This is a genomic window from Streptomyces sp. NPDC027962 (genome assembly GCF_055566095.1).
Genome location: NZ_JBVHTA010000006.1, coordinates 1 through 227701 on the forward strand (window position 1 = coordinate 1; position 227701 = coordinate 227701).

Genomic DNA, 227701 nt, shown 5'->3' on the forward strand with positions numbered 1-227701 from the left:
GTGCTTCGCGTGGTCGCACCACCCCCCCCCCCCCCCCCCCCCCCCCCCCCCCCCCCCCCCCCCCCCCCCCCCCCCCCCCCCCCCCGCTGCCTCTCCTTACGATGCCGGGCATGAAGCAGCGAACCGCCCAGATCCGCTGGGAACAGCGCATGCAGTCGCCCCTGCTGGCGCTGGCCCTCGTCTTCGCGGTCGCCTACGCGGTCCCGATCGTCGCGCCGGGCGCCCCCGGCCCGGTCCACACGGCGTGCCAGGTGGCCGAGTGGGTGGTGTGGGGCACGTTCGCCGTGGACTATCTCGTACGGCTGGCGCTGGCACCCGGCAAGTGGCTGTTCGTGCGCAGCCACCCGCTGGACCTGCTGGCGGTGCTGCTGCCCCTGGTGCAGCCGCTGCGGCTGCTGCGGCTGGTGTCCACGCTGATGCTGGTGGGCCGGCGGGCCGGGATGGCGCGGCAGATCACGCTGACGACCTACGTCGGCGGATCGGTGGTGGGGCTGATGATGTTCGGCTCGCTGGCGGTGCTGCATGTGGAGCGGGACGCACCCGACGGGAACATAAAGACGCTGGGCGACGCGGTGTGGTGGTCGTTCACCACGATGACGACGGTCGGTTACGGCGACCACTCGCCGACGACGGGCCTCGGGCGGCTGCTCGCGGTCGGGCTGATGCTCTCCGGAATCGCACTGCTCGGTGTCGTGACGGCCAACATCGCGGCGTGGTTCATCTCCCGCTTCGAACGGGACGACGCGGCGGAGCGGCGGCAGACGGCGCTGCTGGAGGCCCTGACGGTGGAGGTGCGGACGCTGCGGGCGGAGGTGGCCCGGCTGTCGGGCACAAAGGCTCCTGTGCCCGTGCCCGACGTGCCGGCGCAGGACGCCGACTCTCCCAGACCTTAGTTCTCCCAGACCTTGAAGGCCCTCACCCGGTACGGGGACCTGGGCACCCAGGTGCCGCCGCCGGGGTAGGTCTCGAACTCGCCGGTCTCCGCGCACTCCACCGACTGGTACGTGGTGACGGGCCGGCCGGTGCGGTTGGCGAGCGCCTGCGCGGAGGTGCCCGGCGCCAGCGGGACACAGCTCTCGATGTCGGTGCCGACGAGCTCATGGGTGCTGCGTGCGCCCTGGAAGTCGTTCTCGGCCCACAGGCACAGCTCACCGGCCGCGCACGCCCCGAGCGGGGGCGCAGGCGCCGCGGCGGCGGTCTGCGGCGGCTGGAGCAGCAGTGGTACGAGTGCGGCCAGGGCGGCGGCGAGAGAGGTCTTGCGCATACGGATCTGCCCCCGTGCGACGACTGATGGATCGACCGCAGCCTGACCTGCCGCGCCGTATGCCCGGAAGACCGGTGGGCGAAGATCATCCGTATGGGCGACAGTCCCGCCGGGAGCGCCCGGCGGGGCTGTCGAGGTCACGGGGTCGACGTCAGATGTGGGCCGCGCGCAGCTTCCAGGTGATCGAGTCGAGCCCCGCGCTGCTCGCCGCCCATATGCGCCGCTCCATGGAGACGGAGGAGGCACTGGCCCGGCTCATCGCCGACCGGGAGGGACTCGACGCCGACCCCGGGCCACGGGTCGCGGTGGCGGCGTTCGGTGGGGTGATGCGGGTCACAGGGCGACTGTGGGGGCAGAGCGGGGACCCCGGCCCGGAGGCGATCCGCTCGCTCACTGAAACCTACCTCGACCACCTCGGACCGGCGCTCGCGCAGCCGGCGCGCACGGGACGGTTCCTGACGCACCGGCAGCCGGCGTACCGGCCGCGGGAGGGGGCGCTCACAACTCCGGCGCGCCGGAGCCTGCTGCCGGCACGTGCACAACTGCGACGACAGCCACAGTCGCCAGCGGCGTCCAATTGGGGCCGCACGCACGGCGGATGCGCCGGAGCGTGCACCTCGGGCGCACGGAACGTCACCCTCCTCCCCGCCAATTCCCCTTCCGACACGTGATCTGTCTCACGCTCTTCGCGTGGCCGCGCGCCCTTCTCCTAGGGTGTCCCGCAGTGACTTCCTTCGGCCCCTCCCCCACCCCGACCGTTTGGCGCGCCCTGCTCGCCCTCGCGGTGGTGTTCGTGATGCTGGCGGCCACCGGCTGGACCGCCGTAAGGCATGAGCGTGGACCTCGCGACGCCTTCGCCACCGAGCTGGCGGGCTGGAACAAGTCCCGGATCGGCGCCCGAGAGCTGCCCGGCGTCGACACGCCGCCGCGTCAGCTCGCCGCGTTCTTCACGTCGCTCGGCGCCGCCCGAAGCGCCCGGCTCGCCGACGACTACCCGCACATCGTCGGCAACCTGAACGGTGCGCCCGTCACACTGCGCTACAGCGCCAACCGCAAGGCGCTGTCCGCGTCCCTCGCCCACGAGCGCAAGCGCGTGGGCGACGCCGGCCTGACGGCGACGGGTCGCCACCAGGCCGTGCGGCGGATGCACCGGTTCGAGGCGCTGATGAGTCCCGAACGGCAGATCCTCGCCTTCGACCCGTCCGGCTCCGGACGGGTGGCCGAGGTCTTCGGCGACCTCGACAGGGCGCAACGGGTGTCGGTGATCGTGCCCGGGGTCGACACCAATCTGCTCACCTTCCAGAGGACGGCCCGCAAGTACAGCGCCCCTGTGGGCATGGCCCAGTCCCTGTACGCCGCGCAGCGGGCCGCCGCGCCCCGCCTCCGTACGGCCGTCATCGCCTGGGCCGACTACACGACACCGGTCGGGGTCGGAATGGAGTCCGCGATCGGGCGGCTCGCCGCGAACGGGGCCGTGCGGCTGGTCTCGCTCACCGACGCGCTGCCCGGGAAGTCCACGGTCTCGCTGTTCTGCCACAGCTACGGCTCCGTGGTGTGCGGAGTCGCCGCCCGCCAACTGCCCGCACGCGTCGCCGACGTCGCCGTGGCCGGCAGCCCCGGCATGCGGACCGAGAACGTCGCCGGCCTGCACTCCAAGGCCCGGGTATGGGCGATGCGCGATGCCGACGACTGGATCGCGGACGTCCCCCACATGGACGTCGGCGGGCTCGGCCACGGCGAGGACCCGGTGACCCCCGAGTTCGGTGCGCGGGTGCTGTCGGCGGCGGGTGCCGTCGGCCACACCGGCTATTTCGAGCCGGGAACCGAGAGCATCCACAACTTCGCCGACATAGGGGTGGGCGCCTACGCCAACGTGAGCTGCGCAGGCGACAGCGACACGTGCCGCAGTGGTATTTCCGGTGCCTGAGCGGGCGGACGCGCGTAGATCGCGGCGAAAAGGGGTTGCCGCCGAGGGGCGACGTGCGAGCGAGAGCCGCCTACGATGAGGCACATGGGTGATGTGCTGGCCGGAATTCAAGCCACCTGGGAGTTCGACACCGACTCCGTGCTCATCCGCTTCGAACGGGGGATCCGCACGCCGAAGCTCCTCTCCTCGTTGCGCGAACGCCGCATTCCGCACGAGGCGTTGGCATCGGTGACGCTCTCCCCGGGCAAGCGCGGCACGGTGGTGCTCCATGCTGTCCCCAGACCCGGCGCGGACCCGCTGATGGAGGCGGCCGCCGGGCAGCTCAAGGAAGGGTGCGATCCGTACCGGCTGGTGCTGCCGGCGGAGCGCGAGACGCTCGCCGAGTACTACGCCGACGAATTGCGTGCCGTGCTCGGGCCGGACGCCGACGAGCCCGCCGACCGCTATCTCGTCACCGCGCCGCAGCCCCCGCTGGGCTTCAAGGCGTACGACGGCAAGGCGTCGTTCGACGGCACGAGCGTGGCGTTCCGCTGGTTCTGGACGGGGGCTTCGTCCGCCAAGTGGAAGGCCGGCGACCAGAGTTTCTCCGTGTCCGAGCTGAGCGGCGTCGAATGGCGCTCGCCCGAGGTCTTCGACGGGTACCTGCGGCTGCTGCGCCGGGACGCGGACGGCACGCAGGACGCCGGCCAGCCGGACCAGGACCCGGCGGCGGTCGTCTTCGGCCTCGGGTACGGGCCGGTGCACGAGTCGCTGCCGTTCGCGGCGGCGGTGCTCGAGTCCGTCCGCAGCAGGAACCAGACCCCCGCCCCCGCCCTCACGGCCCCCTCTGTCCGCCGCGACCCGGCGGACATCGCGGACCGGATACGGCACTTGGGGGACCTGCACCTGGCGGGGCTGGTGACGGACGAGGAGTTCACGAAGAAGAAGGCGGAGTTGCTGGCGGAGCTGTGAGGGGGCGGGGCCGTTCTCGCCCCCGACCCGGGACCAGCACACCCGGCCCCGCCGGCGGCGGGGGCGAATTCAGCCCCGCTGGGGGCACTCCCCCTACGCCTGGCGGCGTGGGAGGCACCCCCACCCACGGCCGCCAGGCCGCCAGGCCGCCAGGCCGCCAGGCCGCAGGAGGAGTCTGAAGCGCCGGGTTCGGGGCGGAACCCCGACATGACCGGCAAGTTCCAGCCCGGCGCAGGGCCCCCCGGGGGCAGCATCCCCGGCCCCGCAGCGCGCCCCCGCCGACTACTCCCGCGCCGTCGACGTCGACGACATGTCCGGGTACCGGTCCCCCGCCACCCGCTCCCCGATCGGCTCCAGCACCGCCAGCTCCTCCTCCGTCAACACGACCCGCGTCGCCGCCACGTTCTCCCGCAGCCGCGCTGCCTTCCGCGTTCCCGGGATCGGGACGACCGTCAGACCGTGCACGTCCGCCCGCTGCTGCACCCACGCCAGCGCCACCTGCGCCGCGCTCGCGCCGTGTGCTGCCGCGATCTTGTGGACGGGCTCCAGCAGCGCCGCGTTCGTCCGGGCGTTGTCGCCGGTGAAGCGTGGCTGGTGGCGGCGGAAGTCGTTCTGCGCCAGGTCCTTGCCGGCGTCGGTGAACGCCCCCGCGAGGAAGCCCCGGCCGAGCGGCGAGTACGGCACCAGCGCGACACCGAGTTCGAACGCCGCGCCGACCGCGCTGCGTTCGACGTCCCGGCTGAACAGGGACCACTCCGACTGCAGGGCCGCGATCGGATGCACGGCGTGCGCTTCGCGCAGTTCGGCGCCGGTGGCCTCGCTCAGCCCCAGGTGCTTGACGAGGCCGCGTTCGACGAGCTCGGCCATCGCGCCGACGGACTCCGCGAGCGGCACGCCCGGGTCGCGCCGGTGCATGTAGTAGAGATCGATCACGTCGACGCCGAGCCGGCGCAGGCTGCCTTCGACCGCCGTGCGGATGTACGCGGGGTCGTTGCGCACGCCCCGGTAGTGGGGATCGTCGCTCCGCTCGATGGCGAACTTGGTGGCAAGCGTGATCTCGTCGCGATGCGCGGCGACGAACGGCGCGAGGAACTCCTCGTTGGCGCCGCGCCCGTAGACGTCCGCCGTGTCGATGAGGGTGACACCTTCGGCGAGCGCGATCTCCAGGGTGTCCCGCGCCGCGGCCTCGTCGGTGTCGCCGTAGAACTCGCTCATGCCCATGCAGCCCAGGCCCTGGACTCCTACGAGTGGTCCGTCGGTGCCGAGGCGCACCTGTGCGATCCTGCTGTTGCTCATCACTGGGCTTCAGACCCTCTCCGACGCCGTGCGGGCGTCCGCGTAGAACTCGATCTTGTGGTCCAGTACGGCCAGCGTGTCCTGGAGTTCGGCTATCCGCTGGAGCACGTCACGCCGCGTGCGCTCCAGCAGTTCCGCGCGCGCCTCGAAGGTGGCCTCGCCCTCCCGGACCATCTCGGCGTACGTGACCATGTCGGCGACGGGCATCCCGGTCAGCCGCAGTTTGCCGACGAAGGCGAGCCAGTCCAGGTCGCGGTTGCTGAACCGCCGCTGGCCGGTGTGCGATCGGTCGATGTGCGGCATCAGCCCGATGCGTTCGTACCAGCGCAGGGTGTGCGCGGTGAGTCCGGTGAAGGCGGCGACCTCGCTGATCGTGTAGCGGTCCTGTCCGTCGGGACGTGGGTGGGCGCGAGGTGCGGCCGCGCAGAGATCGGTCCGTGCCGGGGTTCTCTCGATCACCGTCATGACCTCCACGCTAAAACCTTGGAGTGCACTCCAAGCAAGCAGAATCGGGTGGCATTCCCGGCGCGGTCCGAAATAGCCTGCCCGACCATGACTGCACCCCGCCGCGCCGTGCCCGCCGATGCCGAGGAACTGGTCCGCCTGCGCAAGGTCATGCTGGACTCAGTCACCGGGGCGGACCCCGACGTCAGTTGGCAGCCGGCGGCGGTGGCGACGCTGCGCGACCGGCTCGCGGACCCCGACGGCACGCTGACCGCCTATGTCGTCGAGCGGCCCGGCGGCGGGCTCGCGGCGTGCGCGGTGGGCACCGTCGAGTACCGGCTGGGCGGCCCGGGCTCCCCGGACGGCGCCTGCGGCTACGTCTTCAGCGTCTCGACGGACCGGGACATGCGCCGCCGCGGCTATTCGCGGGCGTGTGTGGAAGCACTGCTCGGCTGGTTCCGCGAGCGGGGCGTCCGCAAGGTCGACCTGCGGGCCTCGCCGGAGGGCGAACCGCTGTACGCCTCGCTGGGCTGGGTGCGCACCCCGGACCCGGCCATGCGACTCAGCCTCTGACACAGCCACCTTCGCGTACCGTTTAGGCTCGTACGCATGCAGAGCCTGGCGATGATCGAGAACTGGCCGGTACCGACCGCGGCGGCCGCCGTCGTACGAGCGGACGGCACGGTCGCCGGTTCGTACGGCCCGACCGGCCACCGCTTCCCCCTTGCCTCCGTCACCAAGCCGCTCGCGGCCTACGCGGCGCTCGTCGCGTACGAGGAAGGGGCGATCGAACTCGACGAGCCGGCCGGGCCCGAGGGCTCCACGGTCCGGCATCTGCTCGCCCACACCTCCGGTCTCGCCTTCGACGAGCACCGCGCCACCGCCGCGCCCGGCACCCGCCGGCTGTACTCGAACGCGGGCTTCGAGGTGCTCGGCGACCACATCGCCAAGGCGACCGACATCCCCTTCGCCGATTACCTCCACCAGGCCGTGCTGGAGCCGCTCGGCATGACGGCGACGACCCTCGACGGCTCCCCCGCCAAGGACGGCGTCTCCACCGTCGACGACCTGGTCCGGTTCGCCGCCGAGGTGCAGGCGCCGCGGCTGCTGGACGCCCGTACGGTGCTCGAGGCCATGTCGGTCGTGCATCCGGGGCTGTCGGGGATACTGCCGGGCTACGGCAACCAGAAGCCCAACGACTGGGGTCTCGGTTTCGAGATCAGCGACGCCAAGTCCCCGCACTGGACGGGCGCTTCGTCCTCGCCGCGCACTTTCGGCCACTTCGGCCAGTCCGGCACGTTCCTGTGGATCGACCCGGACGCGCGGGCGGCGTGCGTGGCGCTGACCGACCGGGACTTCGGCCCGTGGGCGATCGATGCGTGGCCGCGGTTCACGGACGCGGTGCTGGCGGATCTGCGGGGCTGACGGTCGGCGAGGGGCCTGCCGGGTCCGCCCCTGTCGTCGGCGCCGGACCGGACACGGCGTCGCAGTACGCCGCTGACAGGGCGCCGTCCAGGCCCTTGAGCCTGACCTGGAGTGTGCCCTGCGCGCTCTCGGCGTACGCGACCGTGCAGACGAGCTGGCGCTTGGCCAGGTCGGACAGACCGGCCAGGCGCGCCGGTACGACGGCCTCCGCGACGCCTCCGGACACGGTGATCTTCCTCATGACACCCGGCTCGGGCATCCCGGGCGCGTTGCGCAGACCGGCCCGCCGCTCGGCCTCGTTCGGGCCGGCCAGCAGCGCGGCGACGGTCTTCTCGGTCGCCGGGCGGACCGGTACGGCCGCCTCGGACCGGGTGGAGCCGTCGCCGAAGCCGTCGGCGCCGCTCCCGAACCCGCCGCTCCCGTCGTCGACGATCCGCGGAACGGGAGACAGCCGGCCGTCCGGCGACAGGAAGAAGAGCAGCATCCGCACCTCGCGCGCGGGCAGCACGTCGATCGTCGCCGGTCCGCCCGCCTCGATGACGTCCGTCTCCTGGATGCCGATGCCGCACGCGGTGAGCGGCAGCAGCGCCGCGAGCACGCCGGCCGTGCGGAGGGCCCGTCTCATGCTGTCGCCTCCTGCGCTGCCGGAACGCCCTGGAGCGGGATCTCGACCGTGAACACGGCCCCGCCGTGCGGCCCGTTGCCGGCCCGGACGGTGCCGCCGTGCAGCCGTACGTTCTCCTGGGTGATCGCGAGCCCGAGTCCGCTGCCCGCCGACCGTGTACGGGCCGCGTCGGCCTTGTAGAACCGGTCGAAGATGTGCGGCAGCACGTCGGGCCGGATACCGGGCCCGCTGTCGGCGACCTCGGTGACGAGCATGTCTTCGCCGGCGGACATCCGCACGGTGACGGGCTCGGCCCCGTGGCGCAGGGCGTTGCCGACGAGGTTGGCGACCACGACGTCGAAGCGGCGCGGGTCGAGGCGGACGCGGACCCCCTCGGGCAGTTCGGTGCGGACGCGACCGTCCCAGTGCCGGTTGTGCAGGGTCTTGCGGACGGTCTCCGCGGCGTCGACCTCGTCGGTGTTCAGTTCGGCGGCGCGCGCGTCGAAGCGCGAGATCTCCATCAGGTCCTCGACGAGGTCGGCGAGTTTCCCGGTCTCCGCGCTGATGAGCCGCACCGCGCGGGCGGTGTCCGGGTCGAGGCCGTCCGCGTCCTCGTCGAGGACCTCGGTGACGGCGAGCATCCCGGCGAGCGGGGTGCGCAGTTCGTGCGAGACGTCGGAGGCGAAGCGGCGGGCCCGGGCCCCGGCCTGCTGGAGTTCGTCGACGGACCGTTCGAGTTCGCCCGCAGATTCGTTGAACGTCCTTGCCAGGTCGGAGAGTTCGTCGCGGCCCCGGACCTCGATCCGGGTGTCGAGCCTGCCGCTGCCCATGGACCGGGCCGCGCCCCGCAGTTCGCGTACGGGACGCAGGACGCTGCGCGCGGCGAGCAGCGCGGGCACGAGGGCGACGGCGAGTCCGGGCAGTGCGCCGTCGCGGGCGGCGGTGAGGAGCGCGTCGACGTTGGCCTCTTCGTCGGTCATCCGCATCACGGCGAACAGGACGAGCCCGCTGGGCAGGGACGTGTCCGTGCCGGTCCGGACGGTGACGGGCATGCCGATGGTCAGATACGGGGTCCCGCCGCTGACGACCCGCTGGAAGCTGCCGTGCGATGAGGTGAGCGTGGTGCGCCGCAGTTCGGGGGTGATGACGGTGGAGGTGGGGTTCTCGCCGGAGGAGACCCGCAGGGAGCCGTATTCGGCGAACACGACCCACGGGTGCGGCTTGGCCTTGCTCGCTATCCCGAACAGAATCTCGCGGAGCGTCTGCGGCTCGACGGGCAGCCCGGTGCCGAGCCCCTCGACCTGCTCGCGGAAGGAGACGACGGCGGTGTCCTGCGCGCTGGCGAGCACGGCGCTGCGCGCCTCGCGGTAGGTGAGGGCGGCGGTCGTCGCGGCGCTGACGAAGGCGACCAGCAGGAACGCGAGGACGAGTCGCGTGCGCAGCCCGAACGGGGCGATCCGGCGCATGCCCCTCGCGCGGGCGGTCGTCACAGCGGCCCGAAGCGGTAGCCGAAGCCCCGCAGGGTCTGTATGTAGCGCGGGCTGCCCGGGGTGTCCTCGATCTTGTTGCGCAGCCGCCGTACGCAGGCGTCCACCAGCCGTGCGTCGCCGTGGTAGCTGTGCTCCCACACGTGCTCCAGCAGCTGCTGGCGGCTGAACACCTGCTCCGGCGCGGCCGACAGATGCAGAAGCAGTTTCATCTCGGAGGGCGCGAGGGCGAGCCGTTCGCCGTTCTTCGTGACGGTGAGGCCGGCTCGGTCGATGGCGAGTTCGCCGTGGAACTCGACGGCGGGCCGGCCGCCGCCGGGGTCCTCGATCCTGCGCAGCACGGCGCGGATGCGGGCCTCGATGACCTCGGTGCGGGCGGGTTTGACGATGTAGTCGTCGGCGCCCGCCTCGAGGCCGATGACAACGTCGAAGTCGTCGCCGCGGGCTGTGAGCATGATGATCGGCAGCTGGCTGTCCTCCCGCACCCGGCGGCAGACCTGCACTCCGTTCATGCCGGGCAGCATCAGGTCCAGCAGCAGCAGATCGGGCCGGAACTCGCGGAGCGCGGCGAGCCCGGCCTCACCCGTGGCGGCGGTCCGCACCTCGTGACCGCGGCGGCGCAGCCCCAGCTCAACCCCTTCGCGCACGGAGGGGTCGTCTTCGATGAGGAGCACGCGAGGCATGTGCGCGGTATCCCTGGGGGTCGAAAGTGGATCGTCGTCAGGACCGGCCGCGGCGGAGGCGGGCCGTCGCGCCGCGGACGAGGGAGTCGACCTCGGCGAGCCCGAGGGGGCGGGCGAGGAGCACGAAGACGGCGGCGATCGCGAGTACCCCCGCCGCGGTGGCCGCCGCGGCCCCGGCCGGGGCCGCCCACTGGGCGGCGACATGTCCGAGCAGTGTCGCGGGCACGGCGGCGAGCAGCAGCCGCGCCTGCGCGGCTGCTGTGGCGGAACGCCACGGGGCGCGCGCGGGCGCGCGCAGGGGCGGGTGCGCGCCCGGGGCGGGCGGAGGCGGGATCGCGCTGTCGCCCTCCGCGGTGGCGCCGTCCTGCGCCGGACCGACGCCGGGGCCGGCCGGTCCCGCAGAACCCGCCGCCCCGAGCGTGCCCGGGGCCGTGGGAGCCCCGTCGGCCGACGGCGGGAGGATGCCGTGCAGAGCCTCATCGCCGCCAGGCCGGGAGGCCGGCGCGTCCGGTGACGCACCCGAGCCGTCCGAGGACGAACCACGGCCGCCGCCGGGCGTGCCTTCGGCGCCCGGCGCGTCCCGCGCCGACAGGCGGCGGTGGAGGACGAGCGCGGTGACCGCCCAGCCGGCCCACAGGGCGAGCGAGTACGCCCCGGCGATGCCGGTCACCGCCCAGCGGGCGGGGAGGACCAGATAGGCGGTCACGGACAGGCCCGCGTTGAGGCCCGCGATCACCAGGTTGAGGAGGAAGGGTGTGCGGGTGTCGGACAGGGCGTAGAAGCTGCGGGAGAGGGCGTACTGCCCCGAGAAGGCGATCAGGCCGGGCGCGAACGCCATCAGCGTTCCCGCCATGACCGCGATGTCCTGCGCGTCCGTCTCGCCGTACTGGAAGACCAGCGCCATCACGGGCTGCGCGAGTGCCAGCAGCACGCACGCCGCGGGGACGACGGCCGCGGCGCTGTTGCGCAGGGCGTACGACACGTCGCGCCGTATCCCGGCCGTGTCGCCGTCGGCCGCCGCCGCGCTCATCCGGGGCATCAGCGCGGTCACCAGCGACACGGTGATGATGCCGTGCGGCACGGCCCAGAGCAGATAGGCGTTGTTGTACGCGCTGAACCCGGCGCCGCCGTCGACGCCTGCCGTCTCCGCGTGCAGACCGGCCGCCGTGGCCAGCCGGGTCGTGACCCAGTAGGCCCCCTGGTTGGTGAGCACCAGCATCACGAGCCACCCGGCCGACCGCAGCGGCCGGGTGAGCCCGCTGCCGCGCCAGTCGAAGCGTGGCCGGAAGCGGAAGCGGGCCGCGCGCAGCGCGGGCAGCAGGGCGAGGGCCTGGACGGCGATGCCCGCGGTGGTGCCCCAGCCGAGCAGCGCGGTCTCCGCGGCAGTGAGCGAGCCGCCGTCACCGGTCGTGAGGTACAGGGCGAAGACCGCGATGACGACCACGTTGTTGAGGACGGGCGTCCACATCATCGCGCCGAACCGGCCGCGGGCGTTGAGGACCTGGCCGAGCAGGGTGAACAGGCCGAGGAAGAAGATCTGCGGCAGGCAGTAGCGGGCGAAGGCGACCGTCATGGCGGCCTGTTCGTCCGTGTAGTCGGTGTACGCGTCGACGATCGCCGGTGCCGCCCAGACCGCGGCGGCGGTGATCGCCAGCAGCGCGAGGACGCAGACGGTCAGCAGCCGGTCGGTGTAGGCGGCGCCGCCGTCCTCGTGCTGCTTGGCGGCCTTGACGAGCTCGGGCACGAAGACGGCGTTGAGCGCGCCGCCGAGGAGCAGCATGTAGACGATGGTGGGTACGGAGTTGCCGACGGCGTACCCGTCGGCGGTCAGGCCGAGCCCGAGCGCGGCGGCGACGACGGCGGACCGCGCGAATCCGGTCGCCCGGGAGACGACGGACCCGGCGGCCATGATCGCGCCGCTCCGCAGCACGGACGGGCTCCGGGACGGCGCCGCGGCTCCAGACGCCTCGCCGGAGTCCTTGCCGGACGCGGCCGTCGTAGCGCTCGGCGCACTCATCGGCGCGCCATATATGTCTGGAATGCGCGGTACAGCGCGTGGTTGGCCGTGCCGTCCAACGGTCTCTCCCATTCCCCCAGGGTCTCGACGACCTCGCCTCCGGTGCCGAGCTTCCAGCGCAGCAGCCCGTACGGCCGGTCGTCGGGGTCGAGGGTGGAGGATACTCCGCGCATGTCGTAGACGTCGGCGCCGAGTGCGTGGGCGTCGAGCAGCATCCGCCACTGGAGCAGGTTGGACGGGCGGACCTCGCGGCGGTGGTCGGCGGAGGCGCCCGTCTGGTACCAGACGCGGCGGCCCACGCGGACCATGGTGTGCGCGGCGAGTGTCTCGCCCTCGTGGCGGGCCAGGTAGAGCTGCATCCTGCCCGGCTCCTCCGCGTTGAGGGCCGCGTACTGGCGCTCGTAGTACGCCAGTGCCCGCCCGAGCCGGAAGCCGTCGCGCTCCTCCGTGATCCGCAGCAGGCGGTAGAAATCGGGAAGTTCGGCCGCGCTGCCCACGACGACCTCGACCCCGGACTTCTGCGCACGGCGGACGTTGCGCCGCCACTCCTGGTTGAGCCCGGCCCACAGGTCGTCCGTGGTGCGTCCGGCGAGCGGAACCCGGAAGACGTGACGTGGTTGCGCGTCCCCGTCCTCCTCGCCGCCGCACCGCGACCAGCCCCGCGCCCGCAGCCGCTCCGCGACCGCCGTGCCCAAGGGGTCCACCTCGCTCGCAAGCACGTCGGCCAGCCGCCGGCCGGGCCCCGTCGCCGCCTTGAGCCGGGCCGCGCTCCAGCGGCGGTAGGCGGGCGAGGGCCCGATCCGCACGGCGAACGCACCGGCGGCGCGCAGACGCCGCAGCAGCGGATCGAGCCAGCTGCCGACGTCCGGGTCCGCCCAGTCGGCGACCGGCCCTTCCGGCAGGTAGGCGAAGTACTTCCGTGTGCCGGACAGTTGCCGCAGCAGGACGAGCGCGACACCCGACAGCCTGCCGGACGCCGGGTCCGGCCCCCACCCGAGGAGCTGCGAGCGCCAGCCCTCCTTGACCTGCGCCCAGGACGGGCACTGCAGAAAGCCCGCGCCGAGGTCCGCCCCCGCACGGGACGCCAGGAACGCGTGGTACGCGGCGGCGGTGATGGGCCCCAGCGGGGTTTCCCGGCCGCGGGCGGCCGTCACGAGCAGCGCTGACACGGTGTGAGCCTCTCTCTGGGGAATGCCGAGGATGCTCACAGGCGTCCGTGACCGCTCCGCGCGGCGAATGTGACCGGACGACGACCGTTCCCCTGCAGTCGCCGTCACATGGCCGCAGCACCGCTCACCTGCGGTTCCGCAGCTCTACAGTCGCCGGTACATCCACTACTCGTGACGGGGGAATCCGTTGAGCCACATACGTGTGCGCATAGCGGCGGTCGCGGTGCTGCTGGCGCCGCTCGCCGCCTGTTCGTCCGGATCCGGCATGCCGGCCGCGGACGGCAAAGCCGGCGGCTCCGCGGCGGTCGAGGACCGCCCGGCGACCGTGACCGTGACACCGAAGGGCGAGGGGGTGCGGGCCGGTGAGCCCGTCAAGGTCACGGCGGCGGGCGGCACGCTCACCTCGGTCACCGCCACCGACACCAAGGGCCGCACACTCGGAGGCAAGGTCGCTGCGGACGGCGCGAGTTGGACCTCCGAACGCAAGGCCGCACCCGGCGCCTCGTACACGGTCACCGCCACGACCACCACGAAGGCCGGCACGAAGAACACGGTGAAGTCGGCGTTCACCACCGCGGCGGCCGACAAGGTCAACAAGGTCGACTGGCGGCCGGGGGCGAACACGACCGTCGGCATCGCCCAGCCGATATCCCTCGTCTTCGACAGCCCGGTCACCGACAAGGCCGCCGTCGAGAAGCAGTTGAAGCTCACGACCTCCGACGACACCGGGGGGTCGTGGGGCTGGCTGGAGGACTACTCCGGCCGCGACCGGATCGACTGGCGCCCCAAGGAGTACTGGAAGCCCGGCACCAAGGTCACCCTCGACGCCCAGCTGAACGGCACGGACTCGGGAGACGGCGGCTGGTTCGTCCGCGACTATTCGACCACCTTCACGATCGGCGCGAGTCAGGTCGTCAAGGTCGACCTCGACCACAAGCAGCTCACCCTGGAACGGGACGGGCGGGCGGTCCGTACCATCCCGGTCTCCGGCGGCACCCCCGGCGGCGACAAGCGCTCCTGGCGCGGCACGGCCGTGCTGATGGCCAAGGAGGGCACGATCAACATGAACTCCGAGACCGTCGGCCTCGGCGACGCCTACGACAAGATGGTCGACAAGTCGATGCGGCTGACCTGGTCCGGCATGTACGCCCACGCGGCCCCCTGGAACGACCGGTACTTCGGCAAGGCCAACATGAGCTCCGGCTGCATCGGCATGAGCGACGCGAACGCCGCCTGGTTCTACGCCCAGGTCCGCCCCGGCGACCCGTTCGAGATCAAGGGCAAGGACACGAAGGGCGTCGTCGCACCGGGCAACGGCTTCGGCGCGTGGAACGTCTCGTGGGCGGACTGGCAGGCGCGGAGCGCTCTGCGCTGATGCCCTCACGGGGTGCCCTCCGCCTTGGCCACGCACTCGAACCACACGGTCTTGCCGTCCCCGCCGGTGTGCTGTTCCACACCCCAGGTGTCCGTGACCGCGTCGACCAGCAACAACCCGCGCCCGCCGTAGGCCAGTTCCTCCCGGTCCGGCAGGCGCGGGAGGGCCGGGTGACCGTCCGACACCTCCACCCGTACGCCTGCGGGCCGGAACTCGATCAGCGTGCGGCAGCGCCGTCCCGGCACATGCCGCACGACGTTCGCGACCAGCTCGGTCAGCGCCAGCTCCGCGGCGTCGGCCACCTCGATCAGGTCCCAGCTCGCCAAGTAGGCACGCAGGATGCGGCGCAGATGGCGAGCCGAGTGCTCACCGACGGCGAACTGGGCGCGATAACCGGTTTGCTGCTGGTCAGTTCCGTGATTCATGTCACCAGCGTGCGATGTGTTGATTACGCTGGGCTACGGAAAGAACCGAACGCCGCGAGGCGTTGCAGGCCGGAGGTACCCGCCGTGGCCAACGTCCAGTCACTCGACCCCAGCGCTTCCCCGCTCGACTACTACGGCGGGGAACTCCGCCGCCAACGCGAGGCACACGGCCTCAAACAGGGCCAGCTCGGGGACATCATCTTCTGCACGGGGTCACTGATCGGCCAGATCGAGACGACGAAGAAGGTCCCCACGCGCGACTTCTCGGAGCGTGTGGACGCTGCCCTCGGCACGGACGGCGTCTTCTCGCGCCTGGTGGGCCTGGTGCTGCGCAGCCAACTGCCCAACTGGTTCCAGCCATACGCCGAGATGGAGGCGAAGGCGGCCTACATCTCCACGTACCAGGCTCAGTTGGTGTACGGGCTGCTGCAGACGGAGGAGTACGCGCGAGCGCTGCTAGGCGTCGACCATCCTCACCGGGCCGACGAACTGGTGGCGGCCCGACTCGACCGCCAGCGCATCCTCAAGCGCGAGGCCCCTCCCGCCCTCTGGGTCGTGATGAGCGAGGCGGCCCTGCTACAGGCAGTCGGCGGGCGTGACGTCATGCGGGGGCAACTGGCCCAGCTGTTGGAGTTCCGCCAGGACCCATGGGTGCAGATCCAGGTGCTTCCGTTCTCGGTCGGACAGCACACCGGGATGATGGGGCCGTTCACGCTCCTCAGGTTCGACGACGACCCCGACCTGCTCTACGTGGACAGCTACGACCAGGGGCACATGACGGCCAATCCGCAAGTGATCAGGGAGCGTTCGGTCGGATACGCTCGTTTGCAAGCCACAGCCCTCTCCCCCGAGGACTCGGCGGCCCTGATCGCTTGTGTGATGGAGGAACGCTATGGGGACCAGTCATGACCTGACCGGAGCACAGTGGCGGAAGTCGTCCTACAGCGGTACCAACGGCGGTGAATGCGTCGAGTGCACCGTCACCGGTGCCGCCACCTGGCGCACGTCCTCGTACAGCGAAACCAACGGCAACGAGTGCGTCGAGGTCGCCGACGGTTGCCCCACCGCCACCGTCCCCGTCCGCGACAGCAAGAACCCGGACGGACCGGTCGTGACGATCGGTTCAAACGCCTGGCAGGCGTTCGTGGACGGCCTGCGGTAGTCCCGTTACCCAGGGCCCGCTCCCAGGCAGTGCAGCGGCGGGTTGACAGGATGCGCGGACGACCACGAAGCAGCCGTGGGCAGGGCTCCACCATGACCTGCCGACGGCGAAAGCGTCGGTGTACGACCCGGGCGGCTTAGCCGCGACAGGCATCCCCACGATGCGGTACACAGGCGCTGATCCCCCCGCGGGGGCCCGCAGCCCGACCCCGAGCTGAGCGCGTGCGAGCCCGACGCGCTCGCGGGGTACGCGGCGGACACCGCGAACCCGTGGCGGCGGCGCACGGCGCGACGGTGCGTCGTCGCGACCGCCCGCGCTGAACGCGGCGGAAGGAACGGGGGGAAGCTCCTGCTTCGGAAGAGCGGTGGGGATGACGAAGTGCCGAGGGCGGTACCCGTGGAAGACCGGATACCGCCCTCGGTGGTAGTGCTCAGCAGTCAGTCCGCGCGCGACCTGATCTGGAGAGTGCCGTCATCGACAACGAACTCGTTGTATCCGAATCGCTCGCCCAGCTCGCGGTACCGGAGGTGCTGCGACTCGCTGATCCATACCAAGTACGCCTTGAGGACTCGCAGGAAGAGCCGGAACCCGAGGTCGGGGTCGACCTCGGTGACCACCCGTTCCAGCGACGGGACCACTTCCGGAACCCCGCAGTAGGGGTGGTCGGTAGTGGCGTGCTCCAGTTCCGTTGCGATGGTTCGCACCTCGGCGAGGACCGCGTCCCTCAGTTCCGGATCCCACGCGGGCACCTGCGGGTGAGCATCGAATCCCGGTTCGTCCCGGCGGATGCGTTCCTCGCAGACGTCCACGATCTGGCGGAGCCAGTCGCGTCCGTCCATCCATCGCGCATCCGGGACGAATTCCATGCCGACGGCCGCACACCACAGAATGTCGATCACCCTGGCGGGCAGCGGTGAGTCCAACAGCCCGACGGCGTCGTCGAGGAGGGTGGGTGCGTAAGCACCCTCGCCCCAGTCGGCGGCCAGCACGACGATCTCCAGCGGGGTGTGTTCGCCGGCCCAGGGGCTGCCGAACCACTTGGTGAGACCGCTGAAGCCGAAATCGATCCAGATGTCCTTGCGCTCCATTACCAGGTCACTCTCACTCCGGGTGCGACGTGTAGACCATGTACCCAGGCTTGTGCTTGGACCTCTTCAGGGTGATGGAGACCCAGTTCCCGGCCGGACGCGCGTGCGCGACGCCGGTGGTCGGGTAGAGGGTTCCCAGCGAGCCCGGGGTGTCCAGCTGGATTCTGAACGACTTGAGGTGCAAGGCGCTCTCCGAATCCTTGGGAGTGTTCTTCATCCACGTTTCCAGCTCGGACCGGTGGGTGGAGTACCACTTCGCGAAGGCCGCGTCCACAGAGGCCTGGGCCGTTGCGAGGTCCGTCCAGACGCCGGTCACACCGCGGTGCCTGGGGTTCCTCGCCAGGTCGTCGATGGCCTTCTGAACCGCGTCCTGCGGACTGATGTCCACATGATCCCTGATCGTGTGGGCACCCCGGTCTCCCTCGTGCAGTGTGAGGTTCAGGCAGTTGTGGACGAGCACGTCGTCCGGCCGCTGGCCCTTCGTGCGCACGAAGAAGGTGTGCAGGTCGTCGACGGTGAGGTCGTAGACCGTGCGCGGAGCCAGGCCCGAGCGGTCACGGAGGGCCGTCAGCGCGCGGACGGAGCCGTCCGGGGTGCGCAGGCGGTCACCGACGTTCAGGTCGGAGACCAGCGTCCAGCCACGGCCCACGACGTAGAACTTGTGGCCCGCGGTGCTGGTCAGCGTGCCGCCGCCGGCGATGGTGAGGTCGACCAGCCGCTCGGTGTCGTGCTGGAAGGTGTCGGTGACCTGCCGGGCGCGCAGCTTGCCGGATGCTGGGTCCGTGGCCTGGACGAGGTCACCCACGCCCACCTGGCTGATGGGCCGGTGTGAACCGTCCGCCATCAGCACCGGGGTCGCGGCGGGGAAGCTGTTGCGCGTGCAGGCCGTGAACGCGTCCTCGTAGACGTTCACCGAGCGTTCGAGCATGGCGAGGGTCACGGGGTCCAGGTCGAGGGCTTTGAGCGCCTTGAACGCGTCACGGACGCCGACGCCGGTCTTCATGGCGGCGTCCAGGGCGCGGATTCCCTCGAAGACCTTGCCGAACGCCTTGCCGGGGATGAAGTTGCTCAGCGCCCAGGCGCAGCCGCTGGCGCTGCCGTGCCAGCAGTCGACGAAGTCCTGGACCAGGACCGCCTTGATGAGCTTGTAGGTGAGGGTCTGCTGGATCAGCTCCAGCTTGGAGAAGTACCTGGTGACGTCCTTCTTCAGACCCTGGATGCGCTTGCTCTCGATGAGCAGGGTGTCCTGCGGCGGGCAGGCGCCGGCACCGGCCGTCGTGTCGGGGTTGGTGCAGAGGAAGAAGTCGACCACCGCGCTGAAGGTGACCGTGAACGTGGTGGTGCAGCCTTCGAAACCGACGGTGATCACGCAGGGCTCATGCTGCTTGGCGTCGGTGATCTCGATGGTGTCCTCGTCGACGACGTACCACGTGCCGCCCACTCCGGTGCCCGCACCGGTGGAGACCTGCTTGTTCGCGGCGTTGCGTGCCGCTTCCTCCGCTGCCTTCTGCGCCTCCTTCGCGTACTTCAGTGCGTCCTTGGCAGCCTGTTCGGCCTCGGTGGCGGCGGTGGCGGCGCGGTTGGCGGCTGCGCGTGCCTCCTTGGCCGACTGCTCGGCCGCGGTTGCGGCGTCGCGTGCGGCCTGGGCGTCGAGGGCGGCCTGGTCGGCGGAGTCACGGGCGTCCTTGGCATAGCCCTCGGCACGACCTGCGGCCTTGTCGGCGGCTGCGGCGTCGGCTGTGGCCTTGCGGTCGTACTCGATCGTGCGGGCCAGTGACGCCGATGCCTTGGCGGCGGCTGCGGCGGCGCCGGCCGCGTAGCCCAGAGCCTCCTTCGAGTAGATGCGGGCGGTTGCCGCGTGGCCGGCCGCGTTGGCGGCGTGCTGGTAGGCGATCTTCACGTCGCCCTTCGCCTGCTCGGCGAGGTTCTTGGCGGCTGCGGCCTCGGCCTGTGCGTTCTTGGCGTGGGCGTCGGCGACGGCCTTCTGCTGTTCGGCGATCGACTTCGACGCCTGCCCGGTCAGCACGACCAGGCTTGCGGCCGAGTCGGTGGTGACATACGGGGAGCCGAGCTGGATGGCGTCGTTGGCCGGTTTGGCGACCTGCGCGGCCGCGTTCCCGGCGTCGACGGCGGCCTGCGCCGTGACGTGGGCGAAGCCCGCCGCTTTCGCCGCCGCGGCCAGTGCCTTAACGACCTCCTTGCTCGCCGCGTCCGCGTGGGACTTGGCGGCCTTCGCCAGCTTCTCCGCCTCCTCCGCCAGCTTGACTGCGGTCTTGGCCTCGGCGGAGGCGTGCTCGGACGCGTCGATGGCATCGGCCGCAGCGCTCGTCGCGGTCTTGACGGCGGCGTCGGCCTTCAGTTTGGCGGCCTGGGCGGCGTCCGAGTTCGAACGGGCCCGCTTGGCCGCCGCCTCGGCACGGGTCGCCGCGGCATCTGCCTCGGCCGCCGCCTGGGTCGCGGCATCCGCCGCGGTGCGGGCACGGCCGGCTGCCGCTTCGGCGTCGTTGGCATGCGCGTTCGCCGCGTCCGCTGCCGCCCTGGACTCCTTGGCGTTGCTGTCGGACTCGTGAGCCTCGGCGAACGCCTCCTTCGCGTGCGCCTTGGCACGGGCCGCGTCGGCCTTCTGCGCGGCGTCCCACGCGTCGTCCCGCAGGTCACGCGCCTTGTCGCGGGCCTTGACCGCGCCATTCTTCTTCTCGACCGCGGTCGCCTCGGCCGCTTCGGCCTTCTCCTTGGCGTCCTTGGCGTTCGCCGCCTCGGCCTGCGCGGTCTGCTTGTGCCGGTTGGCCTCGGCCTGCTTGGCGGCGGCGGTGTCCTTCTCCGCCTTGGCCGTCTTTTCCTCGGCCTCGGCCGCGAGCCGCTTGGCGTGCGCGTCGGCGGCAGCCGCCTTCGCGTCGGCCTCCGCCTTCAGCGTGACCGCGAGCTTGGCCTCCGCCGTCTCCTTGTCCTTCTTGGCGTTGTCCCGGTGCAGCTTCGCAGCGTCCGCTGCCGCCTTCGCCTGCAACTCGGCCTTGTGGGCGGCTTCCTTGCGGAATTCGGCGTTGACCTGCGCGGCCTGAGCCAGCGCACGCTGCGTGATCGTCTTGCTGTCACCGGCCGCGGCGCGGGTTGCGGCCTCGGCGGTCTCACCGGCCTTCACCATCGCCGTCAGCGCAGCCACCGAGCCCTTGGTGACCTGCGCCTTCTGCTGCCCGACGAGAAGACCACGACCCCGCGGCGCACCAGCGGCATCCGCGATCCCGTACGCCGCCTGCTCGGCCGCGTCGGAGGAAACAGCCGATTTCTTGGCCTTCTCCAGCTGGGTCTTGAGTGCGGCCAGGTGCTTCTTCGCCGCCGCCTGAGTGGCGGCGAGGCTCTTCTTCGCCCGGTCGAACTGCGCTTTGTCCGGGTACCAGAGGCTGTCGGTGCCCTTGTGGCCGGACGGCTTGACCAGGAACTTCTGCGCGTTGGTGTTCTTGCAGTCCCACAGCCGCGCGTCCGTGCTCTTGGTGAACGCCCGCAGGTCCAGGCACTTGCCCGTGGAGACGCTCTTCAGCGGCGAGGTGGCACGGACGTCGCCCTTCCACGACTGGCCCTTGGACTTGTAGCAGTCCGAGATCTGGATCTTCGTGCCGTTCGCCGACGCGTTCCCCGCCACGTCCAGGCACTTCTGCGAACCGACGTTCCGCAGGTGGAGGTCGTCCTCGCCGCCCTCGAGCGTCCACTGCTGGGCCGCGCTGCCGTTGCAGGTGTAGATCTGGACCGGCGTGCCGTTGGCCTTGCCGGCGCCCGCAACATCGAGGCAGCTGCCCCTCGCCCCGGGCACCTGGATCGTCACATCGCTGTCCCCGATCCAGCCCACACCGCCCGCGGCCCAGTAGTCCTGCCAGCGGGTGTAGTAGTCCGCGAGCCACGACTGGCCGACGATCTGCCCCAGGGTGTACGTGCCGTCCTGCAACGCCTTCGTGGCGGTGGCACTGGAAGCGAGGATCTGCTGCCGCTGCGTGGCCTGCGCGGCGATCTCCTGCTGCCACTCGGCGGACGCCTGCGCCACCTCCTTGCCGAGCACCCGGTTCGGGTCGATCGGATCGTGCCACGCACACGACGCGAAACGGGTCTTCAGATCCTCGACCGCGATACGGAACTCCGGCGTGCCCGGAGCCGGCGCCGTGCGAGGGAAGCCGCCCGAGGCCAGGAAGATCCGGGCATCATCGGCGAACACCCTGGGAACGAAGAACTGGTTGGGCTCGACCTTCCCCGAGTTCTTCTTCCACAGCGCCCACGCCTCCTGCTCCTTCGGCGTGCCACCGCTGGTGTACAGCGGGTCGCCGATCGCGAGCGCGGCAGCCTTCGTCTTGTCGTCAGCGGTCGGCGACGGGTCCCAGAACGGGTTGAGAACCCCCTCTACCGCAGCCCCGTACGACTGCCACAACCACGGCAACAGCCCGACCCGGTCGTAGATCTTGTTCGCGTCGCGCGGTTCGCCGGGGAAGGACTCCAGGCCGCTCGTGGCACTCGACCACGCGTACCCCTGCTTCTGGACCTTGTCGACCCACTGGCCCGTACGTGCGCTGTCCGCACTGTCGGCCTGATGCAGCGGGGTCTTGTCGCTGAAGATGTCCCGCTCGAGCTTCTCGTGGAGCTGATCGGGCGGCAGCGCGAGGGCCTCCCGAGCGAGGGCATACATGCTTGGTCCGCCCGTGCGCAGGGCTTCGCCGGCCAGGCACTGGTCCTCACGCAGCCGTTCGGCTGCCTTGGTGTCGTAACCGTCGTACGAGTCACCCACCGTGGCCATGCGCGGTTCGGCGTCCCCGCCGGGCAGGCCTGGCTGGACAGCCAGGCCACCGAGAACGGCCAGGGCGACGACGGAAGTGACGGCGGAGGTGAACGTTGCAGATATGCGTGATCTGGGCTTCAAGAACCCCGGTCTGAGACGCAAGGAGTCGTCCTTTGTAACGAGCGAAGGCAGGCAGGGGGAACCACCCCAAAAAAGACGGTGGCGATACGCGCGGGTCAGCCCAAGGTCCCGCTGCGGGAACCGGGGCAGCAGGCAGCAGCGACCAAAGCAGCATGTACAACGAGCCGGTATCGCGGCACGACGAACCACCCCTCCCCCACGGCGGCACTGTTCCCCCAGCCGCCGAATGACGTGCGCGCCACAGCAGGATGGTCAAGTCCCGCCCCTGAGCGCGGCGTTCACCATATCCACACACAAACAACACCCGGCAAGTACCGACTTCGGAACCCGGACCCCGGGACCGAAAAACCATTTGCACGCCTGGTGACGGCACAGAACCGGCAAACGCCCCGTTCACAGCTCCGAATGCACGTGTGGCATCTGAAGAGAGGGAGGGCTCGCAACGAAGCTTCTTGGCCACAAGTCGGCCGGAAGCCGCCTACTCGTACATCCGGAGCGGCGCCCCGCAGCCTCGCCCGTCGGGTCGCCCGTCCCGGTGCGGGCCGGGGCTCGGCGGGCGCTGCGTGCCAGACACGAGGGCCCCAGGGGAACAACGCGAAGGTCCCGGGATCCCGGTGGCCGACCGCGGAGGCGGGGTCGGCCACCGTCCGAGGCCCTCGCCCTGCTGACCGGCCGCCTCAGCGGGCCGTCATCTCCCACAGGAGCACTTCCGCCGCCTTGACCGCCGCCAGCTCCAGGCCCTCCGCGTCCGTGATCCGTGCCGCGTCCCCCGGCCCCAACTCGGCGGTGTCGAGCCGGACCTGACCGCGCACCACGTGCACGTACACGAACGCCGCGTCCGGCACGGCGCTTCGCTCGCCGGACGAGAGGCGCCGCACGTGCAGCATCGCGCCCGCCTCCGGGAGGGCGTACGGGGTGGAGTCGGCGATGCCGCGGACGATCTCGTACGACGGCTCCCCGCCCGGCTCCAGCGGGGCGAGCCACATCTGCACGAAGACCAGCGGCACGTCCGCGTCGTTGCGCTCCACGTGCCGCACCCCGCCCGCCGAACTGAGGCGCTGGACGTCGCCGGGGCCGACGACGGTGGCGTGCCCGGCCGAGTCGCGGTGGGTGAGTTCGCCCTCGACGATCCAGGTGACGATCTCGGTGTGGCTGTGCGGGTGCTCGTCGAAGCCGGCGCCGGGCGCGAGCCGCTCCTCGTTGCAGGCGAGGATCGCACCGAAGCGCAGATTGTCCGGATCGTAGTGGCGCCCGAAGGAGAAGGCGTGCAGGGACTCGATGCCGGCCGCGGGGTCGCCGCCGCTGTAGCGCTCGCCGGCGCGCCGAACGGAAATCACGCCACCACCGTAGCCGGGAGCCGGCAGGTGCCGGCGCGATGAAGAAGAACCCGGCACTCAGCCCTCGCGTCCTGATAAGGCACTCTTGTCCCGTGCCCGAACCTGCAGCGAACTCCTCCCACCCGCACTCCGCGACCCTGCGCCGCCTCGAGCAGTCCTCCGGCCGGCTCGCCGCGAACGCCATCGCCCGCATGGACGAGTCACTGCCGTGGTACCGGGCGATGCCACCGGAGAACCGGTCGTGGATCGGTCTGGTCGCCCAGGCCGGTATCGCGGCGTTCACCGAGTGGTTCCGGCATCCGGAGACCCCGCAGGCGATCTCGACCGACGTCTTCGGCACGGCCCCGCGCGAACTGACCCGGGCCATCACCCTGCGCCAGACCGTCGAGATGGTGCGCACCACCATCGAGGTCATGGAGACGGCGATCGAGGAGGTCGCCGCGCCCGGCGACGAGTCGGTCCTGCGTGAGGCGCTGCTCGTCTACGCTCGGGAGATCGCCTTCGCCACCGCCCAGGTGTACGCCCAGGCCGCCGAGGCCCGCGGCGCCTGGGACGCCCGGCTCGAGTCGCTCGTGGTGAACGCGGTGCTGTCCGGCGAGGCCGACGAGGGCGCCGTCTCCCGGGCCGCGGCGCTCGGCTGGAACTCGCCCGAGCACGTGTGCGTGATCCTCGGCACAGCGCCGGACGGCGACAGTGAGTTGACCGTCGAGGCCATCCGGCGTGCCGCGCGGCACGCCAAGCTCCAGGTGCTGACCGGGGTGCTCGGCGACCGGCTCGTCGTCATCGCCGGCGGCAGCGACAACCCGCTCCATGTCGCCAAGGCCCTCATCGGCCCGTACGCGGCGGGGCCGGTCGTCGCCGGCCCGATCGTGCCCGATCTGCTGGCCGCGACCCGGTCCGCGCAGGCCGCCGCGGCGGGGCTCAAGGCGTGTTCCGCGTGGCAGGACGCGCCGCGGCCGGTTCTCGCGGACGATCTGCTGCCGGAGCGCGCCATCGCCTCCGACCCTGCGGCGCGCGAGCAGTTGGTGGAGGAGATCTACAGACCACTGGAAGAGGCCGGGTCGGCTCTGCTGGAAACTCTGAGTGTCTATCTGGAGCAGGCCAGCAGTCTCGAAGGCGCGGCACGCATGCTGTTCGTTCACCCCAACACCGTGCGCTACCGGCTCCGACGTGTGACAGACGTCACCGGCTGGTCACCCTCCGATGTACGCTCCGCCTTCACACTGCGAATCGCCCTCATCCTCGGGCGTCTGGCCGACGGAGATGCCCAGCTCTAGACTTTTGTGGAACACCGACAATTCCCCTGACGGTTCTTCGTCCCTGTCCTCACGGGCGGGGGAAGCCGTCCACAAGAGAGAGTGTGAGGGTGCTCGTACTCGTCGCTCCCGGCCAAGGCGCTCAGACGCCCGGCTTCCTGACTCCCTGGCTCGACCTCCCCGGCGCTGCCGCCCGCATCGCGGAGTGGTCCGACGCCATCGGGCTCGACCTTGCCCACTACGGCACGAAGGCCGACGCGGACGAGATCCGCGACACCGCTGTCGCCCAGCCCCTGCTCGTCGCCGCCGGACTGCTGTCCGCGTCCGCGCTCGGTGAGCCGGCTCCCGGCGCGGTCGCCGGTCACAGCGTCGGCGAGATCACGGCCGCCGCGTTCGCGGGTGTCATCGACGACACCTCCGCGCTGCGGCTCGTACGGGCCCGTGGCCTCGCGATGGCCGAGGCGGCCGCGATCACCGAGACCGGCATGTCGGCCATCCTGGGCGGCGAGGCGGAGACGGTGGTCGCCCACCTCGAGAAGCTCGGTCTGACCCCGGCGAACGTCAACGGCGCCGGCCAGATCGTCGCCGCCGGCACCGCCGAACAGCTCGCCGCGCTCGCGGAGGACAAGCCGGAAGGCGTCCGCCGTGTGCTGCCGCTGCAGGTGGCCGGCGCGTTCCACACGCACCACATGGCGCCCGCGGTCGCGAAGCTCGAGGAGGCCGCCAAGGCCCTCACGGTCTCCGCCCCGGCCGTCCCGTACGTTTCGAACAAGGACGGGCAGATCGTCGCCGACGGCGCCGACGTCATCTCCCGTCTGGTGGGTCAGGTCGCCAACCCGGTCCGCTGGGACCTGTGCATGGAGACCTTCAAGGAGCAGGGCGTCACCGCCCTGGTCGAGGTCTGCCCCGGCGGGACGCTCACCGGCCTCGCCAAGCGCGCCCTGCCCGGCGTGGCGACGCTGGCGCTGAAGACCCCCGACGACCTCGACGCGGCCCGCACGCTGCTCGCCGAGCACACTGCCTGAAGGAGCCGTAGAGCATGTCGAAGATCAAGCCCAGCAAGGGCGCCCCGTACGCACGCATCATGGGTGTCGGCGGCTACCGTCCGACCCGGGTCGTGCCCAACGAGGTGATCCTCGAGAAGATCGACTCGTCGGACGAGTGGATCCGCTCCCGCTCCGGTATTGCCACCCGCCACTGGGCCTCCCCCGAGGAGACCGTGACGGCGATGTCGGTCGAGGCCTCGGGCAAGGCGATCGCCGAAGCCGGGATCGCCGCCGAGCAGATCGGCGCCGTCATCGTCTCCACCGTCTCGCACTTCAAGCAGACCCCGGCCGTGGCCACCGAGATCGCCGACAAGGTCGGCGCGGGCAAGCCCGCCGCGTTCGACATCTCCGCCGGCTGCGCGGGCTTCGGCTACGGCCTGACCCTCGCCAAGGGCATGATCGTCGAAGGTTCCGCGGAGTACGTACTCGTCATCGGCGTCGAGCGGCTGAGCGACCTGACCGACCTCGAAGACCGTGCGACGGCCTTCCTGTTCGGTGACGGCGCGGGCGCGGTCGTCGTCGGCCCCTCGGACGTGCCGCACATCGGCCCCACGGTCTGGGGATCCGAGGGCGACAAATCCGAGACCATCAAGCAGACCGTGCCGTGGGACGACTTCCTCCCCCGCTCCTCGCTTCGCTCGGGCGGGGGGACCCCCACCGGCGACGTCTCGAAACTGCCGCGGGGCGAGCGCGGCGAGGTCAAGTTCCCCGCCATCACGCAGGAGGGCCAGGCGGTGTTCCGCTGGGCCGTCTTCGAGATGGCGAAGGTCGCGCAGCAGGCGCTCGACGCCGCCGGAATCAGCGTGGCCGACCTGGACGTCTTCATCCCGCACCAGGCCAATATGCGGATCATCGACTCGATGGTGAAGACCCTGAAGCTGCCGGAGCACGTCACGGTCGCCCGTGACGTGGAGACCACCGGCAACACCTCGGCCGCCTCGATCCCGCTCGCTATGGAGCGGCTCCTGGCGACCGGACAGGCGAAGAGCGGCGACACCGCGCTCGTCATCGGCTTCGGGGCGGGTCTCGTCTACGCCGCGACGGTCGTTACCCTCCCCTAGGCACCGTACGGATCTTCCGGACGGCTGCTGCCACACCCTCTGATAACCACCGAAGGAGCGCCAACATGGCCGCCACGCAGGAAGAGATCGTTGCCGGTCTCGCCGAGATCGTCAACGAGATCGCCGGTATCCCGGTCGAGGACGTCCAGCTGGACAAGTCCTTCACCGACGACCTGGACGTCGACTCGCTGTCCATGGTCGAGGTCGTCGTCGCCGCCGAAGAGCGCTTCGACGTCAAGATCCCGGACGAGGACGTCAAGAACCTGAAGACCGTCGGCGACGCCGCGGCCTACATCGCCAAGCACCAGGCCTGAGTCTCACGTCGCGTTTGTCGCCACCCTTCGGTGGCGCCGTGAAAATTCAGCACCCTCTACACGTGGAGAAAGAATTCCTGTGAACTCGACCAATCGCACCGTGGTCGTCACCGGTATCGGCGCAACCACACCGTTGGGTGGCGACAGCGCATCGACTTGGGAAGGTCTGATCGCCGGGCGTTCCGGCGTGAAGCTGCTCGAGGGTGAGCGCTTCGCCGATCTTCCGGTGAAGATCGCGGCGACCGCCGCGGTCGACCCGGGCGAGGTTCTGCCGCGCCCGCTGGCCCGCCGCCTGGACCGCTCCGCGCAGTTCGCGCTGATCGCGGCCCGCGAGGCATGGGCCGACGCCGGCTACACCGCCCCGGCCGGAGAGGACGAGTCCATCGCCCCGGCGCGCCTGGGCACGGTCATCGCCTCCGGCATCGGTGGCGTAACGACTCTGCTCGACCAGTACGACGTGCTCAAGGACAAGGGCGTACGCCGCGTGTCCCCGCACACCGTGCCCATGCTGATGCCCAACGGCCCCTCCGCCAACGTCGGCCTCGAGGTGAACGCCCAGGCGGGCGTGCACACCCCGGTCTCCGCCTGTGCGTCCGGCGCCGAAGCCATCGGCTACGCCGTCGAGATGATCCGCACCGGCCGTGCCGACGTGGTCGTCGCGGGCGGCACGGAGGCGGCGATCCACCCGCTGCCGATCGCGGCCTTCGCCAACATGATGGCGATGTCCAAGAACAACGACGAGCCCACGAAGGCCTCGCGCCCCTACGACACGGCCCGCGACGGCTTCGTCCTCGGCGAGGGCGCGGGCGTCGTGATCCTGGAGTCGGCCGAACACGCCGCCGCGCGCGGCGCGAGGGTCTACTGCGAGGTCCTGGGCCAGGGCCTGTCCGCGGACAGCCACCACATCGCCCAGCCGGAGCCGACGGGCCGCGGAATCGCGGCCGCGCTGCGGAACCTGCTGGAGACCACGGACCTCAAGCCGTCCGAGGTCGTCCACCTCAACGCCCACGCGACGTCCACGCCGCAGGGCGACGTCGCCGAGATCAAGGCACTGCGGTCGGTCCTCGGTGACGACCTCGACCACGTGGCGGTCTCCGCGACGAAGTCGATGACCGGCCACCTGCTGGGCGGTGCGGGCGGCATCGAAACGGTGGCGACGGTGCTGGCACTGCACCACCGCACGGCCCCGCCGACGATCAACGTCGACGAACTGGACGAGACGGTCGACGCGGACATCGTCCGCGACGAGCCGCGGGGCCTGCCGGAGGGCACGATCGCGGCGATCAACAACTCGTTCGGCTTCGGCGGCCACAACGTGGTGCTGGCGTTCCGCACGGTCTGATCCTTCGCGGTGACTGAGGCCCGCGCCCCCTTTGTGGGGGCGCGGGCTTTGGCTTTACCCCCACCCACCTCTTCCCGCAGTACCGATGTGCGGTTCCGCCGCGTGGCGGGCTCCCCCGGACCCGTACCGCGCTGCGCGCGGTGTCCTCAATCGCCGGACGGGCTGACAAAGTCAGCCCCGTCGGCGGGCACTTCCAGCCCGACGGGGTTCGAGGCGCGAAGGCACATCCAGCCGCGGGCGTTGAGGCGCGGGGGTTCGGGGCAGCGCCCCGACAAGACCGGCGGCACACCCGACCCGCCTGACAGGGCCGCAACCAGCCCCGCCGGCGTTGAGGCGCGAGGGTTCGGGGCAGCGCCCCGACAAGAGGAGCGGCGCCCCGACAAGACGGAGTGTCACACCACCTGGTGGAGCCACCGCACCGGCGCTCCCTCCCCCGCATACCGGAACGGTTCCAGCTCGTCGTCCCACGGCTTCCCCAGCAGCTTCGCGATCTCCGCCTCCAGATCCGTCTCGCCCTGCACGGACCGCGCCAGCGCCGCCCGCAGGCGGTCCTCGGGGATCAGGATGTCGCCGTGCATGCCGGTGACCGCGTGGAAGATGCCGAGGTCCGGCGTGGCGCTGTAGCGCTCGCCCTCCGCCGTCGCACACGGCTCCGCCGTCACTTCGAAGCGCAGCAGATGCCAGCCGCGCAGCGCGGACGCCAGCTTGGAAGCGGTGGTCACCTCGCCCTGCCAGGAGAACTCGGCTCTCCAGGTGCCCGGCGACGCGGGCTGTCGGATCCAGTCCAGCTGGACCCGTACGCCGAGCACGCCCGCGACCGCCCATTCGACATGCGGACAGAGCGCGCGCGGTGCGGAGTGAACGTACAGAACGCCACGTGTCGTCACCGGGACCTCCAGTGTGGGACGAGGTTCGCCTTCCCAGCGGCCTCAGTAAACAGCATCGGGAACAAGTCTCCGCAAAAGGGACGGGATGTGACGTGATGTAATTTACTGGCGCCGGTGGGCGAGGTGGACCCTCTGGGTCGACGTGGCAAAAGTTACCGTGCGAGACCCACCGAGGGGTGACGTACTGTCGGTCCTGGCGCCCGTACGCACCAAGGTTTCACTCGGCAGGAGGGCGAATGCCAGGATTGTGGAGGGGAAAGTGACGATGCGACGACGCAATCGGACGTTCCGGGCGCGTACCGCCGCGGTCGTCGCGCTCACCACCGCCGCCCTGGCGACGGGTGTGCTCGGGGCATGTGACGTAGCGTCAGGGCCCTCGGCTCAGCGCCCGCCGGGGAAATCCGCACGCCCCTCCCCCAGTCCGAGCCCGACCCCCGTATGGGACCGCAGCCCCCGTTCGCTCGCCGCGGTCGGCGACTCGATCACCCGGGGGTTCGACGCGTGCCAGGTCCTGACGGACTGTCCGGAGGTTTCCTGGGCCACCGGCTCGGACACCACGGTGAACAGCCTGGCCATGCGGCTGCTCGGCGCGTCGGCGGCGCAGCGCAGCTGGAACCACGCCCGTTCCGGTGCCGACGTGGCGGATCTGCCGGACCAGATGGCGCAGGCCGCGGCCCACAAACCGGAGCTGGTCACGGTCATGGTCGGCGCGAACGACGCCTGCGCGGACACCGTGGACCGGATGACACCGGTCGAGGACTTCCGCGCGTCGTTCGAGGAGTCGATGGCCCGGCTCAGGAAGGACGCCCCGAAGGCGCAGGTGTACGTGACGAGCGTGCCGGACCTCAAGCGCCTGTGGGCGACGGGACGTGACGACCCGTTGGGCGCCCAGATATGGAAGCTGGGCATCTGCGCCTCGATGCTCGGCGACGCACAGGACGAGAGCCCGCGGGCGCAGCAGCGCCGGGACACGGTCCAGCAGCGGGTCCTGGCGTACAACGGGGTGCTGAGGGACGTGTGCGACAAGGACGAGCGCTGCCGGTACGACGGCGGGGCCGTCTTCGACTTCCGCTTCACCGGTGATCAGTTGAGCCGCTGGGACTGGTTCCATCCCAGCCGGAACGGCCAGCAGCGGCTGGCGGAGATCGCATACCGCCACGTCACAGCCGCGAAGGCGCCAAGGGCCGGGCGGTAGGGGCTCGCGAGCCGGGCGGCGTCCGAAAGCGGGTCCCTGACGCCCCCCGACCCGGAGTTCGTACGGAACCGGCTGGACATCATCGACCAGGGGTGGACGATCATCTCCGTGGCGGCCGGCAGCGGCGGGGCAGCATGATGGGCGCATGAGACTTGCGGCGGGCCAGTTCACATCCGTACCGGGCGACATCGAGGCGAACGTCCGGAGCATGCAGGCTCTGGTGCGCACGGCGGCCGGGCGGGGGGCCCGTCTGGTCGCCTTCTGCGAACTGGCCGCCACCGGTTACGACCTGGAGCTGATCGCTTCAAGGCCCGACCTGTGGCTGGCCGAGGACGATCCACGTCTGGAGCCGCTGCGGGAGGCGTGCCGTACGACGTCGACGGCCGCACTGGTCGGCTGCGCCGCCCGCTCCGCCGGCCCCCGGCCCACCATCACGGCGCTCGTGATCGGCCCGGACGGCGAACTGCTCGCCCGCTACGACAAGACGCATCTGTACGGCGAGGAATCGGACGTCTTCACGGCCGGCACCGAGGACGGCCGCTTCGTCCTCGACGGCGTCCGGTTCGCGGTGGCGATCTGCTACGACAACCGGTTCCCGGAGGTCGCCGAGCGGGCGAAGGCCGACGGCTGCCACGTGTATGTGGCGAGTTCGGTACTCGAGGCGGACAACGACTCGTTCCAGCAGGTCTATCCGGCCCGGGCCGCCGACAACGCCCTGCCGGTGCTGCTCGCCAACGCGGTGGGTCCGTGCAGCGTCGGCGACTGCCGGGGCGGCAGCGCGGCCTGGGCCCCGAACGGCGCCCTGCTCGCCACCGCCGGCCCGGACGCGCCGGGCCTCGCGGTGGCCGAGGTCGTGACCGTCCAGGGCTTGCCCGCCCGGGCCGGAGACGTTGCCGACGTTGGACTCGTGGCGTCGGAGGGGCTGACGGCTCCTGGGTCCTGCGGTACCAACAGGGCGGCGGGCTGACTGCCGAACGGCAGCAGTTCCGCGAGGGGTTACGGCTTCAGGCCGCCCGAACGGTTCTACAGGGGTGGGACGAGCGGGGTGATCGCCAAGGCGCTGCGGGTCGGCGTCCGGTTGTGCAACGGTGCCGACACGCTCCATGACAGTCCCCATAACGGACCGAACCGCGGACGAGACCGGTCGGCAAAACCACCTACTGCCAGAAAATCTCTGCCTCAGGTCACTGGTCCGCCTTGCGGAGGGTGTGCGGGCCCGGTCGGGTGGGCTCCGCGGTCGGGTCCGGGTCCTCGGGACCGACCAGGTCGCGGACCATGAGCGTCGCGCCCGCCACCGCGCCCGGCATCAGGAAGACCGCGACGAACGGGACGAGGAAGGCCAGCGTCAGCGGTACGCCGAAGCCGAGGGTGAGCAGCCGACGGCCCCTCAGCAGCGCCAGCCGCTCCTTCAGTTCGACGCCGCGCCGCTGAAGGGCCACCGCCGTCAGCTCCTCCGCCAGGAAGAAGCCGGAGACGCAGAACCCGACCACCGGGACCACCGTCTGACCGACGACCGGGATGAAACCGCAGGCGAAGAGCAGCACGCCGTAGAAGATCACGCGCAGCACGATCCGCAGCGAGTCCCTCGCCGAGATCCACAGCTCGCGCCAGAGCGGCAGTCCCGAGTGGGCCACCTCGCCGCCCTCGGAGCGGTCGACCTGCTCGGAGAGGTTCTCGTAGAAGGGCTGGCCGACCAGGAGCGTCACGGCGGTGAAGGTGATCACCGCGAGGAACAGGCCGAAGGCGAACAGCAGCGCCGTCAGCGTGCCGCGGAAGATGCCGAGCCACGGCGAGGACCAGTCGTCGGCGAACGGCGTCGCCCAGGCGCTCAGGTCGTCGGCGCCGTGGACGAGTCCGACGAGCGCCGCCGCGTACAGCACCAGGGTCACCAGTCCGGGCAGCAGACCGAAGCCGAACCAGCGGCCGTGCCCGGCGACCCAGCGCTGGCCCTTCATCAAGTAGCCGAAGCCCACCCCGAGATCACGCATGCGCACACCTTATCGGGGTGCCTCTTGTTGTTCGGCAGCGGAACCGGTAGACCCTGCTTGCTGATCACCAGCACTGATCACCGTGCCGAATCGTTCCGACAACCGGAGGCTCGTACCGCATGGGCTCACGCCGACCAACAAGGCCACGGCGCTGCTCGACGTGACCGCGGTGGAGGGCAACGGCGACGCCAACGACGTGGTGCGGGTGGCCAACGCGGGCGGCGCCATCACCGGCGGCGCCCCGGCGCACACGTTCGTCCATTCGCCGGTGTGGTTCACCGGCCTCGGCAACGGGGTGCGGTGGAGCAGTCATACGGCACGGGCAACCCGCTCGTGTCCGGCCACTGGCGTGCCACGGACAAGGGCACGGGCGGCCCGGGTGACGCGGCGGGCCGGGCGTCGATCGTCTCCGGTACGTCGCGGGCGGGGACGCCGGTGGCGCTGTTCGGCACGGAGCCGCTGTTCCGGGCGCACCCGAAGGGCGTCTTCGCGCAGATCGGGCGGGCGCTGCCGGCCGGCTGATCAGCCGACCGCTCCGATCCCCCGATGTCCAGGAGAACGAGGGTCGCACCCCGCGCGGGGTGCGACCCTCGTCGTGTCCTGCTCGTCAGACCGCGAGCTCGACCGTGATGTTGCCGCGGGTCGCCTTGGAGTACGGGCAGACCTGGTGGGCCTTCTCGAGGAGCTCCTCGGCGGTGGCGGCGTCCACGTTCGGGATGCTCGCGGAGATCTTGACGATGATGCCGAAGCCGTCGTCGTTCTTGCCGATGCCGACCTCGGCGGTGACGCTCGAGCCGGAGATGTCCGCCTTCTCCTGGCGGGCCACGACACCGAGCGCGCCCTGGAAGCAGGCACTGTAACCGGCGGCGAACAGCTGCTCCGGGTTGGTGCCGGCACCACTGCCGCCCATCTCCTTGGGCGGGTTGACGACCACGTCGAGCGTGCCGTCTGCCGTGGCGACGCGGCCGTCACGACCGTTCTCCGCGGTGGCGACAGCGGTGTACAGCACGTCGGACTGCTGGATGGACATGGAGACTTCCTCCTGCTGGTTCGCCGCGACTCGCGCCCACGATCGCGACGGCTGAGGAAGAGCCTAACGGGTGGCCTACCGGGGCAGGGAAACGATCATCTTTCCGGTGTTCTCGCCGCGGAGAAGCCCGACGAAGGCCTCGTACCCGTTCTCGATGCCTTCGACGACGGTCTCGTTGTACTTGAGCTCGCCGGAGGCGATCCAGCCGGCCACGTCCCGGACGAACTGCGGCTGGAGCGCGGCGTGGTCGTTCACCAGCATGCCCTGCAGACGCAGCCGCTTGCCGATGACGAGGGCGAGGTTGCGCGGGCCGGGGGCCGGCTCCGTGTTGTTGTACTGCGCGATCATCCCGCAGATGGTCGCGCGGCCGCCCACGTTGAACGAGGAGATCGCGGCCTCGAGATGATCACCGCCGACATTGTCGAAGTAGACGTCGATGCCGTCGGGAGCGGCTTCCCTCAGCTGGTCGGCGACCGGGCCGTTCTTGTAGTTGAACGCCGCGTCGAAGCCGTACTCCTCGACGAGGAGCTTGACCTTCTCGTCCGAGCCGGCCGAGCCGATGACGCGCGATGCGCCCTTGATACGGGCCATCTGGCCGACCTGGCTGCCGACGGCGCCCGCGGCACCGGAGACGAAGACGGTGTCGCCCTCCTTGAAGGACGCGACCTCGAAGAGTCCCGCGTAAGCGGTGAGACCGGTCATGCCCAGCACGCCGAGGTACGCGGAAAGCGGGGCGAGGGAGGCGTCGACCTTCGTCGCGTGCTTGGCGGGCACGCTCGCGTACTCCCGCCAGCCGAGGCCGTGCAGAACGTGATCGCCGACCGCGAAGCCCTCGGCGGCGGACGCGACGACCTCTCCGACCGCGCCGCCTTCCATGGGCCGGTCGAGCTGGAAGGGCGGGGTGTACGACTTCACATCGTTCATCCGGCCACGCATGTACGGGTCGACGGAGAAGTGCAGGTTGCGCACGAGGACGCGGCCCTCCTCCGGCTCGGCGACGGGCGCCTCTCGCAGCGCGAAGTCCTCTGCCTTGGGCCAGCCGTGCGGGCGGGCGACAAGGTGCCATTCACGGCCGGACGCGGGAAGTGCGGACATACTGCGTGCCTCCTAGAAAAGGTTCATTACCTGAAACAACCATGCGCCTGGATATTTCATGTTGTCAAGTAAGTCGCTATCCTGATGCCATGGCCACCCAGCGAACAGACCCTGTGACCCTCGAGGTCGTCGAGCTCATCGGAGCCGTCGTGTCGCGCTACCACGCGGAATACGAGCAGGCCGCCGCCGAGCACACCCTCACCGGGGCACAGGCCCGCGTCCTGGCGCTGCTGTCCATGGAGACCACGCCGATGCGCCGCATAGCGCAGAAGCTCAAGTGCGAGCCGTCGAACGTCACGGGGATCGTGGACCGCCTGGAGGCCCGCGGTCTCGTCGAGCGCCGCCCGGACCCGGGCGACCGCAGAGTGAAGCTGGCAGCGGCCACAGAGGAAGGCCGCGACACGGACCGCAGACTGCGGGAGTCACTGGACTTCGCACGCGAGCCGCTGGCGCAGCTGACCGAGGCGGAGCGCACTCTGCTGCGGGACCTGCTTCAGCGAATGCTGGGCGCGGACGTGGCCGACCGGGCGGCCGAAGAGGATGCGCGTTAGGCGCTGGGAAGCGGGTCGCGCCCAGGGCGGGCCCCGCCCCTGGTCCGCCGGGCTAGTGCTGTGACCGGAAGGGTTTGCCGGAAAGCTCGCGGCGTCCGGTGCGGTGCATCGCAAGGCGGAGGATCTCCCGCGTACTGGATGTACTTGGGTGATGCGACAACGCAGCGAGGTGCCGTGCCGGGCGTCGCGAGCCGGTGAACCCTTTCCGGTCACAGCACTAGATACACCAGAACAGCCAGCGTTCGCACGTCTTTGTCGGCGTCGGCTCCGGAGGCGGCGGCGGGTTCTCCTGGTCCGGCGGGTCGTCGCCGCCGGGGTCCGCGGGCGGCTCGCCGGTGCTGCTGGGGCTCGATTCGCCCGGCCGGTCGTCCGGGGACGACGCGGACGGGGAGCCGCCCTCGTCCGGCTCCGGCTCCGGCTCCGACGGCTTCGCGCCGTCGCCCTCCCTGTCGCCGCCCGAGCCCTCGCCGCCCGAGCCCTCGCCTTCACCGGTGCCCTTGCCGGACTTCCCGGGGCGCGGGGAGCCGGACTTCGTCACAGCCGGCTCCTTCACCTGGTCGGGCACGTCGTGCGACTCCTCGGAGGCCGACGGCTCCGGAGTCTCCGACTCGACGATCGGCTCCTCCCTCACGGCCGTCGCCGCGCCGTCGTCGCCCGAGCCTTCGATGGCCAGCTCCGCCAGGCTCAGCGCTCCCGCCGCCAGCACCAGCCCCAACGTTCCGAGCAGCACCTTGCGGCCGCGCCGCTTCCGGGCACGGCGCCCCGCGGGCCGGCGCCGCTGCGGCGCGGCCTGTCGGCGCGAACGGCGTGGCCCATGGGTGCCCGCAGGCTCGGGCTCCACGTCCAGTTCGTAGACGTGATCCGGCTCGGGAGCGCTGGGGCTGTGGTGACGGAGCTCCTCGACCGGTGTTCCACACCCGGCACAGGCCAGGGCGCCGTTGAGGTGCCGTCCGCACGGGTGGCAGTAATCCATGGCGCCCGCAGAGTATTCGCCACCGGGGTACCTACGGTGGGTCACCCTGTGCAGATCCTGTGTGGAAAGCCGCCTTCCGCGGCGAGCCGACTCGCCACGGTTGACGCATGCCTGCGGGCAGGATGTCGGTCATGAACCCTGACGCCCGCTTCGGACCGCTCGACTTCCAACTGGTGCTTCTGCGGCGGATGGCCGACTTCCAGCCCGACCTCGTCGAGGACGCCCGCCACCGGCTGGGCGTCTCGCTCACGCAGATGCGCGAGGCCAACCGGCGGTGGCAGGCGATGGTGCGTTCCCCCAGGTCGCGGGGCGCGCTGGCGCGCTATCGCTCGGTGCTCGGCGAGCCCGCCTCGGTGCAGCGGCGGCAGATCGGCGACCTGACCTGCGACGCGCACCTGTGGCCGGTGCCGCTCTGGCCCGACCTGCGCTTCGAGGTACTCGCCGCGGACAACGGCGCGGTGTGGAACGAGTGGCTGGTACGCGCTCCGGGCACGGCCGGGCCCGACCTGCGCACGCCGGCCGATCTGGCTCCGTGGTCGTGCACCGTGGACGAGGTGGCGAGGGCCTTCCCGCCCGCCCGGCCGATGGAGGGTTCGGCACCGACCAGATGGCGGCTGGCGTTCACCCTGCCCGGCGGTGAGACGCGCGTCGCGGAATTCACCTGGGGCCTGCTGCAACGGCTCACGGACTGATCTGCCGGTCCGTCAGGTCGGGCACCCCCGCACCCCCCGACCGGCGCATCCCAGCGCGCGCCCGGCCCGTGGTGATCGCACGATGCGAAGCAAGTACCGCACTCGGGAGGACCCGCCGTGACCGTCAGCATTGAGCAGTTGCGCCGTTGCCATGTAGCCGTCGACCTGGGAGCCGCCAGAACGCGCGTCTTCGTGAAGGGCCTCGGACTCGTCGTCGACGAACCGAGCGTCGCCGCCGTGAACACCCGCACCGGGGCGCTGATCGCGGTCGGCTCCCTCGCCGAGCAGATGACCGGCCGCACACCCGACTACATCCAGGTCGCCCGCCCCGTCTCCGGCGGCACCGTTGTCGACATCGACATGGCCCAGCGGATGCTCCGCCACTTGCTCGGCGAGAAGCTCCGCCGCCAGCTGCGCCGCAAGCCCCGGCTGCGCGCCGCCGCCAGCACACCGCACGACAGCGACCCGCTCGCCCAACGCGCCACCGTGGAAACTTTGGTCGGTCTCGGCGCCCACCGGGTCGAACTGGTCGACACCCTGATCGCGGCGGCCGTCGGCTGCGGCCTTCCCGTGGAGGAGCCCAGCGGTGCCATGATCATGGTGTGCGGCGCCGCGACCACGCAGATCGCAGTCCTGTCCCTCGGTTCGATCGTCACCGCCACCCGTATCCCCATCGGCGGCAACGCCATCGACAACGCGGTGATCCAGCACCTGCGCCACCAGCACGAGCTGATGCTGCCCAGCCAGTCCGTGCGCCCGCTCCAGGTAGCCCTGCACGGCAACGGCCTCACCCAGCAGGGCCCGTCGGTGACGGAGATCCACGGCCGGGACGTCGCCACCGGCCTCGCCCGTTCCGTCCGGGTCGACACCGCCTCCGTCCGGAAGGCGATCCACACACCACTCACCTCGGTGCTCGACGGTATCGGCAAGGTGCTGCGGGACTGCCCGCCGGACCTGGTCGCCGACCTCGTCGACCGCGGCATCATGATGGTCGGCGGCAGCGCGCTGCTTCCCGGACTGGACCAGATGCTGCGGGACGCGACCGGAATGAGCGTCACCATCGCGGAGCGGCCGGACACATGCACCGTGCAGGGCCTCGGCGCCATGGTGGAGGGCAGGGTCCAGCCCCTGGAACTCGACCCGGTGGTTGAAGAAGTGGACTGAGCCCGCCGGGGAAGACCGAAACGGTGAGGACCGGTGCCGGCGGTGACGCGGTCGGCCCCGGGAACGAAACTCCCCGGGTCGCGGCGCTTCTCGAGGCGGTGACCGGCGTCGGCACCCGTGCACGTCGACGCGACGGCGCGGCTGCCGGACGGGCGCCAGGGCGTCCGGCTCACGGTCACGGACGGCGGCCTGGGCGAGGACCGGGAGCGCGGTACGACCCTGCCGTGGCACCGGCCGCTGCAGGACATCCCGACCGGGCGGACGGAGCGAACCCGGCGTAGCAGGCCCGACGCCGCAGGCCCGGCGTAGCAGGTAAATGAGTCGCGCGGCCGCGGGCGAGGCCCGACAGTGGTGCGCCATGAGCGAGCTGTGGACGACGGCGACCGCCGGCGCGGTGGCCGGGCTGGGTGTGGCCATGCCGGTCGGGGCCATCGGTGTGCTGCTGGTCCAGCAGGGCATGCGCGAGAGGCGGGGAGCGGTGGCGGCGGCGGCGGCCGTCGCGGTCGTCGACATGGCCTACGCTGCCGTGGCCACGGCCCTCGGCCCGCTGATCGCGTCCGCGCTGTCCGGTGTGGAGGCGTGGGTGCGCCTCGTGTCGGCGATCGTCCTCGTGGGCATCGCGGCCCACGGCCTGCTGTCCTCACGCACCAAGGCCCTCCCCGCCGAAGAAGACGCCTCTGCGCCCGGCGCGACCGCCAGCGCCGACGGCGGACCCGTGCGGGTCTTCACGCGCTTCGCCGCCCTGACCCTCATCAACCCCACGACCGCCCTCTACTTCGCCGCGCTCACCACAGCTCAGGGCGCCGCCCTCGGCGGAGGCACCGCCGGAGCCGTCTTTGTCGCCGGGGTGTTCGTGGCCTCGCTGGTGTGGCAGCAGCTGCTGGTCGCGGCCGGCGGTTTCGCCGGTGTCCGGATCTCCGGCCGGGCGCGCGCCTGGACCTTCCGCATCGGCTACGGCCTCGTCGCCGTGTACGCGGTGAAGATCGCGCTGCCGCTCCCGTAGCGCCCTTGCCCGACCCTGCGCCGGCGACCGCGACGACCCCATCCGGAGGGGTGCATCGCCGAGGACCTTGCGGGCCTGGAAGCAGGAGGCCATCCACGCGATGACGCCACAGTCGGTCCAATCTGTCGTGCCCGCACCGTGACCGGCACCACTGACACCTCACGCCCAGGCCAAGGCGACCGCTCACGGGCCAAGGGCAGCGCGCAGGATTCGCTTTCGATCGGCTTCCTGCTGCCGTCCGACCCGGCCCTGGCAGGCTGGGTGTACGCGTACGGGCGGAACGCGCCACCTGGCCGACGGCCGGGCGGCGGGCGGACGACGCCTTCCGGCGGATCGCCGGCGTGCGCCGAAGGCGGGAGCGCGACAATGACGCCTCCGCACGCGACACGAGGAGGACCAGGCGTGAGTTCGCTCTTTCCGGCGTTGGATGCCGCGGCCCCCGGCTCCGGCCGCATCGCCCTTCGGTTCGGGGAACGCTCCTTGACGTACGGGCAGCTGAACGGTGCCGCCGGCGCCCTCGCGGCTCGGATCGCGGAGGCCGGGCGGGTCGCCCTGTGGGCCGCCCCGACGCTCGAGACGGCGGTGGGCGCGGTGGCGGCGCTGCTGGCCGGCGTGCCGGTCGTGCCGCTCAACCCGAAGACCGGCGAGCGGGAGCTGGCGCACATCCTCGCCGACAGCGCGCCGACCGTGGTGCTCGCCGGACCGGACGACGAACTGCCGTCGCAGCTCGCCTCGTTGGAGCGCGTCGACATCCACGTCGCGGGCCCGGCGGGCGCGCTGCCGCCGGAGGCGGGGGCCGGCTCCCCCGCGATGATCGTCTACACCTCGGGCACGACGGGCCCGCCCAAGGGCGCGGTGCTGCCGCGCCGCGCGATCGCCGCCACGCTGGACGCACTGCAGGACGCCTGGCAGTGGAGCGCCGACGACGTCCTGGTGCACGCCCTGCCGCTGTTCCATGTGCACGGGCTCATCCTGGGGATCCTCGGCCCGCTGCGCCGCGGCGGCGAGGTGCGGCACCTGGGACGTTTCACTCCGCAGGGCGTGACAAGGGAACTGAGCTCCGGCGGCACGATGCTCTTCGGCGTGCCCACGATGTACCACCGGCTGGCCGAAGCTCTGCCCGCAGACGCGGAGTTGACGAAGGCACTGGCCGGAGCGCGACTGCTGGTGTCGGGCTCCGCCGCCCTGCCGCTGCCCGACCACGAGCGGATCGTCGCGGCGACCGGCCGCCGGGTCGTCGAGCGGTACGGGATGACGGAGACACTGATGAACACCAGCGTCCGCGTGGACGGCGAGGCCCGGCCGGGCACGGTCGGAGTGCCTCTGCGCGGGGTGGGGCTGCGGCTCGTCGAGGAGGACGGAACGGAGATCACCGACCGGGACGGCGAGACGATCGGCGAGATCCAGGTGCGTGGCGACAACCTGTTCACGGAGTACCTGAACCGCCCCGACGCGACGGCCGCGGCCTTCGACGGGAACTGGTTCCGCACGGGCGACATGGCCGTGCGCGAGGCGGACGGTCATGTGCGCATCGTCGGCAGGAAGGCCACCGACCTGATCAAGAGCGGCGGCTACAAGATCGGGGCGGGTGAGATCGAGAACGTGCTGCTGGACCATCCGGCCGTGCGCGAGGCGGCGGTGACCGGCGAGCCCGACGCCGACCTCGGGGAGCGGGTGGTCGCCTGGATCGTGGCCACGGACCCGCAGTCCCCGCCGGCCGGGGAGGAGCTGGCGGACCATGTCGCCGCCCAGCTCGCCCCGCACAAGCGGCCGCGGACGGTCCGGTTCCTCGACGTCCTGCCGCGCAACGACATGGGCAAGATCATGAAGCGGGCGCTCCATGCCTGAGCGCCTGTCCGCCCGCGAGGCGATCGCCGTGGTCTGCGACGGGTTCACGGAGCAGGAGCTCGCCGAGCTTCCGATCACCGGAGACGGGCCGCTCGACTGGGAGGGCTACGGCGCACAGCGGGCCCGCGCGTCACGGCGGACGGGCTCCGCGGAGTCCGTCGTCTACGGCACCGCCCTGCTCGGCCGCACCGAATGCGTGCTGATCTCCTTCGAGTTCGGCTTCCTGGGCGGCTCGCTGAGCCGACGGGCCGGGGACCGGCTGGAGGCTGCGTACACGCTGGCCCGTGAGCGCCGGCTGCCGCTCGTCTCGCTGATCGCGACGGGCGGCAGCCGGATGCAGGAGGGGATGGTGGCGCTGACGCAGCTGCAACGGGTCGCCCGCGCGTCGGCGCTGCTGCGTGAGGCGCGCCTCCCCCACATCGCCGTGCTCCGCGACCCGACGACGGGCGGCGGCTGGGCCACCCTCGGGGCGGGCGCGGACGTCATCCTGGCGCTGCCCGGCGCCCAGGTCGGCTTCGCGGGCTCCCGCGTGCGCCCGGCGGACGCGGACCCGACGGCCTACTCGGCCGAGGGCCAGCTCGCGTCGGGCCAGATCGACGCGGTCGTAGGACCGGAGGCGTTGCGCGAGACACTGGCGTTCTGGGCCTCGGCACTCGCACCCGGCGCGGCGGCCACGGAAGCCGCCCCTCCGCCGCGGGCGCTCGGCGGGGGCGGGGAGCTGCCGCGCAGCGGTTGGGACGCCGTGCGGCAGGCGCGTGAGCCGGGGCGGCCGCGGGCCGAGGCGTATCTCGACGACTACTTCACGCACCGCGAGCTGCTGCGCGGGGACAGGTGCGGCGGTGACGACCCGGGGATGCTGTGCGGGGTGGGTCTGCGGGACGGGCGGCCGGTGGCGTACGCCGCCCAGTGCGGGACGGCGACCACGCCCGCCGGTTTTCGCACGGCCGCCCGCGTCATACGGCTCGCCGACCGGCTGGGGCTCCCCGTGCTGACGCTCATCGACACGCCCGGCGCCGACAACGGCGCCGAGGCCGAGCGCTGCGGCGCGGGCGCGGCGATCGCCGAGATGTTCACGGCCGTGGCCGCCGCCCGTACCCCGCTGACGAGCCTGCTCATCGGCGAGGGCGGCTCCGGGGGCGCCCTGGCGCTCGCCGCGCCCGGCAACACCTGGGCCGCCCCGGGCAGTTACTTCTCCGTCATCGCGCCCGAGCTCGCCGCGGCGATCCTCAAGCGCTCCCCGGAGCAGGTGCCGCACACCGCGGACCAGCTGCGGCTGCGGCCTCAGGACCTGGTGGAGCTGGGTGTCGTACGAGGCGTCGTGGGCGTCGAATAGCGGCACGGAGCGGCAGCCCGGCGGCCATCAGCCGGGCTCCGCGCCTCGCGGGTGGTCTGGTGGTCATGGATGCCTCTCCTCGGGACGTCCGGTGGACGGGGGTGGCTCCGGACGCTGCGAAGAGTTTCGACGCGATCAAGCTGCCTGCGAACCGAACGGCACTGGCGGGTACGCGCCATGGCGGTCACCCGCCACGTGCGCGCGGCCGGGCGGGAGTCCGCACGGCCGCGCGTTCATACCGGTGCCCGCACGGCCGCGCGTCCTACGGGCGGCGGGGCACCGGGCCCCATAGCGTGCGAAGGAGAGAACCGACATGCAGGAAGGTTTGGACACCATGGCAGCGCACCCCGAAGGCACGCCCTGCTGGGCGGACGCGGCGTTCCCCGACATGGAGGGCGCGAAGCGCTTCTACGGCGAACTGTTCGGCTGGACCTTCGACGAGGGCTCGCCCGAGTTCGGCGGCTACACCCAGGCACTCTCCGGCGACAAGCCCGTCGCCGCCCTCGTCCCGCAGATGCCCGGCGCGGGCGGGCCGCCCGCCTGGAATCTCTACTTCGCCTCCTCCGACATCGCCGCCACCGCCGAGAAGATCCGCGACAACGGCGGCGCCCTGCTGATGGACCCGATGCCGGTCGGCGATTTCGGCACCATGGTCACGGCGGAGGAGCCCAGCGGCGTGTTCTTCAGCGTGTGGCAGCCGGGCAGCCACACGGGCTTCGAGCGGACCGGCGAACCCGGCGCCTACTGCTGGGCGGAGGTCACCACCAGGGACGTGGAGAAGGCCGACCACTTCTTCCCCGCCGTCTTCCCCTACGAGGCGAAGCGGATGCAGGACGAGTCGGTCGACTTCAGCCTGTGGCACGTCGGCGGCGAACCCGTCGTCGGCAGGCTGAAGATGACCGAGGACTTCCCGGCGGAGGTCCATCCGTACGTCAACGTGTACTTCGGCGTGGAGGACTGCGACGCGGCCGTGGCGACGATCACCGGGCTGGGCGGACAACTGCACTGGGGGCCGAGGGACAGCCCCTTCGGCCGGTTCGCGTCGGTCGCGGACCAGCAGGGCGCCGCGTTCTCCGTCATCGACATCTCCACGACCGCCGGCGAGATGCCTCAGTTCACCTGACCACCCGGGAGTTCACCTGGCCGCCCGCGGGTTCACCTCACCGCTGCGCGCTCCGGTGCCGTGGTGTCCGGGTGCGCGCCGGTCAGAGTCCCCGACCACAGCCGCCACCACCGGCGGGGGGCTGTGCCGTTCCCCCTGGTCGGGCGGAGTGTCGTCGACCCGCCGCACGCTGCCCTCCGACGCGCCTTCGGGCTCGCCGTCCCGACCGCCGTCGTCCGCGCCGTGCCCTGCCCCGGCACCCGGGCCGGGCTGCGCGGCGTCCGGGGCGTGGCTGCCCGGGACGTCCGACGCCGCGCCACCGCTGTGCCCGGCTTCCGGGCGCGGGCACACCTCGGGGACGCAGTCAGGGCCCACGGCGGGCGGCAGGTCGTTCACCTCTTCCGCGTACGGCGCGGTCCCCTCGGCGCCCGACTGCTGCTGCGGCCCCGTGTGCGCGATGTCGGTCTGCCAGACCTGGGCGGCCGATTCGTCACGGACCTTGACCACCACGGAGGTCCCCGCTTCCCCGGACGCCGGCACCATCGCCAGCCGGTCGTTCCAGCGCGGGATGACCTGGCCCTGGATGGTCAGGTCGTAGCGGACGTCGACGGCGTCGGGGGCCGTCCGGCGTGTGCAGGTGTCCACGACAACGATGCCATCGAGCCCACGGGAGTTCAGACAGAGTGCGGGCGCGGCGGAGCTGCGGAGCAGACCGTCGACCTCGTACACCCACTTCTGCGTGGGCACCGACGAGCAGGACGCCATCGTCGCCTCGGATCCGGCTTTGGGCTCGCGGTCGGCTACGTCGAGGCACAGGCCCGCCTCGACATTGCGCAGGCGGGTGTTGAGCGGCCCGGCCGGATGGTTCGCCGCGGTCGTCGACGGGTCGGGCGCCGGGGCCGACGGCACCGGCGTCCCCGCTCCGGAGGCGGGAGGGGCGGTACCGGTGACGGCGCCGCTGGGCACGGACGGACCGGCCTGGTGTCCGTCCCCTTCCCAGAGGGCCGACACGAGGGCGATGACGAGCAGTCCGGTCACGGCCGCGGTCACTCCGACGGCCAGCGCCCCCGGCGCGACCCCCACCGCCGCCATGCGCTTGCCCCGCAGGGCGATGCTGCGCAGGGTGCGGGGCCGTCCGCCCCGCGAGTGCCGGCCGGTCCCGCGCTGCGTCTCGGCCCCGTCGCCTCCGCCGCCCTGGCTGCGGGCCTTGCGCCGCCGCCCCGGCCGCGAGTCGAGGTACGCCTGGGCGGCGCCACCGAGCAGCGCCTCCGCGAGCAGCATGCCCAGACGACCGCCGGACTGCCGCAGCTGGTCGGCGGCGAACCGGCAGTAGGAGCACTCGGACAGATGCACCTGGATGTCCGGGATCAGCGCACCGCCGCGGCGCAGCGAGATGTCCAGAAGGCGGTTGTAGTGGCGGCATTCCCCGGTCGGCGCGTGTTCGCGGTGGACCCGCACACAGGACAGCCTGAACTGTTCGCGTGCCTGTGCGAGTTGGCCGGACGCGACACGAGGATCAATTCCCAGCAAACCGGCCGGTATGGATATGCCCTCCGCCTCGACCTCGGCATGCCAGAGCAGCACCTGCGCGGTCAGCGGCATTGCATGGAATGCGCGGGAGACCAACTGCCTATTCTCCTGAGGACCTTCTGGATTCACGAGTCCGGTCAGCACCGCGGCGACACGCTGGTCGACGGCCCACGCCTTGGATATATGACGGGCGGCCACCAGAAGGTGGGGCCGTACGGCACTCACCGATCCGTTGCGGGTCAGATTTTCCAGCAACTGCGTAAAAGCGGCCGTGGTGAGCATGGAGGCAGTTTTGTTCGAGACAGCACAAATCGAGGCATAGTCGAACACGGACTGCCAGTGCCGGGCGAGCAGCGTGGCCACCGGATGAACCTCCTGGACCCCGCCACCGGCATGCAGCGCGGCGGCAAGCTCCTCGTCGGAGACCCCTGGGGAACGGCTGGGCTGCGCGGGAGGGGTGGTTCCGGGCGTGCGGGGTTGCTGCATTGACGTCTTTCCATCCATGGCAATGCGGTGGGGGGTTGCTGTGTGTGGGTCGAAAGGAGTGCGCCGGTTGGTACATACCTTCGAGTGGGCGGCTTCGCGCTCTTTTGGAGCTGGCCGCCGGCAAGCAATTCGAACGGTTGAGCAAAGCAGTGCTGTTCGGAAGTGAGGTGGCTCACCCTTACACAACTGCCCTGTCAGTAACAAGAGTTCCGGGTCGGCGACCATTCACAACGAGCCGGTCAGGACATGTTCCGGGACATGGACACCGCTTTCTGGAACTCGAGTAAGTACAACAATGAAGAAGCATTGCGACGGCGGTGGTTGACGGCCGGGGCAATTGAGTCCCCCACGGCCGCCGGGAGTGGTCGGCCGCGATCCCCCGCAGGCCGGGGCCGGTCGGCCGTCGACCGGAGCCGGGCCGACGGCCGGTCGGCCGGCCGCTTGGGGCGGTCGGCCGGCCGGTCGGCCGCGTGGGGCGACCGGAAGCGGGAGGGCGGCCGATACCCTGCGAGAACCGACTCATGCCCATAAAAGGAGCATTCCGTGCCATCTCGTCTCAACCCGTACATCAGCTTCGCCGGCAACGCGCGGGAGGCCATGGAGTTCTACAAGAGCGTCCTCGGCGGCAACCTGAAACTGCACACCTTCGGCGAATTCGGCGGCGCCCAGCCCGGGCACGAAGACAAGATCATGCACGCCATGCTCGAGACCGACCGCGGATTCACGCTGATGGGCGCCGACACCCCTCCCGGCATGGAACACAAGCCGGGCAACAACTTCTCCGTGAGCCTGAGCGGCGACGACGACGCCGAACTGCGTGGCTACTGGGACAAACTCTCGACCGACGGCACGGTGCACGTCCCGCTGGAGAAGCAGATGTGGGGAGACACCTTCGGCATGTGCGAGGACCGGTTCGGTGTCACCTGGATGGTCAACATCGTCGAGAACAAGGGCTGACGGCCGCCGCGCAGGTAGTCCGGGGCGTCCCGCCGCACCGGCGGGACGCCCCGCGTGGTTCGCCGCGCTCGCCGAGCCCTGGGTCGGCCCGTCGAAGTCGACGGGCTGCCGGCGGTCACACGGCCTGCGGTACGGACGGCCCACCCACGTTCGCCGGCGGCGGGTTCGATGAGGATGGCCTGGCCGTCGCCGGTTCGGGTGCCAGGAGTTCCTGCGACGTTGTCGCAGGATCGAGGGGCGGCCTCCCTGAGACCGCCCCCGACCACTCCACAGCCCGCCGCACTCCAGCCTCCCAGCGAAACCCGCAGGTCAGACACTAAAGTCCTGCTGGAGTCCCAGAGGTCCGCGCCGGGCGTGCGTGGACCACCGTGTCAGTGCTCGGCCGTCGCGAGTACGGGCCAGTGGCTGTAGTTCCCCTGGCAGTACAGGAGCGGCTCACGGGCGTACTTCTCACCGCCACGGATTTCGGCGATGAGGAGCCAGTGGTCGCCCGCGTCCACGGTCTGCACGGTCCTGCACTCGGCGTACGCGTGCACGATGTCGGTGAGGATCGGTGCGCCGCCTGCGTGGACGGACGGCTCCCATTCCAGACCGGCGAACTTGTCCTGCCCCTTTCCCGCGAAAACCCGGGAGGCCTCTTCGCCGGACGACGCAAGGAAGTTGACGACGAAGGCGCCGGCCGACATGAGGGCCGGCAGCGTCTGGGACTGCTTGCCGACGCCGATGAGGAGCGTCGGCGGCGCGACGGACACGGAGCAGACGGCGTTGCAGGTGAACCCTCGGGGTTCGTGCCCCTCGTCCAGCGCCGTGATGACCGTGACCGCGGTCGGGAAGGATCCGAAGATCGCGCGGAACTGCTCAGTGCCTATGGGCATGTGAATGTCACCAGTATCTCTCGGGGTCGTCAGAGCAGCTCGTACTCGAGTTCGCGCAGGAACTTGTGGGCCCTGTCGATCTCCGCAGTGTCCCTGTGGACGAAGAAGACCGCCCCCGGCGAGGAGTTGAGGTCGACCGTCGGGCGGGTGATCGCGGCGTCGGCAAGCCGGAACCGTACGCTCTCGAAGGCCGGGAACCGCTCCAGTTGCGAGCGGATGGTCTCGATGGGCAGCGGCACCGCCCGCCGTGCGATCAGGTTGACGCAGCGCCCCGACTCCAGGAGCTCGTAGCGCGCCGGACGGCCTGCCAGCCGTACGCCGTCACCCGCGTAGCAGTCGAGTGCGAGGCTGACCTGGTTGGCACCGGTGCAGCGGTTGAGCGCCGCGGGGTTGGCGAGACCGGAGATCCGTGCCCCGGTCTCGAGCAGCACGGGTCCGCCCTCGGTCAGGATGAGCTCGCTGTGGCCGGGGCCGTCGGTGATGCCGAGCGCGTCGAGCGCGTCGGAGACGTACGGCAGGATCACGTCGAGCACCGGGTCCTCCGGGGCGATCAGGTCCTCGGCGTCGTAGATCTTGCGACTGCCCTGCCGAACCTCCTTCCGGCTGATCCAGGCGTCGGTGAACCAGTGCGTGCCGTCCCGGCTGACGGTGTTGACGATGTATTCGTCGCCGGTCAGGTACTCCTGGATGAGTACCACCTCGTTCACCCTGAGCATGAGGTTCGTCTTGCCCATGATGGCCTCGAAGGCCGCGACGACTTCTTCCTCGGTCTCGCAGGTGTAGACGTCGTCCGAGCCGGCGCTGTCGAGCGGCTTCACCACGACGCGGGTGACCCCTGCCGTGCGCCACCAGGCGAGGAGTTCGCCGAGGTCGCCTGAGCGGCACTGCCGGGACGTGCGCACCCCGGCTCCGGCCAGCGCCTCCATCATGAGGAATTTGTCGCGGCGCGCCGACGACAGCGCCGGGTCGTTGCCGCGCAGCCCCAGCGCGCGGGCGAGCTCGTCGGCGACTTCGACCCCGAACTCGCTCGCGGGGATGACGCCCACGGGCTGGTGCTCGGCAAGCCGGGCCAGCACCTCGGCCTCCCTGCCGGGGTAGCCGAGGTCCTCGGTGAAGAGGTCGCGCGGCAGGCTCGCGATGAAGGTGGCGGAGGCCGATGCGCGGGACCGCACGTGCAGGACGCGGTGGCTGCCGGCCGCTTCGCGCGCCAGCATGGCGCCCGTGGAGAACGCGTCCACCAGAACCAGGGTGGGCCGGTCCGTTCGGTCGTTCCGGTCAGTCATGACGGTTGAACCAATCCCCACTTGTACTCGTTGCTGTCGTAACACCGCACGACGTGGTTGAGCATGCCGTACAGCTGATCGGAGGCCAGCCGGTCGGAACCCGACTGCCGGGCCGTGCCGCGGAGTGGCAGCTTGCCGGTGCTGCCCCAGGTCAGTGCGCCCCGGTCGTCGATCACGCAGGTCGCGACGGCCAGGTTGTCGGGGTGCAGGCAGTAAGGGATGTCGAGCACTCCCAGCCGGAAGGCCTCGACCAGGGCGGAGCCGATGTTCTCGTCGAGGTTGAGCACCGCCTCGATGATCGCCCGCGCCTCGCCGAGGGTCTCCTCGTAGAACTCGGCCTCCAGGGCCGTGGGCTGCTCGGCGGGTCCGGCCGCGGCGGCCGAGGCCAGCCGCAGCGCGGAGACGTTCTCGGCGACGCTGGGGATCTGCCAGGCCTCGGACACCGTCTTCACGATCAGCCGCTCGGATCCGGAGTCCCGGGCCAGCCGGGCGCTCTCCTGGATCAGGGCGGTGGCGCCGCTCTCGGTCCGGGGGAAGAGCCCCATGTACGTATACAGCACCACGTGCCAGGTGACGTCGCCCAGATAGGCCCCCGCGAGCTCCCTCAACGCCCGCAGCGCGCCCCGGTCCTGTGCGGGATGGGTGCCCTGCGCGTAGCTCAGCGACATGTGACGCAGGCCGTGCGACCGGAAGAAGTACCCTTCCAGGACGGTCATCGCCACCAGCAGCGAGGGCGGGCACAGCTGACCGAGCAGGCAGCCGCCGAAGCTCTCGATGTGCCCGTGCTCCGTCTCGCCCGCCAGCAGGCGGCAGCTCTCGGACCAGGCCCGTACCGCGTCGGCCAGGGGAAGCCGACTGTAGGGGAGGCAGTAGGAGACGGGACCGCCTTCCGTCGCGTCCAGCCCTGCCTCCACCAGTCTGCGGAAGACGTGGATCGGCCGGGCCGTGCCGTGCCGCACCTGAACCGGGAACGCCGGGCCGTACAGGCCGTCGAGCATCTCCCGGGTGGTCACCGTCGGATGGGAGACGATCGGGTATCCGTTCAGCTCCTCGCCCGCGGCGAGCCTCTCCAGCGGAGTGACATGGTCACCGACCCGGGTATAGCTGTCGATGGTCAGGGTGCCGACCACCGGGAAGTCGAGCGACGCGACTTCCTGGAGGCCCGCTGCCATCGAGCTCACCTTGCCGAATCCCATGCGCGGCTGGACGACCAGGGTGCCCTGGGAGCGGCTCTCGGCCACGAACCGGTCGAAGTAACCGGTCACGTCACCGTCCTGAGATGAGCTCGAGGACCGGAGCGCCGGTGCTCGGGTCGACGGTGGCCACCGAGTGCTTGTGCGGGTCGCCCGCACGGACCCGCGAGATGATCGTCTCGGGGTTTCCGAAGTTCACCAGGAAGCTGCCGTAGAGCGTACGCAGGTGGCCGATGGTGAGTCCGGAGACCTCCTCCAGCCAGGTCACCGCATCGGTGTCTTCGGTCTCGGCGCGGAGCACGGCGTGCAGCCGGCCCGATTCGGTGGACATCGTGGGGTGGCAGCGGTCCAGGAAGGCCTGGAGCCGCTCGCCGCGGTCGGTGAAGGGCGAGTGCACCATTGCGACGAGGGCGTCCTCGGACAGGCCGAAGGCGTCGTGGGCGAAGTCGGCGGAGAGCTTGCGGCGGTACGCCATCTTCTCCGGCGAGTCGTAGCGGCTCAGCGCCAGCTCGATGAGGTTCTGCGGCATTTCCTTCTTGCGCATCAGCTCTTCGGCGAGCTCGAGGTACTCGGATATGCCGTCGTCGTACGTGCGGCCGTGGACGTACTGGGTACGCAGTCCGCGCAGGTGCGCCATCAGGGTGGGGTTGGCGCAGTCGGACTCGCTGAAGCTGAAGGCCAGGTCGTCGAACTGGAACCCCAGGAAGTCGACGATCAGGTCCCAGTGGTCGTGCACCCGGTAACTGACCAGGTCATAGATGGAGATGAACTCGGGCTGGAGCGAGCGGTCGCCGGTGGAGACCTGGCGGTCGGCGAGTTCGGCGTCGCTGTCGTCGCCGAACAGCTCTCGGAAGTAGGTGTCCCCGATGCCGCGCAGCGCGGTGAGGATGCCCTGGAAGCCCATGCTGCGGCATTCCGCGAGGTCCACGCCGCAGGCCTTGGCGAGGCGCATGATCCAGGCCGAGTAGAGGAGCTGCTCGCGCCGGGAGTCGCCGGTCATGACGGCGTCGACGCCGCCGTCGAACCAGGCCGCGCGGCCGTAGAAGTCTGCGACGGCGAGATTGCAGCTGTTGCAGAAGGTGGGCCGACCGTCGCCGGCGGCACGGTGACCGTTCATCAGCACGTCGACGCGGTTGATGGCGACCAGCCGGTCGGGGAGCGGCAGGTCGACGCGGAACGGCCGCACCAGCGTGTGGTCGATGGTCAACAGCTCGGCCCGCTCGTCGTCGAGGAGCCCGAGGGCCCGGTAGACCCGGTCGATGTTCTCCATGACCGCGAGCGGGACACCCGCGTGCCGCATGTTGGCGACGCGCATGGTGAAGGTTCGCTCGTAGTTCAGTGCCAGGTGCAGCTGGACGGCGCGTACGAAGGCGACGACGTACGTGCTGTCCTTGCCGCCCCCGTAGGCCACCATGACCTTGTAGTCGGGCAGTTTCTCGATGCCGCCGGCGGCATCGAGCAGCCGCTCCCCCGTGGCCTTGATCCCGTCGAGCTCGACTTCGCTCAGAAAGCCGGTGAGCTGGGCGTGGAGAGCGGTATCGCTCGCAGAGGTGGCGTTCCCCGTGGCGTGGTTCATAGCGTGCTGGCCTCGAATTCGAAGTTCTCGATGATGTGACGGATGTCCGCCTCGACCCGGTCCTGGTCGTCGTGGAGGAGGATGAAGCGGCCGCTGTGCAGGGCGTCGTACGAGCCGCCGGGCTGCAGTACCTCGCCTTCGGCGGGCAGCAGTTCGCGCCAGACGGTGGGCATGCGGTCCCCCATCGGGGTGGCCTTGACCACTCGTGCCGGCAGGTCGGCGGGCTTCGGCACGACCAGCCAGCCGCCGGAGGGGTCTTCCGCCTTCGCCGGGATCTCCACGTCCTGCCCGGTCAGGGAGCGCAGCCAGATCTCGAACAGGTTGACACCGAACATCTTGTTCAGCAGGTGGGGCACCTCGCTGCCGCCGACCCGGCCGCCGATCTCGAGGAACACCAGTTCGCCCTGCGGCGTCACGAAGACCTCGAGATGGAACGGGGTGGTGCGCATGCCGAGGGCAGCGACGCACTCCTGGGAGAACGCCTCGATGCGGTCGCGCAGCTCACTGCGCTGGATGACCACGGATCCGAGCGGGAGACCCGAACCGAACCCGAGGCAGTCGTTCACATAACGCGAGACCACCTGGAACCCGATCTCGGATTCCCCGTCCACGTAGCCGTCGATGTGGAAGATGACGCCGGTGACGAACTCCTCGATCTCGTAGCGGGAGAGATCGAGGGTCGGCAGCAGTGCGGCGAGGGACCGCTCGTCGTCGACCCGGTGCACTCCGATGCTCGCCGCGCCGTCGACCGGCTTCAGGATCACCGGGAATCCGGCTTCCCGGGCGAACTCGGTTGCCTGCTCAGCGCCCTCGCAGTTGTGGAAGCGCGGGACCCTGACGCCCTTGTCCGCGAGGATCTCCTTCATACGCACCTTGTCCCGGTACACCGCCACCTCGGAGGGGGTGGGGCCGGGGATGCCGAGGTCCTGTCGCACCCGCGCGGCGATCTCCAGGGTGAATTCGGACAGGGCGATCAGCTGGTCGACGGGCCCGACCTGTGCGGTGATCTCGGCGACCGCGCCGCGCAGCGCGTCGACGTCGTTGACGTCCTCGACGCGGATCACGGCGGCGATCTCCGACGGATCGGCGAGGACGCCGTCGGCGCCCGGGCCGTCGACGACGTAGCTGACCTGGTGCCGGCTGTGGTCGATGAACTCCTCGTAGCGCGTGAGCTCGTTGTCCCAGCGCACGCCGTCGGAGAATCGGGGCCAGCGGTTGACGATGACGATGTGCATTCAGTGCATCCCTGTCTTCACGAGTTCTGTGCTGTCCCACGGGGGGACGATTGCCGCCTGCGGCTGCCAGGCGGAGAAACCGGCTCGCCGGCCGAACCGGAGGAATTCCCGGAACCGGTCGATGGAGTCGTCGCCGGTGAACACCTCGGTGTAACCGAGTGACAGGAGGTCGCGGCGTACCCGGTCGTTGTCCGACTCGGCCGTGGTGAGCTTCCCGCCCACCACGCTGGGGACCTCCAGGCCCTGGCGCTGCATCTCCGTCAGAAGGACGCGTGCGCCGTGGTGCCCGTGACCGTTGACGCTGGAGACCACAAGCAGGTCCGGGTGGAAGGAGGCGATGCCGCTCAGTACCTCTGCGACCGGCGTGCAGCTGCCGAGGTTGAGCACGGTGGCGCCCTGCTCCTCCAGGACCTTCTGCAGGTAGACGAGATTCCAGATGTGGGAATCGGACTCGACGGTGCTCACGATGCACCGGAAGGGTGTGCTCACGCTTGGACTCCTACGGGATCTCCTGGCGGGGCGGCCAGTGACCGACGGAAGCTGCGCATGGTCAGGGGCAGGAGGACGGCGCCGAAGGCACTCAGCAGCACGGCGAGTACGGAGACGAGCCGCTGCGGGCCGAAGCCGCCGCCCAGGCTGCCGACCAGCAGCCCACCGATGGGATAGGACAGCAGGTTGAGCAGGTAGAAGGGCCCCATCACCTTGCCGAGGTGTTCCTTCGGGATGACCTTCACGCGCTGGGTGCGGTTGAAGACGTTGAAGTACGCGGTCCCGGTCAGCGCCGCCACGAACAGCACGGCGTAGAGCGGGAACGAGGCCGCGACCCCGACCAGCAGCAGTGCGCCGCAGAGCGTCACGAAGCCGACGACCCCGAGGACCTCCACGTCGAAGCGCTTCAGGAGGAGCGGGATGACCAGCAGGTTGAGCAGGCCGATCACACCGACGCACGTGTTGAGGAGTGCGAAGGACGATTCCGGCGCTTTGAAGACCCCTGTGACCAGGGCCGCGTTGGCGCTGAGCACGGTGGCGAAGGCCAGGTTGATGCCGAAGTTGAGGAACGCGAGGAGCAGCACCGGACGGTTGCCGACCAGGAGCTTCCAGCCCAGGGCCAGCTCCCCCAGGGTCTCCCGAGCACTGCCCGGTGAGGGCTGACGCTCGCCCCGGGGCAGCGGCAGCCAGCAGGCGGCGGCAACGGCGAACACGGCTGCGGCCACGACCAGCAGCCAGACCTTGCCCAGCAGGGCGGCCGCGAGCATCGCGAGCGCGGGCCCCAGCGCCATGGCCAGCAACTCCATGTTCTGCACCAGCGCCTGGGTCCGGGCGAGCTTCTCGCCTTCGGCCAGCTGGGGGACCATCTTCTCGACGGACATCCGGGTGGGCGCCATCAGTACCGAAAGCACTGCACCGCTCGTCATCAGGGCGGCAGTGGTCCAGCCCGGCTGTGTCAGGCACACGAGGGCGACCAAGCCGAGTACCGTCGCGCGCGCCCCGGAGACCAGCGAGAACAGACGGGCCCCTCCGTCCCGGTCGGCGATCAGACCGGCGAACGGGTAGGCGATGAGACCCGGCAGCCATTCGAGCGCGAACGCGAAGCCGAGGGCGGAGACCTCTTCCGTGTCCTGGAATATGAGCAGGGGAACCGCGAACATCACGACCTGCTCGGCCATCAGGCCGAGCAGGACCCCGCCGGCGAACAGGCCGTGGTGCAGCCGGGGCGCCTGGCTCACGCCGATGCGTCGTTTCGCTCGTGCTCGCGGATCAGCGGCAGCACCTTGGTGTAGAAGATCCGCATCTCGTCACGGGTCGGCCAGCCCGAGAAGATGAACTCGCTGACGCCGGCGGCCTTGTACTGGAAGAGGTACGAGGCGACCTCTTCATGGCTGCCCACGACACACAGTGCCGGACCGCCCCGGTAGGCGACGGCTCCGGACCAGAGCATCGGTGACAGCCAGTCCCCGCCGGCCTGGTCGGCCAGCCGGAACGAGGTCTTGACGGCCTCGGAGTCGGACTTGGAGACGAAGTCACTGACCCACTTGCGGTGCTCTTCGTCCGGATTCCGCATCATCTCCTCGAGAGCTGCCAGCGCTTCGGCGCGGGTCTCCCGGGCGAGGACGTGCATGCGGATTCCGACGCGACAGCCCTTGGAGAGCAGCGGCTCGGTCACCTTGGCGATGCCCTCGGGGGTGTCGCCGTAACGGAGCCAGCAGTCGGCGTAGTCGACGGCGGTCTGCTGCGCCACTCCCGAGGCACCGCTGATGTAGATGGCCGGCCGGCCACCGTTCTTGTACCCGAGACTGAGCTGCGCCTCTTCGATCCGGTAGTGATCGCCCTTGTAGGTGAGCGGCGTCTCACCTCGCCAGAAACGGTGGCAGATGTCCAGGAATTCATTCGACCTGGCATATCTGTCGTCGTGGGCGAGGAAATCCCCGTAGAAAGCCTGCTCGACCGGAGAAATTCCGGCCACCAGGTTCAGCGAAATACGCCCGTCGGACATCCAGGAAACCGTGTTGACGACCTGAGTGAAAAGGGTCGGAGAAAGCAGACCTGGGCGGTAGGCGAGAATGAACTTGACTCGCTCGGTCTCGCGCACCAATGCCCCGATCATGGGCAGCGGGTCAGGCATGTGGTAGCTGATTCCCATGAGGAGGGAATCGACACCGAGCGAGTCGGCCTCGCGCGCGAAGTCGACGATTCCGTCGAAGTCGAGCGCACCTGCCTGATATTTCTCACTGGCCTTCTGCTGCCCGCTGTCCAGGGGCGAGCACCAGTGCACCTTCAACTCGTCCACACCCACTCCTTGCAGGGAAGACTGGTCGCCGGAGATCATCCAAACACCTTCTAATGCATAACGAATCACCGTCCGGGGAAACCAGGGACGGCTACTTCAGGAGTACGGGAGAGGGGCAGTGATAGGACCCTGCCTACAAAACGCCGGAAAGCGGCTCGTGGCTACTGGACCGCAGGGAGCAAATCAGACATTCCCCCTTTTTCCACCCCCCGGCCCATTCGGATCTTGACACACTTCACTTTCCCACGTCAAGATCATTAGCCGCCAATGAGACCTGCGCCACCGCCTCGCACAGGGAATCGCGAGTTCCGCGATAGAAGCGGAATCTCCCCCTTCGCTTTTCGCGGATCGACGGACCTTTCCGGGCTGTGGCGAATGTCACTCCTGCGCTTCCAGCTGCGCGATCCGGCTACGATCGAGCCTGGCCTGAACGGGACGGGATTACCTGCTCGCCGCCATGGAGTTCCGGGAACGACCAGCCGGATAACACTCCACCACAGACCGTTGAACGTTTTATGGATTTGAAAGGCTTACGAGCTTGCCCCAGGAGACCAGCCGGGCTGCACTGCCTACCCCCCGCGCTCACCTGACCTCGGAGCGGACCCGCGCCACCCTGGCCGTCCAGAGCAAATTCCTCGGTGGGGCCCGCGAGTTCCTCACCAGCGAGGGCTTCCAGGAGCTGCTGCCGCCGACCATCGGTCCGGTCACCGACCCCGGTGCACGCGGTGCCAAGCAGGTGGACATCGACTACTACGGCCACCGCTACAAGCTGATGACCAGTGGCATCCTCTACAAGCAGGCGTCGCTGCTCAGCTTCGACAAGATCTTTCACGTGGCCCCGAACGTGCGTCTCGAACCGCTGGAAACGGCAGTGACGCACCGTCACCTGGTGGAGTTCCACCAGCTCGACGTCGAGATCGGCAACGGTTCGCGCGAGGACGCGCTGGACATCGCCGAGCGGCTGACGAAGCACGTCGTCGAGTACGTACTCGCTCACGCGCAGGCCGAGCTGGAGATACTGGGCAGGGACCCGGAGGCACTCAAGCAGGTGCTCTCCGCTCCCTTCGGGCGCATCTCCCACGCCGAGGCCGTGGCCGACCTCCAGGCCCGCGGACACGAGCAGGAGCCCAATTCGGAGATCGACTGGGAGGGCGAGGAGATCATCTCCAAGGCGGCCGCCCATCCCTTCTTCATCACGGACTACCCCAAGGGCTCGCGTGGCTTCTACGACAAGGAGAGCACCACCGAGCCCGGCGTCCTGCGCAACTTCGACCTCATCTACCCGGGCGGCTTCGGCGAGATGATGAGCGGCAGCGAGCGCGAGTCGGACTACCGCAACCTCGTCATGCGCATCCGCGAGACGGGTGAGAACCCGGCGAAGTACGAGTGGTACCTGACGCTCGCCCGCGAGGGCATCCCCTCCAGCGCCGGCTTCGGCCTCGGCGTGGAGCGCTTCACGCGCTTCCTGTGCGGCCTCGACGCCGCCTGGCAGGCGTCCGGCTACCCGAAGCTGCCGGGGGAGCCGCGCCCGTGACCAGTCTCGACTCGCCGGGATTCCCCCGGGAGCAGGTGGCCGCCCGCGCCAAGTCCGGGACGGCGCAGGCCTTCCCGGACGCCGCCGAGTACGGGGTCACCATGTTCGGCCAGTACGGCATGGGCGCCGCGGCCCCCGCAGACGCACTCGACCGGGCACGGCTCGTCCCGCCGGTCTTCGTGCCGCTGCGGCTCGAGAAACTGCTCGACCTCGGACGTGAGCCGGTCGTCGGCGACGTCGACCTCCGCACGCACATCGGCGGTTTCCGATCGGCCCTGCCCGTCTACGTCTCGGCGTTCGGCTCCACCCGGGTGGCCGGCGGCGACCTCGGCGAAGCCGTGGCACGGCAGGCGGGCCGGCTGGGCATACCCATGGTCATCGGCGAGAACATCGTCCCCGTCTCCGGATACGGCCGGATGGCGGAGGAGGCCTCCGGCTCCCTGCTGAGCAGGATCGCCGAGTACGCGGCCGCCCTGCCGGACGGACTCGGCGGTGTGGTCGTCCAGCAGAGCACCGAGGACGCCGACGCCGAGGTCTGGAACCTCGTCTACAGCGACCCTTCCGTGCAGCCCCTCTTCGAATCGGGGCGGATCGCCTTTGAGCTGAAGGTGGGCCAGGGAGCCAAGCCCGGACTCGGCGGCATGACTCTGGTCCCGCGCGAGCGGGCCGCAGAGCTCTCCGCTCAGTACGACGTCATGGACGTGTGCGGGGAGCAAGGCGACGCGGTGCTCCGGTGCAGCAGCCCGGGCACCTTCACCGACGAGATCCTGCGCCAGCAGATCCGGCTGATGCGCAACAACTACCCGCGCTGCAAGGTATGGGTGAAGCTGCCGCCGGCACGCGACGTGGACCGGGCGTCCGCCGTCGCCTGGGAGGCCGGGGCGGACGCGGTCACCGTCGACGGAGCCGAGGGCGGTACGGGCTGGGCTCCCCGGGTCTTCCTCGACGATGTCGGTCTGCCGCTCGCCGAATGCCTGGACCGGGTGGAACCCCAGGACAACTGCCTGCTGGTGACGGGCCGGATCTGGGAGGGCGCACGTGCGGTCAAGTGCCTCGCGCTCGGCGCCAGGGCCGTGGGCCTCGGGCGCGCCGCACTCGCCGCGGCGGACGCGGATCCCAAAGAGGGCCTGGTCAACTTCGTCGAGTGCCTCGCCCTGGAGATGCGTCTGCTGGTGAGCGCGCTCGGCAAGTACGCCGTGTCCGACCTGGACTCCGAGGACGTCTGGACCGACCGCGGCGCCCAACGGGAGAACTGAACCGATGGACGCGATCGAGATGACGGCCATCGGCGCGGCAGGTATAGCGGCCGGCACCATCAACGCCATGGTCGGCTCCGGGACCCTGATCACCTTTCCGACCCTGCTCGCCTTCGGATACCCGCCGGTCCTCGCCAATGTGTCCAACAACATCGGCCTGGTGCCGGGTGTGCTCAGCGCAGCGTACGGATACCGGCGCGAGCTCAAGGGCCAGCTGCGCCGACTGATCCGGTTCGGTGCCGCCTCCTTCATCGGCGGTCTGGCCGGCGCGCTGCTTCTCCTGACACTGCCCGACGACGCCTTCGACGCCGTGGTGCCGGTGCTCATCCTCGCCGCCTGCGTGCTGGTGATGCTGCAGCCCCGGCTGAACCGCTGGCTCAAGGCGCGCCAGGGTGAGACCGGGGCGACGGACGGCGGTGTCCCGATGTGGTGCGGCGTGCTCGGCGCCGGTGTGTACGGGGGGTACTTCGGTGCCGCCCAGGGCGTGCTGCTCATGGGGCTGTTCGGCAGCTTCCTGCGGGACGACCTGCAACGGCTCAACGCGGCGAAGAACGTGCTGGCGTCCATCGTCAACGGTGTGGCCGCGGTGGTCTTCATCGCGGTCGCCGATGTGGACTGGACGGTGGCGGCGGTGATCGCCGTCGGCTCCACCGTGGGCGGTCTGCTGGGCGCGAAGGTGGGGCGGAAGTTGCCGCCGAACGCGCTGCGCGGGGTCATCGTCGCCGTGGGTGTGACGGCAGCCGTGACGATGATCGTCCGCTGAGCGTCGTACAGCCGCGGCCGGGCACGAGAAACGGAGGGCGGTCCCCACTCGAGTGGGGACCGCCTTCCGCCGCTTCCGCCGTGGCGGGTGGTGGCGGGCGTGCGGTCAGGCCGCCGCCACGCTGCGGTCATCGGTCGGGAACAGACCCGGCAGCGGGTCATCGAGGCGGCCATCAGCCTGCTGACACGCGGGGGGCGTGAGGCGGTCACCACCCGCGCGGTCGCTGATGCGGCGGGCCTGCAGCCGCCGGCCATCTACCGGTTGTTCGGTGACAAGGACGGGCTGCTCGACGCGGTGGCCGAGCACGGCTTCGCCGCCTTTCTCGCCACCAAGCACGTCGATCCCGAGCCGCGGGACCTCATCGAGGACCTGAGAGCCGGCTGGGACGTCGCGGTCGAGTTCGGTCTGGCCAATCCCGCGCTGTACACGCTGATGTACAGCGAACCCACGAGGGCCACCTCGGCCGCCTTCAGGGCCGGCATGGAGATCCTGATGGGCCGTGTCCGGCGCCTCGCCGCCGGCGGATGGCTCCGCGTCGACGAGGAACTCGCGGCCCAGATCATCCACGCCACGGCCCGCGGTGCGGTGCTCACCTGGCTGTCCCTGCCCGAGAACCGGCGCAACCCGGCCCTGTTGACCACGCTGCGGGAATCCATGATCGTCGCGGTCACCAACCAACAGCCGGCCGTGCAGGACGCCGGTCCGGCAGGCGCCGCCCGCGCGTTGCACGCCGCACTGCCCGAACAGACGACCCTCAGCAGCGCGGAGCAGCACCTGCTGAGGGAGTGGCTGAAACGCCTTGCCGCCGACGGTTGAGGTGCTGGCGGCTCGTGCGTCGTCGCCGGGTGAGGCTCCCCTCCCCCTATGGAGAACGTGGCAGGAGGGATAGTTGGGGGTCATGGCATCGCATTGCTGGTAAGCCCTCCGCGCGGGCGGCCCAGGCCCTCACCTCCCGCACCGCCTCCGCCAGGCGGGCGAGAAGGCCCTGCCATGGCGTCTCGCCCTGGTGCTCCGCCTCTTCGGCCCTTTGAGGCGGGTGCCGACGGCGGATCGGTACGGGCGCCGACTGCGTGCTGATGCGCGCGGACGATGGTGGGAGTCCACTGAGATGTCCCAGTCGATCTTCCCTGCCGCGTCGGCCGCGGCCTGGACCTACTGGAGTAGACGCTCCCAGGTTCCATCAGCGGACCACGATCGGTGGCGTTCGTCGTCGGCGCGGCGGGAGCGCCCGTGACGTTTTTGCTGGTCAGATGGGGGTTGTCGTCTCTCCATGCCTCCGTCTTTGTCGGTCTGTTCCTATCTTTGCGTCCCAACTGCCTCCCGAACTCGCCCCGGAGCGCCATGGACACCGGACTTTGGGCGATAGCGCCAACTCGGAGGAGGGCTTCGAACCCGCTTTCAGCGGATTTCTTTCCTCCGCCTCTCTGGGTCGGGAGGGAGCCGCTCCCATACGCACCGATGGAGATCATGGTGACCGCGCGGGCCGGACACGAGTCGGCGTGATGGCGCCCTACCGGCCTGCCGCAGACCGCCTGGCCGCCCCGGCCGGCCCCCGGGACGGCCGCGGCGTTCGCCCGATAGCCAACTGGACGTCATGATGTGACGTCCACCAGTACCTTGCCGACCGCGCCGCTCTCCACCGCTCGGTGCGCGTCGGCGGTACGGTCGAGGGGAAAGCGGATCAGCGGCAGGCCGTGCTCCTCGCCTACCGGCAGGGCGCCGCCGCGGACGGCGGCGGCGATGTCCTGGGCGGCCGCGGCGCGTGCCTCTGGACCGGCCGTGAACAGCACGAGGAACTGAAAGCGCGTGTTCAGCACCATGTTCTGCAGCACGTCCAGTTCGACCGGCTTGCCACCGACGTTGGCGTAGGTCGCGATCGTGCCGCGCGGCCGCAGCACGTCCAAGTCCAGTGCGAGGTTGGCGCCGAGCGCCACCTCGGCGACGATGTCGACGCCGTCCGGGACGATCTTGCGAATCTCGGCGCCCGGGTCGCCCTCGCGATAGTTGATCACGTGGTGGGCCCCGGCGGCGGTGGCCAGCCGTGCTTTCTCCGGGCCGCTGATCGTGCTGATCACGGTGGCCCCGGCCCATCGGGCGAGCTGGATCACCGCGTGCCCTACCGCCCCGGCCCCGCCTGCGGCGAGCACCACCCTGCCGTCAAGTGCCCCGGGCTGCAGACGGCGCGGCCCGCCCTCGGCGACGGTGAGCGCGCGGTGCGCGGTGAGCGCGGGGACGCCGAGTGAGGCGCCGACGTCGAACCCGGCCTGGTCGGGCAGCGGCACGGCCCGATCGGCGGGCACGACGGTGAACTCGGCTGCGGTGCCGGTGGGCCGCCCGGCGGCGGCCATGAACAGCCAGACCCGCTGACCGACCCGGCTCTGATCGATCCCCTCACCGACGGCGTCGATCGTGCCGGCGCCGTCGAGGTGCGGGGTGACCTCGGAGAAGTGCTTAGAGTGGCCGATGCCTGAGCGGGCCTGCCAGTCGGTCGGGTTGACCCCGGACACGGCGACCCGGACGCGAACCTCGCCGGGGCCGGGGGCGGGCAGGTCACGGTCGACGAGCTGAAGAACGTCGGGGGCGCCGTTGTCGCGGTAGATGATGGCCTTCATGATCCGTCCTTAGGGGTCCTTGCAGGTGTGGTCGGCCCGGGTCGTGTGGATTCCGGTCAGCCGATGGGGACCTCGCTGGAGCGGGACTCGATGGCATCGAGGGTGGCGAGGGTCGCGGCGTCCAAGGTGATCGCGCTGACCGCCATGTTGGCCTCCAGGTGGGCGGCGTCGGCGGTGCCCGGAATGAGCAGCACGTTCGGGGCACGGTGCAGCAGCCAGGCGAGGCCGACCTGGGAGGGCGTGACGCCCAGGGACATGGCCACGGCGTGCACGGCCGACTCGTCGGCCGCTTTGGGCAGGCCCGGGAAGGCCCCGCCGAGCGGGAAGAACGGCACCCAGGCAATGCCCTCGGCCTCGCACAGCTGCAGCATGTCCTCGTCGTCGCGGGAGACGAGACTGTACGCGTTCTGCACGCAGACGATGTCGGCCGACAGAGCGCGGCGCAGGCCATCGAGGGTGACGCTGCTCAGGCCGATCGCGCCGATCTTGCCCTCGTCGCGCAGGGCGGTCATCACCGCGAGCTGGTCGTCGAGGTCGACGACCTGGTCGCCCTCGGGACGCAGCCCGGGGCCGGTGTCCAGGCGGCGGAGGTTGACGACCGCGAGCCGGTCGACGCGCAGGCTGCGCAGGTTGTCCTCGACACTGGCGCGCAGTTGCTCGGGCCGCTGTGCCAGACGCAGCGGCAGGTGCCCGCCGGGGTCGGGGTCAGCGCCGACCTTCGTGACGACCAGGACGTCGTCCTCTGGGCGCAGTGCCTCGCGGATCACGTCGTTGGCGAACCCGAAGCCGTAGAACTCGGCGGTGTCCACGTGGTCGACGCCCAGCTCGACCGCGCGGCGCAACAGCGCGACGGCATCGCCGCGGCGGTCGTGCAGGCGCTCGAGCTGCAAGGCGCCGTAGCCGATCCGGAAAACGGTGCGGGCGGCTAACGAAGCGGTTGCGGTGGTCATGACGCTCTCTCCTCGGTCGGTGATCGCAAGGCGGTGTACAGCAGTTCGGCCTGGTAGAGCGCCATGACCCGGTGGGCGATCGCAGTGGCGCGCTCCCGGGCCTCGGCCGGTTCGTGGTGCTCGACCTTGACCAGCCACGCCATGACGCAGTCGTGCAGCATCGCGCGCATCCGGTCAGTCATGTCGACGACGATGTCGCGGATGGCCGGTTCGGTGGTCGCCTCGCCCCAGGTCTGCACGCCGACCCGGGCCTCGGCCGGGTCGATCGCGGCGATCAGACGGGAGAGCAGTTCGTCAGGGCCGGGCGGGGCGTCGCCCGCGGCGTACTCGCCGAGGACCTCGGCGCGTCTGGCAAGCACCTCTCGGGCGGCGACCCGAACCAGGTCGGCCTTGTTGCGGTAATGCGCATAGATCGAGCCGGCCGAGAGGCCGGACTCGGCGGTGATGTCGGCGATCGAGGTCCGCTCCAGGCCGTTGCGGCCGAAGCACCGTACGGCGGCCTCGGCAATCTGGGTACGCCGGAGTTCCTTGCGCGCGTCGGTGAGTCGCGGCACCACACCCCCACAAAAAGAATACGGGTTCTGCTTGCAGGACCCACGCTAACAGAATGACTGTTCCTTTTGTGGTGGGTGAGTCCCGTACGAACAGGCCCGGTCGTGACAGCCTGGGCTGTTCGCGATGGGTTCGTCAGACGGAAGCCAGCGAGTCGGTGCGCGTGGGCTCGGCTGTCGCGCTCTCCGGATCCCGTTCCGCGGCGGCGGCGATCCGCTCCGCCGAAGACGGTCGAACCAGGAGTCATAGGTGGGGACTCCGAGCCGGACCGCTACTCGCGGTATGGCCCGCGGCTACCCGTCCTCGCCGTCGCCCATCTCGTCGTCACTGTGCGGGTCGCACAGCTGCCGCAGGCGAGCGCCGGCGGCCGTGACCGCGTACCGGGAGGCGGCGAGGAGCCCGTCGGCGGCCAGGAAGCCGTCGGCGGCCAGCCGCTTGACGGCCGCGTCGATGCCGAAGCATTGAGGCACCACGGCGTTGAGCGCCAGACCGAACCCACCGGGCGGCGCTTCGCCCGCGCCAGAACCAGGCCCTCGGCGTCCAGGCGAAGAACTGCTCCAGCTCGCTGGGTGGCCACGCCGTCCGCGAGACCGGATCCGCCGGCAGATACACCGGACGCAGTTCCCGCACCCGCCGTTTCAGCACCGACAACGACCGTTCCCACCCGATCCGCTCGGCGATCACCGTCGCGGGCGTCCGCGGGTACTGAGCCAGCAGTTCGCGGATCGCCGGCTCCACCGCGTCCACGATCGAGCCCCTCGGCGCCCGCCGGTACTTCGGCGGATCGTCGCTGGCCACAGCCCGCCGCACGGTGTTCCGGGCGATCCCCAGATGCCGCGCGATGGTGGCGGCGGCCCGAGGTGTCCGTGCTCCGGGACCACTCCTCTACCGGTCCAGGCAGCCGAAGGTGATCAGGGGGCCAAGCTCGACGGCGGGCTGACCGCCTCCCACGATTCGCCCAGCGGTCGGTCCGAAGGGCACAATGCCAGTCAACCGATCGGTAGCCAGGGGGAGTTGACGTGGCAACGCGGCAGGTCTCGTACGTACTTGACGACGAGACCGTTGTGCAATTCGAGACCGAGGAGACGGACACCTTCCGACCGGTGGGGGCGGAGGAAGTAGTGGGCAGGGTCCGCGAAGCCGTGCGGCCGGCCGTGGAGGCCGCACGCGCTGTCCTGGACCGAGTGCGGGAGGTGCGCCCCGCCCAGGTGGAGGTCAAGTTCGGTGTGAAGGCGACCGGCACGGCGCAGTGGTTGGTGGCGAGACATGGCTCTGGGACGCCGCCACTGGGCAGCGTGTCCACGACCCTGAGGAGCCCGGCCTGCGCCATACCAGCGCGATCAACGCCCTCTGTACCGTCGAACACGCTGGTCGTACGCTCCTGGTCACTGCGAGCAGCGACAGGACGGTGTGCCTGTGGGACCCTGCCACCGCAACGCGGGTCATGGAGGTGCCAGTTCGCCATGTCGGCCTTGGGGTGGCATGGCACAAGGGGCTCCTTGCCGTAGGACTCGACCGAGGCCTACAGGTCCTCTCCTTCAACCTGCCGTCCTGAGCTTGGGAGGCTTCCGCTCGCTCGGTTGAGTCCTCTGGCCTACGCAGGACACCACGCGAGGCGGCGACAGCGATCCACGGAATCGTCACACCCGCCGTTGGGCGGTGGCACCGTGCGTTGCAGGGGTGTGGAGCGTGAAGAAGGTGGCGCGGTCGTAGGTGGCGATCGTCTTCACGCCTGCGGCGTTGTTGCCGTGTGCGACTTCGGTAACGAGGAACGTCCCCACCTCACGCATCCCCGCGTACGGCGCCAACTCCTCTGTGGTGAGTTTCCTTGCTCGACGAAACCGCCCAGGAAAGGAAGTAGTGGATCGTCGCGGCAGTCGCCAGCGTCGGATCCACGAGAGTGATCCACTCATGCATGCAGGCGAGCAGCGCAGTCGGCTGGGACGCTTGTAACTCAGTCCGAAGCACGGACCGCCTCGGTCGTGCTGTGGGCACAAGTCAGGCACGCACGTCCCGCTCGTGCACTTCCTTCAGGACCGCCGACACCGCCGCGAAGTCGTTGTCCACGTGGAGCACGGTGTGCCCGTGGTGCATCGCTGTCGCGCACACCAGGAGATCGATTGCGCCGGCGGCGCGATGCTGCCCGCGTTGAGTGAGTTTGTACTGGGCGGTGTCGACCCAGCGCCAGGCGTTCTTCGGGACTGGCGAGAGCTGACACAGGGCGTCCAACTCCTCGGCGAGCTCGTCCCGGTGAGTCGGACTGGTGGCCGAGTAGAGGAACTCCGCCCTCGTGGGCTCACAGACATGAAACACGCCAGCGGCGATGTGCCCTTCCCATGACTGCAAGGCTCCCGGCGTACGGAACAGGTGCCACAGAGCCGACGTATCGAGGAGATACGTGATCACTCGAAGGCCGCCCGCCGCGCGCGCTTTGCAGCCTCATGCGCGGCCGCCGCAGCCTCGAACTCGCCCCGCTCGCCCCTTGCGGCCAGCTTCTCGGCCGCCTCAAGCCTCCTGATACGGGCAACGTAGTCCCGCAGGGCAGCGTTGACGGTCTCCTTCTTCGTGGACGCGCCCATCAGGCGCATCGCCTCAGTCAGCGCCTCGTCATCGAGGTCAATCTGGGTAACGGACATACCGATCACCCCATCCCACGTGTCCATGATGTACATACCCAAGGTACATCACCAACATTCGCCACGCGGCACCCTTCGAGCAAGATCGACGCACGCACGAGTCGCCGGACGCATTCGAGACCCGCAGGCTCCGCCCACTGTGGGCGACAAGTCGCTCGTTCGCGATCACATCTCATGCCACACAAGGCACGTCAGGCATCGGTGAATTTGGGACACACCGCGTCCACTACGCGTCCACTGGATCTTGGTCTGAACGAATGAACGGGGGCCACCACTCTGGAGTGGTGGCCCCCGTTCTCACGTTTCAGCAGGTAGAAACGGTTCTCTGGGAGATCTCTGGAGTGGGGCGGGTGGGACTCGAACCCACGGCCGACGGATTATGAGTCCGCTGCTCTAACCGGCTGAGCTACCGCCCCTAACGGCGCGTCGCGCACATTTGTGCGCGCCGTCTGCCGCAGCATAGCCGGTCATACGATCTCCTGCTCCGCATGGTCGGCAACGCTCAACCATCAGGACTGCGGCTGCCGCTCGCGCGGTTCCGGATGTTGCCCGGAACAGACCGAACGGGCTGCGAGAGAGATGAGCGGGCGCTGCGGGAGGGATGAGCGGGCAATGAAAAAGGGCCCCACGAGGGCCCTCTTCCGATCTGCTCCCCCGGCTGGACTCGAACCAGCAACCCTCCGGTTAACAGCCGAATGCTCTGCCAATTGAGCTACAGGGGATCGCGCTCCCCCGACTGGACTCGAACCAGTAACCTGCCGGTTAACAGCCGGCTGCTCTGCCAATTGAGCTACAGGGGATTGCTGCGTGTGCACCGAACGTACCTACCCGGGGCTCCCCAGGGGGCGTGCGCTCGCTGCGACACATACATTAGCGCAAGCAGGGGGGTGCTCCGCCAATCGGTATGGCACCGGGTGATCACGGGCCCTGACGGGTAGGCGGGCAGCACCGACGCAACGGAAGGGTGTCACCCATGCGGTACAAGCTCACGTTCGTCGCCGGACTGGCCATCGGCTTCGTACTCGGGACACGGGCCGGGCGCGAGCGCTACGAACAGCTTAAGAAGTCCGCGCGGCAGATCTCGCAGAACCCGGCGGTGCGCAACGCCGCCGAGTCCGCCGCGCACAACGGTCGCGAGGCGGCGGGCAAGGCCTTCCATGCGGTCAGCGACAAGGTCGGCGACCGCATGCCGGAGTCCGTGGCGGAGCGGGTGCGGGCACTCAAGGAGCGGGGCTCCGGCACCGAGGACGACTGGGGAACCACGAACACCTGACATGAACGGCCCCGGACACATGGCGCGGCGGTCCGGGGCCCGGAGGACGCGCAGCAGTCGGTGACGTCACGCAGGCCACGGCCCGTGTGACGTCACCGACTGCTCGCGTACGGCAGAATTCCGGCCATGGGGATAGTCGCCGGGTTGGACAGTTCGTCGGGGTTCACGCGCATCGTCGTCTGCGACGCGGACACGGGCGCCGTACTGCGCCAGGGGTACGCGCAGCACCCCGTCGAACCCAAGGCCACCGAGATCGATCCGCAGGCCTGGCTGCTGTCGCTCGGGGAGGCCGCCACCGGCGGCCTGCTCGAGGGGGTGCAGGCCATCGGTGTCTCTGCGCAGCAGGACGGCCTGATCACGCTGGACGCGCAGGGCGGCATCGTGCGCCCCGCGCTGGTCGGCAACGACAAACGCGCGCAGGTCGCCGCGGCCGATCTCATCGACGCGCTCGGCGGCCGGCAGGCCTGGGCCGAGGCCGTCGGTTCCGTGCCGCAGTCCTCGCAGCCCGTGGCGAAGCTCCGGTGGCTGGCGCGGGCCGAGCCGGAAGCCGCACTCCGCGTCGCGTCCGTCATGCAGGCGCACGACTGGCTGGTGTGGCAGCTGCTGGGGCGGCCGGCCCGCAGGACCACGGACCGCGGCGGCGCCTCCGGCACCGGTTACTGGTCGGCGGGCACGGGCGGCTATCGACCCGACCTCGTCGAGCTCGCGCTCGGGCACCAGTGCGCGCTGCCCGAGGTGCTCGGCCCCGCGGAGGCCGCGGGCACCACACCCGAGGGGCTGCTGATCTCCGCGGGGACCGGCGAGACCATGGCGGCCGCCTTCGGTCTCGGCGTGGGCGTCGGCGACGCGGTCGTGTCGCTCGGCGCGTCCGGTTCCGTGATGGCCGTGCACCACGAGGCGCTGGCCGACCAGAGCGGAATGATCACCTCGTTCGCGGACGCCACCGGAATGCATCTACCGGTCGTGCACACGCTCAACGCCGTCCGGGCGCTGCGCGGGACGGCCGAGCTGCTGGGGGTGGCCGATCTCCAGGAGCTCTCCGCGCTGGCGATGAAGTCGACGCCCGGTTCGTCCGGACTGGTGCTGCTGCCGTACCTGGAGGGCGAGCGGACACCGCAGCTGCCGCACACCGCAGGCACACTGACCGGACTGCGTCGCGAGTCGATGAAGCCTGAGCATCTGGCACGGGCGTCCTTCGAGGGCATGCTCTGTTCGCTCTCGGACGCGATGGACGTGCTGCGCGGGCGCGGCGTCGAGGTGCGCCGGGTGTTCCTGCTGGGGGCGGCCGCGGAACTGCCCGCCGTACAGGCGCTCGCTCCGGCGATCTTCGGTGCGCAGGTCGTCGTGCCGCAGCCGGCGGACTACGCGGCGCTCGGCGCGGCGCGTCAGGCCGCTTGGGCCCTGGGCGCCGCGCAGGGCACGCTGTCGCCGCAGGCGCCGCCGGCCTGGCAGGGCGCGGCTGCCCAGGTGCTCGAGCCGGGCGAGGAGCCGGCGGTCGGTCAGGCGGTGCGCCAGCAGTACGGGGCGACGCGGGACCAGATCCATCCCGGGGCGTTCACCGCCGGACCGTGAGGGACGATCGCCGCCGCACCCGCACCGTGAGGGACGATCGCGCAGGAGGCCCGGTCCGGTCGTACCGGAGCTCAGGTCGTACAAGCTGTTCTTGACCGGGGCTTGGGGAAAACTCCTGGGGTTCGCCGACCGGGTGTCGGAAGATGGGGTGACCCCCGATCTTGCCGAGCCCGAGAGACAGCGCGTGCTGATACGACTGCTGCGGACCTATCTCAGTCCGTACAAGAGACCCCTCGCCTACCTGGTGGCGCTGCAACTGCTGCAGACCAGCGCCACCCTCTATCTGCCCACCCTCAACGCAGACATCATTGACAACGGTGTCGTGAAGGGGGACTCGGGCTACATCCTGGCCGTCGGTGCCCTCATGATCGGAATCAGCATTGTCCAGGTGCTCGGCAACATAGGGGCCGTCTTCTACGGAGCACGGACGGCGGCCGCGCTCGGCCGCGACGTCCGGGCCGACGTCTTCGGCCGGGTGCAGAGCTTCTCCGCCCGTGAGGTCGGCCACTTCGGGGCGCCGTCGCTCATCACCCGTACCACCAACGACGTCCAGCAGGTCCAGATGCTGGTGCTGATGGCGTTCACGCTGATGGTGTCAGCGCCGATCATGTGCGTCGGCGGCATCGTGATGGCGCTTGGCCAGGACGTGCCACTCTCGGCGGTGCTGCTGGCGGTCGTCCCGGTGCTCGGCATCTGCGTCTCGCTGATCGTGAAGAAGATGCGGCCGCTGTTCCGCACCATGCAGGAACGGCTCGACACCGTGAACCGCGTACTGCGCGAGCAGATCACCGGCAACCGCGTGATCCGCGCGTTCGTGCGCGACGAGTACGAGAAGAAGCGCTTCCGCGGGGCGAACGAGGACCTGACCGATGTGTCGCTGTCCACCGGCCGGCTGATGGCGCTGATGTTCCCGACGGTGATGACGGTCGTGAACATCTCTTCGGTCGCCGTCATCTGGTTCGGCGCGCACCGCATCGACAGCGGCGACATACAGATCGGTGCGCTCACCGCGTTCCTCGCGTATCTGATGCAGATCGTGATGGCCGTGATGATGGCCACCTTCATGTTCATGATGGTGCCGCGTGCCGAGGTCTGCGCCGAGCGCATCCAGGAGGTGCTGGACACCGACTCGAGCGTCGTCCCGCCGACCGCTCCCGTCCGGGAGCTGCGCGGCCGCGGTCAGCTGGAAATGCGCGGCGTCGACTTCCGCTACCCGGGCGCCGAGGAGTCGGTGTTGCACGGCATCGGCCTGGTGGCGCGCCCCGGCGAGACGACCGCGATCATCGGCTCGACGGGCAGCGGCAAGTCGACGCTGCTCGGACTGGTTCCGCGGCTGTTCGACGTGACGGGCGGCGAGGTGCTCGTCGGCGGGGTCGACGTGCGGAAGCTGGACCCGGTGCTGATGGCGAGGACCGTCGGGCTCGTGCCGCAGAAGCCGTACCTCTTCTCCGGGACGGTGGCGACCAACCTGCGCTACGGAAAGCCGGACGCGAGCGATGAGGAGCTGTGGGCGGCGCTCGAAGTGGCCCAGGCGGCCGAGTTCGTGCGCGCCCTGGAGGGCGGGCTGAACGCACCCATCGCCCAGGGCGGTACGAACGTCTCCGGTGGGCAGCGCCAGCGGCTGGCCATCGCGCGGACGCTGGTGCAGCGGCCGGAGATCTATCTGTTCGACGACTCCTTCTCCGCACTCGACTACGCGACGGATGCGGCGCTGCGCGATGCGCTCGCCCGCGAGACCGCGGAGTCGACGGTGGTGATCGTCGCCCAGCGTGTGTCGACGATCCGTGACGCGGACCGGATCCTGGTCCTGGACGAGGGACAGGTCGTGGGGGCGGGCAGCCATCACGAGCTGATGGAGAGCAATGAGACGTACCGAGAGATCGTGCTCTCGCAGCTGACGGAGGCTGAGGCCGCATGAGCGGGCCGGGTGGACGCATGATGACGGGGCCCGTCGAGCGGTCGATGGACTTCAAGGGCTCGGGCAAGCGGCTGCTGCGGCAGCTGGCGCCGGAGCGGGCGACGCTGTGGGTGATGCTCGCGGCCGGGGTGCTGAGCGTCGCCTTCGCGGTGGTCGGACCGAAGATCCTGGGCACGGCGACCGACCTGATCTTCGCCGGCGTCGTCGGCCGGCAGATGCCGGAGGGTGCGTCGAAGGAGCAGGCCCTCGACGGCATGCGGCGAAGCGGCGACGACGGCCTGGCCGACATGCTCTCCCGCGTGGACTTCACGCCGGGCGAGGGCATCGACTTCACCGCCGTGGGGAACGTCCTGCTGCTGGCGCTCGCGGTGTTCGTGGCGGCCGGGCTGACGATGCTCGTGGCGACGCGGCTGTCGATCAAGGTCATCAACCGGACCGTGTACCGCATGCGGGAGGACGTGCAGGCGAAGCTGTCGCGGCTGCCGTTGTCGTACTTCGACAAGGCCAAGCGCGGCGAGGTCCTCAGCCGGGCCACCAACGACATCGACAACATCTCGCAGACCCTGCAGCAGACGATGGGCCAGCTGATCAACTCGCTGCTCACGATCGTCGGCGTGCTGGCGATGATGTTCTGGATCTCCCCACTGCTGGCTCTGGTCGCGCTGGTGACGGTGCCGCTGTCGGTGTTCGTCGCGGCGAAGGTCGGAAAGCGGTCGCAGCCGCAGTTCGTGGCGCAGTGGAAGTCGACGGGCGCGCTCAATGCCCATGTCGAGGAGATGTACACCGGCCACGCGCTGGTGAAGGTCTTCGGGCGCCAGGAGGAGTCGGCGAAGGGGTTCGCTGAGCAGAACGACGCGCTGTACGAGGCCTCGTTCAAGGCGCAGTTCAACAGCGGAATGATGCAGCCGCTGATGTTCTTCATCTCCAACCTGAACTATGTACTGGTGGCGGTCGTCGGCGGTCTGCGGGTCGCGTCGGGCTCACTGTCCATCGGTGACGTGCAGGCCTTCATCCAGTACTCGCGGCAGTTCTCCATGCCGCTGACACAGGTCGCGTCGATGGCGAATCTGGTGCAGTCGGGTGTCGCCTCGGCCGAGCGGATCTTCGAGCTGCTGGACGCGGAGGAGCAGGAGAAGGACGCGCCGTCCGCCGAGCGTCCCGAGCGGTCGGAGCATTCGGAGCCGTCCCGGGGCCGGGTCTCGCTGGAGAACGTGACCTTCCGCTACGAGCCGGACAAGCCGCTCATCGAGGACCTGTCGCTGAAGGTCGAGCCGGGACACACCGTCGCGATCGTCGGCCCGACCGGCGCGGGCAAGACCACGCTCGTCAATCTGCTGATGCGGTTCTACGAGGTGACCGGCGGGCGGATCTCGCTCGACGGGATGGACATCGCCAAGATGTCCCGGGAGGACCTGCGTTCGGGCATGGGGATGGTGCTGCAGGACACCTGGCTGTTCGGCGGCACGATCGCGGAGAACATCGCGTACGGCGCTTCGCGGGAGGTGACCCGCGAGGAGATCGAGGAGGCGGCACGGGCCGCGCACGCCGACCGGTTCATCCGTACGCTGCCCGACGGCTACGACACCGTGATCGACGACGAGGGCTCGGGCGTAAGCGCCGGCGAGAAGCAACTCATCACCATCGCACGGGCGTTCCTGTCCGACCCGGTGATCCTGGTGCTGGACGAGGCGACGAGCTCGGTCGACACGCGTACGGAGGTGCTGATCCAGAAGGCGATGGCGCGGCTGGCGCACGGCCGGACCAGCTTTGTCATCGCCCACCGGCTCTCCACCATCCGGGACGCGGACGTGATCCTGGTGATGGAGGACGGCTCGATCGTCGAACAGGGCAGGCACGAGGAGCTGCTGGCGTCCGGCGGGGCGTACGCGCGGCTGTACTCGGCGCAGTTCGCCCAGGCCGTGGTCGAAGTGGACTGAGAGGTGCGGCCCTTCGGGGTTGCACCGAACGGGCCCGGACCGCCCTGCGCGGCGGTGCGGGCCCGTTCCGCATGCGGGCCCGTTCCGTGCGACGCGGGACCGTTTTCATGTGCATGCCCCGCGTGCGGGTCAGTCCAGGTAGCCGCGGAGCTGGTCCGCGAAGGCGTGGTCGCGAAGCTTGTTGAGGGTCTTCGACTCGATCTGGCGGATGCGTTCCCGCGTCACGCCGAAGAGTCGGCCTATCTCCTCGAGGGTGCGCGGGCGGCCGTCGTCGAGGCCGTAACGGAGTTGGACCACCTTGCGTTCGCGCTCGCCGAGCGTGGACAGCACCGCTTCCAGATGCTGGCGCAACAGCAGGAACGCGGCGGACTCCACGGGGGAGGTCGCGTCGCCGTCCTCGATGAGGTCGCCGAGCGCCACGTCGTCCTCCTCGCCCACCGGGGCGTGCAGGGACACCGGTTCCTGGGCCAGCCGCAGCACCTCGCTGACCCGCTCCGAGGTCAGTTCGAGGTGCGCGGCCACCTCTTCGGGGGTGGGCTCGTAACCCCGCTCCTGGAGCATGCGGCGCTGGACCCGCACCACGCGGTTGATCAGTTCGACGACGTGGACGGGCACCCGGATCGTGCGGGCCTGGTCCGCGAGCGCACGTGACATGGCCTGGCGGATCCACCACGTCGCGTACGTGGAGAACTTGTAGCCGCGGGCGTAGTCGAACTTCTCGACCGCCCTGATCAGGCCGAGGTTTCCCTCCTGGACCAGGTCGAGCATCGTCAGCCCGCGGCCCACGTACCGCTTGGCGACGGAGACCACGAGGCGGAGATTGGCCTCGATGAGGCGGCGTTTCGCCATCCGGCCCATGACGACGAGGCGGTCGAGGTCGACGGCCAGTTGGGAATCCGGGTCGGATGTGGTCGCGAGGCGCTCCTCCGCGAAGAGCCCGGCTTCGACCCGGCGGGCGAGCTCGACCTCCTCGGCGGCCGTGAGCAACGGGATGCGTCCGATCTCCCGCAGATACTGGCGGAAGAGGTCGGAGGACGGACCGCCGGAGTCGGCGGTGTTCCTCCGTGCGGGCCTGGGCGGCTCCGGCAGCTCCACCAACTCTTCGTTCACGCTTCCCGGCACGGCGTCGGGGTGCCCGGCGGGCAGGCCCTGCGCGGGCACCTGCCCGGCAACGGCGACGGCCGCATCGGTGAGGATCTGGGTCTGCACGGGGCGACCTCCAGGGTGATCGCTGCCGGTCGGGGGGCGGGGGCTACTCCGAGGGCTCAGGCACCGCCAACCAGTGTGGGGTACGACACATCGCTGCCACGAGGGGCGTGCGGTGACTTTCTGAGACCCGTGCGTGACCGGCCGGTTACTCGGATGCCCTCATGTGTGGTGATCTGACAGGATCGGCCGGTGCGTGAGACCGACGAACACGAGTACGACAGCGAGACCCAGGGCGCGTACGAGACGCATGTGACCGTCCGCTGTGAGGACACGGCCGGGGTGCGCCGGCTCGACGCGTGGCAGCCGCGGCAGGGCTCAAGGCGACCCACATCGTGCTGGCGCGCGGCCGGATGTCGCAGCCGATGCTGACCCTGCGCGGCCACCGGGGATACGCCGCGCAACGGGTTGCGGCCGACGGGCTCGCGCCGCCCTGACCGCGCTCGCCGTCCGGCACGGCGCCCATCTGTCGTGGAACGCCCGCCGCACGGTGGCGCGTCGCAGTCCGGTGCGCTACAGCGCCGCCGCGCCCTGGTTGCGCAGTGACTGGGCGTACTGCTGGAGCACCCACAGCTCGTTCGCGACCGCCGCGTACTTCTCCGGGTCCGCGTTGCCGCCCAGGCGGGCCATCGTGCCCTGGACGTCGCGGATGCGGCGGTCGACCGCGCGCAGGCGGACCTGGACGAGCTGGACGCCCGCGTACATCTCGTCGACCGTGCGCGCGTGCACCGCTTCCACGGCGAGCTCGGTGACCAGCGCGCGGACGGTGTCGTTGGGAGCGGCGTCGCGGACGCGGGCGAGGTAGCCGGAGGTCTCGTGCGTCCCCTGTTCGGCGCCGCCCGCCTCCTCGATGGTCTGGCGCACCGCTGCGTACGGCGGGGCCGTGAACTCGTCGATGCCGTAGGCGTCGAACGCCGGGGAGACCAACTCCGGGTGCTGGAGGGCGAGTTTGAGCAGCTCGCGCTCGGTTCGGTGGGCGGGGCTGCGCAGGTTGATCGCCGGGCCGGAGGCCGCCGCCGGTGGCTGCGCCGGGGTGTCGTACGCGCGCGGCCGGCCAGGCCGGTCCTGTCCGCGGCCGCCTGCGCCGCCGCGCTCGCGGGCCCAGCGGGCCAGCTGGGCGACCCGCTTGACCACGAACTGGGTGTCCATGATCCCGAGAATGCCGGCGAGTTGGACCGCCGACTCGTGCTGGATGGCGACGTTCTTGATGCCGGCGACGATCGGGGCGGCCTCGTCGAGAGCTGCGGCTCGGCCCGCGGGTGTCTCCAGGTTGTGCCGGGTCACCACGTGCCGGATCGCGAACTCGAAGAGCGGGGTGCGCGACTCGACGAGCTTCTTGACCGAGTCGTCGCCCTCCGCGAGGCGCAGCTCGCAGGGGTCCATACCGCCGGGGGTGATCGCGATGGAGGTCTCGGCAGCGAACTTCTGGTCGTCCTCGAAGGCACGCAGGGCTGCCTTCTGCCCGGCCGCGTCGCCGTCGAAGGTGAAGATGACCTCCGCGGTCGCGTTGTCCATCAGCAGTCGGCGCAGGATCTTGATGTGGTCGCCGCCGAACGCCGTGCCGCAGGTGGCGATCGCGGTGGTGACGCCCGCGAGGTGGCAGGCCATGACGTCCGTGTAGCCCTCGACGACGACGGCCTTGGTGGTGCGGGCGATCTCCTTCTTGGCCAGGTCGATGCCGTAGAGCACCTGCGACTTCTTGTAGATCCCGGTCTCTGGGGTGTTCAGGTACTTCGGGCCGTTGTCGTCGTCGCGGAGCTTGCGCGCGCCGAAACCGACGACCTCGCCGGTGATGTCCCTGATGGGCCACATGAGCCGGCCGCGGAAGCGGTCGATGGGGCCGCGGCGGCCCTCTTGCGAGATGCCGGAGAGCAGCAGCTCCTTGTCGCTGAAGCCCTTGCCGCGCAGATAACGCGTGAGGTGGTCCCAGCCGGCCGGGCTGTAGCCCACGCCGAAGTGCTGGGCGGCGGCCTGGTCGAAGCCGCGCTCGGCGAGGAACTTCCGGCCGATCTCCGCCTCCGGACCGTCCAGCTGCTCCACATAGAACTGGGCGGCGATCTTGTGGGCCTCGACCAGCCTGATCCGCTCGCCGCGCTGGTGGGTCGGGTTGTAACCGCCCTCCTCGTAGCGCAGGGTGATGCCCGCCTGGGCGGCGAGGCGCTCGACCGTCTCGGAGAACGAGAGATGGTCGATCTTCATCACGAAGGAGATCGTGTCGCCGCCCTCCTGGCAGCCGAAGCAGTGGAAGAGACCCCTGCTCGGGCTGACCTGGAAGGAAGGGGACTTCTCGTCGTGGAAGGGGCACAGGCCCTTGAGGTTTCCACCGCCGGCGTTGCGCAGCTGGAGGTACTCGGAAACGACGGCGTCGATCGGGACCGCGTCCCGGACCGCCTTCACGTCGTCATCGTTGATCCTGCCTGCCACGCGTGAATTCTACGGTGGTGCGGCGACACTCCGGTCAGCCGGCCAGATCGGTGAGCGGCACGTTCGGATCGCCCAGGGTCTGGGGGTCCGTACGTGCCCCGGAGCGGATCAGCTGCTGGATCGGCGCGGTGACGTCCCACACGTTGACGTTCATCCCGGCCAGCACCCGGCGGTCCTTGAGCCAGAACGCGATGAACTCCCGCTTTCCGACGTCGCCGCGGAGCACCACCTGGTCGTAGGAGCCGGGCGGGGCCCAGCCCGAGTACTCCGTCCCCAGGTCGTACTGGTCGGAGAAGAAGTAGGGGACGCGGTCGTAGGAGATGTCCTGGCCGAGCATGGCGCGGGCGGCGGCCGGGCCGCCGTTCAGCGCGTTCGCCCAGTGCTCGACGCGCAGCCGGGCACCGATCAGCGGGTGCCGGGCGGCGGCGACGTCGCCCGCGGCGTAGATGTCGGGGTCGGAGGTGCGCAGGCTCTCGTCGACGGCGATGCCGCCGCCGTGTGCCCGGTCGGCGAGCGCCAGGCCCGCGGACTCGGCGAGCGCGGTGCGCGGAGCGGCTCCGATCGCGGCGAGGATTTCGTGGGCCGGGTGTTCCTCGCCGTCGTCGGTACGGGCGGCGAGGACCATTCCGTCCTGCCCGGTGATCTCGGTGAGGCGGACGCCGAAGTGGAAGCGGACGCCGTGGTCGCGGTGCAGTTCGGTGAAGAACTGGCCCAGCTCGGGGCCGATGACCTGGTGGAGGGGGGTGGCCTCCGGTTCGATGACCGTGACCTCAGCGCCGTATCCGCGGGCGGCCGCCGCGACCTCCAGGCCGATCCAGCCGGCACCCGCGATGAGCAGGTGGCCGTTGTCGCGGCCGAGCGCGCCGAGCACGTGCCGCAGCCGGTCGCCGTGGGCGAGACGGCGCAGATGGTGGACGCCGGCGAGGTCGGTGCCGGGGATGTCCAGACGGCGGGGCTCGGCGCCCGTGGCGAGCAGCAGCTTGTCGTACTGAAGGACGGTGCCGTCGCCGAGGCGCACCGCGTGGGCCTCGCGGTCGACGGAGACGACCGTCTGGCCGAGGTGCAGCTCGATGTCGGCCCGGGCGTACCAGCCGGGCTCGTGGACGAAGACGCTGTCGCGCTCGTCCTTGCCGACCAGATAGCCCTTGGACAACGGCGGCCGTTCGTACGGGTGGTCGCGCTCGTCGCCGACGAGGATCACTCGTCCGGTGAACCCCTCGGCACGGAGGGTCTCGGCGGCTTTGGCTCCCGCCAGCCCACCGCCGACGATGACGAATGTCCTGTGTGCGTCGACCACGTGATGCCTCCTCGTTACTTCTCCGCAGCGCAGTCTTCAGCGAGCGTCCCGCACTGAGCGGTACGGCGGAAGAGGGAGTACCCCTCGGCATGTCAAAACCGGACGATTCACTCGGCGCTCACTTGGAGCGCCGTTCGCAGCGCCGTGCTCAGCGCCGGGTCGTGAGACGGGCGTGCAGGGTGCGGGCGGAGGCGTCGGTCAGATTCGCGATCTGGTCGACGATCACCCGCTTGCGCGACCGGTCGTCCGCCGCCGTCTCGAACATCGCGCGGAACTGCGGCTCCAGTCCCTCCGGCGCACGCGCCGTGAGCGCCTCCGCCAGCTCTGCGAGCACGATGCGCTGGTCGGCGCGGAGCGCCTCCTGCTCGGCGCGCTGCATCACATAGCGGTCGGCGACGGCCTTCAGCACGGCGCACTCGTTGCGCGTGGAGCGCGGAACGACCAGCTCCGCCGCGTACCGCGTGAGGCTGCCGTCGCCGTACGCCTGACGGGTCGCGCCCTCCGCTGCGAGCGCGAACCTGCCGATGAGCTGGCTGGTGGCGTCCTTCAGCCGCGCCTGGGCGACCGCGGAGCCGTCGTAGTGATGCGGCCACCACACCTGGTCGACGAGCCGGTCGAGCGCGTCGGACAGCTCCTGCGGGTCGGTGTCCTCGGGTACGTACCTGCCGATGGCCACCGACCAGATGCCGGCGCGCTCCGTCTCCGAGTCGAGGCAGTTGGGGTCGATGTGCCCGGCGTGCAGGCCGTCCTCGAAGTCGTGCACCGAATACGCGACGTCGTCGGACCAGTCCATCACCTGGGCCTCGAGGCACTTGCGGTACGCGGGGGCACCGGCACGCGCCCACTCGAAGACCGGCAGATCGTCCTCGTAGACCCCGAACTTCCCCGAACCGGGCTCGGTGGGGTGACCGCCGCGCGGCCAGGGGTACTTGGTGGCGGCGTCGAGCGTGGCCCGGGTGAGGTTCAGTCCGACGCTGACAGGCTCGCCCCCCTCCGTGTGCACGAAGCGCTTGGGCTCGATTCGGGTGAGCAGGCGCAGGGACTGGGCGTTGCCCTCGAAGCCGCCGCAGTCCAGGGCGAACTCGTTGAGCGCCTGCTCACCGTTGTGGCCGAACGGCGGGTGGCCCATGTCGTGCGCGAGGCACGCCGCCTCGACAAGATCCGGGTCGCAGCCGAGGGCCGCGCCCAGCTCGCGCCCGACCTGGGCGCACTCCAGGGAATGCGTCAGCCGGGTGCGGGGGCTGGCGTCCCAGGCGTGGCTGCGGGTGCCGGGTGTCACCACCTGGGTCTTGCCCGCGAGGCGGCGCAGCGCGGAGGAGTGCAGTACGCGTGCCCGGTCGCGCTGGAAGGCCGTGCGGCCCGGGCGCTTGTCCGGCTCGGCCGCCCAGCGCTCTGCGGCCGCGTCGTCGTAGCCGGTGCCGGTGTCCGGCCCGGTGCCGGTGTCCCGGCCGGTGTCTGCGGTGCTGGTGGTGCCGTCCATGCACCGAAGGTAACCGGAGCGGCCGACAGCCGGGGCCTACGCGGCGGACAGTTCCAGCCGTTGGGCGGTCCGTGAGCTGCCGGGAAGACAGCGCGCCTCGTCGTAGCGGTGCAGCAGCAGCCTGGCGACGGCGGGGTGCGTGCCCAGCGGCTCCGCGGCGATCCAGGGCGCGGCGGCGGCGCTGCGGGTGGAGAACAGGCCGGGCGCGGTGAAGTACGAGGCGACCGCGATCCGGTGACGGCCGCGGGCCGTCAGCGCGCGGATCGCGGCGGGGACGGTGGGCGCGAGGGCGGAGGCGTACGCGGCGACGACCGGTACACCACCGAGCCTCTCGCCGAGCATCTCCGCCATGCGCCGGGTGTCCTCCGCGGACTCCGGGTCGCGCGAGCCTGCGGACGCGAGCACGACACCCGCGCTGCGGCTCGTGCCGTCCTCGGCGCTCCAGCCCGCCTGGGCCAGGCGGGAGAGGAGCGCCTCCACGAGGAGCGGATGCGGGCCCAGCGGGCGGGCGATGCGAATGTCGGCGCCGGGTGTCCGCGCGGCGGCCTGCGGGAGGTCGTGCTTGACGTGGTGGCCGCGGCTCAGCAGGAGCGGCACGAGCACGGCGGGACGGTTCGCGGACCCGGCGAGGATGTCGGACAGCAGCGGCTCGTTCAGCTCGATGTGGCCGAGACGGACGTCGAGCCCTGGCCGGAGCTCGCGGACGCGGTCGAGGAGAGCGGAGACGGTCAGCAGGGCACGCGGGTCACGGCTGCCGTGGGCGACGACGACAAGTGCGGGGCCGCTCTCGGGGCCGGCGGGGGTGGGGCGGCTGGGGGGCATGCGTGGCGGGTTCCGTTCAGTCGGACGTGACTCAGCTGGGTGCCGAGCTGAGCGGTGATACGCGTGAGCATTTCGACGGCGGTGTCGAAGTGGACGGCGGTGTCGGCGGCGTCGGCGACCGCGCCGGAGGCGGCGCTGGGGAGGGGCGGGGACTCACGAAGGTGTTCCGGCTCCGTCATGGACCGATGGTGACGGGTGGAGGTTGCGGGGTTGTTGCGTGAGGGTGACGGGTCTTTGCCGGGGCCTCACGGGCGGGGCGAGCCACCGGGGCGGTCTCCCGCCCGGGGGCTGCCCCGTGGCGGCGGGGGGTGCTGCGGAGCGTCTCCCGGGGGCTCCGCCGGCGCCCCACGCGTCACGCCCCTGCGACCGTGGCCGCCGTGGGCGGTACCCGCGACGCGGCTGGCAGTTGCCTGCGGAGCCGGACCTGCCGGCGGAGCCGGTTTCGCGGAACGAACCGAGCCCCTCCGGGGGCACTCCCCCTGCCGTGGGAGGTACCCCTCCCGCTCCCGGCAGGCCGTCGCGGGAGCGGGAGCCCGGTCACCGCACGCATGGGGTGACCGGGACCCGGGGGCGTCCCCACGCCGCCAGGTGCAGGAGGACTGCGCCGCGGTTCGGGAAGGGAACGGGGTGGGGTGGGGGAAACACCCCCGCAGGGGCTACCGCGCCAGCCAGACCCGCAGCGTCCCCGTCGGCACGCACCCGGCTGCCCGCGCCGCGGCGAGCGCGTCGCCGCTCTCGTAGCCCACCACCGGCATCCCCGGCCACTCCCGTGCCAGCGTCGACAAGCAGCCCGCCCACGCCGCGCCGAGGTCGTCGTCCGTCGTGAAGAGGTTGGACACGCCCGCCGCGTCCCCTCCCCCGCTCACGCTCACCACCGCGCCCGCCACCACCCGGCCGGCCGCACGGCCCGCGAGGAAGGCGGACTCGGGGGCGGCAAGCAGTTCCGGGCGGAACGGGTCCGTGAGGCTCTCGTCGGCGTTCCAGGCCGTCGCCCATTCGGCCAGTTCGGCGGGGGTGGCAACGCGAGCCCATTCGACGCCCTCGGGAGCTGCGGGCGCAGGCAGGTCCGCGGGCCGGTGCAGCCACTGCGCCTCGAAGAGGACCTCGAACCCCGCCGCGGACAGGTCCAGCGATGCGAAACTGTCCTTGACCGAGCAGCCGGGGGCGGTCAGATCGACCCCGCCCAGGATGTCGTCGGACGTTGCGTCCGCCGTCAGCGTCACAGCGTCGGGGTAGAGCATTGGCGTGCGGTGCGCATTGGTCCAGGCGCGGGCGCCGAACGTGCCGGGGAGGCCGTGCGCCCGGCACATGGCCTCGCACCACTCGGCGTTGTTGCGGGCGGCCGACTTCGCCCTCTCGTCGATCATGGGCCGATCCTCCCAACACGAGAGGCGCGAGACGAACCGTTTTACCTCATCCGTCGTCTGACTCGGCGTGAGAGCAACGAAGAAGCGGCGACTCGTCGTGCAGGCGGTCATGCTCGGCTGTGTGCTCGGGCTCGCGCCCATGACCTGGATGCACGCCGTCGCCGACAGCCGGATCCGTACGGTGGCCGAGGCACCGGTCCGGGACGTCGCGCTCGTCTTCGGCGCCGGGCTGTGGCGTGGCCGGCCCTCCCCGTACCTCGCCCACCGGCTGGACGCCGCTGCCGAGCTGTACCGGACCGGCAAGGTCGAGGTGGTGCTGGTCACCGGCGACAACAGCCGGGTGGAGTACGACGAGCCGGACGCCATGCGGACGTATCTGACCGAGCGCGGCGTGCCGGACGACCGGATCGTCAGCGACTACGCCGGGTTCGACACCTGGGACTCGTGCGTTCGGGCGAAGAAGATCTTCGGGGTGCAGCGGGCGCTGCTCGTCACTCAGGGCTTCCACATCCGCCGGGCCGTCGCGCTGTGCCGGTCGGCCGGCGTCGACTCGTACGGCGTCGGGGTCGCGGAACCCCATGACGCGACCTGGTACTACGGCAGTGCGCGCGAGATGTTCGCGGCGGGAAAGGCGTCGCTGGACGCCGTCTTCCGGCCGGATCCCCGGTTCCTGGGCGCGCAGGAACCGGGCGTCCGGGACGCCCTCGCGGACGCCCGCCGCTGACAGGCAGCTCTGACACGCCGAAGGCTCACGGACGCCTACGCTCGCCTCCGCATCCCCGGCGCGCAAAAGTGAGCGGTATGAGAAAAGACGCGGCAACACTGCTGACGCGGCACACCGAGGCGCTGGCCCTCTTCACCGACCGGGTGCACGCCGTGCGGGACGACCAGTGGGACGACCCCACCCCGTGCACCGAGTGGTCGGTGCGCGATCTCGTCAATCACCTCACGGCCGAACAGCTGTGGGTGCCCGATCTGGTGACGGAGCAGGCCACCATCGAGGACATCGGGGACGCGTACGACGGCGACGTCCTCGGCGAGCATCCCCGCCGTACCTGGGACGCGGCCGCCCGCACCGCCCACAAGGCGTTCTCGGCGGACGGGGCGCTGGAGGGGACCGTGCAACTGTCGTACGGGGAGACACCGGCCACGGCGTACTGCGCGCAGATGATCAGCGACGCGGTGGTGCACGCCTGGGACCTGTCGCGCGGAATCGGCGCGGACGAGCGGCTTCCGGACGCGCTGGTGGCCTTCGCCCTGGACGAGGTCGCCCCGTACGCGGCGGAGCTGTCGAAGTCCGGGCTCTTCGCCCCGCCGATCGAGCCGCCGCCGGGCGACGACCCGCAGTCGAGGCTGCTGGCGATGCTGGGCCGCCGCGCCTGACGACGAACGACAGCCGCCGCGTCTGAAGACGGCCGGAAACCGACGACCGACAGCCCGCGGCGGCTCCTCACGCCGTCGCGGGCCGGTCGCGGAGCCAGGTGTACCTCGTCCGTAATGTGCCGCGTCCGCGCGCGTAACACGGATGTTCCACGCTGGGCGTCATGCGCGACGAGACCACCCCGACCCACTGCCCCTACTGCGCCCTGCAGTGCGGCATGAATCTGCGCCGCGGATCCGCTTCCGGTCCCGACGCCGAGCCGGTCGTCGAGGTGGTGGAGCGCCCCGACTTCCCCGTCAACCGGGGCGCTCTGTGCGGCAAGGGCCGTACGTCGCCCGCCCTTCTCTCCTCCCGGGTGCGCCTGACCGGGCCGCTCGTCAGAAGCCACGCCACAGGCCGGCTCGAACCGGCCACCTGGGAGGAGGCACTGCGTACGGTCGCCAACGGGCTGCGGCGTACGACGGACCTGCACGGCGCCGACGCGGTGGGCGTCTTCGGCGGCGGCGGGCTGACCAACGAGAAGGCGTACACGCTCGGGAAGTTCGCCCGGGTCGTGCTCGGCACCTCTCAGATCGACTACAACGGCCGTTTCTGCATGTCGTCGGCGGCGGCCGCGCACATCAAGGCGTTCGGCCTCGACCGCGGGCTGCCGTTCCCGCTCGAGGACATTCCGAAGACCGGCTGTGTCATCCTCGTCGGCTCCAACCTCGCGGAGACGATGCCGCCCGCGCTGCGTTATCTCACCGAACTGAAGGAAAACGGCGGCACGCTGATCGTCGTCGACCCCCGGCGTACGAAGACGGCGGAGCAGGCCGATCTTCATCTGGCGCCGCGTCCCGGCACCGATCTGGCGCTCGCGCTGGGCCTGCTGCACGAAGTGGTGGCCCAGGGGCGCACCGACGAGGAGTTCCTCGCGGAGCGTACGAGCGGCTGGGCCGACGCCAGGGCCGCCGCGATGGCGCACTGGCCGGAGCTGGTCGAGCGGATCACCGGCGTGGGCGTGCCCCAGCTGCGCGAGGCGGTGCGGCTGTTCTGCGACGCGCCGTCCGCCATGGTGCTGACGGCCCGCGGCCCCGAGCAGCACTCCAAGGGCACGGACACCGTGAGCGCGTGGATCAACCTGTGCCTGGCGACCGGGCGGGCGGGCCGTCCGCTGTCCGGCTACGGCTGTCTGACCGGGCAGGGCAACGGCCAGGGCGGCCGCGAGCACGGCCAGAAGGCCGACCAGCTGCCGGGTTACCGCAAGCTGGACGACCCGGCGGCGCGGGCCCATGTGGCCGGTGTGTGGGGCGTCGACCCACAGTCGCTGCCCGGTCCGGGACGCAGTGCGTACGAGCTGCTGGACGCGCTGGGCGGCGAGGTGAAGTCGCTGCTGCTGATGGGCTCGAACCCGGTCGTCTCCGCGCCGCGCGCCGCGCACATCGAGGGGCGGCTCAAGGCGCTGGACTTCCTGGCCGTCGCGGACGTGGTGCTCTCGGAGACGGCGGCGCTCGCGGACGTGGTGCTGCCGGTGACCCAATGGGCGGAGGAGACCGGCACGACGACCAGCCTGGAAGGCCGGGTGCTGCTGCGCCGCAAGGCGCTCGACGCCCCGGAGGGTGTGCGCAGCGATCTCGAGGTGCTGAGCGCGCTCGCGGCGCTGCTCGGGCACGAGAAGGGCTTCCCGGCCGACCCGGAGGAGGTCTTCGAGGAGTTGCGGCGCGCGTCCGCGGGCGGCCCGGCCGACTACTCCGGCATCACGTACCGCAGGATCGCCGAGGAGAACGGCGTGTTCTGGCCCTGCCCTGAAGGGGAGGGCCCGCAGGAGGCCGGTGCGCACCCCGGGACGCCGCGTCTGTTCCTCGACCGGTTCGCCACCCCCGACGGACGGGCACGGTTCGTGTCCGTGGGGCACCGGCCGGCCGCCGAGGAGCCCGACGCCGAGTATCCGGTCTTGCTGACGACCGGGCGGGTGGTCGCCCAGTACCAGTCGGGGGCGCAGACGAGGCGGGTGGACGAGCTGAACACCGCCGCGCCGAGTGCGTTCGTCGAGCTGCATCCGCAGCTGGCGGAACGTCTCGGTGTCCAAGAGGGAGAGCCGGTCGCCGTGGTGTCCCGGCGCGGCCGGGCGAGCGGGCCGGCGCGGATCACCACGGGAATCCGGCCGGACACCGTGTTCATGCCGTTCCACTGGCCGGGCGAAGGCCGGGTCAACACGGTGACGAACCCGGCGCTGGACCCGACCTCGCGCATGCCGGAGTTCAAGGTGTGCGCGGTGCGGGTGGAGTCGGTGAGCCGGGCAGCCGCCCGGTGACCGCTTCGTGCCAGTCCGCGCCGTCGACGGGGGCGCCGCGGGCCCGCAGCTCGCGGGCCAACGGCTCGGCGGCCACGTAGACCCAGGCCCGGACCGCCGTGCCGTCCTCGAGGACGACGTCCCGGATCACCCGCTCGTACAGGTTGTCCGGATGGCCCGGCCGGCCGGTGTACTCCTCGAGCCGGTCCAGAGCCGCGAGCAGTCGCCGGTACTCCTGGGGCGACGCCGTCACCACCTCGCCGACGGCGGCGACCGGGCCGCCCGGGTCGTCGACGGCGTACGGGTAGCCGGGGCCCTCGTAGAGCCGCGCGCCCGGCAGCAGGGCCGGGCGCTCCGCTGTCGTACGGCCCCGCAGGAACAGGTCGTGGTTGCGTTCGCCCGGCCGCAGGGTGCCGTAGACGAAGAACGGAAGCCGGTCCCGCGCGCTCATCGGGCCACGGTCTCCGCTCGCGCCCAGGCCGCGTAGGCAGCGTTCACTCGCACCACCGGGGTGGCGATGATCTCCGGGGTCTCGTAGTCGTGGGCGGCGGTCAGGTGTGCCTCGAGGGCGTTGTAGCAGGCCGGTGTCGTCTTGAAGAGGACCTGCCACTCCTCCGCGGTCTCGATGGCGTCCTGCCAGTGGTAGACCGAGGTCACCGGCGCGGAAATCTGCGCGCACGCGGCCAGCCGGGCCTCGACCGCGTCCCGCGCGAGCTTCTGCGCCTTGTCCGCGCTGTCGGTCGTGGTCATCACGGTGAGCAGCGGCGGCGCGGCGGGGGTCTGTTCCACGGCACGGGCTCCTTCTCGGTCGTCGGCTCGGTCGTCGGCTTGTATACGGGTGCGGGGCGGGGGGGCCGGTCGGGCCCCACCCCGCCACCGTACGCAACTGCGGCTACGGCACGCCCGTGGTCCTTCAGCTCGCGTAGGGGCGGACGGACTTGGCGGACCGCAGGGCATCGCCCCACCAGGAGAGCTGGTCCAGCATCGTCTTGGCGGCGGCATCAGGGGCGCTCGGGTCGCGGTGGTTGCCGGCGTCGTCGAAGAGGGCGCCCGCGTTGTGGAAGGACACCGTGTCGCGGACGGTGACGGCGTGCAGCTCGGCGAAGACCTGGCGCAGCTGCTCGACCGCGCGCAGGCCGCCGGAAATGCCTCCGTAGGAGACGAAGCCGACGGGCTTGGCCTGCCACTCGGCGAAGTGCCAGTCGACGAGGCTCTTGAGAGCGGCGGGGAAGGAGTGGTTGTACTCGGGGGTGAGGACGACGAAGGCATCGGCGGCGGCGAGCTGCGGGGTGACCTTGGCCAGCTCGGCCGTCACGTGGGGCGAGGGGTTGTAGGAGAGCGCGGTGGGCAGGTCCGCGTCGGCCAGGTCGACCACCTCGACGGTGAAGTCCTCGCGCTGAGCGGCGCGGGAGAGGAACCATCGGGCGACGGTGGTACCGAAGCGGCCGTCGCGGTTGCTGCCGATGATGACGGCGAGCTGGAGGGGGGCGGGGGTGGCCGGGGTGTCAGGCGTGTTGATGTCCATGCCGAGGAGTCTCATACCTCAAGCTTGGTTGAGGTCAAGCGCCACCTGCGATCAATCTCAGAGGGGGCGCCGGTCACCCGTTCGGTCCGGTGGGCGCGACACGCCCGGCTGACGCGGCACCAACGTCCACGACCTGCAGCGACACACTCCGTCCAAGGCGCCACGCCGTACCGGACGACGTAATCTGATTCGCCATCAGCAGGCGCGGGGCACGGCGCGCCTCTTACCTCTGAAAGGACGACACACCGCATCACGCGCTCCCTCGGAGGCCTCATGCGCACCACCGCCCGCCCGCCGACCGGCATCGCGCCAGTGCCTGCCACGGCCGGTTCCGGTGCCCGCGGGGCACATGCCAGGGACTTCGGGGAGCTGAAGGTGTACCCGTCACCCGCCACCCCGGGCAGGAAGCCGTGGACGAGCGGGCATGTCATATCCGGCGTCGGCGGAAGCGTGGGCCCCGACACCACCCAGATCGCGGCGGGCGCGGCGGTACTGACCGCAGCCGCCGTGGGCGGAACGCTGCTCCTGCGCCGCCGGGCGAGCGGCGCGCAGAGAGGCTGACGGACCGGTACCCCTACCGTCCCTCGTACCGCCGGATCCCCCGCTCCCGTCAGGCCCCGAGCCGACGGGGGCGGGGCGACTTCCGCCACGGGGCGACTTCCGCCACGGATCGGCTTCCGGCACGGATCGGCTTCCGGCACGGATCGGCTTCCGCCGGCGGCGACGCTCAGGGGCCGGCTCACCTCACGCAGTCCACTGGTCGAAGCCGAGCTTCGTTCGGGGGTGCTGAGCCTCTTCCTCCCGGGGGCAAGCCCCGAACCCCGGACCGCGCTCCGCGCGGTGTCCTCGATACCCCCACCTGCGGCCTGGCGGCCATGGGCGGGGTACCTCCCACGCCGCCAGGCGTGGGGCCCCAGACGGGCTGATTTCGCTCCGCGGCAACCCAGCCCCGCCGGCGGGCCACCTCAAGTCCCGCTGGGGGTACCTCCCACGGCCACCGGGCCGCAGGGGGAGTCTGAGGCGGAGCCACCGAACACCGCGCGGAGCGCGCGGTACGGGTCCGGGCGGAGCCCGCCACGCGGCGGAGCCGCATATCGGTACAGCGGGGGCGGGGTGGGGGGAAAGCGCCCCGGGCAGCGGCCGACCCGCCTCACACCCCGCGGTCGCCCCCGCTGAGGGCAAGGTTCCCCGCGGGAAACAGAAGGGAACCTGCCGGGTAACACCGGCGACGCACGCTGCTTGCATGACTTCGGAGATCGTGGTGATCGGCGGCGGGACGGCAGGCGCGCGGCTCGCGCGTCAGCTCGGCGCGGGCGCCCGCGTCACGGTCCTGGGCGAGGAGACGCACGCCCCGTACAACCGGGTGCTGCTCGCGGAGGTGCTCGCGGGGCGGTACGGCCCCGAGGTGATCGCCCTGCCCGAGGTGCCGGTGCGGCGCGGTGTGCGGGCGACCGCGATCGACCGCGGCCTGCGGCTCGTGCACTGCGCGGACGGCACGACGGTGGCATACGACCGGCTTGTGCTCGCGACCGGCTCCAACCCGGTGCTGCCGCCGCTGCGCGGCATCGGCGCACCGGGCGGCCCTGGACTTCCGGACGGCGTCCACCCCTTCCGCACCCTCGACGACTGCGCGGCCCTGTCCGCGGCGGTCGGCCCTGGGACGCGTGCGGTGATCGTCGGCGGCGGGCTGCTCGGCGTGTCCGCGGCCCGTGCGCTGGCCACCCGCGGCGCAAAGGTGGTGCTGGCCCAGCAGGGCGAGCACCTGATGGAACGCCAGCTGGACGTGTCCGCGTCCGCGCTGCTGCGCGCGCACCTGGAGCTCCTCGGCGTCGAGGTGCACACCGAGTGCCGGGTCCGCGGACTGCGGACCACCCCCGAGGGGGCGGTCGGCGCGGTGGTCCTGGCGGACGGTTTCACGCTGGACGCCGAGATCGTGGTGCTTGCCTGCGGGGTGCGGCCCCGTGTCGGTCTGGCCGTGGACGCCGGGCTCGAGGTGCGGCGCGGTGTCGTCGTCGACGACGAGCTGCGCACCTCCGACCCGTACATCCACGCCATCGGCGACTGCGCCGAGCACGACGGCGTCGTCCACGGGCTGGCGGGCCCCGCGCTGGAACAGGCGGACGTCCTCGCGTCCGTGCTCAACGCCTCCGTGCCCGGCACCGGCACCATCGCCCGCTACACCGGCACCCGGGCGCTGACCCGGCTGACGCTGGCCTCGTCGACGAGTCCGCTCGACCTCGCCGCGTTCGGCGACCCGACCCCCCGGCCGGGGGACGACGTCGTCCAGCTCGCCGATGCCACCCGAGGCGCGTACCGCAAGGTCGTCGTCCGCGGGGACCGGCTCGTCGGCGGCGTTCTGCTCGGGGATCTCGCGTCGGTCGGCGCGCTCGCCCGGGCCTGGGAGGGCGACGAGGCCCTGCCGGACTCCCTCCCCCTGCTCCACCTGCTCACGAATGATGGAGGCCTCTGACATGCCTGCGACGTCCACCACCCCCACGATCGTGGTCGTCGGCCACGGGATGGTCGGCCAGCGATTCCTGGAGGCCCTCGCCGAGCGCGGCGTCACCGGGCGGGCGCGGATCGTCGTGCTGTGCGAGGAGCCCCGCGCCGCTTACGACCGGGTCCGTCTGACCTCGTACTTCTCCGGGAACACGCCCGACGACCTGTCGATGGTCGAGGACGGCTTCATGGAGAAGCACGGCATCGAACTGCACCTGGACGACCCGGCGGAGACCATCGACACCGCCGCCCGCATCGTCACCTCCCGCGCGGGCCGGACGATCGCGTACGACACGCTGGTGCTGGCCACCGGCTCGTACCCGTTCGTGCCCCCGGTGCCCGGCAAGGACGCGGAGGGCTGCTTCGTCTACCGCACCATCGAGGACCTCCTCGCGATCGAGGAGTACGCCAAGAAGGCGCGCGTCGGCGCCGTCGTCGGCGGCGGTCTGCTCGGCCTCGAGGCGGCGGGCGCGCTCAAGGGACTGGGCCTGGAGACCCACATCGTGGAGTTCGCGCCGCGCCTGATGCCGGTGCAGGTGGACGAGGGCGGCGGCGCGGCGCTGCTGCGCACCATCGAGAACATGGGGCTGAGCGTCCACACGGGCGTCGGCACCCAGGAGGTCACGGCCGACGAGAGCGGCGCCGTCAACGGCATGGCGCTCTCGGACGGTTCGTCGCTCGCCACCGACCTGGTCGTCTTCTCCGCGGGCGTACGGCCCCGGGACCAGCTCGCCCGCGACGCGGGACTCGCGGTCGGCCAGCGCGGCGGCATCATCGTCGACGAGCAGTGCCGCACCTCCGATCCGGCGGTCTTCGCGATCGGCGAGTGCGCGCTGGCGGCGGACGGCCGGGTCTACGGTCTCGTCGCGCCCGGCTACGAGATGGCGGATGCGGCGGCCGCCGCCCTGGACGGCGAGGTGGCGTCGTTCACCGGCGCGGACACGTCCACCAAGCTGAAGCTGCTCGGTGTGGACGTGGCCTCGTTCGGTGACGCGCACGGCGCGGCCGACGGCTGCCTCGACGTCGTGTACTCCGACTCCCGCGCCGGTGTCTACAAGAAGCTGGTCGTCGGCCCCGGGGGCGAGCTGCTCGGCGGAATCCTGGTCGGGGACGCAGACGCCTACGGCACGCTGCGTGCCTTCACCGGCTCCGTGCCGCCGATGTCCCCCGAACAGCTGGTGCTGCCGGCCGGTGCCGGTGCGCCGGCCGCGCTCGGCCCCTCCGCGCTGCCCGACGAGGCGGTCGTCTGCTCCTGCCACAACGTCACCAAGGGCACGATCCGCGGCGCGGTCACCGAACACTCCTGCACGACCGTGCCCGAGGTGAAGAAGTGCACCAAGGCCGGTACGGGCTGCGGCAGTTGTGTCAAGGTCCTCGGCCAGCTCGTCAACGCCGAGCTGGAGGCGTCGGGCGTCGAGGTCGACAAGGGCCTGTGCGGCTGCTTCGGCCAGACCCGCCAGGAGCTGTACGAGATCGTGCGCGCGCTGCGCATCACCTCGTACCAGCAGCTGCTCGACGGGCACGGCCGTGAGGCGGCCAGGGGCGGCAACGGGTGCGAGATCTGCAAGCCGACGGTCGGTTCGATCATCGCCTCGCTCGCGCCGACCATCGGGGCCAGCGGCTATGTCCTGGAGGGCGAGCAGGCGGCGCTGCAGGACACCAACGACCACCATCTCGCCAATCTGCAGAAGAACGGCTCGTACTCGATCGTTCCCCGCATCCCCGGCGGTGAGATCACTCCGGAGAAGCTGATCGTGATCGGTGAGGTGGCCCGTGACTTCGGCCTCTACACGAAGATCACCGGCGGTCAGCGGATCGACATGTTCGGCGCGCGCGTCGACCAGCTGCCGCAGATCTGGGCGCGGCTGGTGGACGCCGGCTTCGAGTCCGGGCACGCGTACGGCAAGGCGCTGCGCACGGTGAAGTCCTGTGTGGGGCAGACCTGGTGCCGTTACGGCGTGCAGGACTCGGTGCGCATGGCGATCGACCTGGAGCTGCGCTACCGGGGCCTGCGCTCGCCGCACAAGCTGAAGTCGGCGGTCTCCGGCTGCCAGCGCGAGTGCGCGGAGGCCCAGTCGAAGGACTTCGGCGTGATCGCGACGGCGAACGGCTGGAACCTGTACGTCGGCGGCAACGGCGGCGCCACCCCGCGCCACGCGGACCTGCTCGCCCAGGACCTCTCCGACGCCGAACTGGTCCGGCTGATCGACCGCTTCCTGATGTTCTACATCCGCACCGCCGACCGCCTCGAGCGCACCTCCACCTGGCTGGAGCGCATCGAGGGCGGCCTGGATCACGTACGGGACGTGGTCGTGCACGACTCGCTGGGCATCTGCGCCGAGCTGGAGTCGCTGATGGCCGACCACGTCGCCGGCTACCGGGACGAGTGGGCCGAGACGCTGAACGACCCCGAACGACTGCTGCGCTTCGTGTCCTTCGTCAACGCCCCCGACACCCCGGACCCGACGGTGAAGTTCGTGCCCGAGCGCGACCAGGTCAAGCCCGACCTGCCGCTGCTGTCCATCCGACCGCTGGAAGACGCCCTGGAAGGTGCCGCCCGATGACCGCAATGACGACCGCACCCGAGCAGCTCGCCCCCGAGACGGACACGCAGTTGCAGCTCCTGGTGGGCGGCGAGTGGCTGGCGGTGTGCCCGCTGTCCCGTCTCATCCCCGGCCGGGGCCTGGCCGCTCTGCTGCCCGACGGCCGTCAGGCGGCGCTGTTCCTGGACCGCGAGGGCCGGCCGTACGCCATCGACAACCGCGACCCGTTCACCGGCGCGCAGGTCCTCTCGCGGGGTCTGCTCGGTTCGCTGGCCGGCCGGCCGTTCGTCGCCTCCCCGCTGCTCAAGCAGCGCTTCGACCTCGGGAGCGGGCGCTGCCTGGACGACGAGTCGACCGTGGTGACCGCGTACGAGGTACGGCTGCACTGAGGTACGGCTGCACGGACGTAAGCGGTCGGCCGCTCCGGGCGGCCGCACCGCTCGCACACTCCGCTCACGCGTCGCCTGTCACTGCCCTGACCCTTCGCGACGCGTGAGCGGCAATCCCCTCGCGCCCCCCTGCAACCCCCTGCCGAGCGGCGGCGCGCGGTCACTCGCCCTCGGCCGTCGCCTGCTGCATCGCCTCGACGTCCATCCACACGACCTCCCACATGTGGTGGTCGGGGTCGTGGAAGGAGCGGCCGTACATGAAGCCGTAGTCCTGGGTCTCGTTGGCGGGCGAGCCGCCGGCGGCGAGGGCGGCGTCCGCCAACTCGTCGACCTTTTCGCGGCTGTCCGCGCTCAGGGCCAGGATGGTCTCCGTGCTGGTGGCGGCGTCGACGATGTCCTTCTTGGTGAAGTCCTTGAAACGCGGCTCGGTCAGCAGCATCGCGAAGATGGTGTCGCTGAAGACGAGGCAGGCCTCGTTCTCGCCGGAGAACTGCGGGTTGAAGGAGTAACCCAGCTTGTTCCAGAAGGCCTTGCTGGTCTCCAGGTCCTTGACGGGCAGGTTGACGAAGATCATCTGAGGCATGGTGGTCTCTCCCGGTCGTGCGCCGCGGTGCGGTGCGTCCTGTCGCCGCGAAGCTGTTCGCTGCGTTCGAAGGGGTAGACGGACGGGCCGCCCGACAGTCATCGCTGCCGGGGAAGAATTCTTTCTCGTCCGGCGACCTGTTCGTCGCGGAGGACGGCGGCAACATGGAGATCTGCGTGATCACCCCGGACGACGTCGTCGCGCCGTTCCTGCGGGTGACCGGCCGGCCGGGCTCCGAGATCTGCGGCCCGGCCTTCTCGCCCGACGGCAGCCGGCTGTACTTCTCCAGCCGGCGCGGCACCAGCGGCCGTTCCTCGGGCGGCATCACCTACGAGGTGACCGGACCGTTCCGGGCATAGCGCTCGGGCTCCGGTGTGGCGCCGCCGCGCAGCAGGGCGGCGCCCAGCGGGGTGAGCGAGTGCAGCACCGCGTTGCCGTGGCGCAGGGTCACCACCAGGCCCGCCTCGCGCAGCACGGCGGCGTGCTGGCTCGCGGAGGCGAGGGAGACCCCCGCCCTGCGGGCCAGTTCACTGGTCGTACAGCCGTTGCGGATGGCCTGGAGCACCGCGGAGCGCGTATGGCCCACGAGGCGGCCCAGCGAGGCGCCCACGACCTCACCGGCGGCCGGCTCGTGGCTGTGTGAGAGCGGATAGACGAGAACCGGCGGCAGGGACGTGTCGCGGTATACGACCGGTGTCCCGCGGCAGAAGAACGACGGCTGCAGGAGCAGCCCCCGCCCGTTCAGATGCAGTTCGCGGTCGACGGGATAGTCGGCCTCCAGGACGGGCGCGCGCCAGCGCAGCACCGGCGGCAGGGAGGCGAGGAGTTCGCCCGCGCCGCCGTCGAGCAGCGCGCGGCCGCGGGCGGCACGGTCCGCCTCCACCCGGCCCAGGATGTGCGTCCAGTACGGCTCCACGGCCGCCTGGTAGTACGCGCGCAGCACTCCCACGAGCCGGGCGACCGCCTCCGCCCTGCCCTCGGCGAGCAGGGCGAGCCGGCCGGGCAGCGTGCGCAGCGGCGAGCGGTGGGCGGAGAGGAGTGCCACCTCGGCGTGCAGGCGCGCCGGGGGTGTGTCCCGCAGGGCCTCGAGGCCCGGGTCGAGGCCCTCCGAGCCCTGCGGAGGCGTGAGGAAATCCGGGAAATATCCGCGCTGGGGCACGAGCGCCGAGAGCAGTCGTGTTTCACTTTTCAACCGCTGCCGGGCTTCGGAGCGCCATTCACCGAAGGCCATTCCGCCCCTTCGGTCGCGCAATCGGTGAAAACTGAGAATCGATTCCCACAAAGCGTCCGGCCTGGCCGCCATCCTCACTCGCGCCAGGTCGTCCGCATTGAAATGAATACGAAGCACCGAACCCCCATGTTGCACCCGCAATCGCCCCGATCACTGAGTATGCATGCAATCACAGGACGTTACCACGGTGTTTCGGCCACAGTTGAAACGCCTCGCGTGGCCTGGGGGTCAACCGAAAAGCTGTACGACGTCGGGCACGAAACCTACTTCACCGATGTGACGCAGCGAGGACCGTGGGGGGCTTTGCGCGTCCGGCGGCGGTGCTGGAGGTTGCGGCTCCGTGTCCGGCACGGGTAATGGAGCGCGGCCGACGGGTGGGGATCCGTCGGCCGCGTTCCGTCCGTTGTTTGCGGCGCGAATGGCAGAAATTCGATTGTTGTTAAGACGTCGAGCGCGCACTGATACGCTGTTCAACCGATTTCTGCTGACTCACGATTCAACAGAAACCTCCCCGACCCCTCAGGCGGAGGAAGGCGCCGGAAGGGGCGGCAGAGCCGGGTGAGCCGAAGGCGCCGGGGTATACGGAAGGGGCGGGCGCCCCCGACCGGGCGCCCGCCCCCGCTTGTTGCCGCTCCCTACGCCTACCGGGAGTCGCTGCCCGACGACTGTGCCGCCGCGCGGCCGGCCTCGAGCCGCGCCACCGGGATACGGAACGGCGAGCAGGAGACGTAGTCCAGGCCCACCTCGTGGAAGAAGTGCACCGACTCGGGGTCGCCGCCGTGCTCGCCGCAGACGCCGAGCTTGAGGTCGGGCCGCGTGGCCCGGCCGGCCTCCACCGCGCTGCGTACGAGCGAACCGACGCCGTCCTTGTCGATGGTCTCGAACGGCGAGACCCCGAAGATGCCCTTCTCCAGGTACGCGGTGAAGAAGCTGGCCTCCACGTCGTCCCGGGAGAAGCCCCACACGGTCTGGGTGAGGTCGTTGGTGCCGAAGGAGAAGAACTCGGCGGCCTCCGCGATCTGACCGGCGGTCAGCGCGGCGCGCGGCAGCTCGATCATCGTGCCGAGCGCCAGCTTCAGCTCGACGCCGGTCCGCTGCTGCACCTCGGCGATGACCTGCTCGGCCTCCTCGCGCACGATCTCCAGCTCCTGGACGGTGCCCACGAGCGGAATCATGATCTCGGCACGCGGGTCGCCCTTGGCCTCGATGCGCTGCGAGGCGGCCTCCGCGATGGCCCGCACCTGCATGGTGAACAGGCCGGGGATGACGAGCCCGAGGCGCACACCGCGCAGACCCAGCATCGGGTTCTGCTCGTGCAGCCGGTGCACGGCCTGCAGCAGGCGCAGGTCGTTCTCGTTGGAGTCCTTGCGGGCCTCGGCGAGGGCGACACGCACCGAGAGCTCGGTGATGTCGGGCAGGAACTCGTGCAGCGGCGGGTCGAGCAGACGCACCGTCACCGGCAGGCCGTCCATCGCCTCGAACAGCTCGACGAAGTCCTGCTTCTGCTGGGGAAGCAGCGCCCGCAGCGCCTCCTCACGCTCGTCGTCGGTGTCCGCGAGGATCAGCTTCTCGACCATCTCGCGGCGCTCACCGAGGAACATGTGCTCGGTGCGGCACAGGCCGATGCCCTGGGCGCCGAAACGGCGGGCGCGCATCGCGTCCTCGGCGTTGTCGGCGTTGGCCCGTACCCGCAGGCGGCGCACCCGGTCCGCGTACGCCATGATCCGGTGCACGGCGGCGACCAGCTCGTCGGCGTCGTCGGCTCCGGCGTGCATCCGGCCCTCGAAGTACTCGACGACCGGGGAGGGCACGACGGGCACCTCGCCCTTGTAGACCTTGCCGGTGGAGCCGTCGATGGAGACGACGTCGCCCTCCTCGATGACGGTGCCGTTCACCGTCATCCGGCGGCGCTTGGTGTCGACCTCGAGCTCCTCGGCGCCGCAGACACAGGTCTTGCCCATGCCGCGGGCGACGACGGCCGCGTGCGAGGTCTTGCCGCCGCGCGAGGTGAGGATGCCCTCGGCGGCGATCATGCCGTCCAGGTCGTCGGGGTTGGTCTCACGGCGGATGAGGATGACCTTCTCGCCGGAGCGCGACCACTTGACCGCGGTGTAGGAGTCGAAGACGGCCTTGCCGACGGCCGCGCCCGGGGAGGCGGCGATACCGCGGCCGAGCAGCTCGGGCCCCTTCCCGCCGCGCGCTCCCTCGTCTTCGAAGCGCGGGAACATCAGCTGCGCGAGCTGGGCGCCGTTGACGCGCTGGAGCGCCTCCGCCTCGTCGATGAGGCCCTGGTCGACGAGCTGGGTGGCGATGCGGAAGGCCGCACCGGCGGTGCGCTTGCCGACCCGGGTCTGCAGCATCCACAGCTGGCCGCGCTCGATGGTGAACTCGATGTCGCACAGGTCCTTGTAGTGCGTCTCGAGCGTTTCCATGATCTGCATCAGCTGGTCGTACGACTTCTTGTCGATCGACTCGAGCTCGGCGAGGGGCACGGTGTTGCGGATACCGGCGACGACGTCCTCGCCCTGCGCGTTCTGCAGGTAGTCGCCGTACACGCCTTGGTGGCCGGAGGCGGGGTCACGGGTGAAGGCGACGCCGGTGCCGGAGTCGGGGCCGAGGTTGCCGAAGACCATGGAGCAGACGTTGACCGCGGTGCCGAGGTCGCCGGGGATGCGCTCCTGGCGGCGGTAGAGCTTGGCGCGGTCGGTGTTCCAGGAGTCGAAGACCGCGTGGATGGCGAGGTCCATCTGCTCGCGGGCGTCCTGCGGGAAGTCACGTCCGGCCTCGGCCTTGACGATCTTCTTGAACTGCTTGACCAGCTTCTTCAGGTCCGCGGCGTCGAGGTCGGTGTCGACGGTGACCTTCTTGGCGGCCTTGGCCTCGTCGAGGGCCTCCTCGAAGAGCTCGCCGTCGACGCCCAGCACGGTCTTGCCGAACATCTGGATGAGGCGGCGGTAGGAGTCCCAGGCGAAGCGCTCGTCGCCGGCCTGCTGGGCGAGGCCCGCCACCGACTCGTCGGAGAGACCGATGTTGAGGACGGTGTCCATCATGCCGGGCATCGAGAACTTGGCACCCGACCGTACGGATACCAGCAGCGGGTCGTCGGCCTGGCCGAGCTTCTTGCCCATCGTCTGCTCGAGGGCGTCGAGGTGGGCGGTCACCTCGTCGCGGAGCGCGGGCGGCTCTTCGCCACTGTCGAGGTAGACCTTGCACGCCTCGGTGGTGATCGTGAAGCCGGGAGGGACCGGCAGACCGAGGTTGGTCATCTCGGCGAGGTTCGCACCCTTCCCGCCGAGCAGGTCCTTGAGGTCTTTGTTGCCCTCGGTGAAGTCGTAGACGAACTTCTGATCTTTGTTTTCCGACACGGGTCTCGACTCCTCGAGGACTCGGTGGCTGCCCTGACGGCGAGGAACATACCCAGATCGAAGGCGTGTGGGTACGTCCACTTGCGCGTCATACGGCCTTAACCACTCGTCCGCCAGCAGATCGAAAGTGCTCGAGACGGCCGGAGATGTAGACCCTCCTCTTCAACTCTTGAACGAATGATCACCCGGCGCAGACAATCCACTCGGCCATGGACACGTTGCGTTATGCGTCACTCCATGCCTCGAAGACCAAAAGGATGGCACTGAGTGCCATCCTTTGAGAGGTGCAGCCGCCTGGGATTCGCTCATCTGAGCGCACCCCCTATCAGGGGTGGCGAGAATCACGCCGCCCGAAGCGATGGAATTCCATCATCCGGACCGCATCGGCGGTCGTCAGCCGCCTGAGGTGTCGAGTTCCGCGTCAGCGCTGACGCCCGCGCAGTCGTACGGGTCCCGCAGCCAGCCGTCGGGCAGTACGACCCGGTTGTTCCCCGATGTCCGCCCGCGCGGGCCGTCCGCGCCCGAAGGCCACGGCTGGTCCAGATCCAGCGCGCTCAACTGAGCGCCCAGCTCGGCCCGCGACGACGTGATCGCCAGCTTCTTGCGCATGTCGGAGCCGACCGCGAAGCCCTTCAGATACCAGGCAACGTGCTTCCGGAAGTCGATCACACCGCGCGACTCGTCGCCGATCCACTCTCCCAGCAGCGTCGCGTGCCGCAGCATCACGTCCGCGACCTCGTGCAGCGTCGGCCGCACGTACTGCGCCGGGCTCCCCTCGAAGGCCGCCACCAGGTCCGCGAACAGCCACGGCCGCCCGAGGCACCCGCGGCCCACGACCACCCCGTCACAGCCCGTCTCGCGCACCATCCGCAGCGCGTCGTCCGCAGACCAGATGTCGCCGTTGCCGAGCACCGGGATCTCCGGTACGTGCTCCTTGAGGCGGGCGATCGCGTCCCAGTCGGCGGTGCCGGCGTAGTGCTGCGCCGCCGTGCGCCCGTGCAGCGCGATGGCCGTGACGCCCTCCTCGACCGCGATACGGCCCGCGTCGAGGTAGGTGATGTGATCGTCGTCGATGCCCTTGCGCATCTTCATGGTGACCGGCAGGCCACCGGCGTTGGACACGGCCTCGTGCAGGATCGCCCGCAGCAGCGGCCGCTTGTACGGGAGGGCGGAGCCGCCGCCCTTGCGGGTGACCTTGGGGACCGGGCAGCCGAAGTTCAGGTCGATGTGGTCGGCCAGGTCCTCGTCCACGATCATCCGCACCGCCTTGCCGACGGTGACCGGGTCCACCCCGTACAGCTGGATCGAGCGCGGCGTCTCCGTCTCGTCGAAGTGGATCAGCTGCATGGTCTTCTCGTTGCGCTCGACCAGCGCCCGCGTGGTGATCATCTCGCTGACGAACAGCCCCTTCCCGCCGCTGAACTCACGGCACAGCGTGCGGAAGGGCGCGTTCGTGATACCGGCCATGGGCGCGAGGACCACCGGCGGCTGCACGGCGTGCGGGCCGATCCGGAGCGTGTTGGTGGAGGCGGGGGCGAGCGTGGTCATTCGCCCATTGTCGCGCACCGCCGGGATCGCCTGTCGGCCCGCTCTTGGACGCATGAGGGCCCGCACCCGCACCAGCCGCTTCGCAGCACTTCGCCCCGCCGATCAGCCGATCGACGGGGCGAGGCAACGCCCGGATCACCCAACAGCGTCCGCGTGACGCGGGCCGGGCCATTGCGTGCTGCTTGTTGTCAGGCCCGGCCCTCCTGCGGGGCCGCAGTGTCCGCCTGGGACGCGGTCCCGTCGGCCTGCGACTGGTCCTCCGACTTGCCCTGAGCGCGCTCGCGCATCTTGCGCAGCAGCTCCTGCTTCTGGTCGGCGGCGGCCTTGCGGCTCGCGTTACGGGTGGGGCCGTTGCCCTGCTGGTCGGCGCGGGACAGCTTCTTGCGCTGTCCGCCGACGCCGAGGAGGTTGTTCCGGCTCTTGGCCATGGGGCTCTCCCATATGTGGTGAGAAGTGACTCGGGAAACGTCGGACGGGGGCGGAGGACCGCCGCCCTCTCACTCGTAGATCTGGAAGAACGAAGACATGCCGGAGACGCTACCGTGCCGGACGGGGCGATGACACCAGGTTTTCGGGCGGGGTCACACGGACGAGCATCGGCCACGGGCGCGGACCAGTGCCTGCGCGGCCGGTGCTGCGCGGCCCGACCGACGGGACCCGAACCTCAGACGTCCGGCCCCGGCCTCAGACGTCCTGGGCCGTCGGGTCCACCGTCGCCTGGTGGGCCTCTGCGAGGTGCTCCTCCGCCTTGAGCCACGGCAGGAACTGCGCGCTCTTGCGCCAGTCACAGGTGCCGCAGGTCAACTGCCGCTGCATGCCCGCCTTTTTGACCTGCACGACGTGTTCCCGCCCGTGCTGGTCCCATCTGCTGACCTTGCTGGTGGTCATCGACGGCATGTGCGCCTCCTGGGCCGAATCCGCAACGGCGTGGGCCCAGTGTGCACGAAGCCCCCGGTTCCGTTACCCGGAACCGGGGGCTTCGAACGCCACGGGGCTCAGCAGCCCAGCAGGCGGCTGCCCAGGTAGCCCTGGATCTGGTCGAGGGAGACCCGCTCCTGCTTCATGGTGTCGCGCTCGCGCACGGTCACCGCGTTGTCGTCGAGGGTGTCGAAGTCGACGGTGACGCAGAACGGGGTGCCGATCTCGTCCTGGCGGCGGTAGCGGCGGCCGATGGCGCCGGCGTCGTCGAACTCGATGTTCCAGTTCTTGCGCAGGTCGGCGGCGAGGCCCTTGGCCTTCGGCGAGAGCTGCGGGTTGCGGGACAGCGGCAGGACGGCGACCTTGACGGGCGCGAGGCGCGGGTCGAGGCGCATCACGGTGCGCTTCTCCATGACGCCCTTGGCGTTGGGGGCCTCGTCCTCGTTGTAGGCGTCGAGGAGGAAGGCGAGCATGGCGCGGCCGACACCGGCGGCGGGCTCGATGACGTACGGCGTCCAGCGCTCGCCGGCTTCCTGGTCGAAGTACGACAGGTCGGTGCCGGAGGCCTTGGAGTGCGCGGAGAGGTCGTAGTCGGTGCGGTTGGCGACGCCCTCGAGCTCGCCCCACTCGCTGCCGCCGAACTGGAAGCGGTACTCGATGTCCGCGGTGCGCTTGGAGTAGTGGGAGAGCTTCTCCTGCGGGTGCTCGTACCAGCGCATGTTCTCCTCACGGAGACCCAGGTCGCGGTACCAGTTCCAGCGCTGGTCCATCCAGTACTGCTGCCACTCCTCGTCCTCGCCGGGCTTGACGAAGAACTCCATCTCCATCTGCTCGAACTCACGGGTGCGGAAGATGAAGTTGCCCGGAGTGATCTCGTTCCGGAAGGACTTGCCCATCTGCGCGATGCCGAACGGCGGCTTCTTGCGGGAAGTCTGCTGCACCTGGCCGAAGTTGGTGAAGATGCCCTGGGCGGTCTCGGGACGCAGGTAGGCGACCGAGCCGGAGTCCTGGGTGGGGCCGAGGTGGGTGGCGAGGAGGCCGGAGAACTGCTTGGGCTCGGTGAAGGTGCCCTTGTTGCCGCAGTTGGGGCAGTTCAGGTCGGCGAGGCCGTTCTCGGGGAGGCGGCCGTGCTTCTCCTCGTACGCCTCCTCCAGGTGGTCGGCGCGGTAACGCTTGTGGCAGGAGGTGCACTCGGTGAGCGGGTCGGTGAAGGTGGCGACGTGGCCCGAGGCCTCCCAGACCTCGGTGGCCAGGATCACCGACGAGTCGATACCGACGACGTCCTCGCGCGAGGTGACCATGTAGCGCCACCACTGGCGCTTGATGTTCTCCTTGAGCTCGACACCGAGCGGTCCGTAGTCCCAGGCGGCTCGCTGGCCGCCGTAGATCTCGCTGCACGGGTAGACAAAGCCACGGCGCTTGCTCAGGTTGACGATGGTGTCGATCTTGTCGGCGGCCACGGTGCTCTCTTCATTACGACGGCGACGAACGGCTAATGCTTCAGGTTACCGGCGGCCGCACCCCCCGGATCAAATCGGTGGGGTGATGGAGCCGGGCGCAAGGTTTATTGACAATCGTTTCCGACTTTGTTGAAAATGACTGTCATGAACGTACGACGCCTCATACCCACCGTCGCCACCGCCGGAGCGGTCGCGCTCGGCCTCACGGCCGTCTCCGCCTGTTCCACGTCCGACGCCTCCGGCGTCGACGGCGGCGAGGGCGACGGCAAGCTGAAGGTCGCCGCGTCGTTCTACCCCATGCAGTATCTCGCCGAGCAGATCGGCGGCGAGAACGTCTCCGTCACCGCCCTCACCAAGCCGGGAGTCGAGCCGCACGACCTGGAGCTCAAGCCCCGCCAGACCGCCGAGCTGAACGACGCCGGTCTGATCCTCTACCTCAAGGGTGTCCAGCCCGCCGTCGACCAGGCCATCGAGGAGTCGACCGCGCAGCACAAGGTGGACGCCACCACCCTCACGAAGCTGGAGCACCACAGCGCGGAGGGCGGCCACGACCACGGTCACGGCGAGAGCCACGAGGAGGCCGGGCACGAGGACCACGAGTCCGAGGCCGGGCACGAGGACCACGAGTCCGAGGCCGGCGCCGACCCGCACATCTGGCTCGACCCCGTGAAGTACGCCGAGGTCGCCAAGGGGGTCGGCGCCCGGATGGAGAAGGCCGACCCCGAGCACGCCGCGGACTACCGGAAGAACACCGACGCGCTCGTCGCGAAGCTCACCACCCTGCACACCGACTTCGAGCAGGGCCTGAAGAACTCCGCCACGAAGACGTTCATCACCACGCACTCCGCCTTCGGCTACCTCGCCGAGCGCTACGGCCTGGACCAGGAGGGCATCTCGGGCGTCGACCCCGAGTCCGAGCCCAGCCCGGCCCGTGTCAAGGAGCTCCAGACCATAGCGAAGAAGGACAAGGTCACCACCGTCTTCTTCGAGACGCTCGCCAGCGACAAGACCGCGAAGACCCTCGCCGAGGACACCGGTCTGAAGACGGACGTCCTCGACCCGCTCGAGGGAATCACCGACCGGTCCCAGGGCGATGACTACGTCGAGGTCATGCGGTCCAACCTCGCCGCGCTGCAGAAGGCGCTCGGCGCGAAGTGAACCGATCCCACGAGAGGCGGCACCCATGAGCACCGAGCCGGTCATATCCGTCCGCGGAGCCCGGGCGACGCTCGGCTCGCGTCCCGTCCTGCGCGGCATCGACCTCACCGTCCGCCGCGGCGAGGTCGTCGCCCTGCTCGGAGCCAACGGCTCCGGCAAGTCCACGGCCGTGCGGTCCGTGATCGGCCAGGTGCCGCTCACCGACGGCCGGGTCGAGCTCTTCGGCACCGAACTGCGCCGCTTCCGCCAGTGGGCGCGGGTGGGCTACGTCCCCCAGCGCACGACCGCCGCGAGCGGTGTACCGGCGACCGTGCGGGAAGTCGTGGCCTCCGGCCGGCTGTCCCGCGCCCGCTTCGGTCTGCCCTCACGGGGCGACCGGGCGGCCGTGCGGCGCGCCATCGAGCTCGTCCGCCTGGGCGACCGCGCCAAGGACTCGGTGAGTGCCCTGTCCGGCGGGCAGCACCAGCGAGTGCTGATCGCCCGTGCGCTCGCGTCCGAGCCCGAGCTGCTGATCATGGACGAGCCGATGGCGGGGGTGGACCTGGCCAGCCAGGAGGTGCTGGCAGGGACGCTGCGCGAGCAGGTCGCCGCCGGGGTGACGGTGCTGCTGGTGCTGCACGAGCTCGGAGCGCTGGAGCCGCTGATCGACCGCGCCGTGGTGCTGCGCGACGGCTGCGTGGTCCACGACGGGCCGCCGCCCGAGGCGGTCGGGCAGCACGCCCTGCCCGGGCACGACCACGTACATCCGCATGCGGCCGACGAGCCGCTCCGCACGGGACTGCTGACATGATCCTGGAAATGCTCGAGACGCCGTTCATGCAGCGGGCGCTGATCGCGGCGCTGCTGGTCGGCATCACCGCCCCCGCCGTCGGCATCTATCTGGTGCAGCGCCGGCAGGCGCTGATGGGCGACGGAATCGGCCATGTCGCGATGACCGGTGTGGGTCTCGGCTTCCTGCTGTCGACGAACCCCATCTGGATGGCGACGCTGGTCTCGGTGCTCGGCGCCGTGCTGATGGAGCTCATCCGCACCTACGGCCGCACCCGCGGCGACATCGCGCTGGCCATGCTCTTCTACGGCGGCATGGCGGGCGGTGTGCTGCTGATCGAGCTCTCGGACAGCGGGTCCACGGCGAAGCTGACCACCTATCTGTTCGGCTCTCTGTCCACGGTCTCCGACGAGGACGTCTGGGCGATCGTGCTGCTCGCGGCCTTCGTGGTCCTGGTGTCGCTGGGTCTGCGGCGGCAGCTGTTCGCGGTCAGCCAGGACGAGGAGTTCGCCGGTGTGACCGGCCTGCCGGTGCGGGCGCTGAACCTGCTGGTCGCGGTGACCGCCGCGGTCACGGTGAGCGTCGCCATGCGCGTGGTGGGACTGCTGCTGGTCAGCGCCCTGATGGTGGTGCCGGTGGCCGCCGCGCAGCAGATCTCTCGGTCGTTCAAGGCGACGTTCGCGCTGGCGGTGGGGATCGGTGTGGCGGTCTCGCTGACCGGAATCACCACGTCCTACTACCGGGACGTGCCGCCCGGCGCGACGATTGTGTTGCTCGCCATCGCGGTGTTCGTCGTGCTGACAGCCCTGGCCGCGCCGCTGGCGCGGCGGCGGGCGAAGGCCATGGAAGCCGGCGGCGCGACCGGGCAGAGCGTGGCGGAGTGCACGGTGGACATGCCGGGCAGCAGACGCCCGGAGGACGACGTCAAGGTCTGAGCACGCAGCGGCCCGCACTGCTGCGCCATCCGGGCCTGGCACAATGGCCCGACATATGTGCGGGCGAAGCGAGGAGGCACCTGTGACCACGGCGCCAACCGGCGGGAACACCGCCCCGGTACGAGGCCGGTCGACCCGGCAGCGGGCCGCGGTGGCGGCGGCGCTCGACGAGGTCGACGAGTTCCGCAGTGCGCAGGAGTTGCACGACATGCTCAAACACCGCGGCGACTCGGTGGGCCTGACGACGGTCTACCGCACGCTGCAGTCCCTCGCCGACGCGGGCGAGGTGGACGTGCTGCGCACCAGCGAGGGCGAGTCGGTCTACCGGCGCTGTTCCACCGACGACCACCATCACCACCTGGTGTGCCGGATGTGCGGCAAGGCCGTGGAGGTCGAGGGGCCCGCTGTGGAGCAGTGGGCGGAGACGATCGCCGCGCAGCACCGCTTTGTGAACGTGGCGCACACGGTGGAGATCTTCGGCACCTGCGAGGAGTGCGCGGCCAAGTAGGCGGTTCGGCGACCAGCGATACGAGAGAGCCCCGCACCGGAGGGATCCGGTGCGGGCCCTTTTTGTACCGGCGACCGGCCGCACCGTCACCCTGACCGTCTCTGGAGAGGCGGCCGGGAGGGTCGGGCACGGGTGGAGCGGGTGGCCGGGGACGCATCCCCGACCGTGTCCGGGCTCGCGCCGTGTCCGGGCTCGCGCCGTGTCCGGGCTCAGGCCTTGTCCCGGCTCGCGCCGTGTCCGGCTCAGGCTTTGTCGAGCACGGCCATGTCCGCAGGGTCCACGCCACCGAAGCGGCGGTCGCGGGAGGCGTACTCCACGCAGGCGCGCCACAGGTCGCGGCGGTCGAAGTCCGGCCACAGCACGTCCTGGAAGACCATCTCCGCGTAGCTGCTCTGCCAGATCAGGTAGTTGGAGGTGCGCTGCTCGCCGCTGGGGCGCAGGAACAGATCGACGTCCGGCATGTCCGGGTAGTAGAGGTACTTCTGGAACGTCTTCTCGTTGACCTTCGCCGGGTCGAGCTTCCCCGCCGCCACGTCGCGCGCGATGGCCTGGGCCGCGTCGGCGACCTCGGCACGGCCGCCGTAGTTCACACAGAAGTAGAGCGTCATCGCGTCGTTGTCGACGGTCTGCTCCTGAGCGACCTGGAGCTCCTGGACGACCGACTTCCACATCTTCGGCATCCGGCCGACCCAGCGGATACGGATGCCGAGCTCGTCCATCTCGTCGCGACGGCGGCGGATGACGTCCCGGTTGAAGTTCATCAGGAAGCGCACCTCGTCGGGCGAGCGCTTCCAGTTCTCGGTGGAGAAGGCGTACAGGGAGAGGTTCTTGACGCCCATCTCCAGGCAGCCCTTGAGCACATCGAGCACGACGCCCTCGCCGACCTTGTGGCCCTCGGTGCGGGGCAGGCCGCGCTCCTTGGCCCAGCGGCCGTTGCCGTCCATGACGCACGCCACGTGGTTCGGCACCAGCTCGGCCGGGATCTTGGGCGGGCGGGCGCCGGAGGGGTGCGGCTCGGGGACCTTGTACTCGCGGCGGGACCGGCCCAGGATTCCGCGTCGTGCCATGCGGCTCACATCTCCTATTCGCTACTTCTCTACGTACCTCAGGGAGCGCAGTCCGCGCTCCAGGTGCCAGTGCAGATACGCGGACACCAGCCCGCTGCCCTCCCTGACATGGCGCGCCTCGCACGCGTCCGCCGTCGGCCAGTCACCGGTCAGCAGCGCGCTGAGCAGTCCGATGGCCTCCGCAGAGGGTACGACGCTGCCGGGCACCCGGCAGTCGCCGCATATGACCCCGCCCGCCGCGACGGAGAAGAACCGGTTGGGCCCGGGCAGCCCGCAGCGCGCGCAGTCGTCGAAGCTCGGCGCGTAGCCGTTGACGGCGAGGGAACGCAGCAGAAAGGCGTCGAGCACCAGATTCGGCGCGTGCTCGCCCCGCGAGAGGGTGCGCAGGGCGCCGACGAGCAGCAGATACTGCTGAACGGCCGGCTCGCCCTCGTGATCGGTGAAGCGCTCGGCGGTCTCCAGCATGGCGGTGCCGGCGGTGTAGCGGGCGTAGTCGGTGACGATCCCGCCGCCGTACGGGGCGATGGTCTCCGACTGGGTGCACAGCGGCAGCCCGCGGCCGACGAGTTCGCTGCCGCGCGCGAAGAACTGGACGTCGACGTGGGAGAACGGCTCGAGCCTGGCGCCGAACTTGGATTTGGTGCGCCGCACCCCGCGGGCGACCGCGCGTACGCGACCGTGACCGCGTGTGAGCAACGTGATGATGCGGTCCGCCTCACCCAGCTTCTGGGTGCGCAGGACGACACCGTCGTCACGGAACAGGCTCATGGCCCCATTCTCCCGTACGGGCAGCGGCGTCCGGTCACGGGTTGCGCGGAGACCAGACAATATACATGCGAAGCGATATAGTGATACACGTTGCCGTATACACAGGAGGTTGCCCAGTGAGCCGCACCGTGATCGACCTTGACGACGAAGCCCTTGCCGCCGCTGCCATAGAGCTCGGCACCACCACCAAGCGCGACACCATCAACACCGCGCTTCGCGAGGTGACCGCACGGTACCGGCGACTGCGTGCGCTGGAGGATTCCCGCAAGCACGTCGCCGACGGTGGCGTGGACATCGACATCCTCCTGGACAAGCGCAAGTACCGGGGTGGCGCCCGGGACGACGAGCCCACCGAGCCACGAAAGAGCGCGTGAGTGAACGTCGCCGACTACCTCATCGACACCTCGGCACTGGCCCGTGTCATGCTCGGTCAAGTCGCCACCGAGTGGGACGGCAGGATCGGCGCCGGTCTCGTCGCGATCTGTGACTTCACCGAGCTGGAGGCTCTGTTCTCGGCCAAGTCGACCGCAGATCGCGAGCGGCTGAAGCGCAACCTCGACACCTACTACGCCTGGTGCCCGCTCCCGGACGGCATCTATCGGCGGGCCCGCGTCGTCCAGGAGCTGCTCACCGCGAAGGGCGAGCATCGCAGCGCGGGCCCGGTCGATCTTCTCGTGGCCGCAGTCGCCGAGGAGGCGGGCCTCACACTGCTCCACTACGACCGGGACTTCGAGACCATCGCCCGCACCACAGGACAGCCGACCCGCATGATCGATCTCCGGAACTGACTCAGGGCAGTTCGCCCCGGCTGCGGGCGTTCACGTACGCCGTCGTCGCGGTGATCCGCTCGGCGGCGGTCGCGGGGCGCACGCTGTCCGGGGCGCACTCCCACTCCCGGCCGCCGCCGACGGGTCTCAGCGACAGGAACGGCCCCGCCTCGCCCATGAGCCGGCCCACGCGACCGGTGCGGGTGTCGACGACGTACGAGCCGATCGGCGGGATCTGCGTCATGGGGCCTCGCCCAGTCCCCTGGGCAGCGCGGCAGCGATCAGGCGGGCCGTGTCGACGTTGCAGCGGCCCAATTCGACGAGTGGACAGGGAACGTCCCGGGCGTACGAAACGGGGTCGATACGCAAGGACGGCAGCGTGATCCCGGACCGTTGCCCACTGGCGCAAGAGCAGCTACAGCAACGGCGAAGGCGGCAACTGCCTCGAGGTGACGGACGACATCCCTGGTGTCGTCCCCGTGCGGGACAGCAAGGTCCCCGCCGGGCCCGCACTTCTCGTCACCGCCGCCGCCTGGAACACCTTCATCAAGCAGACCTTTGAGAGGGCATAAGCCCGCCTTATGAGGTCATAGGGCCAGGCCGAGTACTGACTTAGGCTTGCCTTTGTTTAGGGTTACCGACGAGCCAGTTGTCGCCGCTCGAAGGGAACCTGTCATGCCCCGCCCCCTGCGGGTAGCCATCGTCGGAGCCGGCCCCGCCGGGATCTACGCCGCTGATGCGCTGCTGAAGTCCGAGGTGGCTGCTGCCGACCCCGGCGTGTCCATCGATCTCTTCGAGCGTATGCCCGCGCCCTTCGGCCTGATCCGTTACGGCGTCGCCCCCGACCACCCGCGGATCAAGGGCATCATCACGGCCCTGCACCAGGTCCTCGACAAGCCGCAGATCCGCCTCTTCGGCAATGTCGACTACGGCAACGACCTCAGCCTCGACGATCTCCGCACGTTCTACGACGCGGTGATCTTCTCCACCGGTGCGACCGCCGACCGGGCGCTCGACATACCGGGGGTCGAGCTGGACGGCTCTCACGGCGCGGCTGACTTCGTCTCCTGGTACGACGGGCACCCGGACTGGCCGCGCACCTGGTCGCTGGAGGCCGAGAAGGTCGCCGTGCTCGGCGTCGGCAACGTCGCGCTCGACGTGGCGCGCATCCTCGCGAAGACGGCGGACGAGCTGCTGCCGACCGAGATCCCGCCGAACGTCCACGACGGGCTCAAGGCCAACCGGGCCAAGGAGATCCACGTCTTCGGGCGTCGCGGCCCCGCACAGGCCAAGTTCAGCCCGATGGAGCTCCGCGAGCTGGACCACTCCCCCAACATCGAGGTCATCGTCGACCCCGAGGACATCGACTACGACGAGGGCTCGATCGAGACCCGCCGGGGCAACAAGCAGGCCGACATGGTCGCGAAGACCCTGGAGAACTGGGCGATACGAGACATCGGCGAGCGGCCGCACAAGCTGTTCCTGCACTTCTTCGAGTCGCCGTCCGAGATCCTCGGCGAGGACGGCAACGTCGTCGGCCTGCGTACCGAGCGCACCGCGCTCGACGGCACGGGCAACGTGAAGGGGACCGGCGAGTTCAAGGACTGGGACGTCCAGTCCGTCTACCGGGCCGTGGGCTACCTCTCCGACGAACTGCCCAAGCTGCCGTGGGACGTCGCGACGGGTACGGTCCCGGACGAGGGCGGCCGGGTGATCGAGGAGACCGGCGAGCACATGGACTCCACGTACGTCACCGGCTGGATCCGGCGCGGCCCGGTGGGTCTGATCGGCCACACCAAGGGCGACGCGAACGAGACGGTGTCCAACCTGCTGGACGACTACGCGAACGGCCGCCTGCAGACGCCGGCCTCGCCCGATCCGGAGGCGGTCGACTCGTTCCTCGCGGACCGGAACATCCGCTTCACCACGTGGGACGGCTGGTACCGGCTGGACGCGGCCGAGAAGGCACTGGGCGAACCGCAGGGCCGTGAGCGCGTCAAGATCGTGGAGCGCGAGGACATGCTCAAGGCGAGCGGCGCGTAAACCCACCCGAGAGGAGCCCGGCGGTCCCAGCGACGGGCGGGCAACCCGATGTGAGAGGGGCCCGGTGGCTACGGCCGCGGGCCCCTTCGCGCGGAGGGCGGGCCGGGCCCGGGCGAGGCAGGGGTTCCGGCGGTGACCGGCCGCTCCTATCCTGAGGAGGGAAGGGAGCGGCCATGGCCGTCCGGACAGCCCCCTCCGCCGAGCGGGCTCGGGACGCGGCGGCCCGGGAATCCTGGGCCGAGGCGTACGTGCTGCTGCACTCTCTCGACAGCAACGGCCCCCGAGCGGACGGGCCACACGCGGACACCTCCCGCCCACTCTCCCCCGGCGACCTCGACCTCCTCGCCGACGCGGCCTGGTGGAGCGGACACGTGGACGAGTCGGTCGACGCCCGGCTCCGCGCCCACGCCGGTCACGCGGCAGCGGGTGATCATCGCCGGGCGGGCTGTACCGCGTGGTGGCTCTACTACGAGTACCGCAGCCAGGGCCGCCCCGGGGCTGCCGCCGGCTGGCTGCACCGGGCCCGGCAGCATCTGGAGCACGAGCCGGAGTGCCCCGAGCAGTGCTTTCTCGCCTGGACCGAGTCGGAGGAGGCGCAAAGCGTCCCCGACCCCGAAGCGGCCCTGGCCGCCGCCCTGCGGATGTACCGCATCGCGGTGGACTCCGGCAGCCCCGACCTCATCGCGCTGAGCCGCCAGGCCCACGCGGCGGTGCTGCTGGCAAACGGCCGGCGGGCCGAGGCGCTGGCCCTGCTGGACGACGCGATGTGTGCGGTCACGGCGGGCGAACTGAGCGGCATGTTCACCGGCTGGCTCTACTGCATGGCGCTCACGCACTGCATGGCCGCCGCCGACTTCGCACGGGCCGTCGAATGGACCGAGGCCGCCATGGCCTGGTGCTCCGTCCCCTGGTCGCAGCACGCCACCCCGGCCTCCGGCGGCAGCGGCCCGGCGGACGGGGAGCTTCCGGCGGGCGCCGCGCTGACGGACAACCCCTTCCGCGGACTCTGCCGCATCCACCACGTCCAGGTGCTGGATCTCCTCGGATCATGGCCGCTGGCCGCCGCGGAGGCCGAGCGGGTCTGCCAGGAGGTCATGCCCGACTGTCTCGAGGCCGCCGCTGCCGCCCACTACGAGGCCGGCGAGATCCAGCGCCGCCGCGGCCGTCTCGAAGCGGCCGCCGCCTCGTACGCGCGTGCCCATGAACTCGGCCTCACACCGCAGCCCGGTCTCGCCCTGCTCCGCCTGGCGCAGGGGAAGGCGGATGCCGCCGTGACCGGTCTGCGCCTGGCCCTGGCATCCCAGGGCGAGTCGCCCGCCGACATGCTCGGACGTGCCCGGCTGCTCGCCGCGCAGACGGAGGTGGCGCTCGCCGTCGGTGACGTGGACAGCGCCGCCACCGCCGTGGAGGAGCTCGGGACGCTCGCCGCCACCGGACCTCGCCCGCCCGCCGCGACCCTGTTGCGGGCCATGGCGGACACCGCGGGCGGCTCGCTCGCCCTCGCGCGGGGCGGGCCCGAAGGCCCCGACGCGGCACTGCGACCGCTGCGCCGTGCGCTGGCGGGTTGGCTGGAGATGCGCATCCCGTACGAGGCCGCGCAGGTGCGCATGCTGCTGGCCGCGGCCTGCCGGACGGCCGGCGACGGCGAGGCCGCACGCCTGGAGCTGCGGGCCGCGCGGAGCACGTTCGAGCAGCTGGGCGCGGCCCCCGACGCCCGGCGTGCGGCGGCGCTGCTCAGCGAACGGCCGAGGAGCCTGCCCGGCGGGCTCACCCGGCGGGAGGCGGAGGTGCTGCGGCTGGTCGCGGCGGGCGGCACCAACCGGGACATCGCACGGGAGCTGGTGATCAGCGAGCACACCGTCGCGCGTCATCTGAACAACATCTACGCCAAGCTGAACGTGACCTCCCGCGCCGCCGCCACTGCCTACGCCTGCTCCCACGGCCTGGCTGCCTGATCCCGCGCCTATGGGCCGTTCTGCCCACGTCGGCCGCTCCCGTGATGTGCATGGTTCGGGCGATGCCCCCGGCGGTCCCCGCGGCCTACAACGGACTCATCGGCTCATGGCCCCGCAGACACGCCCCAGGGCCTCTTGAGCGCAACGCCCACCCTGAAAGCCGGTGCCCGTCATGACCGCGGTGACCGCCCCCTCGGCCGAAACCACCGACCTGGTCCTGGAACCCCTGCACGCCGCCGTGCGCGGCGACGTCGTCGAGCCCGGCGACCCCGCCTACGACGAGGCACGCCGGGTCTACAACGCCGCGCACGACCGCCACCCGGCCGTCGTCGTACGGCCCGTCGACACCGCCGATGTGATCGCCGCCGTGAATTTCGCGCGCGACCACGCCCTGCCGCTCGCCGTCCGCGGCGGCAGCCACGCGGTCGCCGGCCACGGCACGTGCGACGACGGACTCGTCATCGACCTGTCCCGCATGCGGGCGGTCCGCGTCGACCCCGTCGCCCGTACCGCACGTGCCGAAGGCGGCTGCACCTGGGGGGACTTCGACCACGCCACCCACGTCTTCGGCCTCGCCACCACCGGCGGGGTCGTGTCCACCACCGGGATCGCCGGACTGACGCTGGGCGGCGGCATGGGACACCTCGCCCGCCGATACGGCCTGAGCTGCGACAACCTCGTCTCCGCCGATGTCGTCACCGCCGAAGGGACCCTCGTCACGTGCGACGCCGCCCACCATCACGACCTGTTCTGGGCGCTGCGCGGCGGAGGCGGCAACTTCGGCGTCGTCACCTCGTTCCGGTACCGGCTGCACCCGGTGGACCTCGTCCTCGGCGGCCCCACCTTCTATCCGCTCGACGGCGACGTGGCGCGCCGCTGGCGGGACATGAACGCCGACGCCCCCGAGGAGTTCAACTCGCTCTTCGCCCTCCTTCTCGGTCCGCCCGCCCCGTTCCTGCCGGAACGGTGGCACGGCCGACCGGTCTGCGGTGTCGTGACCTGCTTCAGCGGCTCACCGGAGGACGACGACTCGATCCGCGGCCGTCTCGCGGAACTCGGACCGGCCATCGGTCAGTTCCTCGACCGCATTCCGTACCCGGTGATCAACACCCTGTTCGACGCGGATCTGCCGCCCGGTCTCCATCACTACTGGAAGGGCAACTTCAGCCGCGACCTGACCGACGGCGCCATCGACGTCCACATGACGTACGGCGCCACGATCCCCTCGATGCAGAGCGACACCGTGATCTTCCCGATCGACGGCGCCTGCCACCGGGTCGGTGCACAGGACACGGCTTTCGCCTACCGCGACGCCGCGTTCTCCCACGCCTTCGGCGCCAGCTACCCCGATCCCGCCGACACCGAGCACAACGTCGCCTGGACCCGTGCGTACGACAGGGCGCTGCGCCCGCACACCGAGGAGGCCGGATACATCAACTTCATGGACGCCGACGACCAGGACCGGGTACGCGCCAACTACCGGCAGAACTACGACCGGCTGCGATCGGTCAAGCGCCGGTACGACCCGGAGAACCTGTTCCGGATCAACCACAACATCGTGCCCTGAACGAGTCGTCCCGCTCACCCCTCCCCCGGGCTCACCAACCCCGACTCGTAGGCAGCGATGACCAGTTGGGCTCGGTCACGGGCGCCGAGTTTGCCCATGATGCGGCTCACATGGGTCTTGGCCGTCAGCGGGCTCAGGCCCAGTGACTCGGCGATCTCCGTGTTGTTCAGCCCACGGGCCACCAGCGTCAGGACCTGCCGTTCGCGGTCCGTGAGCCCGTCCGGGCCGCCCGACCTGGGCATCTGCGGGACGCTGAGGACACGGGCGATCAGCCGCGACGTCGGGCCCGGCGAGAGCAGGGACTCACCCGCTGCGACCGTGCGGATCGCGGCCAGCAGCTCCGCCGGCTTGGTGTCCTTCACCAGGAAGCCCGACGCACCGGCGCGCAGCGCCTCGACGATGTGCTCCTCGGTGTCGTACGTGGTGAGGACGAGGACCTTGACGCCCGCCAGATCGTCGTCCGCCGCGATCAGGCGGGTGGCCTCGATCCCGTCGAGTTCGGGCATGCGGATGTCCATGACGACCAGGTCCGCCCGTTCGCTGCGGGCCAGTTCGACTGCCTCCGCGCCCGTGCCGGCCTGGCCGACGACCTCCATGTCGCGGGCCGACTCCACCAGCATCGCGAACGCCGCCCGCACCAGCGTCTGGTCGTCGGCGAGCAGGACACGGATCGGGTTCACGGCGTTCATACGGCGGCCTCCGACGGTTGCAGGGGCAAGGTCGCGGCGACTTCGAAACCGGGGCGGTCGCCGCGCGGCCCCGCCGACAGCGTGCCGCCGACGCTGCGGGCCCGCTCGCGCATCCCGATGATGCCGAAGCCCGTGCCGGGCCCCTGCACCGACGCGTTCCCGTCATCGGTCACCGCGACCCGGAGGGCGCCCGCTTCCAGGACCACCCTCACGCTGATGCCTACCCCGGCTCCCCCGTGCCGCACCGCGTTCGTCAGCGACTCCTGCACGATCCGGTACGCGGCTGCCTCCACGGCGGGCGGCACCGGGGCGTCCCTCGTGCTCAGCGTCAACTTGGCGCCCGCCGTCCTCACGAGACCGGGCAGCGCCGCCAGGTCCGGCAGCGGACCGTCGCAGTCGGGTCCGTCGGCGCGCAGGACCTCCAGTGTGGTGCGCAGTTCGCCGCGCGCGGTGCGGCAGGTCTCCGCGATGTCGTCGAGTGCCTTGGCGATCGCGGCCCGGTCGAGCCGCTCGGGGTCGACGGTCAGGACGTGGGAGGCGACGGACGTCTGCACACCGATCAGGGTGATGGAGTGGGCAAGCAGATCATGCAGGTCGCGGGCGATCCTCAGCCGTTCCTCGGCGACCCGGCGCGCGGCCTCCTCCCCCCTTGTGCGCTCGGCGCGTTCCGCGCGGCTCACGACGGACGCGATGTAGCGGCGGTAGGTGCGTACGTCGACGCCGAAGACGAGGACGGCGAGGATCCAGCCCGAGGTGCGCAGCGACTCCAGGCCTTCGTGGGCGCCGACGTTGAACATGATCGTCAGGGTGACGCCCATGACGAGGCAGCCTACGAAGCAGGTGTAGAGGGGGCGGGCGGTGGCCGCCACGGTGTAGAGGGCGAGGAGGGAGGCGGGCACCGGCGCGGCGTGGGTGTTGTCGAGCGCGTGGTACGGCCCGACGCACGCCAGGACGGCGACCAGGACGTGACTGGGGTGCGAGCGTCGCCACACCAATGGCACGACGCTCCCCGCGAGCAGCAACCAGCCGACGGCGTCGGGCCTGCGGCCGTCGTCGACGAGAAGGGCGAGCGCGACGGAGAGCGCGCCGGCGGACGCGGCGATGAGGGCGTCGTTGCGCCTGCGGTGGGGGGCGGTGAGGGGGTCGCGGCTGACGGCGTTGAGCACGCGCTCGCCGAGGCGGGGGCGGGTGGGTGGCTGCGGCACGGTTCCATCCTGGGGTAGCGGTTGCGTTTTCCCCACCCCCGCCCCCTCCCGTCACCCGGGGCGGCGGGGCCGCGCATCGGTACAACGGGAAGGGGCGGGCAGGGAGCAGGAACGGCTCGCTACACCCGGGCCGCCGGTTCACGCTGCGCCGCCACCGCCACCGGCGCCCGCCGGCTCAGCGGGCCCGGCCACCACACCCGCCGGCCCAGCAGCAGGCTCGCCGACGTCACCAGATACGTACGGACCAGGAACGTGTCGAGCAGGACGCCGACCGCGACGAGGAAGCCCATCTGGAAGAGCGGCACCAGCGGCAGGTTCATCAGGACGGTGAACGTCGCGGCGAGCACGATCCCCGCGGAAGCGATCACCCCGCCGGTGGTGCGCAGCGCGGTCAGCGCTGCTGCCGTCGGCTCCGCTCCGGACAGGGCCTCCTCGCGCATCCGGTGCATCAGGAAGATGCCGTAGTCGACGCCGAGGGCGACGAGGAAGACGAACGAGAGCAGCGGAATGCTCGGGTCGAGCCCTTCGAACCCGAAGACCGGCTCGAAGACGAGCCCGCCGAGGCCCATCACCGCTCCCCACACCGCCACCACGGCCGCGGTGAGCATCAAAGGCGCGACCAGACTGCGCAGCAGGACGACGAGGATCAGCAGCACCGCGGCGAGCACGAGTGGGATGACGACCTTCTGGTCGCGGGCGCTGGTGTCCGCGAGGTCCAGTTGCTGGGCGCTCGGCCCGCCGATGTGGGCGCCGTCCAGATTCGCCCTCAGCGCCTTGATGGTGACGGTCTCACCGGGTGTCTCGGGTGCGTCCTTCGCGAAGACGGTGATCTCGGTCCAGCCGTCTCCCGAGCGCGCGGCGTGCGCAGCCGCCACACCCTCGGTGCGGCGCGCCTCGGCGAGTACCTCCTCCGCGGTGCCGGCCGGCGCGATGACGGTGATCGGCTGGGTGCTGCGCTCCGGGTACGCCTCGCTGAGCTGTTTCATCGCGGAGACGGATTCGGGCTGCCGGGTGAAGGTGTCCTCCTGGGCCAGGTTGCCCGGCAGGTTGAACACGCCGAGCGCCAGTGCGCCCAGCAGCAGCATCCCCGAGACGAGGACGGCGGCGGGCCTGCGTCCGGCGGAGCTGCCCATCGCGGCGAACAGCGAACGGCGTTGCGTGACCTCGGAGCCGTATGCGGGAACGAGCGGCCAGAACACCCGGCGGCCGAGCAGGACGAGAACGGCGGGCAACAGGGTGAGCATCGCGGCCAGCGCGCACACGACGCCCACGGCGCCGACCGGGCCGAGGCCGCTGGCGCTGTTGAGGTCGGCGGCGAGCAGGCACAGCAGTCCGGCGGCGACGGTGCCGGACGAGGCGAGCACGGCGGGGCCGCAGCCGCGCAGGGCCGCGAGCATCGCGTCGTACGGTCGCTCGATGCGGCGGAGCTCCTCGCGGTAGCGGGCGACGAGCAGGAGGGCGTAGTCGGTGCCGGCGCCGAAGACGAGGACGGTCATGATCGCGGCGCTCTGGCTGGTGACGGTGAGGCCGAAGCCCTGGATGAGGCCGTAGACGAGCGCCTGGGAGGCGATGGCCGCGAAGCCGACGACGGTGAGGGGGACCAGCCACAGGAACGGGCTGCGGTAGGTGAGGATCAGCAGCACGGCGACGACGAGAACGGTCGCGATCATGAGGGTGCCGTCGATGGTCTCGAAGACCTTCTCCATGTCGGTCTGCAAGGCGCCCGGCCCGCCGAGTTCGACCCCGAGCCCCCCGAGTCCTCCGTCCGGATCCGCGTCGAGCCGTTCGCGCACGTCGTCGACGAGGGCGGTGCGGGCGTCGTTGTCCGTGCCGGGCTCGGTGGTGGACAGCGGGTACATCAGCGTCGAGCCGTCCTTCGACGGGATGCCCTCGGGCGGTCCGCTGTCGAAGCGGTGCGCGCCGGTGATGGTGTCGACCTGCTGCTGGGCGTGCGTCCGGTCGGCGGCGGTGAGCCCGCCCTCACGGTGGTAGACGACGACCAGCTCGGTGGACTCCCCGCCCGGGAGCGCCTGTTCGATCCTGGCGACCTGGGTGGAGTCGGCGCTCGCGGGAAGGTAGTCGACGATGTTGTCGCGCTGCGCGTCGCCGAGTTTGCCCGCGAAGGGGGCGGCGAGGGCGACCACGGCGATCCACAGGACGACAATCGCCCAGGGCAAGGCCATGCGGCGCGCGGTCTGCGTCGATGGCGGTGGTGCGGTCGCTGTCGGTACGGGCCCCATGGGTGCCTCCCCTTCGTCACGGGCGTCCGGTGGCTGAATGCATCACCAGACTCCCGCCGACCGGAGGCGGTTTCGTCGCGCGCAGGGGCGACAAGGGGATTACTGCGCAGGGTGGCCCAGGAGGCTCCGTACTCCCTGGGGAGTACGGCGGCGGGAGCAGCCGGCCGTGCTCAGAACGGCGTCCGCGCCGTCTCCAGCAGCCGCGTGGTGTCGTCGTCGCACAGCTGCAGCGCCGCGCCGACCGTGGTGAGGACCTCGCGCTCGGCCGGGGTGTAGGGGCCGTCCGCGAGGGCGATCCGCGCGCCCTGCAGCAGGATCGACTCGCGCCCGGCCGGAGCCAGATGGGGGGCGAGCGGTTCCAGTGCCTCGTGGAGCTCGATGGCAAGCGCCGCTCCGTACGGCCCGGCATCCGCGACGTACCGTCCCGTGTCGGCGGCGAGGGCCTCGATCAGGGAGGTGAGCTGGTCCTCCGTGCAGTCGTCGAGTCCGGCGGCACGCACCGCGTGGACGGCGGTCTCGCGGACCGTGCGGGAGGAGGTGCCGCCCGAGGCGAGGACGGCGAGGGCGACGGTGTGCACCGCGTCCCTGAGCATCGCGGAGAAACGTCCGGTGGTGGGGTGGTCGAGGGCGTCCATGCCGAAGTGGGTGTGGCAGGCGGCGCATTCCACCACGGGACCGGCGAGTCCGCGCGGCAGCAGCGGCACTCCGAGGACCGTGAAGCGCCGCCTGCCCGTGCGACGCCGGTAGTTGCGGTCGCCACCGCATTCGGAGCAGAAGAACTCTCCGTCGCCAACGGTGTTCCAGGACGTGTGAACGCCGCATGCCCACAGTTTTCGGACGAACAATCCACGGGCTGGCAGCACGTCGCACCTCCGTCATTCCCCCGTAGCCCTTCGGGCACGGGTGGTGCCCCCACGGCAACACTGCCGCGTTGACGTGATGTTAGCCACACGGATGATGTCGCGTCAGCACCCCGGCGGCAGTACGAATCGACATGGCCGATTCCGCTCCCTGGCACAGTACGTGCGCAACACCGCAAAACACCGGGCCCGCTCCGGATGGAGCGGGCCCGGCGATCGGGTCGGAACCGGCGGCGTACTAACGGGTCGCGCGGTTGACGGCGGAGACGACCGCCTTCAGGGAGGCGCGGGTCGTGTTGGCGTCGATGCCGATGCCCCACAGCACCTTGCCGTCGATCGCGCACTCGATGTAGGAGGCGGCCTGCGCGGACGCGCCCTCGCTCATCGTGTGCTCCTGGTAGTCCAGCAGGCGTACATCGACGCCCACGGCGTTCAGCGCCTCGAAGAAAGCGGAGATCGGACCGTTGCCGGAACCGGTCAGCATCGTCTCCACGCCGTCGACGACCGCCTCGACGGCCAGCGTGTCGACGCCGTCCTTGTCGGTGGTGGTCTGGCCGGAGCGGATCTGGATGCGCCCCCACGGATTGTCCGGGTTCGGCAGGTACTCGTCCTGGAAGACGGACCAGATCGCGGCCGGCGTGACCTCGCCGCCCTCGGTGTCGGTCTTGGCCTGGATGATCCGCGAGAACTCGATCTGCATCCGGCGCGGCAGGTCCAGCTTGTGGTCGTTCTTCAGGACGTAGGCGATACCGCCCTTGCCGGACTGCGAGTTGACGCGGATGACGGCCTCGTAGGAGCGGCCGACGTCCTTCGGGTCGATCGGCAGGTACGGCACGGCCCACTCGATGTCGTCGACACTCTTTCCGGCGGCGGCGGCGTCCGCCTCCATCGCGTCGAAGCCCTTCTTGATGGCGTCCTGGTGGGAGCCGGAGAAGGCGGTGTAGACCAGGTCGCCCGCATAGGGGTGGCGGGGGTGGATCTCCATCTGGTTGCAGTACTCGCTGGTGCGGCGGATCTCGTCGATCTGGGAGAAGTCGATCTGCGGGTCGACGCCCTGGGAGAACAGGTTCATGCCGAGGGTGACCAGGTCGACGTTGCCGGTGCGCTCGCCCTGCCCGAACAGACAGCCCTCGATACGGTCCGCGCCGGCCATGATCGCCAGTTCGGCGGCGGCCACGGCGGTGCCGCGGTCGTTGTGCGGGTGGACGGACAGGCACACGTGCTCGCGCCGGGTCAGATTGCGCGACATCCACTCGAACCGGTCGGCGTGCGTGGACGGCGTGGAGCGCTCGACGGTGGCGGGCAGGTTGAGGATGATCTCGCGGCCCGGGCCCGGCTGCCACACGTCGCAGACCGCCTCGCAGACCTCCAGGGCGAAGTCCAGCTCGGTGTCGGTGAAGATCTCGGGGCTGTACTGGTAGCCGAAGGCGGTCTCGGGGCCCAGCAGCTTCTCCGCGTACTCCATCACCAGGCGGGTGCCGTCGACGGCGATCTGCTTGATGTCGTCCTTCGAGCCCCTGAAGACGACCCGGCGGAAGGTGGGCGCGGTGGCGTTGTACAGGTGCACGGTCGCCCGCTTGGCGCCCACGACCGACTCGACGGTGCGCTCGATCAGGTCCTCACGGGCCTGCGTCAGCACGGAGATGGTGACGTCGTCGGGGATCGCGCCCTCTTCGATGATGGAGCGTACGAAGGCGAAGTCCGTGTCGCCGGACGACGGGAAGCCGACCTCGATCTCCTTGTAGCCCATGCGTACCAGCAGGTCGAACATCTCGCGCTTGCGGGCGGGGCTCATGGGGTCGATCAGTGCCTGGTTGCCGTCACGCAGGTCCGTGGACAGCCAGCGCGGGGCCTTGGTGATCCGCTGCTCGGGCCAGGTGCGGTCGGGGATCTCGACGGCCTCGTAGCGGCCGTACTTGTGGACCGGCATGCCGGACGGCTTCTGGGCGTGTGTCGTGTTGGTGATCGGGGTGGGACGGCCGATCCACTGCGACTGAGACATTGCGTAGGGCTCCTCGGGTCCTTCGGAGAGGGACGGCCGACTGTGTCGAAGCAGCACCAGACTCCGCGGGGAGGGGGTCGGCCTACGACTACAGGCCCTCGCCGCGGCAGCTAAGAAGAAGCAGCCCGAAACGCATGATGCACAGCAGGCTAGCTGAGCCGCGGCGGGAGCGTGGGTCCCGTTCCAGTATGCGGGACGACCGAACGGTAACGGTCAAATGTGGCAGACCACTCCATTTCATTAATCGACCTCGCTTTCCGTGACAGACAACTCACCCGATGCCACATTGCCGCACATGGATATCCGCACCCGCACCCCCGTCTTCTGCGGCATCGTCCCGCCGCACATCCTCGACAATCTCGCCCGCGCCGACGACCGGGCGGTCTCCGGCCCCGCCCGTCGCACCTTGCAGGCCGACGCCGCACAGCGCACCGGCCGCCGGCTGACGACCGTCGTCGGCGCCGTCGCACGCGCGGTCGCGTCACCCGCCGACGGACCGCGCCGCACCGTCCACGACGCACACAACGGCACGGCGCTGCCCGGCACCCGCGCCCGCGGCGAGGGCGAAGAAGCCGTCAAGGACTCGACCGTCAACCGCGCGTACGCGGGCCTCGGCGCGACCTTCGAGCTGCTGACCGCGTACGGCCGCAGCTCGATCGACGGGGCGGGCCTGCCGCTGGACGCCTCCGTGCACTACGACGAGCAGTACGGCAACGCGTTCTGGAACGGCGAGCAGATGGTGTTCGGCGACGGTGACGGCGAGATCTTCCTCGACTTCACGGTCGCGGTCGACGTCATCGCGCACGAGCTGGCGCACGGCCTGACCCAGTACGCGGCCAACCTGAGCTACTTCGGCCAGCCCGGAGCGCTCAACGAGTCGGTGTCGGACGTGATGGGCTCGCTGGTGAAGCAGCGGACGCTCGGGCAGAGCGCGGAGGAGGCGGACTGGCTGATCGGCGCCGGCCTGCTCACGCCGCGCGTCAGCGGCGTCGCACTGCGCTCCATGAAAGCCCCGGGAACCGCGTACGACGACGATGTGCTCGGCAAGGACCCGCAGCCCGCGACGATGGAGGATTACGTCCGCACGGGACGCGACAACGGCGGCGTCCACATCAACTCGGGCATCCCCAACCACGCCTTCTACCTGCTCGCCACCCGGCTGGGCGGTCGGGCATGGGAGCGGGCGGGGCAGATCTGGTTCGACGTGCTGACCGGCGGCGATCTGCAGGTTGACGCCGACTTCGCGAGCTTCGCCCGCCTCACGGTGTCCGCGGCGCGTGAGCGGTACGGCGAGGGACAGGAGTACGAGGCGGTCCTGAAGGCGTGGTCGCAGGTCGGCGTGGACACGGCCGACTGACGTCCGGCGGAGGGGCCGGGGAGTGCCGTGCCGGCGGGTCGCTCCCGGGTGTCGCCCGGCCCCGTTCCGTACTACAACGGGAACCATGCGTATCCAGGTAAGGCGTACGGGAGGATTCGCCGGGATCGAGCGTCTCGCCGAGGTCGACACCTCGGGGCGGGCTGATGCCGACGAGGTACAGGCGCTGGCCGAACAGGCGGTCGCCGAGGGCAGACAGACCCCGCCCATCGGGGTCCCTGACGGCTTCAGCTACCAGCTCACGGTCGACGGGCGCACGGTCTACTGCTCCGACCCGCGGCTGACCGAGGCCCAGCGGCACCTGATCTCGCTGGTGCTCAAGGAAGGGGGGTGACGTGGGCCGTATCCAGGCACGCCGCCACAGAACGGGCGGCGCGCTCCGGCTCGTCGCCCGTCGCCCGGCCGGTCGTCCGGCTCAGAAACCCAGCTTCCGCAACTGCTTGGGGTCGCGCTGCCAGTCCTTGGCGACCTTCACATGGAGGTCCAGGAAGACGGGCGTGCCCAGGAGCGCCTCGATGTGCTTGCGGGACTTCGTGCCGACCTCCTTCAGGCGCTTGCCCTTCGGGCCGATGATGATGCCCTTCTGGCTGGGGCGCTCGATGTAGACGTTGGCGTGGATGTCCAGCAGCGGACGGTCCGCCGGGCGGTCCTCGCGCGGCAGCATCTCCTCGACGACCACCGCGATCGAGTGCGGCAGCTCGTCCCGCACTCCCTCCAGCGCGGCCTCGCGGATCAGCTCCGCGACCATGACCTGCTCCGGCTCGTCCGTGAGGTCGCCCTCCGGGTAGAGCGGCGGGCTCTCGGGAAGCATCGGCACCAGCAGATCGGCCACCAGCTGCACCTGTGAGTCGCCGACGGCGGAGACCGGCACGATCTCCGCCCACTCGATGCCCAGTTCCTTGCCCAGCGCGTCGATCGCGAGGAGCTGCTCGGCCAGCGTCTTGGAGTCGACGAGGTCCGTCTTGGTGACGATCGCGACCTTCGGCGTCTTCTTGATCCCGGCCAGCTCCTTGGCGATGAACCGGTCGCCGGGGCCGAGCTTCTGGTCCGCGGGCAGGCAGAAGCCGATCACGTCGACCTCGGCCCACGTCGTGCGCACGACGTCGTTGAGCCGCTCACCGAGCAGCGTGCGCGGCTTGTGCAGCCCCGGGGTGTCCACCAGGATCAGCTGCGCATCCGGGCGGTGCACGATCCCACGCACCGTGTGCCGGGTCGTCTGCGGCCGGGTGGAGGTGATCGCCACCTTCTGGCCGACCAGAGCGTTCGTGAGGGTGGACTTGCCCGCGTTCGGGCGGCCGACGAAGCAGGCGAAGCCGGCCCGATGGGGGGCTTCGGAAGACTGGGTACGCGCGCTCATGGCGCCCATTGTCCCTGATGCCGGCGGCCCTCCGTCACGCGCCGCCGCCGGGCACGCGTGACGGACTGCGCCACGGCCACGGGGAGACCGCCCCGAATGCCCGCCGTGACCGTGGCTTTGTCGTGACGACGGGCCTTCAGCCCGCCGTGACCACGGCCTTCAGCTCACCGTCCGGGCCCGCCAGCAGCACCGGGGTCCCGGCACCGCCCAGGTCCCGTACCGCCGCGCGGTCCTCCTCCGAGGCGGCATCGGCGTCGGAGACGACCGCGGCGGCCTCCAGCGACTTGGCGCCGCTGGCAACGGCCATGGCTACCGCGGTCTGCAGCGCGCTGAGCTTGAGCGAGTCCAGGGCAACGGTCCCGGCGACATAGGTGCGGCCGGTCTCGTCGCGCACGGCGGCGCCTTCGGCCACACCGTTGCGGGCCCGGGCGCTGCGCGCCAGCGTGATGATCTTGCGGTCCTCGGGGCCGAGGTCGGTGCTCTGCGTCATGCCTTGAGCATAGATCGGCACGGTGATCACCCCGCCACGGGATACATCGAGCCGCGCCGGCCCTCGGGGCTCGCCGGCCAGGCCGGCTTCGCCGCCGTGTCCGTCGCCGCGTCCGGCACCGGGTGTGCACGACGACGACCACGTCCGGACGGGCCGGCACACCTTCAGCTGGGTGGACTCGACGACGAGCCGGCCCTCCAGCGGGTGCTCCATCTCCTTGCGGATCTGACCGCCGGGCGCGACGTCGCGCAGCTCCCCTCGGCCGGGGTTATCCGGGCGCGTCTGCTCATCAGGAACTCGCGCAGCTCCCCCAGGCGGTACGCCTTCATGTCGTCCTGCTCGGCCGACGTCGACACGGACTCATGGCCGGTCCAGGCGCAGCCGGTCCGCCCGTGGCAGCCCCGCCACCACCAGGTCGTACGAGTCCTCCGTCAACTCCCGCACCAGCCGCGCCGGGAGCTCGGCCACCGCCACCGTGTTCCAGTGCCGCTTGTTCATGTGCCAGCCGGGCACGATCCCCGGGTGCTCCGCCCGCAGTTGCACCGCTAGATCCGGGTCGCACTTCAGGTTGACCGTCAGCGGTGTGGCGTCCAGCGCGCTGAGGGCGAACATCTTGCCGAGGACCTTGAAGACCGACGTCTCGGGACCGAACGGGAACTCCTCCACCGCTTCGTTGAAGTCAAGGCAGAACGCTCGCAGTTCCTGCGCCGTCAAGCCCCTCGTGTCGCTTTTGCCCCTCGTACCGCTCATCTCGCCGGCTCCTCCTCCGTCACCTGCTTCACCGGTTCCGACAGCACCGTGACGATCTTGTTGCGGCGGCCGGCGGGCGACTCCGCGGTCAGCCGCAGCGCGCGGCCGTCCGGCAGATCCACAACCGCTTCCGCGCCCGCGATCGGGACGCGGCCCAATGCCTTGGCCAGCAGGCCACCGACCGTCTCCACGTCCTCGTCGTCGAGTTCATCCACTCCGTACAGGTCACCGAGGTCGCCGATGTCGAGGCGGGCGGTGACGCGGAAGCGGCCGTCGCCCAGCTCCTCGACCGGCGGCAGCTCCCTGTCGTACTCGTCGGTGATCTCGCCGACGATCTCCTCGAGGATGTCCTCGATCGTGACGATGCCGGCGGTGCCGCCGTACTCGTCGATGACGACGGCGACGTGGTTGCGCTTCTGCTGCATCTCGCGCAGCAGATCGCCCGCGTTCTTCGTGTCGGGCACGAACACCGCGGGCCGCATCGCCGTGGAGACCAGGTCGGCCTCGGCGTCGCGGTTGATGTGCGTCTTGCGGACCAGGTCCTTGAGATACACGACTCCGACGATGTCGTCCTCGTTCTCCCCGGTGACGGGGATGCGGGAGAAACCGGAGCGCAGCGCCAGCGTCAGTGCCTGGCGGACGGTCTTGTAGCGCTCGATCGAGACGAGGTCGGTGCGCGGCACCATCACCTCGCGGACGAGTGTGTCGCCGAGCTCGAAGACGGAGTGCACCATGCGGCGCTCCTCGTCCTCGATCAGCGACTCCTGTTCGGCGAGGTCGACCATCGCGCGCAGCTCGGCCTCCGACGCGAACGGCCCCTTGCGGAAGCCCTTTCCGGGGGTCAGCGCATTGCCGATGAGGATCAGCAGCTGCGGGACCGGGCCCATGACGCGGGCCAGCGGCAGCAGCACGTACGCGGAGGCGGTGGCCGTGTTGAGGGGGTGCTGGCGGCCGATGGTGCGCGGGGAGACGCCGACGGCGACATAACTGACCAGCACCATGACGGCCATGGCGACGAGCAGCGCCGCCCAGGTCTCCTCGAACTCCTCGAGGCATCCGTAAGTGACGAGCACCCCGGCGGCCATCTCGCACGCGACCCGCACCAGCAGGGCGACGTTGAGATAGCGGGTCGGGTCGGCGGCGACCTGCTGGAGCTTGTCGGCGCCGCGCCGCCCCGCCCGTATGGCCTCGGCGGCGCGGAAGCTGGAGACGCGGGCGATGCCGGCCTCCGCGCAGGCTGCCAGCCAGGCGACGACGACCAGCGCGACGGCGCCCGCGATCAGTTGGCCGCTCATGAGACGGTCGGCGCCGGCGAGGGACCGGTCAGGCCCTTCTCCGCCCGCCAGCCGTCGACGATCGCGGCCTGCAGGCCGAACATCTCGGCCTTCTCGTCGGGCTCCTCGTGGTCGTACCCGAGCAGGTGCAGCACCCCGTGGACGGCCAGGAGCTGGAGCTCCTCGTCCATGGAGTGCTGCGTCGGGGCCTCTTCGCCCTGCTTCTTCGCCACTTCGGGGCAGAGCACGATGTCACCGAGGAGCCCCTGCGGGGGCTCCTCGTCGTCCTTGACCGGGGGACGGAGCTCGTCCATGGGGAAGGACATGACATCGGTCGGACCGGGCAGGTCCATCCACTGGATGTGCAACTGCTCCATGGCTTCGGCGTCCACGACGATCACCGAGAGCTCGGAGAGCGGGTGGATACGCATCCGCGCGAGCGCGTAGCGGGCGATGTCGAGGATCGCCTGCTCGTCGACCTCGGTTCCGGACTCGTTGTTGACGTCGATCGACATGGTGCGCGTTTGCTACTTCCCGTTTTGGTCGTCGTACTTCTCGTACGCGTCGACGATACGGCCGACCAGCCTGTGCCGGACGACATCCTGCGACGTGAGCCGTGAGAAGTGGACATCGGGGACGCCGTCCAGGATGTCCTGGACCTGGCGCAGGCCGCTCTTCGTGCCGCCGGGCAGGTCGACCTGGGTGACGTCGCCGGTGATCACGATCTTCGAGTCGAAGCCGAGCCGGGTGAGGAACATCTTCATCTGCTCGGGGCTCGTGTTCTGCGCCTCGTCGAGGATGATGAACGCGTCGTTGAGCGTACGTCCTCGCATGTACGCCAGGGGCGCGACCTCGATCGTGCCCGCGGCCATCAGGCGCGGGATCGAGTCGGGGTCGAGCATGTCGTGCAGCGCGTCGTACAGCGGCCTCAGATACGGGTCGATCTTCTCGTACAGCGTGCCGGGCAGGAAGCCGAGGCGCTCACCCGCCTCGACGGCGGGGCGGGTCAGGATGATGCGGTTGACCTGCTTGGACTGGAGCGCCTGGACCGCCTTCGCCATGGCGAGGTACGTCTTGCCGGTACCGGCGGGGCCGATGCCGAAAACGACCGTGTGCTTGTCGATCGCGTCGACGTAACGCTTCTGGTTGAGCGTCTTGGGGCGGATGGTGCGGCCGCGGCTGGAGAGGATGTTCTGGGTGAGGACCTCTGCCGGCGTCTCCGGCACGGCCTCTCCAGAGCCTTCCTCGGCCGCCCTGAGCATGGCGATCGAGCGTTCCACTGCGTCCTCCGTCATCGGCTGCCCGGTGCGGAGCACGAGCATCATCTCGTCGAACAGGCGCTGGATCAGAGCGACTTCCCGCGCATCGCCGACCGCGCTGACCTGATTGCCCCGGACATGGATGTCGGCCGCCGGGAAGGCCTTCTCGATCACGCGCAGCAAGGCGTCACCCGAGCCGAGGACCGTCACCATCGGATGCTTGGCGGGGACGGTGAAGTGGGCTCGTGCCTGGTCCGGCGCCGGTGTCTGGTCAATGGGTGTCTGAGTCATGGGCCGGCTCTGTGGCCTGCACATACCTCCCGTTGCAGGGTTCTCGCTGCTCGACAACCTCTGGAACACCCAGGGTACGACGTGCCACTGACAGGACCGAAGGCTTTTCCCACGGCCCGCGCCCTCCCCACCGGCCCCGTGCAGCCCGGTTCCCGGCGGGCGGGCGCGCCTCAGACCGAGCGGCCGAAACCGATGGTCGGCACCGCCCGCCGCAGGGGCCACGGCCGGACCGGCGCGGGCAGCAGGCCCTCCAGGAAGCCGTAGCGGCGCAGGGCGGCCGGGTCCTGGTCCGGTGCGGACTGGACGGACTGCCACCACGCGGCGACCTCCGACCAGCCGGGCGCGGACAGTGACCCGCCGAACTCCTGCACCGACAGCGCCGCGGTCAGCCCGGCGAACGCCAGCCGGTCGGCGAGCGGCCACCCCGCCAGCGTGCCGGTGACGAATCCGGCCACGAAGACGTCCCCCGCACCCGTCGGGTCCAGCGCCTCCACACAGATGGCGGGCACCTCCGCGCTCTCGCCGGTGGCGCCGTCCACGGCGTAGGCGCCCTCCGCACCCAGGGTGACGACGGCGAGCCGGACCCGGTCCGCCAGAGTGTGGGCGGCGGCACGCGGGCAGTCCGTGCGGGTGTAGCGCATCGCCTCTGCCGCGTTGGGCAGGAACGCCTCGCAGTGCTCCAGGTCGGCGAGGTCGTCCGGGTCCCAGCGGCCCGACTCGTCCCACCCGACGTCCGCGAAGATCCGCGTGCCCTTGCGGGCGGACTGGGCGATCCACTCGGCGCGGGTGCCGGGCACGAGGGACGCCACCGCGGCGCGGGCGGGCGGCGGGCAGGCGGGGGCCGACTCGTGCGGCGGCGCCTCGTGGCCGTGGGTCACCATCGTCCGCTCGCCCTCGTACGCCATGGAGACGGTGACCGGGGAGTGCCAGCCCGGGACCGTACGGGACAGGGCCAGATCGATGCCCTCGCCCTGTTCGAGGGCGTCCCAGCAGTACTCGCCGTAGTGGTCGTCCCCGAAAGCCGCCGCGAGAGAGGTGTGCAGCCCGAGCCGGGCGAGGGCGGTGGCCATGTTGGCGACGCCGCCGGGGCTGGATCCCATGCCGCGCGCCCATGACTCGGTGCCGCGCACGGGCGCGGAGTCGAGGCCCGTGAAGATGATGTCGAGGAAGACGCTGCCGGTGAGGTAGACGTCGCAGCCGGGATCGTCCGGCGCACGCAGAGCCGCCAGGGGGTCGAGGCAGGCCGAGTGCCGCAGTTGCTCTCCGTTGCGAGTGATCACCGTGCGCGCTCCCGTACGTGATGCAGTTCAAGCCAGTCTGCCCGAAAGCACTCCATGCACTCCAGCACGCATCCGGGCATCGGCCTCGCCGCGATGACGCATGTCGCGGCCGTCGTCACGAACCTGGACCACGCCTGCGACAGCCACTCCCGTGGCAGACGGAGGACGTGATCACCGAGCGGCTCTCCTTCCGGGACGGGCGCCTCACGGTGAGCGGCCGGCCCGGCCTCGGTGTCGACCTGGACCGCTGCAGGCCGGCCCGCCTGCAGCGGCGATGGCTGGACGACGACGGCACGATGTGCGAGCGCGACGACGCGGCGGCGATGCGCGTCGCCGAACCGGGTTGGGTCACCCCCGCCGTGCCCCGCCGGTGAACGGTGCGGGCTGTCCAACGAGCTGAACGGGCACTGCCCAGCGGGCTGAACAGCGGTCTCCACGGCAGGTGGCTCTGAGCGGGGCGCTCCACGGCAGGCGGCGCTACGGCGTGACCGGTCGGAGGATGCCCAGCAGCATCCGGACCAACTCGTCCACGAGCTCGTCGAGCGTCGCGTCAACCCATCCGGCCGTCCAGTCGTGGAGCAGGCCGTTGACGCTGCCGATGAACGCCGCCGCCGCGACCCGGTAGTCGCGCGGCTCCGCCTCTCCCCGCTGCACGGCGTCCTCGGCCTGCGCACATATGAAGTCGACCCAGCGGGCGCGCCGGGTGAGCCGCTGCCGCTCCATCTGCGGGCTGACGCCGATGATCTCGATGAACGTGATCCGGATGCGCCGCGGATCGCCCGTCACATTGGCCGCGTACGCGCGGAAGACCGCCGTCGCCCGCTCCGCCACCGGCAGGTCGGCCGCCTCCGCGAGCGCGGCGAGCGCCGCCTGCTCGGCCCAGTCGTTGACCTGGAGATGCAGCGCGGCCAGCACGTCCTCGAGCGTCCGGAACTCCTCGTAGAACTGCCGTGTGGAGAGCCCCGCCGCATCGCACAGCGCCGCGACGGTCGTCGCGCGGTAGCCCGGGGTGTCGCCGAAGAGGAGCAGACCGGCGTCGAGGAACCGCCGGCGGCGCTCGGCCTGCCGTTCCTCTGCCGACCGGCCCCCGTAACGGCCCGTCGGCTGTCTGAGCCTGCCGCCCACTGGTGCCTCCCTCGTCGATCGCGGACTCATTTTCAACGCGTCCGGAGTCTTGTGGAGCCTGCCACTCCTCGTTACTTTCCAGTAGCCAATCTGAACGGACCCGTTTTCAGACTGCGCGCCCGCTGTCGGGACGCCCCCGTGGAAGGAACGACGATGTCTCAATCCAGCACCAGGCGGGCCGCGGGTGCGGTCGTCGCCGCCCTGGCACTCGCCGCGACCGGTTCGGTGACGGCAACCGCGGCGGCCCCCGCGTCCGCGGCGTCGGCGGCGACCGCGCCGCAGGGCGTCGATGACCGGGCCGCGGACGGCCTGCGGGAGGTGATGTTCGTCGGCAACAACTGGGACGGGACCGCCGATGTCATCGAGGCCCGGGGCGACTTCGCGAAGATCGGGCGGGTCAACGTCATCCCCGACAAGGAACAGCGGCTCACCGAGATCTACCTCAACCCCGTCAAGCTGGCCTTCTTCCTCGGCATCCGCCAGGGCCCCGGCGAAGGTCACGACCAGTTCGTCGACGACATGTACGCAACGCCCGACGGCTCCGCCATGGTCGTCTCCCGGCCCAGCTTCGCCGACGTCGTCTCCATCGATCTCGCCACCGGAAAGATCGACTGGCGCTTCCCCGTCTCCGGCTTCCGCTCCGACCACATGGCCGTCTCCCCCGACGGCAAGCGGGTCGCCGTCTCCGCCTCGACCTCCAACACCGTGCACGTCCTCGACATCGAAACCGGCGAGCAGATGGGGTCGTTCAAGACCGGGGACAAGCCGCACGAGAACGTCTTCACCGACGGCGGCAGGTACCTCTGGAACATGTCGATCGGTGAGGTCAACACCGCGCTCGACGCCCCGTGGCTCGACTGGACCAAGGGCGACCGCCGCATCACCGTCGTCGACGCGCAGACCTTCCAGCAGGTCAAGGTCATCGACATGCGCGAACGGCTCGACGCCTTCGGCCGCGAGGACCTCTCCGACTCGGTCCGGCCCGTCGCCTTCACCCCGGACGAGTCGAAGCTCTACTTCCAGGTGTCGTTCTTCAACGGCTTCCTCGAGTACGACGTGGCGGCGGACAAGATCACCAGGGCCAAGACGCTCCCCAAGAACCCCGCGACCAGCGAGGACCGCGCCACGTGGGTCAACGACTCCCGGCACCACGGCATGTCCATGAGCCCCGCGGGTGACAAGCTCTGCATCGCCGGAACCATGGACGACTACGCCACCATCGTCGACCGCGCGACCCTGCGGGAGAGCCCGCTGGTGACCGCTTCCAAGCCCTACTGGGCGACGGTCAGCGGCGACGGCAAGTCCTGTGTCATCTCCGAGAGCGGCTCCGACGCCGTCACCGCGATCGACTTCGCCACCGGCAAGAAGGTCGCCACCGTCTCCGTCGGAGACCACCCCCAGCGGGTCCGCATCGCCCATGTCCCGGCCGGCTGGACGGGCCCGGCCGCCGGCTGAGCGCACCACGAGCGGGTCCGGACCGGGCCGGACCCGCTTCCCGGCCCGACCCGCTTCTAGCCGGCGTGCTCGAACTCGTACGCCTCAACCTCGGTCAGCAGGCGCGCCCGCCGCTCCTCGTCGTCGTCCAGGAACGACGCCAGGAACGAGTTGCGGGCCAGCTCGCGCAGTTGCTCGTCCCCGAGCCCCAGCGCCTCGTGCACCGCGTGGAACGTGTCCCCCACATAGCCACCGAAGTACGCCGGGTCGTCCGAGTTGACCGTGCACATCAGGCCGGCGTCCATCATCCGCGCCAGCGGATGGTCCTCCAGCACGTCGACGGTGCGCAGCCGCACGTTGGACAGCGGACACAGCGTGAGCGGGATCCGCTCACGCACCAGCCGTGCGACCAGCCCCGCGTCTTCCATGCAGCGCAGCCCGTGGTCGACGCGCTCGACGCCGAGGACGTCGAGCGCCTCCACGATGTAGGCGGGCGGTCCCTCCTCGCCCGCGTGCGCCACTCTGCGCAGGCCGAGCGCCGCCGCCGCCTCGAACACCGCGCGGAACTTCGACGGCGGATGGCCCACCTCCGCGGAGTCGAGACCCACACCGGTGATCCGGTGCAGATACGGCTTCGCCGCCTCCAGCGTCGCGAGCGCCGACTGGGCGGACTCGTCGCGCAGGAAGCACATGATCAGCCGGGTGGAGACGCCGTACCGCTCCTCGGACCGGTCGAGCACACGGCCGAGCCCCTCCACGACCGTGCCCATCGACACGCCCCTGGTGGTGTGCGCCTGCGGGTCGAAGAAGATCTCCGCATGCCGCACGCCCTGCGCGGCGGCCCGCTCCAGATACGCGTCGGCCAGATCCGCGAAGTCGTCCTCGGTGCGCAGCACGGCCATCAACCCGTAGTACAGGTCGAGGAACGACTGCAGATCCTTGAACAGATAGGCCCGGCGCAGCTCTTCGGTGTCCGCGAAGGGCAGCGTGACACCGTTGCGCGCGGCGAGCTCGAAGGCGAGCTCGGGCTCGAGGGTGCCTTCGACATGAAGGTGGAGTTCGGCCTTGGGGAGGTGCATGACCATGGCCCCATCCTAGGCCGCGGCGGCCTCAGGACCGTTTGGGCATCGGGATGCGCCACAGGTCCCTTGCGACGGTCACCTCGCCGTCGAACCCCGCGGCCCTGGCCTGCCGCTCGAAGTCCGCGGCGGCGTCGGTGTAGCGCTGGGAGAAGTGCGTGAGGACGAGATGGCGTACGCCCGCGTCCCGGGCCACGCCGCCCGCCTGGCCCGCCGTCAGATGCCCGTGCTCGGTCGCCAGATGGCTGTCCTCGTCGAGGAACGTCGACTCGATGACCAGCATGTCGCAGCCCTCCGCGAGCACGTGGACGCCCTCGCAGAGCCGGGTGTCCATCACGAACGCGAAACGCTGACCCCTGCGGACCTCGCTCACGTCGTCCAGGGACACCCCGCCGAGCATGCCCTCCCGCTGGATCCGCCCCACGTCCGGGCCCGCGATGCCGTGCGCCGCCAGCTTCTGCGGCAGCATCCGGCGGCCGTCCGGCTCGACGAGGCGATAGCCGAACGACTCCACCGGATGCGAGAGCTTGTGCGCGTACAGGGTGTACGCGCCGGTCCGCGCGACGACGCCGTCGGCGGCGACCGGGACCGGCGCCTCGACGAGCCTCACCGTCTCGCGGTACGCCGTCGCGTACCGCAACCGGTCGAAGAAGCGCTGCCCGCTCTTCGGATAGTGCGCGGACACCGGATGCGGCACCTGGTCGAGGTTGATCCGCTGGATCACCCCGGCGACACCGAGGGAATGGTCACCGTGGAAGTGGGTGACGCAGATCCGGTTGATGTCGTGCGCGGACACGCCGGCGCGGAGCATCTGGCGCTGCGTGCCCTCGCCGGGGTCGAAGAGCAGCCCCTCGCCGTCCCAGCGGAGCAGATAGCCGTTGTGGTTGCGGTGCCGGGTCGGCACCTGGCTGGCGGTGCCCAGCACCACGAGTTCCCGTACGGACAAGGCGGACTATCCCGGGGGCCATTCGAGGCCGCGGCCTCCGAGCACGTGTGCGTGGGCGTGGAAGACGGTCTGCCCGGCCCCGGCACCGGTGTTGAAGACGACTCGGTACCCGCTCTCGACCACCTTGTCGTCGGCGGCGACCTGCCCGGCCTCCCGCAGCACGTCGGCGGCGAGCTGCGGTGCGCGGGCGGCGAGGTCGGCGGCGTCCGCGTAGTGCGCCTTGGGGATGACGAGGACGTGGGTGGGGGCCTGGGGATTGATGTCGCGGAAGGCGACGGTGGTCTCCGTCTCCCGCACGACGGTGGCGGGCACCTCCCCGGCGACGATCTTGCAGAACAGGCAGTCCGCCTGCGGTTCACCGGCCATTCCCGGGCCCTCCTCGCACTCCGACGACTTCCACACGCATCGTATCGGCGACCGGCCCCTCCCGGGCACGGGTACCCGGGGCGGGAGGTGCCCGGGGCGGGCAAGGGCCGGGCAGGGCCGGTCGTGCGACGCCGGGCCGGGCACCCGGGACGGGCCAGCCCCCGGCAAGGGCCGGCCTGCGCCGGGCAAGGGCCGGGCCTCCCATGGCCGACGAGCCCCGGGCCGGTAGAGACAGCGCCGCGCTACGGGAGCGTCGGCGGTTGCTTCGCCGGCGTTTGGGACAGGGACTCCAGCGCCATGCGGATCGCCTCGTCCAGTTGCGGGTCACGGCCGGCCGCGTGGTCCTGGGGGGCCGTGACGACCTCGACGTCCGGGTCGACGCCCCGGTTCTCCACGTCCCATCCGTAACCCTCCAGCCAGAACGCGTACTTCGGCTGGGTGACCAGCGTCCCGTCGACCAGCGAGTAGCGGCTGTCGATGCCCACGACGCCGCCCCACGTGCGCGTGCCGACGACGGGCCCGATGCCTAGCGCCTTGATCGCCGCGTTGACGATGTCGCCGTCGGACCCGGAGAACTCGTTGGCGACAGCGACGACCGGACCGCGCGGCGCGTCGAGCGGGTAGCTGGACGGCTGCATTCCTCGCGGCAGGTCCCAGCCGACGATCCGCCGGGCCAGTTTCTCGACGACCAGCTGCGACGTGTGGCCGCCGCGGTTCTCCCGTACGTCCACGACCAGCCCCTCCCGTGCCACCTCGACCCGCAGGTCGCGGTGGATCTGGGCCCAGCCGGGGGCCTGCATGTCGGGGACGTGCAGATAGCCGAGGCGGCCGCCGGACTGCTCGTGGACGTAGGCGCGGCGGCCGGCGACCCACGCGTGGTAGCGCAGGGGTTCCTCGTCGGCGAGGGGGACGACGACCGCGTACCGCGGGTCGCCGCCGCCCGCCGGGGACACGGTCAGTTCGACGGGCTTGCCGGCCGCGCCGACGAGCAGCGGCCCCGGTCCCCTGACCTCGTCGACGGGCCGGCCGTCGACGGCGAGCAGTGTGTCGCCGGCGCGCAGGGCGACACCCGGCGCGGCGAGCGGCGAGTGCGCGTTCGGGTCGGAGGTCTCTGACGGCAGGATGCGATCGATGCGCCATGTGCCCTCGTCCGTACGGGAGATGTCCGCGCCGAGCAGCCCCTGCCGGGTGGACGCGTCGCCGTGGCCGCCGTACGGCATGACATAGGCGTGCGAGGTCCCCAGCTCGCCCTGGACCTCCCACAACAGGTCGACCAGGTCGTCATGGGTGGCGACCCGGTCGAGGACGGGCCGGTAGCGCTCGAGGACCCCGTCCCAGTCGACGCCGCCCAGGTCCGGCCGCCAGAAATGGTCGCGCATCAGCCGGCCGGCCTCGGCGTACATCTGCCGCCACTCGGCCGCCGGTTCGACGCTGCGGCGCACCCGGGACAGGTCGACGGTGACGCTCGCGCCGCCGTCGTTGTCGTTGTCGTCGTGCGAGACGTCACGGTCGCTGGGGACGACCTTGAGCTTGCCGCCGGTGCACAGCAGGACCCGCTTGCCGTCGCCGGTGACGCGGAAGTAGGACGCGTCGGAGGAGAGTTCCTCGACCCGCTGCTGTCCCAGGTCGTATCGCTCCAGGGTGGTCTTCGGCCCCGGTGCGTCCGGCGTGGCGCGGCCTGCGCCGAGGACGCCGCGCAGTGGGTGGCGCAGCCACAGCAGGCCGTCCTTGGCAGCACGCAGACCCGAGTAGCTGGCGGCCTCGACGGGGAAGGGCACTATGCGGTCCGCGAGCCCGTCGAGGTCGATACGGGTGACGGGCGCCGCGCCCTCCTCCTGCTCCGAGGAGCCGTCCTTGTCAGCGTCGAAGGCCCGGCCGTGCCGCTGCGGCCCGAACGGCGAGGGCGTGGCCGCGGCCAGGGTGATCAGATGCGGCCGGCAGCCGCCGACGAAGGCCAGGTCGAAGACGTGCGCGTCGTAGACGGGGTCGAAGGCCCGCTCCGACAGGAACGCGAGGTGCTTGCCGTCGAGGGTGAAGGCGGGCTGGAAGTCGGCGAAACGCAGCGGCGTGGCCTCGGAGACGGTCAGATCACCCGTGTTGGCGAGTTTGATCTGCCGCAGCGGGTTGGGGCCGGGGTGCGACCAGGCGAGCCAGGCCGAGTCGGGCGAGAAGACGAGACCGTCGGCGTCGCCGTGCTCGCTGCGGTCGACCTCGCGCACTTCGCCCGTCTCGCGTTCGACGAGCAGCACCCGGCCGTCGTGCGAGGCGACGGCGGCCCGGCTGCCGTCGGGGGCGACGGCCAGGCTCAGTACGCGGCCGAGCCGGCCCGCGGCGAGCCGGCGCGGGGTGGCGCCGGCCGCGGTGCCGGTGGCGGGTGCGAACTCCAGGGCGTCGTCACCCTCCGCGTCGGTCACCCAGACGACGTGCTGTTCGCCGTCGGCCCGGAAGGTGCGCGGCAGCCTGGCCCGTACCCCGGGCTCGGTGGCGAGCGAACGCGCCGGGCCCTCGCGGTGGGTGACCCAGTGGATGCCGCCCCGGATCTCCACGGCGCTGCCCCGGCCCGTGTGATCGGGGGCCGCCGCGCCGAAGTCGTGGTCGGCGTCCACGGGCCGGGGCTGCAGGTCGGTGCGCTGCCCGCCGAGCCGGATGTCGAGGCGGCGCGGCTCGGCGCCGTCCAGGTCATCGACGATCCACAGCTCGCCCGCACCGACGTAGGCGACGCGGGTGCCGTCGGTGGCGGCGTGGCGTGCGTAGAAGCCGTCGACGCCGGTGTGGCGGCGCAGGTCCGAGCCGTCGGGCAGGGAGGAGTACAGAGCACCGACGCCCTCGTGGTCGGAGAGGAAGGCGACGCGGTCGCCCACCCACAGCGGGTACTCGATGTTCCCGTCGAGGTCCTCGTGGAGGCGTGCGAAGTCCCCTTCGCCGTCCCGGTCGATCCACAACTTGCCCGCCGTGCCGCCGCGGTAGCGCTTCCAGGCGGCGGCCTCGCGGCCCATGGTGGCCGACAGCAGCAGCGTATGCGGGCCGCCGAACGCGACGGCGCCGACCGGCCCGTACGGGAGGGTCTCGGAGGGTCCGCCGTCGAGCGGCACCGCGTGCGCCCAGGTGCGGCGCAGCGACGCCTGACCGTGGGTGGTGAGCGCCAGCACCCGGCCGTCGGGGGTCCATCCCCGCACCGAAGTCCTGTTGCTGCCCCAGTGGGTGAGCCGGTCCGAGAGGCCGCCGTCGACGGGGGCGAGGTGGACCTCGGGGGCGCCGTCGCGGTACGAGGACCAGGCGACGTGTGTGCCGTCGGGCGAGATCCTGGGATGGTTCACGGGCATGTTGTCGGCGCTCACGCGCCATGCCCGGCCGCCGTCGAGCGGCGCGACCCAGACGTCGTCCTCGGCGGTGAAGGCGATCAACTCGCCGTGCAGATGCGGATACCGGAGGTAGGCAGGGTGCGTCACACCGTCACCCTAGGCAGGTGGGAGCCGTGTCGGGAGGGTTTCGGATCACTTGGCCGGAACGGCGGTCACCGTTTCCGTGACGGTGACGGTGACGGTCGGCCGAGGCTGCCCGGGCCGTGGCTGTTCCGGCCGGGGCGGGGCGCTGCTCGGGGTGGCGGCGTCGCAGTCGCCGAGCATGGTCGCCTGGAAGACGACCTTCTTGTCGACCTTGGCGGTCATGTCACCGCGGACGCACTTACCGGCGCGCTCCTCGGTCACCTTGCCGGTGAGGGTGATGTCCTGGCCGGATTCGGTCTCTCCCTGGCAGTCGACGGTGGCGCTGCGGGGCGCGGCGGGGGTGCCGGAGGCCGCGGGCGCGGGCGCGGGTGAGGCATCGGCCTTCGCGGTACAGCTGAACCAGGCCACGTCGAAGGTGAGCCGCTCGAGAGTGCTGGTCGCCGTGCGGTCCGTGGTGATGGCGACCGCGGCGGAGTTGAGCCCGCCGGCCACCGGCTCGCACGCGGTGACGCCGGCGACCGCCGCCGCGCAGGCGGCGAGCAGGGGCAGGGTGCGTCTTGACGCCGTCATGGTGGCAGAGTGCCACCGGCTCCCCTGCGGGAGAAGAGGGGTTGACGCCAGTTCACACCACTGGGCGGCACCCGGTGTTCAGGACCAGCGGCCGGTGCGCCCCAGCAGCAGCGCCGTCGCCGCCGTACCGGCCGTGGAGGTGCGCAGCACGCTGCGGCCCAGCCGGTACGGTTTCGCTCCCGCCTCGGCGAAGGCGGCCAGCTCCTCCGGCGACACCCCGCCCTCCGGTCCGACCACCAGCACGATGGAACCCTCCGCCGGCAAATCGGCCGTCGCCAGCGGCTGTGCGCCCTCCTCGTGGAGCACCGCCGCGAAGTCGGCCGCCGCCAGAAGTGCCGCCACCTGCTTGGTCGTCGACGCCTCCGCGACCTCGGGGAAGCGGAGCCTGCGCGACTGCTTGCCCGCCTCACGGGCCGTCGCCCGCCACTTGGCCAGCGACTTGGCCCCGCGTTCGCCCTTCCACTGGGTGATGCAACGGGCCGCCGACCACGGGACGACCGCGTCCGCACCGGTCTCGGTCATGGTCTCGACGGCGAGTTCGCCGCGGTCGCCCTTCGGGAGCGCCTGCACGACGGTGATGCGCGGCGTCGGATCCGGCTCCTCACGGCAGTCGCGCACCTCGACGACAAGACGGTCCTTGCCCTCCGTCGAGACGACGGCGCCTGCGGCTCCGCGGCCCCGGCCGTCGGTGAGGACGATCTCCTCACCCGGCTGGAGCCTGCGTACGGACACGGCGTGCCGGCCCTCGGGGCCGTCCAGGGTGACGGCCGCGCCCGGAGCGACGCCTTCGAGCGACTCGACGAGGAAAACAGGAGCGGTCATCGCACACCACCGCCGAGCGCGAACGCGGCCCGCGCCGAGTCGGTTTCGGCCGCGAGCACCCCCACCAGCTGGGCGGCGGGCATCTCGCGGGCCAGCCGGTGGCCCTGCCCTGCCCACAGCGCCATGCCCTGTGCGTCGCCCGCCTTGGCCGCGGCCTTGCGCAACGGACTCGTCATGTGATGCACCTCGGGATACGCGGCGGGGGCATACGGCCCGTGCTCCCGCATGAACCGGTTGACCAGCCCCCGCGCGGGCCGCCCGGAGAACGCGCGGGTCAGTTCGGTCCGTACGAACAGCGGATTGGTCAGGGCCCGCTTGTGCAGCGCGTGCGCCGCCGACTCCGGGCACACCAGGAACGCCGTGCCGAGCTGCGCGGCGCTCGCGCCCGCCGCCAGGACCGCGGCGATCTGGCTGCCGCGCATCAGACCCCCGGCCGCGATCACAGGCAACTGCACGGATTCCTTGACCAGTTCGAGGAGCGCGAGCAGCCCCAGACCGGCTCCGTCGGTCGCCGGGTCGTCCCGGTGGGTGCCCTGGTGCCCGCCCGCCTCGATGCCCTGCACACACACGGCGTCGGCGCCGGCCCACTGCGCGGCCTGCGCCTCCTCGGGCGTGGTGACGGTGACGACGGTGAACGTGCCCGCCTTGGTGAAGGACTCGAGCACGCTGCGCGGAGGGCAGCCGAAGGTGAACGAGACGACGGGGACGGGATCGTCGAGCAGTATGGCGAGCTTCGCGTCGTAGCCGTCGTCCCGACCTGAGTCGGCGTCACCCAGCGGGGTCTCGTACCACGTGGCCTCACCGGCCAGCTGATCCCGGTAGACACCGACGGCGGCGGGGTCGGCGGTGCCGGGCTGCGGCATGAACAGATTGACGCCGAAGGGACGGGCGGTGAGCCCGCGGACCTGTTTGACCTCCTGGTACATCCCGTCCGCCGTCTTGTACCCGGCGGCGAGGAACCCGAGCCCGCCGGTCTCCGAGACGGCCGCGACCAGCTGCGGGCAGGAAGCGCCGCCTGCCATGGGGGCCTGCACGATCGGATGACGGCAGAGATCGGTCAGCGCGGAGGACATGCAGGCATCGTGCCACGTCCCGGCCGGGCGGCCGAATCCCCCGTTCCGGGGTGTGCGCGGCACCTGCGGCGGGCTCGTCCCTCGCCCCGCCCGCCTCGTCCGGCCTGACGGCCTGGGAGGTACCCCGTCCCGGAACCGGGCTCCGTCCGGGCCCTGCGGCCCGGCGCCCGTCCCGCGCCTCGACCGCCGGGGAGGCCGTGGAATCCAGCCCCTCCGGCGGTTGAGGACACCGCGCGCAGCGCGGTACGGGTCCGGGCGAGCCCGGTTGGAAAACGGTCCGCAGCGGCCGCGCCCGCCAGGCTAGTGCTGTGGCCGGAAAGGTTTGCCGGAAAGCTCGCGGCGTCCGGTGCGGTGCATCGCAAGGCGGAGGATCTCCCGCGTACTGGATGTACTTGGGTGATGCGACAACGCAGCGAGGTGTCGTGCCGGGCGTCGCGAGCCGGTGAACCTTTCCGGTCACAGCACTAGCGCCCGTTGAACGCGTCCTTCAGGCGCGAGAACAGCCCCTGCTGCCCCGGCTGGAACTGACCCGTCGGCCGCTCCTCGCCACGCAGCTTCGCCAGGTCCCGCAGCAGCCGCTCCTGCTCCGGATCCAGCTTCGTCGGCGTCGTGACCTCCACGTGCACGATCAGGTCGCCGCGCCCGCCACCGCGCAGGTGCGTGATGCCGCGCCCGTGCAGCGGGATCGACTGCCCCGACTGGGTGCCCGGCCGGATGTCGACCTCCTCGATGCCGTCGAGCGTCTCCAGCGGGCACTTCGTGCCCAGCGCCGCCGCCGTCATGGGGATCGTCACCGTGCAGTGCAGGTCGTCGCCGCGCCGCTGGAAGACGGGGTGGGCGACCTCGTGGATCTCGACGTACAGATCTCCCGCGGGGCCGCCGCCGGGGCCGACCTCGCCCTCGCCGGCGAGCTGGATGCGCGTGCCGTTGTCGACACCGGCCGGGATCTTCACGGTCAGCGTCCGCCGCGAGCGGATGCGGCCGTCGCCGGCGCACTCCGGGCACGGGGTGGGCACGACCGTGCCGAAGCCCTGGCACTGCGGGCACGGCCGCGACGTCATGACCTGGCCGAGGAACGACCGCGTCACCTGCGAGACCTCGCCGCGGCCGCGGCACATGTCACAGGTCTGCGCCGAGGTCCCCGGCGCCGCGCCCTCACCCGAGCAGGTGGTGCAGACGACGGCCGTGTCGACCTGGATGTCCTTGGTCGTGCCGAAGGCGGCCTCGTTGAGGTCGATCTCCAGACGGATCATCGCGTCCTGGCCGCGCCGCGTACGCGAGCGGGGCCCGCGCTGCGAGGCCGTACCGAAGAACGCGTCCATGATGTCGGAGAAGTTGCCGAAGCCACCCGCGCCGAAGCCACCCGCGCCGCCGCCTCCGGCCTGCGAGAGCGGGTCTCCGCCGAGGTCGTAGACCTGCTTCTTCTGCGGGTCCGAGAGCACCTCGTACGCGGCGTTGATCTCCTTGAAGCGCTCCTGCGTCTTCGGATCCGGGTTCACATCCGGGTGGAGTTCGCGCGCGAGGCGGCGGAAGGCCTTCTTGATCTCGTCCTGCGATGCGTCGCGGCGCACGCCGAGTACGGCGTAGTAGTCCGTGGCCACTTACGACTCCGCCAGGATCTGTCCGACGTAACGTGCCACTGCGCGTACCGCTCCCATCGTTCCGGGGTAGTCCATGCGGGTCGGTCCGACCACGCCGAGTTTGGCAACTGCCTCGTCGCCCGAACCGTAGCCGACAGCGACCACGGACGTGGAGTTGAGTCCTTCGTGGGCGTTCTCATGACCGATCCGTACGGTCATGCCCATGCCGCCCGATTCCTTCGCCTCGCCGAGCAGTTTGAGAAGCACCACATGCTCCTCCAGCGCCTCCAGCACCGGCCGGATGGTCAGCGGGAAGTCGTGCGCGAAGCGGGTCAGATTGGCGGTGCCGCCGATCACGAGCCGCTCCTCGGTCTCCTCGACCAGGGTCTCGAGCAGCGTGGAGAGCACCACGGAGACGGTGCCGCGGTCCTCGTGATCGAACGATTCGGGAAGGTCCTGCACCAGCTTCGGCACATCCGCGAAGCGGCGTCCCACGACCCGGCTGTTGAGCCGGGCCCGCAGGTCCGCGAGCGAGGTGTCGCCGAACGGCGCGGGGCAGTCGATCATGCGCTGCTCGACCCTGCCGGTGTCCGTGATCAGCACGAGCATCAGTCGGGCGGGCGCGAGGGAGAGGAGCTCCACATGCCGGACCGTGGACCGCGTCAGCGACGGGTACTGGACGACGGCGACCTGCCGGGTCAGCTGCGCCAGCAGCCGCACCGTACGGCCCACGACGTCGTCGAGGTCGACCGCCCCGTCCAGGAAGTTCTGGATGGCGCGGCGCTCGGGCGACGACAGCGGCTTGACGCCTGCCAGCCGGTCGACGAACAGCCGGTACCCCTTGTCCGTGGGAATCCGGCCGGCGCTGGTGTGAGGCTGGGCGATGAACCCCTCCTCCTCCAGCACGGCCATGTCGTTGCGGACGGTGGCCGGGGAGACGCCGAGCTGGTGCCGCTCGGTGAGCGCCTTGGAGCCGACGGGCTCCTCGGTGCCGACATAGTCCTGGACGATGGCGCGCAGCACCTCGAGCCTGCGTTCGCTGAGCATTCGTGCGCACCTCCATCTGTGGTTCCTCGTGTGTGGCTTGGCACTCGGTGCGCCCGAGTGCCAGCATTCCCCCGGCCAGTGTACGGCCGCCGGGTACGGGGGTAGCAAGGGTGGCCGACCGTGCGGTCGGACACGCTGTGTCAGGGGCCCGCCAAGGTCGATGCGAACGTGTTGCGGATAGCGTCGCCGCATGGACGTCAGTTGGGAAGACCTCGGCTGGGAACGACTGGCCGACGGGGTCGGCCGTCGCCGTATGCCCCGCTGGGACGCGACCGTCGGTCTGGTCGTCGGCGAGGACGCGGTGCTGCTGTTCGACAGCGGCTCCACGGTCCGCGAGGGCGCCGAGGTACGGGCCGAGGTGCAGGCTCTGCTCGGTGGCCTGCGGGGCCGACGGATCCGGCGGGTGACGCACATCGCACTGAGCCATCCCCATTTCGACCATGTGCTGGGCACGGCGGCCTTCGCGGGGGCTGAGGTCTACGGCGCGGTGGGCATGGACGCGCTGCTGCGGCGGGACCGGGACGTGATCCGCGCCGACGCGGTGCGGCACGGAGTCGCACCGGACGACGCGGCGGAGGCCGCCGACCTGCTGGTGCCCCCGCAGCACAGCGTGTGCGGCGAGTGGACGCTGGAGCTGGGGGGACGCCAGGTACTACTGGCCAACGTCGGCCCCGGCCACTCCGGCCACGACCTGGCGCTGCTGGTGCCGGGCAAGCCGGAGGTGGTCTTCTGCGGCGACCTCGTGGAGGAGTCCGGTGAGCCGCAGGCCGGCCCGGACGCCATCTTGTCCCGCTGGCCCGCGGCACTCGAGCGGCTTCTCTCGCTCGGCGGCGAGGACGCCCTGTACGTGCCCGGACACGGGGCGGCGGTGGACGCGGGGTTCGTGCGGGCTCAACGGGATGCGCTGGCAGCTCGTTTCGGCGTGTCGTAGGGCGGCCGGCCGTATCGTCGTGCGAATGCGCAGCTACAGCCCTGATCTCACACCGCCGTGGAAGCGGTCGAAGCCCGCCCCCGAGGTCCCTGCGGACCCCGACCTGGTCGTCGAGGAGGTGGCGACAGGCTTCTGCGGCGCGGTGATCCGGTGCGAGGCGGGGACGGTCACCCTCGAGGACCGCTTCGGCAAGCACCGGGTCTTCCCGCTGGAGCCGCGCGGCTTCCTGCTGGAGGGCCAGGTGGTGACCCTGGTCCGCCCCGCGCCCAAGGCTCCGAGTCGTCCGTCCCGTACGGCCTCCGGCTCCATCGCCGTCCCCGGCGCCCGGGCCAGGGTCGCCCGTGCGGGCCGCATCTACGTGGAGGGGCGACACGACGCGGAGCTGGTGGAACGGGTATGGGGCGACGACCTGCGCATCGAGGGCGTGGTCGTGGAGTACCTGGAGGGCATCGACGACCTGCCCGCGGTCGTCACCGACTTCGCCCCCGGCCCGAACGCCCGCCTCGGCGTCCTGGTGGACCACCTCGTCGAGGGCTCGAAGGAGTCCCGGATCGCGGCCTCGGTCACCGGCCCGCACGTGCTGGTGGTGGGCCATCCGTACATCGACGTCTGGGAGGCGGTGAAGCCGTCCTCCGTGGGCATCCCGGCATGGCCGAGGGTGCCGCGGGGCCAGGACTGGAAGACGGGCGTCTGCCGGGCGCTGGGCTGGCCGGAGAACACGGGCGCGGCCTGGCAGCACATCCTGTCCGGGGTGACGAGCTACAAGGATCTGGAGCCGTCACTGCTGGGGCAGGTGGAGGAGCTGATCGACTTCGTCACGGCGCCTTCGTAACGTTCGGCAGGGTACCGAAATCTGAAGTGTCGAGCGTCAGCCCAAGGGCATCGAGGGGGACCGGCTCCCCGAACTTGCTGGTTCGCTCCGCACGGTAGTCGGCCTGCTCACCGATGCCGCCGGGTTCGGTCAGCACCACGCACTTGCCGGCGAAGGGATCGATGATCAGGTACGTAGACACCCCCCCAGCAGCGTAGATCGACCGCTTGGTCACGTAGTCACGGAGCTTGCTCGTCTTGGACACCACCTCGACGAGCATCGTGACGATGGCGGAAGGCAGCAGCCGCCCGGATGCGGGAGCCGCGTCCCGGTCCAGTACGACCAGGTCGGGTTGCGGCTCGCTGCCCTCTCGGAGGAGATCGATGTCCTGGGTCTGCAACCGGTGCCAGCGATCGCGGGGAATCGCGTCCTGAACAGACTGCACGATGAGGTTGTGGACCAGATCCGGCCCCGCCATCATCACGATTTCCCCCCTGAGGAGTTCGATCTTGACCCCCTCAGGAACCTCAAGGCTCTCGAAGAACTCGGTCATCCGGTGATCATCCACAGCGGTCATCTCCGTGGCCCTCCACTTCCGCCGCGGTCTTTGAGCGGCAGCCTACGAATCAGGGTAGGGAGCGAACCGCCGTTCCGCAGCGATTCACCCGCCGGGGTGATCAGTCCACCAGGTCCCGCACCACCCCGTCCGCGAGCAGCCGTCCCCGCAGCGTGAGGACCGCGCGGCCCTCCTCGTACGGCACGGGCTCCAGCAGCCGGTCGGCGAGCGCCCGTCCCGCCGCGGCGAGGCCCGCCTCCCGCAGCAGCTCCAGCGGGACGCCTTCCCGCAGCCGCAGCTCCAGGAGGATCCGCTCGACACGGCGGTCCTCGTCGGTCAGGATCTCGCGGCCGGCGCCCGGTGAGCGGCCTTCCGCCAGCGCCGCCGCGTACGCGCCGGGATGCTTGGCGTTCCACCAGCGCACGCCACCGACATGGCTGTGCGCCCCGGGACCGGCGCCCCACCAGTCGGCGCCGCGCCAGTACAGCTCGTTGTGCAGGCACCGGCCGGCCTCGGTGGTGGCCCAGTTGGAGACCTCGTACCAGTCGAAGCCGGCCGAGCCGAGCACCTCGTCGGCGATCAGATAGCGGTCGGCGTGGACGTCGTCGTCGGTCATCGGCACCTCGCCGCGCCGGATCCGGCGGGCCAGCCGGGTGCCCTCCTCGACGATCAGCGCGTACGCCGAGACATGGTCCGGCCCGGCGCCCACCGCCGCCTCCAGCGAGGCGCGCCAGTCGTCGTCGCTCTCGCCGGGGGTGCCGTAGATCAGGTCGAGATTCACGTGGTCGAAGCCCGCAGCCCGTGCCTCACCGACGCATGCCTCGGGCCGGCCGGGGGTGTGGGTGCGGTCGAGCACCTTCAGCACATGCTGCCGGGCGCTCTGCATGCCGAACGAGATCCGGTTGAAGCCGCCCTCCCGCAGAGCCGCCAGATAGGCCGGATCGACGGACTCCGGGTTCGCCTCCGTCGTGATCTCCGCGTCGTCGGCGAGGCCGAACTCCTGGCGGACCACGTCCAGCATCCGTACGAGATCATCTGCGGCCAGCAGCGTGGGCGTGCCGCCGCCGACGAACACCGTCCGTGCCCGACGCGGGTCGTCGCCGAGGATCTTGCGGGCGAGGCGGATCTCGTCGGCGAGGGTCTCGGCGTAGTTGTCGCGGGAGGCGAGCACACCGCCCGAGCCGCGCAGCTCGGTGGCGGTGTAGGTGTTGAAGTCGCAGTAGCCGCAGCGCGTCGCGCAGTACGGCACGTGCAGGTAGAAGGCGAGAGGCCGGTCTCCGGCGGCGTGGAGGGCGGACGCGGGCAGTGCGCCGTCCTCGGGCATGGGTTCGCCGTCGGGCAGTACGGAAGGCATGCCCCCCATTGTCCGTCACTCAGGAGGGCACCTGTTCTGCTCCCGGCCCGTTCGCCCTGCCTGCCCCTGCCTGGAGCACCAGCAGCGCCAGATCGTCTCCCGGCGGCGTCGGCCCGAACGCGTGCACCGCCCCCCTGATCCGCTCCGCGACGCCTTGCGCCGTGAGACCGGCGCAGCCGGAGAGCACCGCCGCCAGCCCGTCCTCGTCGTCGAACATCCGAGGCCCGGAGCGCCGCTCCGTCACGCCGTCGGTCACGCACAGCAGCGTGTCGCCGGGCTCGAGGCGGAAGGTGTGGCTCTGGTACGCGACGTCGTCGACGACCCCGAGCAGTACCTGCGGCTCCGCCAGGGCGCGCACCGTGCCGTCGGGGCGCAGCAGCAGGGGCAGCGGGTGTCCGGCGCTCGCGAGGGTGCACCGGGCGCCACCCTCACCGTACGGAGAGGGCACCACCTCTCCGTAGAGCAGCGACAGGAACCGTGAGTGCTGCCCGTCGGGCAGACCCGGCCCGTGCCCGCCGGTGACCAGCATGGCCGCCGCAGCTTCCGCCGCTTCCATCGCGTCGTCGAGCAGCAGGCCGTTGAGCCGGTCCAGCACCTGGCCGACCGCATACCCCTCCCGTGCGAGGAGCCGCAGCCAGGGCCTGGCCAGGCCGGTGACGACCGCGGCCTCGGGGCCGCTGCCCTGGACGTCGCCGAGCATGAAACACCACCGGCCGCCGGATCCGGCGGGGAAGACGTCGTAGAAGTCGCCTCCGGCGACGCCGTCGTCGCTCGGCTCGTAGACGAGGAACGTGTCGACGCCGGGGATCTGCCCCACTTTGCTGGGCAGCAGACCGCGCTGGAGCACCCGGCTGATGGTGGCCTGACGGGTGTACTGGCGTGCGGCGCTGACGGCCAGGGTGACGCGCCGGGCGAAGTCCTCGACGAGCGCGGCGACTTCGGCACACACGTGCTCGGGGCCGTTCTGCGCGACGAGCAGCACCCCGAGGCGGCGGCCGGCGACGGCGAGCGGATAGGCCAGGGCGGTCGCCGTTCCTTCGCGGACCTCGACGAGCCGGTCCGGGTGCTGCCGCTGCCCGAGCTCGGCAAGGCTCAGGGCAGTCATGGGCGGTTCCCCCGACATCGGCGGGTCGTCCGACGCCACCGGTTGTTCCGGCCAGGCCACCGGCACCGGGCCCCCTGCGGAGGCGTCGGGCAGGACGGGCGGCTCCTTGCCCAGGGCCTCGCGCAACGTCTCCACCCGGGACTCGTCGCTGTGCCATACGCCCACGAGTCTCGATGCCGCTCCGGCCTCGCGGCCCCCGCCACTCCGGCCGTGCCCCTCCGTCCCCGCCGCGAGCCAGATCGCGCACCGGTCGACGAGCCGCGGCACCAGCAGCGGTCCTGCCAGCGCCGCGACCATGTCCTCGTCCAGCTGTCCGGCGAGAAGGTCGGACGCCTCCGCGAGGAAGGCGGGCGCACCCCGGCTCACCCAGTCCAGGTCGTCGCGCCCGCCGCGCCCCGGCTCGTACGCCTCCGTGCCGCGCGCGGTGCCCCGGCCCACGGCCGGGGCGAGGACGGCGGCAGCCGCGGGGCGGACGTCGCGGCCGTCGAGGGGCACGCGCGCCCAGACGGTCTTGAGGGCGGCGTGGAAGGTGACGCCCCAGCGCTCGGAGAGGGCGGCGACCAGATGCAGGCCGCGCCCGTAGTCGGGGGTGCCGGACTGGTCGGCGCTGTGCGGGCCGCTGGTCACGGGGCTGCCGGGATGATGGTCGGAGACCTCGACCACCAGCGCGGCGGGCTCCTCGGGCGTGGACTCCTCGAACCGGCAGAGCAGTTCCGCCGCGGTACCCGCGTGCACGACGGCGTTGGTGACGAGCTCGCTGACGACCACGGCCGCGTCGTCGGCCAGCCGGTCGGCGCACGGGTCGCCGGCCAGGAACCCGAGACCGGTCCAGTCCGCGAGCGCGTCGCGCACGAAGCGGCGCGCGGCGGCCGGTGCCAGAAGGTTGCCGGGCAGGCTGGTCCGCGCGACCAGCCTGGGGTCGGCCCGTGCCGGCCACACGGGAGTCGATCGGTTGCCGGATTCGCGCTGCATCGGAAGGGACACCACCTGCGGCTCCTGGTCGGTGCTGGCGTGCGCCGCTTATGACACCGACAGAGTGACAGACAGAGGGCGCCCATAAGCACGGAGTCACCGAAGTCGGTGGAACGAACAGGCAGGAAGGGCTGAAAAGCGCAGGCGGAAGCGGCGGGACGGCCTCCGGTTCAGGCCGGGCGCCTTCTCCCCGCCCGACCCGTCCGGCACCGGTCCCGCGCTTCCGCCCGGTCGTGCTGACGGTCCCCGCTACGCCTCGCGGGACCCCGTGTACATCTCGTCGATGAGGTGCTTGTACTCCCGCTCCACGACGGGCCGCTTGAGCTTGAGGCTGGGCGTCAGCTCGCCGTGCTCGATGTCCAGGTCACGCGGGAGCAGGCGGAACTTCTTGATGGTCTGCCAGCGCTGCAGGCCCTCGTTGAGGCGCTTCACATAGCCCTCGACGAGCTGCTCGGCCTGCGGGGACGCGACGACCTCGGCGTAGGACTTGCCACCCAGGCCGTTCTCCTCCGCCCAGCCGAGGATCGTCGGCTCGTCCAGGGCGATCAGCGCGGTGCAGAAGTTACGGTCCGCGCCGTGCACCAGGATGTTGGAGACGAACGGGCACACCGCCTTGAACTGCCCCTCGACCTCGGCCGGCGCGATGTACTTGCCGCCGGAGGTCTTGATCAGGTCCTTCTTGCGGTCCGTGATGCGCAGGTAGCCGTCGGCCGAGAGCTCGCCGATGTCGCCGGTGTGGAACCAGCCGTCGGACTCGAGGACCTCGGCCGTCTTCTCCGGGAGGTTGTGGTAGCCCTGCATGATGCCGGGGCCGCGGAGCAGGATCTCGCCGTCGTCGGCGATGCGCACCTCGCAGCCCGGGACCGGCTTGCCGACGGTGCCGGTGCGGTAGGCCTCGCCGGGATTGACGAAGGAGGCGGCGCTGGACTCGGTGAGGCCGTAGCCCTCGAGGATGTGGATGCCGGCGCCGGCGAAGAAGTAGCCGATGTCGGGCGCGAGCGCGGCGGAGCCGGAGACCGCGGCGCGCAGCCGCCCGCCGAAGGCCTCGCGCAGCTTGGAGTAGACGAGCGCGTCGGCGACCTTGTGCTTGGCGCTGAGGGCGAAGGGGGCCGAGGCGTTGCCCGTGCGGCGGAAGTTGTCCTGGGTGACCTTGGCGTACTCACGCGCGACGCCGGCCGCCCACTGGAAGATCTTGTACTTGGCGCCGCCGCCGGCCCGCGCCTTGGCCGCGACTCCGTTGTAGACCTTCTCGAAGATGCGCGGCACGGCCGCCATGTACGTCGGCTGGACGACCGGCAGATTCTCGATGATCTTGTCGACCCGGCCGTCGACCGCCGTGACGTGGCCGACCTCGATCTGGCCGGAGGTCAGCACCTTGCCGAAGACATGGGCCAGCGGCAGCCACAGGTACTGCACGTCGTCCGTGGTGACCAGGCCGGTCGAGGCGATTGCCTTCGCCATGTAGGACCAGTTGTCGTGCGGCAGCCGCACGCCCTTGGGGCGGCCGGTGGTGCCGGAGGTGTAGATCAGCGTCGCCAACTGGTCGGCGGTGATCGCCGCCACCCGCTCCTCGACGGCCGACGGGTTGGCCTTCAGATACTTCGCACCGCGCGCCTCGAGATCGGCGAGGGTGAGGACCCATCCCTCCGGCTCGCTCGCGTCGGGCTCCAGGCCGGTCGCGTCGAAGACGACCACATGCTTGAGCTCGGGCAGTTCGCCGCGCTTCTCGCGCGCCTTGGCCAGCTGGGCCACGTCCTCGGCGATCAGCACCCGGCTCTCGGAGTCGGCGAGGATGTACGCCGACTCCTCCGCGTTGGTCGACGGGTAGATCGTGGTCGTGGCGCCGCCGGCGCACATCACGCCGAGGTCGGCGAGGATCCACTCGACCCGGGTGGAGGACGCGAGCGCGACCCGCTCCTCGGGGTTCACCCCGAGGTCGATCAGTCCGGCCGCGACGGCGTAGACCCGCTCGGCGGCCTGCCCCCAGGTCAGCGATTTCCAGTCGTCCGGCCCCGTGCCCGAGGCCCGGGGCACCGGGTAGCGGTAGGCCTCGCCGTTCGGCGTGGCCGCCACGCGCTCGGCGAAGAGGGTGGCCACCGAAGGTGGCCGATTCTCGATCTGGGTCTGGGTTTCACTCACGACGTCCTCCGGGCCTGCGGCAGCACTGCACGACTGGCTGGTTGTTTAACTGGCGAGTAACCATCGAGCCGTGATCAGGGTAGAGCGCGTTCGACTGGGGCGTAAGGGCCTTCGGGCTGCCGCTTCATAACGAACGGAGCGCAGGTCCATGCACTGGAGCGCCGGATCGGTGCATATGACACCTAAGTCCGAGGCGGGTGCCGGAAGACCGAAAAGCGCCCGTCACGGCACAGGCGGGCGCTTTCCGGAGTGAGCGGTGCGCGTACCGGACACTCCCCTCCGGCAGGTGCGGTACGCACGGTGACGCGCCGGCTACTTCTTGCTCTTGCCACCCTCGTCGCTGGACAGTACCGCGATGAAGGCCTCCTGCGGGACCTCCACGGAGCCGACCATCTTCATCCGCTTCTTGCCTTCCTTCTGCTTCTCCAGCAGCTTCCGCTTGCGGGAGATGTCACCGCCGTAGCACTTGGCGAGGACGTCCTTGCGGATGGCGCGGATGGTCTCGCGGGCGATGACCCGGGAGCCGATGGCCGCCTGGATGGGCACCTCGAACGCCTGCCGTGGGATGAGCTCGCGCAGCTTGGCGACGAGACGCACACCGTAGGCGTACGCGGCGTCCTTGTGGGTGATCGCCGAGAAGGCGTCCACCTTGTCGCCGTGGAGCAGGATGTCGACCTTGACGAGGCTGGAGGCCTGCTCGCCGGTGGGCTCGTAGTCGAGGGAGGCGTAGCCGCGCGTCTTGGACTTCAGCTGGTCGAAGAAGTCGAAGACGATCTCCGCGAGGGGCAGGGTGTAGCGGATCTCGACCCGGTCCTCGGAGAGATAGTCCATGCCGAGGAGGGTGCCGCGGCGGGTCTGGCAGAGCTCCATGATCGAGCCGATGAACTCGCTGGGCGCGAGGATCGTGGCCCGCACGACAGGCTCGTGCACGTCGTTGATCTTGCCCTCGGGGAACTCGCTCGGGTTGGTGACCGTGTGCTCGGTACCGTCCTCCATGGTCACGCGGTAGACCACATTGGGGGCCGTGGCGATCAGGTCGAGACCGAACTCACGCTCGAGCCGCTCGCGGATCACGTCCAGGTGCAGCAGGCCGAGGAAGCCGACACGGAAGCCGAAGCCGAGAGCCGCGGACGTCTCCGGCTCGTAGACCAGGGCGGCGTCGTTGAGCTGGAGCTTGTCCAGGGCGTCGCGCAGCTCCGGATAGTCGGAACCGTCCAGCGGATAGAGGCCCGAGAACACCATCGGCTTCGGGTCCTTGTAGCCGCCGAGCGCCTCGGTGGCGCCCTTGTGCAGGCTGGTGATCGTGTCACCGACCTTGGACTGGCGGACATCCTTCACACCGGTGATGAGGTAGCCCACCTCGCCGACGCCGAGACCGTCGGCCGGAAGCATCTCGGGCGAGTTGGTGCCGATCTCGAGCAGCTCGTGCGTGGCGCCGGTGGACATCATCCGGATGCGCTCACGCTTGTTGAGCTGGCCGTCGATCACACGCACATACGTCACGACACCACGGTAGGAGTCGTAGACCGAGTCGAAGATCATCGCGCGGGCGGGGGCGTCGGCGACGCCGACCGGAGGGGGAACCTCACGGACGACGCGGTCGAGCAGCGCCTCCACACCGAGCCCGGTCTTGGCGGACACCCTGAGCACGTCGTCCGGGTCGCAGCCGACCAGGTTGGCCAGCTCCTCGGCGAACTTCTCCGGCTGGGCGGCCGGCAGGTCGATCTTGTTGAGGACCGGGACGATCGCGAGGTCGTTCTCCATCGCCAGGTACAGATTGGCGAGGGTCTGGGCCTCGATGCCCTGAGCGGCATCGACGAGCAGGATCGTGCCCTCACAGGCGGCCAGGGACCGGGACACCTCGTACGTGAAGTCGACGTGCCCGGGGGTGTCGATCATGTTGAGGATGTGGGTCTTCCCCTCGTCCTCGCCCTCTGTGGGCGCCCAGGGCAGACGGACCGCCTGGGACTTGATCGTGATGCCACGCTCGCGCTCGATGTCCATCCGGTCGAGATACTGAGCGCGCATCTGCCGCTGCTCGACCACGCCGGTCAGCTGGAGCATCCGGTCGGCGAGGGTCGACTTGCCGTGGTCGATGTGCGCGATGATGCAGAAGTTGCGGATCAGAGCCGGGTCGGTACGGCTCGGCTCGGGCACGTTGGTAGGAGTCGCGGGCACGCAGGGTCCTGATTCTTTGGCAGACGCCGGGTCGGTGAGCTCGGCTCGGGCTCGGCTCGGGGCGATGTCGGATCGATACGTAGGCTCCATGGTCCCACGGTTGCGGGACTGAGCCCGGTTTGGGCCGCCCGCGGGGCGACTGGTAGCCTGAGCAGCTGTGTCTCATGCCCTCTCCCGGGGGCTCCCGAGCCCGCAGGGTCACGGGGGCCGGGACGCAACCTCAAAGAATCATCGAACCTGAAAAGGCTCTTTCGTGGCGAACATCAAGTCCCAGATCAAGCGGAACAAGACCAACGAGAAGGCGCGCCTGCGCAACAAGGCCGTCAAGTCGTCGCTCAAGACCGCGATCCGCAAGGCCCGTGAGGCCGTCGCCGCGGGTGACGTCGAGAAGGCCAACGTGGCCGTCCGCGACGCTTCCCGTCAGCTCGACAAGGCTGTCTCCAAGGGTGTCATCCACAAGAACGCCGCCGCCAACAAGAAGTCGGCGCTGGCTGCCAAGGTCGGCTCCCTGCAGGGCTGAGCTCACTGATGTGATCGCCGGGACGGACTCAGCGGGCCCTCTCATCCGCTCCTGACCGGCACCTTCCGCGCCGCACGCGGCCTGCGTTCGCCACGCGGGTGCGGCGCACCGAGCTTGAAGCGAAGGCCCCGGGCCGTTGTCCTTCCCCAGGACACGGGCCGGGGCCTTCGTCGTACCCGGCGGTCGCGCCGGCGCGGGGGATGAGGGCCGGGCGGTGGGAGCAGGGGCCGGCGCGGGGGATGAGGGCCGGGCGGTGGGAGCAGGGGCCGGCGCAGGGGACGAGGGCCGGGCGGTGGGAGCAGGGGCCGGCGCAGGGGCCGGCGCAGGGGCCGGCGCAGGGGACGAGGGCCGGGCGGTGGGAGCAGGGCGGGGCTTCTAGCGGCGCGACCGCGCCGCCCTCGCGATCGTCACGACCGCCTTCTCCAACGCGTACTCCGCGTCGTCGCCGCCGCCTTTGACGCCCGCGTCCGCCTCGGCCACGGCCCGCAGGGCGACGGCGACCCCGTGGGGGGTCCAGCCGCGCATCTGCTGACGCACCCGGTCGATCTTCCACGGCGGCATGCCCAGCTCACGGGCCAGGTCGGCGGGCCGGCCGCCGCGCGCGGAGGACAGCTTGCCGATCGCCCGTACGCCCTGGGCCAGCGCGCTGGTGATCAGCACGGGCGCGACGCCCGTCGACAGGGACCAGCGCAGCGCCTCCAGCGCCTCGGCAGCCCGGCCCTCCACCGCCCGGTCGGCGACGTTGAAACTGGAGGCCTCGGCACGACCTGTGTAGTAGCGGCCGACGACGGCCTCGTCGATGGTGCCCTCGACGTCCGCGCTCAGCTGGGACACCGCCGACGCCAGCTCCCGCAGATCACTGCCGATGGAGTCGACCAGCGCCTGGCACGCCTCGGGCGTCGCGGACCTGCCCAGCGCACGGAACTCGGACCGTACGAACGTGAGCCGCTCCGCCGGCTTGGTCGTCTTGGGGCAGGCGACCTCGCGGGCCCCTGACTTGCGGGCCGCGTCCAGCAGTCCCTTGCCCTTGGCGCCACCCGGGTGCACCAGCACCAGAGTGATCTCCTCGGCGGGGGAGTCGAGATACCCCTTGACGTCCTTGATCGTGTCGGTGGAGAGGTCCTGCGCATTGCGCACGATCACGACCTTGCGCTCGGCGAAGAGCGACGGGCTGGTCAGCTCGGCGAGAGTGCCGGGCTGGAGCTGGTCGGCGGAGAGATCCCGCACGTCGGTGTCGGCGTCAGCGGCGCGCGCCGCGGCGACGACCTGCTGAACGGCACGATCGAGAAGCAGGTCCTCCTGGCCCACCGCGAGGGTGACGGGGGCGAGTGGATCGTCGGTGGAATTCCTGTTGCTGGCCATCGCGCTCCAGCATCCCACGGGCCACCGACAGCCCCTGATGCTGTGCCTGTCGCCGCTCCTGCTGCCCGCCCCGGTACTACTGCGCCCGTCCCCGCCTGCTCCAGGCGTCGTCAGTGCGCCTCGCGCCATCCGTCCCAGTCCGCGACGAACTCGTCGAGCGCGGCACCGTCCAGTCTTCCCTCCGGGTCCTCGACGACGACCAGCCACTGCGCGTCCTCGGCGTCGTCCTCACCGGCAAGGGCGTCCCGCACCAACTGGGGCTCCTCGGCCACGGCAAAGCGGTCGCCGATCGTCTCGGCCACCTCCTGCGCGGCATCGCGGTCGGGCAGCACCAGCACATGTCTCACATCACTCACCGCCATATTGTGCCGGTCGCCAAGGCGACCTCGTCGTCGCGCCCGGCATCAGGACTGCGTCCGCCGCACCTCCGGTACCCGGTCCAGCTCCAGACCGAAGTGCTTCCGATAGGCAGCGAGCACCTCGTCGTCGCTGCCGAGCGGCCGCTCCTGCCGCTCGCCGCGCACGGTGGTGACGAGCTTGCGGCCGGTGAGGGTGATCCGGCCCTCCTCGGTGAGCAGGGAGCACACCAGCGACTGCGTGAAGTGCGAGGCGGGCGAAGTGCGGTGCCACCATGCGCCCGCCTCGAAGTCGACCAGCTCACGCGGCCTGGTGTCGACACGGAACTGCGGCTTGCCGTCCCGGAACACGTCGAGGTCTCCCTCGGGCGCCTCGGCGATACGGAACGTCCCCGCCGGGTCGGCCTGCTCGCCGCGCTCCCCGAGGAGGAGGGGATGGTGGCTGTGGTCGCCGAACCCGACATCGGCCAGCCAGGGTCCTGCACCGTCCTCGGTCTCCACGCGCAGCGCGAGGTGGTCGTACGGGATGCCCAGCCGGCCCCCGTCACCGAACACCCGGGCCTGGAGCAGCGTCACGCGGTAGCCGAGCCCCCGCAGCAACGCCGCGAAGGCTCCGTTGAGTTCGTAGCAGAAGCCGCCGCGCCGGGCACCGACGATCTTGTCGAGCAGTGGACGGTCCTCCAGAACCAGCGGCTCGCCGAGGTGGATCGACAGATTCTCGAACGGCACCGTCAGCAGATGCCTCAGCTGCAGCTCACGAAGCGCCGCGGCGTCCGCCCTCCGGGGTCGTACACCGTTGATCCGGGCGAGGTAGGCGTCGACGCTCTGCACAGGAAGGTTCATGCCGTCAGTCTCCTGCGCCGTCGAGCCGCCGGCCACGTGTTCCTTGGTCCTGGGCCGGGCGGCCGAGGCCCCCTCCTCCCCAGGCCCGAGGCGGCGGTGCCCGGGCACCCCGTAGCGTGCCGGGCATGACGGCTCGGGAACCGGCACGCAGCCGGGAACAGCGCAGACAGGACACCCTCGACCGGCTCACGAACGACGACGATGCCTGGGTCGCCACGGCGTCGCCGGACGGGCGAGCGTGCCTGATGCCCCTGTCGTTCGTCTGGGACCGCGACACCCTGCTGATGTGCACCCGGCGCACCAACCCGACCGCGCTCAACATGACACCGCGAGGCGAGGCAGCGGTCACCCTGGGCCACACCCGTGACGTGGTCCATGTCGAGGGCCCGGCCGAGGTCGTCGAGGGCTCTGCACTGGGCAAGGAGTCCGCCGACGCCTTCGCCGCGAAACTGAGCTGGGATCCCCGGGACCGGCCGACCTGGGTCTATCTGCGTATCACCCCCCTTGTGGTGAAGGCCTGGCGCGAGGAGAACGAGCTGAAGGACCGGCTGATCATGCGCGACGGCCGCTGGCTGGACGACTGACCCCCCACGCGGCACGTCACCCGCACACCGCACGTCCTCACGGGCAGCGGGCCCCCTCACCCGCCCGCGGCACCGCGCGCCACAGCTCGCAGCTGTGCACCCGCACCCGTGACCGCGATGGCACCGTCCCGGTCGGTGCGCAGCACCAGCGCTCCCCGTGCCCGCAGCGCACCGACCGTACGGGGGGCCGGGTGACCGTACGGGTTGTCCCTGCCGCAGGAGATCAGGGCGAGCCGGGGGCGGGCCCCCGCCAGCAGCGAAGGATGCTGGTACGCCGAGCCGTGGTGGGCGACCTTGAGCACGTCGACCGGGGGAAGCGCCGGATGGGCCCGTATCAGCCCGCGCTGGGACGGAGGTTCGAGATCTCCGAGCAGCAGCAGTGACAGACCGCCCGCCGCCCGGACGAGCAGCGCGACGCTGGCATCGTTCGGCCCTTCGGGTGCCGCGCCCCGGGACATGTCGGGCCACAGGACCTGCCAGGAGAGCCGCCCGGCCCGACGCCGCTCCCCCGGTATCGCGTGGATCATCGGTAGCCCGGCCGCTGCCGCTGTGCGCCGTACGAACGCCACCTGTTGGCGGGGCTCTTCGAACGCCGTGGTCTGGATCGCCCCCACCGCCCTGCCGCGCAGCACTCCGGCGAGGCCGGCGACGTGGTCGGCGTGGAAGTGGGTCACCAGAACCAGCGGCACCTCCGTGACACCCAACTCGCTCAGGCACCGGTCGGCGAGGCGCGGATCGGGCCCAGCGTCCACAACCACCGCGGCACCGTCACCGGCTGCGAGCACCATGGCGTCTCCCTGACCCACGTCGCACATCACCAGCGCCCAGCCAGGAGGCGGCCAGCCGGTCAGGCTCCTGCTCAGCGGGGCGGGACGGACCACGGCCAGCACGAGCAGCAGCGCGCAGAACGCGGCCGCCCAGGGATGTCGCGTCAGCCGGCGGACCATGAGCAGCAATCCGGCAGTGAGCGCCAGGAGCAGCAGCCCGCCGTGCCAGCCGCCCGGCCAGTCGATCTGGGCGCCCGGCAGCGCCGCTCCCGCCCGGGCCACGGAGGAGATCCAGCCGGCAGGCCAGCCGGCGCAGCGCGCCAGTAGCTCGGCGACCGGTATGGCGGCGGGGGCTGTGGCCAGCGCCGCGAAGCCGAGGATCGTCGCCGGAGCCACGGCCAGCTCGGCCGCGAGGTTGCAGGGGATCGCGACCAGGCTGACCCTGGCGGCGAACACGGCCACCACGGGAGCGCACACGGCCTGTGCCGCGGCGGTGGCCGCCAGCGCCTCGGCCAGCCGGGGCGGCACCCTTCGCCGCTGGAGCGCCTCGCTCCAACGGGGGCCGATCGTGAGCAGCGCCCCGGTGGCGAGGACGGAGAGCAGAAAGCCGTAACTCCGCGCCAGCCACGGGTCGTACAGGAGGAGCAGCAGGACCGCGGCGGCCAGCGCCGGGACGAGCGACCTCCGTCGGCCGGTGCCGATGGCGAGCAGGGTGATGAGCCCGCACGCCGCCGCCCGCAGAACGCTCGGTTCGGGTCGGCAGACCACCACGAAGGCGAGCGTGAGCACGCCGCCGAGCAGCGCGGACCCGCGCAGGGTGATGCCCAAACGGGGTGCCAGGCCACGCCGTTCGGCCAGCAGTGCCCGGCCGGGCGGTCCGATCAGCAGAACCAGCACGATGGTGAGGTTGCTTCCGGAGACGGCGAGCAGATGCGTCAGGTCGGTCGCCTCGAAGGCGTCCTGCAAGTCGCCCGGAATGCGTGAGGTGTCCCCGACGACCAGCCCCGGGAGCAGGGCCCGGGCGTCCGGCGACAGGCCGTCCGTGGCCTCGCGCAGCCCTGCCCGCAGTGCACCGGCCCTGCGCTGCAGTGCGCTCGGGGAGCGGGTGATCGACGGTGGGCCGCTGTCGGCACGCAGCACGGCCGCGAACGGGTCATCGGGGCGAAGTGGGGGCGCGAGCCGTCCGCCGACCCTCAGCCGGGTGGACGGCAGAAGCCGCTGCCAGCTCGCGTCGGCCTCGCCTGTGGACACGATCACCAGCACGGGGGTACGGGTCGCGGTTACGGCTCCGCCGGGGGCGATGACCCGTGTTGCCTCGGCCTTCAAGACGAGCGCTGCCGGAGCTATCCGGTCACCGACCACCCTGGAGCGGGTGGGCCTCGGGTCGGACGTGACCGTCAACTCGACCGTTACGCGAGCGTGTCGGTCGGCCAGGGCGGGGAGCGGGCCACGGCTGAGATCCGCCCCGTGCAGCCCGGCGGAGGCCGCGCCCGCGGCGGCGCACAGCAACACCGCGGCGACGGAGGTGGCGTTGAGCCGCCACCACCTGTCGCCGGCGGCGACTCGCGCCGAACTGCCCCCGTCTGCCGTCGTTCTGCCCGCCGGGGTTGCCATGACCCCACGCACCCGAAGCCTCCGCCCTGCCGCCCACAGCGGCAGCAGCCCGGTCGCCACCAGGCAGGCGACCACACCCGCGGCCGTCCACCCACCCGGCGCCCCGAGAGCGAGAGCGGACGCCGCCCAAGCCGCCAGCGCGGGCAGCACCAGGCGAAGGTCGGCCGGTCCCTCCTGACGCGGGTCGGCCGCGCCGAGCCTGCTTCCCGATTCGGCGTGTACCGTCACACGGGTCATGGCCGAACCAGATTCCGCAGGTCCTCGAACCGGCGGTCGCCGATCCCGTTGACGTCACGGAGCTCGTCGACCGACCGAAAGCCCCCGCTCTGCGTGCGGTGGCCGATGATGTGCTGGGCCAGCACCGGTCCGACTCCGGGCAGCGTCTCGAGCTGCTCCGCAGTGGCCGAGTTGAGGCTGATCGGCCCCACCGGGAGACCCGCCCCCGCCCCTGCCCCGACGCCGCTCGGCGCGGGCGGCGCGGGACCGCCCACCACGACCTGCTCGCCGTCAGCCAGGACCCGCGCCCGGTTGAGGCCGGTGACGTCCGTGCCGGGCTTGACGCCTCCGGCCGCCTCGATCGCGTCGGCGACCCTCGACCCTGCGGGCAGCTTGAGCACTCCCGGACTCCGTACCTTGCCGCTCACGTCGACGACGATGCGGGCCGCCTGCCGGGCGTCGGCAGGCGGCGGACCCGGCGACGGCGCCAGCTCCGGCTCTACAGCCGAGGTCTCGGAGCCGGAAGCGGCGACGGGCGCTGACCCGGCCCGGGCCGAGCCCTGCTGGACCAGCGCAGGAGCACTCACGGACTGCGGTCGGCCCACCCAGAAGTGCTGTGCCGCGAAGCCCGCCCCCAGCACGAGGATCACGGCCAGAGCGGCCAGCGCTTTCGGCTCGAGACCGCATCGCAGCTGCACCCACACCGGTAGCCGGTCCCGGAGCGCGAACCAGAAGCGCGGCCGCCCTCCACCACCGAACGCCCCCGGCCTGGCGCCGGGCAGCTCGGCACCCGCCCCGGCGTCCGCCCTGCCCCGTTCGGCGCCTCGCACCACCGCCGGTGCGGGCGGCCTGGCAGGCGGTTCCGCCGGCCTGTCCGGCACGTCGGCTCGCGCCCGGCCCGGCGGCCCGCCACGACCGGGCCCGGTACCCGCGCAGCTCCGCCGCACGCCTGCCGCCGAGCGGGCCCGGCGGACCGGACGTGCGGGGCGCAGAGAGGCGTCGCCAGGCGCGTACGTCGAAACCGCGGCCCGCCCACCCGCACCGCGCGGTACCGCCGCCCCGAACAGAGCGTCCGCCCGTCGGCGCAGCGCCATGGCCTGCGCCGTGGGCGACGCGCGACCGCCACGCAGACGTCGGACACCACCGTCACCGCCGTGGGCGCCATCGCCGCCGTGCACCCCCTGCCCGAGGGCATCGACGGGGCCGCGGGCCTGGCGTGCGCGGCTGTCGGAGGCCGGGGCGCGGCCCGGGCCACTGGTTGCGGAACGTGATCGAAGAGCCATGTCACAGGACGGTAGGCACAACCGCCCGAACCTGCTGAGCACAGCCAAATTCAGTGGAAAACCCACTAGTTGTGGATATCTCGATCACACGTTCAGGTGACCACGGACCTGCAGGTGACGGCCGACATCCCGGTGACGGCCGGCATCCAGATGGCGTTGGACGGCAGGCCGACGCCTCAACGCGGCGAGATCACTACACCCAGCAGCCCCGGTCCCGTGTGCGCCCCGATCACCGCGCCCACCTCACTGACGTGCAGGTCTGCCAGCCCCGGCACCCGCTCCCGCAGCCGGTCGGCCAGTGCCGCGGCCCGCTCCGGCGCCGCCAAGTGGTGAACGGCGATGTCCACCGGCGCGCTGCCGGCCCGTTCGGCGGCGATCTCCTCGAGCCGTGCGATGGCCTTCGACGCCGTACGCACGCGCTCCAGCATGTCGATGCGGCCGCCGTCCAGCTGGAGCAGTGGTTTGACGGCGAGCGCCGAGCCGAGCAGCGCCTGCGCGGCGCCGATCCTGCCCCCGCGGCGCAGGTAGTCGAGGGTGTCGACGTAGAAGTACGCGGAAGTGCCCTCTGCTCGTTTCTCCGCCGCGGCCACCGCCTCGTCGAGGGATCCGCCCGCCTCCGACACCTCGGCGGCCGCGAGCGCGCAGAATCCGAGCGCCATGGCGATCATTCCGGTGTCGACGACGCGAACCGGTACGGGTGCGTCCTTGGCTGCCAGCAGTGCGGCGTCGTACGTACCCGAGAGCTCCGCCGACAGGTGCAGCGAGACGATCCCGGTCGCGCCGGCTTCCGCGGCGGCGCGGTAGGCCTGCGTGAACATCTCGGGGCTTGGCCGGGACGTCGTCACGGAGCGTCGCTTCTGCAGGGCTGCCGCGAGCGAGCGGGCCGAGATCTCGGTGCCCTCCTCCAGCGCCTGGTCGCCGAGTACGACGGTCAACGGCACCGCGGTGATGCCGTGCCGCTCCATCATCAGTGGCGGCAGGTAGGCCGTTGAATCGGTGACGATCGCGACATGGCGGGACATGAGCGGGAGGTTACCCGCAGCTGCCCCCGGTCGGCAGCCCGACCCTGTCCGGACACCGTACGAACGCCACACGGACAGCCCTTGCACACCATCCGAGCACGAGCCCCGCGCTATGCGGACATCCTCATGGGAGCTGTGTACCGGGCCGGGCAGGCGGTCAGGACGGTCGAGGGCGGCAGCGCGCCGCAAGGGCCACGGCCGCGGCCACAGGCGTCAGTTGGAGGTCTCCGGCCGGGCCGTCTTCTGCCAGGGGTAGGCGGTCTCCTGCCGCGGATCCCGAGCGGTGATCGCCTGCGGACGACCGGGCGACTCGCCCTCCGCCTCCGGCCATGTCTGGGCACCCGCACCCCGCGGGTGCTCTTCCGAGCGCTCCGGCTTCGGCGCTGCGGGCCACGGCTTCGGCTCAGCCACGCCGGCCTCGTCCGTCGCGGACTTCGGCTCCGTCACGCCGCCGGCCTCGTCCGTCGCCGACCAGTGCCGCAGCGCTCCCGCCTCCATGTCGATCTGGGCGCTCAGCACGTCCAGATCGTCCTCTGCGAACTTCTGCGCGCGGTCGCGCGCCGCCCAGCGGAGCGATTCCGCGGAGTGCGTGATGCGCTCCGTACGCTCACGCAGGCCGGGCATCAGCGCGGCGACCGTGGACCGGTCGGGCTCGCGCTCCAGTCTCCTGAGCTCGTCGTCCAGCTCGTGCCCATGTGCGCTGAGCCGCCGGAACAGGGCGAGCGACTCGGACAGCGAGGCGTCCTCCGCCGCGCCTGCGTTCAACGCTTCCTGGGTGGCCCTCATGGACGTGCGCAGCTTCAGCCGCAGCTGCGCCAGCTCGCCGCTCACGCCCATCTGCCCGTAGCTCTTCGCACGCAGCGCGGTGTCCTCGACGGTGCGTCGCGCCTGGCTGACGGTGCGCTCGACGCCGCGCTTGGTGGCGCGCACGGCCTTCACGCCCACGTACACCCCCAGCGCCACGAAGGCGAAGAAGAGCAGCGCCAGGATCATGATCGCGGCTTCCATGTGCGCCCTCCGGCGTCGGTTGTGTTCCTTCCACGGTAAACGGAACGGGCAGGCCGTAGGTTCCATCGGAACCCCCAACCTGCCCGTAGGGGAAAGCCCCACCGGCGCCACGCCCGGCTTGTCCTCGCGAAACGTGTCCGGGCGAAACGGGTCCAACCGAAACGTGTCCGGCCGAAACGCGTGCCCGTTACGCAGGCACGATGTTGACCAGCTTCGGCGCCCGTACGACCACCTTGCGGATGCCGACACCGCCCAGAGCGGCGACGACCGCCGCCTCACCCAGCGCCAGGGCCTCCAGCTCCTCGTCCGTGATGGACGGAGAGACCTCCAGACGTGCCTTGACCTTGCCCTTGATCTGCACGACGCAGGTCACGGTCTCGTCCACGACGTACGCCGGGTCGGCGACCGGGTAGTCCTGGTGCACCACCGACTCGGAGTGGCCCAGCCTGCGCCACAGCTCCTCCGCGATGTGCGGGGCCAGCGGAGCGATCAGCAGGACCAGGCGCTCCGCGACCGAGCGGGACACCGGACCGCCCGACTTCGTCAGGTGGTTGTTCAGCTCGGTGATCTTGGCAATGGCGGTGTTGAAGCGCATCGCCGCCATGTCCTGCGACACACCGTCGATGGCCTTGTGCAGCGCGCGCAGCGTCGCCTCGTCCGCGTCCGTGTCGACGACCGTGACCTGGCCGCTCGCCTCGTCGACGACGTTGCGCCACAGGCGCTGCAGCAGCCGGTACTGTCCGACGACGGCGCGGGTGTCCCACGGCCTGGAGACGTCCAGGGGGCCCATCGCCATCTCGTACAGGCGCAGGGTGTCCGCACCGTACTCGGCGCAGATCTCGTCCGGGGTGACGGCGTTCTTCAGGGACTTGCCCATCTTGCCGAGCTCGCGCTTGACGGGCTCACCCTCGAAGTAGAACGTGCCGTCCCGCTCCTCGACCTCGGTGGCCGCCACCGGGAAGCCCCGCTCGTCGCGGTAGACGTACGCCTGGATCATGCCCTGGTTGTACAGCTTGTGGAACGGCTCGACCGACGAGACGTGCCCCAGGTCGAACAGGACCTTGGACCAGAAGCGCGCGTACAGCAGGTGCAGCACGGCGTGCTCTGCTCCGCCGACGTACAGGTCGACACCGCCGTGCGGCTGTCCCTCGCGCGGTCCCATCCAGTACTGCTCGATGGCCGGGTCGACCAGCTGCTCGTTGTTGTGCGGGTCCAGGTAGCGCAGCTCGTACCAGCACGAACCGGCCCAGTTGGGCATCGTGTTGGTCTCGCGCCGGTAGCGCTTGGGGCCGTCGCCCAGGTCCAGCTCGACGTCGACCCAGTCCTCGTTGCGGGACAGCGGCGTCTCGGGCCGGGTGTCGGCGTCGTCCGGGTCGAAGGTCCGCGGCGAGTAGTCGTCGACCTCCGGCAGCTCCAGGGGGAGCATCGACTCGGGCAGCGCGTGGGCCACGCCGTCCTCGTCGTAGACGATCGGGAAGGGCTCGCCCCAGTAGCGCTGCCGGCTGAACAGCCAGTCACGCAGCCGGAAGTTGACCGTTCCCTCACCGATGCCCTTGTCCGTCAGCCAGGCCGTGATCTTCGCCTTGGCCTCTGCGACGTCCAGGCCGTTCAGGGAGATCTCGTCGTTGGCGGAGTTGATCGCCGGGCCCTGCCCGGTGAACGCCTCGCCCTCCCAGCCCTCGGGCGGCTGCACGGTGCGGATGATGGGCAGGCCGAAGGCCTCCGCGAACTCCCAGTCCCGCTCGTCCTGTCCGGGCACGGCCATGATGGCGCCCGTGCCGTAGCCCATCAGGACGTAGTCGGCGACGAAGACGGGGATCCGCTCGCCGGTGACCGGGTTCAGGGCGTAAGAGCCGCTGAACACACCGGTCTTGTCCTTGTGCTCGGTCTGCCGCTCGACGTCGCTCTTCGTCTGTGCCTGCTTGCGGTAGGCCGCGACGGCCTCGGCGGGGGTGGCGGCTCCGCCGGTCCACGCCTCCTTGACACCCTGCGGCCACTCGGCCGGGACGATGGAGTCGATCAGCCCGTGCTCGGGCGCCAGGACCATGTACGTGGCGCCGAAAAGCGTGTCGGGGCGGGTGGTGAAGACGGTGATCCGCGCGTCGTCGTGGCCGTCGACCGCGAAGTCGACGCGGGCGCCCTCGGAGCGGCCGATCCAGTTGCGCTGCTGCAGCTTGATGGCCTCCGGCCAGTCCAGCGCGTCCAGGTCGTTCAGCAGCCGGTCGGCATAGGCGGTGATGCGCATGTTCCACTGGCGCAGCTTGGCCTTGAAGACCGGGAAGTTGCCACGCTCGGAACGGCCGTCGCCGGTCACCTCCTCGTTCGCCAGCACGGTGCCCAGCCCGGGACACCAGTTCACGGGGGCGTCGGAGGCGTACGCCAGGCGGTACCGGCCCAGGACGTCGGCGCGCTCGAGGGAGCTCAGCTCGGTCCATGCCCGGCCTCCCCCGGAGCCTTCGGCCCGGGAGGTACCCCCAGGCACCTCGCGCGCACCGCTCTCGAACTGGGCGACCAGCTCATCGATCGGCCGGGCCCGGTCCGCCTGCTCGTCGTACCAGGAGTTGAAGATCTGCAGGAAGATCCACTGCGTCCACTTGTAGTAGTCCGGGTCGATCGTGGCGAACGACCGGCGCTTGTCGTGCCCCAGGCCCAGCCGGCGCAGCTGCACCTTCATGTTCTCGATGTTCGCTTCGGTCGACACACGCGGATGCGTGCCAGTCTGCACGGCGTACTGCTCAGCGGGCAGGCCGAAGGCGTCGAAGCCCAGGGTGTGCAGGACGTTGTGCCCGGTCATCCGCTGGTGACGGGCGAAGACGTCGGTGGCGATGTACCCCAGGGGATGACCGACGTGCAGGCCCGCACCGGACGGATACGGGAACATGTCCATGACGAACTTCTTGGGCTTGTCCACCTGCGCCGGGTCCCCTGCCAGGTCCCCGGTCGGATTGGGCGCCTCGTAGCTGCCTTCGGCGTCCCAGAAGTCCTGCCAGCGTGCCTCGATGTCGGCTGCCATGGCAGCCGTATAACGATGCGGGGCTGCTGTCTCAGCAGCCGAGTTCATCTCGCTCATGATCCTTCGAAGCTCCATCGATCGTCTCTGCCGACTGCCAGCCGATTCATGTACAGGGGAAATGAAAAATCCCCTCGCACAGGAGGGGACGCCGCGCCGATTCCGGCCGGATTTCTCATCCGCCGGGACTGATCAGCGCGGCTCGCTAAGCAGAAGGCGTACGGCACGCATGGCGTCAGGGTACCGCAGCGAAGGAACCGGCCGCATTGCTGTCCACCGGACGGCGCTCCCACCGGGCAGGAGCGCCTTTCGGCCACGCTCCGGAGATCGAGCCGCCGGGTTACTCCGCGTATCGCACCTATCCAGGGCAACCCCCGGGTCAGTTGCGCTCACTTCACCGCTATAAACCTCGAAACCTCGTCCGGTTGCTATGGGCCGACCTAGAGTGCGTCAACGGGACAGCTTTCCCGCACCATTCGGAGTCGCCCCATGAACCCTCGTCTCAAGATGCGTTTGTCGCCCGGTCCGGGCCTCGGACTCAGCCGCCAGGTGCAAGGCGGCCTCACCGCGGCCGCGTTGGTGCTCCTACCCCTGCTCGCCGTCGGAGGAAGTGACAGTTTTCGCGCCGCGCTCGACTTCACCACCGGAGTCCTCTCCCTGGTCTCCTTGACCGCCTCTGTCGCCTGGGGTCTCATCGCCACCGACCGTCTACTGCTCTCGCCCCGCCACCGACTGCTCGCCCAGGGCATCCACCGGGCGACCGCGATCGCGTCGCTCGGCTTCCTCCTGCTGCACGCCACCGTGAAGGTGTCGCTCGGGCATGTATCGGTGATCGGCGCCCTGATCCCGTTCGGGCTCGGTGTCACCGGCACCTCCGCGCTCATCGGCTTCGGTTCGCTGGCCGGGTTCCTGATGGTGGTGGCCGGCACGACGGGCGCCCTCCGCAGCGCCCTCGCCGGCAACGTCCGCGTCGCCGGCCGCTGGCGGCAGTTGCACATGCTGGCGTACCCGGCCTGGTGCTTCGCCCTGGTCCACGGCCTCTACACCGGCCGGCCGGCCGCGACCTACGTCGTGACCATGTACTGCCTGGCCCTCGCAGGCGTGGCCGCCGCGGTCTCCGTCCGGCTGCTGCCGCGCCCCCTGCAGCGGCAGATCGCCGCGAAGATCCTCGTCCTGACCGGCGGCGCCGGCTCCGGCGGGCCCACCGCCGACGAGCAGGCACAGCGCGACCTGGCCACCGCACCGCTGCCGGGCGTGAGCGGAATGAACGGGATGGGCCGCCCGCCCGTACCGGCAGGCATGGAACGCATGGATCGCATGGGCGACGGACTGAGCGGCGTGCCGTCGCAGCGCCCGTACGAGCAGGACTTCCAGCCGCCCCTCGGCCAGGCGCGCGCACAGCCCCCGCGGCTCGCCGCCCCTTCGCCGCAGCTGTACGAAGCCCCGCGGCCCCAGGACGACGAACCGGCCGTCACGCCGGACAGCGGCGGCACCACCGGCCGCGGCACCCGTATGTCCGCCGCCTACCGCGCGGTCTCGCTCGCCGGCGAGCCGTCGGCCCCGCTCGCCGAGCGTGTGCCGATGACCGAGGAGATACCCGTGGTGTCGGAGACGGGCCCCGGTACGGGCAGCTGGCCGACCCCCTCGCCGCCTCCCCCGGCGCAGGCGGTCCGGCCCGACCCGGCAGCGCCGCCCGCCTACGACACCCCGCCCCCTCCGCTCTTCGACCCGGCGCCGTCGTACGACTCCCCCTCTGCGTCGTACGGCGGCACGGCGCCGTACGAGGCATCCGCCCCCTACGACACGGGCGCCGTCCCCACGTACGACACGGGCGCCGTCCCCACGTACGACACAGGTGCCGTCCCCACGTACGACACGGGCGGTCTCCCCGCATACGGCACCGGCGGCGCCCCGACCTACGACACGGGCGGCGTTCCGGTGTACGACACCGGCGGCGCCGCCGCGTACGGCGCTTCGGCGTCCTACGCATCCACCGCCCCCTACGACACGCCTCTGACCGAAGCCACCGCCCCTTACACCGACCACTCCTCGTACGACACCGGCAATGTCCCTGCGTACGACGAGACAGCGCCCCTGCCCGGCCCCCTCTTCCAGCCCCCGGCCGGGGAGCCCTGGCACGCACCAGCAGGAGAACGACCGTGAACGCCCCCCTCCCCGACGTCCCCGAGGTCCGCGTCGTCGGCCTTCCCCAGCTGACGCAGGGTTTTGATCTCGTCGACCGTCTAGACCTGCCCATGCACCTCAAGGTGCACGGGCCGCTCGAGCCCGTGAGCGGCGAACGGCTCGCCCAGCTTGCCGAGGACATATCCCTCACCGGCCGCGGCGGCGCGGGATTCCCGTTCGGCAAGAAGCTGCGCGCCGTCGCCAAGTCTGCGATCCGGCGCGGCGTGCGGCCGGTCGTCGTGGTCAACGGCAGTGAGGGCGAGCCAGCCTGCCGCAAGGACACGGTGATGCTGAACCGCGCCCCCCATCTGATCCTCGACGGTGCGCTGCTCGCCGCGGAGGCGCTCGGTGCCCGGACCCTCGTCGTCGCGGTGACCCGCAACTCGACGGAGATCTCCATGCGTGCGGCGCTCGCCGAGCGCGGCTTGGCCGACCGGCGCGGCCAGGCCCTGCGGGCCAGGGTCGTCCGCACCCCCGAACGCATGGTGTCGGGCGAGGCGTCCTCCGTCATCCGGGCCGTCAACGGCGGGCCCGCCCTGCCGCCCGGCCGCCGGGTCCGCGCCGCGGAGACGGGCGTGGGCGGTGCTCCGACCCTGCTGTCCAACGCGGAGACGTTCGCGCAGCTCGCCGTCGCCGCCCGCATCGGAGCCCGCCGCTACTGCCACACCGGCCTGGATTCCGAGCCGGGCACCGTCATGCTGACGATCTCCGGGGCGGTCGCGCGCCCCATGGTCGTCGAGGTGCCGACGGGGGTGCCGCTGCGCTACGTGCTCCAGCTGGCCGGCGCACCGCCGCAGCCCCAAGGGGTGTTGACGGGTGGTTACCACGGCAACTGGATCGACTCCGCAGCCGTCCACGAGGCGGTCGTCTCCAAGGAGTCGCTGGCATCGGTGGGCGGCGCACTGGGCGCGGGCGCGATCCTGCCGATCGGCCCGGAGACGTGTCCGCTGGGCGAGGCGCTGCGGGTCGCCAACTGGCTGGCCGCGGAGACCGCGGGCCAGTGCGGCCCGTGCAAGCTCGGCCTGCCCGCAGCGGCCGGCGGGCTGGCCGATGTGATGAACGGCGGCGGCCCCGCCGCGCTGGAGGCGCTGCGCGAGGTGACCCAGGCGGTCAAGGGCCGCGGTGCGTGCAAGCACCCGGACGGTTCCGCTCGCTTCTTCGCCTCGACCCTGTCGGCCTTCACGGACGACCTTGCGGCGCATGTGCTGCACGGCGGTTGCGGGCGCGACACGACGGGCGTGCTGCCGCTTCCGCTGCCCGGCTACGAGGAGGCGGAGGAGTCGATCCCGAGCGGCGAGAAGATCTTCGTGGACTGGACGCTGTGCCAGGGCCACGGCCTGTGTGCGGACATCGTCCCCGAGCTGATCCGGCTCAACCCGGACGGCTATCCGTCGGTGGCCGACGCGATGGTCCCCATGCACATGAGGGGGCGTGCGCAGCGGGCCGTGCGCCGCTGTCCCGCGCTCGCCATGCGCATCGAGCAGGTGGCTTCCTCGGCCCCGACTCCGCCGCCCGCACGCCCCGCGCTGCCCAGCAGCAACCGCAAGGCCCTCGGCAGCGGCCGCAGTTGACACATACGCGCACGAAGCAGTGAGGCGGGCCACCCGGTTCGGGTGGCCCGCCTCACTGCTTCTTCTGTGGAGCTAAGGAGAATTGAACTCCTGACCTCCTGCATGCCATGCAGGCGCTCTACCAACTGAGCTATAGCCCCTTGCTGTGTGCCGCGCTTCCGGGTTCCCCCGCGGCGACGTAGAGAACATTAACGCCCTCGTCGGCGCATCTCCAAATCGTTTGTGCGGCCGCCCGATCGGCACCGCGATGCCCCCTTTGCGCACAGCTTCACGATAGGGGCGAACGGGATGATCCGGGCGGGTGGATCAGGCCGTTGCAAACGAGTAGAAGCGCTTCAGGGTGCAGTGCTCGTCCAGGAGCCTGCCGTAGATCGGCTCCCCCTCGAGCTCGCGGTACGTCTCGATGGGGTCGCCTTTTATGATCAGCGCCCGCGCGCACTCCTCGCACCAGTACTGGTACTCGGGATTCACCGGATCCATGTCCCTGACGATGGGCGTACCACTGCCGCACCAGTCGCATTTCCGCCTGTGGGCACCCATCACTCAGCTCCAGCTGTGGCCGCAGGCCGTGCACACGTAGCGAACGCCGCCGTTGTCACCGAGGACCTGAGCGACATGGACAGAACCACAGGAAGGACAGCTGAGGCGAGCACAGCCCTCCGCCGTGGCAAGCAGGTCATCGGCAGCCTCCCCGGCTTCCTCGCCGCTGGCGGACATCGTGCGCTCCCTCCCGTACCGCCGGTGTCCCCTCCGGCCGTCCGATTCTGCCACGGCCGGGCACCGCGGTCAGCGGCGTTCGCGTACGAGATCGGCCACGACTGCCGGAAGCCGGGCCCGTCCCCGGCGACAAGAAAAGATCCCGCCCCCTGGCGGGGACGGGATCCGAGTGTGGAGCTAAGGAGAATTGAACTCCTGACCTCCTGCATGCCATGCAGGCGCTCTACCAACTGAGCTATAGCCCCGCGTGTTCTTCGCGCTCCGCGCTGCGAACAAGAAGAACTTTAGCCTGCGACCTGCCGGAAAGTGAAATCCGGGTCCGGCCCCGCGGAAGCGGTGTGCGGCGGGCGCAGGCGGGCGGCCTGTGCCGGCGGCAACAGAGCAGGGCCGCGCCCGGCCGCGGCCCATCTCCGGCGAACGCGAGTGCCCGGACCGGGTGGACGCGTGCGGCCCGACTCGAGTGCCGCCAGTGGCCCGCCTTCACCGGTGACCAAGGTGCGGCTCGGACGGCGCGAGAGACCCGGCTCGGGCGACGCACGTGGCCCAATGGCGGCAAGGGAAGAGAGACCCCGCCTCCGCAGTCGACGGCTCGGCTCAGACGGCGCGAGAGCCCCGGCTGGGGCGACGCACGCGGCGGACTCGGGGCAGCACGTGATGCCCTTGCCCCGGCGAGCACGCACGACCGGCTCAGGCGTCGTGTCCCAACTGGCCCCGGCACGGCGTCAGACCCACCTCGGGCCTGGCGGAGACCCGGCCCGGCGCCGCGTACCGCTGGCCCCGCCCCGGGCGCCTGAGCCCCCCCTCAGGTGTCGTCGCCGAGCACCGGCTCCGGGAGGGTGCCCGCGTTGTGCTCGAGCAGCCGCCAACCACGCGCGCCCTCGCCCAGCACCGACCAGCAGCAGTTCGTGAGCCCGCCGAGGCTCTCCCAGTGATGGGCCTCGAGCCCCAGCAGCCGGCCGATGGTCGTGCGGATGGTGCCGCCGTGGCTGACGACGACGAGCGTTCCGTCGTCTGGCAGCTTCTCCGCGTGGTGCAGCACCACTGGAGCGGCCCGGTCCGCGACCTCGGTCTCCAGCTCGCCGCCGCCGCGCCGGACGGGCTCGCCGCGCTTCCAGGCCGCGTACTGCTCGCCGTACTTCTCGACGATCTCATCGTGGGTCAGGCCCTGCCAGGCGCCCGCGTAGGTCTCGCGCAGAGCTGCATCGTAGGAGGTGTCGATGCCGGTGACGCCGGCCAGCTCGCCGGCCGTCGCCGCCGCCCTCTTCAGGTCGGAGGCGACGATCGCGTCCGGGTTCAGGGAAGCGAGCAGCCGGGCGGCGCGGCGCGCCTGGGCGACGCCGGCCTCGGTCAGCTCGATGTCCGTGGAGCCCTGGAAACGGCGCTCCAGATTCCACGCGGTCTGGCCGTGGCGCCACAGGACGATGCGGCGGCCGCGCCCACGCTTCGACGTCGCGGTGCCGCCGCCGGCGCCACCGCTGCTGATGCCGTTCAGCTCCGGTCCCCTTCCGTGTCACCGCCAGTGAGCCTGGCGTGCTCTTCCGCCTTGCCGCGGGTCTTGCGGGCATCCTCCGGCAGCGAGAGCTCGGGGCAGTCCTTCCAGAGCCGCTCGAGGGCGTAGAACACGCGCTCCTCGCTGTGCTGTACGTGCACCACGATGTCGACGTAGTCGAGCAGGATCCAGCGGGCATCGCGGTCGCCCTCGCGGCGCACCGGCTTGGCGCCGAGCTCCTTGTTCAGCCGCTCCTCGATCTCGTCGACGATCGACTTGACCTGACGGTCATTGGGTGCGGAGGCGAGCAGGAAGGCGTCGGTGATGGAGAGCACATCGCTGACGTCGTACGCGATGATGTCGTGCGCGAGCCGGTCGGCCGCCGCCTGGGCGGCGGCGTTGACGAGCTCGATGGAGCGATCCGTGGCGGTCACAGGCAGGCTTTCGTCGGCGGTAGAGAACCCTTCAAGGGTCTCACGGACCGCCGACAGTCCACGCAGCGATGGTCATGGCCCTGCCGGCGCCCGGCTCACTCCGGTTCTTCGGTCTTGAAATCGGAGCCGAGGACAACCGAGACATCGGCGTTGGTGGCGGCCTTGCCCTTCTTGACGGCACTGGCCGGCAGGCCGAGCGTCTTGGCGACCTCCTCCGCCTTCGCCTTCTGCGCCTCGTCGCCGTAGGTGACCTGTGTGGAGGTGGCGGTTTCGGCCTTGCCGCTGTCGATGACGGAGTAGCCGCCGTTGACAAGCAGGACCCTGGCCTTCTCCGTGGCCGCGTCGTTCCCGCTGCCGTTCCTGACGCCCACACGGACCGCGGCGCCCTGCTCCGGTGCGCTGACGGATCCACCCAGGACGTCCTTGACCACACTGTTCGCGGCCTGGTCGGTAAGCGTGCCGTCCTCCTGCACAGGGAGCACGGCCGTCTTGTAGTCGCCGCCCTTGGCATGTTCGGCGAGCTTGGCGAGGGAGCTTCCGAGGTCCCGCTCGTTCAGCGAGGGGTCGAGGATCTGCGCCAGCGTCTCCACGATGACGGTCGCCGACTTCGGATCGTCCGGAAGCTTCTTGAGCACCGCCTGCATGACCTGGCCGAAGCGCAGCAGCTGCTTCTCCTCGGCCTCCCCTGCCCCGCGGTGGGTGGCGTACGCGACGGCCGCCCGTCCGCTCAGCGTCTGGTTCTCACCCTTCTTCACCAGGGGCGCTTCGCCCTTCTTCGCCCCGGGGACCTCGGCATCGGTGTCCAGGTCGATCGTGCCGACCAGCTCGACCAGGTTCTCCAAGTACGGGGTGTCGAGCCGCCAGGTGCCCGAGATCTTGGCGCCGAGCAGGGTGCCGATCGCTTCGCGGGTACCGGTCGACCCGTCGTCCTCGACGGATTTGCCGAGGTTGGTGGCGGTGCCGTCGTCATTGGCGACGGAGAGAGTGTTGGGGAGCAGGACGGTGGTGCCCTGCCCGGTGGTGGCGTTGTCGACGAGGAGGGCTGTGGAGGTGCCCTTCCTCTTGGTGTTGTGCAGGTGCAGCACGATCACGTCGCGCTTCTGCGGGCCGGCCGCCGCCTCGCTCTTGGCCTCGGAGCCGGACAGACCGGGCAGCTTGCCGGCGTACCAGAGGTAGCCGACGCCGCCGACGAGTACGAGGGCCAGGGTGACGACAAGAGCGACGGCGCGGTTGCGGCCGCGGCGTTTGGCCTCCTCACGGCGCTCGGAGCGGCTCTCGGTGAACTTCAGCCAGTCGATGACGTCTTCGGAGTCCTCGTCGGGCTCCTCGATGAACGAGAACTGCTCGGTCTGGTAGGGCCGCCCCTGCCCGTCCTCGGTCCTGCGCTGCTCCGGAACGGCGGCGCTCTGCTGCGCCGCCCGCGCGGACGCAGCCGGCCGCTGCTCCGACGCCTGCTGCTGCGGGATGCTCCACTGAGCGGTGGTGTCGACGGTCGGCTGTGTGCCGGTGTCGTAGCCGTACGCGTCCTGCCCGTCCCGGCCCTCGCGTCCGTAGCCGCCGGCCTGCGGCTGGGCCGGGTACCTCTGCTGGGCGTACGGGTCGTGCCGACCCGGGTTGGCGGGGCCCTGGGGCTGCGGGGCGTACGGGTCGTATCCGTACCCCTGGTCGCGGCCGTAGTCCTGCGAGCCCTGTGCCTGGCCGTAATCCCGGTCAGCGCCGTAACCCTGCTCAGAGCCGTAGCCCTGGCCCGAGCCGTAGGTCTGCGCGGATCCGTAGCCTTGATCGGCTCCGTAGCCTTGATCGGCACCGTAGCCGCCACCGCCCTGCGGGGCCTGGCCGCCCGGTGGCGTCCGGCCGCCCGGCTGCGGGGAGTGGTCGTCCTGCTGCTGTGCGTAGGAGTCGTAGTGCTGGGGCTGCTGATAGACCGGCTGCCCGTACTCGTCGTAGCCGACGATCTGCGGCTGGTAGTACGGGTCGTACGGGTTCTGCTGGTCGTTCACCGCTGCCCCTCTCCCGTGGCTCACTCGCCGCGGTACAACTGGCGCTTGTCGATGTAGCGCACCACACCGTCCGGCACGAGGTACCAGACCGGGTCCCCCTGGGCGACTCTCTCCCGGCAGTCGGTCGACGAGATCGCCAGTGCCGGAACCTCCACGAGGGACACACCGCCCTCGGGCAGCCCGTCGTCCGTCAGATCATGGCCCGGGCGGGTCACGCCGATGAAGTGGGCGAGGGAGAACAACTCGGCGGCGTTGCGCCAGCTGAGGATCTGGGAGAGCGCGTCGGCACCCGTGATGAAGTACAGGTCTGAGTCGGTGTTGAGGGCACGCAGGTCCCGCAGCGTGTCGATCGTGTACGTCGGCCCGCCGCGGTCGATGTCGATCCGGCTCACCGAGAACTGCGGGTTGGACGCCGTGGCGATGACCGTCATGAGATAGCGGTCCTCGGCCGGTGACACGTTCTTGTGGCTCTTCTGCCACGGCTGCCCGGTCGGTACGAACACCACCTCGTCGAGGTGGAAGAGTGCCGCCACCTCGCTCGCGGCGACCAGGTGCCCGTGATGGATCGGGTCGAACGTCCCGCCCATCACACCGAGCCGGCGCCTGCCCGATCCGGAGCCGGAGCCGGAGCCGGGGCCGGGGCCCGTGGCCACTTTCTGCTCTCCCATGCGTGCAGAGCCTACTGGCACCGGCCGCCGGCCAGGACTCAGCGGTCGCGGTTGAAGCGGGTGGTGATCCACAGCAGCAGGAGCAGCGCAAGCAGGGCGCCGCCGCCGGTGACGTAAGGGTTGAGGCTTTCGTGATTGCCGCCGTGCTCGGCGCCCTCGGCGAGGGTGACCAGGTTGGCGGCGGCGCTGGTGAGGCTCATCTTCAGCAGGACCTATCGGGAGTCGGAGCGGAGAGACGTCGCGCACATCGTATGCGGGCGGCCCGGGCACGCTCACGCCGACTCAGTCGTTGTGCTTCCCGCAGACTCCGTCGACAGGGCTTTCACAGTTGTCCACAGGCCGCACCGTGCCGCGTTCCCAGCCCCTACGCTGGGGGCCGTCAGGGGGACGAGCGAGGACTCGCACCAAACAGGGGGCACCATGACCGACAACCACGAACAGGTACCGAGCAGGCAGCGCAAGCGCTTCCCGGACATCTCCTCTCGGGCGTACGAACACCCCGCGGACCGCTCGGCGCTTGTCGCACTGCGCAAGCTCAGCGGCTTCGACACCGTTTTCAAGGCACTCAGCGCGCTGCTGCCCGAGCGCAGCCTGCGACTGCTTTTCCTCTCCGACTCGGTTCGGGTGAGCGACGAGCAGTTCGCGCATCTGCACGACATGCTGCGCGACGCCTGCTACATCCTGGACCTGGAGAAGGTCCCCGCGATGTATGTGACGCAGGACCCGCGTCCCAACGCCATGTGCATCGGCCTGGACGAGCCGATCATCGTCCTCACCACCGGGCTCGTGGAGCTGCTCGACGAGGAGGAGATGCGGGCGGTCGTCGGCCATGAGGTCGGCCACGCCCTCTCGGGCCACTCGGTCTACCGCACGATCCTGCTCTTCCTCACCAGCCTGGCCCTGAAGGTCGCATGGATCCCGCTGGGCAATGTGGCGATCATGGCGATAGTGACGGCGCTGCGGGAGTGGTTCCGCAAGTCGGAGCTGTCCGCGGACCGCGCCGGCCTGCTCGTGGGCCAGGATCTGCAGGCCTCGATGCGCGGCCTGATGAAGATCGCCGGCGGCAACCACCTGCACGAGATGAACGTGGACGCGTTCCTCAAGCAGGCCGAGGAGTACGAGGCCGCGGGCGACCTGCGCGACTCGGTCCTGAAGATTCTGAACGTGCTCCCCCGCTCGCACCCGTTCACCACGGTTCGTGCAGCCGAGCTGAAGCTGTGGGCCGAGAGCCGCGACTACCAGCGGATCATGGACGGCCACTACCCGCGGCGCCACGAGGACAAGGACACCTCGGTGACCGACTCGTTCCGCGAATCGGCCTCGCACTACGCCGAGTCGGTGCGTACCAGCAAGGACCCGCTGATGAAGCTGGTCGGCGACATAGCGGGCGGGGCCGGCGACCTCGGCGGCAAGCTGCGCGACAAGTTCATGGGCAACGGCGGCGCGCCCGGCGCGGGCACGGGCACCGCCCCGTCGGGCGGAGGGGGTCAGGGCGAGGGCTGAGCCTTCGGAGCGAGGGCCCCGCACAGTGCCGCGGTGGCCGGGCCCGTCGCATACGGATCGGTGCCGGCCGGCCCGTCCGAGCCGGCCCGTTCACCGGCGAGCAGCGGACGGAGTGTGCCGGAGGCGTCGGACGAGCAGGACTGGGGGCCGGCCTGCACGTAGCTGACCCGTACCTCCAGGCGGTGGTGCTGCAGGTCGTCCCGGTCGAAGCGGAAGTGCAGCTCGCGGCGGACGGTGAAGAGCGAGGCCTCGTCCGCCCGCGGGCCACTTGCCGCCGCCGGGCGCAGGGCGTAGACGAAAGTGTGGTCCGACGTGATCTCGAGAGTACCGGCCCCCGTCTCCGCGACGGCCAGCGTGCCCCGCACCCGTACGTGGGGATCGGCCAGCTCGATCTTCGCCGGGTCGAAGCGCACCAGCCAGCCCGTGGCGGCATGGCGGCCGTCGGCGGCCGGCGTGGCGACGCTCCGGTCGAACTGCGACAGCTGGTCCGGGTGGAGCAGCGTCCGTACGGGCTGGACCGCGTCACCGGTGAGGACGTCCGGGTCGAGTGACGACTTGACCAGATAGTCCTTGGTGGTCGCGAGCGCGGTCATCACCTGCCCCTCCGAAAAGTGACCGGTCCGGCGGACGGCAGGCATGGTGATCCCGGAGGCGCCGACGCGGAACTGGTCGGCCGGGCTGTGCGCGTAGAGCTCGTCGGATGTCCCTCCAGGCACCCGTCCCTGCGGCGCGAGCGGCACCAGGGTGATGCGCAACGGCTCCGCCTGCCGGACCGCGACCGGCTGGTAAGGATGCCGGACGCCCAGGTAGATCGCGGTGCCGAAGGCGATCACGACGAGCAGGACAAGCAGCAAGGCCTGCCGGGGCGCCCGCCTGCCCCTCCACACGGGGAGGCTGCGCACGGCGGGCGCGTGCTCGCCCATCCGCTCCGCGGCGGAGAATTCCTGCACTCGGGCAGCACGGACGAAAGACTCGTCGAAGACGACGGATCCGTATTCGTCCTCTCCACCGCCGGGGAGCCCCTCGGGAGTCCCCTCGGGCGGGTCTCCACGCCCAGCCATACTTTCAGGGTAGGTCCGGCAGGGGCACGGTAAACGCGCTGGTACACGACAAGTTCTGACAAGGCCTCACCGACTTGCGGGCCGCCTGCCCGGGGGGTATCGCAGCAGGCTGCGGTGCGGCCTGACGAGGGGCTCAGGGGGTGCGCGGGATCGCCGAGACGCGGGGTGCGGAGCGCTCGAGTGGCGCGGGGGCGCCGTCGCCCCGCCCGCTGACCGTGGCGCCCGTCGGCGGGGCGTCCACGCCGGTCCTGGCGGGCTGCGGCCCCGGTTCCTGACGGTTGTTGTTCGAGGCGCCGCGGTAGACGGCCGTGAAGGCGAGCGCGACCATCCCGATGCCCATCACCAGGGCCAGGATCCAGGCCACCGGCCGGTGCCAGCGGGCGCTGCCGCGGTAAGGGCGCAGCGCGCCGCCGTGCCGCCCGTAGGGGCCCGCCCACTCGCCGTCGGAGCCGACGTCCTCGTCGTCCTCTTCGTCGTCGTGGCCGCGGCTTCTGCGGTGTCCGCCGCCGTAGGCACCGTCGTAGAGGTCGTCGTCCGCGGAGTGGCCGCGCGGGCCGGAGCGGGAGGCCTCGGCCTCCGCGCGCGCCTGGGCTGCCGCTACCAGCCGCTCGACGGCGCTCGGTTCATGGATCCTGGCGGCCCGTACGAAGTCCTCGTCGAAGACCACGGTGGCGAAGTCCTCATCCGCGCCCCCGCGGTCGTCGTCGGGCTCCCAGCCGTCCGGGAACGGCCTACCCCCCACGTCGTCCGGCACGTCTTCAGAGTAGACCGGGAGGCTCGGTTTGGGCAGGGAGAGTGCAAATTCTCCCCGCCCGTGTGACGCGGGGCAGCACACCGCTGACGGTCATCGCGTGTGACCGTCGCCGGTCACGATGTACTTCGTCGACGTGAGTTCGGGAAGCCCCATCGGGCCGCGTGCGTGCAGCTTCTGGGTGGAGATCCCGATCTCCGCGCCGAAGCCGAACTGGCCGCCGTCCGTGAAACGCGTGGACGCGTTCACAGCCACCGTCGTGGAATCCACCAACTGGGTGAATCGGCGGGCCGCGGCCTGCGAGGTGGTGACGATCGCCTCGGTGTGGCCGGACGACCAGAGCCTGATGTGGGCGACGGCCGCCTCCAGCGACTCGACGACGGCTGCCGCGATGTCGTAGGAGAGGTACTCCGTCTCCCAGTCCTCCGTGGTCGCCGGCACGATCGTGGCCTTGGTCGCGTCCGTGTACTCGATCACGCGTTCGTCGCCGTGCACGGTCACGCCGGCGTCGGCGAGTGCGTCCAGCGCGCGGGGCAGGAAGGCGGCGGCGACGTCCTTGTGGACAAGGAGAGTCTCTGCGGCGTTGCAGACGCTCGGCCGCTGCGCCTTCGAATTGATCAGGATGTCGATGGCCATGCCGATGTCGGTCTCTGCGTCGACGTACACATGGCAGTTGCCGGTGCCGGTCTCGATGACGGGGACGGTGGACTCCTCGACGACCGTGCGGATCAGCGAGGCTCCGCCGCGCGGGATCAGCACGTCGACCATGCCGCGGGCCCGCATCAGCTCCCGCACCGAGTCACGGCTCTCGCCCGGCACCAGCTGCACCGCGTCGGCGGGCAGCCCGGAGCCGCCGACGGCGTCCCGCAGCACCCGCACGAGGGCGGTGTTCGAGGAGTACGCGGAGGACGAGCCGCGCAGCAGCACCGCGTTGCCGGACTTCAGGCAGAGCGCGGCGGCGTCGACCGTGACGTTCGGCCGGGCCTCGTAGATGATGCCGACGACGCCGAGGGGCACCCGCACCTGGCGCAGGTCGATGCCGTTGGGCAGGGTCGAGCCGCGCATGACCTCGCCCACGGGGTCGGGCAGTGCTGCCACATGGCGCACGTCGGCGGCGATGGCCCGCACCCGCTCGGGGGTGAGGGTGAGCCGGTCGATGATGGCCTCGCTCGTCCCGGCCTCGCGTGCGCGGGCGATGTCCTCGGCGTTGGCCTCGACGATCTCGCTCGTACGGACCTCGAGGGCGTCCGCCATCGCGAGCAGCGCGTCGTCCTTGGCCGACCGGGGCAGTGGCGCGAGGTCGGCGGCCGCTGCGCGGGCCCGGTAGGCCGCCTGGGCGACCGGGGACATGTTGTCGTACGGCGAGACCGAAGAGAGCGACGTCATACGTGCAGCGTAATGGGCCGTTGGCAGGCATCCATCCCGTATCCCGATCCGCGAGACGACGCACCACGACCGGACGGCATACCTCGGCGGCCGCAGGCGTCAGAAGGGGTGCACCCCTACCGGTGCGGCCGGCGGCGGGCCGTATCCCTCCGCGATGCGCTGGTGGTAGGTCTGCCGGTCGATGACCTCCAGGCCGACGATCTCCCAGGGGGGAAGTTTGGCCGTGGCACGGTGTTCGCCCCACAGCCGCAGGGCGACGGCCGCCGCGTCGTGGAGGTCGCGCGCCTCCTCCCAGTAGCGGATCTCCGCGTGATCGTTCGCGTACCGGCTGGTGAGCAGGAAGGGATGGTCGTGGGCCAGCTGCTCCAGGCCGCGCCGGACCTCCTTCAGCGGAGCCTCCGGGCCGGAGACGCTGAGGGTGATGTGCCACAGCTTCGACAGCACGCGTTCCTCCGTGCGGCTGCCGGGCAGAGCGCCGGTCTCCGCCGCGGCCGTGCCGGCCGCGGGGCCGTGCACGGTCGTCCGGTCTCCGCGTCCCGCCTCGGTCTCGGTCCGCAGGTCGGAAGGACTCTCGACCCGCCCGTCCCCGCGACCGTCCACAGCTTCGTCACCGCGCCCGTCACCGAAGTCGGCGCCCGCCCCGACACTGGTCAGGGCGCGCTCCTCGCCTCCCGTCCGGCGGACTTGGGGCGGCCTCCCGTTCCCTCGGGGCACATCCCCTGGGCGCGCTCGTCTCACCGGCCGCCTCCTGTTGCTGCGTCGCTGCGTCGTTGTTCCGAACCCCGCGTACCCCCGCGACAAAGTTGACCAGCCCGCGGCGTGGCATGGGGCGGTTTTGGTAAAGGTCTCTGCCAGAAGGCGGGCTTTCGCCGTCTTTCAGCGGGAAGGGAGACCCTTTCAGGGGTGAAGGACGACCAGATCGTCCCTGTGTACGACTTCCCGCTCGTACTCCGGTCCCAGCTCCTTCGCCAGCTCCCTGGTGGAACGGCCGAGCAGCTGCGGGATCTCCTTGGCATCGAAGTTGACCAGCCCCCGGGCCACTGCCCGCCCCGCCGCGTCCCGCAGCTCCACGGGGTCGCCCGCGCTGAACTCGCCGTCGACGGCGGCGATCCCGGCGGGCAGCAGCGACTTCCTGCCGTCCACGACCGCCCGCACGGCCCCGTCGTCGAGGGTGAGGGACCCCTGCGGGGTGGAGGCGTGCGCGAGCCACAGGAGCCGGTCGGCCGAGCGGCGTCGGGTCGCGTGGAAGTACGTGCCGGTGGTGCGGCCGGAGAGGGCGTCGGCGGCGCGGCTCGCGGAGGTGAGGACGACCGGGACCCCGGCGGCCGCGGCGATCCGCGCCGCCTCGACCTTGGTGACCATGCCGCCGGTGCCGACACCCGCCTTTCCCGCGCTGCCGATCTGGACGTGCGCAATGTCCTCCGGCCCGTGCACCTCGTCGATGCGGGAGGTGCCGGGGCGTGCCGGGTCGCCGTCGTAGAGGCCGTCGACGTCCGAGAGCAGGACGAGCAGGTCGGCGCGTACCAGATGGGCGACGAGCGCGGCGAGCCGGTCGTTGTCGCCGAAGCGGATCTCGTCCGTGGCGACGGTGTCGTTCTCGTTGACGACCGGGACCGCGCCCATGGCGAGGAGCTGGTCGAGGGTCCGGTAGGCGTTGCGGTAGTGCGCCCGGCGGCTTGTGTCGTCGCTGGTGAGGAGCACCTGGCCGACACGGACGCCGTAGCGGGCGAAGGAGGCTGTGTAGCGGGCGACGAGCAGGCCCTGGCCGACGCTGGCGGCGGCCTGCTGACGGGCCAGGTCCTTGGGGCGGCGGGCCAGTCCGAGCGGCGCGAGGCCCGCCGCGATGGCCCCGGAGGAGACCAGCACTATCTCCTTCTCGCCGCCACTGCGGATCCTGGCGAGCACGTCGACGAGGGCATCGACCCGGTCGGCGTCGAGTCCGCCGGCGGCGGTGGTCAGGGACGAGGAGCCGACCTTGACGACGATCCGGCGGGCCTCTGTCACCTGCGCCCTCGCTTCGGTGCGGTGCGCGGGCCGGGTCCCCGCCGAGTGTGCCGCGGTGTACGCGGCGACCTGTCGTCCATCTCGCCCTGAACCCTGCCCCGGGGTGTCGTCGGGGGTCTGTCCTGCCACGCTCTGCCTCGCCTCTGTCACAAGGCCGAATCTATGCCAGGGCGCGCGCCGCCTGCGCGGGCATTCCGTTCGGTGGACAGCGGATTTTGGCCACGGCCACGAGCCCGGGGCCGCCGGCACGCGGTCGGGTCGCTCCGAAGGGGACCGCTCCTAGCACGAGTTGCGTCGCACGCGAAGTGCGCGTTCCGGACAACCGATAGGGTGCTGGATGGGCGGTGGCCCCCGCGACCGCGTCGGCGCGCGCCTGCCTCCTGCCCCACATCTTCGACTCCGGTTCCCACAAGAGACGGGGCACAGTCGTGTCGGTCAAAGTGAGCGTCGTCATCCCGGTGTACAACCCCGGAAAGTACATCGATCCCTGCATCGACTCCCTCCTCGGCCAGACCCTGCCCGCCGAGGAGTTCGAGGTCGTGTTCGTCGACGACGGGTCCACCGACGACACGCCGGAGCGTCTCGACAAGCTGGCGGCACAGCACCCCCACTTCCGGGTGATTCACATTCCGAATTCCGGCTGGCCGGGCAAACCGCGGAACATCGGAGTCGCCGAGGCCAGGGGCGAGTACGTCCAGTTCCTCGACCAGGACGACCACCTGGGCACCGACGCGCTGCGAAGGCTCCACGCCATGGGCCACCGCAACGGCTCCGACATCGTCATCGGCAAGGTGGCCAGCAACTTCCGGGGGGTGCCGCACGGCGTCTTCCGCACGAACCGCGAGAAGTGCACGCTGCGCAACGCTCCGCTGTTCGACAGCCTCACGCCGCACAAGATGTTCCGCACCGAGTTCCTGCGCGAGAACGGCATCGCCTACCCCGAGGGCAAGCGCCGCCTCGAGGACCAGCTCTACATGATGAAGGCGTACTTCCCCGCTCAGGTCGTCTCCATCCTCGGCACGTACACCTGCTACCACTACTCCAAGCGGGACGACGGCAAGAACGCCGGGTCGGCCAAGCTCGTCCCCGCGGGTTACTACGGCAACCTCCGCGAGGTCCTCGAGGTCGTCGTCGCCAACACCGAACCGGGCCCGCTCCGGGACCGGGTGCTGCGCCGCTTCTACCGCGTCGAGATGCTCGGCCGCCTCAGCGAACCGGCGGTGCTCAAGTACGACGACGACTATCTGCGCGAGATGATCGAGGCGGTGCGGCCCCTCGCCCTGGAGTTCATGGGCGACTCCGTGCACAACGGACTCGGCCCGATGCTCCGGATGCGCTCGGCCCTGCTGCGCGAGAACGACCCGCAGGGGCTGGTCCGGCTCGCCCGGCTGGCCTCCTCCGTCAAGGGCACGGTGCGACTCGAGAACGTCGCCTGGGAGGCCGACGGCCGGCTCGCCCTGACCCTCGCCGCACGCCTCGTGCACGGCGAGCAGCGCGTGCCGCTGAAGCTGCTGCGCCGCGACGAGCGGCTGTACGTCCACCCGGACATCACCTCCAGCTTCCTGCCCGACGGTGCCCTTCTCGACATCACCGACGACCTCGGCGGCTTCAAGGCCGAGCTGGCACTGCGCGACCGCGACAAAGCGGTCGAGTGGCCGTGCCCCGCCACGTTCGAGGCGCGGGTGGAGCTGCTGGACGAGGAGGACGGAACCTGCGAGATCGTGCAGCGCGGGACGGGCCGGCTGGCCTCCGAGGGCGGCCGCAAGGGCCGCGGCAGCCTGCCGCGCGGCTTCTGGGACGCCTGGGTGACGGTCCGCGGCCTCGGCCTCGTCCGCAGGGCGCGGCTGGGCGCCGAGCGCGCGGAGCACGTCGACGGCCAGTGCTTCCCGGCGCTGCTGTCCTCACCCGCGCGACCGGTCATCCCGTACTTCACCGACACGCACAGCAACCTCACACTGGATGTCGCGCGCCGCGGCAAGAAGGTCGTCCCGTATCTGGAGGGGCGTCCCGTGCTGCGGATGCCCGGGCGGTCGCAGCAACTGCGGCTCGACCTCTTCACCACGGGCAGCACCGGCCCCGCAACGGTCGAGGTGGTGCTGAGCAAGCCGTCCGACGCGGCGGCCGGCCCCGCGGGGGCGTCCGAGGCGCTGGAGACCGCGGTGGTGCACTCGTTCCCGTGCGCCCTGCGTCCGGCGCAGGGCCGCGCCCATCTGACCGTGCCGCGCCAGGTCGAAGGCGCCCCGGCGGGCACTTGGCAGCTAGGTGTACGGCTCGACGGCGACAAGGGCCGTCCCCTGCCGCTGTGCACGGCGGACGTGGACGGCCACGGTCGTATCCGGCTGGACGACAGCCTGCCTTCGCCCGACCCCGCGCTGCTGCGGAAGATCACCGCGCAGCGTCGGCGGGCGATGCTGCGCAGCGCCGCGCGGGCAGTCGCTGGACCGGTCGTCCGCCGGCTGCCGTCGGCCGGCCGCAAGAAGGTGCGCCGGCTGGCGGCGCGGCTGCTCGGCTGACCCGCTGCGATCCGGCGGCCGTCAGGCTTGACCCGCCCGGCCGATCCGCCCGGCCGATCCGCCGGGCCGACGATACGTGACCCGGAATGAGGACGTGATCACATGCGGCAGCTCTCCATCCCCGGTGCCTGGGTGCATGAGCCGAAGATCTTCCAGGACAGCCGCGGCAGCTTCCACGAGTGGTTCGGGGAACCGGACTTCGTCGGGTCCGCGGGCCATCGCCTGCACCTGGCCCAGGCCAACTGCTCGGTCTCCAGCCGTGGCACGCTCCGCGGCATCCACTTCGCCGACGTCCCGCCGAGCCAGGCCAAGTACGTCAAGTGCGTCCGGGGCGCCGTCCTGGACGTCGTCGTGGACATCAGGGTCGGCTCTGCGACGTTCGGGCAGTGGGAGGCGGTCCGGCTGGACGACGTGGACCACCACAGCGTCTATCTGTCCGAGGGGCTCGGCCACGCCTTCATGGCCCTGACGGACGACGCCTCGGTCGTCTACCTCTGCTCCGCCGGTTACGCCCCCGAACGTGAGCACGGTATCCATCCGCTCGACCCGGGTCTCGGCATCGAGTGGCCGGGGGGCATCACCCCACTGCTGTCCGACAAAGACGCGGCGGCACCGTCGCTGGCGGAGGCCGAGCGGCAGGGGCTGCTGCCGCGATACGAGGAGTGCGCGGCGTACGACACACAGCTGCGCGCGCAGGGCTGAGACACAGCTGCGCGCGCGGGGCTGAAACACGAGAACGACTCACGGCACGAGAACGCCCCGGGTCCGCCGGACCTGGGGCGTTCGCCGGGACCGCTCAGCCGGCTCAGTCAGCCGGTGAGCTTCTCGAGGCTCCTGCGCACCGGCGCGAAAGCCGCGCGTGGGCGGCGCAGCGCGCGCGCCCTGATCAGAGCGGGCCAGAAGTCGGCGCCCAGCAGCGCCTCGGGCTGGACGGCGTTCTTCCGGACGAGCACCTCGTCCGGGACATCCTGCGGGTCCGGTACGACGAAGTCTTCGATGATCTTGTCGTACGCGTCCTTGAGGACGGTGCTCTCCGGGTTGGCGCCGAAGACGGCCAGCACGCCCGTCGGGGCGGTGTCCACCTCGACGACGACGAGGTCCGGCCGGTACTTCCGCAGCACCTGGGCGACCTTGTAGACGTCGCCGGCCCAGAATTTGGTGTGCCGGTCCCGCGCGGCCTCGTCCACGTTCCTCGGCAGCATGTCGTCGAGCACGATCACGCTCGACCAGCGGGAATGCCGCTCGACGTTCATGAAGTCGCGCAGCGCGAACTCGAAGAGGTGCATTCCGTCGATGAACGACAGTTCCAGTTTCGGATCGCCGCCCAGCACGTTCATCGGGTCCCTGCGGGCGAGAGCGCGAAATGGATTGCGGCCCGTCCGCAGATGAACGAGCGGGTCCTTGCGGGCGAAGAAGTCGTCGCTGGTGGCCCTGACCAGATGCACGTCGCAGCTGATGCTCGTCACGACCCGGAATGCGGGGTCGACCGCGACGGAAGGAACCCGGGATAGCGCCAGGCTGCGCCCGTCGTTGACCCCGATCTCCAGATAGTTGCGGGGTTTGCAGGTGCGGTGCAGCTGACGCAGGAAGCCGTGGCGGTCCACCGATGGTGCCCTTCGCTGGGAATCAAATTGATTGATTCCCAGCGAAGTTAGCGTGTACGCAGCCCTGACGTAAATGTCTACCCGCCGGTAGCACCCGTTCCGCGCTCCGCTTCGAGCAGTGCGGGGAACGCCTCTGCGAGCGCCTCCCGCCAGTCGCGAATGGGTTCGATATCGGTGCCTTGCCAGCCCGTGTGCCCGAGCACGCTGTACGAAGGGCGGGGCGCGGGCCGGACGAACGCGTCGCTGGTCGTCCGGCGCACCCGGTCGGGGTCGGCGCCGAGCAGCCGGAAGATCTCCCGAGTGAAGCCGTACCAGGTCGTCTCGCCGCGGCTGGTGCCGTGGTGGACGCCCGCAGGCACGGTCCCGGCCAGCGCGCCCAGCCCCAGCCGCACGAGCAGTCCGGCGAGATCCGCGGTCCACGTCGGCTGTCCGCGCTGGTCGTCGACGACGTCGAGGGTGTCCCTGACGGCCTCCAGCCTGATCATGGTGCGGACGAAGTTCGGGCCGCCGGCGCCGTACAGCCAGGCCGTACGGACCACGTGGCCGGTCTCCGGCAGCAGGTCGAGCACCGCCCGCTCCCCCGCCAGCTTGGTGCGCCCGTAGGCGCTGCGCGGCGCGGTGGGGGCATCCTCCGCGTAGGGCTGTGTGGCGTCGCCCGCGAAGACGTAGTCGGTGGAGATGTGCAGCAGAAGCGCGCCGCTCTCCTTGCACGCCTCGGCCAGGACCCGTGGGCCCGTGCCGTTGACGGCGAGGGCGGCCTCCTCGTGCTCCTCCGCGCCGTCGACATCCGTCCAGGAGGCGCAGTTCACGACCACGACGGGCCGGTGCGCCGCCAGGGTGGAGCGCACGGCGTCCGGGGCGGTGATGTCGAGGTCCGCACGCGCGGCACCCACTGCGGGGACGTCCTCGACCGCCAGCCGGCCGAGGACGTCCCGGCCGAGCATGCCGCCGGCGCCCGTGACGAGCCAGGTGCTCACAGCGCCGCACGCTCCTTCAGCGGCTCCCACCATGCGCGGTTCTCGCGGTACCACCGCACCGTCTCCGCCAGTCCGCTCGCGAAGTCCTTGCGCGGCTCGTAGCCGAGCTCCGCGCGGATCTTGGTGCAGTCGACCGAGTAGCGCCGGTCGTGGCCCTTGCGGTCGGGAACGTACTCGACGGAGGTGTCCCAGTCGGCTCCGCACGCCTCGAGCAGCAGACCGGTGAGTTCCTTGTTGGACAGTTCGGTGCCGCCGCCGATGTTGTAGACCTGGCCCGGCCGGCCCTGGGTGCGGACCAGTTCGATGCCCTGGACGTGGTCGTCGATGTGGAGCCAGTCGCGGACGTTGCCGCCGTCGCCGTAGAGCGGGACCTTTTTGCCGTCCAGCAGGTTGGTGATGAACAGCGGGATGACCTTCTCGGGGAAGTGATGGTGCCCGTAGTTGTTGGAGCAGCGGGTCACCCGGACGTCCAGCCCGTGGGTGCGGTGGTAGGACAGCGCGATCAGGTCGCTGGACGCCTTGGCCGACGAATAGGGCGAGTTGGGCTCGAGCGGATGCGTCTCGGGCCACGAGCCCTTGTCGATCGAGCCGTAGACCTCGTCGGTGGAGATGTGCACGAAGGTCCGGACGCCCGCCAGGTGGGCGGCGTCGATCAACGTGTGGGTGCCGACGACGTTCGTACGGACGAACTCGGCGCCGCCGTCGATGGAACGGTCCACGTGCGACTCGGCCGCGAAGTGCACGACCTGGTCGTGCTCCGCCATCAGCTTCCCGACGAGTTCGGGGTCGCAGATGTCGCCCTGCACGAAGTCGAAGCCCGGACGAGTGCGGACCTCGTCGAGGTTGGCCGGGTTCCCCGCGTAGGTGAGCTTGTCCAGCACGGTGACGGCCACGTCGCCGGGGCCGCCTGGTCCGAGCACCGTGCGGACGTAGTGGGAACCGATGAAACCGGCGCCACCGGTCACCAGGATCTTGGTTGTCATGAGGAGATCTGTACCTTGCTGTGGTCGCCGAGCACGAGTCGGTGGGAGGCGGGGTTGCGCGGAGCCGGGGTGACCTCGACGTCCCGGCCGATCAGCGAGGCCTCGATGCGCCGCACCCCCGTGATCGACGCCCCGCGCAGAACGATGGAGTACTCGATCTCACTGTCCTCGATCCGGCAGCCCTCCGAGACGGAGGTGAACGGACCGACGTACGAGTCGCTGATGACCGTGTCCGCGCCGATGATGGCGGGCCCGACGATCCGGCTCCGGCTGATCCGCGCGCCCTCCTCGATACGGACCCGGCCGATGATCTCGCTGCTGTCGTCGACGGAGCCCTCGTCCTGCGCCTCCATGACCTCCAGCACCGAGCGGTTGACCTCGAGCATGTCGGTGACGTTGCCGGTGTCCTTCCAGTAGCCCGCGATGGTCGTGGACCGGACGTCCCGCTGCTGGTCGATGAGCCACTGGATGGCGTGCGTGATCTCCAACTCGCCGCGCCAGGACGGCTCGATGGAGCGGACGGCCTCGTGGATGGCCGGGGTGAAGAGGTAGACGCCGACGAGCGCCAGATCGCTCTTCGGTTCCTTCGGTTTCTCCTCGAGACCCACGACGCGGCCGTTGCCGTCGAGTTCCGCGACGCCGAAGGAGGTCGGGTCGGGGACCTTGGTGAGCAGAATCTGCGCGTCGGGCCGTTCGGCGCGGAATTCGTCGACGAGACCGCTGATGCCTCCGACGATGAAGTTGTCGCCGAGATACATCACAAAATCGTCTTCACCGAGGAAGTCCCTGGAAATGGCCACGGCGTGCGCGAGACCGAGTGGCTTCTCTTGCGGAATATATGTGATCTTCACACCGAACGGGGAACCGTCGCCGACCGCTGCACGGATCTCCTCCGCCGTGTCGCCCACGATGACGCCCACATCAATGATCCCGGCCTCGGCAATCGCCTCCAGACCGTAGAAGAGCACCGGCTTGTTCGCGACAGGGACCAATTGCTTGGCCGATGTGTGTGTAATGGGACGGAGTCGTGTTCCTGCTCCTCCGGAGAGTACGAGTGCCTTCACTGTCCCTGCCCTAGAGTCGGAAAAGTGTTCAACCGAGCGGATTCCGCCCCGGCATCTCGATGTTACCTACGTCTCACGTTCCGCTTTCCTCTTTCCGGACCTCACACTCCCGCGCAGTCGCCGCATCCGTCTGCGGATCCCGCTCACCGCGCGCCGCGCGAAAGGCGGTTTCGGCCTGGGCGGCGCCACGCGCCGGCCGCCCGACCAGTCGGGCACGGTCACGGCGTAGGCGCTGTCGGGGATGTCCGTGCGGCGGTCCTGGAAGTGCGGGTAGGCGAGGTACGGACGGGCCGCGCGCCCCAGGTGGACGACCTCGGGCTCGGCGCCCCTCGCGGTGAACTCCAGCATCTCCTGGAGCAGGTCGAGCCGGCCCATGGCGACGCAGGTGAGGACCAGCCGCTCGCCGACCTTCATCTGGGCGGCGACTCCGTCGGTCCAGTACGCCTCGGTCATCGGGGCGGCGAGCTCCATCTTGCGGCGCCGGTCGGCCTCCGGCTGCCTCAGCAGTCCGGGCCCGAACTGCTGGAGCAGTCCCACCGTGAAGGGCCTGACCATCAGCAGGTCCCGCTTTCTGCCCGGCGGCTCGAGCCGTGCGATCAGCCGCATCAGGGCGTGGATCGCCTCGAAGCGGGTGGCGTAGTCGCCTCTGTGTGTCGCGTGTTTGCCGTCCTCGCGGCCCACGAGGTGGTAGCAGTCGTAGTCGGCGACGACCGAGACGCCGCTGCCGGAGAGGTACGCCTCCATGGTGAAGAGCGCGTCCTCACCGGTCGCCAGGGTCTCGTCGAAACGCAGGTCGAGCCGGGAGAGCAGTGAGCGCCTGAACAGCTTCTGGGCGCTCAGCGCGTAGATGACCCGGGAGGTGTGCACCTCGGCGTGTTCCAGGGTGCGGGTGAACATCGACCGGGGCACACCGCGGCCCACGCCCACCATCCTGCCGAGCACGACGTCCGTCCCGGCGCGGTCCGCCATGGCGACCATCCGCTCGAGCGCCTCGTCGCCGAAGTAGTCGTCGGCGTCGAGGAAGAAGACGTAGCGGCCCCGGGCGAGGCCCAGGCCGACATTGCGCGGGCCGCTGGGGCCACCGGAGTTGGGCTGCCGCACCACACGGGTGGGCACCTTCGACCTGGCGGCGAACTCCTCCAGGTACTCCCCCGTGCCGTCGGTCGACCCGTCGTCGACGGCGACGAGCTCAATGCGGTCGGCGCCCAGGGTCTGCGACTCCACCGACTCGAGGCAGCGGACCAGGTACGGCATGGCTTCGTAGGCTCCGACGACAACCGTGACGTCGGGCACAGGATTGTCACTCATAGAGCTACAAGACAACCCGATCCACGCAAAGGTTGCAGCGCGCGACTCTCCGGGCAAAGGTGGCCATGTCGCGGGGCACTCGACCGCCGGGGCCGCCCCGTAGGGGTAGCGCCGAGGTAAGCCCAAAAGGGGCCATGGGACGATCCGCGTCGGCGCCGGGGCGGGCGTACCGCTCCAAGGAGCGGACGGAGGCGTGCCGGGAGCGCGCCAGCAGCATCGGGGTGGATGTGCTGCCCAGGTGACGCCGACAGGATCACGAGACACCAGTGAGCCGGCTTCGAGATTCGCCGACATGGGGCGTCTTGTCATAGCGGGTGGCCGGCCCGCGCCGACTCCCGACTGCTGGAGGGCTCCGGCGCCGACATCCCCGCCACTGTCACCGAGCTGCCCGAGGGCGCCGGCGACGACACCGGCTCGGGCCTGCCCGAGGGCGCCTTCCAGCTGCCCAACGACGCTCGCCAGGCGTGCTTCATCGGCGCCGCCCCGCCGGCCGGGCACGGCCCGCACCGCTACTTCGTCGTGGTGCACGCCCTCGACGTCGAGTCCATCGGTCTCCCGGCCGACGCCACCCCGGCAGTTCTCGGCTTCACCATGGCCGGCCACATACTCGGCCGCGCGGTCCTGACCGCCACCGCCGAAACCCCCGCCTGACCACCAGCATGTCCCAACTCATCGACACCACGGAGATGTATCTCCGCACCGTCCTCGAGCTGGAGGAGGAAGGCGTGGTCCCCATGCGCGCCCGCATCGCCGAGCGCCTGAACCAGAGCGGCCCGACGGTCAGCCAGACTGTGGCACGGATGGAGCGGGACGGTCTGGTGGCCATCGCCGGCGACCGGCACTTGGAGCTGACCGACGAGGGCCGCCACCTGGCGACACGCGTGATGCGCAAGCACCGCCTCGCAGAGTGCCTGCTCGTCGACGTCATCGGCCTGGAGTGGGAGCAGGTCCACGCCGAAGCCTGCCGCTGGGAGCACGTGATGAGCGAGGCCGTCGAACGTCGCGTCCTGGAGCTGCTGCGGCACCCGACGCTGTCGCCCTACGGCAACCCGATCCCGGGCATGGAGGAGCTCGACGGGAAGAGCACGGTGGATCCGTTCCTCAACGAGAGCATGGTCAGCCTCAGCGACCTGGAGCCCGGGCCGAACGGTGCGCGCGCGGTCGTACGGCGCATCGGGGAGCAGATTCAGACCGACCCCCAGCTGATGTACACCCTGCGGCACGCCGGAGTGCAGCCCGGCGCGGTCGTGAGCGTGACGTCATCGCCCGGCGGCGTGATGGTCGGCAGCGGCGGGGAGGCCGCTGAAATCCCCCGGCAGACTGCCGCGCACGTCTTCGTGGCCAAGCGCTGAGCCCAGCCGGGTGCGGGCCCGTTGCCGTGGCCCGTGCGGGCACGAGGGTGGCCCTGGACCACGATCGCGGTCCAGGGCCACCTCGTTGCGGCAACCGCACGACGTCACCACGACCAGGGGGCGCGACGCCCCGGTTTCAGCGACATCTGCGAATAGCGGAGCAATTTCGGTATTCAGGCGGCTTGGCCAAGGCCAGCGGCAGTCAGGTCCTGCTCGCGCAGCGGGGTGAACTCGACGTCGAGCTTCGGGTCGTATGCCCTGGGCTCGATGCCGAGTTCATGCGAGATCATCCCGTGGCCCTTTGGGGCTTGTCTCGGCGATCCCCCCGTACGGGAAACGGCCTGGCGGCGCCCCCCGGAAGGGGACGCCGCCAGGCCGTGAGCGCTGTGCTTCGTGAACCTGCTCCGTGGACCGTCAGCCGCTGACGGTCGAGTCGTCCAGACCCGGCGCCTGCTCGGGCTCCGCCGCGAGCCGCTGCTGCAGGCCCACGTTGCGCGCCTCCGCCTTGGCGGCCAATGCCTGGACCGCCGCGTCGAACTGCTCCATGGAGGTCGGCTCGTCCGGTCCGAGCAGGTACTCCTTGAGCTCGTGCCGGGCGTCGGCGCGCGTGTCCGCGGCGCGGTCGGTGACGGCCACCAGGAGCTCGTCGAGCTCGGCGGCGCTGTTGGAGAGGATCACCGCGGCACGTACGGCCGTGTTCTGGCGCTTGAACTCCGCCTCGCCCAGCCCTGCGGAGTCGGTGACCGCGTACGGCTTGCCGCTGGCGATGTAGTCCGAGACCACGCTGGAGATGTCGGAGACCATGCCGTCCGACTCGTTGAAGCAGTCGTACAGCCGCGGCTCGGGGCCGGCGATGACCTTGTGCTCCCACCAGCCGAAGGACCGCCAGTACGCGGCGTTCCACTCGTCCTTGAGCTGAATGATCTCGGCCTCGCGCGCGGGGTCCGCGATCGAGTCGCGGGCCTCTTCCGCCTCGTCCCTGGCAATGTTGGACGCGCCCGACAGCTCGGCGAGACGCGCCTCGATGCGCTGCAGTTCGGCACGGGCGGCAGCCTGGTCGGCGGCGTGCGCGGCGGCTTCCTCGACCCACCGCGGTTCGCTCGCGCGTGCGGCGGCGGCCTGCTCGATCATCGCCGTGATCCGGGCGTCGACGGCCTTCGCCTTGAGGCTGCGGGTGCCGGTGAACGGGTGCGGCTTGTAGAGCACCCGCACCGGCTGCTCCGCGTTCAGCAGCCGCTTGACGATGTTCTCCCCGGCCAGCAGCAGTGAGGTGTTGCCGGGGTTGTCGTCCCAGCCCTCCCAGGTGGGGGCGTAGAGCACCGTCGGGATGGGCTTCAGCGGCGCGCCCGTCCAGGTCCTGATGGGGGCGAGCTGGGGGCGGCCCACCTCGACGATGTCCTCGCTGCGCACCCCCACGTCGGCCAGGGCGTACCGGTCGCGCCCGGCCCGGCCCGCCGTCCAGACCTCGTCGTAGACCTTGCTGTACGGGTTGACGCTGGCCAGCTTGTCGCTGTCGCCGTGGCCGATGAAGACGTGCTTCATGGTCGGCACGCGCAGCATGTGGATGTTCTTGCCGACGTTGGCCGCGTAGAGCGCGACGCGCACTGTCGACAGGTCCAGGTTCATCAGGTGCACACCGCCGGGCACGCAGACGACCGGCACGGACGTGGTGCCGAGCTGGGGCACGATGCTGCGCTCACGCAGGAAGATCAGCGGCCGGCCGTCGATCTTCGCCATGGTCTCGAGCCACATGTTGACCTGGTACGCCGACTCCTTGGAGCCGGAGAAGTACAGCATCACAGTCGGCTTGTACTCGCGCAGCCAGGCGTCGACGCCGGCGAGCACCTTCTCCGGTGACGCCATGAGACGTCCCGGGCGCAGGTGGGGCAGGAGCGCCGCCAGGTAGGCGAGCGCGAGCCCCAAGGTGAGCCCGAGGCCGGCGTAGGCGAAGACGTTCGCGTCGGTGGCGATCGCGATCAGTACGCCGATGAAGGAGAAGACGTCGAGGTGGAGCATCTTCTCCGCGGAGCGGTCCAGCAGCCGGCGCGGCGGCGCGTCCGGGATGCGCACACCGCTCAGGTCGATGTTGCGCGTGACCACAGGCAGCCTGCGGCGCAGCCGGATCAGCGTGACCATCGCGCCGTGCGGGGCCTGGAGGCCGTAGAAGCCGAGGAGGCAGGCGACCGTCACGTAGAAGACGGGCTCTTCCGCGTAGCCCATACGGGCCAGCAGCAGCACGAGCAGCAGCTGGCGGACGAGGAAACGGATCGACAGACCCGCACGAACCTTGGCGAGTCTGTTGATCAGATAACTCGACCGCTGATGCAGGAACTGGTCCGACAGATACGTCACGGCGACGGCCACGGCGAAGAACCAGAGATTGGGAATTATCGCCGCGACCATGACGCAGGGGAATCCCAACATCAGAAGAAGTGCGGCGGCCAGCTCTGATCCGCTGCCCACGCGAGCCATACGAATGGCTTTCGAAATCACGGAAGAACCTGCTCCAGGGGGTACCGACTGTTTGGCCTTGCGAGATGCCTTGCGAAGGACGTGTGAAGAACGCTCTCCACGGACTCGGGCCCCCGCAGTGCGCTGAACGGCGACTACAGAGGCCCGGATGTTCGAATGTCCAGAAGTATTACACATCTTCCTGACGGTCCAGCACGGACGCCAGGGCCTGCTCGAAGCCCGAGGCCTCCGACGCGCCGCGGGTCGGGTCCTGCTGGCGGACGTCGATGACGTGACCGGTCAGCTCGGACAGCAGCACGTCGAGGGAGGTGCGGGCCACGGCCTCCGACGACAGCAGCGAACCGGCGGGCTCGGCGCCGAACGCCTTGGTACGCATCGGGGTCGCGGTGCGCTCCGGGTTCACGCAGTTCACGCGGATGCCGTCGCCGGCCCACTCGTCCGACAGGGCCTGGGTGAGGTTCACCATGGCGGCCTTGGTGGAGGAGTAGAGGCTGTACTCGGCGCGGCCGCGGGTGTAGCTGCTGGACGTGTAGAGCAGCAGCTGGCCCTGGGTCTCCGCGAGGTACTTGTGCGAGGCCCGGGCGATCTGGACCGGCGCCAGGTAGTTGACGTTCAGCGCTTCCTGGATGGTCGCGTTGTCCGTCTCCGCCAGCTTGCCGATGCGCAGCACACCCGCGGTGTTGATCACGTAGTCGATCCGGCCGCTCTCCGCGTAGGCCTTGGAGAGGGCGTCGTCGACGTGCTCCGGGTTCTCGACGTGGGTGCCGGTGGTCGAGCGGCCCAGCGCGTACACCTTGGCGCCGTACGACTCGGCGAGCGCGGCGATGTCCGCGCCGATGCCGTACGAGCCGCCGAAGACGACGAGGGTCCTGCCGGCGAGCAGCTCGCGGTATGCGGCCTCGTCGGCCTGGCGCGGGGCGGCGGTGGAGGCGAGCTGGAAGAGCTTGTCGGCGATGAAGACGTCGACAGGCTGGGTGACCTTCATGTTGTACTCGTCACCCGCGACGACGTAGATCGGCACGTCCGGCAGGTACTTGAGCACGACCGAGCAGTCGTCGGTGGCCTGGAAGTTCGGGTCGCCGGCGGCGACCTCGTAGGCCCTGCGGATGGTGGAGAGCTTGAAGGCCTGCGGCGTCTGGCCGCGGCGCAGCCGGGAGCGGTCCGGGACGTCGGTGATGAACTCGCCGTCCTCGCCGTGGGTGCGGGTCACGATGATCGTGTCCGCGGACGGGATGGCGACGTCGACGGCCTGGTAGCGGTCCAGCGCGTCCACGCAGTCCTGGATGACCCGCTCGGAGAGCAGCGGGCGCACGGCGTCGTGGAACAGGACGTTGCGGTCCTCGCCCTCGGCCAGTCCCTCGCCCAGCGCGGCGATGGCGCGCTCGGTGGTCTCGTTGCGCGTCGAACCACCCTCGATGACCCTGGTGACCTTGGTCAGCCCCGCCTTTGCGACGATCTTCTCGACGTCGGGGACGTAGCCGGGCGCCATCAGCACGATGACGTCGTCGATGGAGTCCGCCTGCTCGAAGATCGACAGTGTGTGCTCGATGACCGCCTTGCCTGCGATCTTCAGCAGCTGCTTGGGGATCGACAGGCCCACGCGCTGGCCGGTTCCACCGGCGAGCACGACAGCTGTGGTTCGGGGTTTGGCTATGTGCTGCACAGACACAGACGACCTACCTTGCGAGGGCTGGGGGACGAAACTGATGGTTGCACTCTCCGTTACCGTCCCGCAAGGCGGGTGACGCCCACCCCACGGCGTGGAGAAACCTCCTGTTCACCGGGCGAACAGGAGGGACTGACGGTACCGGACGGGCCGCGACACGTGACAGACACCACACATCTGAGTGGCATGAACCACCCATGAGCGGGACATGGCGCTGCTACGGGTCCACCACATGCTGCTACAGGTCCACCACATTGAGTGCGACATCGTTGGAGAGCGTGTAGTACACGCGCACGCGCACCTTTCTGCGCGGCCTGCCCAGCACCCGCTTGGCGACGGCACGGGCCACGCCGTCCTGGCGTCTTTTCGCCAACACCGTGTGGGGATAGACATAGATCTGCTGCTTCGTCACGACGTCGTCCAGCAGCCGCCCCATCTTGACGGGCGGGGCGTCGGGCGCGTAGCGGACAAACGCGTCCCAGACATCGTGCGAGGTGATCTGCGACGCGGCGGGCACCGTCGAGGAGAAGGTGAAGCGGAAACCGTCCTCGCCGACCCGCACGCCCGGAAAGAGGATCTCGTCACAGGGCCCGCCGCGGCGGCGCAGCACCAGGGTCGGATCACAGGTGATCGCCGCCGGGCCGAGCAGCGTGCCGGACAGGGTCACCTTGGCGCCGTCCACTTGGACGTCCGCCGCCTCTGCGTGGATCGGACGGTGCCAGGCGCGCAGCATCAGGGCGCCACCCTTGGCCTTGTCCTCGTACGGCACGAGGTTGCGCACGGCCCCGCCGGGGGTGAGCCGCTCAGCGGCGTGCAGTGCGCCGCGCTGGTCGACCACACGGGCCGACACGCGCCCGCCGGAACCGGATCCGGCCAGTTCCATGAAGACGTTCCACACGCCCTCCGGGAACTCCTCTCCCGCCGGGACCGTCGCGGAGCCGCGGGCGTCGAAGTCGTACGTCCGCTTCTCCGTGCGGGCGCCGGTACGGGTGCACACCAGTCGGGCACCCCGCTCGAAGCCCTTGGGCAGCGGGGCGGCCAGGCTGACGTCGAGCGAGCCGTCCGGGGCGACCGTGCAGTCCGCGACCGGGGTGATCCCCGGGATTTCGGCCCGCTGCGCCGCTTCCGCGGCCAGCTCGTCGAAGAGAGCCTCGTACTGCTTGGTCACCACCCCCGGGTCGAAGCGGCGCGTGTTGCGCACGGCAGCGGCGGCCATGCTGCGCCGCAGGTCCTCGTCGTCGATCAGGCGCAGCAGCGCGCGGGCCACCGCCCTGACGTCACCGACCGGCACGAGCAGCCCGTCGACGCCGGCCTGGATGATCTCGCGCGGTCCGTAGTCGCAGTCGGTGCTGACCATCGGGACCCCGCAGCGCATGGCCTCCACGAGGGTCATGCCGAACGACTCGTGCCGCGAGGTCGAGGCGGCGATGGCGCCCTTGGCCCACTCGGGCTCGATCGGCGAGTGCGGGCCCATGAGGTGGACGGCGTTGTACAGGCCGAGCTCGTCGATGCGGGCGCGGAGCCGGTCGCGCTGGTCACCGGAGCCGTAGATGCGCAGTGACCAGTCGGGGCGGGCCGCCACGACCTCGGCGAAGGCCTCCACCAGCACGTCGTACTGCTTCTCCGCGGCCAGCCGCCCCGCCGCGACGACGGTCCTGCCCGTGCCGTCGGACGGAGCCACGGAGGGCTCGGGGACGCTGTTGGGAATGGCGAGCACACGGGTCGTGGGCAGCGGCATCTTCTCCCGCCAGACCTGTGCGTCACCCTCCGAGACGGTCACGAAGGCGTCGAGGGCGTCGAGATGCTCGTACATCTCCTCGCGAAGGGCCGCCCGGTGGTGGTTGTGCGTCATGTGTTCCTGGCCGACGCGTACGGCGGTGAGCGGGGCGAACCGGGCGACGTACGCGACCAGACCGGGCCTGGTGCCGATGACCACGTCGGCGTCGGAGACGGCGTAGTGGGCACGGACGCGTTCGTCGGTGAGCTTGCTGTACTCCTTGTACCTGGCCTCCGCCCGCGGGAACGCGACGGCAGGCTCGGCGAAGAGGGGGTCCTGCCTGTCGGCGCTGCCCTGGCGGGTGTCCAGCATCGGTACGACGGTGATGCGCGGGTCCAGTGCGAACGCGGAGTCGTCGCGGTGCCGGAAGACCGAGACGATCTCGACCTCGTGGCGGTTCGCCAGCTCCTCGGCCAGATTCAGCGTCGTGCGGATCGTGCCGCCGATTCCGTAAATGGTGTGGATGAGGAAGGAGATCTTCATCGGCGCTCCGTTCACAGGTCTCGACTGCTCGTGTCCTGACGCGGCAGCCCGGCCCACGATTCACGGTATGCCCGACATCAGATACTCGACCAAGCTTGCACCGATTCTGGGTGAACGCCCTGCCTTCACCCAGGCAGACGGACGAGGCGGCCGCCGGGTTGCGCACCCCGAGCAACGAGAAGACCCCGCCCGTGTGGCGAGCCCCGGTCGGGGGCTCGCCACACGAACGAGGTCTTCTCGGCCAGGCGCCGCGCCGGACCGGGCTCCGCCAGAACGGGTCGAAGCCCTCGAACTCCTTCTGCGCCTCGTCACGCTCCGCCTCACGGTCCCGCCGCCGCTGCGAAGCCGGACGCGGCGCATCGGAGCGGTCTCCGGCATCGACCGCCCCCTCGCACCGCTCGGCCCCAGCGGGCCTCACGGGTTTCTGGCGGCTGCGCCCGACTCCGTCCGGCGATCCCGCCACCGGACCAGGCCCGCGTCGGACCGGGCTCCGCTAGAACGGGTCGAAGCCCTCGAACTCCTTCTGCGCCTCGTCACGCTCCGCCTCACGGTCCCGCCGCCGCTGCGAAGCCGGACGCGGCGCATCGAAGCGGTGGTCCTCACCGCGGCGGCCGAGCATCTCCGCGCCCGCCATCACCGTCGGCTCCCAGTCGAAGACGACCGCGTCGTCCTCGGGACCGATGGCCACGCCGTCGCCCGCGCGGGCGCCCGCCTTCATCAGCTCGTCCTCGACGCCCAGGCGGTTGAGGCGGTCGGCCAGATAACCCACCGCCTCGTCGTTGCTGAAGTCGGTCTGGCGCACCCAGCGCTCCGGCTTCTCGCCGCGCACGCGGAACAGGCCGTCCTCCTCCTGCGTGACCGTGAATCCCGCGTCGTCGACCGCCTTCGGACGGATGACGATCCGGGTCGCCTCCTCCACGGGCTTGGCGGCCCGCGCCTCGGCGACGATCTCGGCCAGCGCGAAGGACAGCTCCTTCAGGCCCTTGTGCGCCACGGCGGAGACCTCGAACACGCGGTAGCCGCGCGCCTCCAGGTCCGGACGGATCATGTCGGCGAGGTCCTGGCCGTCGGGGATGTCGACCTTGTTGAGGACGACGATCCGCGGCCGGTCCTCGAGGCCGCCGTACTGCCGCAGCTCCTCCTCGATGACGTCGAGGTCGGAGACCGGGTCGCGGTCCGACTCCAGCGTCGCGGTGTCGAGGACGTGCACCAGGACCGAGCAGCGCTCGACGTGCCGCAGGAACTCGAGTCCCAGACCACGGCCCTGGCTGGCGCCGGGGATCAGGCCGGGGACGTCCGCGATGGTGTACACCGTGGAGCCCGCGGTGACGACGCCCAGGTTCGGCACCAGCGTGGTGAACGGATAGTCCGCGATCTTCGGCTTGGCGGCGCTGAGCACGGAGATCAGCGACGACTTGCCGGCGCTCGGGTAGCCCACGAGCGCGACGTCGGCGACCGTCTTGAGCTCCAGCACCACGTCGCCGGCCTGCCCGGGCACGCCCAGCAGCGCGAAGCCGGGGGCCTTGCGGCGGGCGGAGGCGAGCGCGGCGTTGCCGAGGCCGCCGCGGCCGCCCTCAGCGGCCACGAAGGTGGTGCCCTGACCCACGAGGTCCGCGAGGACGTTGCCCTGCTTGTCGAGGACGACGGTGCCGTCCGGGACCGGCAGGACCAGGTCCTGTCCGTCCTTGCCGGAGCGGTTGCCGCCTTCACCGGGCTTGCCGTTGGTGGCCTTGCGATGCGGGCTGTGGTGGTAGTCGAGGAGCGTGGTGACGGACTGGTCGACGACCAGGATCACGTCACCGCCGCGGCCGCCGTTGCCGCCGTCGGGTCCGCCGAGCGGCTTGAACTTCTCCCGGTGAACGGAGGCGCAGCCGTGGCCTCCGTTACCCGCGGCGACGTGCAGCTCGACGCGGTCCACGAAGGTGGTCATGGATGTGCCTCCAGTAAGCGGTGTGACGTACGTACGTAAATGTCTGTCTCTCAACACACGAAAGGCGGACCCGCTTCCCGTACGGGAAGTGAGGTCCGCCCCTCGTGAAGATTTCCGGTCAGGCGACCGGAACGATGTTCACGACCTTGCGACCACGGTGGGTACCGAACTCCACCGCACCCGGCTGCAGCGCGAACAGGGTGTCGTCGCCGCCGCGACCGACACCGGCGCCGGGGTGGAAGTGGGTGCCGCGCTGGCGGACCAGGATCTCACCGGCGAGCACGACCTGACCGCCGAAGCGCTTCACGCCGAGCCGCTGAGCGTTGGAGTCGCGACCGTTCCGGGTGGACGATGCGCCCTTCTTGTGTGCCATCTCTCCTCAGTCCCTTACTTCGCAGCTGCGGGGATGCCGGTGACCTTGATCGCCGTGTACTGCTGACGGTGACCCTGGCGGCGGCGGTAGCCGGTCTTGTTCTTGTAGCGAAGGATGTCGATCTTCGCGCCCTTGTGGTGGTCCACGACCTCGGCCGTGACCTTGATACCGGCCAGCACCCACGGGTCGCTGGTCACGGCGTCGCCGTCGACAACGAGCAGGGTCGAGAGCTCGACCGTGTCGCCAACCTTGGCAGTGGAAATCTTGTCAACCTCAACGATGTCGCCGACAGCAACCTTGTGCTGGCGACCACCGCTGCGCACGATGGCGTACACGCGGATCTCTCTCTCGCTCGGAACGAAACCTCTGATGCCAGCCGCTCACACGGGCCGGGCCCGGATGATCCGAATGGACGAGCGGCCTCTCCCGGAGGACCGGGAGGGAGTTGCTCAGGGGTGGGCGCATACGGAAACACGCCGAGGGTCAAGGTTACGGACCGGGCTCCGGCGGGTCAAACCGAGCCCGCTCACGCGCGACTTCCCCTGAAGCTCCGTCACTGAACCGTGACGGTCACACGGCCTCCACACCTCAAGCGGTTTGTAAGATTGGTGCGGACTTTCTCTGAACACCTCAATAGTGGCCGTCGAGTCGACAGGGGGGGCTGCAGTGCAGCGACCAGCGCTCGGGCTGTACGCGAACGGAATCGACCTTGACCACGCCTGACATCTCCGTGATCATCGGCGCCTACAACGCCATGCCGTATCTGACGAAGACGCTCACATCCGTGGTCGAGCAGACTCTCGGACGCGACCGTATCGAGATCATCACCGTCAACGACGGCTCGACCGACGGCACCGGGGAGGAACTGGAACGGTTCGCCGCGCAGTACCCCGGCCTCTTCCAGGTGTTCCACCAGGAGAACTCCGGCGGCCCCTCCGCCCCCCGCAACAAGGGGCTGGACCACGCACGCGGCAAGTTCGTCTTCTTCCTCGACGCCGACGACTACCTCGGCGAAGAGGCCCTCGAGCGCATGTTCACCATGGCCGAGAAGAACAAGACCGACGTGGTGCTCGGCAAGATGGTCGGTGTCAACGGCCGCGGCGCCCCCAGCTCGATGTTCCTGCGCAACCAGCCCCGCACCGACGTCTTCAAGTCACGGGCGTACTGGACGCTGAACCCGCTGAAGCTGATCCGGCGCGATCTGATCGAGAAGCACAAGCTGCGCTTCCCGCTCGGCTACAAGACCGCGGAGGACCAGCTCTTCACCGGCATGCTCTACCTCAAGGCGGACGGCATCTCGGTCGTCGCCGACTACGACTGCCTGTACATCGTCAAGCGCGACGACGGCGGGAACACCACCACCTCCACGCGCGGCGCAGAGGTCCGCATCCGTGTGCTGGAGCTGATGGTCGACCTGGTCGAGAAGCACGTTCCGGCCGGTCCCGACCGCGACGGCCTGATCAACCGTCACCTGACGATCGACATGTTCCACGCGCTGATCCACCTGGCCCGGGAGAGCGACCCCCAGCTCCAGCGCAAGAACTTCGACGAGCTGCGCGCCCTGCTCAAGCGCTCCTACCCGGACTCGCTCAAGGCGAGGGTCAACGCCATCACACGGCTGCGCTGCGAACTGATCCTGCGCGACATGCTCGAGGAGACCATCGAGCTGGAGAACGTCGACCGCCGGCACCGGTCGGCCGGCACCCAGCCCGACGTGCTCGTCGAAGGCGACCGCGCCTACACCCGGCTGCCGTTCTTCCGCGACCCCGAGCGCGGTATCCCGGACGAGATCTACGACGTCACGAAGGCCGTCCAGGACCGTCACCGGCTGGACTCCGTCACCATCGACGGCAGCGTGCTGACCACGACCGGACACGCCTATCTGCGGGGCCTCCCGCAGGAGGAGGCAACCACCGAGCTGGTGCTGCGTGAGCGCGACACCAAGGTCGAGCACCGGTTCCCGACGACCGCCGTGGCCACCCCCGACCTCGGCGCCAAGGAGGACCGCGGGCAGTACAGCTACCCGATGGCCGGCTTCGCCACCGAGATCGACCTGGCAAAGGCCGTGGACGGCGGCCGGCTCCCCAAGGGGCTGTGGGACGTGTTCGTTGCCGTACGGATCCAGGACTACGTCAAGGAGATACGTTTCGGCCACAAGCGTCTCCCCGGCGTCGGTGAGAAGACCGAGACGTACGTGGTCGCCGACGGCGAGGAGAACTTCGCCGCCGCCCTCTACTACACGCAGCCCTACAACAACCTCACCCTCGACATCGGCGAGAACAAGCACAAGGTGGCCGACAAGCTGCGCGTCGACAGCACGCGCTGGTCCACCACAATCCCTGCGCAGCTCGAGGTCGAGGGCAGCTGGAAGCTGGCGTCGCTGCCCGTCTCCGCCCTCGCCGTACGGCTCGACGGCGGACGCGGCCGGACCCTCACCGTCCCGGTCACCCCGAACGGTGCGAACAGCTTCACGGCCAACGTCTCCGTCGACGGCCTCGCCCCCGGCTCCTGGTCGGTGTCGCTGTGGCTGCCCTCCCAGCGCGGCTCCGCCTGGTCCAAGCCGGTCACGTCGCAGTCCGACCTGAAGAACACCCGCTGGTTCCGCGGCGGCCTGCTGCGCTACGCGGCACCGGCCGCCAAGCGCAGCCGGCTCGTGCTGCGCGTGGGCCGGGTCGCGATCGTGAAGGCGGTCCTCAGGCGGCTGCGGCGGCTCGCCGCCAAGCGCTGAGCCCCGCGGTCCACGCCGGACCCGAAGGGCCCGTTGCACCGGTCGGCCGGTGCAACGGGCCCTGCGTATGTCGGCCCGTGTGCGCCGGCACATGATTGCGGCCCGCCCCCGGGGAAACCGGGGACGGGCCGCAAAACCGTAGATGCCTCACGGCACCCGGGACCTACGCCTCAGGAGCGCTCGCGGAGACTCCCGGAGCAGAGGCCTGCTCGGCAGCCGCGGTCTTCTTCGAGACCTTCTTCGCGGTCGTCTTCTTCGCGGTCGTCTTCTTCGCCGTCGTCTTCTTGGCCGTCGTCTTCTTGGCGGCAGCCTTCTTCGCCGTGGCCTTCTTGGCGGCCTTGCGGGCCGCCTTCTTGGCCGCCGGGGCCTCGGCCTCGGCTTCGCCGGACTCGGGGGCCTCCGCCTCGGGCTCACCGGCCGGGGACTCGGCCTTGGGCTCCGTGTCGACCACGACGATCGCCGCGTCCTGCGTGCCCGACGGCGAACCAGCCGGAGCGGTGACCTTGCGGGTCACCCGGCGGCGCGCTCGCGGCGGAGCCGCGACCGGCGCCTCCTCCGCGGCGGGCGCGGAAACCGCCTCGGGTGCGGAAACCGCCTCGGGCTGCGGCTCAGCCGGCGCCTCAACCGTCGTTTCCAGGACGGTCGGCTCCGACGTGACCGGCGGACCCGCCGGAGCGGACACCTTCCGCGTGGCCCGGCGCCGGACACGGCCCGTGGGGGCCGCCTCCTCCGCCGGTGCGGCCGGCTCCGCGGCCTCGACAGGAGCAGGGGCGGCCTCGGCCCGCTGCTCCGCGGCCACCTCGACGGGCTTCGGCGCACCGGCCGGTGCCGACACCTTGCGGGTCGCCCGACGACGACCCCGCCCGCGAGTGGCTGCCGCCTCGGCCTCCGCCGCGCTGCTGTACAGCTCCTCGTCCGGTACGAAGGCCGGCTCGGCGAGCGCCGCGGGGGCGGCCACCTCCGCGGCGACCTCCTCCTCGGTCTCGATCTCGGCCTCGGCCTCGACGCCGGTGGTCTCCGGCTGAGCCTCGCCCTGCTCCTGCGCACCGCCACGGCCGCGCTTCTTCGAACGCTTGCCGCCGCCACCGCCGCCGATGGACGTCGGCTGCTCCATGTGCACGATCACGCCACGGCCGTTGCAGTGGACGCAGGTCTCCGAGAAGGACTCCAGAAGGCCCTGGCCGACCCGCTTGCGGGTCATCTGGACCAGGCCGAGTGACGTCACCTCGGCGACCTGGTGCTTGGTGCGGTCACGGCCCAGGCACTCCAGCAGCCGGCGCATGACCAGGTCGCGGTTGGACTCCAGCACCATGTCGATGAAGTCGACGACGACGATGCCGCCCAGGTCGCGCAGCCGCAGCTGGCGCACGATCTCCTCGGCCGCCTCCAGGTTGTTCCTGGTGACGGTCTCCTCGAGATTGCCGCCCTGGCCGGTGAACTTACCGGTGTTGACGTCGACCACGATCATGGCCTCTGTCTTGTCGATCACCAGCGAGCCGCCGCTCGGCAGCCAGACCTTGCGGTCAAGCGCCTTCATCAGCTGCTCGTCGATCCGGTGGACCGCGAAGACGTCCGTCTCGCTGGTCCAGCGCTGCAGCCGGTCGACGAGATCGGGCGCCACGTGCGAGACGTAGCCGTGGATGGTCTCCCACGCCTCGTCACCGCTGACGACGACCTTGGAGAAGTCCTCGTTGAAAATGTCGCGGACGACACGGACGGTCATGTCCGGCTCGCCGTAGAGCAGCGTCGGCGCGTTGCCGCTCTTCGCCTTCTTCTGGATGTCCTCCCACTGCGCCTGCAGACGCTCGACGTCGCGGCGCAGCTCGTCCTCGCTCGCGCCCTCGGCGGCGGTGCGCACGATGACGCCCGCGTCCTCGGGGACGATCTTCTTGAGGATGGTCTTCAGCCGGGAGCGCTCGGTGTCGGGCAGCTTGCGGCTGATGCCGGTCATCGAGCCCTCGGGCACGTAGACCAGGTAGCGGCCGGGCAGCGACACCTGGCTGGTGAGCCGGGCGCCCTTGTGGCCGATCGGGTCCTTGGTCACCTGGACAAGGACCGACTGGCCGGACTTGAGGGCGGCCTCGATACGGCGCGGGCCGCCCGCCATGCCCAGCGCCTCGAAGTTCACCTCGCCGGCGTACAGGACCGCGTTGCGGCCCTTGCCGATGTCGACGAACGCGGCCTCCATGGACGGCAGAACGTTCTGCACCTTGCCCAGGTAGACGTTGCCGACGTAGCTGGTGGCCTGCTCCTTGTTGACGTAGTGCTCGACGAGCACATTGTCCTCGAGGACGCCGATCTGGGTGCGCTCGCCGCTCTGGCGGACGACCATGACGCGCTCGACGGCCTCGCGGCGCGCCAGGAACTCCGCCTCGGTGATGATCGGCACCCGGCGGCGGCCCTGCTCGCGGCCCTCGCGGCGGCGCTGCTTCTTCGCCTCCAGACGGGTCGAGCCCTTGATGGACTGGACCTCGTCGCTCGGCTCTTCCTTCTTGCGCGGCTCGCGGACCTTGACGACCGTGCGCTCCGGGTCGTCGGTGCCCTGCTCGCCTTCCGTACCGGCGTCACCGCTGCGACGGCGACGGCGACGGCGGCGACGGCTGCTGCTGGTACCGGCGGCCGACGGCGTCTCCGTCTCCGACTCGTCCTCCTCGTCGGCCTCGTCGTGGGCCTCCTCGGCGGCGGTGTCCGCTTCCTCGGAGCGCTCCTCCGCGGACTCGTCCGCGTCGGCGGCCTCGCCACGGCGACGGCGACGGCCTCCGCGGCGGCGGCGGCGCGACGGACGGTCCTCGTACTCGTCGTGGTCCTCGTCCTCCGCGCCCTCCGCCTGCTCGGGCTCCGTCTCGGCCTCGGCCGGAGCGGCCTCGGCGGCCGGCGCCTCGACGGGCTCCGCGGGCTCGCCGCGACGGCGGCGGCGCCGACGCCCGGCGGGCTCGGGGGCCGGGGCCTGGGCGACGGGAGCCTCGGCGGCCTCCTCGTCCTCCTCAGGCTCAGGGGCGGTGGCTGCCGCGGCCGCGGCGGCAGCCGTCTCGGGCGTCTGGAACATCGGCTCGGTGAAGACCGGCGCCCGGAAGGTGGGCACCGCGGGCCGCCCGGCACGACGACCACGGGCGGGTGCCTCCTCGACCGTCTCGGCCTGCTCCGCCTCGGCGGCCGACTGCGCGGTGAACTCGGGCGAGACCGCGCGGCGGCGCGTACGTCCCCGGGTCGCCGCCTTCTCCGCGGCGGCCACCTCGGCCTCGTCGGAGGCGATCTGGGCGACGGCGCTCTCGGGCAGGCTCTCGCCGGCCTTCGCGGTGTCCTCGTCGGCCGCCTTCGGCGCACCGGCGGGAGCAGTCGCCTTACGGGTCGCCCGGCGGCGGCTGCGCGGCGCGGGCTCCTCGCTCTCGGCGGCCACATCGTCGCCGGTGGAAGCGACGGCCTCGGCCTGGGGCGCGCCGGCGGGTGCCGACGCACGGCGGCGGGTACGGCGCGGCGCGGGCTCCTCGTTCACAGCGGCCACGGCGGTCTCCTCTTCGTCGGACTCTGCGACGGGGGCCACGGTCCGGGCGGCTTCCTGCACAGCGGTGTCTTCCGAGTCTTCCGACACCTGGACGGCCTTCGGCGCACCGGCCGGCGCGGACGCGCGACGGCGAGTACGGCGCGGGGCGGCGGTCTCCTCCGGCTCGGTGGCCGTTGCGGCCTGCGTAGCGACAACCTCGTCGGCGGTCTGCGGCGCGCCCGCGGGAGCGGTGGCCTTGCGGGTGGCACGGCGCCGGGTACGCGGCGCGGGCTCCTCGGCCGCGACGACATCTTCGGAGACCTCGGCCGGAGCAGCGGTCTCTTCGACGGCCTCGACGGCCTGCGGCGCACCCGCGGGAGCGGATGCTCGACGGCGGGTACGGCGCGGCGCGGGTGCTGTCTCTTCGGCGGCCGGCTCGGCGACCGGCTCTGCGGCACCGGCGTCCGATGCGACCGTCACAGCCTCAGCGGCCTGCGGGCTCCCAGCGGGAGCGGTGGCCTTGCGGGTGGCACGGCGACGGGTACGCGGCGCGGGCTCCTCGGCCGCGACGACATCTTCGGAGACCTCGGCCGGAGCAGCGGTCTCCTCGGCGGCCTCCGCCGTCTGCGGCGCGCCGGCCGGGGCCGTCGCCTTACGGGTGGCACGACGGCGCGCTCGCGGCGCGGCGGTCACGGCCTGGGCGACCTGCGCCTCCTCCGCGGCTGCGGCGTCGGCCGCGGGCTGCACGTCGGACACCTCGGCCGATCCGGCCGCCACGGTGCCGGCGGCGGCGACGGCCGGGATCGCGGCCTCCGCGGCCTGCGCCTGCGTGACCTCGCCGGTCCCGGCGCCTTCAGCCGCCTTCGGCGCACCCGCCGGGCGCGACGCGGCGCGGCGCCTGCGGCGCGGCGGCAGCGTGTCGCTGGGTGAGTCGTTGTGTTGTTCGTTGTCGTTGTTACCGGCGGTGCCGGTTTCGTTCGGCTCGAGCATGCGGGCGGTTCTCCCGTCACGCTCCCGGGCGCCGCGCCTGTATCCGGTCCGGCCGCGGCCCGCGTGATGTGCGCGGTGCCGCCGTCCGGGGCGCGGGCGCCGCACGGGAGCTGATGTCTGGCTCGCCGGTTCCGTACGCGATGTACGCACGGCCTGGCGAAAGTCTCCTGTGTCATCGCGCTGCCCGACCCAGGTGGCTCCCGAGTACCAGGGCTGCGCTCGACGACCGTCCTTACGCGGCGGGACCTTCCGGCGCCGTCGCAGGGGCGGTCCCGGCGGCCGCGGATGGTGCGGCCAGGACTGCCTCGCGGTCGGGCGCGAGCGGGTCGGTCACCGTGCCGGACTCCTCGTCGAAGAGCCCCTGCGCCAGCCTGGTCACCGCTGCGGGGACCGGCGGCGCCAGGTCGGCCACAGCTCGGAGACCGGACAGGACGTCGTCGGGTCGCACGGCAGGTGTTACGTGCCGAACAACCAGGCGCAGTATCGCACAGGGCCCGTCCCCTGGCCTATCGGACGCCGCCGGAGCCGCCTCGAGGGCGGCGACGGCGCCGCGGGCGTCGAACGTCCGCATGCCGTTCTTCGTCTTCCGCTGGACCTCGACGGTCTCAGCGGCAAGGAACGCGGCAACGGCGCTCGCGAGTTCGTCGAACCCGACACCGTCCAGGCGCAGCTCCCACACGGAGGCGGTGAGCCGGTCTGCAAGGCCCGAGGTACGGGCCTCGACCGCGTCGGTGATGTCGAGCCCGCCCGGCAGCGACTCGTCCAGCAGCTCACGCAGCTTGTCCGGGTCGCGGTGCTCGGTGAGGGCGATCTCCAGATACTCGGCCTCGCTGCCCGTGCCGGTGGGTGCGGCATTGGCGTACGACACCTTGGGATGCGGGGTGAAGCCCGCCGAGTACGCCATGGGCACCTCGGCACGCCTCAGTGCCCGCTCGAAGGCGCGCTGGAAGTCACGGTGGCTGGTGAACCGGAGGCGGCCGCGCTTGGTGTAGCGCAGTCGGATGCGCTGCACCGCAGGTGCGGGCGGCGGGCCTTCGGGCTGTCGCTTGCCCAGTGGTTCTTCTCCTCGGTGCGGGACGGGCGCGGGTGGCGCGCCGCCCTCAACGTGCGGGGTGCTCCCCGGGGGCCGACCGGTTCACCCCCGCTTGTGCAGGGAGATCTCGGATTCGGCCGCCGCGCCGGGAACGGTCTGTGTTTGTTGTCTGCCACCCAGGTTACGCGCCTGGCCCCCGAAGCCCGCCACGGGCCGGGGATCACGGGGCGTGCCGCCCAGGGCACGCCAGGCGTCGCGCCGTGCCTGGCGCACGGTTTCGCCGGCCCGGCGCAGCGCCGCGCGCGTCGCCCGGCCGGTCTCGACGGCGGCCTTCTTGGCGGGCCGCCAGACCGCGTCGCGCACGAAGTGGCCGACGGGTGTGCACACGCCGACGTAGAACCAGCGGGCGGGGCGGCCGACCAGGTTCCGGGCGAGCCACTTCAGGCCCCGGCCGACGGCGCGGGAGATGTACCCCGCGACGCGCCATGCGATGCCGACGGCGGCGGCGATCTCCCGGCCCACGGGGGCGAGGACGTACCGGTACAGCCACGCGGCGGGGGCGACGAGCAGGGTCATGACCAGCCAGGCGGTGGCTGCCCACAGCCCGCGCAGGACGGCGGCGATGCCGTACCCGATGCCGCGGGCCAGCCAGGCGATGCCGTGGCCGAGCGGAGTCAGCAGCTGCCGGTACACCCACACCGCCGGGACGACCAGCCCGTACTTCACCACCGGCACCACCACGTACCGCCACAGCGCCACCCACGGCCAGACGAACAGCGCCGCGCCCAGCCGGACCAGCACTGCCGCGATACCGCGAGCCAGCCAAGCGATGCCGTACCCGATGCCGCGGGCCAGCGAGGCGATGCCGCGGCCCACCGGGGTGAGCAGCCTGAGGTGGATCCATCGCGCCGGTGCGACGAGAAGGTGCTCGACGAGCCAGGCGATGCCATGGCCGAGCGGAGTCAGCAGCTGCCGGTACACCCACACCGCCGGAACGACCAGCCCGTACTTCACCACCGGCACCACCACGTACCGCCACAGCGCCACCCACGGCCAGACGAACAGCGCCTTGCCGATGACGACGGCCAGCCGGCCGACGCCGAGCGCGACCGGGGTGACCACCTTCTCGAAGAACCAGCCGAGCGCCCGGCCCAGCGGCCTCAGCAGGGCCTTCTGCAGGACCCGCCCGCAGACCATCAGTACGTCCCAGAGCATCCGCACCGGGAGGACGACGAGGACCACCACGATCCGTACCGGAATCCTGATGACCGCGGCGAGGCAGCCGTCGCCCGGCTCGTAGTCCCTCGGCGCCACGGGCGCGCCGTGGCGCCGGCCGGTGGGTGCCTGCGACGGCTTTTCCAAGTCCATGTCAGACATGACGCAACACAGGCCCGTACGGATGCACCACCTGCCGCTTTGCGTCTACCACACCGGCGTGTTCGTCGCCCTCGCACCGCGCCCGGCAGTGCCGTGCGGGCACAAATCGCACCCGCCCGGCCGAACGGCGCACCCCGTCCAGGAGCAGGAGCCCGGGTGGGCGCATAGTTTCGCGGCCGGAGGCGTGCGGGGCCCGAGGACTTCAGCTGCCAGATGGCGTCAAGGATCCGCCGGCCGTTCAGAACCTTCGTGTCGGAGAAAGAGAGTCACCGCATGTCGTCAACACCGGCCAGCCAGAGCACAGTGACCAAGACGTTCGAGAATCTCCGCGGCGTACCGCACGCCGAGATCATCGTCTTCACCAAGGACGCTGACGGCCCCGGAGCAACAGGGGCGGCATACAACACCCTCGGCCTGCCGGTCGACTTCACCGACGAGCAGTTCCGCGCTCTGGACCCCGCCGCCCTGGCAGCGGAGTTCCACGGGGATGCGGTGTGGATGAACGGGCCGCGCCGCGCCCTCGTGGACACCGCCTCCGCAGAGCTCCTCGACGGAGGACGAGTGACCACCGTAAGAGGCATCGGCATGCACACCGTGGCCGAAATCCATGTCCCTGATCTGCAGACGTTCCTCAGCGCCCAGCGGCCGCCCTACAGGCGGTTCACCGTGGTGCGCACCACCCAGTCGCTCTTCCTGAAGGGTCGCGAGATCCATGAACTCGTCTCCCCCGAGGGCCACCAGTACGTCATGCAAAGCCTCTCCCGGCACGTCGACCCGGACCTGAGCGTGGAGCAACTGCCCACAATCGGAGATCGTCTGCAGCTTCCCGAAGGCTGGCAGTACCGCGTCCGCACGCTCGAGGAAGAACTCCGGGTGGACGCACACGGCGACGCGCACATCGTCTTCGACGACTACGAGAACAACTACCAGCGCCACGCCTGATCCTCGTCTCCGGTGACAAGCACGGCAGCAGCTCCCTGCCGGTCGGGCCGAGGACACTCCTGGCGCTGTGATCCACAGCGGGCAGGCGTCACCTGCGGCGGCACCGCGCTTCCAGCCGCTGTGCTGCGTCTCGGAAGAGCTTGTCGATGTGGTGCCGGCCGTCCCGTTCAAGGGCGTGATCCAGGGGGACATCCGGCAGTCGGTGCCGGACTGGAGCCGTGCAAACAGGCCGCAGGCACCCACGGATGACGGCATACCGTGCCTGGCAGCCGGGTTCGTACGTCAGCGCCGGTGGAACGGCGGATCATGCACCCCGCCGGCGTCTCTGGCCCCCGGCAGGGGCGTTCGAGGGCCACGCCGCGGGGCCGTCGGCTGCTGACGACCAGTGGCGCCGAGAGCAGCCGGCGCAGCGGCTCCCTCGTCCTCGCTCGCCCCTGCCAGGGCATCAAGCACCCCAGCGCGTGCCGTGCTCACCTCAGTGCACGTGACCGCTCGGTGCCGGTGCAGCTCAGTGCACGTGACCGCTCGGTGCCGGTGCAGCATTCCTGACCGTCAAAGGCAGCAGCTTCTTGCCGGTGGGGCCGATTTGGATAGCCGTGTCCATCTGCGGGCACACCCCGCAGTCGAAGCACGGCGTCCAGCGGCAGTCCTCGACCTCGGTCTCGTCGAGCGCGTCCTGCCAGTCCTCCCAGAGCCAGTCCTTGTCGAGACCGGAGTCCAGGTGGTCCCAGGGCAGGACCTCCTCGTACGTGCGCTCTCGCGTCGTGTACCAGTCGACGTCGACGCCGAAGTCCGGCAGCGTCCTGTCGGCGCACGCCATCCAGCGGTCGTACGAGAAGTGCTCGCGCCAGCCGTCGAAGCGGCCCCCGTCCTCGTACACCGCGCGGATGACGGCTCCGACGCGGCGGTCACCGCGCGAGAGCAGGCCCTCGACGATGCCGGGCTTGCCGTCGTGGTAGCGGAAGCCGATCGAGCGGCCGTACTTCTTGTCGCCCCGGATCTTGTCGCGCAGCTTCTCCAGCCGCGTGTCGGTCTCCTCGGCGCTCAGCTGCGGTGCCCACTGGAACGGCGTGTGCGGCTTGGGCACGAACCCGCCGATGGACACCGTGCAGCGGATGTCGTTCTGCCCGGAGACCTTGCGGCCCTCGGCGATGACCTTGACGGCCATGTCGCCGATCTGCAGCACGTCCTCGTCGGTCTCCGTCGGCAGACCGCACATGAAGTACAGCTTCACCTGGCGCCAGCCGTTGCCGTACGCGGTGGAGACCGTACGGATCAGGTCCTCCTCGGAGACCATCTTGTTGATGACCTTGCGCATGCGCTCGGAGCCGCCCTCGGGGGCGAAGGTGAGACCGGACCGGCGGCCGTTGCGGGTCAGCTCGTTGGCCAGGTCGACGTTGAACGCGTCGACGCGGGTCGACGGCAGCGACAGGCCGATCTTGTCTTCCTCGTACCGGTCGGCGAGGCCCTTGGCGATGTCGCCGATCTCGCTGTGGTCCGCGGAGGACAGCGACAGCAGGCCGACCTCCTCGAAGCCGGTCGCCTTGAGACCCTTCTCGACCATGTCGCCGATGCCGGTGATGCTTCGCTCCCGCACGGGGCGCGTGATCATGCCGGCCTGGCAGAAACGGCAGCCGCGGGTGCAGCCGCGGAAGATCTCGACGGACATCCGCTCGTGGACCGTCTCGGCGAGCGGGACCAGCGGCTGCTTCGGGTACGGCCACTCGTCGAGGTCCATGACCGTGTGCTTGGACACCCGCCACGGCACACCCGACTTGTTGGGCACGACCCGGCCGATGCGGCCGTCGGGCAGGTACTCGACGTCGTAGAAGCCGGGGACGTAGACGTTGCCGGTCTTCGCGAGGCGGAAGAGGACCTCCTCGCGCCCGCCCGGACGGCCTTCGGCCTTCCAGGCACGGATGATCTCCGTCATGTCGAGGACGGCCTGCTCGCCGTCGCCGATGACGGCGCAGTCGATGAAGTCCGCGATCGGCTCCGGGTTGAAGGCCGCGTGGCCGCCGGCCAGGACGATCGGGTGGTCGACCGTGCGGTCCTTCGACTCGAGGGGGATACCCGCGAGGTCGAGGGCCGTGAGCATGTTGGTGTAGCCGAGCTCTGTGGAGAAGCTGAGCCCGAAGACGTCGAAGGCGCCGACGGGGCGGTGGCTGTCCACGGTGAACTGCGGGACCTTGTGCTCGCGCATCAGCTCCTCGAGGTCGGGCCAGACGCTGTACGTACGCTCGGCCAGCACGCCCTCCCGCTCGTTCAGTACCTCGTAGAGGATCATGACGCCCTGGTTGGGCAGACCGACCTCGTAGGCGTCCGGGTACATGAGCGCCCAGCGGACGTCGCAGGACTCCCAGGGTTTGACGGTGGAGTTCAGCTCACCGCCGACGTACTGGATGGGCTTCTGCACATGCGGGAGCAGCGCTTCGAGCTGTGGGAAGACCGACTCGGCAGACATCTACGCGACTTTCATGAGCTGGCAGGGGTGACCCTCAAGCGTACCTTGGTGGTCAGCCTGTCAGGGCCGCCCGAATTTTCGGGCGGGACGCCCGCTGCCAGACCTGCGGAAGCTCGCGCTCGCTGTCCGCGGCGGCCGCCTGCTCCTGCCCGTACAGCAGGCCCCAGGTGAAGGCGGTCTCGCCCGCCGCGTGTGCCTGGATCGCCAGGTCCCGCAGCGCTTCGCGTGCGACGACGCTGTCCTGGTGCTCGCCGAGGAGGGTCTGCACTGCCTTCATGCGCTTCGCGAACCGCTTCGCCGCCTTGCCGAGCGCGGGCCCGGCGGCCTCGGCCGCGTAGCGGGCGCGCTTCGCGGCCTTGCGGGCGTCGTGCATGGCGAGGTCCCGCTCACCGCCGGGGGGCAGTTCGAGGACGCGTTCGACACGGGTGGACAGGCGGGCGTAGTCCTTCAGGACGGCCTTCGCCAGCACGTCCTCGGGGGCGCGGGAGGCTGCCTTGCGCAACGGCGGGTCGGCGAGCAGCGCGTCGAGCGCGTCGAGGAGCGCGAAGTAGCGCTCGCTGTCCAGGGTGGCGACGGCCCGCTCCTGTGCCTCCGCGCCGCCTGCTGCTGAGCGGATGCGCAGCCGGGCGTGCACCGGACCGAGGACCAGCGTGTCGGGCAGCGCCTCCACGTGGGCACGCAGCCGCTCGCTGAGCACCTCGTGGTCCCGGGCGACGCCCAGCTCTGCGGCCAGCCACTTGAGCTCGTCGGCCAGCGGGTCCGTGACCGCGCGGTCGACGACCTTCCTGTAGCTGCGGAAGGCGCTGCGCAGCCGGCGGGTCGCCACTCGCATCTGGTGCACCGCGTCGGGCAGGTCGCGGCGTACGCCGGGGTCGTGCGCGACGAGGGCGTCCCGCTTGTCGCGGAGGTACGCGAGGACGTGGTCGCCCGCGGTGGTCGGTGCTTCGGCCGTCGGGCGTTCCTCGGGGGCCGCTCCGGTTTCCACGAGGGCTCTGGCGAGCTTGGACGGCGACTCGGCCGGGAGCACACCGGCCTTGCGGAGCTTCTTGTCGACCGCGTCGAGGAAGGCCGGGTCTCCTTGGTCGGCGAGTTCGATCTCGATCTCGTCCCACTGGGCGGTGCGGTTGCCGTCGGTGAGGCGCTGTGCGACGACCGCGTCCCTGCTGACCTCGGCGAGCAGCGCACCGTCGGCGTCGAAGAGGTGGAGCACGTCGCGCGAGGAGAGCAGTCGTACGACGGGCACTATCTCGGCGCTACGGGTGTGGGCGCGTACGAGCGCGGCGAGAGGCTCGGGCAGCAGGTCGGACAGGGGCGCGGTGATCTCGTCGCGCACGCCGGGGGCGACCGGCAGTTTGAGATGCCACCCGGCGTCGGCGCCGCCGGTCCTGCGGCGAAGTGTGATTGCCGCGGCGGCGAGCCTCAGGTCGGCCGTGTCGTAGTACACCGCGTCCAACTCGACGACGCCCTTGTCTGCGACGTCCGAGACTCCGGAGATCTTTCTCAGGTCGGGCAGGGGCGTGTCGGGGGTGGCTTCGTACTTACGCTCGATCTCGCGCTTGGTGTCCGCCATGACCCGAATTTAGTCGCTGAATCGATTTGGCGGCAGCCCACGGAGGCGGCCGGCGTGACCTTTTCCCGGTCCCGTCCTCGCAGGACCGGGGGCTGCGCGGGCGGGACCGGGCGCTATGCGCTTATCGGGCGTTGGACGCGGATCGACTGGAGCAGTCCGATCGCGATCCAGACCGCGAACATCGACGTGCCTCCGTACGAGACGAACGGCAGCGGCAGGCCGGCCACGGGCATGATGCCGAGGGTCATGCCGATGTTCTCGAAGGACTGGAAGGCGAACCAGGCGATTATCCCGGCGGCGACGATCGTGCCGTACAGCTCGGTCGTCTCGCGGGCGATGCGGCATGCGCGCCAGAGCACGACGCCGAGCAGCGCGAGGATGAGTCCGGCTCCCAGGAAGCCGAGTTCCTCGCCGGCGACGGTGAAGATGAAGTCGGTCTGCTGTTCCGGCACGAACTGGCCCGTGGTCTGGTGGCCGTTGAACAGGCCCTCGCCGTACAGTCCGCCCGAGCCGATCGCGATACGTGCCTGGTTGGTGTTGTAGCCGACGCCGGCCGGATCCAACTCGGGGTTGGCGAACGCGGCGAAACGGTTGAGCTGGTACTCGTCGAGCAGCCCGAGGGCGGTGACAAGGGCCGCCCCGACCGCTCCGACGCCCATGATGCCGAAGATCCAGCGGTTGGACGCCCCGGAGGCCAGCAGCACGCCGAGGACGATCACCACCATCACCATGACCGAGCCGAGGTCCGGCATCAGCATGACGATGACCATCGGCAGCACGGCCAGGCACAGCGACTTGGCGACGGTGCGGTGGTCGGGATGCACCTGGTCGCCGGCGTCCACCCGGGCGGCGAGCATCATCGCCATCCCCAGGATGATCGTGATCTTCACGAACTCCGAGGGCTGGAGGGAGAAGCCGCCGCCCAGCTGGATCCAGGCGTGCGCGCCGTTGATGGTGGCGCCCAGAGGGGTCAGTACGAGCACCACGAGCACCACGGAGAGCCCGTACAGGAACGGGACCGCTCCGCGGAGGGTCCGGTGGCCGAGCCAGATCGTCCCGACCATCAGCACGAGACCGATGCCGGTGTTGAGGAGGTGCCGGACGAGGAAGTAGTACGGGTCGCCGTGGTTGAGCTCCGTACGGCCGCGCGTCGCGGACCACACGAGCAGCGCCCCGAGCAGCGACAGCGCGACCGAGGAGAACAGGATCGGCCAGTCGAGCCTGCGCACGACGGAGTCGCGGGCGGTGAGCCTGCTCCAGAGCCCGCCGTGCTCGGGGCCGTAACCGGAGACGGTGAAGCCACCTGTGGCCATGGCTCAGTCCCTCCAGGCGGGCGGGCCCGCGAGCAGTTCTTCGGCGTCCTTCGGCTTCGGAGGCACGTAGGGCTTGACCTCCGGTGCCTCGATCGAGCCGTCGGGGGAGATCTCGGGCAGGGTCTGCTGGGGCTTCGGCAGCAGGGCCCTCTTCAGATCCTGGTTGCCTTCTTTGTCGAGCCCGTACATCGCGTCGTAGATGTTGCGCACCGCGGGGCCGGATGCGCCGGAGCCCGTGCCACCCTGGGAGATCGTCATGACGATGGTGTAGTCGTCGGTGTAGGTGGCGAACCACGAGGTGGTCTGCTTGCCGTAGACCTGGGCGGTACCGGTCTTGGCCCGCATCGGGATCTTGTCCTGCGGCCAGCCGCCGAACCTCCAGGCGGCGGTGCCACCGGGCTCGACGACGGAGCGCAGGCCCTTGTCGAGATCCTTGACGGTTTCGGCGTCGACCGGCAGTTTGCCGTGGGCCTTGGGCTCGATCTCTTGGATCCTCTTGCCGTCGGGGCTGATCACGGCCTTGCCGATGGTCGGGTTGTAAAGGGTGCCGCCGTTGCTGATGGCGGCGTAGGCGGTGGCCAGCTGGATGGGGGTGATGAGCACGTCGCCCTGGCCGATGGCGAAGTTGATGCTGTCGAAGGCCTTCAGCTGGTTGCCTTCGAGGCAGCTCTCATAGGCGATCTGCTCTACGTAGGTGCCGCCCTTCTTGCCCTGCTTGCACCAGGCGTCCTTGTTCGCCTCCCAGAAGCTCTTCTTCCACTGGCGGTCGGGGATGCGGCCGGTGACCTCGTTCGGCAGGTCGACGCCGGTCTCGGCGCCGAATCCGAAGTCGTGGGCGGTCCGGTAGAACCAGTCGTGGGCCTTCTTCTTGGGCTTGAGGCCGCCGTCGCGCTTCCACTCCTCGTGGCCGAGACGGTAGAAGACGGTGTTGCAGGAGAACTTGAGGGCGTCGCCGAGGGAGATCGGGCCGTGCCCCTTGGACTCGAAGTTCGCAAAGCTGCGGTTGCCCATGCTGTAGGAGCTGGTGCAGTTGTAGCGGCCGTCGAAGGGGTAGCCGGCCCGCACGGCCGCGCTGGCCGACACGACCTTGAAGACGGAGCCGGCGGGTGACTGGCCCTGGATGGCCCGGTTGAGCAGGGGGTAGTTGGAGCTCTTGCCGGTGAGTTTGGCGTAGTCCTTGGCGGAGATGCCGCCGACCCAGGCGTTGGGGTCGTAGTCGGGCTGGGAGGCCATCGCGACCACGCGGCCGGTCCTGGACTCCATGACGACGACAGCGCCCGCGTCGGCCTCGTACTTGCGGCCGGTGACCTTGTCGGTCTCCTGCCGGACCGTCTTCATCGCCTGGTGGAGCTCGTGCTCGGCAACGCCCTGGACACGGGCGTCGATGCTGGTCACGAGGTGGGAGCCGGGCACGCCCGGGTCCGCCTCGGCCTGGCCCATGACCCGGCCGAGCTTGTCCACCTCGTACGACGTGACGCCTGCCTTGCCGCGCAGCTCCTCGTCGTAGCTGCGCTCCAGGCCCGACCGGCCGACCTGGTCGGAACGCAGGAACGGCGAGTCGCTGTCCTTGGCCTTCTGGATCTCCTCGTCGGTGACGGGGGACAGATAGCCGAGTACCTGCGAGCTTTGCGCCTTGGCGGGCGCGGGGTAGCGGCGGACGGCGGTGGGCTCCGCGGTGATGCCGGGGAAGTCCTCCGTCCGTTCGCGGATCTGCAGGGCCTGTTGGGTGGTGGCCTCGTCGGTGACCGGGATCGGCTGGTACGGCGAGCCGTTCCAGCAGGGCTGGGGTGTCTCGGAGTTGCAGAGCCGGACCTTGTCCATGACCTCCTTCGGCTTCATGCCGAGGACGCCGGCGAGCCGGGTGAGGACGGCCTTGCCGTCGTCCCCCATCTTCATCAGCGCGGTGCGGGAGGCGGAGACCACGAGGCGGGTCTCGTTGTCGGCCAGCGGCACACCGCGGGCGTCGAGGATCGAGCCGCGGACGGCGGGGCTGACGACCCGCTGCACGTGATTGCTCTTCGCCTCGTCGGTGTACTCCTCGCCGTTGCGGATCTGGAGATACCAGAGCCGGCCGCCGAGGGTGAACAGGAGGGAGAAGACGAGTACCTGGATGATGACGAGACGGATCTGGACCCGGGGGGTCCGCCCGGTCTCCGGGATGTTGCTCATGCCGCTGCCCCCTCGGTCACAGTCGCTTCACTCCCTTGATGCGCCCGGCCCGGGCGGCCCGTGTCCTCGCCGCCTTGAGGCGCAGCCCGCCGCGCTGGCCGCCGAGGCGCAGCCCCGTACCGGAGGTGAGCCAGCCCGCTGCGACATCGGTGCCGCCGGAACTCTGGCTGTCGGCGAGCGGATCGTTCTCGCTGCGTCTGGCGAGCCACATGACCAGCGGCACGGTGAAGGGCGCGAGAACCAGGTCGTAGACGACGGCGGTGAGCAGCAGGCTCACCAGACCCACATGGCGGGCGGCGGTGTCACCGACGAGGGCGCCGACCATCGCGTAGAGCAGCGTCGAGCCGACGGCAGCGGCGACGACCACGGCCATCGGGCCGGTGGCGGACCGCAGCGGCTGGCCGTTCTCGGGACGGACCAGGCCGGCCAGGTAGCCGATGACGCACAGCACGAGCGCATAGCGGCCGGCCGCGTGGTCGGCGGGCGGGGCGAGATCGGCGAGCAGGCCGGCACCGAATCCGATGAAGGCCCCGGCCATGTGTCCGTAGACCATCGCGAGTCCGAGGACGACGAGGAGCATCAGGTCGGGGACCGCGCCGGGGAGTTGGAGGCGGGAGAGCACGGAGACCTGGACGACGAGGGCAACCACGACGAGCGCCGTCGAGAGCAGCATCCGGTTGAAACGCATGACGGATCAGCTCCTAGTTGTCGTCGTTCTGGCCTGTGGCGTCGCCGTCGCCGGAATCCAGCGCGTCCGGTGCCTGCCCGTCGTCCTGTGCCTCGCCGTCGCCCTGCGCCTCGCCGTTGTTCTCGCCCTGCGCCTCGTCGCCGTCGGGCGACACCCCGGGGGTGACCGTCACCGTGACGGTCGGGGTGGGTTTGGGGGCCTCGGGCTTGGGCGGCAGCACGGTGTCTCGCGGATCGGTGCGGGGCGCCTGAACGACGACACCGACGACGTCGAGCTTGCTGAAGGCGACGTAGGGGCGCGCATAGACGTTCCGGGTGAGGTCGCCCCGGGCGGGGTCCACCCGCACGATCTCGCCGACCGGGACACCCGGCACGAACGGCTTGTTGGCCTGCGAGCCGAAGGTCACCAGCCGGTCGCCCTCCTTGACCTTCGACTTGCCGTTGAGGAGCTGGACCAGCAGCGGCCGGTCGCCCTGGCCGGTCGCGAAGCCCAACTCGTCCGTCTTCTCCATGCGGGTGCCGACGGTGAAGTCCGGGTCGCTGGCGAGCAGGACGGTCGAGGTGCGGGAGCCGACGGTGGTGACCCGGCCGACGAGCCCTTCGTTGTTGATGACCGTCATGTCGCGCTTGATGCCGTCCTCGGCACCGATGTCGATGGTCACCGTCCAGGAGAAGCCCTGGGCGGCTCCTATGGCGATGACTTCGGCGCCCTTGATGCCGTACTGGCCGGCTGCCGCGGTCCTGATCATGCCGTCGAGCTGGCGCAGCCGGCTGCGGTTGCGGTCGTCGCTGCCGAGGCGCTGCTTCAGCTCGGCGTTCTCCAGCTGGAGCTGCTTGATGCGGTCGTGACGGTCACCGGAGTCCCGGACCGCGCCGATCGCGTTGCCGATCGGGTCGACGGCGGCCGCGACGCCGTTCTCGACGGGCCCGAAGACCGAGGCCGCGGTCTGCCGGGCGCCGTCGATCGGTGACTCCTCACCGCCGCGGATGTCCACCGTGATCAAGGCGAACGCGATGGCGATCAGCAGCACCAGGAGCAGCCGGCTCTCCTTTGTGTCCCTCACGTGCGGCGGCCGTGCCTTCCTCGTAGGAATGGTCGTGTCGTAGGGCAACGGTCCTTCCCCCGTGTCGGGGGCGGGGAGGTCCCCATGGGGGCCTCTCAGCCCCCCGTACGGCGTATTGTCCGACCGTCTAACGACGCGGCTGGGCGTCCAGCACCTGCTGGAGCGCCTCGAACTCCTCGACACACTTGCCGGATCCGAGCGCGACCGAGTCCAGCGGGTCCTCGGCGATGTGGATCGGCATGCCCGTCTCGCTGCGAAGCCGCTCGTCGAGGCCGCGCAGCAGCGCCCCACCGCCGGTGAGGACGATGCCGCGGTCCATGACGTCGCCGGACAGCTCGGGCGGGCACTTGTCGAGTGTCGTCTTCACGGCGTCGACGATCGCGTTGACCGGTTCCTCGATGGCCTTGCGGACCTCCGCGGCGGAGATGACGACGGTCTTGGGCAGACCGGAGACGAGGTCACGGCCACGGATCTCGGTGTGCTCGTCCTTCTCCAACTCGTACGCGGAACCGATGGTGATCTTGATGCTTTCCGCGGTCCGCTCACCGAGGAGAAGCGAGTACTCCTTCTTGATGTGCTGGATGATCGCATTGTCCAACTCGTCGCCTGCGACGCGGATGGACTGTGCTGTGACGATTCCTCCGAGCGAGATCACGGCGACTTCGGTGGTGCCGCCGCCGATGTCGACGACCATGTTGCCGGTGGCCTCGTGGACGGGGAGACCGGAGCCGATGGCGGCGGCCATGGGCTCCTCGATGATGTGCACCTGCCGGGCGCCCGCCTGCGTCGACGCCTCGATGACCGCGCGGCGCTCGACTCCTGTGATGCCGGAGGGCACACAGACGACGACGCGGGGCCGGGCGAGGTACCGGCGCTTGTGGATCTTCAGGATGAAGTAGCGGAGCATCCGCTCGGTGATCTCGAAGTCGGCGATCACGCCGTCCTTCAGCGGCCGGACGGCAACGATGTTGCCCGGTGTCCGGCCGATCATCTTCTTCGCCTCGGCGCCGACCGCGAGAATGCCGCCTGTGTTGGTGTTGATGGCGACGACGGACGGCTCGTTGAGAACGATCCCCCGGCCTCTGACGTACACCAGCGTGTTGGCGGTCCCGAGGTCGACAGCCATGTCACGGCCGATGAACGACATGTTGTTCCCCATGAGGATGCGTCTGGCCTTCCCAAATCGAGCATTGATGGCTTTTCAGGATGGCGAGGTGGGTGCTGTGGCGTGGAGGCTTCCATCGTAGTGCCGCCTGCACGGACACCGCGCGGTGGTCCACCTCTGTTTATGGTGACGATGCGTTGGAGCGATGCGTTCCCGCAATACCCGTGCCTATGCCGAAGGGCGACCGAAATTCCATCGGTCGCCCCAGGACAAGAGCGCTGTTCGGCTGATGCGCTGTCAGGAAAGGCCCGGGAAAAAAATCTTCAGTTCCCGAATGGCGGACTCCTCGGAGTCCGAGGCGTGGATGAGATTCTCCCGGACGATCGTGCCGAAGTCACCCCGAATGGACCCCGGCTCGGCGGCAATCGGGTCGGTCGGACCCGCCAGGCGGCGTACGCCCTCGATCACGCGCTCGCCGTCGACGACCATCACGACGACCGGGCCGGAGAGCATGAACTCCACGAGCGGCTCGTAGAACGGCCGGCCCACGTGCTCGGCGTAGTGCTGCTCCAGGGTGGCGCGGTCGAGAGTGCGCAGCTCCAGCGCGGTGATCTTCCAGTCGGCCTTGCGCTCGATGCGGCCGATGACCTCGCCCACGAGTCCGCGACGGACAGCGTCCGGCTTGAGCAGGACGAGGGTGCGCTGAGTCATGGTGTGCGGCTCCTTGCAGGCCAGAAGTGTGCGGTTGGGCCGACATTACCGGGTGTGACGTACGAGGCGTCACCCGCCCCGTACGTCATGGGCGGCAGGGCCCTCCCGCGACACTCGAGCGGGTCCTCACGGCTCGGCCGTCTCCGACTGTGCCGCCCACTTCGCCTTCGCCTCGTCGATCTTGCGGCCGTAGTGGACCGACGCCCACCACAGACCGGCGAAGAGGACGCCGAGGAAGAACATCGCCGGCACCACGAACCCGCTGACGATCAGCGCGACCTGCAGCGCCCAGCCGAGCTGTATCCCGCCGGGGCGGGTGATCATGCCGCACAGCAGCAGCGACAGCAGCATCGCGACACCGCAGACCGTCCAGACCGCCGTCATCGAGACGTCGTCCGACTTCATGGCGACCAGACCGGCGAAGCCGATGACGAAGAACTCGCCGATCAGCGTCGATGCACAGAGCGTACGCACGGGATCTCAGCCCTTCCCCAGCAGCAGCCGGGCCTCGCCGACCGTGATCACGGAACCAGTCACCAGCACACCCGCGCCGGCGAACTCGGCCTCCTCCTCGGCAAGCGTGATCGCCGCCTCCAGCGCGTCGTCGAGCCGCGGCTCGACGACCACCCGCTCGTCGCCGAATACCTCCACGGCGACCGCGGCCAGCACGTCCGCGTTCATCGCGCGGTGGCTGGAATTCTGTGTCACCACGATCTCGTGGAAGATCGGCTCGAAGGCTTCAAGGAAGCCCCGCACGTCCTTGTCGTCACTCGCGCCCACGACACCGATCAGCCGGGAGAAGCCGAACGACTCCGTGACACCGGCCGCCGCCGCCCGCGCCCCCGCCGGGTTGTGCGCGGCGTCCAGCACGACTGTGGGGCTGCGGCGCACGACTTCCAGACGGCCGGGCGAGGCCACGGAGGCGAACGCCTTGCGGATGGTGTCGATGTCCAGCGTGCGGGCCTCCCCCGCGCCCACGCCGAAGAACGCCTCGACAGCGGCGAGCGCCACGGCCGCGTTGTGCGCCTGGTGCGCGCCGTACAGCGGGAGGAAGATCTGCTCGTACTCGCCGCCCAGACCACGCAGCGTCAGCAGCTGTCCGCCGACCGCGATCTCACGCGCGACCACACCGAACTCCATGCCCTCGCGGGCGACCGTCGCATCCACCTCGACGGCCTTCTTCAGCATCACCTGCGCGGCATCCACCGGCTGCTGCGCCAGGATCACGGTCGCGCCCTGCTTGATGACCCCGGCCTTCTCCCCGGCGATCTCGGCGGGCGTGCCGCCCAGCCGGTCCGTGTGGTCCAGGTCGATGGGGGTGACCACGGCGACCGAGCCGTCGATCACGTTCGTCGCGTCCCAGCTGCCGCCCATGCCGACCTCGACGACCGCCACGTCGACGGGCGCGTCGGCGAAGGCCGCGTAGGCCATTCCGGTGAGCACCTCGAAGAAGGACAGCCGGAAGTCCTGGCTTGTGTCGACCATCTCGACGTACGGCTTGATGTCGTTGTACGTCTCGATGAACCGCTCCGCCTCGATCGGCGCGCCATCCAGGCTGATCCGCTCGGTGATCGACTGCACGTGCGGCGAGGTGTACCGGCCGGTGCGCAGCTCGAACGCGCAGAGCAGGGCCTCGATCATGCGGGCCGTCGACGTCTTGCCGTTCGTCCCCGTGATGTGAATCGAGGGGTAGGCGCGCTGGGGCTCACCCAGCACGTCCATCAGCGCCTCGATACGGCCGACGGACGGCTCCAGCTTGGTCTCGCCCCACCGCGTCGCCAGGTCGGCCTCGACCTCGCGCAGGGCCCGGTCCACCTCCGGGTCCGACGGGCGGGCCGGCACGTCGCTCTGCGGCGACCCGGCCTGGGCCCGCAGGGTGCGGCTCCCGGCCTCGATCACCGCCAGGTCGGGGTCACGGTCGGTCTCGGCGTCGACGATCTCTTCGAAGCGATCGGGCTCGTCGAAGAGATCGGACTCGTCGAACGGATCGGGGTGCTCACTCACGGGTCCAGTCTACGGACGGGCACCGACAGGAACGGCCGAGGCCCCGGGGGGCGTCCCCCGGGGCCTCGGCCTGCCCGCCGCGCTCAGCCCTGCGGCAGATTCGCCAGCTGGGTGTTGATCCGTGCGATGTCCTCCTCGGCCTTGGCGAGCCGGGTGCGGATCTTGTCGACCACGTTGTCCGGAGCCTTGGCGAGGAACGCCTCGTTGCCGAGCTTGGCCGTCGCCTGCGCGACTTCCTTCTGCGCCGCGCCCAGGTCCTTCGTCAGACGCTTGCGCTCGGCCTCGACGTCGATCGTGCCCGACAGGTCGAGGGCGACCGTCGCCCCGGCGACCGGGAGGGACGCCGTCGCGTGGAAGCCGTCGCCCTCCGGCTGCAGCCGCAGCAGCTGCCGGATGGCGGGCTCGTGCGGCGCGAGGGCGGTGCCGTCGAGGCTGAGCCTGGCAGGCACCTTCTGGCCGGGCTGGAGGCCCTGGTCGCTGCGGAACCGTCGGACTTCGGTGACGACCCGCTGGACGAGCTCGATCTCCCGCTCCGCGGCCTCGTCGCGGAAGCCGCTGTCGGCCGGCCAGTCGGCGACGACGAGCGACTCGCCACCGGTCAGCGTCGTCCACAGGGTGTCCGTGACGAACGGGACGACCGGGTGCAGCAGCCGCAGCGTGACGTCCAGGACCTCACCGAGGACCCGGCCGGACACCTTGGCCTGCTCGCCGCCCGCGAAGAACGTCGTCTTCGACAGCTCGACGTACCAGTCGAAGACCTCGTCCCAGGCGAAGTGGAAGAGGGCTTCGGAGAGCTTCGCGAACTGGTAGTCCTCGTAGAAGGCGTCCACCTCGGCGACCGTCTTGTTCAGCCGCGACAGGATCCACCGGTCCGTGGAGGACATCTCCTCGGGTGCGGGGAGCGGACCCTCCACCGTGGCGCCGTTCATCAGCGCGAAACGGGTGGCGTTCCAGATCTTGTTCGCGAAGTTACGGGAACCCTGGACCCAGTCCTCACCGATCGGGACGTCGACGCCCGGGTTGGCGCCGCGCGCGAGGGTGAAGCGCAGGGCGTCGGAGCCGTACTTGTCCATCCAGTCCAGCGGGTTGACCGCGTTGCCGAAGGACTTGGACATCTTCTTGCCGAACTGGTCACGGACCATGCCGTGCAGGGCGATGGTGTGGAACGGCGGCGTGCCGTCCATCGCGTACAGACCGAACATCATCATCCGGGCGACCCAGAAGAAGAGGATGTCGTAGCCGGTGACCAGGACGGAGTTCGGATAGAACTTCGCGAGGCTCTCGGTCTGCCCGGGCCAGCCGAGCGTGGAGAACGGCCACAGGCCGGACGAGAACCAGGTGTCCAGGACATCGGTCTCCTGGGTCCAGCCTTCCCCGTTCGGAGGCTCCTCGTCGGGACCGACACAGACGATCTCGCCGTTCGGGCCGTACCAGACCGGGATGCGGTGGCCCCACCACAACTGGCGGGAGATGCACCAGTCGTGGAGGTTGTCGACCCAGTCGAAGTAGCGCTTCTCCATCTCCTGCGGGTGGATCTTGACCCGGCCGTCACGGACCGCGTCACCGGCGGCCTTCGCCAGCGGACCGACCTTGACCCACCACTGCATGGACAGCCGCGGCTCAATGGTCGTCTTGCATCGCGAGCAGTGCCCGACGGAGTGGACGTACGGCCGCTTCTCGGCGACGATCCGGCCCTCCGCGCGCAGCGCGCCGACGATGGCGCTGCGGGCCTCCAGACGGTCCAGGCCCTGGAAAGGTCCGTGCGCGGTGATGACCGCGCGCTCATCCATGACGGCGAGTGCCGGCAGGTTGTGGCGCTGCCCGATCTCGAAGTCGTTCGGGTCGTGGGCCGGCGTCACCTTGACGGCACCGGTGCCGAACTCCGGGTCGACATGGGTGTCCGCGACGACCGGGATCGAACGGTCCGTCAGCGGCAGCTTGATCTGCTTGCCGACGAGGTGCTTGTACCGCTCGTCGTCGGGGTGGACCGCGACGGCGGTGTCACCGAGCATCGTCTCGGCGCGCGTCGTCGCGACGACGATGGTCTCGTCACCCTCGCCGTACGTCATGGAGACGAGCTCGCCGTCGTCGTCCTGGTACTCGACCTCGATGTCCGAGATGGCGGTCAGACAGCGCGGGCACCAGTTGATGATGCGCTCGGCGCGGTAGATCAGCTCGTCGTCGTAGAGCTTCTTGAAGATGGTCTGGACGGCCTGGGAGAGCCCCTCGTCCATCGTGAACCGCTCGCGGGACCACGCGACGCCGTCGCCGAGGCGGCGCATCTGGCCGGAGATCTGGCCGCCGGACTCGCCCTTCCACTGCCAGACGCGCTCGATGAACGCCTCACGGCCCAAATCGTGGCGGGACTTGCCCTCCTTGCCGAGCTCTCGCTCGACGACGTTCTGGGTGGCGATACCGGCGTGGTCCATGCCGGGCTGCCACAGCGTCTCGTGACCCTGCATCCGCTTGCGGCGGGTGAGGGCGTCGATCAGCGTGTGCTCGAAGGCGTGGCCCAGGTGGAGGCTGCCGGTGACGTTCGGCGGCGGAATGACGACCGTGAACGGAGGCTTGTCGCTCTTCGCGTCGGCCTCGAAGTAACCCCGTTCTACCCAGCGCTCGTACAGCGGCCTCTCCACCTCGGCCGGCGCGTACTGGGTCGGCAGTTCGGAAGGGGGCGCTGTCTGCTGCTGAGTGTTCTCGGTCACCGGGCCAGTTTAGAGGTGTCACAGTGCCGTACTGAAACCCGATTCTTCGGTAACGGTGTCGCCCCCGCCGCTCAGGCGGACGGGTCCTTGGGCCAGGATGTTCGCAACACATAAACATCACGAGGGGATCACCCGTAATGAGCTACAACCAGCCGGGCCCGTACGGCGGGCAGCAGCCGCAGCAGCCCGGACCGTACGGACAGCCGGGGCCCTACGGCCAGCCGCAGGGCCAGCCGGGCCCTTACGGCCAGCAGCCGCAGGCCCCGCAGCCCGGTTACGGGTACCCGCAGCAGGCACCGCAGGGCGTCCCGCCGCAGCAGCAGCCGTACGGCTACCCCCAGCAGCCCGGCCAGCCGGCTCCTTACGGCCAGCAGCCCCAGTACGGCGCGCAGCAGCCGGGTGGCTATCCGCCGCCGGCGCCCGCGCCGAAGAAGAAGACGGGCCTGATCATCGGCGCCGTGGTCGTGGCCGTCGCGGTCCTCGCCGGCGGCGGTTACTTCCTGCTGGGCAGCGGTGGCGGCCTGGAGGACGACGGCCCGCACAAGCTGACGACACCGGCGACGGTGCTCAAGGAGTACAAGCGCGCGGGGCCGGACCAAGCCCCCAAGGCGGCCGACGGCGACCTGGACAAGCAGCTCGCCACCGTGGGCGTGACCGGTACCAAGTCGTTGGGCTCGGGCTACACGACCATCGACATCAGCGAGCTGGACCTCACGGACCCGGCCTCCGCCGCCAAGGTGCAGGCGGCCAAGTCCCTTTCGTTCAACGGAGTGTTCGGCAAGGTCTCCGACCCGGAGAAGGCCCTGGACACCTTCTTCGCAGGGATGAAGGCGGAGGCCGAGAGTGAAAGCTCCTCCTCGGACGGCCCCAAGTTCATCGGCTCGCCGCAGTCCGTGGAGCCCGACGGGCTCGACGGAGCGTTGATGAAGTGCCAGATGCTCGAGGGCAAGGACCCCAAGACCCAGAAGAACGTCTCCCAGGCGATGTGCGTCTGGGCGGACTACAGCACCATCGCCCTCGTGCTGGCGCAGGAAGAGGGCGCGGGCAAGGGCATCGACGAGACGGCGTCGATCGCGGCGAAGGTCCGCAACGAGGTCCGCGTCAAGGCGTAGTTCAGACCTTGCAGGCGCACACCACGCCGGCACGCGCGCGCCCCGGTCAGCCGAGATGGCTGACCGGGGCGTACTGCGTGCAGGTCACGCTCCGCGCTACGCGCTCTTCTCGTGGCGGCCGTTGCCCTCGTCCTTGACGATCCTCGGGACCAGCGTCGGGTTGACGTTGTTGTGGACCACGTCCTCGGTGATGACCACGCGGGCCACGTCCTTGCGAGACGGGACCTCGTACATCACCGACATCAGGACCTCCTCCATGATCGCGCGCAGGCCGCGCGCGCCGGTGCCGCGGAGGATGGCCTGGTCGGCGATGGCCTCGAGGGCCGGGAGGTCGAAGTCCAGCTCGACGCCGTCGAGTTCGAACAGGCGCTGGTACTGCTTCACCAGCGCGTTGCGCGGCTCGACGAGGATCTTGAGGAGCGCCTCGCGGTCCAGGTTGTGGACCGAGGTGATGACGGGGAGGCGGCCGATGAACTCGGGGATCATGCCGAACTTGACCAGGTCCTCCGGCATGACCTCCTGGAACTGGTCGCTGGCCTCGATCTCGCGCTTGGAGCGGATCGTCGCGCCGAAGCCGATGCCCTTGGCGCCCGCGCGCGACTCGATGATCTTCTCGAGGCCGGCGAACGCGCCGCCCACGATGAAGAGCACGTTCGTCGTGTCGATCTGGATGAACTCCTGGTGCGGGTGCTTGCGTCCGCCCTGCGGGGGCACCGAGGCCGTGGTGCCCTCGAGGATCTTCAGCAGGGCCTGCTGGACGCCCTCGCCGGAGACGTCCCGGGTGATCGACGGATTTTCGCTCTTACGGGCGACCTTGTCGATCTCGTCGATGTAGATGATTCCGGTTTCGGCCTTCTTGACGTCGTAGTCGGCCGCCTGGATCAGCTTGAGCAGGATGTTCTCGACGTCCTCGCCGACGTAACCCGCCTCCGTGAGCGCCGTCGCGTCGGCGATGGCGAACGGGACGTTCAGCATACGGGCGAGGGTCTGGGCGAGCAGTGTCTTGCCGGACCCGGTGGGGCCGAGCAACAGGATGTTGGACTTGGCGAGCTCGATCGCGTCGTCCCGGCCCTGCGCGCCGCCGTTCTCGCCGGCCTGGACGCGCTTGTAGTGGTTGTACACCGCGACCGAGAGCGCCTTCTTGGCCGGCTCCTGGCCGACCACGTAGCTCTCCAGGAACTCGTAGATCTCGCGCGGCTTGGGGAGTTCCTCCCACCGTACCTCGGAGGTCTCTGCGAGTTCCTCCTCGATGATCTCGTTGCAGAGGTCGATGCACTCGTCGCAGATGTACACCCCGGGGCCTGCGATGAGCTTCTTCACCTGCTTCTGGCTCTTTCCACAGAACGAGCACTTGAGCAGGTCGCCGCCATCACCGATGCGTGCCACGAGGTGCTTCCCCTTCGCCTGGGAGCGGCTTGGTTCAGCCGACTCCTGGTGCCTCATATTCGACGGTACCTTGCCGAGGCCCCCGTTCGGGCCCCCCTTGGCGCGGTTCACATTGACGTGTACCGCGCCAAGGGCCGCCGGGATCGGTCAGGCGGCCGTTGCGGCCGTGCTCTTGCGGGTGGAGACGATCTGGTCGACGAGGCCGTACGCGAGTGCGCCGTCGGCGGTGAGGATCTTGTCGCGCTCGATGTCGTCGCGGATCTTCTCGAGCGGCGTGGTGGAGTGCTTGGCCAGCATCTCCTCCAGCTGCTCACGCATGCGCAGGATCTCGTTGGCCGCGATCTCCAGGTCGGAGAGCTGCTCCCGGCCGGTCTGCGAGGACGGCTGGTGGATCAGGACACGGGCGTGCGGCAGGGCCATCCGCTTGCCGGGGGTGCCGGCGGCCAGCAGCACGGCCGCGGCGGAGGCCGCCTGCCCCATGCAGACCGTCTGGATGTCCGGCTTCACGAACTGCATCGTGTCGTAGATGGCGGTCAGCGCGGTGAAGGAGCCACCGGGGCTGTTGATGTAGATCGAGATGTCGCGGTCCGGGTCCATCGACTCCAGGCACAGCAGCTGTGCCATCACGTCGTTGGCGGAGGCGTCGTCGATCTGCACGCCGAGGAAGATCACGCGCTCCTCGAACAGCTTCGCGTACGGGTCGTACTCGCGCACACCCTGGGAGGTGCGCTCGACGAAGCGGGGGACGACATAGCGGTTGTCCGGCTGGGGGCCGGTGTAGAGGCCGCTCGCAGAGAAGTTGCTCATGTGGGTGTTCACCATCCTGGTGGCGTTCGGCGGGCTGGGGCTCGGTGCGGTACGGCTCAGGCGCCGGTGCCGCCGCCGCCCGGGACGCCCGATGCGGCGGAGATGATCTCGTCGATGAGGCCGTACTCCTTGGCCTCCTCGGAGGTGAACCAGCGGTCGCGGTCACCGTCGCGGATGATCGCCTCGACGGTCTGACCGGAGTGCCGGGCGGTGATCTCCGCCATGCGCTTCTTCGTACGGAGCAGATACTCGGCCTGGATCTTGATGTCCGAGGCGGTGCCGCCCAGGCCGGCCGAACCCTGGTGCATGAGGATGTCGGTGTTCGGGAGCGCGAAGCGCTTGCCCGGGGCGCCGCCGGTCAGGAGGAACTGACCCATGGACGCCGCCA

Annotated in this window: 192 protein-coding genes, 5 tRNA genes and 10 pseudogenes (1 of these 207 cut by a window edge); 73 read left to right on the forward strand and 134 right to left on the reverse strand. The window is 70.6% G+C overall.

The window, feature by feature from the left end; all coding sequences use genetic code 11:
• The first annotated feature begins 110 nt into the window (after positions 1 to 110).
• Positions 111 to 893, forward strand: a complete 783-nt coding sequence (locus ACZ4SA_RS07420; RefSeq protein ID WP_468270830.1) for a potassium channel family protein — start codon at positions 111 to 113, stop codon at positions 891 to 893.
• Here the strand turns inward: ACZ4SA_RS07420 and ACZ4SA_RS07425 are convergent.
• Complete coding sequence (locus ACZ4SA_RS07425) at positions 890 to 1264, reverse strand: peptidase inhibitor family I36 protein (RefSeq protein ID WP_468270832.1); 375 nt, start codon at positions 1262 to 1264, stop codon at positions 890 to 892. The genes ACZ4SA_RS07420 and ACZ4SA_RS07425 overlap by 4 nt on opposite strands.
• Before the next feature lie 155 nt (positions 1265 to 1419).
• Here ACZ4SA_RS07425 and ACZ4SA_RS07430 point away from each other — a divergent pair.
• From ACZ4SA_RS07430 to ACZ4SA_RS07440, 3 genes and pseudogenes are all read left to right on the forward strand, one after another.
• A pseudogene (locus ACZ4SA_RS07430) lies at positions 1420 to 1707 on the forward strand (acyl-CoA-like ligand-binding transcription factor); the annotation flags it as partial.
• A gap of 281 nt (positions 1708 to 1988) precedes the next feature.
• On the forward strand, positions 1989 to 3191 hold the full coding sequence (locus ACZ4SA_RS07435; protein ID WP_468270834.1) for an alpha/beta hydrolase: 1203 nt from the start codon (positions 1989 to 1991) through the stop codon (positions 3189 to 3191).
• 84 nt (positions 3192 to 3275) lie between these two features.
• Positions 3276 to 4142, forward strand: a complete 867-nt coding sequence (locus ACZ4SA_RS07440) for a DUF4429 domain-containing protein (RefSeq protein WP_468270836.1) — start codon at positions 3276 to 3278, stop codon at positions 4140 to 4142.
• 282 nt (positions 4143 to 4424) lie between these two features.
• Here ACZ4SA_RS07440 and ACZ4SA_RS07445 read toward each other — a convergent pair whose 3' ends face one another.
• Together ACZ4SA_RS07445 and ACZ4SA_RS07450 are read right to left on the reverse strand one after the other, a co-directional pair.
• Entirely contained in the window at positions 4425 to 5438 is a 1014-nt protein-coding gene (locus tag ACZ4SA_RS07445) for an aldo/keto reductase (protein WP_468270838.1), read from the reverse strand.
• Positions 5439 to 5447: 9 nt separating this feature from the next.
• Positions 5448 to 5903, reverse strand: a complete 456-nt coding sequence (locus tag ACZ4SA_RS07450) for a MerR family transcriptional regulator (RefSeq protein WP_468270840.1) — start codon at positions 5901 to 5903, stop codon at positions 5448 to 5450.
• A gap of 87 nt (positions 5904 to 5990) precedes the next feature.
• Between ACZ4SA_RS07450 and ACZ4SA_RS07455 the strand changes: the two genes are divergently transcribed.
• Both ACZ4SA_RS07455 and ACZ4SA_RS07460 read left to right on the forward strand, forming a co-directional pair.
• Positions 5991 to 6455 (forward strand): GNAT family N-acetyltransferase, encoded by a 465-nt coding sequence (locus tag ACZ4SA_RS07455; RefSeq protein WP_468270842.1) that lies wholly within the window; start codon positions 5991 to 5993, stop codon positions 6453 to 6455.
• A gap of 36 nt (positions 6456 to 6491) precedes the next feature.
• Complete coding sequence (locus ACZ4SA_RS07460; RefSeq protein WP_468270843.1) at positions 6492 to 7307, forward strand: serine hydrolase domain-containing protein; 816 nt, start codon at positions 6492 to 6494, stop codon at positions 7305 to 7307.
• Here the strand turns inward: ACZ4SA_RS07460 and ACZ4SA_RS07465 are convergent.
• From ACZ4SA_RS07465 to ACZ4SA_RS07485, 5 genes are read right to left on the reverse strand one after another with little or no spacing between them, the layout of a single operon-like run.
• On the reverse strand, positions 7273 to 7932 hold the full coding sequence (locus tag ACZ4SA_RS07465) for a hypothetical protein (RefSeq protein ID WP_468270845.1): 660 nt from the start codon (positions 7930 to 7932) through the stop codon (positions 7273 to 7275). The genes ACZ4SA_RS07460 and ACZ4SA_RS07465 overlap by 35 nt on opposite strands.
• On the reverse strand, positions 7929 to 9377 hold the full coding sequence (locus tag ACZ4SA_RS07470; protein ID WP_468270847.1) for an ATP-binding protein: 1449 nt from the start codon (positions 9375 to 9377) through the stop codon (positions 7929 to 7931). The genes ACZ4SA_RS07465 and ACZ4SA_RS07470 overlap by 4 nt, the downstream gene beginning before the upstream one ends.
• Before the next feature lie 20 nt (positions 9378 to 9397).
• Positions 9398 to 10081, reverse strand: coding sequence for a response regulator (locus tag ACZ4SA_RS07475; RefSeq protein WP_468270849.1), 684 nt, complete (start codon positions 10079 to 10081; stop codon positions 9398 to 9400).
• 37 nt (positions 10082 to 10118) lie between these two features.
• On the reverse strand, positions 10119 to 12098 hold the full coding sequence (gene murJ, locus ACZ4SA_RS07480; RefSeq protein ID WP_468270851.1) for a murein biosynthesis integral membrane protein MurJ: 1980 nt from the start codon (positions 12096 to 12098) through the stop codon (positions 10119 to 10121).
• Complete coding sequence (locus tag ACZ4SA_RS07485; protein WP_468270853.1) at positions 12095 to 13267, reverse strand: lipid II:glycine glycyltransferase FemX; 1173 nt, start codon at positions 13265 to 13267, stop codon at positions 12095 to 12097. The genes murJ and ACZ4SA_RS07485 overlap by 4 nt, the downstream gene beginning before the upstream one ends.
• Before the next feature lie 187 nt (positions 13268 to 13454).
• On the opposite strand from ACZ4SA_RS07485, the gene ACZ4SA_RS07490 reads away from it, so the two are divergent.
• The gene (locus ACZ4SA_RS07490; RefSeq protein WP_468270855.1) at positions 13455 to 14642 is read left to right on the forward strand and encodes a L,D-transpeptidase; all 1188 of its coding nucleotides are present in this window, start codon (positions 13455 to 13457) and stop codon (positions 14640 to 14642) included.
• A gap of 5 nt (positions 14643 to 14647) precedes the next feature.
• Here ACZ4SA_RS07490 and ACZ4SA_RS07495 read toward each other — a convergent pair whose 3' ends face one another.
• Positions 14648 to 15067 (reverse strand): ATP-binding protein, encoded by a 420-nt coding sequence (locus ACZ4SA_RS07495; protein ID WP_468270857.1) that lies wholly within the window; start codon positions 15065 to 15067, stop codon positions 14648 to 14650.
• A gap of 84 nt (positions 15068 to 15151) precedes the next feature.
• On the opposite strand from ACZ4SA_RS07495, the gene ACZ4SA_RS07500 reads away from it, so the two are divergent.
• A complete protein-coding gene (locus tag ACZ4SA_RS07500; protein WP_468270859.1) occupies positions 15152 to 15976 on the forward strand; it encodes a helix-turn-helix domain-containing protein in 825 nt (274 codons plus the stop codon).
• Complete coding sequence (locus tag ACZ4SA_RS07505; protein WP_468270861.1) at positions 15960 to 16229, forward strand: DUF397 domain-containing protein; 270 nt, start codon at positions 15960 to 15962, stop codon at positions 16227 to 16229. The genes ACZ4SA_RS07500 and ACZ4SA_RS07505 overlap by 17 nt, the downstream gene beginning before the upstream one ends.
• 437 nt (positions 16230 to 16666) lie before the next feature.
• On the opposite strand, the gene ACZ4SA_RS07510 is transcribed toward ACZ4SA_RS07505, so the two are convergent.
• The 3 genes from ACZ4SA_RS07510 to ACZ4SA_RS07520 all read right to left on the reverse strand — a co-directional run bounded on the left by ACZ4SA_RS07510 (position 16667) and on the right by ACZ4SA_RS07520 (position 23551).
• Positions 16667 to 17317: a hypothetical protein gene (locus ACZ4SA_RS07510; RefSeq protein ID WP_468270863.1), complete on the reverse strand. Its 651-nt coding sequence runs from the start codon at positions 17315 to 17317 to the stop codon at positions 16667 to 16669.
• Positions 17318 to 17330: 13 nt separating this feature from the next.
• Positions 17331 to 22091: a ricin-type beta-trefoil lectin domain protein gene (locus tag ACZ4SA_RS07515; RefSeq protein WP_468271226.1), complete on the reverse strand. Its 4761-nt coding sequence runs from the start codon at positions 22089 to 22091 to the stop codon at positions 17331 to 17333.
• Positions 22092 to 22891: 800 nt separating this feature from the next.
• The gene (locus tag ACZ4SA_RS07520) at positions 22892 to 23551 is read right to left on the reverse strand and encodes a pirin family protein (RefSeq protein ID WP_468270865.1); all 660 of its coding nucleotides are present in this window, start codon (positions 23549 to 23551) and stop codon (positions 22892 to 22894) included.
• A gap of 92 nt (positions 23552 to 23643) precedes the next feature.
• Between ACZ4SA_RS07520 and ACZ4SA_RS07525 the strand changes: the two genes are divergently transcribed.
• The 5 genes from ACZ4SA_RS07525 to ACZ4SA_RS07545 all read left to right on the forward strand — a co-directional run bounded on the left by ACZ4SA_RS07525 (position 23644) and on the right by ACZ4SA_RS07545 (position 28570).
• Entirely contained in the window at positions 23644 to 24828 is a 1185-nt protein-coding gene (locus ACZ4SA_RS07525) for a PucR family transcriptional regulator (protein ID WP_468270866.1), read from the forward strand.
• 89 nt (positions 24829 to 24917) lie between these two features.
• On the forward strand, positions 24918 to 25832 hold the full coding sequence (locus ACZ4SA_RS07530; RefSeq protein WP_468270868.1) for an ACP S-malonyltransferase: 915 nt from the start codon (positions 24918 to 24920) through the stop codon (positions 25830 to 25832).
• A 14-nt stretch (positions 25833 to 25846) separates the two neighbouring features.
• Positions 25847 to 26914, forward strand: coding sequence for a beta-ketoacyl-ACP synthase 3 (locus ACZ4SA_RS07535; RefSeq protein ID WP_468270870.1), 1068 nt, complete (start codon positions 25847 to 25849; stop codon positions 26912 to 26914).
• 65 nt (positions 26915 to 26979) lie between these two features.
• The gene (locus tag ACZ4SA_RS07540; RefSeq protein WP_468270872.1) at positions 26980 to 27228 is read left to right on the forward strand and encodes an acyl carrier protein; all 249 of its coding nucleotides are present in this window, start codon (positions 26980 to 26982) and stop codon (positions 27226 to 27228) included.
• A 79-nt stretch (positions 27229 to 27307) separates the two neighbouring features.
• Positions 27308 to 28570: a beta-ketoacyl-[acyl-carrier-protein] synthase family protein gene (locus ACZ4SA_RS07545; protein WP_468270874.1), complete on the forward strand. Its 1263-nt coding sequence runs from the start codon at positions 27308 to 27310 to the stop codon at positions 28568 to 28570.
• Positions 28571 to 28962: 392 nt separating this feature from the next.
• On the opposite strand, the gene ACZ4SA_RS07550 is transcribed toward ACZ4SA_RS07545, so the two are convergent.
• Entirely contained in the window at positions 28963 to 29457 is a 495-nt protein-coding gene (locus tag ACZ4SA_RS07550) for a DUF3145 domain-containing protein (RefSeq protein ID WP_468270876.1), read from the reverse strand.
• Positions 29458 to 29722: 265 nt separating this feature from the next.
• Between ACZ4SA_RS07550 and ACZ4SA_RS07555 the strand changes: the two genes are divergently transcribed.
• The 3 genes and pseudogenes from ACZ4SA_RS07555 to ACZ4SA_RS07565 form a co-directional block, all read left to right on the forward strand.
• Complete coding sequence (locus tag ACZ4SA_RS07555; RefSeq protein WP_468270878.1) at positions 29723 to 30652, forward strand: SGNH/GDSL hydrolase family protein; 930 nt, start codon at positions 29723 to 29725, stop codon at positions 30650 to 30652.
• A 145-nt stretch (positions 30653 to 30797) separates the two neighbouring features.
• Entirely contained in the window at positions 30798 to 31619 is an 822-nt protein-coding gene (locus ACZ4SA_RS07560) for a carbon-nitrogen hydrolase family protein (RefSeq protein ID WP_468270880.1), read from the forward strand.
• Positions 31592 to 31731 (forward strand): annotated as a pseudogene (locus ACZ4SA_RS07565) (IS630 family transposase); the annotation flags it as partial. The gene ACZ4SA_RS07560 and the pseudogene ACZ4SA_RS07565, both read left to right, overlap by 28 nt.
• 105 nt (positions 31732 to 31836) lie before the next feature.
• Here ACZ4SA_RS07565 and ACZ4SA_RS07570 read toward each other — a convergent pair.
• Positions 31837 to 32640 carry an EI24 domain-containing protein gene (locus ACZ4SA_RS07570; protein ID WP_468270882.1) on the reverse strand — a complete coding sequence of 268 codons (804 nt, stop codon included), beginning with the start codon at positions 32638 to 32640 and terminating at the stop codon, positions 31837 to 31839.
• A gap of 136 nt (positions 32641 to 32776) precedes the next feature.
• Between ACZ4SA_RS07570 and ACZ4SA_RS07575 the strand changes: the two are divergent.
• Positions 32777 to 33162: pseudogene (locus ACZ4SA_RS07575) on the forward strand (M14 family zinc carboxypeptidase); the annotation flags it as partial.
• An 85-nt stretch (positions 33163 to 33247) separates the two neighbouring features.
• Here ACZ4SA_RS07575 and ACZ4SA_RS07580 read toward each other — a convergent pair.
• On the reverse strand, positions 33248 to 33670 hold the full coding sequence (locus ACZ4SA_RS07580) for an organic hydroperoxide resistance protein (RefSeq protein WP_468270884.1): 423 nt from the start codon (positions 33668 to 33670) through the stop codon (positions 33248 to 33250).
• A gap of 75 nt (positions 33671 to 33745) precedes the next feature.
• The gene (locus tag ACZ4SA_RS07585) at positions 33746 to 34765 is read right to left on the reverse strand and encodes an NADP-dependent oxidoreductase (protein ID WP_468270886.1); all 1020 of its coding nucleotides are present in this window, start codon (positions 34763 to 34765) and stop codon (positions 33746 to 33748) included.
• Positions 34766 to 34854: 89 nt separating this feature from the next.
• Here ACZ4SA_RS07585 and ACZ4SA_RS07590 point away from each other — a divergent pair, with 89 nt between their 5' ends.
• Entirely contained in the window at positions 34855 to 35316 is a 462-nt protein-coding gene (locus ACZ4SA_RS07590) for a MarR family winged helix-turn-helix transcriptional regulator (protein WP_468270888.1), read from the forward strand.
• Between the two features lie 217 nt (positions 35317 to 35533).
• Here the strand turns inward: ACZ4SA_RS07590 and ACZ4SA_RS07595 are convergent, their stop codons facing one another.
• A complete protein-coding gene (locus tag ACZ4SA_RS07595) occupies positions 35534 to 36289 on the reverse strand; it encodes an SCO2400 family protein (RefSeq protein ID WP_468270890.1) in 756 nt (251 codons plus the stop codon).
• A gap of 131 nt (positions 36290 to 36420) precedes the next feature.
• Here ACZ4SA_RS07595 and ACZ4SA_RS07600 point away from each other — a divergent pair, with 131 nt between their 5' ends.
• The 7 genes from ACZ4SA_RS07600 (at position 36421) to ACZ4SA_RS07630 (ending at position 43452) form a co-directional block, all read left to right on the forward strand.
• The gene (locus ACZ4SA_RS07600) at positions 36421 to 36981 is read left to right on the forward strand and encodes a hypothetical protein (protein ID WP_468270892.1); all 561 of its coding nucleotides are present in this window, start codon (positions 36421 to 36423) and stop codon (positions 36979 to 36981) included.
• Between the two features lie 117 nt (positions 36982 to 37098).
• Positions 37099 to 38145, forward strand: coding sequence for a rod shape-determining protein (locus ACZ4SA_RS07605; protein ID WP_468270894.1), 1047 nt, complete (start codon positions 37099 to 37101; stop codon positions 38143 to 38145).
• Positions 38146 to 38262: 117 nt separating this feature from the next.
• Complete coding sequence (locus ACZ4SA_RS07610) at positions 38263 to 38454, forward strand: hypothetical protein (protein WP_468270896.1); 192 nt, start codon at positions 38263 to 38265, stop codon at positions 38452 to 38454.
• Positions 38455 to 38503: 49 nt separating this feature from the next.
• Entirely contained in the window at positions 38504 to 39148 is a 645-nt protein-coding gene (locus tag ACZ4SA_RS07615; RefSeq protein WP_468270898.1) for a LysE family transporter, read from the forward strand.
• Positions 39149 to 39550: 402 nt separating this feature from the next.
• Positions 39551 to 40996 carry an acyl-CoA synthetase gene (locus tag ACZ4SA_RS07620; protein ID WP_468270900.1) on the forward strand — a complete coding sequence of 482 codons (1446 nt, stop codon included), beginning with the start codon at positions 39551 to 39553 and terminating at the stop codon, positions 40994 to 40996.
• A complete protein-coding gene (locus ACZ4SA_RS07625; protein WP_468270902.1) occupies positions 40989 to 42329 on the forward strand; it encodes a carboxyl transferase domain-containing protein in 1341 nt (446 codons plus the stop codon). The genes ACZ4SA_RS07620 and ACZ4SA_RS07625 overlap by 8 nt, the downstream gene beginning before the upstream one ends.
• Positions 42330 to 42663: 334 nt before the next feature.
• On the forward strand, positions 42664 to 43452 hold the full coding sequence (locus tag ACZ4SA_RS07630; protein WP_468271228.1) for a VOC family protein: 789 nt from the start codon (positions 42664 to 42666) through the stop codon (positions 43450 to 43452).
• Positions 43453 to 43464: 12 nt separating this feature from the next.
• Here ACZ4SA_RS07630 and ACZ4SA_RS07635 read toward each other — a convergent pair whose 3' ends face one another.
• A complete protein-coding gene (locus ACZ4SA_RS07635; protein ID WP_468270904.1) occupies positions 43465 to 45447 on the reverse strand; it encodes an RICIN domain-containing protein in 1983 nt (660 codons plus the stop codon).
• Positions 45448 to 45990: 543 nt separating this feature from the next.
• Here ACZ4SA_RS07635 and ACZ4SA_RS07640 point away from each other — a divergent pair.
• Positions 45991 to 46404, forward strand: coding sequence for a VOC family protein (locus tag ACZ4SA_RS07640; RefSeq protein WP_468270906.1), 414 nt, complete (start codon positions 45991 to 45993; stop codon positions 46402 to 46404).
• Positions 46405 to 46775: 371 nt separating this feature from the next.
• Here ACZ4SA_RS07640 and ACZ4SA_RS07645 read toward each other — a convergent pair whose 3' ends face one another.
• The 8 genes from ACZ4SA_RS07645 to ACZ4SA_RS07680 are packed head-to-tail and all read right to left on the reverse strand — an operon-like array spanning position 46776 to position 55423.
• A complete protein-coding gene (locus ACZ4SA_RS07645; protein ID WP_468270908.1) occupies positions 46776 to 47279 on the reverse strand; it encodes a flavin reductase family protein in 504 nt (167 codons plus the stop codon).
• 29 nt (positions 47280 to 47308) lie between these two features.
• Positions 47309 to 48562, reverse strand: coding sequence for an ATP-grasp domain-containing protein (locus tag ACZ4SA_RS07650; protein WP_468270910.1), 1254 nt, complete (start codon positions 48560 to 48562; stop codon positions 47309 to 47311).
• Positions 48559 to 49827, reverse strand: a complete 1269-nt coding sequence (locus ACZ4SA_RS07655; RefSeq protein WP_468270912.1) for a methylaspartate mutase — start codon at positions 49825 to 49827, stop codon at positions 48559 to 48561. The genes ACZ4SA_RS07650 and ACZ4SA_RS07655 overlap by 4 nt, the downstream gene beginning before the upstream one ends.
• Before the next feature lies 1 nt (position 49828).
• The gene (locus tag ACZ4SA_RS07660; RefSeq protein ID WP_468270914.1) at positions 49829 to 51331 is read right to left on the reverse strand and encodes a PqqD family protein; all 1503 of its coding nucleotides are present in this window, start codon (positions 51329 to 51331) and stop codon (positions 49829 to 49831) included.
• Entirely contained in the window at positions 51328 to 52566 is a 1239-nt protein-coding gene (locus tag ACZ4SA_RS07665; RefSeq protein WP_468270916.1) for an ATP-grasp domain-containing protein, read from the reverse strand. Before ACZ4SA_RS07665 ends, ACZ4SA_RS07660 begins: the two co-directional genes overlap by 4 nt.
• A complete protein-coding gene (locus ACZ4SA_RS07670; RefSeq protein ID WP_468270918.1) occupies positions 52567 to 53055 on the reverse strand; it encodes a cobalamin B12-binding domain-containing protein in 489 nt (162 codons plus the stop codon).
• The gene (locus ACZ4SA_RS07675) at positions 53052 to 54293 is read right to left on the reverse strand and encodes an MFS transporter (RefSeq protein ID WP_468270920.1); all 1242 of its coding nucleotides are present in this window, start codon (positions 54291 to 54293) and stop codon (positions 53052 to 53054) included. Before ACZ4SA_RS07675 ends, ACZ4SA_RS07670 begins: the two co-directional genes overlap by 4 nt.
• Positions 54290 to 55423, reverse strand: coding sequence for an LLM class flavin-dependent oxidoreductase (locus ACZ4SA_RS07680; protein WP_468270922.1), 1134 nt, complete (start codon positions 55421 to 55423; stop codon positions 54290 to 54292). The genes ACZ4SA_RS07675 and ACZ4SA_RS07680 overlap by 4 nt, the downstream gene beginning before the upstream one ends.
• Positions 55424 to 55892: 469 nt before the next feature.
• Here ACZ4SA_RS07680 and ACZ4SA_RS07685 point away from each other — a divergent pair, with 469 nt between their 5' ends.
• From ACZ4SA_RS07685 to ACZ4SA_RS07700, 4 genes are all read left to right on the forward strand, one after another.
• Positions 55893 to 56888: an asparagine synthetase A gene (locus ACZ4SA_RS07685; protein WP_468270924.1), complete on the forward strand. Its 996-nt coding sequence runs from the start codon at positions 55893 to 55895 to the stop codon at positions 56886 to 56888.
• Complete coding sequence (locus tag ACZ4SA_RS07690; RefSeq protein WP_468270926.1) at positions 56885 to 58144, forward strand: glutamate synthase-related protein; 1260 nt, start codon at positions 56885 to 56887, stop codon at positions 58142 to 58144. The genes ACZ4SA_RS07685 and ACZ4SA_RS07690 overlap by 4 nt, the downstream gene beginning before the upstream one ends.
• A gap of 4 nt (positions 58145 to 58148) precedes the next feature.
• Positions 58149 to 58907, forward strand: coding sequence for a sulfite exporter TauE/SafE family protein (locus ACZ4SA_RS07695; protein ID WP_468270928.1), 759 nt, complete (start codon positions 58149 to 58151; stop codon positions 58905 to 58907).
• 99 nt (positions 58908 to 59006) lie between these two features.
• Positions 59007 to 59723, forward strand: coding sequence for a TetR/AcrR family transcriptional regulator (locus tag ACZ4SA_RS07700; protein WP_468270930.1), 717 nt, complete (start codon positions 59007 to 59009; stop codon positions 59721 to 59723).
• Between the two features lie 241 nt (positions 59724 to 59964).
• Here ACZ4SA_RS07700 and ACZ4SA_RS07705 read toward each other — a convergent pair.
• From ACZ4SA_RS07705 to ACZ4SA_RS07730, 6 genes and pseudogenes are all read right to left on the reverse strand, one after another.
• Positions 59965 to 60113 (reverse strand): annotated as a pseudogene (locus ACZ4SA_RS07705) (IS5/IS1182 family transposase); the annotation flags it as partial.
• Between the two features lie 386 nt (positions 60114 to 60499).
• Positions 60500 to 61519: an NADPH:quinone reductase gene (locus ACZ4SA_RS07710; protein WP_468270932.1), complete on the reverse strand. Its 1020-nt coding sequence runs from the start codon at positions 61517 to 61519 to the stop codon at positions 60500 to 60502.
• A gap of 56 nt (positions 61520 to 61575) precedes the next feature.
• Positions 61576 to 62469, reverse strand: a complete 894-nt coding sequence (locus ACZ4SA_RS07715) for an aldo/keto reductase (RefSeq protein ID WP_468270934.1) — start codon at positions 62467 to 62469, stop codon at positions 61576 to 61578.
• The gene (locus ACZ4SA_RS07720) at positions 62466 to 63023 is read right to left on the reverse strand and encodes a TetR/AcrR family transcriptional regulator (RefSeq protein WP_468270936.1); all 558 of its coding nucleotides are present in this window, start codon (positions 63021 to 63023) and stop codon (positions 62466 to 62468) included. Before ACZ4SA_RS07720 ends, ACZ4SA_RS07715 begins: the two co-directional genes overlap by 4 nt.
• A gap of 291 nt (positions 63024 to 63314) precedes the next feature.
• Entirely contained in the window at positions 63315 to 63494 is a 180-nt protein-coding gene (locus ACZ4SA_RS07725) for a hypothetical protein (RefSeq protein ID WP_468270938.1), read from the reverse strand.
• A gap of 61 nt (positions 63495 to 63555) precedes the next feature.
• Positions 63556 to 63864: pseudogene (locus tag ACZ4SA_RS07730) on the reverse strand (IS21 family transposase); the annotation flags it as partial.
• Between the two features lie 221 nt (positions 63865 to 64085).
• On the opposite strand from ACZ4SA_RS07730, the gene ACZ4SA_RS07735 reads away from it, so the two are divergent.
• The gene (locus ACZ4SA_RS07735) at positions 64086 to 64529 is read left to right on the forward strand and encodes a CU044_2847 family protein (RefSeq protein WP_468271230.1); all 444 of its coding nucleotides are present in this window, start codon (positions 64086 to 64088) and stop codon (positions 64527 to 64529) included.
• Between the two features lie 132 nt (positions 64530 to 64661).
• Here ACZ4SA_RS07735 and ACZ4SA_RS07740 read toward each other — a convergent pair whose 3' ends face one another.
• The 6 genes from ACZ4SA_RS07740 to ACZ4SA_RS07765 form a co-directional block, all read right to left on the reverse strand.
• Positions 64662 to 64802: a hypothetical protein gene (locus ACZ4SA_RS07740; protein ID WP_468270940.1), complete on the reverse strand. Its 141-nt coding sequence runs from the start codon at positions 64800 to 64802 to the stop codon at positions 64662 to 64664.
• Between the two features lie 217 nt (positions 64803 to 65019).
• Positions 65020 to 65427, reverse strand: coding sequence for a PIN domain-containing protein (locus ACZ4SA_RS07745; RefSeq protein ID WP_468270942.1), 408 nt, complete (start codon positions 65425 to 65427; stop codon positions 65020 to 65022).
• On the reverse strand, positions 65424 to 65657 hold the full coding sequence (locus tag ACZ4SA_RS07750; RefSeq protein ID WP_307717858.1) for a type II toxin-antitoxin system VapB family antitoxin: 234 nt from the start codon (positions 65655 to 65657) through the stop codon (positions 65424 to 65426). The genes ACZ4SA_RS07745 and ACZ4SA_RS07750 overlap by 4 nt, the downstream gene beginning before the upstream one ends.
• A gap of 342 nt (positions 65658 to 65999) precedes the next feature.
• Positions 66000 to 66073 (reverse strand) — tRNA-Ile (locus ACZ4SA_RS07755).
• 233 nt (positions 66074 to 66306) lie between these two features.
• Positions 66307 to 66379: transfer RNA gene (locus ACZ4SA_RS07760), tRNA-Asn, on the reverse strand.
• Positions 66380 to 66384: 5 nt separating this feature from the next.
• Positions 66385 to 66457, reverse strand: a tRNA-Asn gene (locus ACZ4SA_RS07765).
• A 173-nt stretch (positions 66458 to 66630) separates the two neighbouring features.
• Here ACZ4SA_RS07765 and ACZ4SA_RS07770 point away from each other — a divergent pair.
• From ACZ4SA_RS07770 to ACZ4SA_RS07785, 4 genes are all read left to right on the forward strand, one after another.
• Positions 66631 to 66930 (forward strand): YtxH domain-containing protein, encoded by a 300-nt coding sequence (locus tag ACZ4SA_RS07770; RefSeq protein ID WP_468270944.1) that lies wholly within the window; start codon positions 66631 to 66633, stop codon positions 66928 to 66930.
• 126 nt (positions 66931 to 67056) lie between these two features.
• Positions 67057 to 68502, forward strand: a complete 1446-nt coding sequence (locus ACZ4SA_RS07775) for an FGGY family carbohydrate kinase (RefSeq protein ID WP_468270946.1) — start codon at positions 67057 to 67059, stop codon at positions 68500 to 68502.
• Between the two features lie 184 nt (positions 68503 to 68686).
• Positions 68687 to 70420: an ABC transporter ATP-binding protein gene (locus ACZ4SA_RS07780; protein WP_468270948.1), complete on the forward strand. Its 1734-nt coding sequence runs from the start codon at positions 68687 to 68689 to the stop codon at positions 70418 to 70420.
• The gene (locus ACZ4SA_RS07785) at positions 70417 to 72357 is read left to right on the forward strand and encodes an ABC transporter ATP-binding protein (RefSeq protein ID WP_468270950.1); all 1941 of its coding nucleotides are present in this window, start codon (positions 70417 to 70419) and stop codon (positions 72355 to 72357) included. Before ACZ4SA_RS07780 ends, ACZ4SA_RS07785 begins: the two co-directional genes overlap by 4 nt.
• 129 nt (positions 72358 to 72486) lie before the next feature.
• On the opposite strand, the gene ACZ4SA_RS07790 is transcribed toward ACZ4SA_RS07785, so the two are convergent.
• The gene (locus ACZ4SA_RS07790; RefSeq protein WP_468270952.1) at positions 72487 to 73566 is read right to left on the reverse strand and encodes an RNA polymerase sigma factor; all 1080 of its coding nucleotides are present in this window, start codon (positions 73564 to 73566) and stop codon (positions 72487 to 72489) included.
• A gap of 296 nt (positions 73567 to 73862) precedes the next feature.
• On the opposite strand from ACZ4SA_RS07790, the gene ACZ4SA_RS07795 reads away from it, so the two are divergent.
• The gene (locus ACZ4SA_RS07795; RefSeq protein WP_468270954.1) at positions 73863 to 74000 is read left to right on the forward strand and encodes a hypothetical protein; all 138 of its coding nucleotides are present in this window, start codon (positions 73863 to 73865) and stop codon (positions 73998 to 74000) included.
• A 76-nt stretch (positions 74001 to 74076) separates the two neighbouring features.
• Here ACZ4SA_RS07795 and dnaG read toward each other — a convergent pair whose 3' ends face one another.
• The 5 genes and pseudogenes from dnaG to ACZ4SA_RS07820 all read right to left on the reverse strand — a co-directional run bounded on the left by dnaG (position 74077) and on the right by ACZ4SA_RS07820 (position 80953).
• Positions 74077 to 75987, reverse strand: coding sequence for a DNA primase (gene dnaG, locus ACZ4SA_RS07800; RefSeq protein ID WP_468270956.1), 1911 nt, complete (start codon positions 75985 to 75987; stop codon positions 74077 to 74079).
• Positions 75988 to 76021: 34 nt separating this feature from the next.
• Positions 76022 to 77284, reverse strand: coding sequence for an NAD(P)/FAD-dependent oxidoreductase (locus ACZ4SA_RS07805; protein ID WP_468270958.1), 1263 nt, complete (start codon positions 77282 to 77284; stop codon positions 76022 to 76024).
• A 148-nt stretch (positions 77285 to 77432) separates the two neighbouring features.
• Positions 77433 to 78764, reverse strand: a complete 1332-nt coding sequence (locus ACZ4SA_RS07810) for a deoxyguanosinetriphosphate triphosphohydrolase (RefSeq protein ID WP_468270960.1) — start codon at positions 78762 to 78764, stop codon at positions 77433 to 77435.
• Positions 78765 to 78800: 36 nt separating this feature from the next.
• Positions 78801 to 79765, reverse strand: a pseudogene (locus ACZ4SA_RS07815) (sirohydrochlorin chelatase).
• Positions 79766 to 80242: 477 nt separating this feature from the next.
• A complete protein-coding gene (locus tag ACZ4SA_RS07820) occupies positions 80243 to 80953 on the reverse strand; it encodes a hypothetical protein (protein WP_468270962.1) in 711 nt (236 codons plus the stop codon).
• 109 nt (positions 80954 to 81062) lie between these two features.
• Here ACZ4SA_RS07820 and ACZ4SA_RS07825 point away from each other — a divergent pair, with 109 nt between their 5' ends.
• From ACZ4SA_RS07825 to ACZ4SA_RS07835, 3 genes are all read left to right on the forward strand, one after another.
• Positions 81063 to 81677, forward strand: coding sequence for a SanA/YdcF family protein (locus tag ACZ4SA_RS07825; RefSeq protein ID WP_468271232.1), 615 nt, complete (start codon positions 81063 to 81065; stop codon positions 81675 to 81677).
• Positions 81678 to 81754: 77 nt separating this feature from the next.
• Positions 81755 to 82336: a TIGR03086 family metal-binding protein gene (locus ACZ4SA_RS07830; protein ID WP_468270964.1), complete on the forward strand. Its 582-nt coding sequence runs from the start codon at positions 81755 to 81757 to the stop codon at positions 82334 to 82336.
• A gap of 161 nt (positions 82337 to 82497) precedes the next feature.
• Entirely contained in the window at positions 82498 to 84627 is a 2130-nt protein-coding gene (locus ACZ4SA_RS07835; protein WP_468270966.1) for a molybdopterin oxidoreductase family protein, read from the forward strand.
• Here the strand turns inward: ACZ4SA_RS07835 and ACZ4SA_RS07840 are convergent.
• The 3 genes from ACZ4SA_RS07840 to ACZ4SA_RS07850 all read right to left on the reverse strand — a co-directional run bounded on the left by ACZ4SA_RS07840 (position 84575) and on the right by ACZ4SA_RS07850 (position 86131).
• Entirely contained in the window at positions 84575 to 85057 is a 483-nt protein-coding gene (locus ACZ4SA_RS07840; RefSeq protein ID WP_468270968.1) for a gamma-glutamylcyclotransferase family protein, read from the reverse strand. The two genes, ACZ4SA_RS07835 and ACZ4SA_RS07840, sit on opposite strands and share 53 nt — an antisense overlap.
• Positions 85054 to 85356, reverse strand: coding sequence for a divalent-cation tolerance protein CutA (gene cutA / locus ACZ4SA_RS07845; RefSeq protein WP_468271234.1), 303 nt, complete (start codon positions 85354 to 85356; stop codon positions 85054 to 85056). Before cutA ends, ACZ4SA_RS07840 begins: the two co-directional genes overlap by 4 nt.
• Positions 85357 to 85519: 163 nt before the next feature.
• Entirely contained in the window at positions 85520 to 86131 is a 612-nt protein-coding gene (locus ACZ4SA_RS07850; RefSeq protein ID WP_468270970.1) for an NADPH-dependent FMN reductase, read from the reverse strand.
• A 273-nt stretch (positions 86132 to 86404) separates the two neighbouring features.
• Here ACZ4SA_RS07850 and ACZ4SA_RS07855 point away from each other — a divergent pair, with 273 nt between their 5' ends.
• The 4 genes from ACZ4SA_RS07855 (at position 86405) to nirD (ending at position 91562) form a co-directional block, all read left to right on the forward strand.
• Positions 86405 to 86692, forward strand: coding sequence for a hypothetical protein (locus tag ACZ4SA_RS07855; protein WP_468270972.1), 288 nt, complete (start codon positions 86405 to 86407; stop codon positions 86690 to 86692).
• A 682-nt stretch (positions 86693 to 87374) separates the two neighbouring features.
• Entirely contained in the window at positions 87375 to 88601 is a 1227-nt protein-coding gene (locus ACZ4SA_RS07860; protein WP_468270974.1) for an NAD(P)/FAD-dependent oxidoreductase, read from the forward strand.
• Between the two features lies 1 nt (position 88602).
• The gene (gene nirB / locus ACZ4SA_RS07865; RefSeq protein WP_468270976.1) at positions 88603 to 91194 is read left to right on the forward strand and encodes a nitrite reductase large subunit NirB; all 2592 of its coding nucleotides are present in this window, start codon (positions 88603 to 88605) and stop codon (positions 91192 to 91194) included.
• A 5-nt stretch (positions 91195 to 91199) separates the two neighbouring features.
• Entirely contained in the window at positions 91200 to 91562 is a 363-nt protein-coding gene (nirD, locus tag ACZ4SA_RS07870) for a nitrite reductase small subunit NirD (protein ID WP_468271236.1), read from the forward strand.
• 160 nt (positions 91563 to 91722) lie between these two features.
• On the opposite strand, the gene ACZ4SA_RS07875 is transcribed toward nirD, so the two are convergent.
• The gene (locus tag ACZ4SA_RS07875) at positions 91723 to 92145 is read right to left on the reverse strand and encodes a VOC family protein (protein ID WP_468270978.1); all 423 of its coding nucleotides are present in this window, start codon (positions 92143 to 92145) and stop codon (positions 91723 to 91725) included.
• A 125-nt stretch (positions 92146 to 92270) separates the two neighbouring features.
• Between ACZ4SA_RS07875 and ACZ4SA_RS07880 the strand changes: the two are divergent.
• Positions 92271 to 92504, forward strand: a pseudogene (locus ACZ4SA_RS07880) (translocation protein TolB); the annotation flags it as partial.
• On the opposite strand, the gene ACZ4SA_RS07885 reads toward ACZ4SA_RS07880, so the two are convergent.
• From ACZ4SA_RS07885 to ACZ4SA_RS07910, 6 genes are all read right to left on the reverse strand, one after another.
• Positions 92474 to 93493, reverse strand: a complete 1020-nt coding sequence (locus ACZ4SA_RS07885) for an ArsR/SmtB family transcription factor (RefSeq protein WP_468270980.1) — start codon at positions 93491 to 93493, stop codon at positions 92474 to 92476. The pseudogene ACZ4SA_RS07880 and the gene ACZ4SA_RS07885 sit on opposite strands and share 31 nt — an antisense overlap.
• Before the next feature lie 524 nt (positions 93494 to 94017).
• Positions 94018 to 96741, reverse strand: coding sequence for a pyruvate, phosphate dikinase (gene ppdK / locus ACZ4SA_RS07890; protein WP_468270982.1), 2724 nt, complete (start codon positions 96739 to 96741; stop codon positions 94018 to 94020).
• A 393-nt stretch (positions 96742 to 97134) separates the two neighbouring features.
• Entirely contained in the window at positions 97135 to 98289 is a 1155-nt protein-coding gene (gene dusB, locus ACZ4SA_RS07895; protein ID WP_468270984.1) for a tRNA dihydrouridine synthase DusB, read from the reverse strand.
• Positions 98290 to 98477: 188 nt separating this feature from the next.
• Positions 98478 to 98717 (reverse strand): DUF6243 family protein, encoded by a 240-nt coding sequence (locus ACZ4SA_RS07900; protein WP_468270986.1) that lies wholly within the window; start codon positions 98715 to 98717, stop codon positions 98478 to 98480.
• Between the two features lie 256 nt (positions 98718 to 98973).
• Positions 98974 to 99186 (reverse strand): hypothetical protein, encoded by a 213-nt coding sequence (locus tag ACZ4SA_RS07905; protein WP_468270988.1) that lies wholly within the window; start codon positions 99184 to 99186, stop codon positions 98974 to 98976.
• A gap of 98 nt (positions 99187 to 99284) precedes the next feature.
• Positions 99285 to 100667, reverse strand: coding sequence for a glycine--tRNA ligase (locus ACZ4SA_RS07910; RefSeq protein ID WP_468270990.1), 1383 nt, complete (start codon positions 100665 to 100667; stop codon positions 99285 to 99287).
• Positions 100668 to 100811: 144 nt separating this feature from the next.
• Between ACZ4SA_RS07910 and ACZ4SA_RS07915 the strand changes: the two genes are divergently transcribed.
• From ACZ4SA_RS07915 to ACZ4SA_RS07930, 4 genes are all read left to right on the forward strand, one after another.
• Complete coding sequence (locus ACZ4SA_RS07915) at positions 100812 to 101825, forward strand: metal ABC transporter substrate-binding protein (protein WP_468270992.1); 1014 nt, start codon at positions 100812 to 100814, stop codon at positions 101823 to 101825.
• A gap of 25 nt (positions 101826 to 101850) precedes the next feature.
• On the forward strand, positions 101851 to 102615 hold the full coding sequence (locus ACZ4SA_RS07920) for a metal ABC transporter ATP-binding protein (protein ID WP_468270994.1): 765 nt from the start codon (positions 101851 to 101853) through the stop codon (positions 102613 to 102615).
• Complete coding sequence (locus tag ACZ4SA_RS07925) at positions 102612 to 103529, forward strand: metal ABC transporter permease (RefSeq protein WP_468270996.1); 918 nt, start codon at positions 102612 to 102614, stop codon at positions 103527 to 103529. Before ACZ4SA_RS07920 ends, ACZ4SA_RS07925 begins: the two co-directional genes overlap by 4 nt.
• 82 nt (positions 103530 to 103611) lie before the next feature.
• A complete protein-coding gene (locus tag ACZ4SA_RS07930) occupies positions 103612 to 104037 on the forward strand; it encodes a Fur family transcriptional regulator (RefSeq protein ID WP_403860179.1) in 426 nt (141 codons plus the stop codon).
• A gap of 242 nt (positions 104038 to 104279) precedes the next feature.
• On the opposite strand, the gene ACZ4SA_RS07935 is transcribed toward ACZ4SA_RS07930, so the two are convergent.
• Together ACZ4SA_RS07935 and recO are read right to left on the reverse strand one after the other, a co-directional pair.
• Positions 104280 to 105104 carry an isoprenyl transferase gene (locus ACZ4SA_RS07935; RefSeq protein WP_468270998.1) on the reverse strand — a complete coding sequence of 275 codons (825 nt, stop codon included), beginning with the start codon at positions 105102 to 105104 and terminating at the stop codon, positions 104280 to 104282.
• Between the two features lie 21 nt (positions 105105 to 105125).
• Positions 105126 to 105872 carry a DNA repair protein RecO gene (recO, locus tag ACZ4SA_RS07940; RefSeq protein ID WP_468271000.1) on the reverse strand — a complete coding sequence of 249 codons (747 nt, stop codon included), beginning with the start codon at positions 105870 to 105872 and terminating at the stop codon, positions 105126 to 105128.
• A 116-nt stretch (positions 105873 to 105988) separates the two neighbouring features.
• Here recO and ACZ4SA_RS07945 point away from each other — a divergent pair, with 116 nt between their 5' ends.
• The gene (locus ACZ4SA_RS07945) at positions 105989 to 106246 is read left to right on the forward strand and encodes a type II toxin-antitoxin system VapB family antitoxin (RefSeq protein ID WP_468271002.1); all 258 of its coding nucleotides are present in this window, start codon (positions 105989 to 105991) and stop codon (positions 106244 to 106246) included.
• Positions 106247 to 106660: a PIN domain-containing protein gene (locus tag ACZ4SA_RS07950; protein WP_468271004.1), complete on the forward strand. Its 414-nt coding sequence runs from the start codon at positions 106247 to 106249 to the stop codon at positions 106658 to 106660.
• A gap of 1 nt (position 106661) precedes the next feature.
• Here ACZ4SA_RS07950 and ACZ4SA_RS07955 read toward each other — a convergent pair whose 3' ends face one another.
• Complete coding sequence (locus ACZ4SA_RS07955; protein ID WP_468271006.1) at positions 106662 to 106883, reverse strand: hypothetical protein; 222 nt, start codon at positions 106881 to 106883, stop codon at positions 106662 to 106664.
• A 205-nt stretch (positions 106884 to 107088) separates the two neighbouring features.
• Between ACZ4SA_RS07955 and ACZ4SA_RS07960 the strand changes: the two genes are divergently transcribed.
• From ACZ4SA_RS07960 to ACZ4SA_RS07975, 4 genes are all read left to right on the forward strand, one after another.
• Positions 107089 to 107211, forward strand: coding sequence for a DUF397 domain-containing protein (locus ACZ4SA_RS07960; RefSeq protein WP_468271007.1), 123 nt, complete (start codon positions 107089 to 107091; stop codon positions 107209 to 107211).
• Positions 107212 to 107314: 103 nt separating this feature from the next.
• Positions 107315 to 108682, forward strand: a complete 1368-nt coding sequence (locus tag ACZ4SA_RS07965) for an FAD-dependent oxidoreductase (protein ID WP_468271009.1) — start codon at positions 107315 to 107317, stop codon at positions 108680 to 108682.
• 173 nt (positions 108683 to 108855) lie between these two features.
• Entirely contained in the window at positions 108856 to 110637 is a 1782-nt protein-coding gene (locus ACZ4SA_RS07970; protein WP_468271011.1) for a helix-turn-helix transcriptional regulator, read from the forward strand.
• A gap of 172 nt (positions 110638 to 110809) precedes the next feature.
• Positions 110810 to 112204 carry an FAD-binding oxidoreductase gene (locus tag ACZ4SA_RS07975; RefSeq protein WP_468271238.1) on the forward strand — a complete coding sequence of 465 codons (1395 nt, stop codon included), beginning with the start codon at positions 110810 to 110812 and terminating at the stop codon, positions 112202 to 112204.
• 14 nt (positions 112205 to 112218) lie between these two features.
• Here ACZ4SA_RS07975 and ACZ4SA_RS07980 read toward each other — a convergent pair whose 3' ends face one another.
• The 5 genes from ACZ4SA_RS07980 to leuA all read right to left on the reverse strand — a co-directional run bounded on the left by ACZ4SA_RS07980 (position 112219) and on the right by leuA (position 119200).
• Positions 112219 to 112893 (reverse strand): response regulator, encoded by a 675-nt coding sequence (locus ACZ4SA_RS07980; RefSeq protein ID WP_468271013.1) that lies wholly within the window; start codon positions 112891 to 112893, stop codon positions 112219 to 112221.
• Complete coding sequence (locus tag ACZ4SA_RS07985) at positions 112890 to 114098, reverse strand: sensor histidine kinase (RefSeq protein ID WP_468271015.1); 1209 nt, start codon at positions 114096 to 114098, stop codon at positions 112890 to 112892. Before ACZ4SA_RS07985 ends, ACZ4SA_RS07980 begins: the two co-directional genes overlap by 4 nt.
• A 119-nt stretch (positions 114099 to 114217) precedes the next feature.
• The gene (locus ACZ4SA_RS07990) at positions 114218 to 116281 is read right to left on the reverse strand and encodes an MMPL family transporter (RefSeq protein ID WP_468271017.1); all 2064 of its coding nucleotides are present in this window, start codon (positions 116279 to 116281) and stop codon (positions 114218 to 114220) included.
• 227 nt (positions 116282 to 116508) lie between these two features.
• Positions 116509 to 117201: a tellurite resistance TerB family protein gene (locus ACZ4SA_RS07995; protein ID WP_468271019.1), complete on the reverse strand. Its 693-nt coding sequence runs from the start codon at positions 117199 to 117201 to the stop codon at positions 116509 to 116511.
• A 235-nt stretch (positions 117202 to 117436) separates the two neighbouring features.
• Positions 117437 to 119200: a 2-isopropylmalate synthase gene (gene leuA, locus ACZ4SA_RS08000; RefSeq protein WP_468271021.1), complete on the reverse strand. Its 1764-nt coding sequence runs from the start codon at positions 119198 to 119200 to the stop codon at positions 117437 to 117439.
• 295 nt (positions 119201 to 119495) lie between these two features.
• On the opposite strand from leuA, the gene ACZ4SA_RS08005 reads away from it, so the two are divergent.
• A complete protein-coding gene (locus ACZ4SA_RS08005) occupies positions 119496 to 120557 on the forward strand; it encodes a M4 family metallopeptidase (RefSeq protein WP_468271023.1) in 1062 nt (353 codons plus the stop codon).
• Positions 120558 to 120642: 85 nt separating this feature from the next.
• Positions 120643 to 120909 (forward strand): protealysin inhibitor emfourin, encoded by a 267-nt coding sequence (locus tag ACZ4SA_RS08010; RefSeq protein ID WP_468271025.1) that lies wholly within the window; start codon positions 120643 to 120645, stop codon positions 120907 to 120909.
• Positions 120910 to 120990: 81 nt separating this feature from the next.
• Here the strand turns inward: ACZ4SA_RS08010 and era are convergent, their stop codons facing one another.
• The 8 genes and pseudogenes from era to ACZ4SA_RS08050 form a co-directional block, all read right to left on the reverse strand.
• Positions 120991 to 121932 carry a GTPase Era gene (gene era / locus ACZ4SA_RS08015; protein ID WP_468271027.1) on the reverse strand — a complete coding sequence of 314 codons (942 nt, stop codon included), beginning with the start codon at positions 121930 to 121932 and terminating at the stop codon, positions 120991 to 120993.
• Between the two features lie 136 nt (positions 121933 to 122068).
• Positions 122069 to 122422, reverse strand: coding sequence for a cytidine deaminase (locus ACZ4SA_RS08020; RefSeq protein ID WP_468271029.1), 354 nt, complete (start codon positions 122420 to 122422; stop codon positions 122069 to 122071).
• A 26-nt stretch (positions 122423 to 122448) separates the two neighbouring features.
• Positions 122449 to 122677: pseudogene (locus tag ACZ4SA_RS08025) on the reverse strand (XRE family transcriptional regulator); the annotation flags it as partial.
• A gap of 105 nt (positions 122678 to 122782) precedes the next feature.
• Positions 122783 to 123136, reverse strand: coding sequence for an MmcQ/YjbR family DNA-binding protein (locus ACZ4SA_RS08030; RefSeq protein ID WP_468271240.1), 354 nt, complete (start codon positions 123134 to 123136; stop codon positions 122783 to 122785).
• Positions 123137 to 123168: 32 nt separating this feature from the next.
• Entirely contained in the window at positions 123169 to 124467 is a 1299-nt protein-coding gene (locus ACZ4SA_RS08035) for a hemolysin family protein (protein WP_468271031.1), read from the reverse strand.
• Positions 124464 to 124961, reverse strand: coding sequence for an rRNA maturation RNase YbeY (gene ybeY / locus ACZ4SA_RS08040; protein ID WP_468271032.1), 498 nt, complete (start codon positions 124959 to 124961; stop codon positions 124464 to 124466). The genes ACZ4SA_RS08035 and ybeY overlap by 4 nt, the downstream gene beginning before the upstream one ends.
• 12 nt (positions 124962 to 124973) lie before the next feature.
• The gene (locus ACZ4SA_RS08045; protein WP_468271034.1) at positions 124974 to 125996 is read right to left on the reverse strand and encodes a PhoH family protein; all 1023 of its coding nucleotides are present in this window, start codon (positions 125994 to 125996) and stop codon (positions 124974 to 124976) included.
• Positions 125997 to 126166: 170 nt separating this feature from the next.
• Positions 126167 to 127276, reverse strand: coding sequence for a carbohydrate kinase family protein (locus ACZ4SA_RS08050; protein WP_468271036.1), 1110 nt, complete (start codon positions 127274 to 127276; stop codon positions 126167 to 126169).
• A 51-nt stretch (positions 127277 to 127327) separates the two neighbouring features.
• On the opposite strand from ACZ4SA_RS08050, the pseudogene ACZ4SA_RS08055 reads away from it, so the two are divergent.
• Positions 127328 to 127650, forward strand: a pseudogene (locus ACZ4SA_RS08055) (enolase C-terminal domain-like protein); the annotation flags it as partial.
• Between the two features lie 103 nt (positions 127651 to 127753).
• Here the strand turns inward: ACZ4SA_RS08055 and ACZ4SA_RS08060 are convergent.
• Positions 127754 to 128401 (reverse strand): TetR/AcrR family transcriptional regulator, encoded by a 648-nt coding sequence (locus ACZ4SA_RS08060; protein WP_468271038.1) that lies wholly within the window; start codon positions 128399 to 128401, stop codon positions 127754 to 127756.
• 153 nt (positions 128402 to 128554) lie between these two features.
• Between ACZ4SA_RS08060 and ACZ4SA_RS08065 the strand changes: the two genes are divergently transcribed.
• The gene (locus ACZ4SA_RS08065; protein WP_468271040.1) at positions 128555 to 129856 is read left to right on the forward strand and encodes a YncE family protein; all 1302 of its coding nucleotides are present in this window, start codon (positions 128555 to 128557) and stop codon (positions 129854 to 129856) included.
• Positions 129857 to 129912: 56 nt separating this feature from the next.
• Here ACZ4SA_RS08065 and ACZ4SA_RS08070 read toward each other — a convergent pair whose 3' ends face one another.
• The 9 genes from ACZ4SA_RS08070 to hrcA all read right to left on the reverse strand — a co-directional run bounded on the left by ACZ4SA_RS08070 (position 129913) and on the right by hrcA (position 140764).
• On the reverse strand, positions 129913 to 130914 hold the full coding sequence (locus tag ACZ4SA_RS08070; protein ID WP_468271242.1) for an adenosine deaminase: 1002 nt from the start codon (positions 130912 to 130914) through the stop codon (positions 129913 to 129915).
• A 31-nt stretch (positions 130915 to 130945) separates the two neighbouring features.
• On the reverse strand, positions 130946 to 131860 hold the full coding sequence (locus ACZ4SA_RS08075; RefSeq protein WP_468271041.1) for a ribonuclease Z: 915 nt from the start codon (positions 131858 to 131860) through the stop codon (positions 130946 to 130948).
• A gap of 6 nt (positions 131861 to 131866) precedes the next feature.
• On the reverse strand, positions 131867 to 132226 hold the full coding sequence (locus ACZ4SA_RS08080; protein WP_468271042.1) for a histidine triad nucleotide-binding protein: 360 nt from the start codon (positions 132224 to 132226) through the stop codon (positions 131867 to 131869).
• A 242-nt stretch (positions 132227 to 132468) separates the two neighbouring features.
• The gene (locus ACZ4SA_RS08085; protein ID WP_468271044.1) at positions 132469 to 135675 is read right to left on the reverse strand and encodes a S41 family peptidase; all 3207 of its coding nucleotides are present in this window, start codon (positions 135673 to 135675) and stop codon (positions 132469 to 132471) included.
• Positions 135676 to 135720: 45 nt separating this feature from the next.
• The gene (locus ACZ4SA_RS08090; protein ID WP_468271046.1) at positions 135721 to 136242 is read right to left on the reverse strand and encodes a hypothetical protein; all 522 of its coding nucleotides are present in this window, start codon (positions 136240 to 136242) and stop codon (positions 135721 to 135723) included.
• A 78-nt stretch (positions 136243 to 136320) separates the two neighbouring features.
• On the reverse strand, positions 136321 to 137064 hold the full coding sequence (locus ACZ4SA_RS08095; RefSeq protein WP_468271048.1) for a 16S rRNA (uracil(1498)-N(3))-methyltransferase: 744 nt from the start codon (positions 137062 to 137064) through the stop codon (positions 136321 to 136323).
• Positions 137061 to 138137 (reverse strand): nitronate monooxygenase, encoded by a 1077-nt coding sequence (locus ACZ4SA_RS08100; protein WP_468271050.1) that lies wholly within the window; start codon positions 138135 to 138137, stop codon positions 137061 to 137063. Before ACZ4SA_RS08100 ends, ACZ4SA_RS08095 begins: the two co-directional genes overlap by 4 nt.
• Before the next feature lie 464 nt (positions 138138 to 138601).
• Positions 138602 to 139738: a molecular chaperone DnaJ gene (gene dnaJ / locus ACZ4SA_RS08105; protein WP_468271052.1), complete on the reverse strand. Its 1137-nt coding sequence runs from the start codon at positions 139736 to 139738 to the stop codon at positions 138602 to 138604.
• Complete coding sequence (hrcA, locus tag ACZ4SA_RS08110; protein WP_468271054.1) at positions 139739 to 140764, reverse strand: heat-inducible transcriptional repressor HrcA; 1026 nt, start codon at positions 140762 to 140764, stop codon at positions 139739 to 139741.
• 190 nt (positions 140765 to 140954) lie between these two features.
• Between hrcA and ACZ4SA_RS08115 the strand changes: the two genes are divergently transcribed.
• Entirely contained in the window at positions 140955 to 141695 is a 741-nt protein-coding gene (locus ACZ4SA_RS08115; protein ID WP_468271055.1) for an MBL fold metallo-hydrolase, read from the forward strand.
• A gap of 25 nt (positions 141696 to 141720) precedes the next feature.
• The gene (locus ACZ4SA_RS08120) at positions 141721 to 142527 is read left to right on the forward strand and encodes a DUF3097 domain-containing protein (protein WP_468271057.1); all 807 of its coding nucleotides are present in this window, start codon (positions 141721 to 141723) and stop codon (positions 142525 to 142527) included.
• Here the strand turns inward: ACZ4SA_RS08120 and ACZ4SA_RS08125 are convergent.
• The 5 genes from ACZ4SA_RS08125 to lepA all read right to left on the reverse strand — a co-directional run bounded on the left by ACZ4SA_RS08125 (position 142511) and on the right by lepA (position 150810).
• Positions 142511 to 143083, reverse strand: coding sequence for a Uma2 family endonuclease (locus tag ACZ4SA_RS08125; RefSeq protein ID WP_468271059.1), 573 nt, complete (start codon positions 143081 to 143083; stop codon positions 142511 to 142513). The genes ACZ4SA_RS08120 and ACZ4SA_RS08125 overlap by 17 nt on opposite strands.
• Before the next feature lie 100 nt (positions 143084 to 143183).
• Positions 143184 to 144416: a radical SAM family heme chaperone HemW gene (gene hemW, locus ACZ4SA_RS08130; protein ID WP_468271061.1), complete on the reverse strand. Its 1233-nt coding sequence runs from the start codon at positions 144414 to 144416 to the stop codon at positions 143184 to 143186.
• Positions 144417 to 144435: 19 nt separating this feature from the next.
• A complete protein-coding gene (locus tag ACZ4SA_RS08135; protein WP_468271063.1) occupies positions 144436 to 146508 on the reverse strand; it encodes a SpoIIE family protein phosphatase in 2073 nt (690 codons plus the stop codon).
• Between the two features lie 234 nt (positions 146509 to 146742).
• Positions 146743 to 148632, reverse strand: a complete 1890-nt coding sequence (locus tag ACZ4SA_RS08140) for an AMP-dependent synthetase/ligase (RefSeq protein WP_468271064.1) — start codon at positions 148630 to 148632, stop codon at positions 146743 to 146745.
• A gap of 312 nt (positions 148633 to 148944) precedes the next feature.
• Positions 148945 to 150810 (reverse strand): translation elongation factor 4, encoded by a 1866-nt coding sequence (gene lepA, locus ACZ4SA_RS08145; protein WP_468271066.1) that lies wholly within the window; start codon positions 150808 to 150810, stop codon positions 148945 to 148947.
• Positions 150811 to 151063: 253 nt separating this feature from the next.
• Here lepA and rpsT point away from each other — a divergent pair, with 253 nt between their 5' ends.
• Positions 151064 to 151330, forward strand: coding sequence for a 30S ribosomal protein S20 (gene rpsT, locus ACZ4SA_RS08150; protein ID WP_356629763.1), 267 nt, complete (start codon positions 151064 to 151066; stop codon positions 151328 to 151330).
• 375 nt (positions 151331 to 151705) lie between these two features.
• On the opposite strand, the gene holA is transcribed toward rpsT, so the two are convergent.
• The 3 genes from holA to ACZ4SA_RS08165 all read right to left on the reverse strand — a co-directional run bounded on the left by holA (position 151706) and on the right by ACZ4SA_RS08165 (position 153891).
• On the reverse strand, positions 151706 to 152692 hold the full coding sequence (gene holA / locus ACZ4SA_RS08155; RefSeq protein ID WP_468271067.1) for a DNA polymerase III subunit delta: 987 nt from the start codon (positions 152690 to 152692) through the stop codon (positions 151706 to 151708).
• A gap of 110 nt (positions 152693 to 152802) precedes the next feature.
• Positions 152803 to 153048, reverse strand: a complete 246-nt coding sequence (locus tag ACZ4SA_RS08160) for a hypothetical protein (protein ID WP_468271069.1) — start codon at positions 153046 to 153048, stop codon at positions 152803 to 152805.
• Between the two features lie 48 nt (positions 153049 to 153096).
• Positions 153097 to 153891, reverse strand: a complete 795-nt coding sequence (locus ACZ4SA_RS08165) for an arylamine N-acetyltransferase family protein (RefSeq protein WP_468271071.1) — start codon at positions 153889 to 153891, stop codon at positions 153097 to 153099.
• A 125-nt stretch (positions 153892 to 154016) separates the two neighbouring features.
• Here ACZ4SA_RS08165 and ACZ4SA_RS08170 point away from each other — a divergent pair, with 125 nt between their 5' ends.
• Entirely contained in the window at positions 154017 to 154475 is a 459-nt protein-coding gene (locus tag ACZ4SA_RS08170) for a pyridoxamine 5'-phosphate oxidase family protein (RefSeq protein WP_468271072.1), read from the forward strand.
• Between the two features lie 56 nt (positions 154476 to 154531).
• Here ACZ4SA_RS08170 and ACZ4SA_RS08175 read toward each other — a convergent pair whose 3' ends face one another.
• The 5 genes from ACZ4SA_RS08175 to leuS form a co-directional block, all read right to left on the reverse strand.
• On the reverse strand, positions 154532 to 157093 hold the full coding sequence (locus ACZ4SA_RS08175) for a ComEC/Rec2 family competence protein (protein ID WP_468271074.1): 2562 nt from the start codon (positions 157091 to 157093) through the stop codon (positions 154532 to 154534).
• Positions 157090 to 157953 (reverse strand): ComEA family DNA-binding protein, encoded by an 864-nt coding sequence (locus tag ACZ4SA_RS08180; protein ID WP_468271076.1) that lies wholly within the window; start codon positions 157951 to 157953, stop codon positions 157090 to 157092. Before ACZ4SA_RS08180 ends, ACZ4SA_RS08175 begins: the two co-directional genes overlap by 4 nt.
• A gap of 578 nt (positions 157954 to 158531) precedes the next feature.
• Positions 158532 to 159377: a DegV family protein gene (locus ACZ4SA_RS08185; RefSeq protein ID WP_468271078.1), complete on the reverse strand. Its 846-nt coding sequence runs from the start codon at positions 159375 to 159377 to the stop codon at positions 158532 to 158534.
• 213 nt (positions 159378 to 159590) lie between these two features.
• Positions 159591 to 160385, reverse strand: a complete 795-nt coding sequence (locus tag ACZ4SA_RS08190) for a hypothetical protein (protein WP_468271080.1) — start codon at positions 160383 to 160385, stop codon at positions 159591 to 159593.
• 187 nt (positions 160386 to 160572) lie between these two features.
• Positions 160573 to 163455 carry a leucine--tRNA ligase gene (gene leuS / locus ACZ4SA_RS08195; protein ID WP_468271082.1) on the reverse strand — a complete coding sequence of 961 codons (2883 nt, stop codon included), beginning with the start codon at positions 163453 to 163455 and terminating at the stop codon, positions 160573 to 160575.
• A 429-nt stretch (positions 163456 to 163884) separates the two neighbouring features.
• On the opposite strand from leuS, the gene ACZ4SA_RS08200 reads away from it, so the two are divergent.
• Both ACZ4SA_RS08200 and ACZ4SA_RS08205 read left to right on the forward strand, forming a co-directional pair.
• Positions 163885 to 165558 carry a hypothetical protein gene (locus ACZ4SA_RS08200; RefSeq protein WP_468271083.1) on the forward strand — a complete coding sequence of 558 codons (1674 nt, stop codon included), beginning with the start codon at positions 163885 to 163887 and terminating at the stop codon, positions 165556 to 165558.
• Positions 165555 to 167150, forward strand: a complete 1596-nt coding sequence (locus tag ACZ4SA_RS08205; RefSeq protein WP_468271085.1) for an NADH-quinone oxidoreductase subunit NuoF family protein — start codon at positions 165555 to 165557, stop codon at positions 167148 to 167150. The genes ACZ4SA_RS08200 and ACZ4SA_RS08205 overlap by 4 nt, the downstream gene beginning before the upstream one ends.
• 67 nt (positions 167151 to 167217) lie before the next feature.
• On the opposite strand, the gene ACZ4SA_RS08210 is transcribed toward ACZ4SA_RS08205, so the two are convergent.
• From ACZ4SA_RS08210 to ACZ4SA_RS08245, 8 genes are all read right to left on the reverse strand, one after another.
• Positions 167218 to 167290: transfer RNA gene (locus ACZ4SA_RS08210), tRNA-Ala, on the reverse strand.
• Positions 167291 to 167456: 166 nt separating this feature from the next.
• A complete protein-coding gene (locus ACZ4SA_RS08215; RefSeq protein WP_026277450.1) occupies positions 167457 to 167690 on the reverse strand; it encodes a hypothetical protein in 234 nt (77 codons plus the stop codon).
• A 349-nt stretch (positions 167691 to 168039) separates the two neighbouring features.
• Positions 168040 to 168112, reverse strand: a tRNA-Ala gene (locus tag ACZ4SA_RS08220).
• Between the two features lie 557 nt (positions 168113 to 168669).
• The gene (locus ACZ4SA_RS08225) at positions 168670 to 169359 is read right to left on the reverse strand and encodes a histidine phosphatase family protein (RefSeq protein ID WP_468271244.1); all 690 of its coding nucleotides are present in this window, start codon (positions 169357 to 169359) and stop codon (positions 168670 to 168672) included.
• The gene (gene rsfS, locus ACZ4SA_RS08230) at positions 169356 to 169790 is read right to left on the reverse strand and encodes a ribosome silencing factor (protein WP_468271087.1); all 435 of its coding nucleotides are present in this window, start codon (positions 169788 to 169790) and stop codon (positions 169356 to 169358) included. The genes ACZ4SA_RS08225 and rsfS overlap by 4 nt, the downstream gene beginning before the upstream one ends.
• A gap of 95 nt (positions 169791 to 169885) precedes the next feature.
• Positions 169886 to 171790 carry an LCP family protein gene (locus tag ACZ4SA_RS08235; protein WP_468271089.1) on the reverse strand — a complete coding sequence of 635 codons (1905 nt, stop codon included), beginning with the start codon at positions 171788 to 171790 and terminating at the stop codon, positions 169886 to 169888.
• Between the two features lie 20 nt (positions 171791 to 171810).
• Positions 171811 to 172458: a nicotinate-nucleotide adenylyltransferase gene (gene nadD / locus ACZ4SA_RS08240; RefSeq protein WP_468271091.1), complete on the reverse strand. Its 648-nt coding sequence runs from the start codon at positions 172456 to 172458 to the stop codon at positions 171811 to 171813.
• 38 nt (positions 172459 to 172496) lie between these two features.
• Positions 172497 to 172658: a hypothetical protein gene (locus tag ACZ4SA_RS08245; RefSeq protein ID WP_356639208.1), complete on the reverse strand. Its 162-nt coding sequence runs from the start codon at positions 172656 to 172658 to the stop codon at positions 172497 to 172499.
• Between the two features lie 220 nt (positions 172659 to 172878).
• Between ACZ4SA_RS08245 and ACZ4SA_RS08250 the strand changes: the two genes are divergently transcribed.
• On the forward strand, positions 172879 to 173961 hold the full coding sequence (locus ACZ4SA_RS08250) for a M48 family metallopeptidase (protein WP_468271093.1): 1083 nt from the start codon (positions 172879 to 172881) through the stop codon (positions 173959 to 173961).
• On the opposite strand, the gene ACZ4SA_RS08255 is transcribed toward ACZ4SA_RS08250, so the two are convergent.
• The 5 genes from ACZ4SA_RS08255 to proB all read right to left on the reverse strand — a co-directional run bounded on the left by ACZ4SA_RS08255 (position 173946) and on the right by proB (position 179163).
• Positions 173946 to 175022, reverse strand: coding sequence for an SCO2583 family membrane protein (locus ACZ4SA_RS08255; RefSeq protein WP_468271095.1), 1077 nt, complete (start codon positions 175020 to 175022; stop codon positions 173946 to 173948). The genes ACZ4SA_RS08250 and ACZ4SA_RS08255 overlap by 16 nt on opposite strands.
• 133 nt (positions 175023 to 175155) lie before the next feature.
• The gene (locus ACZ4SA_RS08260) at positions 175156 to 175776 is read right to left on the reverse strand and encodes an SCO2584 family spore wall biosynthesis protein (RefSeq protein ID WP_468271097.1); all 621 of its coding nucleotides are present in this window, start codon (positions 175774 to 175776) and stop codon (positions 175156 to 175158) included.
• A 90-nt stretch (positions 175777 to 175866) separates the two neighbouring features.
• A complete protein-coding gene (locus ACZ4SA_RS08265) occupies positions 175867 to 177159 on the reverse strand; it encodes a glutamate-5-semialdehyde dehydrogenase (RefSeq protein WP_468271099.1) in 1293 nt (430 codons plus the stop codon).
• Between the two features lie 99 nt (positions 177160 to 177258).
• Complete coding sequence (locus ACZ4SA_RS08270) at positions 177259 to 177897, reverse strand: hypothetical protein (protein ID WP_468271101.1); 639 nt, start codon at positions 177895 to 177897, stop codon at positions 177259 to 177261.
• A gap of 159 nt (positions 177898 to 178056) precedes the next feature.
• Positions 178057 to 179163, reverse strand: a complete 1107-nt coding sequence (proB, locus tag ACZ4SA_RS08275; protein ID WP_468271103.1) for a glutamate 5-kinase — start codon at positions 179161 to 179163, stop codon at positions 178057 to 178059.
• A 428-nt stretch (positions 179164 to 179591) separates the two neighbouring features.
• On the opposite strand from proB, the gene ACZ4SA_RS08280 reads away from it, so the two are divergent.
• Both ACZ4SA_RS08280 and rfbC read left to right on the forward strand, forming a co-directional pair.
• Positions 179592 to 181676, forward strand: coding sequence for a glycosyltransferase family 2 protein (locus tag ACZ4SA_RS08280; protein ID WP_468271105.1), 2085 nt, complete (start codon positions 179592 to 179594; stop codon positions 181674 to 181676).
• A gap of 102 nt (positions 181677 to 181778) precedes the next feature.
• Positions 181779 to 182378, forward strand: a complete 600-nt coding sequence (gene rfbC / locus ACZ4SA_RS08285) for a dTDP-4-dehydrorhamnose 3,5-epimerase (RefSeq protein ID WP_468271107.1) — start codon at positions 181779 to 181781, stop codon at positions 182376 to 182378.
• Between the two features lie 107 nt (positions 182379 to 182485).
• Here rfbC and ACZ4SA_RS08290 read toward each other — a convergent pair whose 3' ends face one another.
• From ACZ4SA_RS08290 to ACZ4SA_RS08310, 5 genes are all read right to left on the reverse strand, one after another.
• On the reverse strand, positions 182486 to 183280 hold the full coding sequence (locus tag ACZ4SA_RS08290) for an O-methyltransferase (protein WP_468271108.1): 795 nt from the start codon (positions 183278 to 183280) through the stop codon (positions 182486 to 182488).
• 77 nt (positions 183281 to 183357) lie between these two features.
• Entirely contained in the window at positions 183358 to 184290 is a 933-nt protein-coding gene (rfbD, locus tag ACZ4SA_RS08295) for a dTDP-4-dehydrorhamnose reductase (protein WP_468271110.1), read from the reverse strand.
• Positions 184254 to 185240 carry a dTDP-glucose 4,6-dehydratase gene (gene rfbB / locus ACZ4SA_RS08300; RefSeq protein WP_468271112.1) on the reverse strand — a complete coding sequence of 329 codons (987 nt, stop codon included), beginning with the start codon at positions 185238 to 185240 and terminating at the stop codon, positions 184254 to 184256. The genes rfbD and rfbB overlap by 37 nt, the downstream gene beginning before the upstream one ends.
• A complete protein-coding gene (locus ACZ4SA_RS08305; RefSeq protein ID WP_468271114.1) occupies positions 185237 to 186304 on the reverse strand; it encodes a glucose-1-phosphate thymidylyltransferase in 1068 nt (355 codons plus the stop codon). Before ACZ4SA_RS08305 ends, rfbB begins: the two co-directional genes overlap by 4 nt.
• A 66-nt stretch (positions 186305 to 186370) precedes the next feature.
• Positions 186371 to 187612, reverse strand: coding sequence for a glycosyltransferase family 2 protein (locus ACZ4SA_RS08310; RefSeq protein ID WP_468271116.1), 1242 nt, complete (start codon positions 187610 to 187612; stop codon positions 186371 to 186373).
• 357 nt (positions 187613 to 187969) lie between these two features.
• On the opposite strand from ACZ4SA_RS08310, the pseudogene ACZ4SA_RS08315 reads away from it, so the two are divergent.
• Both ACZ4SA_RS08315 and ACZ4SA_RS08320 read left to right on the forward strand, forming a co-directional pair.
• Positions 187970 to 188263, forward strand: a pseudogene (locus tag ACZ4SA_RS08315) (YbhB/YbcL family Raf kinase inhibitor-like protein); the annotation flags it as partial.
• Positions 188264 to 188271: 8 nt separating this feature from the next.
• Positions 188272 to 188964 carry a metal-dependent transcriptional regulator gene (locus tag ACZ4SA_RS08320; RefSeq protein ID WP_468271118.1) on the forward strand — a complete coding sequence of 231 codons (693 nt, stop codon included), beginning with the start codon at positions 188272 to 188274 and terminating at the stop codon, positions 188962 to 188964.
• A 414-nt stretch (positions 188965 to 189378) separates the two neighbouring features.
• Here ACZ4SA_RS08320 and ACZ4SA_RS08325 read toward each other — a convergent pair whose 3' ends face one another.
• The 6 genes from ACZ4SA_RS08325 to rplU form a co-directional block, all read right to left on the reverse strand.
• A complete protein-coding gene (locus ACZ4SA_RS08325; protein ID WP_468271120.1) occupies positions 189379 to 191436 on the reverse strand; it encodes a hypothetical protein in 2058 nt (685 codons plus the stop codon).
• A gap of 169 nt (positions 191437 to 191605) precedes the next feature.
• Positions 191606 to 193105: an SDR family NAD(P)-dependent oxidoreductase gene (locus ACZ4SA_RS08330; protein WP_468271122.1), complete on the reverse strand. Its 1500-nt coding sequence runs from the start codon at positions 193103 to 193105 to the stop codon at positions 191606 to 191608.
• Positions 193106 to 193340: 235 nt separating this feature from the next.
• Positions 193341 to 195362: a glycosyltransferase family 4 protein gene (locus ACZ4SA_RS08335; protein ID WP_468271124.1), complete on the reverse strand. Its 2022-nt coding sequence runs from the start codon at positions 195360 to 195362 to the stop codon at positions 193341 to 193343.
• Between the two features lie 493 nt (positions 195363 to 195855).
• Positions 195856 to 197292 (reverse strand): GTPase ObgE, encoded by a 1437-nt coding sequence (gene obgE / locus ACZ4SA_RS08340; RefSeq protein WP_468271126.1) that lies wholly within the window; start codon positions 197290 to 197292, stop codon positions 195856 to 195858.
• 118 nt (positions 197293 to 197410) lie between these two features.
• Entirely contained in the window at positions 197411 to 197665 is a 255-nt protein-coding gene (gene rpmA, locus ACZ4SA_RS08345; RefSeq protein ID WP_005317677.1) for a 50S ribosomal protein L27, read from the reverse strand.
• A 14-nt stretch (positions 197666 to 197679) separates the two neighbouring features.
• Positions 197680 to 198000 carry a 50S ribosomal protein L21 gene (gene rplU / locus ACZ4SA_RS08350; RefSeq protein ID WP_015033583.1) on the reverse strand — a complete coding sequence of 107 codons (321 nt, stop codon included), beginning with the start codon at positions 197998 to 198000 and terminating at the stop codon, positions 197680 to 197682.
• A gap of 374 nt (positions 198001 to 198374) precedes the next feature.
• On the opposite strand from rplU, the gene ACZ4SA_RS08355 reads away from it, so the two are divergent.
• A complete protein-coding gene (locus tag ACZ4SA_RS08355) occupies positions 198375 to 200393 on the forward strand; it encodes a glycosyltransferase (protein WP_468271128.1) in 2019 nt (672 codons plus the stop codon).
• 163 nt (positions 200394 to 200556) lie between these two features.
• Here the strand turns inward: ACZ4SA_RS08355 and ACZ4SA_RS08360 are convergent, their stop codons facing one another.
• The 3 genes from ACZ4SA_RS08360 to ACZ4SA_RS08370 form a co-directional block, all read right to left on the reverse strand.
• On the reverse strand, positions 200557 to 204864 hold the full coding sequence (locus ACZ4SA_RS08360; RefSeq protein ID WP_468271130.1) for an Rne/Rng family ribonuclease: 4308 nt from the start codon (positions 204862 to 204864) through the stop codon (positions 200557 to 200559).
• A 232-nt stretch (positions 204865 to 205096) separates the two neighbouring features.
• Entirely contained in the window at positions 205097 to 205876 is a 780-nt protein-coding gene (locus ACZ4SA_RS08365) for a TIGR03936 family radical SAM-associated protein (protein ID WP_468271132.1), read from the reverse strand.
• 123 nt (positions 205877 to 205999) lie between these two features.
• Complete coding sequence (locus ACZ4SA_RS08370) at positions 206000 to 207265, reverse strand: hypothetical protein (RefSeq protein ID WP_468271134.1); 1266 nt, start codon at positions 207263 to 207265, stop codon at positions 206000 to 206002.
• 282 nt (positions 207266 to 207547) lie between these two features.
• On the opposite strand from ACZ4SA_RS08370, the gene ACZ4SA_RS08375 reads away from it, so the two are divergent.
• Positions 207548 to 208216, forward strand: a complete 669-nt coding sequence (locus ACZ4SA_RS08375) for a hypothetical protein (RefSeq protein WP_468271136.1) — start codon at positions 207548 to 207550, stop codon at positions 208214 to 208216.
• A gap of 508 nt (positions 208217 to 208724) precedes the next feature.
• On the opposite strand, the gene ACZ4SA_RS08380 is transcribed toward ACZ4SA_RS08375, so the two are convergent.
• From ACZ4SA_RS08380 to ACZ4SA_RS08430, 11 genes are all read right to left on the reverse strand, one after another.
• Positions 208725 to 210680, reverse strand: a complete 1956-nt coding sequence (locus ACZ4SA_RS08380; protein ID WP_468271138.1) for a TIGR03960 family B12-binding radical SAM protein — start codon at positions 210678 to 210680, stop codon at positions 208725 to 208727.
• Positions 210681 to 210732: 52 nt separating this feature from the next.
• Positions 210733 to 212250, reverse strand: coding sequence for a CYTH and CHAD domain-containing protein (locus ACZ4SA_RS08385; protein ID WP_468271140.1), 1518 nt, complete (start codon positions 212248 to 212250; stop codon positions 210733 to 210735).
• Between the two features lie 113 nt (positions 212251 to 212363).
• The gene (rodA, locus tag ACZ4SA_RS08390; RefSeq protein WP_468271142.1) at positions 212364 to 213563 is read right to left on the reverse strand and encodes a rod shape-determining protein RodA; all 1200 of its coding nucleotides are present in this window, start codon (positions 213561 to 213563) and stop codon (positions 212364 to 212366) included.
• A gap of 3 nt (positions 213564 to 213566) precedes the next feature.
• Positions 213567 to 215732 (reverse strand): penicillin-binding protein 2, encoded by a 2166-nt coding sequence (gene mrdA / locus ACZ4SA_RS08395; RefSeq protein WP_468271144.1) that lies wholly within the window; start codon positions 215730 to 215732, stop codon positions 213567 to 213569.
• A gap of 16 nt (positions 215733 to 215748) precedes the next feature.
• Positions 215749 to 216420 (reverse strand): rod shape-determining protein MreD, encoded by a 672-nt coding sequence (gene mreD / locus ACZ4SA_RS08400; protein WP_468271146.1) that lies wholly within the window; start codon positions 216418 to 216420, stop codon positions 215749 to 215751.
• 13 nt (positions 216421 to 216433) lie between these two features.
• The gene (gene mreC / locus ACZ4SA_RS08405; protein ID WP_468271148.1) at positions 216434 to 217483 is read right to left on the reverse strand and encodes a rod shape-determining protein MreC; all 1050 of its coding nucleotides are present in this window, start codon (positions 217481 to 217483) and stop codon (positions 216434 to 216436) included.
• A 127-nt stretch (positions 217484 to 217610) separates the two neighbouring features.
• Positions 217611 to 218630, reverse strand: a complete 1020-nt coding sequence (locus ACZ4SA_RS08410) for a rod shape-determining protein (RefSeq protein WP_468271246.1) — start codon at positions 218628 to 218630, stop codon at positions 217611 to 217613.
• Positions 218631 to 218885: 255 nt separating this feature from the next.
• Positions 218886 to 219299: a nucleoside-diphosphate kinase gene (ndk, locus tag ACZ4SA_RS08415; protein WP_356638248.1), complete on the reverse strand. Its 414-nt coding sequence runs from the start codon at positions 219297 to 219299 to the stop codon at positions 218886 to 218888.
• Positions 219300 to 219425: 126 nt separating this feature from the next.
• Positions 219426 to 219773 carry a DUF4233 domain-containing protein gene (locus tag ACZ4SA_RS08420; protein WP_468271150.1) on the reverse strand — a complete coding sequence of 116 codons (348 nt, stop codon included), beginning with the start codon at positions 219771 to 219773 and terminating at the stop codon, positions 219426 to 219428.
• 6 nt (positions 219774 to 219779) lie between these two features.
• Positions 219780 to 221303 (reverse strand): bifunctional tetrahydrofolate synthase/dihydrofolate synthase, encoded by a 1524-nt coding sequence (gene folC, locus ACZ4SA_RS08425; protein ID WP_468271152.1) that lies wholly within the window; start codon positions 221301 to 221303, stop codon positions 219780 to 219782.
• A gap of 83 nt (positions 221304 to 221386) precedes the next feature.
• Positions 221387 to 224008: a valine--tRNA ligase gene (locus ACZ4SA_RS08430; protein WP_468271155.1), complete on the reverse strand. Its 2622-nt coding sequence runs from the start codon at positions 224006 to 224008 to the stop codon at positions 221387 to 221389.
• A gap of 137 nt (positions 224009 to 224145) precedes the next feature.
• Between ACZ4SA_RS08430 and ACZ4SA_RS08435 the strand changes: the two genes are divergently transcribed.
• Positions 224146 to 225120 (forward strand): hypothetical protein, encoded by a 975-nt coding sequence (locus ACZ4SA_RS08435; RefSeq protein ID WP_468271157.1) that lies wholly within the window; start codon positions 224146 to 224148, stop codon positions 225118 to 225120.
• 96 nt (positions 225121 to 225216) lie between these two features.
• On the opposite strand, the gene clpX is transcribed toward ACZ4SA_RS08435, so the two are convergent.
• The 3 genes from clpX to ACZ4SA_RS08450 form a co-directional block, all read right to left on the reverse strand.
• Positions 225217 to 226506 carry an ATP-dependent Clp protease ATP-binding subunit ClpX gene (gene clpX, locus ACZ4SA_RS08440; protein ID WP_177150824.1) on the reverse strand — a complete coding sequence of 430 codons (1290 nt, stop codon included), beginning with the start codon at positions 226504 to 226506 and terminating at the stop codon, positions 225217 to 225219.
• Positions 226507 to 226653: 147 nt separating this feature from the next.
• On the reverse strand, positions 226654 to 227328 hold the full coding sequence (locus tag ACZ4SA_RS08445; protein ID WP_403859940.1) for an ATP-dependent Clp protease proteolytic subunit: 675 nt from the start codon (positions 227326 to 227328) through the stop codon (positions 226654 to 226656).
• A 41-nt stretch (positions 227329 to 227369) separates the two neighbouring features.
• On the reverse strand, positions 227370 to 227701 hold the 3' portion of the coding sequence (locus ACZ4SA_RS08450; protein WP_356632573.1) for an ATP-dependent Clp protease proteolytic subunit. The gene runs 274 nt beyond the window's last position; 332 of the gene's 606 nt are visible here — the last part of the coding sequence; its start codon lies beyond the right edge, outside the window; it ends in the stop codon at positions 227370 to 227372.

What these genes read in the sequence shown, in the direction of transcription:
- ACZ4SA_RS07835 (WP_468270966.1), top strand. Translation starts at nt 82,498, where the DNA reads ATGCGCGACGAGACCACCCCGACCCACTGCCCCTACTGCGCCCTGCAG.
- ACZ4SA_RS07515 (WP_468271226.1), bottom strand. Translation starts at nt 22,091, where the DNA reads ATGGCCACGGTGGGTGACTCGTACGACGGTTACGACACCAAGGCAGCC.
- ACZ4SA_RS08175 (WP_468271074.1), bottom strand. Translation starts at nt 157,093, where the DNA reads ATGACCCGTGTGACGGTACACGCCGAATCGGGAAGCAGGCTCGGCGCG.
- ACZ4SA_RS07695 (WP_468270928.1), top strand. Translation starts at nt 58,149, where the DNA reads ATGGACGCGATCGAGATGACGGCCATCGGCGCGGCAGGTATAGCGGCC.
- ACZ4SA_RS07770 (WP_468270944.1), top strand. Translation starts at nt 66,631, where the DNA reads ATGCGGTACAAGCTCACGTTCGTCGCCGGACTGGCCATCGGCTTCGTA.
- ACZ4SA_RS08070 (WP_468271242.1), bottom strand. Translation starts at nt 130,914, where the DNA reads ATGCACCTCCCCAAGGCCGAACTCCACCTTCATGTCGAAGGCACCCTC.
- ACZ4SA_RS08190 (WP_468271080.1), bottom strand. Translation starts at nt 160,385, where the DNA reads ATGGAAGCCGCGATCATGATCCTGGCGCTGCTCTTCTTCGCCTTCGTG.
- era (WP_468271027.1), bottom strand. Translation starts at nt 121,932, where the DNA reads ATGAGCGCGCGTACCCAGTCTTCCGAAGCCCCCCATCGGGCCGGCTTC.
- ACZ4SA_RS07665 (WP_468270916.1), bottom strand. Translation starts at nt 52,566, where the DNA reads ATGCACATCGTCATCGTCAACCGCTGGCCCCGATTCTCCGACGGCGTG.
- ACZ4SA_RS08255 (WP_468271095.1), bottom strand. Translation starts at nt 175,022, where the DNA reads ATGGCTGGGCGTGGAGACCCGCCCGAGGGGACTCCCGAGGGGCTCCCC.
- ACZ4SA_RS08045 (WP_468271034.1), bottom strand. Translation starts at nt 125,996, where the DNA reads ATGACTCAGACACCCATTGACCAGACACCGGCGCCGGACCAGGCACGA.
- ACZ4SA_RS08035 (WP_468271031.1), bottom strand. Translation starts at nt 124,467, where the DNA reads ATGAGCGGCCAACTGATCGCGGGCGCCGTCGCGCTGGTCGTCGTCGCC.
- ACZ4SA_RS07510 (WP_468270863.1), bottom strand. Translation starts at nt 17,317, where the DNA reads ATGGAGCGCAAGGACATCTGGATCGATTTCGGCTTCAGCGGTCTCACC.
- ACZ4SA_RS08065 (WP_468271040.1), top strand. Translation starts at nt 128,555, where the DNA reads ATGTCTCAATCCAGCACCAGGCGGGCCGCGGGTGCGGTCGTCGCCGCC.
- murJ (WP_468270851.1), bottom strand. Translation starts at nt 12,098, where the DNA reads ATGAGTGCGCCGAGCGCTACGACGGCCGCGTCCGGCAAGGACTCCGGC.
- ACZ4SA_RS07585 (WP_468270886.1), bottom strand. Translation starts at nt 34,765, where the DNA reads ATGTCCGCACTTCCCGCGTCCGGCCGTGAATGGCACCTTGTCGCCCGC.
- ACZ4SA_RS08165 (WP_468271071.1), bottom strand. Translation starts at nt 153,891, where the DNA reads ATGAACCTTCCTGTGCAGAGCGTCGACGCCTACCTCGCCCGGATCAAC.
- ACZ4SA_RS08215 (WP_026277450.1), bottom strand. Translation starts at nt 167,690, where the DNA reads ATGGGTGCCCACAGGCGGAAATGCGACTGGTGCGGCAGTGGTACGCCC.
- ACZ4SA_RS08360 (WP_468271130.1), bottom strand. Translation starts at nt 204,864, where the DNA reads ATGCTCGAGCCGAACGAAACCGGCACCGCCGGTAACAACGACAACGAA.
- ACZ4SA_RS08120 (WP_468271057.1), top strand. Translation starts at nt 141,721, where the DNA reads ATGCGCAGCTACAGCCCTGATCTCACACCGCCGTGGAAGCGGTCGAAG.
- ACZ4SA_RS08115 (WP_468271055.1), top strand. Translation starts at nt 140,955, where the DNA reads ATGGACGTCAGTTGGGAAGACCTCGGCTGGGAACGACTGGCCGACGGG.
- ACZ4SA_RS07450 (WP_468270840.1), bottom strand. Translation starts at nt 5,903, where the DNA reads ATGACGGTGATCGAGAGAACCCCGGCACGGACCGATCTCTGCGCGGCC.
- ACZ4SA_RS08245 (WP_356639208.1), bottom strand. Translation starts at nt 172,658, where the DNA reads ATGAGCCTCACCAGCGCCGCCGCCAACCTGGTCACCCTCGCCGAGGGC.
- ACZ4SA_RS07935 (WP_468270998.1), bottom strand. Translation starts at nt 105,104, where the DNA reads ATGGCACGACGCGGAATCCTGGGCCGGTCCCGCCGCGAGTACAAGGTC.
- holA (WP_468271067.1), bottom strand. Translation starts at nt 152,692, where the DNA reads ATGGCCAGCAACAGGAATTCCACCGACGATCCACTCGCCCCCGTCACC.
- recO (WP_468271000.1), bottom strand. Translation starts at nt 105,872, where the DNA reads ATGAGCCTGTTCCGTGACGACGGTGTCGTCCTGCGCACCCAGAAGCTG.
- ACZ4SA_RS08385 (WP_468271140.1), bottom strand. Translation starts at nt 212,250, where the DNA reads ATGGCGGACACCAAGCGCGAGATCGAGCGTAAGTACGAAGCCACCCCC.
- ACZ4SA_RS07440 (WP_468270836.1), top strand. Translation starts at nt 3,276, where the DNA reads ATGGGTGATGTGCTGGCCGGAATTCAAGCCACCTGGGAGTTCGACACC.
- ACZ4SA_RS07970 (WP_468271011.1), top strand. Translation starts at nt 108,856, where the DNA reads ATGGCCGTCCGGACAGCCCCCTCCGCCGAGCGGGCTCGGGACGCGGCG.
- rpmA (WP_005317677.1), bottom strand. Translation starts at nt 197,665, where the DNA reads ATGGCACACAAGAAGGGCGCATCGTCCACCCGGAACGGTCGCGACTCC.
- ACZ4SA_RS07830 (WP_468270964.1), top strand. Translation starts at nt 81,755, where the DNA reads ATGAGAAAAGACGCGGCAACACTGCTGACGCGGCACACCGAGGCGCTG.
- ACZ4SA_RS07600 (WP_468270892.1), top strand. Translation starts at nt 36,421, where the DNA reads ATGAACCCTGACGCCCGCTTCGGACCGCTCGACTTCCAACTGGTGCTT.
- ACZ4SA_RS08310 (WP_468271116.1), bottom strand. Translation starts at nt 187,612, where the DNA reads ATGAGTGACAATCCTGTGCCCGACGTCACGGTTGTCGTCGGAGCCTAC.
- ACZ4SA_RS07615 (WP_468270898.1), top strand. Translation starts at nt 38,504, where the DNA reads ATGAGCGAGCTGTGGACGACGGCGACCGCCGGCGCGGTGGCCGGGCTG.
- ACZ4SA_RS07915 (WP_468270992.1), top strand. Translation starts at nt 100,812, where the DNA reads ATGAACGTACGACGCCTCATACCCACCGTCGCCACCGCCGGAGCGGTC.
- ACZ4SA_RS08095 (WP_468271048.1), bottom strand. Translation starts at nt 137,064, where the DNA reads ATGACCGCTCCTGTTTTCCTCGTCGAGTCGCTCGAAGGCGTCGCTCCG.
- nadD (WP_468271091.1), bottom strand. Translation starts at nt 172,458, where the DNA reads ATGGGAGAGCAGAAAGTGGCCACGGGCCCCGGCCCCGGCTCCGGCTCC.
- ACZ4SA_RS08100 (WP_468271050.1), bottom strand. Translation starts at nt 138,137, where the DNA reads ATGTCCTCCGCGCTGACCGATCTCTGCCGTCATCCGATCGTGCAGGCC.
- rfbD (WP_468271110.1), bottom strand. Translation starts at nt 184,290, where the DNA reads ATGGTGGGAGCCGCTGAAGGAGCGTGCGGCGCTGTGAGCACCTGGCTC.
- ACZ4SA_RS07455 (WP_468270842.1), top strand. Translation starts at nt 5,991, where the DNA reads ATGACTGCACCCCGCCGCGCCGTGCCCGCCGATGCCGAGGAACTGGTC.
- ACZ4SA_RS08410 (WP_468271246.1), bottom strand. Translation starts at nt 218,630, where the DNA reads ATGTCGTTCATCGGCCGTGACATGGCTGTCGACCTCGGGACCGCCAAC.
- ACZ4SA_RS08005 (WP_468271023.1), top strand. Translation starts at nt 119,496, where the DNA reads ATGGATATCCGCACCCGCACCCCCGTCTTCTGCGGCATCGTCCCGCCG.
- ACZ4SA_RS07460 (WP_468270843.1), top strand. Translation starts at nt 6,492, where the DNA reads ATGCAGAGCCTGGCGATGATCGAGAACTGGCCGGTACCGACCGCGGCG.
- ACZ4SA_RS07660 (WP_468270914.1), bottom strand. Translation starts at nt 51,331, where the DNA reads ATGAACCACGCCACGGGGAACGCCACCTCTGCGAGCGATACCGCTCTC.
- rfbC (WP_468271107.1), top strand. Translation starts at nt 181,779, where the DNA reads ATGCGGCAGCTCTCCATCCCCGGTGCCTGGGTGCATGAGCCGAAGATC.
- ACZ4SA_RS07470 (WP_468270847.1), bottom strand. Translation starts at nt 9,377, where the DNA reads ATGCGCCGGATCGCCCCGTTCGGGCTGCGCACGCGACTCGTCCTCGCG.
- ACZ4SA_RS07540 (WP_468270872.1), top strand. Translation starts at nt 26,980, where the DNA reads ATGGCCGCCACGCAGGAAGAGATCGTTGCCGGTCTCGCCGAGATCGTC.
- ACZ4SA_RS07900 (WP_468270986.1), bottom strand. Translation starts at nt 98,717, where the DNA reads ATGGCCAAGAGCCGGAACAACCTCCTCGGCGTCGGCGGACAGCGCAAG.
- ACZ4SA_RS08020 (WP_468271029.1), bottom strand. Translation starts at nt 122,422, where the DNA reads ATGACGCAGAGCACCGACCTCGGCCCCGAGGACCGCAAGATCATCACG.
- ACZ4SA_RS07425 (WP_468270832.1), bottom strand. Translation starts at nt 1,264, where the DNA reads ATGCGCAAGACCTCTCTCGCCGCCGCCCTGGCCGCACTCGTACCACTG.
- nirD (WP_468271236.1), top strand. Translation starts at nt 91,200, where the DNA reads ATGACGACCGCACCCGAGCAGCTCGCCCCCGAGACGGACACGCAGTTG.
- ACZ4SA_RS07775 (WP_468270946.1), top strand. Translation starts at nt 67,057, where the DNA reads ATGGGGATAGTCGCCGGGTTGGACAGTTCGTCGGGGTTCACGCGCATC.
- ndk (WP_356638248.1), bottom strand. Translation starts at nt 219,299, where the DNA reads ATGACTCAGCGCACCCTCGTCCTGCTCAAGCCGGACGCTGTCCGTCGC.
- ACZ4SA_RS07535 (WP_468270870.1), top strand. Translation starts at nt 25,847, where the DNA reads ATGTCGAAGATCAAGCCCAGCAAGGGCGCCCCGTACGCACGCATCATG.
- ACZ4SA_RS07570 (WP_468270882.1), bottom strand. Translation starts at nt 32,640, where the DNA reads ATGCGTGATCTCGGGGTGGGCTTCGGCTACTTGATGAAGGGCCAGCGC.
- ACZ4SA_RS07825 (WP_468271232.1), top strand. Translation starts at nt 81,063, where the DNA reads ATGCTCGGCTGTGTGCTCGGGCTCGCGCCCATGACCTGGATGCACGCC.
- ACZ4SA_RS07635 (WP_468270904.1), bottom strand. Translation starts at nt 45,447, where the DNA reads ATGCAGCAACCCCGCACGCCCGGAACCACCCCTCCCGCGCAGCCCAGC.
- ACZ4SA_RS08445 (WP_403859940.1), bottom strand. Translation starts at nt 227,328, where the DNA reads ATGGTGAACACCCACATGAGCAACTTCTCTGCGAGCGGCCTCTACACC.
- mrdA (WP_468271144.1), bottom strand. Translation starts at nt 215,732, where the DNA reads ATGAGCAACATCCCGGAGACCGGGCGGACCCCCCGGGTCCAGATCCGT.
- rodA (WP_468271142.1), bottom strand. Translation starts at nt 213,563, where the DNA reads ATGGCCACAGGTGGCTTCACCGTCTCCGGTTACGGCCCCGAGCACGGC.
- ACZ4SA_RS07905 (WP_468270988.1), bottom strand. Translation starts at nt 99,186, where the DNA reads ATGCCGTCGATGACCACCAGCAAGGTCAGCAGATGGGACCAGCACGGG.
- ACZ4SA_RS08325 (WP_468271120.1), bottom strand. Translation starts at nt 191,436, where the DNA reads ATGGCTCGCGTGGGCAGCGGATCAGAGCTGGCCGCCGCACTTCTTCTG.
- ACZ4SA_RS07840 (WP_468270968.1), bottom strand. Translation starts at nt 85,057, where the DNA reads ATGAGCGCGCGGGACCGGCTTCCGTTCTTCGTCTACGGCACCCTGCGG.
- ACZ4SA_RS07505 (WP_468270861.1), top strand. Translation starts at nt 15,960, where the DNA reads ATGGGGACCAGTCATGACCTGACCGGAGCACAGTGGCGGAAGTCGTCC.
- dusB (WP_468270984.1), bottom strand. Translation starts at nt 98,289, where the DNA reads ATGACCACGCTCGCCCCCGCCTCCACCAACACGCTCCGGATCGGCCCG.
- ACZ4SA_RS07810 (WP_468270960.1), bottom strand. Translation starts at nt 78,764, where the DNA reads ATGGACGGCACCACCAGCACCGCAGACACCGGCCGGGACACCGGCACC.
- ACZ4SA_RS07965 (WP_468271009.1), top strand. Translation starts at nt 107,315, where the DNA reads ATGCCCCGCCCCCTGCGGGTAGCCATCGTCGGAGCCGGCCCCGCCGGG.
- leuS (WP_468271082.1), bottom strand. Translation starts at nt 163,455, where the DNA reads ATGAGCGAGATGAACTCGGCTGCTGAGACAGCAGCCCCGCATCGTTAT.
- ACZ4SA_RS08125 (WP_468271059.1), bottom strand. Translation starts at nt 143,083, where the DNA reads ATGACCGCTGTGGATGATCACCGGATGACCGAGTTCTTCGAGAGCCTT.
- ACZ4SA_RS07555 (WP_468270878.1), top strand. Translation starts at nt 29,723, where the DNA reads ATGCGACGACGCAATCGGACGTTCCGGGCGCGTACCGCCGCGGTCGTC.
- ACZ4SA_RS08375 (WP_468271136.1), top strand. Translation starts at nt 207,548, where the DNA reads ATGTCGTCAACACCGGCCAGCCAGAGCACAGTGACCAAGACGTTCGAG.
- ACZ4SA_RS08435 (WP_468271157.1), top strand. Translation starts at nt 224,146, where the DNA reads ATGAGCTACAACCAGCCGGGCCCGTACGGCGGGCAGCAGCCGCAGCAG.
- ACZ4SA_RS08335 (WP_468271124.1), bottom strand. Translation starts at nt 195,362, where the DNA reads ATGAAGATCTCCTTCCTCATCCACACCATTTACGGAATCGGCGGCACG.
- ACZ4SA_RS07645 (WP_468270908.1), bottom strand. Translation starts at nt 47,279, where the DNA reads ATGCCCATAGGCACTGAGCAGTTCCGCGCGATCTTCGGATCCTTCCCG.
- nirB (WP_468270976.1), top strand. Translation starts at nt 88,603, where the DNA reads ATGCCTGCGACGTCCACCACCCCCACGATCGTGGTCGTCGGCCACGGG.
- ACZ4SA_RS07630 (WP_468271228.1), top strand. Translation starts at nt 42,664, where the DNA reads ATGGCAGCGCACCCCGAAGGCACGCCCTGCTGGGCGGACGCGGCGTTC.
- ACZ4SA_RS07420 (WP_468270830.1), top strand. Translation starts at nt 111, where the DNA reads ATGAAGCAGCGAACCGCCCAGATCCGCTGGGAACAGCGCATGCAGTCG.
- ACZ4SA_RS07560 (WP_468270880.1), top strand. Translation starts at nt 30,798, where the DNA reads ATGAGACTTGCGGCGGGCCAGTTCACATCCGTACCGGGCGACATCGAG.
- ACZ4SA_RS08080 (WP_468271042.1), bottom strand. Translation starts at nt 132,226, where the DNA reads ATGGCCGGTGAACCGCAGGCGGACTGCCTGTTCTGCAAGATCGTCGCC.
- ACZ4SA_RS07625 (WP_468270902.1), top strand. Translation starts at nt 40,989, where the DNA reads ATGCCTGAGCGCCTGTCCGCCCGCGAGGCGATCGCCGTGGTCTGCGAC.
- ACZ4SA_RS07750 (WP_307717858.1), bottom strand. Translation starts at nt 65,657, where the DNA reads ATGTCCGTTACCCAGATTGACCTCGATGACGAGGCGCTGACTGAGGCG.
- ACZ4SA_RS07920 (WP_468270994.1), top strand. Translation starts at nt 101,851, where the DNA reads ATGAGCACCGAGCCGGTCATATCCGTCCGCGGAGCCCGGGCGACGCTC.
- ACZ4SA_RS07955 (WP_468271006.1), bottom strand. Translation starts at nt 106,883, where the DNA reads ATGACGCAGATCCCGCCGATCGGCTCGTACGTCGTCGACACCCGCACC.
- ACZ4SA_RS07785 (WP_468270950.1), top strand. Translation starts at nt 70,417, where the DNA reads ATGAGCGGGCCGGGTGGACGCATGATGACGGGGCCCGTCGAGCGGTCG.
- ybeY (WP_468271032.1), bottom strand. Translation starts at nt 124,961, where the DNA reads ATGTCGATCGACGTCAACAACGAGTCCGGAACCGAGGTCGACGAGCAG.
- ACZ4SA_RS07495 (WP_468270857.1), bottom strand. Translation starts at nt 15,067, where the DNA reads ATGAATCACGGAACTGACCAGCAGCAAACCGGTTATCGCGCCCAGTTC.
- ACZ4SA_RS07990 (WP_468271017.1), bottom strand. Translation starts at nt 116,281, where the DNA reads ATGGCCTTGCCCTGGGCGATTGTCGTCCTGTGGATCGCCGTGGTCGCC.
- ACZ4SA_RS08320 (WP_468271118.1), top strand. Translation starts at nt 188,272, where the DNA reads ATGTCCCAACTCATCGACACCACGGAGATGTATCTCCGCACCGTCCTC.
- leuA (WP_468271021.1), bottom strand. Translation starts at nt 119,200, where the DNA reads ATGTCTCAGTCGCAGTGGATCGGCCGTCCCACCCCGATCACCAACACG.
- hrcA (WP_468271054.1), bottom strand. Translation starts at nt 140,764, where the DNA reads ATGCTCAGCGAACGCAGGCTCGAGGTGCTGCGCGCCATCGTCCAGGAC.
- rfbB (WP_468271112.1), bottom strand. Translation starts at nt 185,240, where the DNA reads ATGACAACCAAGATCCTGGTGACCGGTGGCGCCGGTTTCATCGGTTCC.
- ACZ4SA_RS07475 (WP_468270849.1), bottom strand. Translation starts at nt 10,081, where the DNA reads ATGCCTCGCGTGCTCCTCATCGAAGACGACCCCTCCGTGCGCGAAGGG.
- ACZ4SA_RS07710 (WP_468270932.1), bottom strand. Translation starts at nt 61,519, where the DNA reads ATGAAGGCCATCATCTACCGCGACAACGGCGCCCCCGACGTTCTTCAG.
- ACZ4SA_RS07850 (WP_468270970.1), bottom strand. Translation starts at nt 86,131, where the DNA reads ATGGACATCAACACGCCTGACACCCCGGCCACCCCCGCCCCCCTCCAG.
- ACZ4SA_RS07650 (WP_468270910.1), bottom strand. Translation starts at nt 48,562, where the DNA reads ATGACTGACCGGAACGACCGAACGGACCGGCCCACCCTGGTTCTGGTG.
- ACZ4SA_RS08090 (WP_468271046.1), bottom strand. Translation starts at nt 136,242, where the DNA reads ATGACGGCGTCAAGACGCACCCTGCCCCTGCTCGCCGCCTGCGCGGCG.
- ACZ4SA_RS07595 (WP_468270890.1), bottom strand. Translation starts at nt 36,289, where the DNA reads ATGGATTACTGCCACCCGTGCGGACGGCACCTCAACGGCGCCCTGGCC.
- ACZ4SA_RS07855 (WP_468270972.1), top strand. Translation starts at nt 86,405, where the DNA reads ATGCGCACCACCGCCCGCCCGCCGACCGGCATCGCGCCAGTGCCTGCC.
- ACZ4SA_RS08265 (WP_468271099.1), bottom strand. Translation starts at nt 177,159, where the DNA reads ATGACGTCGCTCTCTTCGGTCTCGCCGTACGACAACATGTCCCCGGTC.
- ACZ4SA_RS08250 (WP_468271093.1), top strand. Translation starts at nt 172,879, where the DNA reads ATGACCGACAACCACGAACAGGTACCGAGCAGGCAGCGCAAGCGCTTC.
- ACZ4SA_RS07465 (WP_468270845.1), bottom strand. Translation starts at nt 7,932, where the DNA reads ATGAGACGGGCCCTCCGCACGGCCGGCGTGCTCGCGGCGCTGCTGCCG.
- ACZ4SA_RS07820 (WP_468270962.1), bottom strand. Translation starts at nt 80,953, where the DNA reads ATGATCGACGAGAGGGCGAAGTCGGCCGCCCGCAACAACGCCGAGTGG.
- ACZ4SA_RS08185 (WP_468271078.1), bottom strand. Translation starts at nt 159,377, where the DNA reads ATGTCCCGCCATGTCGCGATCGTCACCGATTCAACGGCCTACCTGCCG.
- hemW (WP_468271061.1), bottom strand. Translation starts at nt 144,416, where the DNA reads ATGCCTTCCGTACTGCCCGACGGCGAACCCATGCCCGAGGACGGCGCA.
- ACZ4SA_RS07860 (WP_468270974.1), top strand. Translation starts at nt 87,375, where the DNA reads ATGACTTCGGAGATCGTGGTGATCGGCGGCGGGACGGCAGGCGCGCGG.
- ACZ4SA_RS07875 (WP_468270978.1), bottom strand. Translation starts at nt 92,145, where the DNA reads ATGCCTCAGATGATCTTCGTCAACCTGCCCGTCAAGGACCTGGAGACC.
- ACZ4SA_RS07580 (WP_468270884.1), bottom strand. Translation starts at nt 33,670, where the DNA reads ATGTCCATCCAGCAGTCCGACGTGCTGTACACCGCTGTCGCCACCGCG.
- mreD (WP_468271146.1), bottom strand. Translation starts at nt 216,420, where the DNA reads ATGCGTTTCAACCGGATGCTGCTCTCGACGGCGCTCGTCGTGGTTGCC.
- ACZ4SA_RS08200 (WP_468271083.1), top strand. Translation starts at nt 163,885, where the DNA reads ATGAACCCTCGTCTCAAGATGCGTTTGTCGCCCGGTCCGGGCCTCGGA.
- obgE (WP_468271126.1), bottom strand. Translation starts at nt 197,292, where the DNA reads ATGACCACCTTCGTGGACCGCGTCGAGCTGCACGTCGCCGCGGGTAAC.
- ACZ4SA_RS07445 (WP_468270838.1), bottom strand. Translation starts at nt 5,438, where the DNA reads ATGAGCAACAGCAGGATCGCACAGGTGCGCCTCGGCACCGACGGACCA.
- ACZ4SA_RS08010 (WP_468271025.1), top strand. Translation starts at nt 120,643, where the DNA reads ATGCGTATCCAGGTAAGGCGTACGGGAGGATTCGCCGGGATCGAGCGT.
- ACZ4SA_RS08370 (WP_468271134.1), bottom strand. Translation starts at nt 207,265, where the DNA reads ATGGACTTGGAAAAGCCGTCGCAGGCACCCACCGGCCGGCGCCACGGC.
- ACZ4SA_RS08380 (WP_468271138.1), bottom strand. Translation starts at nt 210,680, where the DNA reads ATGTCTGCCGAGTCGGTCTTCCCACAGCTCGAAGCGCTGCTCCCGCAT.
- cutA (WP_468271234.1), bottom strand. Translation starts at nt 85,356, where the DNA reads ATGACCACGACCGACAGCGCGGACAAGGCGCAGAAGCTCGCGCGGGAC.
- ACZ4SA_RS07715 (WP_468270934.1), bottom strand. Translation starts at nt 62,469, where the DNA reads ATGACCACCGCAACCGCTTCGTTAGCCGCCCGCACCGTTTTCCGGATC.
- ACZ4SA_RS07980 (WP_468271013.1), bottom strand. Translation starts at nt 112,893, where the DNA reads ATGAACGCCGTGAACCCGATCCGTGTCCTGCTCGCCGACGACCAGACG.
- ACZ4SA_RS07925 (WP_468270996.1), top strand. Translation starts at nt 102,612, where the DNA reads ATGATCCTGGAAATGCTCGAGACGCCGTTCATGCAGCGGGCGCTGATC.
- ACZ4SA_RS07975 (WP_468271238.1), top strand. Translation starts at nt 110,810, where the DNA reads ATGACCGCGGTGACCGCCCCCTCGGCCGAAACCACCGACCTGGTCCTG.
- ACZ4SA_RS07590 (WP_468270888.1), top strand. Translation starts at nt 34,855, where the DNA reads ATGGCCACCCAGCGAACAGACCCTGTGACCCTCGAGGTCGTCGAGCTC.
- ACZ4SA_RS08170 (WP_468271072.1), top strand. Translation starts at nt 154,017, where the DNA reads ATGACGGCTCGGGAACCGGCACGCAGCCGGGAACAGCGCAGACAGGAC.